The organism is Rhodococcus sp. IEGM1428 (assembly GCF_050321865.1).
Lineage (GTDB): Bacteria > Actinomycetota > Actinomycetes > Mycobacteriales > Mycobacteriaceae > Rhodococcoides.
On record NZ_JBNQFW010000004.1, the window covers coordinates 57,672 to 241,656 of the forward strand.

Below are 183,985 nucleotides of genomic sequence, written 5' to 3' on the forward strand. Positions count from 1 at the left end.
AGGTGGCGTAGTACTCGACAATCTTCAGTGACATGAAGTGAACTTAGTTCAGGTAAACCCTGTTTGTCGAGGGTTCGAGCGGATATGGTTCGAGAAGAAACTGAATTCAACTCGAGTGGAGCGACATGTCATCATCTCACCGCGACGCACAAGCCCCCTGGCCTCGTTCGGAGCCGTCGGCGCTGACGCCCGGCAGTGAACAGGCCGAAATACGCGAGGCCATCCGCGGAGTCCTCGCCAAGTACTCCACGATCGAGCAGGTGCGGGCCTCTGCGGACTCTGCCCATGGCTACTCGGTCGAACTGTGGAAACGGTTGGTCGACGACATGTCGGTGACCGCCATGGCTGTTCCGGAGGAGTCGGGTGGACTCGGCTTCGGGATGGTCGAGCTCGGCATCATTCTGGAGGAATGTGGCCGCGCTCTGGTTGTCGAACCCGTCTATCAGCATGCGGCCGTCGGCGTTCGCGCCATGATGGAGGCGGGCGACCCGGATCTGCTCGACGACGTCCTGGCCGCCACCACTATTGCGGCGGTGAGCGCGCTGTCCGCCGAGTCCGACGATGTCGAGGCCGAGCGGACCGGCGACGGCTGGGTCCTGAGTGGTCAGGTTCGCTATGTCGTGGGAGGCGGCGCGGCGGATGTCCTGGTCGTCAGCGCCCGCTGTTCGGACGGTGTTGCGCTCTTCGGTGTACCGGCGAAAAGTTCGTCTGCACTGCATGATCGACGCGTCGTCGACTCCACCAGGCGACAAGAGGACATGGCGTTCGATCGCGCCCCCGCGACGCTCTTGGTGCCGGCGGATCGAGCCGGAGACGCGAGTGCGCGGATACAGGACGTGGCCACGCTGGCGCTCGCGTGCGAGAACACCGGTCTCGCGGATGCCTTGCTGCAGATGACGCTCGAGCACGTCAAGACGCGTCAACAGTTCGGTCGCCCCATCGGCTCGTTCCAAGCAATCAAGCACCGCCTGGCCGACATGTTGATCGAACTCGAGCGGGCCCGATCGGCGGCCCGTTATGCCGCTGCTGTCCACGACGAAGATCCCGACGGGGCCCGGCTGGCGATTGCCGTCGCGGGTGCCGTGTGCAGTGATGCCGCGGTGCACGCGGCCTACGAGGCCGTGCAATTGCACGGGGGAGTCGGGTTCACGTGGGAGCACGCTGCGCACAGCTATTTCCGCCGAGTTCTCGGAAACGAAGCGTTGCAGGGTGATTCGCGTGCGCACCGGGCGCGGATCGCCGACTTGCTCGCTGTGTAGACCGAAAGCCTGCGTCGCAGGTGATCGGCTATTGACGCCATCGCCTCGATGATCAATACTGAAGTGAATCCAGTTCAACTTGCTCTCTCGAAAGGCTGTCACATGATCGACACCGACCACATTCTGTTGGAGAAGGACGGCGACGTCGCTCGCGTCTGGCTCAACCGCCCGCACAAGAAGAACGCTGTGACGGTAGAGCTGCTGCATCGTCTGGACGAGATCATCGTCGAGGTGGACAACGATCCGAACCTCAAGGTTCTCGTGCTCCGCGGAGTCAACAACACCTTCTGCTCGGGCTTCGACCTCGACGAATTGCTGTCGGACTTCATAGGCACCACCACCGCCATGGACGTCGCAGTCCTGTCGGCGAAGGTGTGCGATCGTCTGTACTCCATGAACACCCCCTCCGTTGCGGTGCTCGAGGGTTACGTCACCGCCGGTGGATTCGAGTTGATGATCTCGTGCGACTTCGCTATCGCGGCCGACGATGCAAGAATCGGCGACTTCCACATCCGACGTGCATTGTTCGGTGGTGCCGGCCCCATCTACCGCCTGCCCCGCATGATCGGCATCCGGAAGACCAAGGAACTCATGCTCACCGGCAAGCTGCTCTCGGGCACCGAGGCCGTCGACTTCGACCTGATCAATGCGTCCGCGCCGGCCGAGGACCTCGACAAGACCGTCGACGAGTTCATCGGGAACCTCACTGACAAGAGCCCGTTCATGATGAAGCTGACCAAGATGTGCATCGACCGCGGCCTGGATGCGGACATCCAGTCGCTCATGGTCATGGAGCACCTCGCGGTCGGCAATGCTCTCCAGTCCGAGGACGGCAAGGAAGGCGTCACCGCATTCCTCGAGAAGCGTGAGCCCAAGTGGGTCGGGCGCTGACCCGCACCGATTCCGCGTTCTGATCGAACAGTCCGAAAGGCAGCATCATGGAGCAGACAACGGCCGTCGCGCTCGAGGGCAGCAAGTGCACTGTGTGCAGTACCGTGGCGTTCCCCGCGAGTGCGATGTGCAGCAGGTGTGCCACGCCCACGGCGGAGAACATCACGTTGAGCACGCTGGGCACCGTGTGGGCCTACACGGTTCAGCGTTTCGCGCCCAAGTCTCCTCCCTACGTGCCGCCGGTCGGCGGATTCGTTCCCTTCGCAGTCGGCTACGTGGAACTGCCCGAGGGCATCAAGATCGAAGCGATACTCGATGGTGAGAGCTTCGACGAACTGGATGGGGCACCGGTGCGTCTGACATCCACCGCACCGGTGCCTCGATTCGCGGTCGACACGGTCGGCACGCAACCGGAACCGACAGGAATCAGCCAGTGACACAGAATGTTTCGATCATCGGTGCCGGACTGTCCAAGTTCGGACGGCAACCTGGAGTGTCGGGCCGTCAGATGGCCGTCACCGCGATCGACAACGCATTGCGCGATGCCGATCTGTCCTGGCCGGACGTACAGGTAGCGTTCGGTGGCAGTGACGGCTCGGGTCTCGCCGATACCCTCGTCGCCGAACTCGGCTTCACCGGCATCCCGTTCACGAACGTCAAGAACGGTTGCGCAACAGGCGGAAGCGCGCTGTTCTCGGCCGTCAATGCCGTGCGGTCGGGCTCCGCGGACGTCGCTCTCGCAGTCGGTTTCGACAAACATCCGCGTGGAGCATTCGACCCACGGCCGGCGGAGTGGGGACTGCCCGACGGGTACGGCGAGGCCGGTTTGATGGTGACCACCCAGTTCTTCGGTGCCAAGATCTCCCGTTACATGCGTCAGCACGACATCTCGAGTCGGACGCTGGCCCTGGTCGCCGAAAAGGCTTACCGCAACGGCGTTCTCAATCCCAACGCTTGGCGTCGGGAGGCCATGGACGCCGCGTCGATCGCCGAAGCCGACATGGTCAACGATCCACTGACTCGATACATGTTCTGCTCACCCGGTGAGGGAGCGGCCGCAATCGTCGTCGCCGGCGAGGACTACGTCGCGCGAGCCACCGGTCGGCCGATCAAGATTGCCGCTATCACCCACCGGACCCGCCGATTCGGGTCCTTCGAGGTCTTCAGCCCCTCCGTTCAGGGCGACGGCGAACCCACCAGTGTCAGCGCCGACGCAGCACGTGCGGCCTTCGAGCAGGCCGGTATCGCTCCAGGTGACGTCGACGTCGCGCAGCTGCAGGACACCGAGAGCGGTGCCGAAATCATGCACATGGCCGAATGCGGTTTCTGTGAGCCCGGTGAGCAAGAAGCCATGATCGCGGCCGGAGAAACCGACATCGGCGGGCGCCTGCCGATCAACACCGACGGCGGTTGCATCGCGAACGGAGAACCCATCGGAGCCTCCGGTCTGCGCCAGGTGCACGAGATCGTCACTCAGCTACGTGGCGAAGCCGGCGAACGCCAAGTGCCGGGCGATCCGCGTGTCGGCTTCACCCACGTGTACGGCGCGCCGGGCATCAGTGCCTGCACCGTGTTGACGGTCTGACCCGAGACGAACCAGAGGTAATGCAGTGACACAACGAACGATTCCGGACATCGCCGAGTTCGGCGAGCAGGCGACCGCGTGGCTGACAACCGTGGCCGCGCCGCGCACCGACTCCGTGTGGGGCGACGGGCCGGATACGGTCGCTGTCTTCGAGAATTGGACCGCAGAGGAAGAGCAGGCGCACACCGACGAGATCGCCGCGTACGAGCAGGCGAAGTTCGACGCGGGGTGGGGCGCGTTGAATTCCCCGGTCGAGTACGGTGGCCGCGACCTACCGCTGTCGTACGTACTCGCCTTCCGGCGAGTCGAGGACACGTTCGACGTCCCCAAGAGGACCGAGATGTTCTCTGTCACTCAACAGTTGGTTGCGCCCACCATTGCGCAGTGGGGAACCGAGGAGCAGCGGGTCAGGTTCGTCCGCGCCATGCTTCGGGCCGACGTCATCGCATGTCAGTTGTTCTCCGAGACCGAAGCCGGATCCGATCTGGCTGCGGTCCGGACGCGCGCAACCCAGGCCGAGGACGGCTCGTGGACGATCGACGGGCACAAGGTGTGGACGTCGGGGGCGCGGGTCGCACACTACGGAGTCGCTTTGTGCCGCACCGACTCCACCGTCGCCAAGCACGCCGGTCTGACCATGTTCCTGATCCCGATGGACGCGCCGGGGGTCGACGTACGTCCCATTCGCCAGATGACGGGGGGCAGCTCCTTCAACGAGGTGTACCTCGACGGGGTGCACCTGAGCGACGACCTTCGGCTGGGCCCGGTCGGGAAGGGTTGGCAGGTTGCCCTGACAGTGCTTGCGGCCGAACGCCTCGACGGCGGAAACCTCGGCCTGGCGAACGCGGATCGTGCTGTGGCCCTTGCCCAGAACCTCGGCCGCGAGCTGACCGAGATCGAGCGCGACGCCGTAGCCGATCTGGTGACGCGTAGTTTCGTGCAGCGAATCGGCAACATGAGAGTGGCCGGTGCCGTCATCGCGGGCAACGATCCAGGTCCGGAAGCGTCACTGGGAAAGCTGCTGGCCACCGACACGATGGCCAGGACCTCCGAAGTCGCGCGCTTGCTGCTCGGGCGTGAACTGACGTCCGACTCGGGAGGGTGGGGCACGTTCGCGTGGTCCGAGCATCTACTCGGAGCCCCGGGCTATCGAATTGCCGGTGGTACCGACGAGATTCAGCACAACATCATCGCCGAGCGCGTGCTCGGTCTGCCGAGAGAGCCACGACCATGACCGAATCCTCCCTGCGCACACGCGTGTCCGCCGCGCTGGACGCCGAGCTCGGCGTCACCGTGAGCACATTCGAACCGCTCCTCGGTGGCCATTCCGGATTGACCTATCGGGTGGGAACGTCCGGCGGCGACTTCGTCGTCAAGGCGGTCCCCGAAGGGCAGCGCTCGGTCGGGCGGCACGACATGCTCCGGCAGGCTTCGATTCTGCGCGCGTTGGCGGATACAGCGGTGCCGGTACCGGCAATAGTGGCGGTCGACGAGCAGGAACCGGCGTGGTTCGCCATGGAGCTCGTCGTCGGCGAGTCGCTCGAACCGGTGCTCGACGACCCCGAGGTGGAACCGAGTATCGCGGCCGCTCGGATGCGGCGCGCGGCGGAGGTATTGCCGTCGTTGCACGCAGTCCCGCTCGAGACCATCCCGAACGCAGGCGACATCCTCTCGCCGGCAGACGAATTGGACCGGTGGTCCAAGACGCTCGCTGCGGTTCCGGTGGAACTGGTCGAGGGTGCCGACGAGTTGGTTCGACTTCTCCGTCGAGACATTCCGGAAGCGATCACACCGACACTCGTCCACGGGGACTACCGGCTGGGAAACATCATCTCCGACGGTCTCGAGCCGGCGGCTCTGATCGACTGGGAAATCTGGAGCGCAGGTGATCCACGCGTCGAACTGGGGTGGTTCCTGGTCTTCGCCGACGGCACCAACTTTCCCGGGGTCGGCCGAGACGTGCCCGGTCTGCCCAGTAGCGAAGAACTGATCTCCTGCTACACCGCGAGCGGTCCGGCGCTGCCGGACATGACGTGGTTCGACGCCCTCGGACGACTGAAGATGGCGGCGATCATGGGTCACAATCTGCGTCGGCACCGCGAAGGTCGCCACATCGACCCCGATCAGGAAAAGCTGCCGGCGACCATCCGCAGGTTGATCGACACCGGCACCGCATTGCTCGCGCGCTGACGCCCCCTTCACTCGACAGGAGCACACGGAAGTGGACTTTTCCTACTCACAGCGGACGGCCGAATTGTCGGCCACGCTCGAGACATTCATGAACGACCACGTCTACCCGGCCGAGAGTGTCTACGACGCTCAGATCGCCGCGAACGACAATCCGCACGAGCAACCGCAGATCATGCGGGATCTGCAGGCACGCGCCCGCGAACTCGGGTTGTGGAACCTGTTCATGACCCACGACGGCCTCGGCGCGGGATTGACCAATCTCGAATACGCGCCGCTCGCCGAGATCGTCGGCCGTTCCATCATCGGGAACGAGGCGATCAACTGCTCGGCACCCGATACCGGCAACATGGAAATTCTGGCCATGTACGGCACCGAGGAGCAGAAGCAACAATGGCTGAAGCCGTTGCTGGACTGCACCATTCGATCTGCGTTCGCCATGACCGAACCCGATGTCGCCAGCTCGGACGCCACGAACATCACCTCGACCATCACCCGTGACGGGGACGAGTACGTCATCAACGGCCGAAAGTGGTACACCTCCGGCGTTCTCGATCCCGACTGCAGGCTCATGATCTTCATGGGGAAGTCGGATCCGGACAGTTCCACCTACCGCAGGCAGAGCATGATTCTGGTTCCGGCCGACGCCCCCGGCGTAGAAGTGGTGCGTGACCTCCCCATGTTCGGGTTCCAGGATCGTCTGGGCCACGGCGAAGTCCAGTTCACCGACGTACGTGTGCCCGCCGCCAACATGCTGGGAGAAGAGGGCGACGGATTCGCCATCGCACAGGGTCGACTCGGCCCCGGCCGCATGCACTACGCCATGCGCGCGATCGGTATGGCCGAGCGCGCTCTGGAGATGATGTGTCGGCGCTCGCTCGTACGTCAGGCGTTCGGTGGCCCGTTGGCCGACCAAGGCGTGGTGCGTGAGTGGATTGCGCGCAGCCGCATGGAGATCGACCAGATCCGGTTGTTGGTGCTGAAGTCGGCTTGGTTGATGGATACCGCTGGAAATGCCTCGGCCCGTTCGGAAGTGGCGGCCATCAAGGTGGCTGCGATGGAGGTTGCCCACAAGGTCGTCGACCGAGCGGTGCAGACCTACGGTGCGGCCGGAGTCAGCAACGACACCATTCTCGCTCGGCTCTACGCCATCACCCGAGCTCTGCAGATTGCCGACGGCCCCAACGAGGTCCATCTGCGGACCATCGCCCGACTCGAAGTCAAGAGGTACGCATGAGTACACCGAAATTGGACGGCAAAGTCGCACTGGTGACAGGAGCCAGCCGTGGGCTGGGTCTGGCGATCGCACGGGGTCTGAAGGACGCAGGCGCGACCGTCATCGTGTCGAGCCGCAAGCTCGAGGCCTGCGAGAGCGCAGTGGCGAGCCTGGGTGATGCGGGCCCGGGCAGCGCACATCCGTACGCACTTCACGTCGGAAACTGGGACAGCATCGAACCGGCAGTCGACGACATCATCGCGCAATTCGGTGGCTTGGACATCGTCGTAAACAACGCCGGCATCGCCCCGCTGGCGGAGAACCTGGTATCGGTGACCGAGGGGCTGTGGGACAAAACGATCGAGGTCAATCTCAAGGGACCGTTCCGACTGATGGCCGTGGCAGGGGACCGGATGGTTACTGCCGGAGGTGGATCCATCATCAACATCTCGAGCATCGGAGCCGAGCGACCCAGCCCACCCGAGGCGATGTACGCAGCAGCCAAGAACGGGCTCAATGCGCTGACCCGAGCGTTCGCCCAGGAATACGCGCCTACTGTGCGCGTCAACTGTGTGATGCCCGGAGGTTTCGCCACCGACATGTCCGAGAACTGGGACGAGGAGTTCATCGGCAAGATCGTCGACCGGCTCCCGGCCGGGCGGCTGGGGCGGCCCGACGAGATCGCCGGCTTGATCACTCATCTCGCATCGGACGAAGCCGGGTACACGACGGGCGCGATCATTCCGGTCGACGGCGGCCGTACTTCGGTGTACTGACCGATCACTCGTATTGTCCGACAATCAGTTTGGAAGTGGACACATGACCCAGGACATGTTCTCGCTGACCGGCCGCGTCGCTGTGGTAACCGGTGCCTCGTCGGGGCTCGGCCTCGGTTTCGCCCGGGCCCTCGCCGCGGCCGGCGCTACGGTGTACGCGGCCGCGCGACGGCTCGACCGGCTCGAAGCGTTGTCGGCCGAGATTCCGGCGATCGTGCCCGTTCGTTGCGACGTCACCGACGACCGCGACCGCCGAGCACTCGTCGATCGATGCCTCGAGGAATACGGCCGGCTCGACGTCGTGATCAACAACGCGGGCAAGCCGGGTCCGCCCAACGCCGAGGACGAGACGCTGGACGGTTTCCAGTCCATCCTCGACGTCAACCTGATCGCCGGGTTCCATCTGGCCACGTATGCGGTCGGCAAGATGCCGAGTGAGGCAACAGCGTCGATCATCAACATCTCCTCGGTGATCGGGCTGGTGTCCACTGCGCCTATCGGAGGTGCAAGTTACGCGGCGTCGAAGGCAGGCACGCTCGGCCTCACCCGTGAACTGGCCGGTCAGTGGGGTCGACGAGGCATTCGCGTCAACGCCGTGGTGCCGGGGTGGTTCGATACCGAGATGACCGATGGCCTGTTCACCAACGACAAGTCCGCAGGGTGGGTGCGGCGGAACACCATGCTCGGACGCGGCGGCGTCGACGGCGAGATCGACGGAGCCGTGCTGTTTCTGGCCTCGGATGCCAGCTCTTACATGACCGGTCAGACCCTGGTGGTCGACGGCGGATGGACTGCTCGCTGATGTTGGCCGTGCAGGTCCTTCAGTGGGGGAGCGCACCGGAGTTCCAGGAGGTGCCGGACCCGGTGCCGACCGGGCACGAATTATCGATCCAGGTGGACGCAGCCGGACTGTGCGGATCCGATCTGCACGTGATGAACTCGAGCGCAGAGACTTTCGACTACGACCTGCCGCTGACGCTGGGGCACGAAGTGGCCGGAACGGTCGTCTCGGCGGGACCGACGGCAGACCCTTCCTGGATCGGTCGCGCCGTGGTCGTACACGGCATCTGGAGCTGCGGAACGTGCCCGAACTGTCTGCGGGGCCGAGAGAACTACTGTCGCAGTCTCGCTCGGCGTCCCGACGGTCGGCTGGCCCCCATCGGAAACGGTCTGGGGTACCCGGGCGGCATCGCAGAGCTGATGCTGGTGCCGTCCGAGCGCGTACTGGTTCCGATCGGTGATCTCGATCCTCTCGGTGCCGCGCCTCTGGCGGACGCGGCACTGACCGCGTATCACGCCATTCGCACCAACTCCGCCGTGATCGACGACCGAAGCAACGTGGTCGTGATCGGAGTCGGCGGTCTCGGCCACCTTGCCTTGCAGATCCTGCGCACCATGGGCGTGCCGCACATCATCGCAATCGACTCCAAGTCCGACGCTGCTGCCCTGGCCGAGTCCTCGGGAGCGCACGAGTTCTACGAGTCCGTTTCCGCTGCGACGCAACGGCTCACGGCACTGGACGGGGCAGATCTCGTCCTCGACTTCGTCGGTGCGCCGACCACGACCGCCCCGGCGGCCGCCTTGCTGCGCTCCGGGGGTTCTGTCGTGGTGGTAGGCAGCGCCGGCGGCCGACTGACAGTCGGGAAGGATGTCGGTCTGGCCGCAGGATGGACGGTGGATGCACCGTTCTGGGGTACGCGTGCCGATCTCGAAGCCGTTGTCGAACTTGCGCAGGACGGCCTGCTGCGCGCCGAAATCACCATCTTCCCCTTCACCGAGGCGATCTCTGCATACGACCGGTTGCGGGACGGATCCGTCACCGGCCGTGCAGTTCTCGACATGAGCGCATCACGTACCAGGAAAGAGTCACACCAGTGAAACGGCTTGCCCGCGAGATGGTCATCCGCGCCGAACAGACCCCCGATGCCATCGCAGTCGTCGACGAGGACGGCAGCCACACGATCCGGACCGTGGTCGAGGCGGCGACATCCCTCGCCGACGTGTTCGGCGGCACCGACCCCAGCCCACCGACCCTGGTGATTCAGGCCGACAACACCTGGGGCACCGTGGCGGCTGCCCTCGGTGTCGGTCTCGCCGGCGGTGTGGTCGCGGTGGTCAGCCCGCACGCAATGGAGTCGGAGTTCGCGCTGGCACTCGAGGACATCAGACCGGACGTCGTCGTGGGAACGCCCGAGGCCCTTCGTCATTGGGGTGTGCCCGACGAGCATTTTCCCGTGGACAAGCCCGCCTTCGGCTCGTACCGCGTACGAGCGACGAGTGGTGCCTTCGCCTCTGTCGCGCGATGGAACGGAGGCGATGCGATTGCTATGACCTCGGGTTCGACCGGCCGGCCCAAGTGCGTGGTGCAATCCGAGGACGCGATCAGATATGCGTCTCGATCCACCATCGATGCCGTCGGTCTCCGCCCGGGCGAGGCGATCGGTGCCTTCGTTCCGCTGTCGTCGGTTGCCGCATTCTGCTTCGGAATGTATCTGCCTGCGCTACTGGGAGGTCCGATGGTCGCCATCGGGAAGTGGTCCCCGGAGGTGGCTCTGCGGGCGGCGAAGGAACACCGGATTGCCTGGACGATGCTGGTACCGACCATGGCGCTGCAGCTCTCGGTCGCACCGAACTCCGAAGGCGCACTGGACACGATGCGCGCCATGACGGTCGGCGGCGGACCGATGAACGAGCGCGCGCTCGCCAAGGCCGAACAGTGGTTGCACACCACGTTCCTCCGGGTGTTCGGAATGTCCGAGTGCTTGGGCCACACGACACCCGCTCTCGACGACCCGGTGTCGATCCGCCTCGGACGCGACGGTCGGCCGTTTCCCGGCACCACCGTGCGGGCCGTGGACTCGGACGGCCGTCCGCTCCCTGCGGACGACATCGGCGCGGCGCAGGTCAAAGGCCCGTCACTGTTCGTCGGTTACGCACGAGTCGGGACTCCGGTGCCGCCCGAACTGACGCCCGACGGCTTCCTTCCAACGGGTGATCTGGTGGAGGTCGCGTCGGACGGTTCTATTCGCGTGATGGGCAGGCAGAAGCAGATCATCATCCGGGGCGGACGCAACATCGACATCAACGAGGTCGAGTCGGCCATTGCCTCCCTGAAGTCCGTGGTGCAGGTCTGCGTCGTGCCGGTACCCGACGACCTGCTGGGTGAGAGGGCAGCGGCTCTCGTCGTCACCGGTGGTGAGCAGCTCGGGCTCGACGACATCACAGCGCAATTGGCGATCGAAGACTTCCCCAAGTCTAAGTGGCCGGAGTACGTGTTCACCGTGGACGATCTACCGCAGAATCGTGTCGGAAAGCTGTCGCGACCCGATGCGACAGCATTGGCTCGGCAGCTCGCTGCTACAACTGACTCGAATTCACATCGAAAAATGTAAACTCGACCGAAGCTGGAACACGCGCTATCAGTAGGGGCAACCATGACCGTAGGAACCGACGTCCGTCGCGAGAGCCCGCGGTCCAAGCGAACGCGCATTCTGTCCGCGGCGATCGACCATTTCGGCAAGGTGGGCTACGAGCACACCAAATGGGCGTCGATCGCCGACGAGGTCGGCATCGGTCAGACCGCGCTCTACCACTACTTCGAGTCCAAAGCACACTGCTTGCTGACCATCATGCGCATCGAACTCGCGGACTCCGCTGCCCGTTTCGTAGCGGCCACCGATGGCGTGACGCACGCCGAGGACGCCCTTCGTGCCGCGATTGCCGCATCCTTGGCCGCATCGCCTCAGGACGCATTGGCCCGCCGCATTCTGCACAACCACATGGACCTCCTGGCGACCGAACGGCAGTCCGCCAAAGAAGAGGCCGAACGAGTCGAGTGCCGTGCGCTCGTTCAACGGATCGAGCAGGACTGGACCGCTCTGATCGGGCGGGGGATCGAGGCGGGCCAGTTCGCGGAGTCGAATCCGACAATGTCAGCGCGTTTGGTCCTCGCTCTGGTGGTCAGCGTATGGCGGTGGTACCGGCCCGACGGCCGACTGACCATCGACGACATCACGGTTCTGGTCACGGACGCGGCCATCCGGGTCGTACGGAAGTAGCAGCACGAGCGTTGTCACGCGGTATCCTGCGCACCAACGAACTGAACAGAATTCACTTAGGAGAAATATGTACAACCTGGTACTTGTCGCCGCCCGTCCGGACGAGTGGACTCACGAGCAGTTCATCACGTGGTGGCGGGGCGAGCACGCCGATGTCACGTACCCGCTACCCGGCTTGCTTCGCTGGCAGCACACCGAACTACTCGAAGCATTCGGAGGCAAATCGCAAGGGTGGGACGGGTTGTCGGTGCTCAGCTTCGAGTCGCGCGACGCACTCGAGGCCGCCTTGGCCAGCGACGAGTGGAAAGCGGCCGTCGACCACGTCGGAACCATGGGTGGCCGACGGATGATGTGGTACGGCGACGAGAAGACGATGGTGCCCCTCGCGAGCGACGCGGGATGACGTCGTCGTGGGCCGACCCAGGCTGCTTCGAGGTGGCAGACGGCGTTCATCGAGTTCCTCTCCAGATGCCTCAAGACGGCCTGCGTGCGATCAATGTGTATGTGCTGGAGAGTCATTCCGGTCTGGTCCTGATCGACGGCGGGTGGCACCGTGCCTCCACCCACGACGAGCTCGTCGACGCCTTGTCTCGCATCGGACGTCGGCCGTCCGAGATTCACGACGTGTACGTCACCCACGTGCATCGTGATCACTACACGTTCGCCGTCGAGCTACGGCGTCGATACGGGACCCGGGTGCATCTCGGTGCCGCCGAGGCCCCCGGAATCGAAGCGATGGGTCGATTGCGTAGCAACGTTCCGGTCAGCTCGATCCGTGAGCTCGAGCGAGCCGCCGCGTTCGAGATCGCCCGCACCGCGTTGGAGAGCGGGACGGCCGAACCCTTCGACGCCTCGGACTGGGAGCTGCCGGACGCGTGGTTGCAGCCCGGTCCCCTCGACATTCCCGGCCATACGGTAGTCGCTGCACACACCCCTGGACATACCAAGGGCCACATGGTGTTTCACGACGCAGACCGGAACCTGTGCTACACCGGAGACCACGTGCTGCCCACCATCACGCCTTCGATCGGGTTCGAGCTGGGGGAGTGGGACCTCCCGCTGGCCAAGTATCTGACGTCTCTGACCGTGATGCTCGACGAACCGGACCGGACGATGTTGCCGTCGCACGGCCATCCGGGTGCGGGCGTGCACGAGCGTTGCCGGCAGTTGCTCGCGCACCATGATCGACGCCTCGCCGCTACCGAGAGCGCCGTCCGATCTGCGGGTCGCGCAACCGGATTGGACGTGGCATCCGCACTGATGTGGACCCGACACGATCGATCCTTCGCCACCCTGGACAGCTTCAACCAGATGGTGGCGACCTGCGAGACGCTTGCGCACCTGGACGTTCTGGTCCAGCGCGGCAGACTGTCGGCGCAGACCTCCGACGGGGTGGACTTCTTCACCACCTGCTGAGGAATCTGGCCGACAGCCCTGCCGGATCGGTCAGTCGCAGGTCCAGCCGCCGTCGACGTACAGCTCGGTCCCGGTGACGAACGTGGAGTCGTCCCCGGCCAGAAAGGCAACGGCAGCAGCCACTTCGGCCCCGGTTCCCAGTCGACCCATCGGGGTGTGCGCGATCATGGCGCTGTGCCGGTCGGATCCCTCGTAGCGTTCGAGCAGCTGCGTGGTGCCGATGAAGCCGGGGTGGATGGAGTTGACGCGGACACCTTTGGTGGCCCAGTGCAGGGCAGCGTTCTTGGTCATCGTCCGCACAGCGCCTTTGGCTGCAGCGTAGGCGAAGCTGTTACCGAGGCCGCCGACGCTGCCGAGGATGGAGCAGATGTTGACGACGGAACCTCCACCCGATCGCTCGACGTACGCGCCCGCATGCTTCATTCCGAGCCACGTCCCGGTCTGACTGACTTCGACGACTCGGTTGTACCGGTCGAGATCCTCGTCGACCACCGTTCCGAGACTTCCGATGGCACCGTTGTTGACTACCGCATCCAGCCGGCCGTACCGCGTGGCCACAGTGTCGACAACGTTGTGCCACTGCTCCTCTCGGGTAATGTCCAAGCCGATCGGTAGATGTCGTTCGCTGCCGGTGTGTTGGTCCACCAGTGCTGCGCATGCGGCACCGTCGAGATCTGTCACAACGAGGCAGGCGCCCTCCGACGCCAGACGTTCGACTATGGCGCTGCCGATTCCTCCGGTTGCCCCGGTGACCAGAACGACTTTGTCCTGAAGCCGAGACAGCACGCCGGTCACAGCTTGCTCAGCACGTTGCGTCCGCCGACGAGCATGGCCGCGGCGACACCGATAGTGGTCACGCCTGTCATCAGCAGCGCCATCGCCGCGACGAGCGGGTAGGAGCCGTTCTGCCACATGTCGAACAGCAGCGTGCCCATCACCTGGGTGGTCGACGCTCGCACCAGCAGTGACGCGGCGAACTCATGGGTGAGCAGAATGAACATCAGTGCAACGGCACTGAGAATTGTCGGACGCATGAGCGGCAACATGATTCGAAGGTTGGTGACGAACGGGGACGCACCGCTGGTGGCCGACGCCTCCGTGTACGTGTTGCCGAGCGACAGCATTGCCGTCATCTGCATCCTGGTCGAGAACGGCAGCATCAACACGATGTAGACGAGGATGATCACCGTTCTGGTTCCGTAGAGGATCAAGGGCGGCTCGGTGTACGTGAGCAAGAATCCGACGCCGAAAATCACGGCCGGTATGCCCAGCGGCAGCGCGGTCATGAGGTCTGCGATCAGCGCGAGAATTCTGAACCGCCTGCCCCGGACGAGTAGGTTCGCCATGAGGTAGCCGAGCGGAATACAGATGGCGACCGCGCCCAGTGACGTCAGCACACTCGTCAGGACCGACTCGACCACCGCAGTGGTGTCCAGGAGCGCCCGAAAGTTGTCGAGCGTCAACAGACTCCATGACAACGATCCCGACCAATAGGGTGTCAGCGACACGATGACCAGGCCCAGTAGTGGGATGACCAAGGCAAAGAGCGCGAACACGACGACGGTGACCGTGGCCCAGGTGGCTTTCCCCGTGGATGGTGCGAACGCCTTACCGCCGTGGGTGACGAAGCGAGTCTGATTGCCCAGCAGTGCTTTCTGCGCCAACACCAGGACGAGTCCGAAGATCACCAGCGGAGATCCTGCCGCGGCCGCGGCAGCGAAGTCCGATGGGGACTCCGACACCCGGCGATACATCTCGGTCGTGAGTACTTTGACGCCGCTGTTCGCACCCAGCAGCAACGGCCCGGTGAACTGGCCAAGACCGAGGAGCAGCGCGATACCGCCGCCGTAGATGAGGGACGGTCGCAGCAGGGGAAGGACGATCTTGAAAAAGATTCCCACGGTGGACGATCCGCTGACCTGAGCCGCTTCGAGATGCTCGGAGCTGATGTTCTGCATACCGGAGCTGACGAACAGATACACGAAGGACGTCAGGCCGAAGCCGGTGAGGATGATGATCCACGGGACGGTGTACACGTCGATCGGACCACTGTCGGATCCGCTCCACCAGGGCAACACCCGTAGGAGCACGTTGAGGTAGCCGGGCCCGGGGGACAGCAGGAACGCCCACCCGACCACACTCGCCACCGCGGGCATCACGATCGGCAGAATAGGGATGACGCGAAGCCAACCGAGCTTGGCGGGGAGCCTGCTCGCAGCGAAAGCCAGCAAAGTTCCCAGCACCATGGCGATGACCAAAGATCCCAGCGCCAACGCCACGGTGGTCCGAAGAGTGACTCCGATGTCGAAGCGGCCGTACTGACTTCGGTATCCGGCAGCGCCGTCCTCGAAGGCCAGCATCTGTAGTCGCACCATGGGGAGTACGACCAGGTAGGCGAGAACGGCGAGCACGGCGGCGTATCCGATTCGTGCACGCCAGGTCGGCGAGATCGTCAGCGAGCGCTTGCCGGGCGACTCGACCAGCTCGGGGCGTTCGATGTCGACGGCGGTTGCCATCACGAGCTCTTTCCCGCGGAACCGACGAGCTCGGAGCTCGTGGCGGAGGACGCGTCGGGAAGTGGGTACACCCTCAGGCACGAGGGCGCGAAGCTGACGACGACAGGTTGCCCAGGGCGGCTTCGTCTGAGCGCCGCGCTGTGGTCGGCCGCTGCGGCTCGGAGTGTCAACTGCTCGTCGCCGGTCTTGACCCCCACGTCGAAGTACCGACCGCCGTACTCGTGTGTCACCAGCTCTGCGTGCAGAGCTATGTTTCCCGCGGGAACCTGGTCGACGTTGTCGTGCAGGAGCACGTCGTCCGGTCGGAATCTGGCTACGGCACGGGTGCCCTCGTCGGCACGCTCACGGACGGTGGCCGTCTGCAGGTCGATCACGTCCGAGCCGCTGGTGACCCAACCGTCGTGGCCACGGTGGAGTTCGAGGCGATTGCCCATCCCGATGAATGCAGCCACGTATTCCGAAGCCGGATTCTCGAACACGTGCTCGGGCTCGTCGTACTGCTCGATCTTTCCGGCCTTCATGATCGCGAGCCGGTCGCCGAGTGCAAATGCCTCGGACTGATCGTGGGTGACGAACACCGCGGTGAAGCCGAGCTGTTGATGGAGCTGATGGATCTGAGAACGAACCTGATCTCGCAGGCGCGCATCGAGATTGCTCAGCGGCTCGTCGAACAACACCAGATCCGGCTGCGCTACCAGCCCTCGCGCCACCGCAACGCGTTGCTGCTGGCCACCGCTGAGTTGGGACGGGTACCGGTCGAGTAGGGCACCGCAATCGACCATGTCAGCGGCGGACTCCACCGCTCCGTCTGCAATCGCCTTCTTCAATTTACGAACCTTCAACGGGTACCGGATGTTCTCGGCGACCGTCATGTGGGGCCACAGTGCGTAGGACTGGAACACCATGCCGATACTTCGCTTGTGCGCCGGCACATGCACTTTCGACGCCGCATCGAACACGGTCCGACCCGCGAACGAGATCGAACCGCCCTGAGGTGTTTCCAGACCGGCGAGGCATCGCAACGTCGTGGTCTTTCCGCAGCCGCTCGGTCCGAGCAGGACCAGAAACTCGCCCTGCTCGATCTCGAGGTCGAGGCTGTCTACGACGACGTTCGTACCGTAGGTCTTCGTCAGTCCGGAGACCGCGAATCGAGAGGTCATTGCATACTCACTTTCGGAGCATCGGTGTACGCACACCCGCAGACGATGAACGTCGACTGATGTTCGCTTCTGTCACATGATGTTTCGTAGTCCGGTCGCGGAGGCGAGGGCCGACGTTCTTCTGCAGCTGTCGACAGTCAGCCTTGGAACAGGGTCTGCCACTCCTGCGAGTACTGCTCTACCTTCTCGGGCGTCAGCTCGGCGATGTCCGGAGACGCGATGTCCTGAGCTCGAGCGACGGCACCCTCGATGTCCGGCAGAACGGCCGCATAACCGCTGTTCAGTGCTTGCTGTCCTTCGGCCGTCACCATGAAGTTCGCGAGCACCTGCGCTGCGTTGGGGTGCTGCGAAGCACTGAGAACCTCTGTGTACCACGGTGTTCCCCATGGCTTGCTGGGCAAGACCCAGTCGACCGGAGCGCCGGCGGCAACCTCTGTGACGAGCGGCTGAACCATCGGACTCACTGTCACCTCGCCCGACGTCAGTGCCTGCGCCACTGCGAGCGCGCTGGGGTACACCCTCGGTGCCAGCTCGGCAATCTGGTTCCAGTAGTCCGCACCGAACGTCTTGGAGTAGTACTTGTAGAGATCGACGTACGACGCGAACCCGGTGGGATTGACGATGCCGATCTTGCCCTGAAACTTCGGATCGATCAGATCTTCGGGAGCGCTGACGCCGTCCGGTACCGCGGAGGTGTTCCACCCAAGTCCGAACACTGCTGCACTGGAGAGGAAGAACCGGTCGTTGATGACACTGTCTGCCGGATCGAATGCGGGCGCGTCCAGGTCGGGGCCGACCAGATCGGTCGAGAACTTACCGGATTCGGCGGCGTTCTCGATCCAGGACGCGTCGGTGGTCATGTGGACGTCGGCGATACCGGCTCCTGTTCGGTTCTCCGTGTCGACCCGGGGATTGATTTCGGAGTCGGTGCCGCGCACGTACTCCATGTCGATCTCCGGATACTTCGCCTCGAATGCCGCAGTCAGCGCATCGAGATTGGCCGGCTTCTGGCTCGAATAGAGCATCACGCTGCCCTCCTCCTTCGCGGCAGCAACCACAGCATTCCAGTCGCCCTCGACTGGCGCGGACGCGGAGGAAGACGACCCTCCGCACGCGGTGAGGCCTATCAGCGCGGCCGTCGCCATCACGGCAACTGTCGTCGTCCTGAACTTGTTCATGCCTGCGTTCCTTTCGGGCACGTCGGTAACTTTCCGCGGACTCGGCGAGCCACCGGAGACGTGGAGTCGTTCGACATCCGATCGCAGACTCGACCCGGAAGCTCGAAGTCATTCAACCGTCGTTCCAAACTGAACTGATGTCAGTTTGAAATGTAGCCGCCTGCGCGTGTGATGTCAATCACCAGGTGAGGGCGGGGGTGGGTGCTGGCGGACCTCTTCACCGTCCAATCGGTGCACCTGGAGAGTGGCCGCGCCCACCGGCTGCCGACGACACCCGAACTGCTCTGTCGTCGACACCGAACTTCAGACGGGACATCCTGTTCGAGCGCTCGGGGGGATCCAAGTGAACTCTTCCCGGGTTGCAGGCACGGCTGAGTCCTCACACGCCCGGTGGACCGGATTCCGCATCGGCGTAAGGCCGTCCCGAGTAGCGGAACGGGTGTCCTGCGAAGCTGTGCGGATGGCTTTCATCATCAGGCTGACGACGTCGATCGATGCGGACCCGGCTGTGGTCTTCGATCTGGAATCGGATGCTGTCGTTCACGCCGAGTCTCAGGGTTCGTTCGATGAGCGCGTGCGGGTTGACTCGGGTCGAAGTGATCTTCGCTTGGGCGATGAAATCGAAATCCGTTCCAGGCACCTCGGTGTGTGGTTCACCTTGACCAGTCGCATCACGGAGTACGAGCCCTCACGATATTTCGTGGATGAGCAAATAATCGGCCCCTTTGCCTCGATGCGTCATGAGCATTTGTTTCTCGCACGACGTGAACACACGCACATGGTCGACATCATGTCGGTGACATTCCGTGGCGGACGACTCGGCGCTGTGATCCTGGACGTCCCCGGCAAGCTGTATCTTCGGCGCGTCCTGTGCGTTCGGAATGCGTACATCAAGAAGCTCGCGGAATCGGAGAAGGAAACTCGTCGACGGTAGACGTCTGCAATCTGACACCGACACAACGGTTCTCGATCCTGTTTTGTGCGACCTCAGGCTGCATTCGGTTCGAAAGATGCTGATCGGTATATTTTGAGGCAGACTGGCAACCCGGACATAGTTCGCTCGAACGAGGAGAATTGCCATGCGATCGACCAGTCAAATTCTGCTCGGGGCTCTACTTTGCGCCCCAGCACTATTGGTGTTCCCCGCGACGGCCTCGGCGACGCAGTCGACAGACGTGACGTACGCGTTCGAGGTCGACGGGTCGACCGTGACAAACACGATCACCAACAATTCCGGTAGCGAACTGACCTGCGGCACATCGTTGGCTCCCGCACCGGGCGGAGTGCTGCCTCCAGTGTGGGAGGTCGTCGGCAACGGTCAGTCGCTGTACTCGACCGACGACGCGGGCCAGGCCGGAATCAGTACCCAGCACGTCACCGATATCCCGGCCGGCACCTATGTTGCGCTGGCATCGTGCGTTACCGAAGGCGTCGATCCCACAACAGCGTGGGTGTCGGACTACCCCGGCCTCCCCGACGTCCTCGCAACCCTGCCGTGGACCTCGTACACCGTCCAGCAGGCATCGCCGATCGTAACGATCGAAAGTTGAGCGCTGGAACCTGATTCGGTCCCTGGCAGCTCTGCCTAACCGATACGTTTCGAGGAGGAGTCGAATTCGACCGTCCGGCAACGTAATCGACGATGACGATGAACTCGGGGTCGCGTTGGGCTGTGGCTTCCCACGATGCGGTGGTCCAGGAATCGTCGGAAATGTTGCTGCCACCGGCTTCTCGGATGATCTGCGACGGAGCCGCGGTGCGGTGGGACGTGAAGGCTCGGGGTCGGCGTCGTTGAACAGAAACCACCCGTGCGCGATCGCTGGTGTCCGAGCGACGTGATCAGCGTCGACGGCTGTCGGTGCGGGATACTGGATCGATGGTGGTCGTCCGATCGAGAGATCCAGCTGACCTGCCGCGGTGTGTGGAGGCGCTGATCGAGGTCCACCAATCCGACGATTATCCGCATCGTTGGCCACACGATCCGGCTGACTGGTTGACACCCGAGAACATGGCGGCCGCGTGGGTTGCCGAGCATGAGAATCGCATCGTCGGACACGTCGTCATCGTCGACAAGGCAGGCGCCCTCTGGGTGTCCCGACTCTTCGTGCGACCGAGACACCGGGGCTCGCTCGTCGGAGATGCGCTGTTGCGGCAGGCGCGAATTGGAGGTGCGTCGGTGCTCGATGTCATCGAGCGCTCCGGCAAAGCGATCGAACTGTACGAACGCACCGGCTGGACGCTGGTCGACACGCGTCCGGCAGAGTGGACCATGTCCGACGGACGTAGGCCGGTCGAGCGAATCTACCGTGCGGATCCGCGCTCGAACGAGCTCACCTCGCGGCGTCCACTACGCCCGTGATCGTTTTCGATGCCGATCACGAGGGGACTGGGACGCTCACTCTCAAACCCGGTGCAGTCACGATGTCCATCAATTCTTCGACCGTGAGTAGTCCAGCCGAGGAAGCATCGATCCGACTGCCGTCCGGTGCGAATGCCTGAACGCGTCTGCTCGTCTCGCCATCCGAAATATCGACGACGATGCCGTCGGCCAGGGTGCGTCGCTCGTCGACGTAGCCGGCGAAACACGGGCCTGGGGGCTGATCGGACTTACTCACTGTCACCGTCAGGCCACCCTCGACGCTGCCGATCGAGAGGACTCCACTCGCACTGGTGTCCCCGCCGGCGATGCCTCCCCCTGGGGAACTACTGATCGGTCCGAACACCAAGCTCGGCCCCATCGAATCGGGCTCTGCAGTGGCACCTCTGGGTAGCGCTCCGGCCAGTGCCTCAGACATCGCGGCCGCCTTGGCTTGCGAGAACCAGGGGTAATCCGGATTGTCGTAGGACCCATTCGGGACGTAGGCGAAATTGACGCGGTGCAGGTCCTCGGGCTGCGTAACCTCGTCGCACCCGGGGATCGTTATCGCATCGGGCTGAGGGTTGTGCAGCAGTCCCGCCACGACGACGCCGACTGCCACGATCGCAATAATCACAGCGGCCGTCGACCAGGCAGATTTCGAGGATCGCGGACGCATTGTATTCATGGGTTCCCTTCCTGCTCAGACCACCGTCGCATCGAGGTCGATACTTGCACGCTCGTCGACAACCCCTCGCAGACAATTGTCATGCGATGAGCAAGTCGGTTTTCGTAAATAGCTGCCGACAGTCGTTCTCAGGTCAGTCGCCGGACTCTCCACATTCCCATGCCACTCGCAATGAGAGCGAATGTGAGCATGAGGCCGGTTTCGATGGCTTGGAATCGCCAGAACTTGTCTTCGGTGTAGAAACGGATGTCGTAGCGGTCGACGCCTTGCTCACGTAGGCACTCGTCGAATCGTGCTGCACGATCGAGGGTTTCGAGTCGAGTGCGCTCCGTACGCTCCTCGTTCGTCTCCCCGGGACGTGGATTCCAGTAATCGTCCGGGTACGGCTGCGCGCAACGATCTGTTTCAGGTCTTATGGCGGCTCCGCTGGCGTCGACGTACCCGGCGTGAACGACCCACGTTCCATCGGTGGCGTAGTACGGGTCCGGGGGATATTCCGATTCGCGATACAAGCCGTTGATCGGCTCACTCTCGACGGTGGGCGATCCGTAGTGCTCGCGTGCGATCCACGTGAACGCCACCGGAACGAAGAAGAGAAAAATGAAGAGGGTGGCGAGCATGGACATAACTCCGCTGCGAAACATCAGCACCAACGTGCTGCCGACGAGCAGCATCAGCAGTGTGTAAGCACCCAGAACGACGCCGGCTGTTTCGAAGTGAGGGAAGTCGAACCACGAGAAACTGAGGGACGGTCCAACAAGGACGCTCGAGGAATCCCGAGACAGGCCCGTTGCCCAATGCAGTGCCAAGCCGAGACACGTCATGGCCGCCGAGATGGGTAGGAAGACAACGATGACGGGCGCGAGGTACCACTTGATTCGACTCGTGAACTGGGTCAGCGCCAACACATGGGTACGTGCGTCCACTTCACGGGCGAATGCGGGGACTCCGACGAACATCCCAAGCAGCAACGGTGCAAGCAACGCACACAGCGTCGACAAGGTCAGTGCGGTCTCCGGTCTGCACGGCCCGACATCGTTCCATCGAGAACACATTCGCAAGAACGACCACGATATCTGCGGATAGCGTGGAACGTAGAACCCAGCCGTCAAGGTTGCCACGATCAGGATCGCGATGATGCTCAGCGAGATCAGCAGCGATGTCCGGTTCAATCGCCACGCAGTCCACATCACGGACGTATCCGCCCATCCGTGAGCGTCGACTCCGACGTGCGTGTGTCACGCAACGGCGAACCGTACTGTGTTCGCCAGCGGATCGCGGTATGCCATGGTCACCGCGTTGGGTGCCAATGTGCAAGCGCCGCAACACAGACGGTCGACGCGATGTCCGCGCCATCGACGACCGCCAATCTCGCCACAGCTCTCATGATCATGATCGGCGACACTACAGGCCGGACGAGTCCGGCTCCCGGACGATCGCGCCACAGTCGAATGTCCGACCCATGGTGCATGATCGCTGGCATTGGACGCGTCGACCGAAAGGAAACCGAGATGTCAACAGAACCCGAGGCCGGCCCCGGCGTCACGGTGGTCGTCTCTCACACGACCCAGCCGAACCAGCGCGACGCTGTCCGAGCCCTGTGGGAAAAGCACATGGCTCCGGCTGTGCTCGACAATCCCGGGCATCTGGCGTACTACTACTGTCTCGATTCCGACGATCCCGATCGCATCACTGCGTTTCAGCACTATCGCACCGCCGAGGATGCGGTCACATTTCTCCAGCGTCCCGCTTATCGGGAGTACGAACGTCAAGTGGCACCGCTGTTGGCCGGTGCACCACAGGTACGCACCCTCGTCCCGACGTGGATCAAGCCGGGAAAGTAGCGGGAAGACGGCGAACAGCGAATGCGGATCAGCACTCGGGGCCGCATACTTGGCCGCGAGATGAGACTTCTTTCCGTCACCTTCGCCCTCTCCGTCCTTGTCGGGTCCCTCGTTCTGTCGGCCGCACCCGTCTCGGCGGCACCGGGTAGTGCCGATTTCTATGGTGCTCCCGTTGCCGATTTGGAGGCGTACGCACCTGGGTCCATCGTGCGCCGAGAACCCGTGCCGCAGCTCGACCTTCTGGGGTCGCACACCGAGCGCATTCTGTACCGATCTGCCGATCCCCGTGATCGTGCGGTAGCGGTGTCGGGGCTTCTGATCACACCCACCCGTGCGTGGACGGGGCCCGGACCCCGTCCCGTGATCGCTTATGCGCCGGGCAGTTACGGGATCGCCGACCGCTGCTCGGGGTCCTCCGAGTTGGGACTGACAACGACGATGCCGGCGCTGTTGCCGCTTTTGGCGCAGGGGTACCAGGTGGTCACGACCGACTACCAAGGTCTCGGAACACCCGGCGAGTACGAGTTCCTTGGCCGGGTCGCCAGCGCACGTGCCCTGCTCGACTCGGCACGGGCCGCGGCACGTGAGACCGACGCACCCGTCGTGCTCTACGGCTACTCGGCGGGCGGCGTCGCGTCGGCTGCCGCCGCAGAGCTCGCCTCTGCGTACGCGCCCGACGTGTCCGTGGTCGGGGCCTTCGTCGGTGCCGCACCGACCGATCCTGTGGTCCGCGTCGAAGGCCAGGACGGCTCTGCGTGGGCCGCGACGATGCTCTATACGATCGACGGCCTGATCGGAGCGCATCCCGACCGCGCCGACGAGATACGTGCCCTCTTCAACGAACGCGGTCGGGCAGCGCTCGATGCTGCACTGGACTTCTGCAACACCGACTCGCTCGCCTACGGATCACTGCGGTCCGAAGACCTGACTGCGGACGGCACGTCGCTGAGCGCGCTGATGGTGGGTCCCGTACTGGGCCCACTGACGACGGCGAACACCGTCGGGTTCACCGCACCCGACCTACCTGTGATGATCGTGCAGGGCATCAACGACCGGTCCGTCGGAATCGAGCAGAGCCGGCTCCTGGCGCAGCGCTGGCGTGCCGCTGGTGCCACGGATATCACTGTGCGTGAGTTGGACTTCGGAACCGATCTGGTTCCGGCATTCGACCATCCGGCCGCCAATGCCGCTGCCTACCCCGAGGTGATCGGGTGGATCGATCGACTTGTCGCGCAGGTGTAATTCGATACCCAGCACGTAGTCAGTGATGTAGATCACGCATGTCCGATGTGTGCTTGCTCGTGTTCGATTCGACTTACTCGGCGCAGCTACCAGGTACACGGCGTACCGGAAAGGCTCGCTGCTTCGAGAAAGGGACCAACAGAACATGATCACCACCGGAAACGAGGCCACGGTATGAGCAGCCGCAGAAGTCTCTCCAGCCGACTCTTCGAGGGTCTCGGCCGCATCACATGGGGCTATGGAAAGCGAAAGCTGGACGAACGGCGCGCACGTAAGCGCGGAGGGCGATAAGCAGAACGGCGAGTGTGCGTAGGTTGTCCGATTCCGGCAACCTCGATCGGTACGGTGCAGGGATGGACGGATTCGGAATAGGCGACGGCGTGACACCGCTGAGCGGGCCCATGAGTGGTGTCTACGGAACCGTGGTCTGGTTCTACGAGGAGAAGCACCAACTGTTGGTTCGCTTCGGCGGCAGTCAACAGATGTACTTCGCGGGGGACGAGTTGAAACGCTGGGGAGAATAGACGCCCCTTCTGGTCTGCCGCGGAATAATTGAAGTTTCACCTACGCTGACGAATACGTCCATCATCGATCGAAAGGTCCCATCGTGCATCTGGGCGTCGACAGTTTCGTTTCTTCCGTGACCGACCCGACGGACGGCCGGGTGATCGCTCCAGAGGAGCGGATGAGTCACCTGCTCGAGGAGATCGCACTCGCCGATCAGGTGGGGCTGTATTCGTTCGGCATCGGCGAGCATCATCGCAGTGAGTACTACGACTCGGCCCCGTCGATCATCCTGGCTGCCGCGGCTGCGCGAACCGAGAACATCAGGCTCGGTAGCGCCGTCAAGGTACTCAGCGCAGACGATCCGGTGCGGGTGTTCCAAGAGTTCGCCACCCTGGACCTGATCTCGAAAGGGCGGATCGACCTGGTCGTGGGTCGCGGTTCCTTCACCGAATCGTTCCCGCTGTTCGGCCTGGATCTGGCCGATTACGACTCGCTCTTTGCCGAAAAGTTGGACCTCCTGCTGCAGATCCGCGACAACGTGGAAGTCACCTGGTCGGGTCGGCACCGTCCGGCGCTCAACCGTCAGGGGATCTATCCGCGCCCACTGCAGGACCCGTTGCCGATCTGGGTCGGTGTAGGTGGCACCCCTGAATCCTTTGCTCGCGCAGGACTTCTGGGACTCCCGCTGATGATCGCCATCATCGGTGGCGAGCCACGCCAGTTCGCTCCGCTCGTCGACCTCTACCGCCGCGCCGGCGCGCAAGCGGGTCACCCGCCCGAGCAGTTGAAGGTGGGTCTGCACGTGTTCGGCTTCGTCGCCGAGACAACCCAGGCTGCAGCCGACACCATCTATCCCGGCTGGAACGAGATGTTCACCAAGATCTCCCGTGAGCGTGGATTCGCCCGACCGAGCCGGCAACAGTTCGACGCCACTTCCGGCCCGAACGGCGCGTTCTTCATGGGCGATCCGCAGACGGTGGCAGACAAGATTCTGCGAGTCGGGGAGCAACTGGGCGGTGTGGATCGACTGTCGCTACAGATGACCAATCCACGGCTGGCGCACCGCGATCTGCTTCGCGGCATCGAATTGCTCGGTACCGAGGTCGCGCCCCTCGTGACTGGAAAATGAGGCCTACCTAGTTCGAGGCCCATTCCATCTCGTCGACGCCGGCAACCGGGTTGAGCAGTGACCGAATTTCGTTGGCGTACATCGTTCGCTTGATTTCGCCGAGAACGTCGCCTCGCGTTCCGGCCAGTTCGCCGGCGCGAGCGACGGCGTCGTCGAGCAGTGAATCGGCGGTCGATACGGCGTCGACCAGTCCGAGTGCCATGGCGTCACCTCCGCCGTAGCGGCGTCCGGTGGTGAGTGCCTCGTGGAAGGCATGCGGCGCCAGTCTCGCTCGCACCATGTCGACGGTTCCCGGGCTGTAGGTCGCGCCGATGTTGACACCGGGGAAGCAGAGAAAGCCGCGATCGGATCGCATGATCCGGTAGTCGTGCGCCATCACGAAAAATGCGGCACCACCGAAAGTGTGTCCCTGCATGGCCGCGACTGTCTGCATCGGAAGCGTCAGAAAGCGCACCAACATCTCTTGAACGGTGCCGATGAATCGGTTGATCTGGTCGAGGTTCTCGGCACCCCACGACAGATCCACTCCGGTGGAGAAGTACTTGCCTGTCGCTGTCGTGACGAGCGCAGCAGCACCGGAACTGGCCTGGACCTCGTCGAGCAGGGTGTTGATCTCGGCAACCCAATCCGGACTGATGCGGTTTTCGGTGTCGTCGACACCTCGGCTTCCGAGGTTCAGTACGAAGACATCGGCAACTCGTTCGAGGTATGGCATATCCCGAACGTACCCACATATGGTTGTTCTCACTCACAACGCCGAGGGTTCGACGGTGGTCACGAGGACGCGCTCGCCGACTCTCGACGTATCAGTTCGCGGTGACCGTAGGTGGCACCGAGAATGTCCTCGCGATTTGCCACGGAGGAGCCGACTGCGCCTGCCACCGTACCCAGCGAAGCGGCGAGCCATGCGAGGGAAAGATAGTCACCAAGAGTTGCGTCGCGACCGATCTGTGCAGTCAGGAAGTCCGGCGAAATGACCACCGCTGCCGAGAACAGTACGACTGCGAACAGCAGCGCGTACATGCAGAGCGCACCGGTCAGGACCGTTCCCAGGGTGGCTGCGTTGTACATCCAGCGATCGATCGTCGAGCTTCGGAACGATCGTTTCTCCCACAGCCCATTGGGGAAGACGACCCACACCGTCATGGCGATCACTGCGGTGACTCCGATCATCGCCAGTCGTCCTAGGCTCATCGACGCTGCCATCTGCCAGATGCTCGCGTAGAACACACCGAAGGCGGACGCTGCGCTCGCGGCTGCAAGCGCGCTCGACAACGTGGGAACCAATCGCCACGGACGATTACACCGAATCATTCCCGATACCAACCTGATTCGCCCGAATATGCTCGACGTCAGGAGAACTTCGGCACCTTCCCCGGAATCACTCGGAGCCCAGCGAGAGCGAGAGTATCTCCGTGGTTGCCGTGAGGGGTCGTCGGCTTCGATCAACTCGTGCAACACCGCCAGTGCGGCCGAGACAGCGCGTCGCCGGACCGCCAGTGTCCCGAAGGAGGGCACGTACAGCGCGCCTGTCGTACCGCCGCGAATCTCGGCGATCACCGGGCGCGACCCCAGACGGCGAGGAACCTCCGACACACACAACACGATGTCGTAGTTGTCGGTGGCTTGCACCGATGCCAGCCACTGACCGAGTGGGGCGGCACCGGTTGCGGTGGGTGGGAGCGGAACCGATGCTCCGGACACCCGTAGTTCTCGCCGGTGCCCGTCGATCATCGCGTGATCGGGCAAATTCTCGATGATGGCGGACGCGACGGTCGACGCAAAGCCGTCGTCACTGACCACGCCGACCGAGAGCGGCGCGTCGTCTGCGTCGGTGGCGTGTGTGTTGTCGGTGGTGTCCGGGCCCGCTGAGGCCGGTCGATCCAAGTGCATCCAGTTCGCTTACCCGATGACACTCGATGCACACCACACGTAGATGGGTTTGTCGTCCTGCACACCGGGTAGGGCTCCAACAATCGATGTAGTCCAGCGAGAGGAAGTTTCCGATGCCGGCGAAGAACAACGAAACCGACGACCAGCCGCAGTTGAAGGATCAGGGCCTGTACGAGAAGCTTCGCGAAGAAGGCAACTCGAAGGAAAAGGCTGCTCGAATCTCGAACGCAGCTGCGAAGGAGGGCAGGGAGCAGATCGGTGAGAAAGGTGGGAAGTCCGGATCCTACGAGGACTGGACCGTGGACGAATTGACCGACAGAGCCAAAGAACTGGGCCTGGAGGGTTACTCGAAACTGAAGAAGGAGGAGCTCATCGACGCGCTCCGACACCACTGATTCATTGCGGGCGCAGCGATGAGTAGTACTCCTGCTGGGCGGGGTAGTAGTCGTCGAAACTTGGGAGGGGGTTGCCGTTTCCGGCCGCGACGAACATGTCCAGGTAGTACTCCCACCCCGGTCCGATGTCGCCCAGACCGTCCGTGCTTTCGCAGCTGTGTACGAGCACGAGAACGGTCGCTGTGTCTCTCTCGGTCAGGCGGACCTCGAGTGGCCACTGACCCTCGCCGGTCATTCGGACTGCCAGGAGGCCCGGTGCCTCACATGTTTCGATGATCATCTCCGAGGCCGGCTCGCCCTCCTCGAAACTCATGGTGACCCGAATGGCGTCGTCCGAAATGCGCTCCCACGGACCGAACCACAGTGCCGTCCGGGACGATTCGGTGAGGCGCGCCCACACGTCCTCGCGTGGTGCAGCGATCGTTCTGCTCAATTCGAGGGCGAAGCCGGTGTCGGTGGTTCTCAGTGTCCCCGTAGGTATCGGTGCCATCGAGTGATTATGCGACTCCGGTACCACTGCCGTCGAGCACCATCATCATTGCCGTTGCACGGGCACGGTGCTCGATGGAATCGACCGGATAGCCGACCGCCTCCGATATTTTGGCCAGACGATGCGCGACGCTGCTGTGGTGAAGATGCATCCGGTCGGCGGTTGCACGCAAGCTGCCCGAACCCATGTAGGTGCGGAGGGTGCTGATGAGCTCGATCCCGTGAGTGGTCGTGCGAAGTTCGGCTATGCGTACGAGATCGGGAATATCGCTGATTGCCAACGTATTTCCCCTCGCCAACAGATTCAATGCGCCGAATCTGTCGGCGATCACCACCGGCTCGAGCTCGCCGGCCTGTGCCAGAGCGAACCGTGCATTTCCGAGATGCCGATGGAGTTCGGACGCCGTCAGGGCCAACGAAACGCCTATGCAACCGGAGCCCACCAGGGCTGCGGACGGTTCACCCTGCAGTAGATACATCGCGTGGTCGTCCACCGAGATCGGGGTGGATCGTCCGGCGGTCGGCATGCTGGTTTCCGTCGGAGAGCCGGCAGCAGCAATGGCAACTCGTACCCGTGCCGTCGGCTCGATGTGCAACGCGGTCAGCGAACTCAACAGTGCGATGTCGTCGATCGGAAACAACACCGCTCGGGTGTGTTCGGCGGTGGACAGTGTGTGCCGGGGCACCAGAATGATGGCTGCGGTCAGGGCCATTCGATCGACGAGCATCTCGTCGAGTGCCAGTGCAGGGCCCACCCGTTCGATCCACACCGAGCCCATCACCACGTCGTCGACGATGACGTCCTTGGTCGCAGACCGTTCGGCGACGGCCTGGGTGAGCCAGCGACCCTTCGGATCGCAGCGCGCATGCCGTCGGTGTCCGCCGGACGCTCCGGTGATATCAATTCCGACGACACAGTCGGCCAGCGCCGCGCTGGCGCGCAGCATCGCGGACGTGTCTGCGCCGTGCCTGATCAGTGCATCGAAATAGTCGATCACACGCACCAGACCCGCGGAGTCGGCGTCGAGCTCCGCGAGCCGGTACATCAGTCCTTGCATGGACCGACGCTACGAGGCGGGTACACGAAGGCGCAAGCCCCGGCGAAGGGCGTCCAACGCCTCCGCATGTCCGCGCTTGCTCACCTCCGCGGTCGCCAGCAGCGCGGAGCCGTGGAACGTGCCGGGGAAGGAATGCAGTTCGACGCTCACTCCGGCTCGCAGCAACCGCACCGCGTAGTCGATGCCCTCGTCGCGAAGCGGATCGAGCTCCATCGTCGAGACGTACGTCGGTGGGAGACCGGCAAGATCGGTGGCGCGAGCCGGGGCGGCGTAGATCGAGACGTTCGGGTCGTTCGGTCCGCTGTAGGACTCGCCCAGGTAGTACTGCCAGGACAGGATTGCGTTGGGGCGGTGCCACATCGGTGTATCCACGAACTCGGTCATCGACACGGTGGTGAGGCGGTCGTCGAGTTCGGGGATCTCGAGCAACTGAAAGGCCACCGGAACGACACCCTCGTCGCGAGCGCGGAGAACCGTTCCGGCTGCCAGGCCACCACCGGCGCTCTGCCCTCCCACGGCAATCCGCGTCGGGTCGATTCCCAATTCGTCCGCGTGCGAGTGGATGTACGTAAGCGCCGCGTAGCAGTCGTCGAGCGGCCCGGGAAACGCGGTCTCGGGGGCGAGCCGGTACTCGACGCTCGCCACTGCGAATCCGAGTTCCCGAACGACATCCACGCAGTAGGGATCACTGGAAGCGGCTGTCCCGATTGCGAATCCGCCGCCATGGATCCATACCAACACGGGCACCGGCCCGTCGGACTGCTCCGGCGTGAAGAATCGGACGACGACGTCCGGAGCACCGTCGAGCCCGGGGACGGTGAGCTCGCGTAGAGATACTCCGTCCATCGAGAGATCGGCGAGCATGGCATCGAGGAGTGAGCTGAACGTCGACCGCGCCGACGGAACGTCGCCGAAATCGATGCTCGGAAGCATCGTGACGGCTGCGGCGAGTTCGGGGTCGAGAGTGGGGAAGTTGGTCATGCATCAATCATCACCGCGGGTGTGGCCTGTGTCACTTGTCGCGTGGAGGAATTCGAGTCCACCCCGTCCGACGGGTGTCGGACCACGCGACGGTCAACTCGGGTCGTAGAGCTTCTCCACCAAGCCGAGGGCCCACATGGCGGTGAGGGGACCACCGTCGTTGGTGAACTTGTCGGTCCGCACGATCCGGTCGCTGCGCACCGCCGGTAATCCGGTCCACAGTGGGTTGGCGTTCATCGCCTGCAGATCCTCCTCCGACGTGATCGCGGCGATCATCGCCACTGCGTCGGAGGCGGCGCTGACGTTCTCGGGTCCGTATTCGATCTCCGGGGTGGCAGCGGTCCAGGCGGAGCCGAAGCGGGCTCCCACATCCTCCAGCACAATGGATGTCACCCGGTCGCGTCCTATCGAGATCCCGCCTTGCTCCGACGTGCTGACAGGCAGGACGGCGGTATCGGCGATCGCATCGGCGTACTGCGTCGTGAGTTGGTCTACGCGAGCGGTGTATTCGTCGATTATCGTTCGGGCCTCGTCTTGCAGATTCAGTGCCGCGCCGATCGTTGTCACGTCCTCCTGCCAGCTGACTCCGGTGCCGGTGGAGCCCACCGGCAACACCGGCGCGATCGCACTCAACTGGTCGAGGATTTCTTCGATCACCTCGTCGCGACCGATGATCAGGTCCGGGTCGACGCGTGCGATGGCTTCGAGGTCGACGGTGTTTCGCGGATACAGCTCGGGCACTCCGTCTGCGAGCAGCATCCTGGTGGGCTCGGTGAGAGGACCCGGAATCTCGGGCGGAGCTTCGGTTTCCACCGGCATTCCGACGATGGGTAAGTCGAATGCCAAGGCTATGTCGAGGTCGCGGCGGCCGTCGATCACAACGACCGACTCGATTCGGTCCGGTACCTCGACGGTGCCGAACTGCGTTGTGACCGAATGGGTCTCCGAGTTTGTCGCCGCCGGCTCGGTGTCTGCACCACAGGACGAAACCAGGGATACGGCTAGGACCGCGCCGAGGGCGACGGACAAGTGGGGGAGTGTCTTCACGACTTAAGTAAACCAAACCTAATTAAGTTGTGAAGAACTGGTCAAACGTCGTACTCGACTCGCACCGACATGGGGTCGGTCTGCAACGCTCGGAAGCCGGCACCGATGATGCGTCCGAGTACCGGATTGTTCGAGAAGGATCGTGCTCGGAGGGCGACGTCGTCGTCGGGCACGAACGTTGCTGTTCCGGTGCGCCACCGGCTACCCACGCGAATGCGGATCCTCGGCTCGTCGGTGATGTTGGCTCCCCAGCCGGATCTGGTTCCGTGTTGGGAGATCAACCACGCACCGGAGTCGTCGAAGGACGCCGACACCGGCACGCGCCGGGCGAGCCCGGTTTTGCGGCCCACCGTCTCGATGTCGGTCACCAGCGAGGTTGTCACACCGATGGATGTCAATCCGTTGACGATGGGATTCGCGACGTATTTGCCGATCAAGCGCTCGTGTCGAAACTTCGCAGCACTGGCAGCGCTGGTCGGATTGCCCGTGCCGCGACGGTTGCGGAACGCGTCCCAGCCGTTGCGCTGCACCATCGTGGCGGCAGTCTTCCACGCCGGACGACTCGAATTCGGTTGCCGCCCAGCGCCGATGAGTTGCAACTGGTCGGTGTGCCACTGCAGATCGAGAGCGCCGTTGATCTGCTTGAACGCGCTGGACTTCGACGGGACGCGCAGAGCTACGCGCGGCGACTCGACCCGATCCAGCGTGCCGTCGACCAGAGAGTTCGCGACGGCCGGGTCGAGGGCCGTGGGACGGCCGAGACCCACCATGTCGCACTCGCCCGACTGGACCGCCGAACTCATCACCGAACGGGTGCGGAATCCTCCGGTCACGGCCAGTGGCACCGTTCCTGCGGCGTCGCGTACCGTCCGCGCGTATTCCAGGAAGTAGGCCTCGCGCTCTCGGGTACTCGAGGTGCCCATCATTGCGGGGGATTCGTAACTACCACCGCTGATTTCGATCAGATCGACGGATTCGCGGACCAAATGCTCGACGGTGATCCGCGATTCTTCTTCGCCGAACCCGCCGCGCTGGAAGTCTGCCGAATTCAGTTTGATTCCCACGGCGAAGCTGGGGGACACCGTTGACCTGATGGCGCGGACCACTTCGAGAACGAACCGCATTCGCCCGTCGAGGTCGCCGCCCCACGCATCGTCGCGTTCGTTGGACAGTGGCGACAGGAACTGAGACACCAGGTAGCCGTGCGCGCCATGGATCTGGACGCCGTCGAAGCCGGCCGACTCGGCCACAGCTGCTGCCGTGGCGAATCGGTCGATGATGTTGCGAATCTCGTTCTCGCTCAACGCACGCGGTGCCGGAATGCCCGGGATGTTGGGGGCAATGGCGGACGGTGCGACGGGCTTGGTGCGGGTGACGATCGGATTGGCCTGTCGGCCCGGGTGATTGAGCTGCATCCAGATGGGTGCGCCGCCGTCGGATGTCGCCTTTGCCCACCGAGCAAGTGCGTCGCGGTCGCGGTCGTCTTCGATGACGACGTTGCCCGGTTCTCCGAGATGGGATCGGTCGACCATGACGTTGCCGGTCACCACGAGGCCGTAGCCGCCCGCACCCCATTGGCGGTACAGCGTCTCGAGGCGAGAGTCGGGTGCATGCTCGGCCGTCGCCAGTCCCTCGCTCAGAGCCGACTTCATCACGCGGTTCGGCAGGATCTGCCCGCAGGCGAGTGTGAGAGGGCTGCTCAGGTCGATGACCTCGGTGTCGGGGGACATGGCGTTGCTCCGATTCCAGTGGATAGCCGTTGCGGGCTATGCTCAGCAGCATAGACATCGCGACTCTAGGTGTAACTCCGCGTTACGTCAATAACGGTCCAGAAGGGTTCGAATGGCCAATCGGAGTAGCGCGCGGGCAGACATGCTGCGCAGCGCCGCGCAATTGTTCCGTCGGCGTGGAGTGGAAGCCACCTCGTTGGCCGACGTCATCGATCACGCGGGCGCGCCGCGTGGCTCGATCTATCACCATTTCCCTGGGGGGAAGCCTCAGCTGGTGGAGGAGGCAACGCGAACCGCGGGTGCCGCGATGAGCGCGATGATCTCGGCCGGCCTGGCTTCGGCCGGTCCGGCGGCAACCGTACGGGCGATCATCGACGGATTCCGCAGCGAGCTGCTGGCGACGGATTACGTTGCAGGGTGCCCGGTCGCGCCTGCTGCGCTCGAGGGGCTGCATGCGCCGGCCGCTGTCGCGGCGGCAGGTGAGTCCTTCTCGTCCTGGGAGGACGTGATCGCGGCGTCTCTGTGGCAGCGCGGATTGGCCCGCGAGCGGTCCTACACGTTGGCGACTTTCTCGATCGCCGCCATCGAAGGCGCGCTGATCGTGGCCAAGGCGCAGCGATCCATTACCGCTCTGGACCGGACGGAAACCGAACTGTTGGCCCTGCTCGGGGCAGTACTGGACGCGTCGAACCCTCCTCGTCCGTGAGTCGGTCGCAGTCGGCGCTGTTGCTATAACGCTCAGTTACAGTTACTTTCCATTCGAGAACTATGCCGATCGTCATAGTCGAAGGGATCCTGATGTCGTTGCCTACAACTTCCCGTCACCGCGCAGATGCCCCGCCGCGGAGTCGGCGATACCTGGCACTGCTCGTCATCTGCGCAGCCGAGTTGCTCGTCGTTCTCGACAACACCGTCGTCAACGTGGCGCTGCCCTCCATGGGGTTGCAGCTTCGTGCCGATATCAGCGGCCTTCAGTGGGTGGTCGACGCGTACACGCTGACGTTTGCCGGACTGTTGCTTGCGTTCGGTCACCTCGGTGATCGCTACGGCCGCAAAAAAGTAATGATTCTCGGGCTGGCCGGTATTGCGGTCATGTCCGTCGGCGGCGCTCTTGCCGCGGATCTGGGGCAGGTCGTCCTGGCTCGGGCGGCGATGGGTGTGTGTGCGGCAGCAGTGTTCCCGGCAACCCTCGCGCTGATCATCAATATCTTCACCGACGCCAAGGAGCGTGCGCTGGCCATCGCCGCCTGGACCGCGATGGCAGGTTTCGCGATCGCAATCGGCCCCACAGCAGGCGGCTTTCTGCTCGAGCACTTCTCGTGGCACTCGGTGTTCTGGATCAATGTTCCTGTGGCGCTGCTGGTTCTGATCGCGGCTGTGTGGTGCGTTCCGGAATCGCGGGCCGAGCACGTCGGGAAATACGACCCGCTGGGTATCGCACTGTCGTTGGCCGGTATCACAGTGCTGGTGTGGGCGATCATCGAAGCGCCGCACAATGGATGGTTGTCTGCGACGAGTGTCGTTGCCTACGTTGCCGGTGCGGTCGCCCTTGCGGGGTTCGTCTGGTGGGAGCTTCGGACGCCATCCCCGGTGCTCGACCTGAATCTGTTTCGGAACAGGCGGTTCTCATTGCCGGCCTTGGCAATTGCCGTCGCCTATTTCAGTATGTTCGGCTTCCTGTTCATGATCACCCAGTACTTCCAAGGTGTGATGGAGCTGACGCCGCTGCAGTTCGGCATCCACTCTCTGCCCTTCGCGGTGTCCATCGCGATCGGCGCACCCATGGCTACGGTGATCGCACAGCGCATCGGAACTACGGCCGTGATCGTCTTCGGCTTGGTGGTGATGAGCGTTGGGATGTTCATCGCCGGCCAGGTGAAGGTCGAAACCCCTTATCTGGGACCGGTCGTGGTGTCGATGGTCCTGATGGGCCTCGGTTTGGCAATCGTGCAAGGCCCGGCCACCGAATCGATCATGTCTTCGGTGTCGCTCGACGAAGCAGGTGCGGGCTCCGCGGTGAACGACACCACCCGGGAGGTCGGCGGAACCCTCGGAGTTGCCGTCCTCGGATCGATCGTCGCGTCGATCTACACCGCACAGGTGAGTCCGAGAATCGACGCCATACCTGACGCGATCATGGAGCCGTACCAAAAAGCGTTCGCTCGCGAAACGGTTGTCAGCGTCATCGAGATCGTGAAAGCGCCCACCAACCCGATCTTCGCGACGCAGAAGGCGGACCTGATCTACGCGATGAAGGCGGCCTCGTTGGAAGGCTTTCAGCTCGCATCGTTCGTCACCGTCGGAGCCGCCATGGCGTGCGCAATCGCTGTTGCGATGTTCCTGCCGTGGCGACGCCCCGAGGGTGGCGGTGTGCTTCTGGCGTGGCGTGACCACACGGACGCCGACGGGGTCAGTTGAAGGGCGTGCCGCCGGTGACGGCGATGGTCTCGCCCGTGATGTAGCTCGACTCGTTCGATGCCAGGAACACATACGCCGGAGCCAGCTCCGCGGGGTGGCCGGGTCGTCCGAGAGGGACGGTCTCGCCGAACTTCTCGTACTTCTCGGCGGGCATCGTGGCCGGGATCAGTGGGGTCCAAATCGGTCCTGGTGCAACGGCATTGACTCGAATCCCACGTGCTGCCAGGTCGCCGGCGAGACCCTTGGTGAAGGCTACGATTCCCGCTTTGGTGGTGGCGTAATCCATCAGCTCCGGCGATGGATTCGATGCCTGAATCGAGGTGGTGTTGATGATGGTCGCGCCTGCGTCCATGGTTTCCGCAGCGCGTTTGGAGATCCAGAACAGAGCGTACAGATTGGTCTTGAGTACGCGATCGAACTGCTCGGTGGTGATGTCGGCGATGCCCCCCATCTGAGCCATCTGAAACGCGGCATTGTTGACGACGATATCGAGCCCGCCCAGAACGTCGGACGCGGTGTCCACCAGCTGGACACACTGCTCTTCGTCGGTCAGGTCACACGCGATCGCCCTGCCTGCTCGGCCGGCACTCTCGATCAGGTCGACTGTGGCCTGCGCGTCAGAACCCTCGGATTCGAGATGGGCGATGACGACATCGGCCCCTTCGCGAGCAAAAGCCAGTGCGACGGCCCGCCCGATTCCCGAATCTCCGCCGGTGACCAGGGCCTTGCGACCGTGCAGACGGTCCGATCCCCGGTAGGAGTTCTCGCCGTGATCGGGGGCGGTCACCATCTCGCGCGTCAACCCGGGGTGGTCCAAGCGATGCTGCTCTGCCCGCTCCGGCATCGGGAATGCGGCAGTGGGGTCGGTCTTGCTGAACTGGTCGGACATCGTCGATCCTCGCCTCGGTGCATGAAGTGCTCCGGACGGCGATACGAGAGCCGCCCCGGAGTCGCTGTCCACCGAGGGTTTGCCGGATACGGCCTTCTGCAAACCTGAGCTGTCAGTACCGGCGCGGATCCGTCACGATCGCCGCTGCACCCAAGGCTTCGAGAATCATGCGCGCCGGCCGCGTCGGTGCGAAAACTTCGAGCCGGCCGGCGCTGCGGGAAGCGGCGTCGATGATCACGCTGGCTGCCCCGGAGTAGATGAACGACACCGCCGACAAGTCCAGCAGCACAACAGTTTCCTTGTGCAAGGCCTCCCGGATTGTGTGTTCCAGATCGGCACGGGAGTTCAGCTCGAGATCGCCGGTTGCCCGGACGACAGTCAGGTCTGCCGAGTACGACTCGGTCGTGATCGAGTAGCCGGGACGGCTGCGCACGATGGGTGCGATTCGAGATTCGAGGTGGTCGGTGACAGTCACGGTGCGAACCTCTCAGTTCGGATGGCCTAGCGACCGGCATGCTCTGGGTGGAACCCGAGGGCTACAGGTTCCGTCGTATGCCGTGCGGCAATCTTGACAGCGCAACGTCACCGAATCGAGGCCTCTCCATCACGGAGCGGTAGCGAGTGAATAACGGGTTGGTAACGGTGGATGTGAGGCAGCTGAGCGACGCTCAGGGCAAGGTGTGACCTGCGGCGATGAAGAGCCGATACCACTCCTGCCTGGTCAAACGCAGGTCCGAACCGGCGGCGGCCTCGACCACTCGATCGGGATTCGTGGTGCCCAGCACAACCTGGATGTTCGCGGGATGCCGAGTGATCCACGCTGTCGCGATCGCCGACGGGGTCGAGCCGTGCGACTCGGCAATCTCATCGAGTGCGGCGTTGAGTTCGGGATAATTCACTCGGTCGCCTACGAAGACGCCGGAGGCGCTGCCACTCTGATAGGGCGACCACGCCTGCAGGGTGATGCCGCGCGCCCTCGCGTAGTCCAACAATCCGTTGTCGCGATCGATCGATTGATCCTCCGAGCGCATGTTGGCGGTCAGGCCGGCCGCGATCAAGGGGGAATGAACGATGCTCAGCTGCACTTGATCGAACAGAATCGGTTGTTTCACAGCAGTTTTCAGTAACTCGATCTGTCCGGGTGTGTGATTGGAGACGCCGAAGGTCAGGACCTTGCCCGACGCGTGCAGCTCGTCGAACGCCGCCGCCACGTCCTCCGGTTCGACGAGGCTGTCCGGTCGATGCAGCAGCAACGTGTCCAGATGATCCACACCGAGTGCAGTGAGGGATTCTTCGACCGTGGTGACGATGTGATCCTTGGAGAAGTCGAACCAGCCTTCGCGAATGCCCACTTTGCTCTGAATGTCGACGCGCTCGCGCTGGGCCGGAGTCAGCTTCACCGCATCTCCGAATCGCTTCTCGCACGTGTGCGGGGTGCCGCCGTAGATGTCGGCGTGGTCGAACACGGTGACGCCCACGTCGAGGGCGGTGTCCACCAACCTTCTGATCTGGTTCTCGTCCAGATCGGTGATGCGCATGAACCCCAGCACAATGCTCGAGACGCTTGCGCCGGTCTGGGGGAGGGGAAAGGTGCGCACGGTGGATCTCCTGTTCGCCGGTCGAGCTGTCGGGTCGAGTCTGTCGAAGACGGGTGGGCCGCTACCTCCAGGCGTTTGCGCAAGGTATTGACAATATTGCGCAATACCTGCAAGTGTTGTGCTCGGAATCACAAACGACATTCGAGGTGAACCATGGCACCCACCCTCACGCAGGTGGCTCAACAAGCAGGTGTGTCGTTGTCGACGGCGTCGCGCGCCTTCAGCAATCCGGATCGTATCGGTGCAGACACACTGGCCCGCATCATCGCCGTCGCCGACGAGATCGGCTACGTCGCGGCCTCGGGCCGATCGTCGGACACCCGTGTTGCCGCAACTACAGTTGCTGTCGTCGTGCCCGATATCGGCCACACCGTCTTCGCGAGCTTCGTCAAGTCCGCGCAGGCTCAGGGCTGGCATCGTAGGCAGACGATCGTTCTGACCGATACCGACGGAAGCTCCGATCGGGAGCGTGAGGTGATCGGGGAGCTGCAGGGTCGGGTCGACGCGCTGATCGTCTGTGCGCCACGTCTGCCCGCGGAGGACATCGTGCAACTTGCCGGCGATACCCCGCTGGTGCTGATCAACCGATCCTCGGAAGAATGCGACTGCGTCGTGGCCGATTCGGAGGATGGAATTCGGCAGGCCGTGGATTACCTCGCAGCTCTGGGTCATTCGCATCTGGCGTACGTCCAGGGATCACCGCGGTCCTGGTCCAACGAGCGACGCGTTGACGCCGTCGAACAGTTCTGTGCGGCAAGAGGAATCGTGCTGGACGTTCTGGGTTGGCAGCAGGAAACCCTGGCGGGCGGTCACGCCGCGGCTGCCAGCGTCGTCGCCACTGGAGCCACTGCGGTCATGACTCACAACGACCCCATGGCCATCGGCGTCATGAACGGAGTCCGGTCGATGGGTCTGACGGTTCCCGGGGACCTCAGCGTCATCGGCATCGATGATTCGCCTCTCGCCGAGCTGGCGCATCCTGCGCTGACGAGCATCAACGTTCCGATGGGCCGGGCGGGCCTCGTCAGCTCCGATCTGGTGTTCCAACGCGCAGCCGAACCCGACTCCCCGGCGCGCACCATTCATCTCCCCACCCAACTCGTGGTCCGGGGCTCGTCCGGCCCCGTCCACAACCGCACTCTCGTTCCAGGAAAGGACGATTCGAAGTGAAGGTCGTCATCGCAGATTCCAACCTTCTGCCCCATCGCCGACGATTCGAGGATCGGGTCGCCCCCGGCGTCGACCTGTCTTGGCACGACAGTTTCGACATCGATGCGATTGCTGCCGACATCGCCGATGCAACCGTGTACGTCGGCGGGAAGTTCCCGGCCGCCCTGGCCGAGGCGTCGCCGGAGCTGCGATTGGTGCATGTCGCCGGAGCCGGCACCGACGGCGTGGACTTCGACGCCCTGAGTCCGCACACCCTGGTGGCCAACACCTTTCACCACGAGCGTTCGATTGCCGAGTACGTTGCCGCAACGGCAGTATTGCTCCGCCGCGGATTCCTCGAGCAGGACCGGCAACTGCGAGAAGACCGGTGGTCGTCTCCGGTCTACGACCGGACACTTCGGCAGTCCAGTTCGTTGGGTTCGGCTACCGTCGGATTCGTGGGCTTCGGTCACATCGGCGCTCGATCGTGGGCCTTGCTGCGGGCGTTCGGGTGCACTGGCATCGCGGTCACCGGCAGTGGATCCGTGAATGCGGCCGAGAACGGATTGGCCTGGGCTGCATCGACGGACCGCCTCTCCGATCTCATGACCGAAGCAGACGTCGTCGTGGTGTCCGCGCCACTGAACGAGCGCACCACCGGCATGATCGGTGCCGCGGAACTCGCTTCCCTCGGACCCGACGGGGTACTGATCAACGTCGGACGTGGCCCACTGGTGCAACAGGACGCGTTGTTCGAGGGGCTGTCCACCGGATCGCTCGGCAGTGCCGCCATCGATGTCTGGTATGACTACCCGTCGCCCGATGGCATCGGTGCGCCCTCGCCGCGTCCGTTTCACACCCTGCCCAACGTCCTCATGACACCCCATTCCTCGGGCATCACCGGTGAAACCTTTCAGGGCAGGGTCGACGACATCACTGCCAACATCGGTCGACTCGCAAAGAGCGAACCCCTGACCAATGTGGTTGCCGGAGATAACTTCACCGCAGAGGTGCCGATCTCATGACCGATCGGATCATCGCCGCGGACGTGATCGTCTGCAGCCCCGCTCGCAACTACGTCACCCTCAAAGTGACCACCGCTGACGGCGTCGTCGGTTACGGCGATGCGACTTTGAACGGCCGGGAACTTGCCGTGGCGTCGTACCTACGGGATCACGTCGCTCCCTTGCTCATCGGCCGAGATCCAGCGCGCATCGAGGACACCTGGCAGTACCTCTACCGCGGTGTCTACTGGCGTCGAGGCCCGGTGACGATGGCCGCGATCGGTGCAGTCGATCTCGCGCTGTGGGACATCAAGGGAAAGACGCTGGGCCAACCCGTGTACCAGCTACTCGGCGGAGCCGTCCGAGACCGCATTCTCTCGTACACCCATGCCACCGGCTGGGAAACCTCGGAACTGATCGATTCGGTCGATCGGCGTCGGGCTCAGGGCTTTCGTGCGGTGCGCGCCCAGTCCGGGGTGCCGGGACTGGATTCCGTGTACGGCGTGCACCGGGGAGCGCAGGGCTACGAACCCGCAGGGCGCGGAGCATTTCCGGTGGAGGAGGTGTGGGATACCGACGCCTACCTCAATCACGTCCCCGGAGTGCTGACAGCTGTGCGCGACCACGTGGGATCCGAACTGAAGTTGTTGCACGACGCGCACCACCGACTGACACCGCAACAGGCTGCGCGACTGGGTAAGTCGCTCGAAGACGTCGACCTGTACTGGCTCGAGGACGTCACCACCGCTGAGGACCAGAGCGCCCTGCGGCTGGTGCGTCATCACACCACCACCCCGCTCGCCATCGGTGAAGTGTTCAACACCATCTGGGACTGCCAGCAGTTGATCTCCGAGAAGCTGATCGACTTCATCCGCGTCGCCATCGCGCATGCCGGCGGCATCAGCCATGTGCGCAAGATCTTTTCGCTCGCCGAGGTGCATCAGGTGCGCTGCGGGCCCCACGGACCGTCCGACGTCTCGCCGATCACCCTCGCCGCGAGCGTGCACCTCGGAATGGCGACCCCGAACTTCGGCATTCAAGAATTCATGGGCTACGACCCGCTGGTCGACGAAGTCTTCCCGCACGCATGGTCGTTCGCCGACGGCTACCTCACCCCGGGTGATGCGCCCGGTCTCGGCGTCGACATGGACGAGTCGTTGGCGGCGAGATACCCGTACGAGCCCGCATATCTACCGGTTGCGCGTCGCCTCGACGGCTCCATGACGGATTGGTGACGAGATGATCGAACCGAGACTGTCCCGTTCGGCGCTCGCCGGTTCGGGACTCGTTCCCGTACGGCCGGACGGAACCGGAATCGTGCACCTGGGACTGGGCAACTTCCACCGCGCGCATCAAGCCGTGTACACGGCCGCGGCACTGGAGCGCGATGGTGGATCCTGGGGAATCCTGGGAGTCGCCAACAGATCTCGTACGGTCACCGATGCGATGCTCGCCCAGGACCTGCTGTACGGCGTCGTAGAGATTTCGCCGTCCGGCGCGCGAGTCGGTGTGCCCGGGGCGCACACCGGAGTCATGGTGGCGGCCCACGACCCCGCCGCCGTCGTGGCTGCCATCGCGGACCAGAACGTTCGGATCGTCACGATCACCGTCACGGAGCTCGGCTACACTTTCTCGTCCAAGACGGGCGCCCTCGATCTGGAATCAACTGCAGTGCAACAGGATCTATCACGGGCAGAGGTGCCGACCACCACGATCGGACAGCTGGCGCGGTCCCTGGCGGTACGGGCTCGAACTCACGGTGCTCCGATCACGGTGGCCAGCTGCGACAACCTGCTGGGAAACGGTGATCGCACCGCCGCTCTCGTACGCCAATTCCTCACCCGGTGCGGTGCGGACGATGTGATCGACTGGCTGGCAACGGCGGTGACGTTCCCCAATTCCATGGTCGATCGCATCGTCCCGTCCAGCAGATCGTCGTACGACGCCGAGTCCACCGCCGGATTGGGCGCTGTGGACACCATTGCCGTACCGGCGGAGCCGTTCACGATGTGGGTGATGGAGGACAAATTCGCCGCGGGGCGTCCCCAGTGGGAAGCCGGCGGTGCCGTGTTCGCCGAAGACGTCGAGCCGTACGAACTGATGAAAGTTCGGCTGCTCAACGGAACCCACTCTCTCATCGCATATCTCGGCGCACTCGACGGCTGCGCGACAATTCCGGACTCGATCGGTCGCCCTTTCGTCGAGGCTGCGGCCCGAGCAGTGCTGGTCGACGAGTATCTCCCGACCGTGCTCGTGCCGGACGGGGTGGACATCGACGACTACATCGCCCAGCTGTTCGTGCGGTGGTCCAACTCGGCTCTGGGGCACAAGACCGCGCAGGTCGGTTCCGACGGCTCGGCGAAGCTCGCGCAGAGAATTCCGACCCCAGTGCTCTACCATTTGCGCAACGGTGTTGTACCGCAATATCTCTCATTGACCTTGGCTGCGTACCTCTGCTGCATGTGCCCGCCAGACGGTTTCGACCCAGGCCCGCACGCCCGTGCGATGGCCGACCCTGCACGTGCGCGTCTGGCAGGACTTGCCGCCTCGGCAGCGTCCAGTGAGGATTTCGTCCGTTCGGTTCTCGAGCGCGGCGACATTCTCCCCATCGAGTTGACGCAGTTTCCCGAATTCATCACACGCACTGCGGAATTGGTGGATACTGTTGTTCGTCACGGTCCGATGGCCGCAGTGGTCGAAGCAGCGAGCTCATCGCTCCGCCCCGTCGTCACGGCATCCCGGACCACACTCGACTGAACCATTCTCCTTCCTTCGTTCGGCCGCGGCCGAAACTTCACCCGAGGACAATCATGGACACAACCACAGAACCGTCGGACTCTCCCCGAATCGCTCCGGCCAAGCACGATCCGTCTGCCGTACGTCGTGCAGCGTGGGCCGGTCTCATCGGCACCACACTCGAGCAGTACGACTTCGTCATCTACGGCACGGCGTCGGCGCTGATCTTCAACAAACTGTTCTTCCCCAACATCTCTCCGGCCGCGGGCATCATCGCGAGCTTCAGCGCGTATGCCGTCGGCTTCCTTGCTCGTCCCCTGGGCGGACTGTTCTTCTCCCGTTACGGCGACCGCCTCGGCCGCAAGTGGGTTCTGGTCGCAACACTGATGCTGATGGGTGGCGCGACGATGGCCATCGGACTGCTGCCCACCTTCGAGCAGGTGGGGCTGCTGGCCCCGGTGTTGCTGGTGCTGTGCCGGTTCTTCCAAGGCTTCGGTGCCGGTGCGGAACAGTCAGGTGGCGCAACCCTTCTCACCGAGACTGCCGAGATAGGTAAACGCGGGAGACTCGCGGCCCTCGTCATGACCGGTGCGGCTCTCGGCACTGCGCTCGGAGCCATCGCGTGGATTCTGGCCCAATTGCTTCCCGACGATCAGTTGATGGCCTGGGGTTGGCGGATGGTCTTCCTCAGCAGCATTCTGGTCACCATTGCCGCGTTCATCATCAGACGCAAGCTCAACGAGTCCCCGGTCTTCCAGGAACTCAAGGCAGCTCAGGAGCGCCCCAAGGCACCGGTAAAGGAAGTGTTCACCAACGGCAAGCGCCCGCTGTTCATCGTCATGTTCATGACCGTCGGCATCAGTGCACAGTCCTACACCTATCAGGTGTTCATGGCCTCGTACATGAAGAACGACATCGGCGTCGATGCCACGTTCATCCCGAAGGTATTGCTCATCGGCGCGATCTGCGGCGGCATCGCGGCGTGGGGCTTCGGCTGGCTCTCGGACAAGGTGGGTCGCAAGCCGGTGTACATCGGCATCGTCAGCCTGCTCGTGGTCCTGCCCTTCCCGACCTTCATGGCATTGAACACCGGCTCGCACGTGTTGATCACAGTGGTGATGATCATCGGATTCATCCTGGCGTGCCAGGGTGCCGTCGGAGTCACCATGAGTTACTTCCCGGAGATGTTCGGAGCCCGATACCGTTACGCCGGAGTGACTTTGGGCCGTGAATTCGCATCGGTGTTCGGCGGCGGCATCGCCCCCCTGCTGTGCGCCGCTCTTATCACCGCGTTTTCCGGATCCTGGGTTCCCGTCGCCGTCTACATGATGATCATGGCGATCTCGGTGCTCGTGGCCGCGTCGTTCGCTCCGGAAACCCGAGACAGGGACCTGACCGATCCGGCCAATGCAACCGATCCCGTACTCGGCAAGGTCTGAACCACGATGACCGAAGCAATGCAGGTTCCGGAGAAGACCGTTGCCCTGATCGCTCACGCCGCCGACGATCTTCGTCTCGACACCGTGGTCGTGACACCCGCGGCACCGAACGAGGCCATCATTGCCGTCGCTTACGGCGGGATCTGCGGCTCGGATCTCCACTACTGGCAGCACGGCGCGGCAGGACAATCGGTGTTGAAAGCGCCGATGAGGTTGGGCCACGAGGCATCGGGAACGGTGGTTCGCCGGGCCGAGGACGGCAGCGGCCCCGTCGAGGGCACCACGGTGACGGTCCACCCGGCAACACCGGGCGGAACGGGCGCGAAGTATCCGGCGGATCGTCCGAACCTCTCGCCCGGGTGCCGGTACATGGGCAGCGCCGCGCAGGTACCGCACAACGACGGACTCTTCATCGGGCATGTCGCCGTCCCGACACGGATGCTCAGAGCATTGCCCGAGGGACTCGATCTGAGGATCGCAACGTTGGCCGAGCCTGCGAGCGTCGCTTGGCACGCCGTCGAGCGCGCCGCCGACGTCTCGGGCAAGACCGTCCTCGTCGTGGGCACCGGCCCGATCGGTGCCCTCATCGTGGCGGTCGCCGCGCGGGCGGGCGCGGCACACATAGTGGGGGCCGACCTGGAGGACTACTCGCTCGAGGTGGCACGTGCGCTCGGTGCGCATCGAACGATCGATGCTCGCGACACCGCCTCGATCGCCTCGGTGGAGGCGGACGTCACGTTCGAGTGCTCGGGCAACCACCGCGGGCTGGCTTCGGCGATCGACGGCACCATGCGCGGCGGGCGAGTGGTGATGGTGGGGCTACCTCCGGCGGGGGATCAGCCGGTGCCGGTGTCGCTGGCGATCACCCGCGAGATAGACCTGGTCGGTTCGTTCCGTTTCAACGACGAGATGGACGATGTCATCGAGGCTTTGGCGGACGGCTCTCTCGACGTCGAAGCCGTCATCACTGCGGAGTATCCCGTGGCGGAGTCGCTCGACGCCTTTGCGCTGGCTGCGGACGCGTCTCAATCGAGCAAGGTCCTACTGACCTTCTGATCGAGTGTCCGGTCGTTACTCGAACTCCAGGCGCATGGATTGCGTCGTGGCCTGGAGTATCAACACGAAGCCGGTCAGCGTCACCACGATCGGTGCCCACAGAACAACCGCGACGAATATGTCCACGTCCCGCTCCAGCACGATGAACACCGCGACGATGGATGTACCGACCAAGCACAGTGCGATGTGCGCGGCCAAACGCCACTTGTCGAAGAAGAAGCCGGCCAGCATTCCCATGGGGATGAGGAACGTGCATTTCCCGAGCGTGACCTCGGGCGCGAAGTTCGCGGTGATGGTGGCTCCGAAGATCGCGAGGTCGGCAATGACGACGAAAGCGAACGCCTGCCCGAGCGTCGGCCATGGACCGAACCACCAGAACGCGCCCATGATGTACGCGGCGATCATGGACGTCCATTGCACGATCGACGGGAGCGGTGTGGTTGCGCCGTAGCCGAACGTGAGCTCGAGGGTGACCACGAGGGCCATGGACAGAGCGGCCGCCGAGACGATGCGTCTGACCACCGTGGTGATGGCGAGAGACGTCATCACCCCGACGCCCCACTGATAATGCTCGTTCGATCTGGTCGCAGCGCGAGTCATTTCGGCCCCTATCGTTCCAATCGGCAACCGATTGAAACACAGCCTCGATTGCCGAGGATCGACTTTGGCCGAGTCCTCACTCGTATCCTGTCCGTTCGCCTTTCCGGTCAGCTGGTCAGGCGTGCCAACAGTTCGGGGAGCGTCTGACCGATGTCGTGGCGGCTTGCGACTCGGTATCTCGCGGCGCTTCCGAGAGCGCGACGTCCCTCCGAATCGCCGATGACGGTCGAGATTGCACCGGCGAGGGCCGCAGCGTCACCGGGTGCGACGAGAATTCCGGCACCGTCGGCGAGGAACTCGTGGGTGCCACCGTGGTCGGTTCCGATCACCGGCAGTCCGTACGACATTGCTTCGAGCACCGACAACGGACCGGCCTCCGGTGACGTACTTGCCGAGACAACCACATCCCATCTGCGCAGTGCCGATGGGGCGTCGGTGTGTCCGAGGAACTCGACACGGCCCGCGAGGTCGGGTCGAGACGCTCGCTCGTGGAGTTCCGCGACGTACTCGCGGTCACCGGGGAAGCTGCCCCCTGCCAGTTCGACACGAACATCGGGGAGGGTGGCCACGGCGTCGAGCAGTATCCGATGGCCCTTCCACGGCGTGAGGAGGGCGAGTATGCCGACAACCGGCGGGGAATGCAGCTCGCCGCCGAAACGCGGTACCGGCCACGTGACTCCGTTGTGCGAGACCACGACCGGAAGGCCGGCCGCACGGAGAGGTACCGCAGTGGCTTCCGATACGGAAACCGCCACCCGAATTGCGGAGCGGGCGTAGCGAACTACCAGACGTTGCTTGAGGGACGTCATGGTGTCGTGGACCAGCCATGAGGCACCGCGGGGCGGGCGGGACAATGCGGCGACGGGGAGGGCGAAGAGCGAGTTGACGACTGTGGCCGTACCCGGCGCGCGGGCAATCGTGCGCACCGAACGTGATGCGGTGAACCACCTCGCGAACATCCGCATCGCCGCGATCCCTCTGGCCGCACCTCGTTCGCCACCGAGACCGAGTTCGCCGATGGGGATGTGTCGCGTCGTCCTGGGGACGCGATCGGCCAGTGGGCCGTTCGGACACGCGATCACAGTGTCGTGGCCGCGGCGCTCGGCCTCGTCGATCAAGTCCAGCAGGACCTTCTCGGCACCGGAGACCTGCCCGGTGTGGGCCAGGAACAGCACTGTCGATTCTTCGGTCATCTGTGGGCCCGTCTGTGCAGCGAAGGTCGTTCCGGCAGATCAATACACATCGCGGAGCAGCGCCACTGGGTCGTCACACAGTCTCCGCAGCGCTGCATCCATGACCGACACGTCGACCATCTTGCTGCAGAACGAGGCCGTGTAGGTACGCCCACCGGCAATTTCGGCGATGAGCATCGTGCAGCCGTCCGGGCCGTCCGGTTCGAGTGATGCGGCCATCTGCGGGGGCCTGCCGTCATCGGTCCAGTCGAGGTGATCGAACACTCGCACTCGGCCGAGGTCACTGACGGCCAACCGCAACGTCTCTGGAACCTCGACGACCGAATTCTCATCGGGCGACTGCGCCGAAGGTCGAATACGCGAGGCCACATCGCGGAGATGCGACATGCCCAGTACTGCGATGGGCCAGCCGGATTCGATCACTTCACGCATTGCCGCGGCGATGGCGACGGGCGTCGTGCTCGCGGGGAGGTGAAGTGGAATGCCGACGGCAAAGTTCCCGTGCGAACTCTGCTGCGCCGGATCGAGATAGCGCCTGCTGTTGAACAACACCATGATGTGATCGTCGACGTCGACGGCTTCTGCTCGAAGTGCAGCGCTCCACAGGGCGATCGAGATCGCCGCAGGGGTCGCTCCAGGCAGGTTCTCGGCCGTCCAGCGCTTGAGTTCGTCGACTACGGCTCTGCTCATGTACCCGGCTCGGCTGACTTTTCCGGCTTCCCAGTTCTCGATCCGGCGCCGGGGACCGGACCCGCCGTTCGTCTCCGACCGATGGCGAGCGCGCAGTGCCCAGAAGTCCGCCAGCGTTCTCGGATTTCGAGAGTAGTGACGCCACAGCGCTTTCCATGTCGTGCTCGGCGGCAAGCCTGCGGCCAGCCCCGGAACCAATGACCCGTCGGCATCGTCGCAAAATGCCGCCAACATCAGGACGCCGATCTGGCCGTCCCCGATTCCGTGCGAATAGTCGACAGCGAGATGGTCGTCGAACACGACCACTTCGAGTGGACCTCGGGTACCTCTTCGAGATCGAATGTCGGTCAGCATCTGCCCCAGGTCTTCGGTGGGGCTGCTGCTCGAGATCACATTGTCGCCGGCGATGTCGCTGCGGTACCGCCACCGTCGGGCATCCGACCGTGGTTCGAGCGCGATGTGCGGTGCCGCGTCGACGTGTTCGGCGGCGGTGAGCGTTCGACGCGTGCGCTCTATGTCGAGTCCGCGAACGGGGCCGACCGCGGTGACTATTCGGGTATCGGCGAACACACGGTCCAGCGCGGTCGAGCGGTAACTACGTTCAGCGGACGGCATCGACGACCTCCTGCATACGACTCCGGAAGTTGGCCCGCGAGAAGCCCTCGGCCCATGCGCGAATCTCACTGCGGTCGAAGTCATCGGGAGTGAACGACCGCATGGCCTCGGCGAACCCGGCGACGACTGCCTCGTCGGTGCCCGGCTGCACATGCAGACCGGTCTTGCCTGGAATCACGGAGTCCATGGCACCGCCGTCACCCAACGCGATGACTGGGGTTCCGGTTGCCATGGACTCGACGGGGACGATGCCGAAGTCTTCTACTCCGGGCATCAGAAGGGCACGCGTCGTTCGGTGAAGTTCGAGAAGCTTCTCGTGAGAAACCCGTCCCAGGAAGGTCGTTTTCGGTCCGGCCAGCTCCCGGCAGGCGTCCATCGCACGGCCGTCTCCCGCCACCACCAGGGGAACGTCGGCCTCGGCGGCAGCACGCACCGCGATGTCGGGACGCTTGTAGGGGACCAGTCGGCCGGCGAGCAGAAAGAAGTTCTCACGCTCGATCGACGGGTCAGGAGTGAAGCCCTGGGTGTCCACCGGCGGATGGACCACCACGGCGTCGTCGCGGCCCCACCAGTCTTCGATCCGACGAGCGACCGCAGTCGAGTTGGCTACCACGGTCGTCAGTTTCGGTGCGGCAGCGATCTCGCATCGACGGGCCACGGCCGACAGCGCCGTCAAGATCGCCGCTCCGGCTCTGCCGCCGCCTTCGCCTGCGCGCAGTTCGGGGTCCCAGGCCCACCGTGCGGGGCTGTGTACGTAGGCGACCACCGGGGAGTCGGTGGCGAACACGGCCTGAGTTGCGAAGGCGTGATGGCTCACCACCACTGCATCGAAACCGCGGAGCGGCATGCGGCGAAAGGCCAACGGCATCAACGGAAGAACAGGTGCGTACGACCGTTGGCCCAAAGCGCTGTACACGCGATCGAGGCCGGACGTGTGCGGCTCGCGGCTGATTCCCGACGGAACCCCGGACGGCCGGGAGATGGGTGCGAACACCTCGGCCGCGGGCCAGTGCAGGGCAAGTTGTTCGATGACGTGCTCGGATCCGGCGATTTCGGTGAATCGTTCGTGAACGACGGCAATTCTGTCAGCTGGCATTGCGTTGGCCTTCCGGCGCGATCGTCTGCGCGGTCTGTTCCGCTCGTCGGGTCGAGGTCTTGTTCTGCAATACCAGGTGTACGGGAATGTCGAAGTCGCCCAGTCGTCGTAGCGCCGCAGTTGCTGCCTTCTTGTCTCGTCCACCTTTCGACACCAGCACCACGACGGTCTCGACATCACCCACGTCGGTGTCTTGCCACCACTGTTCCGACAGGCCGAATTCCGCTGTGGCTTCGTGATGTCCGGTTGTCGGCCCCCGACCCCGCGTCGACTCGAAGACCGCGCCGTCCCCGACCAACAGGAGAATCACGCTGTCACCCTTGGGAGCAGCGTGTCGCGCACTTCTGGACGCAGGCCGGTCGCCGCGCTCGAGGGCCGCAATCCGTGAAGCGACGACGGGAGGCACGGTGTTGCCGGCTGCCTGGTCGAAGTGTGCACCGTACTTGCGGGACACGCGACGCGCCCAGGAGCGAGAGGGCTTGCGGCCGAATCGTCCTCGAAGTAACACGATCAGTTCGGCCGCGACGATGAGGGCTGCGAGAGCTGCGACGAGTGCCTCCGAGACGGGTTTCGGTGAGACCGGAGTGGTGCTCTGCTCGGGGTTCGACAACAGAACCAGTCGATCTCCACTCGCAGCGGCCTCTAGTTCGCTTTGGCGGGTCCGTAATTCGGCCAGTTCGGACAGCGCTGCAGCCCGATTGGGATCGTCGGCGGGAAGAGCGTTCACCTGCGCCTGTTTCGCGTCGATGGCGGACTGTCCCTCGTCTGTTCGTTCCTGCGAGTCGCGGATCGCATTGTCCGAGGCGGTACTTGCCATCGTCGACACCATCGCCTCGGCAAGATCGGCGGCGAGTTCGGGGGATCGGGTCGTCACGGTCACGGTCAGCAGCGCGGGCGAGGTACCGGGAGAGAGCTCTACGCTCGAGGCCAGTTCCGCCGCGTCCATACCGGCGTCCACCTGTGAGAGGACCTGATCGAGCACGCCGCGATCGGTTGCCAATTCGATGAACGGTGCACGCATCTGCTCGATGAACGCGTCACCGGGAACGAGGGCCTGGACCGGTTCGATCTCGGCTACGATCGACGCGGCGTACTGCTTGTCGGTGAGCTCGCTCCTGAGGTAGAACACGCCCGCACCGACCAGCGCCGCAATGATCACGGCGGGCAGCAGTGCCCGGCCGAGCTCACGCATGTGTCCCGCGAGGTCGATCGGTGGGGGCACGTCGCCCCGGTGTACGGCATCGTGGACGGACATCAACCGCGTACCCTTCCGTCGTCGATGCGAGCGGGTGTACCGCTTCGGTGATTCGTGGAGCCGATGGGCTCGATGATAGCCGGGCATCGGCGCTGTTCGCGCAGCCGTGCCGTTCGTGAATGGAGCTGCATATCAACAACATTGGAATAACATGCGCAGCGGTACGAAAAAATCGTGAAACCGAACTTCGACTCCGCAGCGCGCGGACCGAATCGGGTGATGTGTCCGGTGTACCTGCGGGCCTCACTGCGAGTGTGCACGGTGTCGTCCTTTCTCGGCTGATCCCGGCAACGGTGACTCGACGAGTCCGATGGCGACGAACGCGTACAGCGAGAGCGCGACCAGTAGGGCTGCCGCAACGGAAACGAGCAGCCACAGACCGGGGTAGTGCTGTACCAGGAACCAGCCCCCGACCGTCGTGGCAACGGTGATCACGACGACGATCGAAATGGACTGCAATGGAAACAGTCTGGGGACGGGCATGCTTCGAGCGATCACGATCCACAGCAGGACGAGGGTGGTTCCGATCGTCGCGACCGTGGACACAGCAGCTCCGTCGTACGACATCCGCGGGATCAATACGAGGTTCAACCCGATGTTCAGGGCCAGACCGACCAACGCAACCACGGGGTAGTGACGTTGCATTCCGGCCGATGCGAGCAGAAATATGCCCAGCATCACCAACGACATCAGCGCTGCGCCGATCACGAGCAGACGGGCAGCGTGAGCACCGTCGACGAATCTGTCGCCGTACAGCAGACCGATCAACGGCTCGGCCGACGGTACGAACGCCGCGACAGCCATCGCGCCGAACAGCGCGAACAGCAGTGCGGCCGAACGTGAGCGAGCTCGGAATGCTGTGGTGTCGTGGGGCCACGATGCGACGAGCAAAGTGCTGATCGGTGCCACCGCCGCCAACACGAAGGTGTCGATCATGTCGGAGAATTTGTAGCCGATGGAATACAGTCCCACGGCCTCGAAGGTGTCGAGGAGGCTGAGCATCAGCATGTCGATCTTGAGCATGGCGATGGTGAGGGCGAAGCCGATCGCCAGCGGCACGGCCTCTCTCAGATACGGCCCCCAGCGGCGCACTTCGATGTGTCTCGACGGTCGTAGCCCCATGGAGCGGTTGCCTATACCGAAACCCTTCGTGACCAGCTTGAACACTTCGTTGACCACTGCTGGAAGAACGAAGATGAGCAGGGTGGGGGCCAGCACTGCCGCCAGCACGGTCAAGGCCAATTGGATTGCCTGGCCGGCACTTTCGGCCACGGCCACCAGCACCAGGCGGTGACGGCTCTGGAAGAGGACGCTCAAGGCGTGGCCCGGTGTGGCGAACACGACGACCAATCCGCCGAGCGCTGTCGCGAGCACCACCTCCGCCGGATACTGCAGTAGGAGAACGTACGCGACGGCCAGCACGTACCCCGCCAACCCGAGGACGGTACGCAGAGCCAGGAACGACGACGCGGTTCGACCGATCTCTTCGGGATCGTCGTCCATCAGTTTCGCCAGCACGACGCGTCCGACTCCCAGATCGGTGACGACGGACATCAAGCCGAGCAATGCGAAGACGAAGCTGAACTGACCCCAGTCGTCCGGTCCGAGGGATCGCGCGATGACGACACTGCCTGCCCATCCCAGGGCTGCGATGATCACTCGGCTGATCAGGACGGCAATCGTGGCCTTGGCCGCAGCTTTTGGATCCGCGGCGACTGCGCGGTAGTCGGGGGGCTGCTCGGTGCCGTCGAGCGCGAGGTCCTCGGCCATCAGACCGCGCCTGCGGCTCGATACGCGTCGGCAGTGAGTTCCGCCGTTCGACGCCAGCTGATCCGGCGTGAAGCTTCGGCCGCAGCACCGACGAGGGCTGCGCGGGCGTCCGTGTCGAATGCGATGGGCCGCATTGCCCGTACCCAGTCGTCCACGTTTTCCGACTTCACCAGAACGGCACCGTCACCCACGACATCGGGTAGGGCTCCGACTGCGCTGGCGACCACGGCACCGCCGCACGCCATCGCCTCGACCGGCGGGAGTCCGTAACCCTCGTACCGAGAGGCGTAGGCGGTCACGGTCGCAGCAGCGTAGAGCGCCGGGAGGTCGGTAACGTCGACGTAGCCGAGACCATGCGAATTGTGCGGGGCGCTCGGACCGGTGGAACCGGCACCGGCCAACACGCACGGTAGTCCGATCTCCTCCGCCGCATCGGCCACGAGTCGAACGTTCTTGCGTGGCTCCACTGTTCCGACCTGCAGGACGAATCGATGCGGCAGAGCGAACTTCTTGCGGACGGCGTCCACCTCGGCGTCGGTGGGAACGGCCGCCCACGCGGCCGGTGCAAGTCCGACGACAGTGGCTTCGCGGCCGCTGACTGCTTCGATCCGATCGGCGGTGAATCGCGATACCGCTATCAACAGATCTGCACGACGCAGCGCATGGCGAACCAGCCGCTGTTCACCCGCCGCCCGAAAACGGCTCGATGCCGACGGCATGTCGATGACGGAAAGATCGTGCACCGTTGCGACGGTGAAGGCTTTCGTGAGCAGTGGGAGATCGACGTCCAGCCCGTGAACCACATCGCACGCTCCGAGAGGGAGTGCTCCGAGTACCGCCCGAGCCGCACCGCTCGAGACGGGCCGCTCGATCGGCCGAACCGAGGGTGGGAGCTCGCTCACCGCGTCGCGCTGCACCGATGCGGCGAGATCGGCGTTCGGCAGGCAGTGCGGTAGCTCGTTCAGTAGTTCGCGAATGTAGGTCTGTACGCCGCTTCCGCCCGGTCGGAGGGCGAGCGCCCCGAAGACGATTCGTGTTGCGCTGCTGCGCATCCCACCACTCCTAACAAGAGCCAGAAATAGACATCGATCGGAAAGATCTCGAAGTACGTCGAGACGAGACTGGCGAACATGGCTGCGACGATCGAGGCACCGACTCCCAGCGCCAGTGCGCCGTCCCCGCCGGGCAGTGTCCGCGACAGGCGCGTGCACCACAGCAGCGACGTGACGAGCAAGGCGACCACGACCCACAGACCGATGGGGCCTAGTTCGAGCAGCGCCTTCACGTAGTAGTTGTCCGGCTGATAGTTGGTCGACAGACCGGATTGCGTGAACGCCGTGCCCTCGGCAGTGGAAATACGGTCTGCCGCAGAACCACTCGATCCCAGTCCTGTTCCGAACGGATGAACGAGAATGCTCGCGATGATGTTGGCCCAGCCGTCTCCACGCTGGCCGAGGCTGCTCGACGAGAAGAAGACCGACGTTATCTTGGGTACGAAGGGAACCGTGACCGCCACGGCCAGTGCCGCCAGGGCAAGAGGCGCAGCGAGGTAGCGGAAACGCACAGCGATCAAGTAGATGGCCCCGACCGCGAGCCCGAGAATTGCTCCTCGCACGATCGAACTGGACATGGCGACCACCATCATCGGAGTCGCCCAGAGAAACAGCATGTTTCGGCGTCGGTGCGGATCGGCCAACGCAACGGCTCCGCCCACGAGCAAGGCCAGCATCACGTACAGCCCGAACGGGAACGGCAGGTTGAACGTGCTGAACGTTCGGAGCAGGCCGCCCGAGGTTCGCACTTGCGTGCCGTACTCGTACCCGAGCGACACCAGCGCAGCCGGTCCGGCCACAAGTTGTGCGATGCCCACCGCCGAGGTGAACACACCCATACCCATCAGGATGGAGACGAGGTGATCGCGATCCTTCGCGTCGAACGGTGCGAACCACATCACGACAACCAGCAGAACGTAGAAGAACGTCACCTTGATACCGAATATGCCGACGATGCCGAACGTGGCGAACGCGGAGATGCTGCCGAGTACGACGAACAGGGCCGCCGCCGGCCACCACGGCATGAACACTCGAGGGGTCGAGCCACGGACGTGTCGCGGTCGGCGCAACCACGCACACAGAACCGTGAAGACGACAAGACCTTCCTTCCAACCGGACACCACGCCGGGCAGGGGAACGAGAACCAGAAGGCCGTGCAGTGGAACGAATGCGGCGAGCAACAGTATTCCGCGCTGGGGTCGCCGGTAGATCGTCACAGCCACTGCACAACCGAGCGCAACGACCACCACCGCGCCGAAACCCATGGCGACGTACGTGATCACGGGGTGACCCGAACGTAGCCGTATTCGGCGTAGACCACGATCAGTCCTCGGCGCGTTTCAGAACGGCCAGCACTGTGAGGAACAGGATCTTGATATCGAGCCAGACGGACCAGTTCTCGATGTAGTAGTTGTCCCACTCCGCGCGGTCCGCAATGGAGGTCTGGCCGCGAAGGCCGTGAACCTGAGCCCATCCCGTCACACCGGCCTTGACTCGGTGGCGTTCGCCGTATCGACGGATCTGCATCTCGAACAGGTCCACGTACTCGGGTCGTTCCGGCCGAGGGCCGACCAGACTCATGTCACCGCGAATGACATTGATCAGCTGGGGAAGTTCGTCCAACGAGGTCTGTCGCATGATCTTTCCGATACGGGTGCGCCGATCGACTCCCTCGACGCCACCGGGCGCGTCCCCGGCCTTTCTCTCGAACGCGGCATCCGATGCGCGCGGGGGCCGCATGGAGCGAAACTTCAGGCAATCGAAGGGCAATCCGTCCCGCCCGATCCGCTCCTGCGCGAAGAAGATCGGGCCGGGGGAGCTCAGGCGCACGAGCAGCATCAGCGTCAGGAAGACGGGGGAGAGCAGCAGGAGACCGAATGCCGTCAGGACTCGATCGAGAACACCTTTGAGGGCGAACTGCCACCCCTTGGGGTTCACGTGCGGCAGCACCATCAACGGCAGGCCGCCGATGTGCTCGACTCGAGTGTTGACACCGACGGCGTCGTACAACCTGGGCACCACCCACACCCGCATACCGAGCCGATGCGCAGTTCTGATCGCTCCGACCAGGACTCGGTCTTCTGTCGGAGCGAATGCAACGATCAGTTCTTCCGCACCCGTCCTACGCGCAACTGCCTCGAAATCGCCCGGCAGCCCGAGGTGTGGCAGATCGGGTAGCTCGCTCTGCGGCGAGACGTCGGCGATCGGGGCATCGCCGACGTAACCGACCGGAGCAAGACCGTACTCGGGAAATTGTCTTGTGCGAGAGACGAGTTGATGTGCGATCGGGTCGTTGCCGAGCACGATGGCCGGCGCTGCGGATCCGAACTTGGTGCGAAGCAAGCGCTGAACGACGACGCGGATCAGGCGGGCGATCGCAATCGTGAGCGCGCTCAGCAGCCACAGTCGCAACACGACCGCGCTGGGCCGGTAGTCGGTGTCGGCCAGGAACATCACGACCGTCAAAGCGAGCGATGCGAACGCAACAGCCGTTTCGGCCGGCCCGATCTCGTCCAGGAAGTTGCGGCGCAGGCTGCGCCGGTACATCGACTTGCCGGCCATGATTCCGATGAGTAGTGGCAGGAACAGCCATGGGAGCCAGCCGGTGTCGGTGAGGCTGCCCGAATGCCACAGTAGCGCTCCGATCAAAGCGACGGCGCCGGCGAGCACATCCACCGCGACGGTGATCGCGGTGTTGAGCGGATCGACCCGTAGTCGGTCCACGAGTGTGCGGCGGACCGCAGCGGTGTCGGGCTCGACAGACCGCGGGCGAGTGTGCGGTGATTCGAGTGTTTCGGGCACAGCTTCTTCCCGGTGGCTAGTTTCGGATGGGTAAGTCTTTGATATCCCATTGAATGTATACCGCCGAGAAAGAGGTCACCCGGTCGACTTCATGAAAAAAACCCGAGGTCGGTTGTGGGCCGAGAAAAGCTATTAGCAGTTAGGGAAAGCGGCCATTATTCGAAAACTCGCTCGCGAATAATCCAGGCCAAGTCCTGCAGTATCTGAACGTGGCCGGTGGTCCACTGCCGCGGCTGTCGATCCCACACGCAGAGGGTTCCCACAGAATGGCCGCCGTCGTCGACGAGCGGAACTCCGAGGTAGGAAACAAACAGATTGCTCTGGACCGACGGATGATCCTTGAGGGCGTCGTTGAGTCTCGCGTCCTCTACCACCAGCGGCTGGCCTAGATCGATCGCATAACGGCAGATGGACGCTTCGAGAGGAACCTCCTGCGCGCCACCGAGTTCCGACGGAAGTCCGAGTGCGCTCTTGAAGTACTGACGTCTGTCGTCGAGAAGCGAGAATGCGGCCGACGGGGCGTTCAATGCATCGGCGACCATCGCGACGATCCGGTCGTAGCCGGCGTCGGATCCGGTGTCCATCAACCCTGTCCGAGTCACTGCTGCCAACCTCTCGGGGTCGTCGATCGGGGTACCGAATGCCCGCGTCACCTCGACCGGTTCGACGCCCTTCTCCGATGCGGCCTGCAAAGCCCGCAGCAACGCACCCACGTCGGAGTCCTGATCGTCGGACAGTTCGCGAACGAGTCGGTCCACCACTGCGCGCCGAATGAATTCGTCGGTGGAAAGCCCGGATTTCTCCGCTTGCCGGGCGAGTAGCTCGTTCAGACGCGCGTCGAAACCGGGAAAGCCTGTAGTCATTGGGCAAATGGTAGTACAGGCAAAGTTGTCGTACCGATGACTGCCGCGAGAAGATACCTTTCGATTCTCGAACAGACGCCGCCTTTGCCACAATGCGTATGACAATCCATTCGTGAATGGCTGCGCCCCGTTGTTGTTAGCATCTGTCGATGAGAAGGAATTCGACGCGACGAGCGAGTGCAGCACTGTTGGTCGTGCTGTTGGGGTTCGCTGCTGGGTCGGTACCCGCTGCGGCATCTGCTCTGCGGTCCCAGCAGGCCGCAAGTCCATTGTGTAATCGGCAGTCCGATGCAGTTCGGATCGGGGTATCGCCGGGCGCGTCGATCGGCACGCTGTCTCCGGCGGATCTGGATCGGGAACTCATGCTTGCTCGAGACGCCGGGGCCTTCGCAGTTCGTGTCGACATCGATTGGTCTGCAATCGAATCGACTCGGGGCCGCTTCGATTGGAGTCGCACGGACCGAGTTATCGACGCCATTGTGGCCCACGGGATGTGCCCGCACGGCATAATCGCCTACACCCCGAGATGGGCACGAGTGGCGGCTGCCATCAACGATTCGCACTCCCGACCTGCCAATGCCGCCACCTTTGCTGCGTTCGCCAAGACCGTGGCGCAACGGTACTCGAGCCGAATCGGCATCTGGGAGGTGTGGAACGAGCCGAACATCGTGACGTTCTTCAAGCCGGCCCCCGATGTGACGGCATACTCGGCGCTACTGCGCGCCGGCTATACCGCAATCAAGCAAGTGCAACCCGCATCCACGGTGCTGGCGGGTGGGATGGCACCCTCCGAGGACACCAACGGAAACATCTCCGGTACGTCGTTCCTGTCGCAGATGTACGCGCAGGGGTCGAACAAGTACTTCGACGCCTTCAACGTCCACCCGTACACATGGCCGTATCTACCCAACGACCCCAGCACCGCGTCGTGGAACACCGCCATGAAGATGTGGTCCATGCGAGACACCATGATTGCCGGTGGTGACAGTGCCAAGCAGATCTGGATCACCGAGTTCGGTGCTCCTACCGGAACATCTCCGAACAGCGTCAGTGAGCAGGTGCAATCGGACAGCATCGGGATCGTGCTCGATGCTGTCCTCGGTAACGACTGGCTCGGACCTGCCTACGTCTACAGCCTCCGCGACGCCGGTTCCAACACCGCCGACACCGAACAGAACTTCGGATTGGTGCACAGAGACTGGACGCCCAAGATCGCCTACGGACGCGTCGACGCCTATGCCGCGGAGCACTCCGGTCGGTGATCGACCGATTGCCCTGGCGTGGGCTACTGTCTGCCCATGAAGTCGCAGCCGGGGGGCTCGTTCCCTGATCGTGTAGAGGTCACGTTCGATTCGCACGGGGATTCCTGCGCGGCATGGCTCTATCTTCCGAACGACACACACCCGGCTCCGGTGATCGTCATGGCGCACGGTCTCGGCGGGACCAGGGAGATGCGACTCGATGCCTATGCCGAGCGGTTCCGTGCCGCTGGGTACGCCTGCCTGGTGTTCGACTATCGCTATTTCGGGGCCAGCGGCGGCGAGCCGCGTCAGCTGCTCGATATCGAGTCCCAATTGCAGGACTGGGCTTCGGCCATCGCCCATGCGCGTTCGCGTACCGATGTGGACGACGGTCGAATCGTGTTGTGGGGCTCGTCGTTCGGCGGGGGCCACGTCATCGTCGCTGCCGCCCGAGACCAACAGGTCGTGGCCGTCGTGGCGCAGTGCCCGTTCACCGACGGCATTGCGTCGGGGCTGGCGTCGAACACGTGGACCTCGGTGAAGCTGTCCGGCCGGGCCCTGGCAGACCTCGCGGGATCGGTGATCGGGCGCCCGCCACTGATGGTGGCGACGGCTGGGCGACCCGGGACGACCGCGCTGATGACCTCACCCGACAGTTACGACGGCTATCTGGCCCTCGCCCCTGACGCCGACGAATCGTTCCACAATCGGGTAGCGGCCAGAGTTGCGCTGCAGATCGTGCGGCACCGGCCCGGACGTCGAGCCGAGGATGTTCGATGCCCCATTCTGTTCGTCGTCTGCGAGACGGACTCGGTCGCGCCCGCGAAAGCCACCCTGCGGTACGCACGGAAGGCTCCGCTCGGTGAGATCAGGACCTACGACGCCGGTCACTTCGAGATCTATCTGGGAGAGGCGTTCGAGAGGGTGGTGGCAGATCAGCTCGAGTTCCTGACGCGCACCGTGCCACCGCACAGTCAGTAGACGTCCCTCACGTAGCGCTTCTCCGCAGCAAGAGCTTTGACGTAGGCCTCGGCACTGCTGGGAGCGAGCTTTCCGTGTTGGGCCACCACCCCCTTCAGCGCAGCATCGACGTCCTTGGCCATTCGTGAGGCATCGCCGCAGACGTAGAAGTGGGCGCCACGAGCAATCCAGTTCCACAACTCGGCCCCGTGCTCACGCATGCGATCCTGGACGTAGACCTTGTCTTTCTGATCGCGTGAGAAGGCAACGTCCAGGCGGCTGAGCGACCCGTCCCGCATCATCTCCGTCAGTTCGTCGCGGTAGTAGAAATCGGTATCCGCATGTTGCTCACCGAAGAACAGCCAATTCCGGCCGGTGTGCCCCAGAGCCCGACGCTCGTGCAGGAACGCTCTGAACGGGGCGACGCCCGTGCCGGGGCCGACCATGATCATCGGGGTGGTGGGGTCGTCCGGTGGCTTGAAGTGCGAGGACTTCTGCACGAAGATCCCCACCTCGTCGTTCGCCGCGTGGTCGGCCAGATACGTCGAGCACACGCCGCGCCGCGGAACTCCGTGCACGTTGTACCGCACCGCCGACACGGTCACCTGTACCTCGTTGGGATTCTCCTTCGGACTCGAGGAAATCGAATACAGGCGCGGCTGCAGCGGTTTGAGAACTCCCAGCCAGTCTTCTGTCGACGCCCTGACCGGATGGGCAGCGAGGACATCGATCGATTGACGACCCCACATCCAATCGAGCAACGCATGTTTGTTGTCGGGATGTAGCATCTCTTCGAGATCGTCGACCGCAGTCCGGCGGTGGATGAATTTCAACAGATCCGGTGTCGCACGGGCGATCTCGAGATGACCGCGCAGTGCGGTGCGCAACGTCATGTCGCCGGATCCGCTGAGGTCGACACTCGTGTCGCCGTCCAGTCCGGTGGCCAGCAACCACTCGTCGACGAAAGCATCGCTGTTGCGCGGCCAGACTCCGAGTGCGTCACCGACCTCGTAGTCGAGTGTTCCGTCGGGTAGATGGAAGCCGAGTTGGCGCACGTCCTTCATCGATCCGCGGGAATTCAGTACTCGGTTGCGTACGAGAGTCGTGACGAGCGGAGACTTCTTGCTGAAGCGCGCCGGGGCGGCATCGCGAGTTGTCTGTTCGACGGGTCGGGTCTTCTCCACCGTCGTCGGCGCGACGGGGCCACCTTTGTTCGATGGGGTGGCGGTGTCATCGTTGCGAAGGCAGACCACCACCGCGTCGAGCCACGATGCGGCCTCGTCTTCGTAATCGGGTTCGCAGTCGACTCGGTCGAGGAGCCGGGTAGCACCCAATTCGGAGAGGCGCTCGTCGATCTTGCGGCCGTGGCCACAGAAGTCGGCGTAGCTCGAGTCGCCGAAAGCGAGTACTGCGTAGCGGATTCCATTCAGACCGGGCACCGACTCGGCGACCAGGCTGTCCCAGAATGTCGCCCCGTTGTCCGGAGCTTCGCCGTCACCGGTGGTACTGCTGACGATCAGCACATCTGCCTCGGCGGGCAGTCGATCGACGGTGAAGGAGTCCATCGAGTGCTCCGCGACGGTCAGCCCTGCTCCCTTCAGATGTGACAGGCAGGTCTGCGAGTATTCCTCGGCAGTCCCGGTCTGCGAGGCCCACAGCAGAAGTAGCGGCCGCCCCGACGAGTCGGGTGAGAGGGCCGCGGCCGTGGTCGGCGCGCCGTCGAAGTCGATTCTGCGCGAAAACAATCCGGCGAGAACTCCGTCGAGCCAGGCGTGAGTCTCGGGGGACAGGGGTGTCTGCGCCGGCAGGGTGGGAGTTCCCGCGGCCGCACGGCCTGCCGCGCTACCCAGGCCCTCCAGCAACCCGGCGATGTAGCTCTGTTCGACCGCGGTGAACGGTGCCGACGGGCGGGCGGGTCGGCCGACCATCTCGGCGAGTGCGTCGATCGGATCCTCGGTACCGTTCTCGACCACAGGCGACGGTGGCTCCACTGCAGCAACTTTGGTGAGTGTGACTGCGCACGCCTTGAACTCGGGTTGCTGGCTGTACGGATCGACCGCATCGTTGGTGACCGCATTGATCGCCAGATTTTCGCCGAACTCGTCGTTCCAGTGAAACGGAGCGAAACAGTTGCCCGGGAGAACTCGATCGGTGACGACTGCCGGGAGTACCGCTCGGCCCCGTCGAGATACGATTTCGACACTGTCGCCCTCGGTGAGACCGAGACGGTCGGCATCGATGGCATGTACCTCGACGAACGGGCCGGGATCGAGCTTGTTCAGCTTGGCGACCTTGCCGGTTTTGGTCATGGTGTGCCACTGATGGGGCAGGCGACCGGTATTGAGAACGAACGGGTAGTCGTCGTCGGGCATCTCGGCCGGTGCCATGCTGGGCCTGGCGAAGAACTGTGCTCGTCCGCTGGGGGTGGGGAAGGACAGTGCGGGAATCGATCCGTCCTCGCAGACGCGTTGTTTCTGGCTGACCCCGTCGTTGAGGTAGCGGATCGGGTTTCTTGTGGTCGTTGCATCGGGCGGGCACGGCCACTGGAGTGGATTCTCGCGCAGGCGCTCATAGGTGACACCGCGGATGTCGTAGCCGGTGTCGGGGTTCGAGAATCGCTTGATCTCCTCGAACACCTCCTCGGCGCTCGAATAGGTGAATGCCTCCGAATATCCCAGCCCGCAGGCCATGTCGGCGATGATCTTCCAGTCCGGCAGAGCCCCGCCCGGTGCCTCGACTGCCGGTTGGAACAGCGTCAGGTTGCGCTCGGAATTGACCATCACGCCCTCGGCTTCCGTCCACAGGGCCGCGGGCAGCATGACATCGGCGTAGCTGTTGGTCTCGGTATCGGCGAATGCATCCTGAGTGATCACCAACTCGGCGCGTTCCAGGCCGTCGATCACTGTCGTTCGGTTGGCCACCGAGGCAACCGGATTGGTGCAGATGATCCAGCAGGCCTTGATGTCCCCTGCGGCGAGCTTGGAGAACATCTCGATGGTTCCGCCGCCGACGTCGGTGCGGAGCGTCCCCTCGGGGATGCTCCATCGATTCTCGACGAATTCACGGTCGGCATCGCTGATCACCGATCGCTGTCCCGGGAGTCCAGGGCCCATGTAGCCCATTTCTCGTCCGCCCATGGCGTTCGGTTGCCCGGTCAAGGAGAAGGGTCCGCTTCCGGTCTTGCAGATGGCACCGGTGGCCAGATGAAGGTTGCACAGTGCGTTGGTGTTCCAGGTTCCGTGCGTCGACTGGTTGAGGCCCATGGTCCAGCAGCTCATCCAGTTGTTCGCATCACCGATCATCGCGGCCGCGGCGCGCAGGTCCTGCTCGTCGAGACCTGTTGCAGCACAGACCTTGTCCAGGGTGTAGTCGGCGAGAAATTCCGGCATCGCGTCCCACCCGTCGGTGAATTTCGTGATGAAGTCGGGGTCGGTGTTGCCGTCCTCGACGATGAGTGCCAGCAACCCGTTGAGTAGGGCCAGGTCCGAGCCCGGCTTCAGTTTCAGATGCAGGTGGGCCTTGTCTGCGGTCGCGGTACGTCGAGGGTCGACGACGATCAGCTTCGCGCCGGCCTTGACTCGGTCCATCATCCGCAGAAACAGAATGGGGTGGCAGTCGGCCATGTTGGAGCCGATGACGAAGAAGACGTCGGCGTGGTCGAAGTCCTCGTAGGATCCGGGCGGGCCGTCGGCACCGAGCGACTGTTTGTATCCGGTTCCTGCGCTTGCCATGCACAGGCGCGAGTTGGATTCGATCTGATTGGTGCCGATGAATCCCTTGGCCAACTTGTTCGACAGGTACTGAGCTTCGATCGACATCTGCCCTGATACGTACAGTGCCACTGCATCGGGACCGTGCTCGTCGATGATGGTGCGGAGCCGCCCGGCGGCGTCGTTGATCGCCACCGCGGTGTCCGTGCTTTCCGCGCTCTCGCCGCGGCGATGCCGAATCTGCGCTTTCTCGAGTCGACCGGGACCGGCCAGCATGTCTGCAGTGGTCGTTCCTTTGGTGCACAGGCGGCCGAAGTTGGCCGGGTGAGACTTGTCGCCGACGGACTTGGTGACTACGGACCTGGTGACTACGGGGCGTGCGTCCGCCGACGTCGAGAGGCCGCCGACCTGGAGCACCATGCCGCATCCCACACCGCAGTACGCGCAGAGTGTCTTCACCGTGGTGACCATGGATTCCACAGTGCCCGCCCCAGGGTGCGCGGCCATTACACGTCAGTTAGCCCGATATGACGTTGTCCTCACCGCGCGGTGCGAGGCTCGGTGATCTCGTGTCGTGAAACGCACCGCATGGGGTGAGGAGGTAACACGAACTTTGCGCCTCGCGATTGGTACTCGAACGTTATTCATCGAACGGGCTGTCGAGTGGAATGTGAAGATTCTCCGCTGGCACAATCGTGCGAGTCGGGCTCGAAGTGGGAAGTGGTGTGGTTGATGAGGGTGAATCGCGGATTCGTACTCGCCGCGGTGGGAGTAGTCGCTTCGGTGGCGGTCCTGTCGGGATGCAGTTCTGCGTCGGACATTTCCGAGCCCTCGGTTCCCATCGACTCCAATCCGATGACCGAGCTGATGAAGCCGAAGTTGACGTCGAGTGTCCTCGACGGAGCGGTCGGATTCTCGCCGGCCGACCCGGTGACCGTCTCGGTGTCCGACGGCAAATTGTCCTCGGTGACGATGCTCAATCCGGCGGGAGAGCCGGTGTCGGGGGCAATCGCGCCCGACGGGTTGTCGTGGACCAACACCGAGCCGCTCGGCTACGACCGCGAGTATCGCGTGCAGGCCGACGCGTACGGACTCGGGGGAGCGTCGAGCACGATCACCAGCTTCACCACCAGCCAGCCCGGCAATTTCACCAAGCCGTACGTTCTGCCGAATCCCGGTGACATCGTGGGTATCGGGCAGCCCGTCGCGGTCCAGTTCGACGAAGCGATCACCGACAAGCTCGCTGCACAGAACGCCATCACGGTGACCACGACGCCTGCCGTCGAAGGCGCGTTCTACTGGGTCAACAACAAAGAGGTTCGCTGGCGACCACAGAATTACTGGGCACCGGGCACCAAGGTCGACGTGGCGGTGAACGTGTACGGGCGCGACCTCGGTGACGACATCTACGGTCAGGAGAACGCGACGACGTCGTTCACGATCGGTGATGCCGTCATCGCCACCGCCGACGACAACACCAAGCAGGTGACGTTCAACGTCAACGGCCAGGACGTCATCACCATGCCGACGTCGATGGGCAAGGACAGTACCCCGACCGACAACGGCGTCTACATCATCGGTGACCGTTTCGAGCATCTCGTGATGGATTCTTCGACGTACGGGGTGCCGGTGAACTCGTCCACCGGATACCGAACGCCCGTCGATTGGGCGACGCGAATGTCCTACAGCGGCATCTTCTTCCACTCCGCACCGTGGTCGGTGGGGCAACAGGGGTACTCGAACGCCTCGCACGGTTGCCTGAATCTGAGCCCGACCAATGCCAAGTGGGTCTACGACAACACCAAGCGCGGCGACATCGTCGTCGTGAAGAACACCCTCGGTGGAACGCTGTCGGGTACCGACGGCCTCGGTGATTGGAACATCCCGTGGGACGAGTGGAAAGCGGGCAACGCCACCACGGTCTGATCGGTTTCGATCGGGTGGATCAGCTTCGATCGCGGGTCTGATAGAGCGAAGGATCGATGCCGAGTGTCTTCAGGTACGCCACCGGTTCGATGCTCGAGCCGTTGTTGCGTACCTCGAAGTGCAGATGCGGTCCGGTCGAATTGCCGGTGCTGCCGACTGCGCCGAGTACGTCTCCCGGTGCCACCTCGTCGCCGACCGACACCGCGAGGCTGGACTGATGGCCGTAGTAGGTCTCGGTATTACCGCTCTTGACCCGAACGAGCTTGCCGTAGCCGTCGCCCGCGTCGCCGGCCTGAACGACGGTTCCGCCGGTCACCGCATGGATAGGGGTCCCGCTGTCGGCGGCCAGGTCCACGCCCTGGTGGTATTGCGCGCCGTTGCCGGTCGGGTTGTTGCGTCCGCCGTAGCCGGAGGTGATGCGGTATTTGCCTGCATCGATCGGCAGCACGGCGCCGCCGAGACCGACGGTCGGCGGTGCGGTCGGTAGTTCGATCTCGGGAACATCGACAGTGCTCGGAGCGTCCGGCGAATCCGGTACCGACAGCACGTCGCCGTCGAGAACGATCGCCGCGACCTGGTTGATGAGAACACCGGTGGCGTCGAGCACCGCGGCGAGTATCGCGGCCCGCTGTTGGGCATCGGGCTGGGGAATCGGGATCTGAGGTAGTTCGATCGTGGGTTGAGCGGTGGCCACCGCTGGGCTGAGCAAGCCGGTTGTGCCGATGCACAGTGCTGCCGACAAGATCGAACCCGCTATGACTCTGTGCATTCTGCGACCCACGAAAAGCCTCCTCGTCTGCGTCCTCCGCGCACCGTCGGATGGGTGCGCGGAGGACGTAAGAACACGTTCGGTGACGCTTCGGGGCACGCTGAACTCACGTAGCAAAAACACATGAATCACATTGGTACTTTTCTTCCCCAAAAGTGCCATTAGTAACCGTACGTCACATCAACCCCACAGGAAACCTGAAAGTTGAATTACAACAACGTAATTCGAGGTCAGGGTGGGTGCGTCGGCACCTCCGGCCGGTCTGAGGCGGGTGAAATGAACGCACGAAAAAGGCCGGTCTCACGAGGAGACCGGCCTTCTTCGTATGGGGTGAGCGACGGGACTCGAACCCGCGACATCCAGGATCACAACCTGGTGCTCTACCAGCTGAACTACGCCCACCATTGCACGCGTCCGCAGAACCTTTTGGGGCTCTCCATCAGCAGCGTCGACAATACTAGCGGGTTGAATCCGCGGTTGCTAATCCGCCCCCGATTGCGTGTCGAGATCCTGAACAACGGCACTAATGTCGCTGGTAGACGGCCCAGGCGCAGCCACGAAGGCCGTCCGGCGGTAGTACTGCAGTTCTTTGATCGACTCCTTGATGTCCGCCAGGGCGCGATGTGCAAGGCCCTTGGCCGGCTGTCCGTAATAGATCCGTGGGTACCACCGTCGGGAAAGTTCCTTGATCGAGCTGACGTCGATCATTCGGTAGTGGAGGTAGGTGTCGAGCGCGGTCATGTCGCGAGAGATGAATCCACGATCGGTCCCGATGGAGTTTCCCGCGAGCGGAACAGTTCCGGCCACCGGGACGTGCTCCTTGATGTACGCCAGTACGCGCTGCTCGGCTTCCTCCAGCGTCACAGTCGATGCGCGCACTTCGTCGGTCAAGCCCGACTTGGCGTGCATGTCGGTGACGACGGCAGGCATGTTCGCCAACGCGTCGTCATCGGCGTGGATGACGATGTCGACACCCTCTCCGAGGATGTTCAGCTCACTGTCGGTCACCAGCGCCGCAATTTCGATCAGCTTGTCCTTGCTCAGGTCCAAGCCGGTCATTTCACAGTCGATCCACACGAGTTTGTCCTGCACGCGCTCCACACTAGTGCGAGCTGTGATGCCACTAGGGTTTGCGGTGGCGATCGAACCAGTTCAGCACCAGCACACGTTCACGGAGGACGCGGACATGACAGTCGACCCGACCCAGCCGGCACCCACACTCAGCCCCGCCGAGAGGGCGAAGGCGGCCAAGGCGGCGGCCGTCGAAGCCGCACGGGTGGCTGCCGAAGCTCTGGCTGCAGCGGACGCCGCCGAGGCCGAGGCGCTTGCCGCGGAACAAGGGTCGACACCGATAGCGAACGGCAAGGCTGCCGAGATTGCCGCCGGTTACGCATCATCAGGTGCGGCACTGGAACTGGGAACCGTGGTTCTCGACGGCGTCACCGATCCGGCGGCTCGCATCCGAATTCCGTTGGCCACGTTGAACAGGCACGGTCTTGTTGCCGGGGCCACCGGAACCGGTAAGACGAAGACGCTGCAGGGGATTGCCGAACAGCTCTCTGCGGCAGGGGTTCCCGTCGTCATGGCCGATGTCAAAGGCGATCTGTCTGGACTGTCCGCGCCGGGCGAGGACAACGAGAAGATTCGGAGCCGCGCTGCGGACACCGGGCTCACGGACTGGGCTCCGGCCGGACACCCGGTGGAGTTTCTTTCTCTCGGCACCGAGGGAATCGGGGTTCCGGTCCGCGCCACCATCACGGCCTTCGGGCCAATTCTGCTCAGCAAAGTGTTGGGCCTGAACAACACTCAGGAATCCACCCTCGGTCTGATCTTCCACTGGGCCGATTCCCAGGGGCTCGCCCTGCTCGACCTCAAGGACCTGCGGTCGGTGATCATGCACCTGACGAGTGACGAGGGAAAGGCAGATCTCAAGGGCATCGGCGGGGTCTCCTCGGCCACCGCAGGAGTGATTCTGCGCGCGCTGGTCAACCTGGAGGCAGACGGCGGAGACACTTTCTTCGGTGAGCCGGAACTCGAGACCGAGGACCTGCTTCGCGTCGGACCGGACGGCCGAGGGGTCATCACTTTGTTCGAGCTCGGGGCGCAGGCTTCGCGGCCGGTGATGTTCTCCACGTTCTTGATGTGGGTGCTCGCCGACCTGTTTCAGACGCTTCCCGAAGTCGGTGACATCGACAAGCCCAAGCTGGTCTTCATCTTCGACGAGGCACACCTGCTGTTTGCCGATGCGTCCAAGGCGTTTCTGCAGCAGGTGGAACAGACCGTCAAGCTCATTCGCTCGAAGGGCGTCGGCGTCTTCTTCTGCACGCAGCTGCCAACCGACGTTCCCAACGACGTGCTCTCACAACTGGGCGCACGTATTCAGCACGCTCTGCGCGCCTTCACGCCCGATGATCAGAAGGCGTTGAACAAGACGGTGCGCACGTACCCCAAGACCGACGCGTACGACCTCGAAAAGGCGCTGACGTCGTTGGGGACCGGCGAAGCAATCGTGACGGTGCTCTCGGAGAAAGGCGCGCCGACACCGGTGGCGTGGACGAAGATTCGTCCGCCCCGCTCACTGATGGACACCATCGGCAACGACGCCATTGCGGCGGCCGTGTCGTCGAGCACCCTGTCCGCGAAGTACCGTGAAACGATCGATCGCGAGTCGGCCTACGAGCGGATGAACGCGCGCGTGGCGAACGTGCCCGCTCCGACCGAGAAGTTCGACATCCCGCCGCTGCCTGCCGATCTGCCCGATCTGCCCGATCTTCCCCCGAGCGAGCCGGACGGCCCGTCAACTGCCGAGCGCATCATGGGCAACCCGGCGGTCAAGAGCTTCCTGCGATCGGCTGCTTCGGCGGCCGGGCGGGAAATCTCGCGCAGCATCTTCGGAACCGGACGCCGGCGCCGGCGCTAGCTGCCGAGCTTCTTGTAGAAACTGCCGATGATCGGTGCGGAGATGCTGCGTGGGCTGTACTGCCCGGCGACCGACATACCCTTGCTCAGCAGGCCCGGGACGACGCGCATCTTGTTCTTCGCGAGCCCGTCGAGGGACAGCTTCGCGGTGTAGGCGCTGTCGATCCACAGGAAGTCGGGAACCATCTTGTCCACGATCGAGGCGTCGGCCGGGTCGGGTGTCTCGGTGCGGACCGGGCCCGGAGCGAGCAGGGTGACGTTGACGCCGGTGCCCGCGAGCTCGCCGCGCAGCGACTCCGAGAAGGTGTTGACGAAGGCTTTCGTCGCCGCGTAGGTCGCGTTGTTGGGGATGGCCATGTTGCCCGCCGCCGATCCGGTGATGAGGATTCCGCCTGCTCCGCGACCGATCATGCCGGGCATGACCGCCAACGTGAGGTCGTGCACGGCAACGGCATTGAGCTCCACCTGATCGCGCTCGTACGCCGGGTCCAGACCGGCCACCGGCCCGAACGTCGCGATGCCCGCGTTGTTGCAGAGGATGGAGATCTCGCGCTCGGACAGCTCGGTGACCAGTGCCTGCCGCTGCTCACGATTCGACAGATCCGACTGACGCACCTCGACGGCAACGCCGTGCTCGGCCGTGAGCTTCGCAGCCAACGCCTCGAGCAGCTCGCCGCGTCGAGCCACCACGATCAGCGAGTGACCACGGGCGGCGAGTTCGGTGGCCAGGGCTTCACCGATACCGGAAGAGGCTCCGGTGACGACGGCGCGGGCATCGGGGTTGGGCTTGGGCAGGCTCACGGTGAGACAGGCTAGCGGACAGATCAGATCGTGGCCGCGAGCCGGGTGCCTTGCTCTATCGCCCGTTTGGCGTCCAGCTCGGCCGCGACGTCCGCACCGCCGATGATGTGCGTCGTGGTACCCGCGGCCTTCAGCTCGTCGACCAGATCGCGAACCGACTCCTGGCCCGCGCAGATCACGATGGTGTCGACCTCGAGCAGACGCGCGCGCTCATGCTTCTCGCCGAACGAGATGTGCAGGCCCGCGTCGTCGATTCTCTCGTAGTTGACGCCTGAAAGCTGATGCACGCCTTTGGCTTTGAGGGCCGCGCGGTGAACCCAACCCGTCGTCTTGGCCAGCCCTGCGCCGATGCGTCCCGGCTTGCGCTGCAGCAGATATACCTCACGCGGTGACTGCGCGGGCACCGGTGTGGTCAACGCTCCTGGCGCGGCCTCGGGCTCGGTGACGCCCCACTCCTGCTTCCATTCCTTGAGGTCCAGCGTGGGGGAGGCGTCGGTGGTGAGGAACTCGGAGATGTCGATGCCGATTCCGCCGGCTCCGATGACCGCGACCCGATCACCGACTGGCTTGCCGTCCCGAACCAGTTCTGCATACGACAACACCGAGGGGTGTTCGATGCCGGGGATGCTCGGAATCCGGGGAGTGACGCCGGTAGCCAGCACCACCTCGTCGAACTCGCCGGCAATCAGCTCCGCGGCCGAGACTCGGCTGCCCAAGTGGACGGCGACGTCGGCGGTGCGGAGCGCGCTGGAGAAGTAGCGGATCGTCTCTGCGAATTCTTCCTTGCCGGGAATCAGCCGTGCGATACCGAACTGACCACCGATCTCGCTTCTGGCCTCGAACAGGCTGACCGCATGGCCGCGTTGTGCGAGATTGAGGGCTGCGGCCAAGCCTGCGGGCCCGGCTCCGACGACGGCGACCTTCTTCGTCTTCTTCGTCGGCAGCAATTGCAGGTCGATCTCGCGGCCCGCACGGGGGTTGACCAGGCACGAGACCTTCTTGTGGACGAAGGCGTGGTCGAGGCAGGCCTGATTGCAGGCAATGCAGGTGTTGATCTGGTCCGCGGAGTCGGTGGCTGCCTTCTGGACCCAGAACGGATCGGCCAGCATCGGCCTGGCCATCGCGATCAGCTGCGCGTCGCCGCGGGCGAGGATGTTCTCGGCGATCTCGGGCATGTTGATGCGGTTGGATGCCGCGACGGGAATGGCTACGTGCTTCTCGAGCTTGCCGGTGATGTCGGCAAACGCTGCTCGCGGAACCGAGGTGACGATGGTCGGCACCCGCGATTCGTGCCAGCCGATGTCGGTATTGATGATGTTCGCGCCCGCAGCCTCGACATCCTCCGCCAGGGCAACGATGTCGTTCCAGCTCTGGCCCTGTTCCACCAGGTCGGCCATCGACAGCCGGAACACGATGAGGAAGTCCGGGCCCACTGCAGCCCGCGTCTGTCGCACGATCTCCACGGCCATTCGGCGGCGATTCTCCGCCGAACCGCCCCACTCGTCACGCCGCTTGTTGGTGCGCTCGGAGAGGAACTGATTGATGAAATATCCCTCGCCGCCCATGATCTCGACGCCGTCGTATCCGGCGCTCTGCGCGAGCCGGGCGCAACGCACGAAGTTGCGGATCTGCCAGCGGACGCCCCTCGACGTCAACCGCCGCGGCCGAAAAGGATTGATGGGGGCCTTGATCGAGGAAGCCGACACGCTGAACGGTTGGTACGAGTAGCGACCGGCGTGCAGGATCTGCAGCGCGATCTTGCCACCCTCTCGGTGCACCGCCGCGGTGATCCGGCGGTGCCGGCGGGCCTCGAGACGGTTGGTCAGCTTGGCTCCGAACGGCAGGAGCCAACCGGTGCGATTGGGGGCGTAACCGCCGGTGACGATGAGGGCGACGCCGCCGCGGGCTCGCTCGGCGAAGTAGGCCGCCAGACGGCCGGTGTCGCGGGCGCGATCTTCGAGGCCGGTGTGAATCGAGCCCATGATCACCCGGTTCTTCAGCGTGGTCGCACCGACGTTCAACGGCGACAACAGAATCGGATAGGGGCCAACGGACTGCTCGGTCTTCACAGCTTCTCCAATACTTCGGTGCACCACTCGGTGAATCCTTCTTCGACGCGAATTCCGCCGCGCAGCACCAGGTATTGGTGCAACGCGGTGCCGGTGAGGGCAGCGGGGGCCGGAAAGTCCTGCTTCTCGATCAGTCGATAGACGTCGAGGCGGGTGGCATGAACATCGCGATGGCGGGCGACTTCGACCTTCAAAGCGTCGATGTCACCGTTCGCGGCACCGCGAATCTTGACGGCGAGTTCCTCGCGTAGCTGCGAGGGATCGGTAGGCGCGGCGATCCAGCGATCGAGCTCGGCGCGGCCCGCGGCGGCGACCGAGTAGACCTTCTTGTCGGGACGGCCGTCCTGTGCAACGGCCTCACCGGTGATCCACCCGGCCCCGTCCATCCGCGTCAGCGTCCGGTAGATCTGCTGATGCGTTGCGCTCCAGAAGAAGCCGATGGACTTGTCGAACCGTCGGGCGAGCTCGTACCCCGAGCCACTGAGCTCGGTGAGGGAAACCAGAATCGCGTGTTCCAAAGCCACAACCGAGAGTATGTATGCAACGTGGTGACTATGCAACTAGGTGCACCGAAGAATTCGGATTCCGCGGTCTAGTGTTGGCAACCATGGGAACCCAGCCGGAGGCCGCCGTCGTCGGAGTCGCAACCACTCGTAAACAGGTCACTGCCTGGGGATTCTGGGATTGGGGCTCGGCTGCGTTCAACGCCGTGATTCTCACGTTCGTGTTCTCGGTGTATCTCACCGATGCGGTCGGTGACGACCTGCCCGGCTCGATCTCGGCCACCACCTGGTTCAGCTGGTCCATCGCACTGTCGAGCGTCGTCATCGCGCTCCTCGCGCCGGTCTGCGGGCAGTACTTCGACGCGCGCGGCAAACGCCGATGGTTGCTGGGGGTGTTGACCGCACTGACCGTCGTGGCCATGGCCGGTCTGTTCTTCGTCCAGGACAACTATCACTATCTCTGGCTCGGTCTGTTGCTGCTCGGTCTCGGATCCATCATGTTCGAGTTGGCCAGCATCCCGTACAACTCGATGCTGCGGCAGGTCTCCACTCCGGAGAACATCGGTCGCGTATCCGGATTCGGTTGGGCGATGGGCTATTTCGGTGGGATCGTGCTGCTTCTCCTGTGCTACCTGGGCTTCATCGTCGGCGACGGCGACACTCGGGGTTTGCTGGGGTTGACCACCGACGGTGGCCTGAACATCAGACTCGTCGCCGTACTCGCGGCCGTATGGTTCGCGGTCTCGGCCATCCCGGTGATGTTCGCAGTTCCCGAAGTGCCCAGGGCCGTTGCCGATCCCACTGCTGCGCAGGCCGGGTTCGCGGAGTCCTATCGCGTTCTCTTTCGCGATGTGCGCGAGTTGTGGAGTGCAGACCGGCGCGCCGTCTACTACTTGATCGCCAGCGCACTGTTCCGTGACGGACTGGCAGGTGTCTTCACCTTCGGGGCCGTTCTCGCCGTCAGCGTCTACGGCATCGGCGCGGCGGACGTACTGCTGTTCGGCGTCGCCGCCAACGTCATCGCCGGCCTCGGTGCCATCGTCGCCGGCCGGTTCGACGACAGAATCGGACCCAAGAAGGTCATCGTCTTCTCGCTCACGTCCATGATCGCGGCCGGCACCATTCTGCTGTTCGTGTCGGGACCGACGATGTTCTGGATCTTCGGGCTGATCCTGTGCCTGTTCGTGGGGCCCGCACAATCCTCTGCGCGTACCTTCCTGGCCCGACTGGCACCTCCCGGGCGAGAAGGTCAGTTCTTCGGACTGTTCGCGACAACGGGTCGTGCCGCGTCGTTCCTCGCGCCGTCCCTGTTCGGCCTGTTCGTGTGGATGTTCGACGCCGACCGGGCAGGTATCGCCGGGCTGATCATCGTCCTTGCCGCCGGTCTGCTGGCATTGCTGAAGGTGCGGGCTCCGGAGCAGGTCTAAACGGAGTCGATACGGGCCAGGATCTCGGTCGTGAGTTCCCCGGGGGCTTCCTCGGGGATCCAATGCGAGATGCCGTCGAGTTCGACGAATCGGTACGGCGCGTCGACGAATTCGCCGCAGCGCTCGGCACCGGCTCGGCCGATGGCGGTGTCGCCGTTGCTCCAGACGTACGTGGTGGGGACGGTCACCGGAGGGAGGTTCGCGAACTCCCTGGTCATCGCGGCGTACCAACTCGATGCGGCCGTCAGTGCCCCGGGGACGGTGAGATGCCGAACGTACTCGTCGTCGAGGCTCTCGGCACCGAACATCGCGCGCAGACGCTGTGCGTCGTTCTCCACCAGAACTCGCTCGGCCTTCTCCGGCTTCCGGAGCAGGCCGAAGTACTGCGACCGCTCCTGCTGATCCGGATCCTCGCGGATGGCCCAGTTGAACGCCGCCGAATGCGGAACCGATGCCGCGGTGAGCGTGCGGACACGATCGGGGTGTTCGGCCGCCAGGTGCCAGGCGACCACCGCACCCCAGTCGTGTCCGACCAGATGCGCCGACGGTAGATCGAGCGCGTCGAGCAAACCGAGGATGTCACCGGTGAGCTGCTCGATGCGATAGTGCTCGACCCCGATCGGGCGGGCGCCGGGGGAGTATCCCCGCTGATTTGGCGCGATCACGCGGCAACCCGCGGCGACGAGTCCGGGTGTCACGCTCGTCCACGACGCGTTGGTTTGCGGAAAGCCGTGCAGCGCAACAACTGGAACTCCATCCGAGGGGCCCGCCATCGCAACTTCGAATACGTACGCGCCGACACTTACCTCGGACATGAACTTCCCTTCGTGGACGTGTTCTTCTCGAACGGTCAAGCCCGCCGTGGTTCCCATCGGCTCATCCCGAGCATGATCATGCGGATCTGCTTTTCGGTTCGCTCGATCAGATCCTTCTCGTTCTGACTACCCGGTCTGTCGATTTCCAACAGGCCGACCACCGCAGTGAGCATGGTCGAGACGAGCAGATCGGCGGTCATCTCCAGATCGGCGACGTCCCACTGTTCGAGACCGGGCATGCGGGAGAGATCGATGGTCAGCTCACTGACGAACAGTCGCAGCTCGGTGGCGAAGGCACGCCGAACCTCGGTGACGCCGCCGTACCGCTCGCGACTGAGAAAACGGAACTGATCCTCGTGGCTGCGAACCTGGCGGACCAGGATGCCGAAGGATTCGGTGGCCGTCTTGGCACTCGGGTTGCGGCGGGCATCGCGCAACATCTGCCGCAGCATGCGCATGCTGTCCTCGACGAGAGCGACGCCCAGATCCTCCATCGAGGCGAAGTGGCGGTAGAACGCAGTGGGAACGATGCCGGCCGATCGGGCGACCTCTCGCAGGCTGACACTGGCGAAGGATCGTTCTCGTAGCAGGTCGAGGGTGCCCTCGATGAGGGCTTGGCGCGTGCGCTCCTTGCGCTCGGCGCGGGTCCCCGGTTCTGTCACAACGTCCAGTTTATGGGCGCGCATTCTGTGACCTTCCTTCCGGTTCTACCCGGGCCCCCGTCGACGGCCGTTTTTGCTGTGTAACGACGGTCACATAAACGTTGACAGGTACCGGTGTCGCTCTGTCACACTCATGTTAGTGCACAATCGTTCACTGAATGGGTCGTTGGTTTCGATCCGGTTAGGGAGGATGGAATGACGCTTCAAGAACGTCCGTCGCGAACGTCGGGTTCGCGCAAGTTCTCGCTTCTTTCCCTGTTCGAGGCCATGGCCACACCCCACGCGCTCGATCGGTACCTCGAGCTCGTCGATCCTATGACGACGGTTCGCGACCTGCGCGGAGAAGTGACCGAGATACACCAGTCCACCGAAGACTCGTTGACGCTCACCATCCGCCCGACACGTCAGTGGAAGGGCTTCAAGGCGGGTCAATTCGTCCAGGTCGGTGTCGTCATCGACGGTGTTCGGCAGACGCGCTGTTACTCGCCCGCCTGCTCGCAGTACCGCAAGGACGGCCGGATCGAACTGACGATCAAGGCGCATCCCGAAGGCCTGGTGTCGCAGTACCTGCACAAGAACGCGCATGTCGGCCTCGTGGTCAGCCTGTCGCAGGCGGACGGCACGTTCGAGCTTCCCCAACCACGCCCGGCCAAGACGTTGCTGATCAGCGGTGGCAGCGGCATCACGCCGGTGTTGTCGATGCTCAGGTCGCTGCTGGACGAGGGGTACAGCAGCGACCTGACCTTCCTGCACTACGCGTTCACCGAGAACGACGTCGCGTACAAGAAGGACCTGGAGAAGATCGCCGCCGAGCACGAGAACGTGAACATCGTCTTCGCGTACACCGAGCAGAAGACGGGCGGCGACCTGTACGGGTTCTTCGGCCAGGAGCACCTCGATGCCGTGGCCCCGTGGTTCGCAGACGCGGACACGTTCCTGTGCGGCCCTCCCGGACTCATGAAGGGCGTGAGGTCCTTCTTCGACGACGCAGGCCTCGGCGAGCGACTGCACCTCGAGGAGTTCACGCCGTCGTTCGCCACCGTCGGCGACGACGTCACCGGAGTCACCACGTTCTCCGGGAGCGATGTGTCCTCGGAGAACGACGGCGAAACGCTGCTCGAGCAGGCAGAGGCCGCTGGTCTCTCGCCGGCCAACGGGTGCCGGATGGGAATCTGCTTCACCTGCACCTCGGTGAAGAAGTCCGGCTGCACCAAGAACATCAAAACCGGCGAGACCGACACCGAATCCGACAAGAAGATCCAGCTCTGCGTGTCCGTCGCCGTCGGCGACGTCGACATCGACATCTAGGTCCACCCAAAACATTTCGACACACAGACCATCTCGACCCGATCGAATTGGAGATCATCAGATGCTCGGAACGATTCTCTCGATCCTGCCCACCGCGGTCCTACCGTTTCGCCGCAACGAGACACTGCCGGACGCGCCGACCGTGCTGACCTACGAACAGGTCGAGGAGCTCGGCCGTGAGCTCGACGACCTGCGTGCCCGAACCGTCGCCAAGCTCGGCGACGAGGACCGCGAATACATCTACAAGATCATCAAAGCGCAGCGCGGCTTGGAGATCACCGGACGCGCGTTGATGTATCTGCCGTTCCTCCCACCGGCATGGCTCGCCGGTGTCGGTGCCCTCGGCGTTGCGAAGATCCTCGACAACATGGAGATCGGCCACAACGTCATGCACGGCCAGTACGACTGGATGCGCGAGCCCGGTCTGAACTCCGAGGTGTTCGAGTGGGACACCGTCTGCCCCGCAGACCAGTGGAAGCATTCGCACAACTACATGCACCACACCTTCACCAACATCGTCGGTATGGACCGCGACATCGGCTACGGCATCCTGCGGATGGACCAGGAACAGAAATGGAATCCGTACTACCTGGGCAACCCGGTGTATGCGTTCCTGTTGATGACGTTCTTCGAGTGGGGCGTCATGCTCCACGACCTCGAGACCGAGAACATCGTCGCGGGCAAGCGCAAGTGGCACGACGTCAAGCCGCTGCTGCAGGGCATGTGGCGCAAGGCGGGCAAGCAGGCGCTCAAGGACTACGTGATCTTCCCGGCGCTGACCGGACCGTTCTTCGCGTCCACCGTGGTCGGAAACGTTGCTGCGAACCTGATTCGCAACGTGTGGACCTACTCGATCATCTTCTGTGGCCACTTCCCGACCGGGGTCCAGACCTTCAGCCAGGAAGAGACCGCCGACGAGAGCCGCGGCGAGTGGTACGTGCGTCAGATGTTGGGATCGGCCAACATCGAGGGAACCCCGCTGTTCCACATCATGTCGGGCAACCTCTCGCACCAGATCGAGCACCACCTGTTCCCGGACCTGCCCGCGCACCGCTACCCGCAGATCGCGCCCGAGGTCAAGGCGCTGTGCGAGAAGTACGACCTGCCCTACAACACCGGCGGCTTCTTCCAACAGATCGGTTCCGTATGGGGCAAGATCTTCAAGCTCGCCCTGCCCAATTCGCTCACGGGGTCGGCAGCTCCGGCCAGTGTTATCGTCGAGCGTAAGAAGACCAGCGCAGCGTGACGACTTCGAAGGGGGCGGTCCTGTTGGTGGGAAAGTTCGAGCGCAACAAGGACACCGTGCAGGAGTTCACCGAATCTGCCGCCAATCACGTCGGCCGGATCGTGGTGATCATCACCGGAGCCGTCCGCGACGTCACCCGTGAAATCGGAGATCTGATCACCGATGGCATCGAAATGCGGGAAGCGGCGAAGAAAGCGGAGCGTGACGCCCCGCTGGGCACCGTGATCAACGGAGAGTTCGAGACTCGCGACCGTCGTTGAGGTAGAGCACTATCGACAAAGCCGCCCGAGTAATGCTCGGGCGGCTTCGTCGTATCTAGCGGCGGTGCAGTCTCCACAGTGACGTCGTCTCGCGCGAGCGGGCCTCGTGCAGCACATCGGAGGAATCGGTGACTCGCGAGTGCGTCGGTGTGGTGTCGCTACGGTCGACAACCACCAGCCCTGCCGCGTCGAAAGCCCCGAGAAGGTCTGCGCGCGTGACCAATCCGAGCAGTTCGGCGAGGTCGGACAGAACCAACCAAGCCTCGCCGTTCGGTGTCAGGTGCCCACCGAGGCGGCTCAGGAACGACTTGAGCATCCGCGAGCCCGGGTCGTAGACCGCGTGCTCGATGCCCGACGTCGGCTTCGTGGGAATCCAGGGCGGATTGCACACGATCAATCCCGCGCGCCCGGTCGGGAAGATGTCGGTCTGCACCACCTCGACTCGATCGGTGCAACCGAGTGCGTCGAAGTTCTCTCGTGCGCAGGCGACCGATCGCGGGTCCTTGTCGGTGGCGACCACCGAGCTCACGCCGCGGCGGGCGAGCACTGCAGCCAGAACGCCCGAGCCGGTACCGATGTCGAACGCGCGGTCCGTGGGAGGCAGTGGTGCGTCGGCGACGAGTTGGATGTACTCGCCGCGAATGGGGGAGAAGACCCCGTAGTGCGGGTGGATCGAGGCGTCGAGAGCCGGGACGAAGACGCCCTTGCGACGCCACTCGTGTGCACCGACCATGCCGAGGAGTTCGCGCAACGAGAGCACGCACGGCGCGGCGTCGGGGCCGATGGCCTCCGACACTGCGGCCTGGACATCCGGTGCCCGGCCGAGATCGAGGCGGGCACTCGAATCGAGTTCCACCAGAAGCATTCCGAGCACTCGAGCGCGGCGCGCCTGGTATTGGCGATGCAGATGGAACTGCTCGGCGGGCGACGCATCGGGCGCCCGTTTGGCGGGCGGAACCCGACGGGTCATCGCGGACAACAGTTGTCGCGCATTGTTGTAGTCACCGCGCCACAGCAGAGCGTCGCCTATCGTGGCGAGCTTGTAGGCCACGTCTGCGGTCGTCGAATCGTCGACGATGCGCACCACACGAGGCGCGGGAGCGCCGTTCTCCGACTGCCAGCGGGAGGTGCGTTCGGTACCGTCCTCGACCCAGGTGATGCTCATGTCGCGCTGTCGTTCACGCTGCAGTGTGCGGGTACTCCGCACTGCGATGTTGGAAGGCAAGGATATTGGGGTTGACGATGACGCCGCCCCGGATCTCGATCGATCGCTCGATGGTGGAATCGGCGCTCCACGCCGAGGGGCCGTCGAGCACGATCCGCAGGTACGGCAACAGCGATTCGCTGATCTCCCAGGTGGCCGAATTCCACAGATAGGACGGACTGTGGTCGACGGCGTAGTACCGCACGTTGTCGCCCACTGTGAACATGGGATCGGCGAACGACGTGGGCTTGGCCCACTCGAATCCCATACCCTCGTCGCAGGAGACGTCCACCACGAGGGTGCCCGGTGCGAGGGTGGGTAGGTCCTGGTTCGTCAGGAACGTCAATGGTGAATTGGTATCCTGTAGAACACAATTGACGATGACGTCATGGTCGGCCAGGAAGTGTGACAGTGGTACTCGGCCGTCCGGAGTGAGTGCTCGACTCTGGCGAGGGTCGGCGTCGTCGAGATCGAAATTGACGATGTTGGCCGAATGGATCGGTGAACTCACCGCAGTGACTCCGCGTTGGGTGAGAACGTCCACATCGTGAATGCCATGGGCGTTGAGTGCGGTGACCGCACCGCGAGCGGTGGCTCCGAAGCCGATGACCGCAGCACGCAACCGGCGGCCGTAGTCGCCGGTGGACCCGATCAGTTGCAGTGCATGCAGCACGGAGCAGTAGCCGGCCAACTCGTTGTTCTTGTGGAAGACATGCAGATTGAACGAACCCTCGTGGGTCCAGTGGTTCATGGCCTCGAATGCAATCAGTGTCAGCTTGCGATCGACGGCGATCTGCGTGAGCTTCTCGTCCTGCACACAGTGGGGCCAGCCCCACAGTGTCTGCCCAGGGCGCAACGATGCAAGATCCTCCGCCTGCGGCTTGGGCAGCAGAATCACATCGCACTCGGCGATGAGCTCCTCGCGTGTGCGAATGCCTGCCACTTGGCCGGCCAGGTGCTCGTCCGAAATTCCGAACGGTTCGCCGTAGCCGGATTCGACGAACATCCGGGCGAGGATATCGGCGTCGATTCGATCGAAATGCAGTGGATGAATCGGTAGTCGACGCTCATCGGGCTTGCGCGAACGTGAGAGGACTCCGAGAGTGAGCTGATGCACGTATGACCCTTCGTTACCTCCAAGTCAACCACAGCGAGCTGGGACGGATTACGTTCGCGCTGGTCAGGGCGTAGTCATCGTTCTCGAGTGAGCTCGGGTACCTCGGTTGCGATGACGGTACGCGCTGGAGCCGCACGCAACGTTGGGATGAAACCGGCCAGGACCAAAGACAGTACGGCGGCACCGGCCGCCACGCCCATCGTGACGTGGAAAGCCGCTTCCGACGGAATCTCCCGGCCGCCGGCACTGACGGTGAGCTGAGCCAGAATGACGCCGGCGACCGCGCTGGCGAACGATGTTCCGAGAGAACGCATCAGCGTGTTGAAGCTGTTGGCTGCCCCGGTTTCCGACGCCGGGACCGCGCCCATGATGAGTGCAGGCATCGCGCCGTACGCCAGCCCGATGCCTGCGCCGATCACCAACGAGATCAGGACCAGGAGCCAGACGGCACCGAGCGTGACAGCACCGACGAGGTAGCCGGCCGCGATCACCGCAGCACCCAACATCAGTGTCGTCTTCGGTCCGCGCGTAGTGGTGATGCGGGCCGACAGCGGCGCGACGAACATCATGACGATGCCCGAGGGGGCCATGACCAAACCCGCGGCGAGAATCGACTGGCCCAGTCCGTATCCGGTCTCGGTGGGCAGCTGCAGAACCTGAGGGAAGACCAGAGACATTGCGAACAAAGCGAATCCGATGGCGATCGAAGACAGGTTCGTGAACAGGATCTGGCGCCGCATGGTCACTCGGAGGTCGACGAGGGGTAGCGGTGTGCGTAGCTCCCACCAACCCCAGAACAGAAACGCAGCGAGGGAGAGCGCGAGCATCCCCATCGTCGTTCCGCTGGTCCAGCCCCAACTCGAACCCTTCGATATCGCGAGAAGCAACGACACGAGCGCGATCGACAGTGCTGCGGCACCGGGGAAGTCGAAGCTGCCCCCCGCTCGTACCGTCGATTCGGGGACGACAAGAACGACGAGAACGGTAACGACGACGCCGAGAGCGGCCGACGTCCAGAACAGGAAGTGCCAGTCGGCGTACTCCGCGATCAACGCGGCGGCCGGCAGGCCGAGCGCGCCGCCGACTCCGAGCGAGGCGCTCATGAGAGCGACGGAACCGGCGAGTTTCTCTCGGGGCAGGACGTCGCGCATCACGCTGATGCCGAGGGGGATGACACCCGATGCGAGACCCTGGAGCGCACGGCCGACGATGAGAGGAAGGACGGTGTCACTGAGCGCGCCGACAACGGAACCGAGGATGAGAAGTGCGAGTCCGACGAGGAGTAAGCGGCGTTTGCCGAACATGTCGCCGAGGCGCCCCATGACCGGAACGGCAACCGCGCCGGCCAGAAGCGTTGCCGTCACGACCCACGCGGTGTTCGCTGCGGAGGCGTTCAGCAGTGTCGGCAGCTGCGGAATGATCGGAATGACGAGTGTTTGCATCAATGCGACGACGATGCCGGCAAACGCGAGGACTGCAACAATCCCGTTGGTGCCGAGCGTTTTCGGTGCCGTGTCGTCGGGTGAAATTGCAGACATGCCGCTCCTCTGGTAATTGGTTGGTAAAGTATTTAAACCGGCTGACTTAAATAAGTTAAGTCATGTGATTGAACATGGCAAACGGAAGGGTGCACATGCACAGCGACGACACGCGCGAAGTGATCCTGGTGGCCGCCGAACGGCTGTTCGCCGAGCGTGGCGTGTTCACGGTGTCCAATCGTCAGGTCAGCGAGAGTGCAGGACAGCGGAACAGTTCGGCCGTCGGCTACCACTTCGGGACCAAGGACGACCTGGTACTGGCCATCGTCGAGAAACATGCGCGGCCTATCGAAGAGCGCCGCGTCCGGATGCTGACGGAGGTCGAGGGGTCTACCGATCTTCGTGACTGGGTGTCGTGCCTCGTCCTTCCCTACATCGAGCATCTCGCATCGATCGGTGAGTCCTCGTCCTACGCTCGGTTCAGTGCGCAGGTGATGACGGATCCGACACTGCGCGGCCTGGTCTACGAGACCGCACTGGAATCGCCTGCCCTACGAAGGATTCTGGAGGGAGTGCGGAGCTGCGTCGGCGATCTCCCGGAATCGGTGCGCAGGACGCGCGGAGACATGGTGAGGCAGCTGATGGTCCACATGAGCGCCGAGCGAGAGCGAAGCAACCCCCGCGAGTGGACGGGCTTCGGGACGGATCTGGTGGATGCCATGGTCGGGCTGTGGCGCGCGTCGGTCACCCAGTGACTTCGCTGGGATCGGTCGCGGCGAACCGAGTGCGATATGCATTTCGACTGGTCAGAGTGTGCCCCCGGCAGGATTCGAACCTGCGACCAAGGGATTAGAAGGCCCTTGCTCTATCCCCTGAGCTACGGAGGCTGGCACGTACGGGCGAACCCGCTCGAGCACGGTTGACGAGTGTACCTTTCCGTATACGTCGATCGCGCAGGCATGGGTTGGGCGACGGCTGTAGCGGGAAAGCAAAGGTCTCGGAAACGTTCCGAAGCATGTCGAAGGAGGTTCGATGCACGACATCCTCGACGACGCGATGAGCGCATGGAAGTCCGACGACATCGCAGCGGTGGCAACTGTGATCCGCACGTTCGATTCTGCACCGCGTCCGGCCGGAGCGGCCATGCTGGTCGGCGCGGACGGCACGGTTGCGGGGTCGGTGTCGGGCGGCTGCGTCGAAGGCTCGGTCTACGAACTCGCACAGGACGTCCTGCGCACCGGAACTCCGGTTCTCGCTCGATACGGAGTGTCCGACGACGATGCTTTTGCCGTCGGGCTCACCTGCGGCGGAACACTCGACGTCTTCGTCGAAGTGTTCTCCCGGCAGACGTTCCCCGAACTCGACTCGGTCGTGGCGGACGTGCGCAACAACATTCCCGTCGCGGTGGCGACCGTGGTGTCGCACACCGATCCGGAATGCGTCGGCCGGAGGTTGGTCGTCGGAGAGGCAGGCACCCGCGGTTCGATCGGCAGTGCGCGGGCCGACGCGGCCGTCGCGGACGACGCGAAAGGGCTTCTGGCATCGGGACGTTCGGCCGTCCTGACGTACGGTCCCGACGGTCAGCGACGAGGTGAGGGCATGGAGGTATTCGTGTCCAGCCATGCACCGCCGCCCCGAATGCTGGTGTTCGGGGCCATTGATTTCGCCGCTGCGGTGGCGCAGCAGGGCGTTTTTCTCGGTTACCGCGTCACCGTCTGCGACGCACGTGCAGTTTTCGCGACCCCGCAGCGGTTTCCCGCCGCCGAACAGGTCGTCGTCGCCTGGCCACACGACTACCTGGCTCAGCAGTGGTCGGCGGGGGAGTTGGACGAGCGGACTGTTGTCTGTGTGCTCACCCACGACCCCAAATTCGACGTGCCACTGCTCGAGGTCGCGTTGCGTCTGCCGAGCCTGGCTTTCGTCGGTGCGATGGGCTCACGCCGTACTCATGACGATCGCACGGCTCGGTTGCGGGCAACGGGGCTGACCGAGTCCGAACTCGCCCGATTGGCCAGCCCGATCGGTCTCGATCTCGGTGCCCGAACGCCTCAGGAGACTGCCGTGTCGATCGCGGCGGAGATCATCGCGCGCCGCTGGGGCGGCACAGGTGAACCGTTAAGGGCCCGACACGGTCGCATCCACCACGACGCTACCGAGGACGGGCGCGGGGGCAAGTACGACGCTGTGTAGGACTCGCCTTTCGAGTATCGCCGATCACCTCCTACTCTGGTGGTATGGCAACGCCGGATCTCGACAAGACCGAACCCTCGACCGCTGAACCCTCGGCGGGCGATACACGGACGGACGGGGAACCGCGGTCGGCCACCACGACGGTGTTCGTCACTGCCGGCGTCATCGCCGGTGTGGTGGCCGCCCTCATCGTCATGCTCTCCGCGTCCGACGCATTGGTGTTGCTCGGAATCCCGGACCCGGGCCCGGCCACCACCTACGGTCTGCCTGCTCTGCGGGCGATCGGCGAGATCGCGGCCGTCATCGCCATCGGATCCTTCTTGCTGGCAGCATTTCTGGTGCCGCCGCAGAAGAACGGCGTCCTCGATGTCGACGGCTACCGGGCGGTGCGCACCGGCTCGGTCGCATCCATCGTCTGGGCTGTGTGCTCGCTTCTCCTCGTGCCCCTGACGTTGTCCGACACCTCCGGCCAGCCGTTCACGGAGGCCATCAAGCCGGCGAACCTGTGGATCGCGCTCGATCAAGTCGAGATTGCCAGTGCGTGGCGTTGGACGGCGATCATGGCCGTGGTGTTGGCGATCTTCTCGCGCACGGTGTTGCGGTGGTCCTGGACCCCCGCGCTGCTCGGGTTCTCCCTCGCGACGCTGCTCCCGATCGCGTTGAGCGGCCACTCGTCGGCGGGCGGGTCTCACGATGTCGCGACCAACAGCCTGATCCTGCACCTGGGTGCTGCATCACTGTGGGCAGGCGGGCTGTTCGCGTTGCTGGCGCACGTACGCAGGGGCGGCGCGCACTCCGACGTCGCGGCGCGCCGGTTCTCCACCATCGCCGGCATCTGCTTCGTCGTCATGGGTATCAGCGGCGTCATCAACGCGCTGGTTCGGGTCTCGATCGCCGACCTGTTCACCACCACCTACGGCTTGTTGATCGTGGGGAAGATCGTCGCGCTGATCGTGCTCGGCGGATTCGGGTGGATGCAGCGTCGTCGGGCGCTGCCCGCGCTGGTCGCCGACCCCACTGCACGCGGACCGCTGCTTCGCTTCGCCGGGGCCGAGGTGCTCGTTCTCGCCGCGACCATCGGCCTGGCCGTCGGGCTCGGGCGCACACCTCCGCCGGCCGAGATCGATCCCAATCTCACACCCGCGGAGGCGGCACTCGGATACGACCTGAGCGGACCGCCCACGTTCGCACGGATGGCCTTCGACTGGCGCTTCGACCTGATCTTCGGCACCGCCGCGATCGTGATGGCCGTGGTGTACCTGATCGGCGTTCGTCGTCTGCGGCTGCGCGGCGACGCGTGGCCGGTGGGACGAACCGTCGCCTGGATTCTCGGCTGCCTCACGTTGCTGATCAGCACGTCCTCGGGAATCGGTCGCTATTCCACCGCGGTGTTCAGCGTGCACATGACCGGACACATGATGCTCTCGATGCTGGCACCTGTCCTCCTCGCGCTCGGCGGAGCACTGACGTTGGCGTTGCGAGTCCTGCCCGCAGCAGGCAAGGACGGTGTCCCCGGAATGCGCGAGTGGTTGCTGCTCGGCCTGCACAGTCGCATTTCGCAGTTCGTGACTCACCCACTCGTGGCGGCGTTGATCTTCGTCGGCGGCTTCTACGTGCTGTACCTCGGCGGGATATTCGGAGCCGTGCTGGACAGTCACGGCGCGCACCTGCTGATGAATCTGCACTTCGTACTCAGTGGTTACCTGTTCTACTGGACGGTCATCGGCGTCGATCCGTCGCCGCGCAAGATCGCGCCGGTCACGAAGCTGGCGGTCGTGTTCGGATCACTGCCGTTCCACGCGTTCTTCGGGGTGGCCCTGATGAGCATGAACACCGTGATGGGTGCCTGGTTCTACCGGACCCTCGGACTGGATTGGAATTCCGACCTGCTCGGAGATCAGAAGCTCGGCGGCGGTATCGCCTGGGCCACCGGCGAAGTTCCGCTGGTGCTTGTCATGTTGGCGCTGCTGATCCAGTGGTCTCGGAGCGACGACAGAGATGCCAGGCGCGGCGACCGCGCCGCCGAGCGCGATCACGACGCAGAATTGGCGGCCCACAATGCGATGTTCGCCGAGCTCGCCCGACGAGATCAGACGGGTGGACGCTGACCGAACCGGGTCATTCGCTCTCGGCAATTTTGCCGAGTAGTCGATTCAGCTCGACGCGTTCGGCCGACTCGAGGCCGTCGAACATCTCGGACGACACCTGACGACGCGCGTCGTCGATCCGGTCCAGTAGTGCGCGACCGGTATCGGTCAGCGTCACCAGCACGGCCCGCCGATCACTCGGATCCGGCTGCCGCATCACCAGCTGCGCCGCTTCCAGCGAGTCGACGATGTCGGTGGCCGATCGCGCCACGATGCGCAGGTGCTCGGCGAGATCGCGCAGACGCATCGATTCCTGCTCACGGGCCAGGACGTGCAGGGCCCGGCTCTGTGAGGGATTGAGTCCGAACGGTTCGAGCGCACTCATGTGGCTGCGCCGGATGCGCCGCGCGACAGCCATGAAACTTTCGCTCAGATTGGTCGAAGGTCCGGGATCCATGGAACGGATCATAGCGAGGGTTGCCCGCAACCTCATAGTGAGGTAACCTCTGCATATTGCTTCAGTGACCCTGCTCTTCAACTTCCCTGGAGGTCTACTTGGAAAGCCGACCCGAACGTTCTCTTCCCGCATCCGATCCAGCACCCGTCAGCCGAGTCCTGGCTCTGTTCACGCCCTACCGGCGCAAGATCGCCATCGTCAGTGCGATCATCGTGGCCAGTGCGATCATCGCCCTCGCCTCTCCCTTACTCCTTCGCGAACTCCTCGATCATGCGATCCCCAACCGTGACGTCACCCTCGTCACCCTCATCGCGCTCGGCATGATCGCAGTTGCAGTCGCCACCAACACCCTCGGCGTCGTACAGACCTGGATGTCCAACGGCGTCGGCCAGCAACTCATGCACGACCTCCGCGTACAGGTCTACTCGCACCTGCAGCGGCAGTCCCTCGGATTCTTCGCTCGTACGCGCACCGGTGAGGTGCAATCGCGTATCGCCAACGACATCGGCGGTATGCAATCGGTCGTCACCAACACCGCGACGTCCATCGCTCAGAACGCAACCACCGTCGTCGCGACGGTGATCGCACTCTTCCTGCTCGACTGGAAACTCGCCACGTTCTCGTTGATCATCCTGCCGGTATTCGTTCGGGTCGCCCGCCGCATCGGCGACGAGCGCCGCAAGATCTCGACCAGGCGACAGAAGTTGCTCAGTGATCTGTCTGTCCAGATCGAGGAATCCCTTTCTGTCAGCGGCATTCTGCTGGGCAAGACCACCGGTTCCGCACAGGTGTTGACCGAGAAGTTCGCCGACCGATCCCACGAAGTGGCCGGCGTCGAGCTCGCGGCGATGATGGCGGGAAAGTGGCGAATGGCCACCATCCAGATCAGTTTCGCTGTCATGCCTGCGTTGGTGTACTGGTTCGCCGGCATCACCATCGGTCAGGGGAGCGCGTTGACGATCGGAACTCTGGTCGCCTTCACCGCTCTGCAAACTCAATTGTTCAGGCCCACCATGCAATTGCTCAACACCGGGGTGGAGGTGCAGGCCTCACTTGCCCTGTTCGGGCGGGTGTTCGAGTACCTCGATCTGCCGATCGACGTGGCCGAGCCGGCGCATCCGGTGGCGCTGCCCCGAGAGGCCGTGCACGGCGACGTCGCCTTCCGCGGCGTCGATTTCACCTATGCCGCGGCTACAGCTCCGACCTTGAGCGGCATCGACCTCGAGGTCCCGGCCGGAAGCACTCTCGCCCTGGTCGGTGCCACCGGATCGGGTAAGACGACGCTGGGCTATCTCGTTGCGCGCCTGCATGATCCGACGTCCGGATCGGTGACCATCGACGGCATCGATCTGCGGGAGATGGCGTCGGAGAACATCGCCGACCTGGTCGGCGTCGTCTCACAGGAGACTTACCTGTTCCACGCCACCATCAGGGAGAATCTGCGGTTCGCCAAACCCGATGCCTCCGACGAGGAGATTTTCGCGGCCGCCCGAACGGCGCAGATCCACGATTTCATCGATGGACTCGACGACGGCTACGACACGATGGTCGGTGAGCGCGGATACCGGTTCTCGGGTGGTGAGAAGCAGCGGATCGCGATCGCGCGCACCGTCTTGCGGAACCCGCCGATTCTGGTGCTCGACGAAGCGACCAGTGCCCTCGACAACCGCACCGAACGTGCAGTGCAAACGGCACTCGACGGCCTGATGGACGGTCGAACGACCATCCTCATCGCGCATCGACTGTCGACGGTGCGCTCCGCGGATCGCATTGCCGTCCTCGACCACGGGGTCGTGCGTGAGGTCGGAAGCCACGAATCCCTGTTGGAGCAGAGCGGCATGTACGCCCAATTGGTTCGAGCCGCAGACGATGTCGTGGACAGTGTGGCTGCATGAGTGAGACCGGGTGATCCCACTGCGGACCATCGCGGGGCGCGTCGAGTGCGAGATCGAGATCAAGAAATCTCGCTTCGTCGCGGTCGTCGATCGCGCGGCCGCCGAAGCAGACGCGCGAGTGCTGATCGACGGCGCCCGCAAGGCCGATCCTGCTGCTGGGCATCACTGTTCGGCGTTCATTGTCGACGCGTCGTCCACCGATCAACGCATCGAGCGGTCCAACGACGACGGTGAACCCAGTGGCACGGCCGGGATACCGATGCTGGAGGTGCTGCGTGGACATCACCTGACGAACGTCGTCGCAGTGGTCAGTAGATACTTCGGTGGAACCAAGCTCGGCACCGGTGGTCTGGCCCGCGCCTATTCCGGCGCGGTGACCGAGGCGCTGACGGGCGCGGCATTTCTCATCCGGGAGCGACGCGAGATACTGACCCTCGAACTCGATCACGCCGAGGTGGGTCGAGTGGAATCGGAACTTCGCGGGCACGGAGTGCTCGTGGTGGGGACTTCCTACGCAGCCCGCGCGGTCCTGACCGTTGCGGCCGCGGACGCCGATTCGGTTGCGGCACTTGTTGCTTCGCTCACTGCTGGACGCGTGGCCCCATTACGCAGCGGGCACATGTACGTGGAGATTCCGGACTAGCACAGCACACCGACATTCTGGGGTCGGACGAGCCCCGATCCGGGCCGTTCATCCACAGGGCACGCGTCTGTCCACATTTTGCGAACACGTTCACCACGGACGCCCTGCGCGTAGCAGTCTCGAATTCGATCGCAATCACGCGATACTTCAATCGAGAGGGCAGAGAACCATGTACGAAGCACAATGCGCCGTGGTCGGCACAGTCATCACCAACCCCGTCAAGCGGTCCACACCCACCGGCGACGAAGTCCTCAGCTTTCGGATGGCCAGCAACGCTCGGCGTCAGGACCGCAACACGGGTGAATGGACCGACGGCGGAACCCTCTACCTGACGGTCACGTGCTGGCGCCGTCTGGTGCGCGGAGTCGGAGCCTCACTGATGAAGGGCGATCCGATCATCGCCTACGGACAGTTGCGAACCAACGAATACACCAATCGGGACGGACTCGAGCGCGCCGATCTCGAGATGAGCGCCAGTGCTGTCGGACCGGACCTCGCGCGGTGCAACGTCTCGATCCATCGGACCAAAGCAGTGGTGCCCGAGGCGGCGACGGACGGAGATCCGGGAGCGGCGGAACCTCTCGACCGCGATGGGGAGTCGATGGCGGACCGCGAATCGATCGACGAGGACGTTCGAGAGTCGGTACCGGCCTGAACGACTGCCGGCATCCGCCGTCCACGCTGCAGCGGAAGCTGCGATCGAGTGTGGACGGCGGATGCGGGCTCGGCACGTTCTCGGGCGATGGTGTTCGGACGCGCTCGCACCGATAAGCTGGGCGTCATGGCTGAATTCATTTACACCATGAAGAAGGTGCGCAAGGCGCACGGCGACAAAGTCATCCTCGACGACGTGACGATGAGCTTCTATCCGGGAGCGAAGATCGGCGTCGTCGGCCCCAACGGCGCCGGTAAGTCCAGCATCCTCAAGATCATGGCGGGAATCGATCAGCCCGGAAACGGTGAGGCGTTCCTCGCTCCCGGTGCTTCGGTCGGCATCCTCATGCAGGAGCCGGTTCTCGACGACACCAAGACCGTTCGCGAGAACGTCGAGGACGGTCTCGGCGAAACGATGGTCCAGCTCAAGCGCTACAACGAGATCGCCGAGCTGATGGCCACCGACTACTCCGACGAGCTGATGGAGGAGATGGGCGAGCTGCAGGAGAAGCTCGACCACGCCGATGCCTGGGAGATCGACTCTCAGCTCGAGCAGGCGATGGACGCCCTCCGCTGCCCGCCGCCCGAGTCACCCGTCACCAACCTCTCCGGTGGCGAGAAGCGCCGTGTGGCGCTGTGCAAGTTGCTCCTGAGCAAGCCGGACCTGCTGCTGCTCGACGAGCCGACCAACCACCTCGACGCCGAAAGCGTGCTGTGGCTCGAGCAGCACTTGGCCGCCTACGCCGGGGCCATTCTCGCCGTGACCCACGATCGGTACTTCCTCGATCACGTCGCGCAGTGGATCGCCGAGGTCGACCGCGGCCACCTGTACCCGTACGAGGGCAACTACTCCACCTACCTGGAGAAGAAGGCCGAGCGTCTCGAGGTTTCGGGCAAGAAGGACCAGAAGCTGCAGAAGAGGCTCAAGGACGAACTGGCCTGGGTTCGCTCCGGTGCCAAGGCTCGCCAAGCCAAGAGCAAGTCTCGCCTGGCTCGCTATGACGAGATGGTTGCCGAGGCGGAGAAGACCAGGAAGCTCGACTTCGACGAGATCCAGATACCGAACCCGCCGCGTCTCGGCGACGTCGTGGTCGAGGTCAAGAGCCTCGACAAGGGCTTCGACGGCCGCGTGCTGATCAAGGATCTGTCGTTCACGTTGCCCCGCAACGGCATCGTCGGCGTCATCGGCCCCAACGGTGTCGGTAAGACGACGCTGTTCAAGACCATCGTCGGGCTCGAGGAGCCGGACGGCGGCGAGGTCAAGATCGGTCAGACCGTCAAGCTCAGCTACGTCGACCAGAACCGCTCGGGCATCGACTCGAAGAAGACGGTCTGGGAAACCGTCTCCGACGGACTGGACTTCATCACCGTCGGCAGCTCCGAGTTTCCGTCCCGTGCGTACATCAGCTCGTTCGGATTCAAGGGCCACGATCAGCAGAAGCCTGCCGGAGTGCTCTCCGGTGGTGAGCGGAACCGTCTGAACCTGGCGATGACGCTCAAGCAGGGCGGCAACCTGATCCTGCTCGACGAGCCGACCAACGACCTCGACGTCGAAACGCTCGGATCGCTCGAGAACGCGCTCGAGGAATTCCCCGGCTGCGCCGTGGTCATCTCGCACGATCGCTGGTTCCTCGACCGCACCTGCACGCACATCCTGGCGTGGGAAGGTGGCTTCGGCGACAACGAGGCAGCGTGGTACTGGTACGAGGGCAACTTCGAGGGCTACGAGGCCAACAAGGTCGAGCGTCTCGGGCCCGACGCAGCACGTCCGCATCGCGTCACACACCGGAAGCTGACCAGGGACTGACATGTCGGGAAAGACCTTCACCTGCACTCTTCAGGTGCGGTGGGGAGATTCCGATCGCCTCGGCCACGTCAACAACACCAGGTTCGTCGAATACCTCCAGGAAGGCCGCGTTCAGTTCCTGAACGCGGTCTTGGGAGGTTCGGGGCCACGGGGCGCAGCGGTGGTTCGTAAGCTCACCACCGATTTTCTGCATCCGATACTCGACGACTCGGGACCGTTGACGATCGAACTGTGGATCACGCGAATCGGGAACACCTCCTACGGCGTCCAGCATGTGGTCACCGACCGCGATGGAACGGTCTGCGCGAGGGCGGAGGCGCTGATGGTCGCCTTCGATCTTGCAACCTCCTCGTCTCGGGCTCTGAGCGAGGACGAGCGACGTCTCCTCACGGAGTATCTCGTCGCCGGAATCGAGTACCCGGAATAGTTCGCCGCGCTGGGTCTGCAAGGTCACTGCGGTAATCGAGTCTTCGACACTAAGGTCGAGGAGTCATCGACGACCGGCGATCGGCGGGCGTCGGGAAAAATCCTCACGAGGGAGTACTCGAACACCATGCCGCGCTCGCTGGACCTGACCGACAACGACTGGGCCGACGGGCTCGACGACCGACTTCTGAGCGAGCTGGAGAAGCTGCGCGCCGAGTACTTCGAGCACGTGGACACCACCGCCGTCGGGGCGTCTGCACACGCGCCCGACATCACGTCGTTCCGCCGGCACGTTCGGCTCGCTGCCCAACGTCGGCCTGAGACGGCGAACGTGGCCGTTCACCGACCGAGTGAGTCGGGTTCGGCAGCGCAGCAGGCCGCCGGAAGCTATCTGCAGATCGTCACCGACGACATGCCGCTCCTCGTCGAATCGATCATTTCGCTTCTTGCCCGTCTCGGCATCGAGTACACCGACGTGGTGCACCCGATTCTGTCGGTCGCCCGCGAGGCCGACGGCGTGCTGACGGGCCTGAGCTCGAGCGGATCGCACGAGTCCTGGATCCACGTTCAGCTCCATCCCTCCACCTCCGAAGATGCGGTTGCCCGGCTCGAGTCGGAGGCGAGCCGCGTACTCGCCGACGTTCGTCAGGTTGTCGGCGACACCGATCGAATGCGTCGAGTACAGGCAGAGGTCGCCGATCGCCTGGACGAGGTCGCTCAGCGGGCCGACGGCGCGGATTCCGACGCTTCCGATACCGGCAGTGCCGTCGAACATCGCGACGCAGCTGCTCTGCTGCGCTGGCTCGGCGACGGCCACTACACGCTGCTCGGCTACCGGCGTTACCGCATCGATCAGGTCGACGGCGACCGGACAGCGACCGGCGACGAGTCGAGCAGTCTCGGGGTCCTACGCGACTCTGTGCACCACGTGGACGGCTCGGAACCTGTGGGACAGCGCGATCTGGTGACGTTGACCCAAGGAGCGAGCCCGGCCACGGTGCATCGCGCCGTCTACCCCTACTTCGTGAGTGTTCTCGACGACGACGATTCCGCGGAACATCGGTTTGTCGGCGTCTTCACCGTGACTGCGCTGCACGAGAACGTGCTCGACATTCCGGTCATCGAGCGGCGGGTGCGCTCGGTGATCTCCCGCGCAGGCCACGATCTCGGATCGTTCTCGGGTCAGGCCATGCTCGAAGTGCTGCAATCGATGCCGCGCTCGGAACTGTTCGCCACCACGGCGTCGTGGCTGTTCGAGACGGCGAGTGCCGTGCTTGCGCTCGGCCGTCGGCGCAAGGTCAAGCTGTTCGTGCGGCCCGACGCCAGCGGCTCGTTCGTCTCCGCCCTGGTGTATCTACCGCGAGATCGGTACACCACCCGTGTCCGCCTGGCTATCCAGGATCGATTGCTCCGCGAACTCGGCGGAACTTCGCTGGATTACACGGCGCGAGTGACGGAATCGGATCTGGCACTGTTGCACGTCACCGTGCGTCGGGCACCCGGGACTGCGGCGACCGAACTGTCGGCCGAGGACATCACTCGGATCGAGGCGGCACTCACCGAGACCACCAGAACCTGGGAAGATTCGCTCGGCGACGCCGTCTCCCTCGACCGTACGGTCGATCCACTGCGGATTCAGCGGTACACCGACGCGTTCCCGGAGGCCTACAAGCAGGACTTCAGTCCGGCACGGGCCGTGACCGACATTGCTCGCCTCGAAGCGCTCGGCGACGAGTCGATCGATATGCAGCTCTATCGCAACGAGCAGTCGGCGGTGGGGAGCTGGCGTTTCTCGCTGTACATCGGCGGCGCGGGAGTCTCGTTGTCTCAGGTGTTGCCCATCCTGCAGAGTCTCGGTGTCGAGGTGGACGACGAACGGCCGTACCCTGTGGTGCGACCGGACGGAATGTCTTGCTGGATCTACGATTTCGGGCTGTCTGCTTCGCGAGAGATGCTGCACTCGGCAATCGACGGCGACATCGACGCAGAGCTGTCCGAGGCGGGTACCGCCGATCGTGAGAGCCGAGTTCAGCACCGCTTCACCGATGCATTCGCAGCAGTGTGGAGCGGTCAGGCCGAGGCAGACCGGTTCAACGAACTGGTGATGCGTGCCGGCCTGCACTGGCGGCAGGCAGTGGTGTTGCGTGCGTACGCGAAGTACTTGCGCCAGGCCGGTTTTCCCTACAGTCAGTTCAACATCGAGGGTGTACTGCTGACACATCCGCGCACGGCGCGGTTGCTCGTCGGCCTGTTCGAGGCGCAGTTCGACCCCGAGGTGAGCTCCGAGGAGAACGCGCAGGCGATCGGCACCCAGCTGGGGGAGTTGATCGATCAGGTCGTCAGCCTCGACGCCGACCGCATTCTGCGCAGCATGTTCGAGCTGATCCGCGCGACACTACGTACCAACCATTTCGTGACGGGGGCCGATGGCAGCCGCCGAAAGTACCTCTCGCTCAAGTTCGACCCGCAGTCGATCGCCGAATTGCCCAAGCCGAAGCCGAAATTCGAGATCTTCGTCTACTCGCCCCGCGTCGAGGGAGTGCACCTACGGTTCGGTGCCGTGGCCCGCGGAGGCCTGCGCTGGTCGGATCGCCGTGAGGATTTCCGCACGGAGATTCTCGGGCTGGCGAAAGCGCAGATGGTCAAGAACGCCGTCATCGTCCCGGTCGGTGCCAAGGGCGGATTCGTCGTCAAACGTCCGCCGGTGGTCACCGGTGACGCCGATCGAGATCGCCAGGCATACGCCGAGGAAGGCAAGGCCTGCTATCGGTTGTTCATCGCCGGGCTGCTCGACATCACCGACAATCTCGATCGTGCAACAGGTTCGGTGTCGGTACCCGAGGGCGTCGTGCGCCGAGACGGAGACGACACCTACCTCGTCGTCGCCGCAGACAAGGGCACCGCGACGTTCTCCGACATGGCCAACGACGTTGCCGCGCAATACGGCTTCTGGCTCGGCGACGCCTTTGCCTCCGGTGGGTCGGCGGGCTACGACCACAAGGCCATGGGTATCACGGCCAAGGGCGCGTGGGAAAGCGTCAAGCGACACTTCCGTGAGCTCGGAATCGACACGCAGAGTCAGGATTTCACCGTCGTCGGTGTCGGTGACATGAGTGGGGACGTGTTCGGTAACGGCATGCTGTTGAGCCGGCACATTCGCCTGCTCGCCGCCTTCGACCATCGGCACATCTTTCTCGATCCCAACCCGGAGCGGGAGTCGTCGTTCGCCGAACGAGAGCGCCTGTTCGCGCTGCCGAGGTCGTCGTGGGCGGACTACGACACCTCGCTGATCAGCGAGGGCGGCGGAGTGTGGGAGCGGACGCGCAAGTCGGTTCCCATCAGCGCCGCAGCACGTACGGCGCTCGGGCTGGGGGACTCGGTCGAGTCGTTGTCTCCGCCGGAATTGGTGAACGCGATCCTGAAGGCTCCCGCCGATCTGCTGTGGAACGGCGGAATCGGCACTTACATCAAGGCCTCCACGGAGACCAACGCCGAGGTGGGCGACAAGGCCAACGACGCGGTTCGCGTCGACGGGATCGATGTACGAGCGGCCGTCGTGGGGGAGGGTGGCAACCTCGGTGCCACCGCACTCGGGCGTATCGAATACGCCGCAGCCGGCGGCAAGATCAACACCGACGCCGTCGACAACTCTGCGGGCGTCGACTGCTCCGACCACGAGGTCAACATCAAGATCCTGCTGGAGACAGCAATCACCAACGGGAACCTGGCACGTGAGGACAGGGACGAGTTGCTCGCGTCCATGACCGACGAGGTGGGCCGACTGGTGTTGTGGGACAACATCATGCAGAACGAGTTGCTCGGTACGTCCAGGTTCGATGCGCCCAGTCTCGTCACCGTGCACAGTCGAGTGATCGAGGATCTGGAAGTACGTCGGGGACTCGACCGTGAGCTCGAGGCCCTGCCGACCGAGGCCGATCTACGACGACGAAAGCAGGACGGTCGAGGACTGACGTCGCCGGAACTCGCCACCTTGATGGCGCATGTGAAACTGGCGTTGGAAGCCGAGCTGCTCGACAGCGAGCTCCCCGACAGCGACGTCTTTGCTCCGCGCTTGCCCAAGTACTTCCCCGAACCAGTGCGGGAGCCGTACGCCGAGGCGATCAAGGCGCATCCGCTCCGGCGTCAGCTGGTGGCGACGACACTGGCGAACGAGGCCATCGATTGCGGCGGAATCACGTTCCCCTACAGGCTGACCGAGGATTCCGGTGCGGCGGGCACCGACGCCATCAGGGCGTTCGCCGCCGCCACCGAGATATTCGGACTCGACGAGGTGTGGAATTCCATCCGTGCCGCGGATGTGCCGACCGCAGTCTCGGCTGAACTGCTGCTCGAATCGCGCCGGATGCTCGATCGTGTGTCGCGCTGGCTGCTCGCCAACCGCCCACAGCCTCTGGCTGTCGGAGCGGAGATCAGTCGGTACGCCGGTCAGGTGCGGGCCCTGCAACCGTCGGTGTCCACGTGGATCTCCGGGCACCAGGCCAGTGATCTGGACGCGCGGTCGGCAGCCGCGATCGAACGAGGTGCACCGGCCGGGCTGGCCAGGCGCATCTACGGCCTGCTCGACGTGTACTGCCTACTCGACATCATCGATATCGCGGATATCGTCGATCGAGACGGAGCCGAGGTAGCCGAGCTCTACTTCGCGCTGGATGCGCACATCGGAATCGACTGGCTGCTCACGGCCGTCTCGAAATTGGCCCGTGGAGATCGATGGCACTCCTTGGCGCGCTTGGCTCTTCGCGACGACCTGTATTCCTCGCTGAGAGGAATCACGCAGGCGGTGCTGGCCGGCGGCGAACCGGACGAGTCGGTGGCAGAAAAGATCGCGGAATGGGAATCGACCAACTCCTCGCGCCTGGCGAGGTCGCGTGCTGCGTTGACCGAGATCGCCGAGTCGGGAACCCTGGACTTGGCAACGCTGTCGGTTGCCGCCCGCCAGGTCCGCAACATGATGCCCTGACCCGAAAGCGGAGCAACGGAATCCGCGACACTCGACCGAGAAGAGGAAACGACCACGTGAGTGTGCCCGACGACCATCTGTCCGACAAACGACCTGCAACCGAGCGAGTGGGCTTTCATGCCGCCGTGGACGTGCGGTGGTCGGATATGGATGTCTACCAACACATCAACCATGCCCGGATGGTGACGCTTCTCGAAGAGGCGCGCATCCCATGGCTGTTGGTGGACGGCAGGCCGACGGCAAATCTGCGCCACGGAGCAGTGATCGCGGATCTGCACGTGAAGTATCGAGGCCAGCTTCGGCACGAGGACGGTCCGCTGGATGTCTTCATGTGGATCGACGCGGTCCGTGCGGTGGACTTCGTTGTGGGATACGAGGTGCGGGCGCGGGGTGCATCGCTGGATACTCCGGCGGCCGTGGTGGCCTCGACGCAGATCGCAGCTTTCGATATCGATGCACAGCGGCTGCGCAGGCTCACCCCGGAAGAGCGTGCGTTTCTGGTGAGCTGGCAGCGTGTATGAGCGCGTACTGACCGTTCCCGAAGCGGTCGATCGAGAGAATCTGGCGACGTTCTGCACCAAGGCGCTGCGTCTGGACGAAGCGGCGGTGATCCGGATGCGTACGCGAACGGGCGGCAGTGTGTCCTGCTGGGTTACAACGGGTTTCGATGCTCTGGCGGCGCGAGTGATCACCGGAACCGTGGTGCCCGACGACACGTGCGCGGGTGCCGACGTGTTGGCTGCTGCGCTGCAGCGGGCGGACGACGGTGTGGTCGACCCAGGATTCTCGATGGATTCTGCATGGCGTGGCGCACTGCCGCCGGACGGCGGATTCGAGCATCTCGACGACGTTCCGGCCCGAATACTGGTCGGGCTCGCCCAACGCGGCGCGGCCCTGGCGAAGGAGCACGGTAGCAGCCATGGCCCGCCGAGTTCGCTGCTCGAACAGGAGGTGCTGCACGTCACCGGCGACGTCGACGAAGTGTCGATCTCGATGCGCACCGTATTCGCCTTGACGGCAATGGGATTCGTGCCCCACAGTGGCAGTGACCCCATGACGATCGACGTCGATCCGGATCGGATCGCCGCCGACGAGGTGGTTCGGGTACGCATATCACCGGTGTGGTTACGTCTCGACGCCCGCTACGGCTCGGTGTACGTTCGCCGCGCCGGCCACCAGCTGTCGCTGACGGTGGAGCGCTAGACGAGCCAGGCTGCGGCGTTCGCGTCGAGTCGGCCGTTCACCAGTGGGGCACTGGCAAGCAGTAACTCGCCGGGGGGCAGGGGGATCGGCTCGTCGGATGCGTTCAGGGCGCAGATGAGTCCGCCGCGTCGACGGAACGCCAGGCAGCCGGGAGGCGCTCCGTACCAATCGATTCCGGCACCGGTGAATTCCGGACGCAGGGCCCGCAACTCGAAGGCCGTGCGGTACAGGCTCAGCATGGAATCGACGTCTTCGAGTTGCGCCTCGGCGGTGTGTCCGTCCCACTCCCGGGGCATCGGTAGCCAGGTGCGATCGGTGGAAGAGAACCCGAACGGGGGCTCGTGTCCTTCCCACGGCATCGGTACGCGGCAGCCGTCGCGTCCCCGTTCGGCGTGCCCGGAGCGCTCCCACACCGGGTCCTGGAGCGCGTTGTCGGGCAGCTGTACGTTGGGCAGCCCGAGCTCGGCACCGTTGTAGACGAAGATCGTGCCGGGAAGAGCCAATTCGACCAGGATCATGGCGCGGGCGCGGGTGCGGCCCACATCGCCGCCGCCGTACCTGGTGACCTCACGTTCGACATCGTGGTTGGACAGCGTCCACGTTGGAGTGCCGTCGACGAGTTCGACGGCCGCAAGTGAGTTGGAGATGGCGTCGCGGATGGTCTCGGCGTCGAAATCGACACTGGCCAAACGGAAATTGAACCCCAGGTGCAGCTCGTCCGGCCTGATGTAATCGGAGAACCGAACGTTGTCCTGAACCCAGATCTCACCGACGGTCACCGTTCCGGGAAACTCGTCCATGACGGTTCTGATGCGTCGATGCAGATCGTGCACGTGGGGATTGTTGAACCGAGGATCGTCGTCGTCGTTCTTCATCAACGCGTTCAGTTCGAGACTCATGTCGGCCAGGTCGGCAGGCTTGGCCATGCCGTGCGCTACGTCGAGTCGAAATCCGTCGACGCCGCGGGCGAGCCAGAACCTCAGCGTGCGCGCGAAATCCTCGAACACCTCGGGATTGTCCCAGTTCAGATCCGGCTGCTCGGGCGCGAAGATGTGCAGGTACCACTGCCCTGGGGTGCCGTCGGGCTCGGTGATTCGCGTCCACGCCGGGCCGCCGAAGATGCTCGGCCAATTGTTCGGCGGCTGCGAACCGTCGTCACCGCGGCCGTCGCGAAAGATGTAGCGAGCCCGCTCGGCGCTTCCACGTGGCGCGGTCAAGGCGGACCTGAACCAGCGGTGCTCGACGCTGGTGTGATTGGGAACCAGATCCATGGTGACCTTGATGTCGCGAGCATGCGCCTCGTCGACCAGTGCATCGAAGATCTCGAGGCTACCGAACAGTGGGTCGATGTCGCGGGGATCGGACACGTCGTATCCGTGATCGGCCATCGGTGATCGGGTGATGGGGCCGATCCAGACGGCGTCGATCCCCAGCAATTCGAGGTAGCCGAGCTTGTCCCGAATACCGTCGAGGTCACCGACCCCGTCGCCGTTGGAGTCCGCGAAAGACCGGGGATAGATCTGGTAGAAGACGGCGTCCTGCCACCACAACAACTCGGAGCTCTCGATCGGATCGGTCACAAGTGGCAATAGTGCCAAACGACCGGCCGCGTAACGATTCAGGGGCGCTGGGGTCGATCGGACCGATCATTCGCGGTCAACGTCGAGTAAAGCTTTGTGCTCATTCACATGACCGACACGTGCCTGTTGCTTTGGAAAGTGTTGTATGTTCTGCATCGGAAACCAGTAGCGGCTTCAAGCCGCGCCCGACGGTGAGGACGCGACCCACGCCATGACTACGTCGACCATCGAAGCAGTACGGCTCGGAGACATCGCGCTCGACGACAGTCCCATCGAGCCGACGTGGATTCTCGAAGGGAACCCGCACGCACGCGTCGCCGAGTGGTCGAAGAGCATCGACGGCACGACGACCACCAATGTCTGGGACTGCACGGCCGGCCGTTTCCGCTGGTTCTTCGCGGTCGACGAGATCGTGCACATCATGGATGGTTCGGTGATCGTCTCGAGCGACGATCACGCACCGCGCACCCTGGTCGCCGGAGACGCGGCGCTCTTTCGTGCGGGCACCTGGACCGAATGGCACGTGGAGAACTACGTGCGCAAGCACGCCATCCTCCGCCAACACCTGCCCCGGCCGGTGAGCTTCGCGCTCAAGCTTGCCGGTGCCCTGCGGAGCAGAGTGAGCAAGCGCGCAACGTCCAGGGGCGCGAATCCGAAGCGCGTCGGGTCGCTGTGACCACCCGCCTTCTCAGATAGCCGAGTTCACCATCGAATTCGCGGCCATGTCCATGTAATCGGTGAGCTGCGCACGGTGTGCAGCGTCCAACACCGACGGGTCTATGGACGCGATCGCGATGTGCATGCATCGAAGCCACGCATCTCGTTCCATCGGCCCGATTCGAAACGGGTTGTGCCGCATCCGCAATCGAGGATGGCCACGTTCGTCCGAGTAGGTCCGCGGACCACCCCAGTACTGTTCGAGGAACATTCGCATCCGCCGTTCGGCCGGTCCGAGATCCTCCTCGGGATACAGCGGGCGAACGATCTCGTCCTTGGCGACTTCTTCGTAGAACTTCGCCGTGAGTAACCGAAACGTCTCGGCACCGCCGACCGCGTCGTAGAACGTCTGCTGCGGTTCGGTCATCACACTCTCTCTTGTTTCTCGTCGTTCCTGCAGGCTCTCGATCGGCGTCCACCGCTCATTGTCCCTCAGGAGCCGGAGTCGGCCGCGACCCCACCCGGACGCCCCAATGCATACGGCGCTTTGATGTCGGCGTCGACGAAGGCCTCGAGGATGTCCTGATGAAGGCGGCGCTGGACGGCCCACTGGCGTCCGGGGCGCGTTTTGATCGTGATGCGGATGGTGACGGTGTCTGCGCTGACCGCGTTGACTCCGAGCATCTCGGGCGGTTCGAGGATGTCTTTCTCGAAGTCGCCGGACTTGACCAACGACGTAGTGGTGCGTTCGGCCACCTCGCAGGCGTGCTCGATGTTCGCCGTGTGCGAGATGGGGAGATCGAGAACGGCCACCGCGAAGCCCTGGCTCATGTTGCCCACGCGCAGCACCTCGCCGTTGCGGCAGTACCACACCGTGCCGTTGATATCTCTGATCGTGGTGACCCGCAGACCCACGCTCTCGACGGTGCCGGTGGCCTCACCGAGGTCGACGACATCGCCTACTCCGTACTGATCCTCGAGCAGCATGAAAATTCCGGACAGGAAGTCTCGCACCAGGTTCTGGGCACCGAATCCGAGTGCGACACCGACGATGCCCGCAGACGCGATGAACGGTGCCACGTTGACGCCGACAACGTCGAGAACCGAGAGTACGAACCAGGTGAGAATCATGACCGAGACGGCCGACTTGAGCACCGAGCCGATCGTGCTGGCCCGTTGTTTGCGACGCTCGTTGAGGATTGCACCCTTGACGGTGCCCGACGAGCGGTCGCGAAGCGGTCGCAGCAGGATCGGCGACTTTCCGCTGCTGTTGTCGGTGAAACGGTTGATCATCCGGTGCAGACACAGGCGCAGCACGATTGCGAGGACCAGATAACCGAGGACCTGCAGCGGCCGATCGACCAGCCAGTCGCGTCCGGTATCCGTCAGCTCGAAGGCTCGGGTGTCGAGCTCCCGCCGAAGCGACGGCTCGGAAAGGGGTGATGCGGACAGAAGGGTTGATACAGACACCCGAAAAGTCTACGGAGACCCAGAATTCTCGCCAGTCATGCAGCGCATGGCGGCGTCGTTCGGCCGTCCCGAGCGTGAGTATGCGAAATGTTCACCGATCGGCAACAGGAAATGCGGAGAAAAAGCCTGTGCGCGGGCGGTGCATTCGTGTTCCACTGTGAATCGTGTTCCACGCAAGCCATGCGCGGGCGCCGACTGCTTCTGGAGTAACGCATGAAGAACTCTCAACATCGCCATCGACAACTCCCGCCCACTGAGGGCCGCATCGCGCACGACCAGCGTGAGACGGCCTCGGGGGCTTCTCCGCTGCGCGTGGTGCCGACGGCCCACGATGCCACGGGCGACGACGCCGTACCGGCGTGGGTCAAGCGCCGTGTGCTGCTCCTCAACGCCACATTCGAACCACTGACCGCGCTTCCGATGCGCCGGGCGGTGGTTCTTCTCGTTTGTGGGAAGGCCGACGTGGTGCACGACGATCCGGAAGGACCGTTCATTCGATCGGCCGGGTTCTCGGTGCAGGTGCCGTCGGTGATCAGGTTGCGGACCTTCGTTCGCGTTCCGTATCGGGCCCGTGTGCCCATGACACGCGCCGCGTTGATGCATCGCGACCGCTTTCGGTGCGCGTACTGCGGGAGCAAGGCCGAGACTGTCGACCATGTGGTGCCGCGAAGCCGCGGAGGCGGTCACTCGTGGGAGAACTGCGTCGCGTGTTGCGCGTCGTGCAATCACCGCAAGGCCGACAAACTCCTCAGTGAGATCGGGTGGACGTTGCGCGCGCAGCTGGTGCCACCGAAAGGCCCGCACTGGCGTCTGCTGGCGACGACAAAGGAGTTGGACCCCAGTTGGCTGGCGTATCTCGGCGAGGGTGCGGCCTGACGGTCGACCGGTGTGACCATTTCGGTCACAACACCGGCCCCGACGTGGTCCGACGCGCAATTGTCGACTAACGTCACACCCTGTGAGCATTTTTGAGACCACGCTGATTTTCGGGGTGATTCCGGTTGCGGTGATCGGACTCATCGGCGCGTTGTCCTACCTGACCGACAAGCAGCCCGGTATGGATGTTCCTCCCTACCGACTGACGGACGAGTGGACGCGCGAGCCATTGCTGTGGAGCGCAACGGACGAGGTGACTCCCTTCGGAGGCCACGGATCGCACGATGCGGACGCAGCCGACTCGATCGGAGGTGCTGCAAGTGGCAAGTGGTGAACTCGTCCGCAGCGACATCAAGGAAGAAGACCTGCCGTTCGGGGCTGCTGTGACGGCGAGTGGTCGCGTCTCGGCTGCTCACGAGTTCGGGACGGTCAATCCGGAGCACCTGCCTTTTGCGACGCAGGAACTGGTGGCCCTCGACGACGCGCTGACCGAGGCGACTCGGCAGACCAAGATTCGGTTCAACATCTACATCGGTGATCTCGGAGACGATCCGGCCGCTGGTGTCGAATCGGTGTTTCCGAGCACGCCCGACGCTGTTCGATCGATTCTGATCGCCGTCGACCCCAATCGGCACGCCCTGGAGATTCGCAGCGGTAAGCGGGTATCGAACCGAGCGACCGACCGCGTCGCGCAGTTGGGTGTGACGGCCGCCCTCGGCCCGTTCCGCGACGGCAACCTGATCGACGGTCTCGTCGCCTCCGTGCGGGTGATGGCTGCGTCCATCCTCAGTCCCTAGCCGTCACCAGGGCCGGTTGCTCCACCTCACGGTGGAGCAACCGGCCCTGGTCGTATGTGCAGGAGCGATCAGCTCGCGTCGAACTCCCGTGCTGCGAGAGCCCGGACGACGCCGGCCCGTCCCTCGATCACCAGGCGACGGAGTGCCGGAGGCAGTTCGCCCTCCAAGAACCCGTCCGCGGCCGCGAGTGACTGTTCACTGATCGACCAGGAGGGGTACAGCCCGATCACGACGGTCTGCGCCACCTCGCTGGATCGACGGGACCAGACACCCTGGATGGCATCGAAGTAGCGGGCGACGTAGGGCTCGAGCAACTCGCCCTGGCCGGGCCCCGCGAAGCCGCCGATGATCGAGCGCGCCGTGATGTTCGGCACCGAGTCGTCGTCGACGACAGTTGTCCAGGCCTGCTCTTTTACCTCGGCGCTCGGTCGAGCGGCCCGCGCAGCCGCGGCCGACCTTGCCCCGGCGGCGGTGTTGTCCGCGCTCGCTTCTGCATCGATGACCGGCGAATCGAGCCCGTCGGAGTCGATCGCGCCGGCCGCCGCCAGCGCCGTGACGATTCGCCACCGCAGGTCGGTATCGACGCCGAGGCCGGACAGGGACTGACCGTCTGCATCACCGTCGAGCAGGGCCCGCAGCACGTCGATGTGGCGGTCGTGGAGTTCGGTACCGGTGAGGGCGTTGACGAACGCCAGCTGGTGATCCGAGCCCGCCTCGGCACCGCGTGCCAGTTCCAGCAGTGCGTCGGCGAACTCGGGGGAGCCGTGCTCGGCCGCCCAGGCGGGGTCGGCGTAGCTGGTGATGGCGGTCTCCGCCTGCAGCAGAAGACGCTGCACCACACCCACTTCGGTCTCGCCGCCGATCCCGCGCTGGACGAGGGCAACAAAATCGCGGGCCTTCATCTCGGCCGATCGAGTCATCTCCCACGCTGCCGACCACGCGAGGGTGCGGGGGAGTGGTTCGGCGATGTCGCCGATCCGAGACAGGAGCGTCTCGAGCGAGTCCGGGTCCAGACGCACCGCGCAGTACGTCAGGTCGTCGTCGTTGACCAGCACCAGCTTGCCTCGCGAGACGCCGACCAGCGCATCGACATTCGTCGATTCGGCTGCATCGAGATCGAGCTCCACTCGGTCGGTGCGCACGAGCTTGCCGTCGACGTCGTCGTAGATGCCGACGGCGATACGGTGGACTCGATGCTCGCCTGCACCCGGCGCGGCACCGCTCTGCCGAACCGCGAAGCGTGTGAACTTACCGTCGGCATCGACGTCGAAGTCCGGGCTCAGGGTGTTCAGGCCGGTGGTGCGCAGCCACTGCGTGCCCCAGTCGGACAGGTCGCGACCCGACGACTTCTCCAGAGCAGCAAGCAGATCCGAGAAGGTGGCATTGGCGAAGGCGTGGTCGACGAAGTAGGCCCGCAGCCCGGCCAGGAAGTCTTCCTTGCCCACGTAGGCCACCAGCTGCTTGAGCACACTCGCGCCCTTGGCGTAGGTGATCCCGTCGAAGTTGACCTCCACCGCGGCCAGGTCGGGGATGTCGGCGGCGATGGGATGCGTCGAGGGCAACTGGTCCTGGCGGTACGCCCATGCCTTCTCGACGTTGGCGAACGTGGTCCACGCGTTCGTGTACTCGGTGGCCTCGGACTGGCAGAGAACCGATGCGAACGTGGCGAACGATTCGTTGAGCCACAGATCGTCCCACCACGTCATGGTCACCAGATCGCCGAACCACATGTGGGCCATCTCGTGCAGCACGGTCTCGGCGCGACGCTCGTACGAGGCGCGTGTCACCTTGGACCGGAAGACGTAGTCCTCGAGGTACGTGACGGCGCCGGCGTTCTCCATCGCACCGGCGTTGAACTCCGGTACGAAGAGCTGGTCGTACTTGCCGAAGGCGTACGGGGTGCCGAAGTTCTCGTGGTAGAAACCGAAGCCCTGCTTGGTCTCGGTGAACAGGCGCTCCGCGTCCATGTACTCCGCAAGCGTTGCGCGGCAGTAGATTCCGAGCGGTATGGTGCCGTGATCGTCGGTGTAGGAGTCGGTCCACTCCGCGTACGGACCGGCGATCAGCGCGACGAGATAGGTACTCATCAGCGGGGTCGTGTCGAACACGTGCTCTCCCGCGGCAGGCTCGGCACCGTGCGCGGCGTTGGAGATCACGGTCCAGCTCTCGGGAGCGGTGACCTTCAGGTCGAAGGTGGCCTTGAGATCGGGCTGATCGAAGCAGGCGAACATGCGCTTGGCGTCGGCGGTCTCGAACTGCGAGTACAGGTACACCGAACCGTCGGACGGGTCGACGAATCGGTGCAGGCCCTCACCGGTGTGCGAGTAGAGGCAGTCCGCGTCGATGACGAGCTCGTTGTGTTCGGCCAGATTCTCGAGTGCGATACCCGTCGACTCGTCGTAGTTCGCAGTGTCGAGGGCGGTGCCGTTGAGCGTCGCGGAGCGAATCGTGCTCGCAATGATGTCCACGAAAGTCGACGATCCGGCGGTGGCCGCGAACGTGATGGTGGTGAGCGAGCGGAACGTCTTCTCGCCCGGATTGCCTTCGCCGTCGGTGAGATCGAGAACGATCGCGTACTTCGTTTCCCCGATGATCGCCGAACGTTCGGAGGCTTGGTCACGCGTCAGGTTGGGAGCAACCACTTCAGTCGACACCTCTTCGTGTAGTTATGGGTAGTGCTGTCCATCCCATCACGTCACGAGTGGCTCGCGCTGGCCGACCGGTAGTGCGGAATGTATGCGCGGTGGGCGGTTGTTATCGCAAGAAGAGATGTTGACCTCGACTTCCAAGGAGTAGACAGTGGCCGGTTCAGGACAGAAAGACACTGCGGATTTTTGGTTCGACCCACTGTGCCCGTGGTGCTGGATAACCTCGCGCTGGATTCTCGAGGTGCAGCAGGTGCGAGACATCGACGTGAACTTCCATGTCATGAGCCTGGCCGTACTCAACGAGGGCCGCGATCTGCCCGAGGAATACGCCACGATGATGAAGAAGGCGTGGGGTCCGGTTCGGGTGGCGATCGCCGCCGCGAAGCTGAAGGGTGACGAGATCCTCTCGCCGCTGTACAGCGCCATGGGTACGCGAATCCACAACGAGGGCAACAAGGATTTCGACGTCGTGATCCGAGAGTCCTTGGCTGAACTGGACCTGCCTGCCGATCTCGCGAAGGCAGCCGAGAGCACCGACTACGACGAGGACCTGCGCACCAGCCATCACGCAGGAATGGACAAGGTGGGCCCGGACGTGGGCACCCCGACCATCCACGTCAACGGAGTCGCGTTCTTCGGCCCGGTGATCTCGCGAATCCCGCGTGGCGAAGAGGCGGGCAAGCTGTGGGACGCGTCGGTGATCTTCGCGTCGTACCCGCACTTCTTCGAGCTCAAGCGCACGCGGGACGAGGATCCACAGTTCGACTGATCGAGCGAGCACCTCGCGCGTGGAAATTCGCAGCAGGAGGCGAACTTTCACGCGCGGGGTGACTAGGCAACAATGCGATCCGACGCGTCGGCGGTACCGAAAGTTCGGTGCTCGCCGACGTGGAATCGCCTCGCCGACCACGCCGCTGCGGCGGCGTCGAGAAAGTCGTCGACGACCGGCCCGTCAGGGAGGTCGCCCAGGTCGAGATGCTCGCTCAACCGTCCCAGCGCAGCCAACCGCTGTCCGACGCCGCGGCCGCTCTTCTTCGATGCGAACGGCGTCGTCGGTGACATTGCCCGGAAAGAACATTCGGGATGTACCTCGACGTAGATGTCCGGATCGAAGTCCGCCTCACGCCATGCCTGCACAGCAGGCAGGATGTGCCAGGTCTGCTTACTGATCGCTTTGCCGGTGATGCTCCGCGAGAGTGCGCAGGCCTGCTCGTACGTCGAGGCGTCGAGAACGTCGACAACGGGCGTGTGGAATATGGAGCTTCGCGCCCGGCCGAGAAACGCCTTCGCCTCGAGTTCGCTGATGCGATAGCCGTACACCGGCAGAGACAGTGGCATGTCGACGCCCACTCGCGCGCAGTCTCGGGTGTGCTCCAACACCTCGGCCACGGAGGAGCAGCCGGTCCACGTCAATCTCGAACCGTCGAAGACTGCAACCACCCACGCACCCTTCGCGCCGTCGACACCGGCGAATTTCTCGGCTCGTGAGTTCACCTGTCAGACTCTAGGCATGCGCGTATACCTGGGTGCCGACCACGCCGGCCTCGAGTTCAAGAATCAGATCATCGAACACCTGACAGCAACCGGGCACGAGCCCGTCGACTGCGGTGCCTTCGACTACGACCCCGTCGACGACTACCCGGCCTTCTGCATCGACGCAGCACGCCGCGTCGTCGCCGATCCGGGCAGCCGCGGACTGGTGCTCGGCGGCTCCGGAAACGGCGAGCAGATCGCCGCGAACAAGGTGCCGGGCGCTCGCTGCGCACTGGCATGGAGCGTCGAGACCGCAAAGCTGGCCCGCGAGCACAACGATGCTCAGCTCATCGGCATCGGTGGCCGTATGCACACGTTGCCCGAAGCCCTCGCCATCGTCGACGCGTTTCTCGGCACTCCGTTCTCGGGCGAGGAGCGCCACCAGCGCCGCATCGACATCCTGTCCGAATACGAGCGCAGTGGCGAGGCACCCGAGGTTCCGGGAAAGCCCGCTTAAGTGCCCGAAGGCCACACCCTGCACCGACTCGCTCGGCTGCATCAACGACGGTTCGGCGGGGCACCGGTCGAGGCGAGCAGTCCCCAGGGACGGTTCACCTCCGGTGCCGCGCTGATCGACGGGCTCGTGCTCGAAAGAGCGGAGGCCTGGGGCAAGCATCTGCTGCACCGTTACGAGACCGATCTGATCGTGCACATTCACCTGGGCCTGTACGGAAAGTTCACCGAACAGGCAGTGCCACTGGATGATCCGGTGGGCGCAGTACGTCTGCGCATGGTGGGGGAGAAGTACGGTGCCGACCTGCGCGGCCCCACCGCGTGCGAGATCTACACCGAACAGCAGGTCGACGCCCTTCTGGCGCGGCTCGGGCCGGACCCGCTCCGCAAGGATGCAGATCCGGACGCGGCCTGGATGCGAATCTCCAAGTCGCGCACCGCGATCGGGACACTACTGATGGATCAGAAGGTGCTGGCCGGAGTCGGAAATGTCTACCGCGCCGAGATCCTGTTCCGGCACGAGATCAACCCGATGCGTCCCGGCAGGGATCTCGATCGAGCAGAGTGGGACGCGATCTGGTTCGACCTCGTCGAGCTGATGAAGATCGGTGTTCGACGCGGCCGCATCATCACCATCCGGCCCGAGGACGACCACGGCGACACCTACGGTGCCCGCCGACCACGCTCGTACGTCTACCGCAGGGAAGGCCTTCCGTGCCGCGTGTGCGGCACCGAAATCCTGCACTCGACGATGCAGGCCCGAAACCTGTTCTGGTGCCCCGTCTGTCAGGCAGCCTAGAACCCGCCGAAGTCGCCTCCACCGCCGAAGTCGCCTCCGCCGTCGAACATGCCCCCGCCGCCGTCCATGGCACCGAAGTCGGTGTCGCCGCCGCTGTAATCGTCGCCGCCGGAACCGTCCCCGTTGTAGTCGTCGCCGCCGGAACCATCGCCCGAGCCGTCGGCCCCCATGTCTCCGCCCGCCGCCGTCTCGTCCGGCACTCCCGCCATGCCGGAGAACATCGCCGAGAACAGGAACATCGAACCCATTCCCCACGCGCCGGCGACCAGCGCAGGCCGCCACCACGGCTCGGAGTACCAGCCCGCAGGGACCGGACGGCCTGCTACTCGGCCGCCCGGGTAGTAGTTCGGGGTGCGGTCCGACGGATCGGGTGACGCTGCGATCTCGCGGCCCTCGAAGTCGACCTTGCGCTCCTCGGTGACTCGTCCTGCCTGCTGCTGGCCGTCGATGCCCTGCACCTCCGGGCCTGGATCCATGCCCATGGCCAACCGCGCGGCGCGGATGTAGTAGAGCCCTTCCAGCGCCGTCTGCTTGGCCAGTCGGGCCTGTTCGGGGGTGGTGGCCTGATCGATCTGCGACCCGGCGGCGATATTGCGCTCGGACGCGTCGGCCAGGGCCTGCTTGGACGGTGTGTCGGTGCCGATCAGGTTGTAGACCTGACCGCCGAGGCGTTCGATCGACTGGCGGGCGTCGGCCTTGGCGTCGGCCAGCGCAGTTTCGGCCGCCGCAGCCGAGTTCTTCTTGCTTCGCAGCACCAACAGGGCCACTGCGGCGATGACGAGGACGATCAGGACTATTTCCACTTCGGGCCTTCCGCCGACGGTGCATGTCCGGTTCGTTCGGACAATTCGGACTCCGTTTCAGGGTACGCGGACACGAAAAAGCCCCGCACTGAAAGTGCGGGGCTTTTCGATGGAGCCGATGACGAGAATCGAACTCGCGTAGCCTGTTTGGAAGACAGGGGCTCTACCATTGAGCTACATCGGCGTGCAAACAACAGTCGTGGGATCGCCAGTTCCGTCGCCTGCGTTTCAAGACTGTACCCAAAGCCGTCGCCGGATTCCAAACCGGCATGCCGCGCCGGGTTCGCCCGAACGTCATCGGTGGGGCGCCGATGAGGGGCTACTATCGGTTGCTGTTCAATGGTGTGGGTACGACGGGGTGTGGCGCAGCTTGGTAGCGCATCCGCTTTGGGAGCGGAGGGTCGCAGGTTCAATTCCTGTCACCCCGACAAATGAGGGCCGCAGGCACGGTTCGCCGTGTTTCGCGGCGAGCGAGGTAAGACCGCAAGCCAGCACCGTAAGCACCACCAGCAAGCAAGAATTACCAGAAGGAGCATGTCCCGTGAAGAGCACCGTCGAGCAGCTGAGCCCGACGCGAGTCCGTATCAACGTTGAGGTGCCCTTCGAGGAGCTCAAGCCTGATTTCGACCGCGCGTACAAGGCTTTGGCTCAGCAGATCCGCCTCCCCGGATTCCGTCCCGGTAAGGCTCCGGCCAAGTTGCTCGAAGCTCGCGTCGGCCGTGGTGCGGTGCTCGAGCAGGTCGTCAACGACGCTCTTCCCGCCCGTTACTCCGAGGCCGTGACGAACGAAAAGGTCAAGGTCATCGGCCAGCCCGAGATCGAGATCACCAAGATCGAAGACGGCACCGAGCTCACGTTCACCGCCGAGGTCGACGTTCGTCCCGAGATCGCACTGCCGGACTACTCGACCATCAGCGTCGTCGTCGATCCGCTCGAGATCAAGGACGAGGCCGTCGACGAGCAGCTGCAGTCGCTGCGCCAGCGTTTCGGCACCCTGACCGGTGTCGATCGCCCGGTCCAGTCCGGCGACTTCGTCTCGATCGACCTCTCGGCCACTGTCGACGGCGAGAACGTGGAAGAGGCAACCGCAAGCGGACTGTCCCACGAGGTCGGTTCCGGCCAGCTCATCGAGGGACTCGACGATGCGATCATCGGCGTCTCCGCGGACGAGTCGAAGGAGTTCACCTCGACTCTGGTCGCCGGCGAGTACGCAGGCAAGGAAGCTGTCGTCACGGTCAAGGTCGTGTCCGTCAAGGAGCGCGAGCTGCCCGAGGCCGACGACGAGTTCGCCCAGCTCGCCAGCGAGTTCGACACGTTCGACGAGCTGCTCGCCGATCTGAAGACGCGCGTCGAGCGAGTCGCGAAGGTCGAGCAGGCCGGTCAGATCCGCGACAAGGTGCTCGAGACGTTGCTCGAGACGCTCGAGATTCCGGCTCCCGAGGCCGTCGTCAAGGCCGAGGTCGATTCCCAGGTGCACGAGGCCATCCACGGCCTCGATCACAACGAGGAAGCACTCGCCGAGCTGCTCGAATCGCAGGGTTCGAGCCGCGAGGAATTCGACAAGGACGTCAAGGAAGGTGCCGAGAAGTCGGTGCGTACCCAGCTCCTTCTCGATGCGATCGCCGAGGCCGAGAACACGCAGGTCGGGCAGGAAGAGCTCACCGAGCGGATCATCTTCCAGGCGCAGCGCTACGGCATGCCGCCCGAGCAGTTCATCCAGCAGGTGCAGCAGGCCAACCAGCTCGGTGCGGTGTTCGCCGACGTCAAGCGCGGTAAGGCCCTCGCTTCGGTCGTCGAGCGCGTCACCGTGACCGACACCAACGGCGCGAGCGTCGACACGGCCGAGCTGTTCGGCAGCCCCGCCGATGCTCCCGACGAGGTCGAAGCAGCTGATTCTTCCGAGGGCGAACAAGAGAAGTAACGCTCACAGCGAACGACGGCGGTTCCGGGACTCCGGAGCCGCCGTCTTTCGTTAGTGTCTGTGTCAGGAACCAACGATTTGTTATGAAAAGGCAGGTACCGTGACTGTTCAGAATCCGGCGGCTTCGCACGAGCAGAGTCCCGTCATGACTTCGGCCGCAGCAGGGTTGAATCTCAGCGACTCCGTGTACGAGCGTCTGCTTCAAAACCGCATCATTTTCCTCGGTACCCAGGTCGACGACGACATCGCCAACAAGTTGTGCGCCCAGATCCTGTTGCTCTCCGCCGAGGATGCCACTCGCGACATCTCGCTGTACATCAACTCGCCCGGTGGCTCGGTCACCGCGGGCATGGCCATCTTCGACACCATGGAATTCGCCGAGTGCGACATCGCGACCTACGGCATGGGTCTGGCCGCTTCGATGGGTCAGTTCCTGCTCTCGGCCGGTGCCAAGGGCAAGCGGTACGCCCTGCCGCACGCGCGCATCATGATGCACCAGCCCTCGGCCGGTATCGGCGGCAGCGCATCCGACATCGCCATCATGGCCGAGCAGTTCGCGCATACCAAGCGTGAGATGGCCGAGCTCATCGCTCAGCACACCGGCCAGACCGTCGAGCAGATCACCGAGGACTCCGATCGCGACCGGTGGTTCACCGCCCAGGCCGCCAAGGAATACGGGTTCGTGGATCACGTCGTCAGCCGCGCGCAGCAGGCCGGCGGAATCGGCGAGTAAATCGGCCTGTACCGGCGACCTCGATCACTCACATCTTGGAGAAACGATGACAAACCTGTTCGATCCCAACCAGTTGCCGTCCTCGCGGTACATCCTCCCGTCCTTCGTCGAGCACTCCAGCTACGGCGTCAAGGAATCGAACCCGTACAACAAGCTGTTCGAGGAGCGCATCATCTTCCTCGGCGTGCAGGTCGACGACGCGTCGGCCAACGACGTCATGGCGCAGCTGTTGGTGCTCGAGGGGCTCGACCCCGACCGGGACATCACCATGTACATCAACTCGCCCGGCGGATCGTTCACATCGCTGATGGCGATCTACGACACCATGCAGTACGTCCGCGCCGACGTCGCGACCGTCTGCCTCGGCCAGGCCGCCTCTGCCGCGGCAGTCCTGCTCGCTGCCGGTACGCCCGGCAAGCGTGCGGCTCTGCCGAACGCACGGGTGCTGATCCACCAGCCTTCCAGCGGTGGAATCCAGGGCCAGGTCTCGGACCTCGAGATCCAGGCTGCGGAGATCGAGCGCATGCGTCGTCTCATGGAGACCACTCTCGGTCGCCACACCGGTAAGGACCCCGACGTCATCCGCAAGGACACCGATCGCGACAAGATTCTCACCGCGGAGCAGGCCAAGGACTACGGCATCATCGACACCGTGTTCGAGTACCGCAAGCTTTCCGCACAGAAGTAGCACAGCGAGTACCACCGGTCGGGCCGTAGCGGTCCGGCTCGAGTTCCGGCGCCGGGCGCGAGTGAGAAACTCCGCCCGGCGATCGCGATCGACGGCCCGATTTCTGGAACAGACGAAATCGGGTGGCGAATCACCGGAAACAACCCGCCCATGTTCGGCGAACACGGGTAGCGTCGCACCCAAGAACTCGGGCGGTCGATATCGGCACGACGAAAGCCCGGGAAGTAGCCCACGGTGTCTCGGCACAGTCGGACGGCGTGGGGCGTACGCGGACAAGGAAGTAGGAACCTCCGAATGGCACGCATCGGTGACGGTGGCGATCTGCTGAAGTGCTCGTTCTGCGGCAAGAGCCAGAAGCAGGTCAAGAAGCTCATTGCTGGACCAGGGGTGTACATCTGCGATGAGTGCATCGACCTGTGCAACGAGATCATCGAGGAGGAGTTGGCCGAATCGAGCGAAGTCAAGCTCGACGACCTACCCAAGCCCTCCGAGATCAAGGATTTTCTCGAGAATTACGTGATCGGTCAGGATGCTGCCAAGCGCACGCTGGCCGTTGCGGTGTACAACCATTACAAGCGCATCCAGGCCGGTGACAAGGCCCGTGATGTGCGGGGCGAGTCGGTCGAACTGGCGAAGTCCAACATTCTGATGCTCGGACCGACGGGCTGCGGAAAGACGTATCTCGCGCAAACGTTGGCCAAGATGCTCAACGTGCCGTTCGCCATCGCCGACGCCACCGCGCTCACCGAGGCCGGCTATGTCGGCGAGGATGTCGAGAACATCCTGCTCAAGCTGATCCAGGCCGCCGATTACGACGTCAAGCGCGCCGAGACCGGCATCATCTACATCGACGAGGTCGACAAGATCGCCCGCAAGAGCGAGAACCCGTCGATCACGCGGGATGTGTCCGGTGAAGGCGTCCAGCAGGCATTGCTGAAGATTCTGGAAGGAACTCAGGCCAGCGTGCCGCCGCAGGGCGGTCGTAAGCATCCGCATCAGGAGTTCATCCAGATCGACACGACGAACGTGCTCTTCATCGTCGCCGGTGCCTTCGCCGGTCTCGAGAAGATCGTGTCCGATCGCGTCGGCAAGCGTGGTCTGGGCTTCGGGGCCGAGGTTCGCTCGAAGGCCGAGATCGACACCCAGGATCACTTCGCCGAGGTCATGCCGGAGGATCTGATCAAGTTCGGCCTGATCCCCGAGTTCATCGGCCGGCTGCCGATGATCGCGTCGGTCACGAACCTGGACAAGGAATCGCTCGTCACGATTCTGTCCGAGCCGAAGAACGCGCTCGTCAAGCAGTACCGTCGTCTGTTCGACATGGACGGTGTGGAGCTCGAGTTCACTGCCGAGGCCTTGGACGCAATTGCCGATCAGGCAATTCTCCGTGGTACCGGTGCTCGTGGACTTCGCGCGATCATGGAAGAAGTGCTGTTGCCGGTGATGTACGACATCCCCAGCCGCGACGACGTGGAGAAGGTTGTCGTCACTGCAGAAACGGTCAACGACAACGTGCTGCCGACCATCGTGCCGCGTAAGCCCGAGCGGCCGGAACGCCGCGACAAGTCGGCCTGACCCAGTCGCCGATTCGACGAAAGAGCCCCGATCATCGAGATGATCGGGGCTCTTTCGTCGTTCGGAAAGTCAGCCGAGGCTCATTACGTGGGGCTGTCGATCGACTGCCTTGAATCGTTCGGACACCAGTGGGTCGTGACCGGGCACGATGTGATCGGGACCGTCGGCCAGTTCCTGGATTCGGTCGAAGGCTCCGAACATGTCCGGGAGGTAATGCAGGATCGCGAACGGGTTGTCGGACTCGATGTTCTCGTAGAAGTGGCTCGCGTCCGACGCCAGCACGATGTTTCCCCGCGCTGTGCGTACTCGGACAACCTGCATGCCGGCGGTATGGCCGCCGACGGAGTGCACCGACAGACCGTCCAGCAGTTCACGATCTCCGTCGACGAGGTCGAGTCGCGTGCTCGCGGCCACGTGATCGATGTCCGGTCTGGAATGCAACCATCGCTCCTGTTCGATGCGCGTTGCCCACGGACCGTTCCAGTACTCGAGCTCGCGCCGCTGTACGACGTAGCGGGCTCGGGGTAGATCTGCCACGACCCCGGTGTGGTCGTAGTGCAGGTGCGTCAAGACACAGAGATCGATGTCGCCGGGCGCGATACCCAGACCGCCGATGATCTCGAGCGGGGAGCCGAAGTAGTCCAGTCCCTGCATTCCTTCGGCGGTGGAGGGGGCGAGCCCGGCGTCGATCAGAACGGTGTCGGTCTGAGAGAGGGCGAGCCACACGTAGTAGGCAGTGGGGTGTGGCTCGCCGCCACGGTTATCGGGATAGTGGAAGTGTGTGCTGCGCAGTGCAGTTCGAGTTGCATACTGCACGGCGAACACTCGCCACTGCCCCGGGGTATCCGGACGTTCTGCATTGATCATCGACGGTCACTGCGAGTTCGCGGTGGCGGTTGCATCGACGGTACGAGGCTTCGTGCCGAGCTCGTCGGTGGGCGTGCGGAACGTTTCTTTGGAGGTGGAGACGATGGCGACGTTGATCGCGCAGAAGACGGCGGTGACGATGGCGACCGGTAGCCAGGCACCGATCTCGGCACCGGCGATCGCTCCGGCGATGGTGGGTGCGAATCCGGCGATGGCGAAGCCGATCTGGGTACCGAGGGCGGTGCCGGTCAGACGCACCCGAGCCGGGAACATCTCGCCGTAGAACGAGGGCCAGACTCCGCCGGTAGCACTGTGGACGAATCCGAACATCACGATGCCGAAGACGAAGATCAGCGCGTAGCTACCGATCGAGATGGACCAGAGGTAACCGAACATGAGGATGGCGCAGCCGATCGATCCGAACAGGAACACCGGCTTGCGGCCGACGCGGTCGGAGAGCGAACCGAAGAAGGGGAGCGAGAACAATGCGACGACGTTGGCGAGCACGCCGACCCAGAGCATCGGAGTGCGTTCGAGGCCAACGGTATTGACGGCATACGAGAGGGCGTAGACGGTGAAGATGGTGCTGACCGAGGCGATGACAGCGGCGAACATGACGCGAAGAACTGCGCGCCAGTGGTCGGCCAGCAGTTCGGCCAAGGGCAGGCGCTGCGGTTCGTTGGACGCAACCTCTTCCTCGAACACCGGGGTCTCGTCGAGCGAACGGCGGATGAGGAACGCGGCGACGACGACGAATGCGCTGAGGAAGAACGGGATTCGCCAGCCCCAGCTGAGCAGCTGCTCTTCGGGAAGCATCGCGACGGGGAGGAATACGGCGGTGGCGAGAATCTGGCCGCCCTGGGTACCGCTGAGTGTGAAGCTGGTGAAGAACGCGCGGCGGTTGTCCGGGGCGTGCTCGAGTGTCATCGAGTTTGCGCCCGCCTGCTCACCGCCGGCAGAGAATCCCTGCGCGAGTCGAAGCAGAACGAGGATGATCGGCGCAGCGATTCCGATGGACTCGTACGACGGGAGAACACCGACCCCGAGGGTCGCGACACCCATCAGCAGGACGGTGGCGACCATGACCTTCTTGCGGCCGTAGCGATCACCGATGTGTCCGAGCACCAATGCTCCGAGCGGACGCGCAAGGTAGCCGACGCCGAATGTCGCCAGGGCCAACAGTGTGCCGGTGGCGGGATTCGATCCGGGGAAGAACACACGGCCGAATACCAGGGCGGCCGCCGTGCCGTAGATGAAGAAGTCGTAGTACTCGAGCGCGCTGCCCACCCATGCTGCGGTGGCGGCTTTGCGCGGGTTCGCACCCGGTCGAAGGGGTGTGGGGGTCGGTCCGGCTGTAACGGGATCCATCGTCGTTCGTCTCTCTTCGTGTGACGGGGGGAGCTGAGGTGCCCTTCGACACTGCGATCCAGCCGACCGGATCGCTAATGTACGAAATAGTTAAAACGAGGCGCTCCTAGATACTGAACGTGATCCATGCCACGTGTCAACCCCGGATGAGATTCGAAGGACTCGGCGAGCCTGTCAGGGGGTCGGTTTGGTGAGAAACGCGATGATCATGTCGCCGAGCATGGAGCGCAGTCGTTCTCGATGTGCCGGGTCGGTGAGGTCGCGACCGAACAGGGCCTCGAAGGTGTAGCGATTGGACAGCCGAAACACACAGAAACTGCTGATGGCCATGTGGATGTCCAACGCGTCGACGTCGGTACGAAACAGCCCGTCGGCCTGACCGCGCTCGAGAATGCTGGCCAACAGCTCGGCCGCGGGGTTGCCGAGATTGCTCAGTGCCTCCGAGGTGCCGATGTGCTCGCCGCGCAGGATGTTCTCGGTGGACACCAATCGGATGAAATCGGGATTTTGTTCGTGGTGATCGAAGGTGAGGGACGCGATGGCGCGAATGGCCTCGACCGGTCCGAGTCCTTCGACGTCCACGGCTCGTTCTCGCTCGCGAATGCGCAGGTAGGACCGTTCCAGAACGGCCTTGTACAGGCCTTCCTTGTCGGTGAAGTAGTAGTACAACATTCGTTTCGTCGTGTGCGTCCGCTCGGCGATCTCGTCGATGCGGGCACCGGCGAACCCCTTGTCCGCGAACTCTTCGGTAGCTACCTCGAGGATGTTGTGCCGGGTCAGGTCGCTGTTGCGGCGACGTTTGACGGCCGGTCCGCTGCTGTCGTCGGACGAGGCGGTTGCACGCGGAGGCATGGATCAACTCTATCGCCGTCGATTGTGCGGAAAAGGTTGGGCGCGGGGCGACGGCGTAGTACCGTCGATCTAACTCACCAATTAGTACATTAAATTGCTAGGAGATCGAGATGCCGGAATCCGTGCTCTGTGGACTGATCGGGACGGGTATCGGCAAGTCGCTCACGCCCGCCATGCACGAGAAGGAAGGCGTCGAGCAGGGGCTGAACTATCTCTACCGCATCATCGATCTCGACCGACGTGGGCTGACTGTCGAGGATCTGCCCCGCCTGGTAGCGACGGCTGCCGACCTCGGATTTCGTGGACTGAACATCACTCACCCGTGCAAACAACGCGTCATCGGTTGCCTCGACGAGCTCTCCGACGACGCGGCCCGACTCGGGGCCGTCAACACGGTGGTGTTCGCGGACGGCCGAGCCGTCGGACACAACACCGACTGGTCCGGATTCGATCGCAACTTCGGCCGCGGGTTGCCCGGTGCCGACCTCGCCGATGTGGTCCAACTCGGTGCAGGGGGAGCAGGCGCAGCCGTCGCGTACGCCATGGCGCGCCGCGGCGCAGCCACACTCACCTTGGTGGACGCCGATCCTGTTCGAGCGCAGCAACTTCGAGATTCCCTGGCGGCGATGTTCCCCGATGTCGAGATTCTCTCGGCCGGCCTCGATCGGCTCGGCGGCGTCCTCGAAACCGCGACCGGGCTGGTGCACGCGACCCCGATCGGAATGGTGGAGCACCCTGGATCGGCCGTGCCCGAGCACCTCTTGGATCCGCGCATGTGGGTGGCCGAGGTGGTCTATCGTCCGGCGGAGACCGAGTTGCTCTCGGCCGCAGCCAGAGTCGGTTGTCGAACGCTCAGCGGAACCGGGATGGCCGTATTCCAGGCCGCCGATGCATTCGAGATCTTCACCGGCCGCACCGCCGATGCCGATCGCATGATCGCCCACATGAGTTCGTTGATCGAGCTGGAGGATCGCATCGCCGCCACTGCGATAGCCGGAGCGCTCGCATGAGCGCCGTCGCGACGTCCGTCGCCACGGTCTCGCTCAGCGGATCGCTCGACGAGAAGATGCGTGCCATCGCCGATGCCGGGTTCGACGGCTTCGAGGTGTTCGAGCCGGATCTGATCAGCTCACCCGATCTCCCCGAGGACATCGCGAAGAAGGCCGCCGATCTCGGCCTGACTCTCGATCTTTATCAACCGTTTCGGGACGCAGACTCGGCAGACCCGGATCAGTTCGCCCGCAACCTCGTTCGCATCGAGCGCAAGTTCGACGTGATGGAGCAATTGGGATGCGATCTACTGCTGGTGTGTTCCTCGCCGCTGGCCGGGGCCGTGCGCGAGGACGACCTGCTGATCGAACAGATGGCGATTCTGGCCGAGCGTGCGCACCGGCGCGGAATGCGATTGGCGTACGAGGCGCTGGCCTGGGGCACCCACGTCGATACCTACGGTCATGCCTGGGACATCGTTCGACAGGTCGACCATCCGGCACTCGGCACCTGCCTGGACAGTTTCCACATCCTCTCCCGCGGTGACGATCCCGCGGGAATTCGCGACATACCGGGCGAGAAGATCTTCTTCCTCCAACTGGCCGACGCACCTCACCTGGTGATGGACGTGTTGCAATGGAGCCGCCACCATCGGTGTTTCCCCGGGCAGGGCAACTTCGATCTTGCTCGCTTCGGAGCGGACGTGGTGGCCTCCGGCTACACCGGACCATGGTCGCTCGAGATCTTCAACGACGTCTTCCGGCACTCCGACACCGGGCGGACGGCATCCGACGCCCATCGCTCGCTGCTGTACCTGCAGGAGCAGGTGCGCGGCATCGAAACACCCTCTGCAGAAACAGATCTCTTCTCGCCTCCGCCGCCCGGTCCGATCGAGAACGTCGTATCCCTGCGGATAGCGGCGGGGCCGGCGAAGGCAGCGCAGCTGGGGACCGTTCTGCGCCAGTTGGGTTTCGACCTGACGGCCGCGCACAGCGAACACGGACTGTCGTTGTTCACCCAGGGGCCACTGGCGGTGGCGGTCGACACGACCGTGGACACTTTGTGGACTGCGCCCGGCGTCCCGGCCCACCTGCCCGCGTTGGCTCAGATCGGCGTCCGTAGTGAGCGCCCCGACCTGTGGCTCACTCGGGCCCGCGCTCTCGGCGTCACCGCATCCACCGTCACCATGCCGGGTGTTGCGGACGCGACCGACGCGGTGGTGCGCCTTGCAGTGACCGGCGCAACCTCGCTCGACCTGCGCACCCGAGACAGTGCGGGTGCCTGGCAGTCGGCGTTCGACCTGGCACCTCGGGTGACGGAACGCCATGACGCCTGTGTCTCGCACGTCGACCACATCGCTCTGGCCGTACCCGCCGAGAGCTGGGACGGCGTGATGCTCTTGCTGCGTTCTGTGTTCGGCATGGTGCCCCGCGACGGGCAGGACGTCGTCGACGCGATCGGCCTGGTGCGGAGCCAGGCCCTCACGCTGGACACCGCAGGCGGCACGATTCGGCTCTCGCTCAACATGGTTCCCGGCCGTCCGTCCGACTCGGACCCGTTGCCCGCCGCCCGCCGCGGAGGCGTCGGACACGTGGCGTTCGGATGCGAGGACATCTACGCTGCGGCGTCGGCGATGGTCGACCGCGGCCTCACCCCGTTGCGTATCTCTCCCAACTACTACCGCGATCTCGACGCGCGATTCGAACTCGGATCCGACACCTTGGACGCGATGCAACGCCTGGGAATTCTGTACGACGCGGACGCGTCCGGCGGGGAGTTCTTCCACTTCTTCACCGGAACCGTCGGCGACGATCTGTTCTTCGAGGTGGTCCAGCGAACGGGTGGCTACGAGGGCTACGGGGAGACCAACTCCGCGGTGCGACTGGCGGCTCAGCTGCAGGAGTGACGCCCGCAGGCAGCCGGCCGCCCGTCGCCGTGGATCAGGTGAGGCGCTCGAACACCGCAGCCAGACCCTGGCCACCGCCGATGCACATCGTCTCGAGTCCGTAGCGGACCTCGCGGCGATCCATCTCGCGAAGCAGGGTGGCGAGAATGCGAGCTCCGGTTGCACCGACAGGGTGTCCGAGCGAGATGCCGGAACCGTGCGGGTTCAGTCGAGGGTCGTCGGATTCGATGCCCCAGGAACGGGTGACGGCGAGGGCCTGGGCAGCAAATGCCTCGTTGAGTTCGATGATTCCCATGTCGTCGAGGCTCAGGCCGAGCCGTCCGAGTGCCTTCTCGCTGGCGGGCACCGGCCCGATCCCCATGGTGCGCGGAGCAACTCCGGCGACACCCCATCCGGCGAGTCTGGCGAGGGGCCGAAGACCCAGTGCGGCAGCCTTGTCCGGGGTGGTGACGATCGCAATCGCGGCACCGTCGTTCTGACCGCTGGCATTTCCCGCCGTCACCGTCGATTCGGGATCGATCGACGCGCGAATCGCCTTCAGCTTCGCGAGTGACTCCACCGTGGTGTCGGCACGGGGATGTTCGTCGGTGGTGACGAGGAGTGGATCCGACTTACGTTGGGGGACAGACACTCCGATGATCTCTTCGGCGAACACCCCGCTGTTCTGTGCGGCCACTGCGCGACGGTGGGACTGGACTGCCAGCGCATCCTGGTCTGCACGGCTGATCGAGAACTCGGCGCGGAGGTTCTCTGCGGTCTCGATCATGCCGCCGGGCACCGGAAAGTTCTTGCCGCCTGCGGTCACTCGTGCCCGAGCGAGTCGGTCGGACAGGGCCACCGCCTCGGCTTTGACGCCCCAGCGCATGCCGGTGGCATAGAACTCGGTCTGGCTCATGCTCTCGACGCCGCCCGCCAGAACCAGATCGTTGCCGCCCGACTGCACCTGCATGCAGGCCTGGAGTATCGCTTGTAGGCCTGAGCCGCAGCGCCGGTCGACCTGCATGCCGGGGACGTCGATACCCAGGTCGGCGTCGAGTGCTGCGATACGTCCGATCGCCGGCGCATCGCCGTTGGGCGACGCCTGGCCCAGGATCACGTCATCGATGTCGGCTCCGGAAATGCCGGTTCGAGCAACGAGTTCCGCGATGACCGTGCCGGCCAGGGCTTGGGCGGAGATATCGCGGAACTGACCGCCGAAGCGGCCGACCGGGGTTCGAAGGGGCTCGCAGATCACGGCGTCAGGCATGGTTGTTTCCTCGCTTGTCGTTGGGTCCGGTACTCACCCGGAGCAGGTCGGTCTCGATGGCGCGGGTGGCGTCGAGCAAGGCCGGGAGTAGTTCGGTGCGGACTTCGTCTGCGGAATGACGCGCAGCTTGCGTCGAGACGTTCGCCGCCGCGACAACCACGCCGTTGCTGTCGTGGATGGGTGCGGCGATCGATCGCAGGCCCTCTTCGAGTTCCTGATCCACCAGACAGAAGCCCTCGGTCCGTACTCGTTCGAGTTCGCGTCCGAGGGCAGCCGCCGAGGTGAGCGTCTTACCGGTCAGTGCAGTCAGCTGGATTCGGTCGAGGTATGCCGCGCGCTCGTCGGCCGGTAGACCGGCCAGCAACACGCGTCCCATCGAGGTGGCGAACGCGGGGAATCGCGTACCGATGTTGATTCCGACGGTCATGATGCGGCTCACCGGAACTCGGGCGACGTACACGACGTCGTCACCGTCGAGAATCGACACGGAGGACGATTCGCGTACCCGTTCTGCGAGAGCCTCCAGATGCGGTCCGGAGACTTCCGGTAGGGACAGGCTCGACAGATAGCTGTACCCCAGTTCGAGCACGCGCGGGGTGAGCCAGAACATGGAACCATCGGTTCGGACATATCCGAGCTCGACGAGCGTGAGCAGAAACCGTCGAGCAGTGGCGCGAGTGAGTTCGGTTGCTCTCGCGACATCGGAGAGCGTCCGACGCGGATGCTCGGCGTCGAACGCTCGAATCACCGCAAGACCGCGGCCGAGTGATTGAACGTAGTCCGAGGACGGCGACGGCGCGTCGGCGTTCACGAGCTACCCGAATCGGTCTCGGCGATGGCCGCGTTCGCCAGGCCGAATGCGCTGTTGCTGTTCGGAACTCCCGCGTACACCGCGGTGTGCAGAAACACCTCGGCCAGTTCGTCCGGTGCCAGTCCTGCGCGCAGCGCTGCCCGAATGTGCATATCGAGCTCGTGCTGGTTGCCCACGGCCGTCAGAATCGCCAGGGTCAGGAGTCTGCGGGTGTGGTGGTCGAGTCCGGGGCGGCTCCAAATGTCACCCCATGCGGTGCGGGTGATGAAATCCTGGAACGGCGCGGTGAATTCGGTTCGCGCGGAGATGCTTCGGTCGACGTGAGCGTCGCCGAGGACGCTGCGCCGCACCGCCATGCCGGTGTCGTGGGCCGCCGCCCGGCCCGCTGCGTACGGATCCGATCCGATGTGCGCGGCAATCGCTGCGGTGACGGGTCCGGCCTGCTCGACGTTGGCCAAGTGTGCTGCAGGGTCGAGTACTCGGAACGTCGATCCGGTGACACCGTCGGCGATGATCTTCAGATCCTCGGGGGTGGTCGAGGGGTCCTGACGGCCTGCGATCACGAGGGTCGGGGAACTGATTCGACCGAGGTCTGCGCGAGAATCCCAGTCGGACAACGCCTCACAGCATGCCGCGTAGCCCTCGTCGGAGGTGTCGACGATCATCCGCCGATGCCGTTCGACGAGATCGGCGTCGCGACCGGCGAGTTCGGGAGTGAACCACCGGTCGAGTACTGCGTCGGCCACCGAGGCCGTTCCGCCCGCGCGGACCGTGGCCGCGCGATCGAGCCACTGCGCGGGCTCACCGAACTTGGCTGAGGTGCACAGCAACGTCAGAGTTCGCACTCGCTCCGGTCGATGGATGGCGATCCACTGCGAGACGGCACCGCCGAGCGAGAGGCCGACTATGTGAACGCGCTGCAGATCCAATGAATCCAGCAGGGCCAGGACGTCTTCGGCCAGATCCGCGACGGAGTACGGGCCAGTGGGCACCGGGGATGCCCCGTGCCCACGCAGATCGACGGCGAGTACTCGCAGCGACGCGGAGAGCGGGCCGACCTGCGGGTTCCACATCGATCGATCGGAGCCGAGGGAGCCGATCAGCACGACTGTCTCGGCGTCGGTGCCCGGTCCTTCGACGAGTCGGTGAGCCAGTGCGACGGTCATCGTGAGTCCTTCGAGTCTGAGGTGTTGTCGGTGTCGAGAGCGAGCTCGGCCAGGATGGTGTCGACCAGATCGGATGCGTGGCCGAGATACCCGGCCGGGTCGAGCAACTCGCGCACCGTCGACGGTGCGAGAAATTCGGTGATCGCAGGGTCGGTGTCCAACGGTGCTCCGGCAGCACATCGAGCGGTCACGATGTCCCGGGCATCGTTCGTATGGTGCGACAGAGCTGCCGTGACACGTTCGGCGAGAAGCGCTCCGCCCGTCGCGTCGAGATTACGAGCCATCATCTCGGGATGTACGTGTACGCCGCCGAGGCTGCTGGCGATGCGGTGTGCTGCGCCCCCGGTGAGGCGCAGCAGGTCGGTGATCGTCTCCCACTCGGCGTGCCATGCTCCCGCGGCGCGTTGGTACTCGTGATCCATGTTCGAGAGCACCGTCGATACTGCCCCCGGCACCCGGCGGGCCGCGGCGCGAGCCGTGATGGCCGCAACAGGGTTTCGCTTGTGCGGCATGGCCGACGATCCCCCCGGCGCGTCCTCGGACAGCTCGCCGAGCTCGGTGGCGGACATGGACACGATGTCCCCGGCGATCTTCCCGATCGCCCCGGCGGCCGTGCCCAACGCGCAGGCGAGATCCGCGATCGGCGTGCGCTCGGTGTGCCAGGGCGCGACCTGCGGAGCCAGTGACAGTTCGGCGGCCAGCGCGGCGGCGATGGCCGGGCCGTGCGGATGTACGGCCGCGAGAGTGCCTGCGGCTCCTCCGTATTGAACCGAACATGCTCGCCGAACGGCTGTCAGGCGGGTGCGCGCACGATGCAGCCCCGCCCCCCAGTTCGCGGCGACGAGGCCGAACGTGGTGGGCAGCGCCTGCTGGCCGAGCGTGCGCGCCGCCATGGGGGTGGTGCGATGATTCAAGGCTAAATCGCGTGCAGCGCGGCACGCGTCGTCGAGCGAGGCTTCGATGGCGGCGAGCGCATCGCGCGAGATCAGCATCAGTGCCGTGTCCATGATGTCCTGGCTGGTGGCACCGGGATGCACTGCACTCCCGGGAACTGCGGACGGCGACACCGCGGTCCGCAGCATCTTCACCAGCGCGATGACGGGGTTTCCGCCGGCGGCCGCATCGAGCCCGAACTGCGTGATGTCCAGCGACGAGCCGAGCTCCGCGGCTGCAGCGGCGACGACGTCCGCGTGGTCGGCATCGACCAGTCCGACCGAGGCCGCGGCACGCGAGAGTGCAGCTTCCACGTCGAACATCGCTGTCATCCAGGCGCGGTCGCCCACGAGTGGTGCGATGGAGTCGCTGCCGAACGTGGGATCGAACAGTGCACCTCGTTCGGATGCCATTGTCCTCCTTCGCGAATCGTTCGTCACAGTTCGAAGAACGGAGTCTCGTCGCCGTCCGGGTCGGTGTTCTGCAACACGATATCGAGGTGATAGCCGCCGTCGACCGACCGTGCGACGAGTCTGGCACGCTTGTGCTCGGGCAATGCGGACAACACCGGATCGACGGCGTTGGCCTCGGCCTCGTCGGGGAAGTACACCCGCGTCACGATTCGTTCGAGCATTCCACGGGCGAAGATGCCGACGTCGATGTGCGGAGCCTCGACGGCGTCGTTCTCGGCGGGTAGCGGTCCCGGCTTGATCGTCGTGATCGTCATCGTCCCGGTCTCGTCGGCGAACGCGCGCCCGAATCCGCGAAAGCCCTCGACTCGTGGCGCAACTGCGCCCCGTGGGTCGTCGGCATGATCGAACCGGCCGTCGGCATCGGCTTGCCAGGTCTCGATCATGGCGTCGGACATAGGGGTTCGCGAGCCGTCGATCAACGTGAACGTCACCGTGACGGCACCGTCCGTGCCCGGCGGCACCACATGTTCGCCGTCGGGCCACAGCAGTCCGATGTGGACGTACGGGCCCACCGTCTGGGACGGGGTCTGTCCGAAGGGGGCGGTGGTGAAGTCGGCTCCGGTGACCACGGGGTAGCGCGGCGCGAATTCTGGGTCAGTCATCGTGGTCGTCTTCCTCGAAGGGGGTGGCGTTTCGGCCGCGCAGCACGATGTCGAACCTGAAGCCGAGTGCCCAGTTCTCCTGTGTTGCTTCGTAATCGAACGTGCTGATCATGCGAGCGCGAGCGTCTTCCGGTGCGGCGTTGTAGATCGGATCCTGGAAGAACATGGGATCGTCCGGGAAGTACATCTGGGTCACCAACCGTTGGGTGAACGCCTGTCCGAACAACGAGAAGTGAATATGGGCGGGACGCCACGCATTGTGATGGTTGCCCCAGGGGTATACGCCCGGCTTGATCGTGGTGAATCGGTAACGGCCCTGCTGGTCGGTGAGCACTCGGCCGACTCCGTCGAAGTGCGGATCCAGTGGTGCCGGCCAGCGGTCACCGGTGTGTCGGTATCGCCCGCCCGCGTTGGCCTGCCACACCTCGACGAGCGTGTTGGGGATTGCCTTGCCGTCGCTGTCGAGTACTCGGCCGTGCACGATGATGCGCTGACCCAGTGCTTCACCGCCGTTCGCCAGAGTCAGATCGGCATCGGCGGCGGTGATCCGCCCCTCGCCCAGTACCGGTCCGGTGATCTCGGTGAGTCGCTGGGGAAGCAGCGTCAATGGCTGCGCTGGGTGTCGCAGAGCCGTGGTGCGGTACTCGGCGAAGTCTCGCGGAGCGTTGGTGCCCGCTTGATCCCGATAGTCGGGCGGGAGATGAAGCATCGAAGGTTCCTCACGATCGTGGTGATCTACGCAATAGCTACCCTACGGAAGTGTTCGCATAGTGGCAAGATGTTCACATAACGCACGAATTCGGGTAGCGTGGATCTCATGTTGGACAAAGTCGTGGCCAGCGCCACCGAAGCCGTATCGGACATCCCGGACGGATCCTCGCTCGCCGTGGGGGGATTCGGACTGGTCGGAGTGCCGGAAATCTTGATCGACGCAGTACTCGCGCAGGGCGCCACCGATCTCGAAACCATCAGCAACAACTGTGGAACCGACGGATTCGGTCTGGGAGTGCTGTTGGCACAGCACCGCATTCGTAGAACGATCAGCTCGTACGTCGGGTCGAACAAGGAGTTCGCGAGGCAGTACCTGTCCGGCGAACTCGAAGTCGAACTCACGCCCCAGGGCACTCTTGCCGAACGACTGCGCGCCGGCGGCGCCGGAATCCCTGCCTTCTTCACTCCGGCAGGTGTCGGGACGCAGGTTGCGGACGGTGGGCTCCCGTTGCGCTACGACGGCAGCGGCGGAATCGCCCTGGCCAGTCCGCCGAAAGAGACACGCGAGTTCGACGGCCTGACCTATGTGCTCGAGCGCGGCATCGTCGCCGACTACGCACTCGTGCACGCGTGGAAGGGCGATCGACACGGGAACCTGGTGTTCCACGCCAGTGCGCGAAACTTCAATCCACCTGCAGCAGAGTCGGGGCGGATCACGATCGCGCAGGTCGAGCATCTCGTGGAGCCCGGCGAGATCGGGCCGGACGAAGTGCACACTCCGGGCATCCACGTGCAGCGGGTGGTCCACGTCGGACCGGTTCAGGTCGGCATCGAGCAGAGGACGGTACGAGCATGAGCGAGAAGATGACCCGCGAACAGATGGCTGCTCGGGTGGCACAGGAACTCGGTGACGGACAGTACGTGAACCTGGGCATCGGAATGCCCACGCTCGTGCCCAACTACATCGCCACCGACATCTCGGTGATCCTGCATTCCGAGAACGGAGTCCTCGGAGTCGGCCCGTACCCCACCGAGGACGAGCTCGATCCCGAGGTCATCAATGCAGGCAAGGAAACCATCACAGTCCTTCCTGGTGCCTCCTACTTCGACTCCGCGCAGTCGTTCGGAATGATCCGTGGCGGCCAGGTCGACGTGGCAGTCCTGGGTGCGATGCAGGTCAGTGCCACCGGTGATCTGGCGAACTGGATGATCCCCGGACACATGGTCAAGGGCATGGGCGGCGCGATGGATCTGGTGCACGGAGCGCGGCGCGTGATCGTCATGATGGAGCACGTCTCGCGCAAGGGTGAGCCGAAGATCCTCGAACAGTGCACCCTGCCATTGACCGGCAAGGGCTGCGTGCACAGGATCATCTCCGACATGGCCGTGCTCGACGTCACCGAGAACGGTCTCCGTCTCGTCGAGACCGCACCGGGTGTGTCCGTGGACGACGTCGTGAACGCGACTGCAGCCGAACTACTGGTCGACGTGATCGCCTGACACCAGTACGCGGTCGGTGCAGGAGTAAAGGTTCATCGACCGACCGCGAAGGAATCCGATGACCGTCAGACCCGACTCGGTCGCCAGATCCACCGCCAGAGACGACGGTGCCGAGACTGCCGCGAGGATCGGTATACCGGCCATCACGGCCTTCTGCGCAAGCTCGAACGAGGCGCGGCCACTGACCATCAACACCATGCCGCGCAGCGGTATTCGATCGTTGGTCACGGCCCAGCCGACGACCTTGTCGACGGCGTTGTGGCGTCCGACGTCCTCGCGCAACACCAGCATCTCACCGTCGGCGGTGAACAGCGCCGCGGCGTGCAGGCCGCCCGTCGCATCGAAGACTTTCTGAGCAGCGCGCAGTGTGTCCGGCAACCCGGCAAGAGTCTCCGAGGTGACGACGACCGTGTCGGCCGCGGGGGAGTGCTTGGTGCGCAGTCGAATTGCATCCAAGGATCCCTTACCGCACACCCCGCACGACGACGTCGTGTAGAAGTTCCGTTCGACGCCCGTCTCCGGGGGAGCGACGCCCTGGGCCAGTGTGAGATCCAAGACGTTGTACGTGTTCGCGCCCTCGTCGTCGACCCCGTCGCAGTAACGAGCTGCAGCGATGTCTGCTCCCGAGGCGATCACGCCTTCGGTCAGCAGGAAGCCGTGTGCCAGCTCCACATCGTGTCCGGGGGTGCGCATGGTCACGGCCAATGCCTTGCCGTCGACCCGTAATTCGAGCGGCTCTTCCACCACCAGGGTGTCCGGGCGCTCGACGCGGTGCCCATCCCGGAGGCGGATCACCGGTCTGCGAGCAGTGATGCGGCCCATCAGTACCGGCTGTCTTCACGGCGAATGCGGTAGTTCATCCTTCGATTGTGGACCTCGGTGTCATCGGTCCGTCGACTCGGTGGCCATAGCCGCCGCCAACGACACCATCCGGGGATGGTCGACGAGATCCTCGACCAGCACACGCCTGCCGTCTGCGTCGGCCAACGGAACCTTCCAGTTCTCGTACTGGGTTTCGTCGGTTCCTGGCTGGTTCTGGATGCGGTGTTCTCCGACAGCGTCCACGAGTGCGACACCGATCAGCAGAGACGGGCTCCGCTGCACGAGTCGATGCAGAGCTTCCACCGTTCGATGATCGTCGGCGGCGGTGTCGGTGTCGAGCAACCCGCGTTCGCGCGCCAGGTCGAGAACGGCCTCGCGCTTGCGTGCATCGACCTCCTTCTCGGCGTCGATGTCGCGTTCGAGCAGGCCGAGACGTGAACGCAGGTCGATGTGTTCACCACGGAGATACCCGGCTGTGGGTGGCAGGTCGTGGGTGGTCACCGAAGTCAGGCAGAGACTGCGGTACTCCTCGGGCGCGATCGGCCCGGACTCGTCGGCTTCGAACCACAGGATCGAGGTGCCGAAAATGCCGCGTTCGGTGAGGTACTCCTGCACCATCGGCTCGAAGACACCGAGGTCCTCACCGACCACCACCGCGCCCGCACGCTCGGCCTCCAGCGCCAGGATGCCGATCAGTGCTTCGTGGTCGTACTCGACATACGTTCCGCCGCCGGCATTCTCGGCCTCCTGCGGAATCCACCACAGACGGAACAGGCCCAGAATGTGGTCGACGCGGATGCCGCCGGCGTGACGAAGGATCGTGCGCAGCATGTCTCGGTACGGGATGTACGCCATCTCTCGCAGGCGGTCGGGATCCCACGGTGGCTGATTCCAGTTCTGGCCCTGCTGGTTGAAATTGTCCGGCGGCGCGCCCACCGTGACGCCCGAGGCGAGCACGTCGCCGAGCGCCCACGCGTCGGCTCCGCCCCGGGCCACACCGACCGCAAGGTCGTGCATGATGCCGATGTCCATCCCCGCGTCGAGCGCACCGCTTTGCGCTGCGGCGAGTTGCTCGTCGCAGATCCATTGCAGCCACATGTGGAAGTCGATGCGATCGGCCAGTTTCGCGCGTTGCTCTCGGACGAAGTCGGTTCGTGGATGCGCCGCCCGATCGGTCCAGACCGGATCCTGAGGGCCGAATTTCTCCGCAAGCGCACTCCATACCGCGAAGTCGCGCAGTCCGGTGCCCTCACGCTCGACGAATGCGCGGTACGCGGATTCGCGAGCCGGGCTGCGTTCGACCTTGTGAACGCGTTCGAGGGCACGAAGTTTCGCCGTGAACGTCCGGTCCCGATCCAGCTTCTTGGTTCGCGTGTTCGCCTTGTCGAACCGTCTTGCTGCGTCGTGGATCTTGCCGAATTGTTTCGGCGAGAGTTGTGCGGTCTCGCGAATGTTCTCGACTCGAATGTAGAGCGAGTTGAAGAATCGACGCGTGGTCGGCAGGTACGGGGATGCCTCGACCGGGGTGGTCGGTCGGTCGGCGTGCAGTGGATTGACGAGAAGGTAGTCGAATCCGTGCTCGCGGCCGGCAATGTCGGCCATGTCCTCGAGATCGGCGAGATCGCCGATTCCCCACGATCGTCGCGATCGCACCGAGTACAGCTGGGTGAGCAGTCCGGTCCGCTGTCGATCAGCCAGTTCTGCGTTGGGCGACAACGACTTCGGTGTGACCACCACGACCGCTTCCGATGTACGGACCGTGTTGTCCTCGCTGATCGTCGTCGCGGTCAGACTGTGCCAGCCGAGCGGGGCGTTGCCGGGAACGACGAAGGTGGCGCGACCGATCAGGTGGCCGTCGACCTCCCGTGGATCGACCCAGACGTCGGCCTGGGTGACATCGATCGACTCACCGTCCTCGGAGACCATCGAGACTTCCACCGGATTGCCGTGCGGCACATGCACCCACACCGCGGAATCGGTGCCCTGCGTGGCCACGACCACCGGTGGTAACAGCCGTCGCCAGGGTGCGTTCTCGATGTCGGCCAGTGCTCGGTCGACGTCCTCGGCCGACTCGGTGGCGTAGCCGCGTGCGGTGAGCACCTGTTGCAGGGTGTCGTCGCTCACTTCGTGTTCGGTGTCGTCCCAGCCCCGATACGAGGTCGAAGTGCCGAGACGTCGGGCGAGAGTGCGAAGTGCCTGCGAGTGATCCACGGTGTCGATCGTGCCAGGTCGCCGCCCGTGCGTCATCCGGGCCACCGGGTCGTTCATCGATCGTTCGTCCGGCTGCGGTGCCGGAAGACCCGGTTCCCGAACTGTGAGGATTGAAACGTGGTCGGCTGGGTAGTCTTGCTCGGCAAACGGTAATTCAGTGCGCGGCGACGATGGGAAGTGCGGATGGCTGGGGTCAGCAAGATCGAAGAACTGGAGCGAGGTTCCGGTGCACCGGTCGAGCTGAGGGTGCGCGCCGAGGCCGACCAGCTTCCGGTGGTACGCGCCGTCGCAGAAACCCTCGTGGTTCTGAGCGACTTCACGCTCGACGACATCGCCGACGTCAAACTGGTCGTCGACGAAGTGTGTTCGCAACTGATCAAGGGCTCGGTGGCGGACTCGGAGCTCTCGTGCCTGTTCTCGCTGAGTGACTCCGGAATCCGGATCGTCGTCACGTCCACGTTGGCTGCCACGTCCGTGCCGAAGAAGGACAGCTTCGGCTGGCACGTTCTGCAAACCCTGACCGACTCCATCGAGCTGCGCGCAGACGACGCAGACGACAGCGATGCGGTTCGCACGGTTGCCATCGACGTGGTCAAGCGGAGGAGCACGATCTAGTGCCGGTGCACGAACGAAGCACGCGGCGAGAGTCCGACGACTACAGCGACGTTGTCGCGCTGATTCAGCAGATGCAGGCGCTCGACGAGAATTCACCGCAGCGCCGAGTGCTGCGCGATCGCATCATCACCCGTTGCCTCCCGCTCGCCGAACACATCGCACGCCGATTCGGCGGTCGTGGCGAAGCCCACGAGGACCTGCTGCAGGTCTCCCGTCTGGGCTTGGTGAACGCAGTCGACCGATTCGACATCGAGCGCGGATCGGACTTCGTCTCGTTCGCCGTGCCCACGATCATGGGCGAAGCTCGCCGCTACTTCCGCGACGCGGGATGGTCGGTTCGGGTGCCGCGGCGCATGAAGGAACTGAACTCGATGATCTCGCAGGCGGTGGGCTCGTTGTCGCAGAAGTTGGGCCGAGCTCCCACAGCCAGCGAGATCGCCGTCGAACTCGGAATCGACGTCAAGGAAGCGTCGCAGGCGCTGCTAGCGCGCAGCGCGTACCAAACCGTGTCGGTCGACTCGGTGGTCAGTGAGGATCGCCTCCCTCTGATGGACACCCTCGGTGCCGACGATCCCGAACTGGAAAAGATGGAGAGCTACCTCGCCGTCCGCCCTGCGCTGGAGAAGCTGCCCGAACGGGAGCGGCGCATCGTGGTGCTCCGCTTCTTCGGGTCGATGACCCAGACTCAGATCGCGGAGAAGGTGGGAATCTCGCAGATGCACGTCTCGCGGATCCTGGCTCGTACTCTCGCCCAGCTCCGAGAGGATCTCGGCGAGGACTGAGGGCAGGAGTGGAGCCCGCGGAACGACCAGAGTGGATGGGCTTTTGGCTAGGCTCGGTGTATGAGTATCTACGACGACGTCGACGAGTACATCGGAGCCCGGCGAGTGACCGATGTGGCCGTGACCGCCGACTTTTCGCGAGTGGTGATTTCCATTGGTGCACTCGATGATTCGCGGACCGAGTACCGAACGTCGTTGTGGGAGCTCGACGTCGACGGCAGGTCACCTGCCCGGCGCATCACCCACGGCGAGTGGGGTGAGAGTGCGCCGGTGTTCACCGCTTCCGGTGATCTGATGTTCTCGCGTCGATCGAACAAGGACGATCCGGCCAGGCTGTGGATTCTGCCTGCCGCGGGCGGCGAAGCGCGACTGCTCGAGACCCGATCCGCCGGGCTGAGCGGGATCAAGGCCGCTGGTTCGGAGGCCGTACTCGTCGGATTCTCCTCGGTATTCGGCTCGTCGAGCACCGAGGAGGACGACGACGCTCTGCGCACCGAGCGCACGGCCAACAAGGTGAATGCGATTCTGCACACCGGTGTTCCGGTGCGCTACTGGGATCACGATCTGGGTCCGGCGACTCCACACCTTTTCGTGGGATCGTCGGACGGTTCGACAGGACTGCGTGACCTCACCCCGGATGCGCGCACAGGGCTGCACGAAGCAGCCTTCGATGTCAGCGCCGACGGTTCGTTCGTCGTGTCCACCTGGGTCGTTCCCGGCCCGCTCGGGACGGTGCGGACAGTGCTGGTGCGCATCGAGATCGAGACGGGGGAGCGGACCACGATCGTCGACGATGCCGATGCCGATCTGGGAGCCCCGGCGATTTCACCCGACGGCGGGTCCGTGGCGTTCGTGCGCGAGTCGATCTCCACCCCCGAGGATGCGCCGCGAATGACATTGCAGCGGTACGACTTCGGCGACTCTTCGGTCTCCGATCTCGCGGCCGGTTGGGATCGGTGGCCGAGCGACCCGGTGTGGCTGCCGGACGGATCAGGATTGCTGGTGACCGCAGACGACGACGGCCGGTCGCCGATCTTCGTCGTCCGCGACGGTGCAGAACCGCGTCGGCTCACACAGACCAGCGATGCCTACACACATGTGCACGTGTCCTCGGACGGCACCAGGGTGCTGGCGCTCGCCGCCTCGTATCTGGCTGCGCCGCATCCGGTGTCGATCGAGCTGTCCGACGGTGCCGTCACTGCATTCGACACCGGCATCGACCACAGTCCGTTGCCCGGAACTCTCACCGAGATGGACACGATCGTCGCCGACGGTGCCCGGGTACGCGGTTGGCTGGCACTGCCGGTCGGGGCATCCGAGCTCGAGCCCGCTCCTTTGTTGCTGTGGGTGCACGGTGGCCCGCTGAGTTCGTGGAACACGTGGTCGTGGCGCTGGAATCCGTGGCTGATGGTCGCTCGTGGGTACGCGGTGTTGCTGCCCGATCCGGCGCTGTCCACCGGTTACGGCCAGGAGTTCGTGCAGCGAGGTTGGGGGGCGTGGGGCAAGGCCCCGTTCACCGATCTGATGGCGTTGACCGACGTTGCCGTCGCACGGCCGGACATCGACGACACCCGCACCGCTGCCATGGGCGGGTCCTTCGGCGGGTACATGGCCAACTGGATAGCGGGCCACACCGATCGGTTCGACGCCGTGGTCACCCATGCGAGTCTGTGGGCGCTCGATCAGTTCGGACCGACGACGGACGCGCCGTGGTACTGGGCGCGGGAGATGTCTCCGGAGATGGCCGTGGAGAATTCCCCACACCTGTTCGTGGCGGACATAGCGACGCCGATGCTGGTGATCCACGGCGACAAGGACTATCGCGTGCCGATCGGCGAGGGCCTGCGGCTGTGGTACGAGCTGCTCAGCGAGTCGGGTCTGCCGGCCGACGACGAGGGCAACACCGAGCATCGATTCCTCTACTTCCCCGCCGAGAACCACTGGATCCTGAGTCCCCAGCACGCCAAGGTCTGGTACGAGGTCGTGCTGGCATTCCTGGCGCAGCACGTGCTGGGCGAGAGCGCGTCGATGCCGCGAATCCTCGGCCACTAGAATCGCCGCGTGACCAGTTCCGTGCCAGAGACACCCGACAATCCAGCAGACCGCTTGCCCAAGAACTGGGACCCGAGCGAGGTAGAGGCCGAGCTGTACCGTTCCTGGGTCGACGCCGGGTACTTCGAGGCCGACGCCACCAGCGGCAAGCCGCCGTACTCCATCGTGCTGCCTCCGCCGAACGTCACCGGCAGCCTGCACATGGGGCACGCTCTGGACCACACGCTGATGGACGCGCTGAGTCGCCGCAAGAGGATGCTCGGGTACGAGGTGCTGTGGCTACCGGGCATGGACCACGCGGGCATCGCCACGCAGACCGTGGTGGAAAAGCAGCTCGCCGCAGACGGCAAGACCAAGGAAGAGTTCGGCCGCGAGCTCTTCATCGACAAGGTCTGGGACTGGAAGCGCGAATCCGGCGGAACCATCGGCGGCCAGATGCGACGGATCGGCGACGGTGTCGATTGGAGCCGCGAGCGGTTCACCATGGACGACGGTCTGTCCGAGGCCGTGCAGACCATGTTCAAGCGTATGTTCGACGACGGCTTGATCTACCGCGCGGAGCGGCTCGTCAACTGGTCCCCGGTGTTGCAGACTGCCATTTCCGACATCGAGGTCAAGTTCGAGGATGTCGAGGGCGAACTCGTCTCGCTCCGTTACGGCTCCCTCGACGATTCCGAGCCGCACGTGATCGTCGCGACCACGCGAGTGGAGACGATGCTCGGCGACACCGCAGTGGCGGTGCATCCCGACGACGAGAGATACAAGGCTCTGGTCGGTACCACCCTCGAGCACCCGTTCACGGGTCGGCAGATCCCGATCATCGCCGACGACTACGTCGATCCCGAATTCGGCACGGGCGCAGTGAAGATCACCCCGGCGCACGACCCCAACGACTTCGAGATGGGTGTGCGGCACTCGCTGCCGATGCCGTCGATCATGGACAAGGCCGGCCGGATCACGGACACCGGAACACAATTCGACGGGATGGACCGCTTCGAGGCGCGCGTCAAGGTTCGTGAAGCTCTCGCCGAACAGGGCCGCGTGGTCGCCGAGAAGCGTCCGTACCTGCACAGCGTCGGCCATTCCGAGCGCAGCGGCGAGCCGATCGAACCGCGGCTGTCCCTGCAGTGGTGGGTCAAGGTCGACGGCCTCGCGAAAGCTGCCGGTGACGCAGTGCGCAACGGCGATACCGTCATTCACCCCAAGAGTCAGGAGCCACGCTGGTTCGCCTGGGTCGACAACATGCACGATTGGTGCATCTCGCGCCAGTTGTGGTGGGGACATCGGATTCCGATCTGGTACGGACCCGACGGTGAGACCGTCTGCCTCGGGCCGGGAGAGAGTGCGCCCGAGGGCTGGGAGCAGGATCCCGACGTCCTCGACACCTGGTTCTCGTCCGGCCTCTGGCCTTTCTCGACGATGGGGTGGCCGGAAGCCACGGCTGATCTCGAGAAGTTCTATCCCACCGGCGTTCTCGTCACCGGGTACGACATCCTCTTCTTCTGGGTCGCCCGCATGATGATGTTCGGCACCTACGTCGGAGCCGACGACGCGATCACCGCGGGCAAGCAAGGGCCGCAGGTTCCGTTCCGAGATGTGTTCCTGCACGGATTGATTCGCGATCAGTACGGCAAGAAGATGTCGAAGTCGCGCGGCAACGGAATCGATCCGCTCGATTGGGTCGACCGGTTCGGTGCAGATGCGCTGCGCTTCACGCTCGCTCGCGGTGCCAACCCGGGTGCGGACATGTCGGTCGGTGAGGACCACGCGCAGTCCTCGCGCAACTTCGCGAACAAGCTGTTCAACGCCACCAAGTTCGCCCTGATGAACGGTGCGGCACCGGCAGACCTACCCCCGCGTGCCCAGCTGACCGACGCCGACCGGTGGATCCTGGATCGACTCGAACAGGTTCGGGCAGAGGTGGATTCGGCCTTCGACCGCTACGAGTTCAGTAAGGCCTGTGAGGCGCTCTACCACTTCGCCTGGGACGAGGTCTGCGATTGGTACCTCGAGATCGCCAAGGTGCAGTTCGCCGACGAAGCCATCGCTGCCACCACGCGCGGAGTGCTCGGAAACGTGCTCGACGCGTTGCTGCGCCTGCTGCATCCGGTCATTCCGTTCGTGACCGAGACACTGTGGAAGGTGCTTACCGGCGGCGAGTCCCTGGTGATCGCGACGTGGCCCGCCCCTGCCGCTGAGCCTCTCGATCACGTTGCGGCACAACGGATCGTGGACATGCAGCGACTGATCACCGAAGTCCGCCGATTCCGCAGCGATCAGGGACTCAAGCCCTCGCAGAAGGTCGCGGCCCGCATCGTCGGAGTATCCGAGGCGGATCTGGACGGACAGATTTCGGCGGTCACCGCTCTGGCCCGACTGACCGAGCCGGCCGAGGACTTCGCCGCCACGGCGTCGGTGGAGGTGCGACTGAGCAAAGCGACCGTGGTCGTCGAACTGGACACCTCGGGCACCGTCGACCTGGTCGCCGAACGAGCTCGACTCGTCAAGGATCTTGCCGCCGCCGAGAAGGAGTTGGCGCAGACCACCGGCAAGCTCGGTAACGAGGCGTTCCTTGCGAAGGCTCCGGATGCTGTGGTGGACAAGATCAAAACGCGACAGTCCATCGCGCAGGAAGAAATCGCCCGGATCACCGCGCGCATCGAATCGATGGGGAACTAAGTGACCGAGCCCGACGCCGCACTGCCGACGCCGCCGCCGAGTCCGGTCGATCTCGCCGAACTGGCGCTGGTCGAGGCCGAGCTCGACAAGCGTTGGGGGGAAACGAAGATCGAGCCGTCGACGGATCGAATCTCGGCGCTGATGGACCTTCTCGGTTCGCCGCAGAAGGCGTACCCGTCGATTCATGTGGCCGGCACCAACGGCAAGACCTCGGTCACGCGCATGATCGATGCTCTGCTCACTGCCTTCCACCGACGCACGGGCCGCACCACCAGCCCGCACCTGCAGATGGCGACCGAGCGGATCAGCATCGACGGGCGGCCCATCTCTCCGCGGCTCTACGTCGACACCTACAACGAGATCGCACCGTTCGTCGAGATGATCGACGCGCAGTCCGAGGCCGCGGGCGGACCGCGAATGAGCAAGTTCGAGGTGGTCACGGCAATGGCGTTCGCAGCGTTCGCCGAGGCGCCGGTGGAGGTCGCTGTGATCGAGGTGGGGCTCGGTGGTCGTTGGGACGCCACCAACGTCGTCGACGGTGAGGTCGCTGTGATCACCCCGATCGGGCTCGATCACGTCGAATTCCTCGGCGACGACCTCGCGACGATCGCAGGGGAGAAGGCGGGGATCATCAAGAAGGCACCGGAATCGCTCGTGCCGCGGGACACCGTAGCGATCCTGGCGCAGCAGAAGCCCGAGGTATCGGATGTTCTGCTGCGGGCGGCGGTGCAAGCAGACGCTGCGGTGGCGCGGGCGGGATCGGAATTCACCGTGCTCGGCAGGCAGATCGCGGTGGGCGGTCAGCAACTGGAACTGCAGGGACTCGGCGGGGTCTACACCGACATCTTTCTTCCGTTGCACGGCGAACATCAGGCTCACAATGCGTCCCTAGCGCTGGCGGCGGTCGAGGCGTTCTTCGGTGCCGGCCCGGATCGTCAACTCGATCAGGACACCGTCCGCGCCGCATTCGCGACGATCGTCAATCCAGGGCGACTCGAGCGGGTCCGCAATGCCCCCACCGTGTTCCTCGATGCCGCACACAACCCGCACGGAGCCGCAGCGCTTGCTGCCGCCCTCAACGACGAGTTCGACTTCCGCAAACTGGTCGGCGTCGTCAGCGTCATGGCGGACAAAGATGTCGGAGCCATCCTCGACGAACTGGAGCCGGTCTTCGACGACATCGTCGTCACCCACAACGGGTCGGCACGGGCGATGGATGTGGACGCTTTGGCCGACATCGCCGTGGCCAAGTTCGGCGACGAACGCGTCGTGGTGGCGTCGACCCTGCCCGATGCCCTCGAGACAGCCATAGGCCTGGCCGAGGAGGTCGCCGAGCCGGGAGAAGCAGTCTCCGGTGCCGGAGTCGTCGTCACCGGATCCGTGGTGACCGTCGGCGCAGCTCGCACTCTGTTCGGAAAGGACCCCGCGTGAGCGAGCCAGAGTTCCGACCGCCCACGAACGACCCGTGGAAGGGCTTCCGCGGGGTCGTGGCGGGAACCCTCGTCCTCGAAGCCATCGTGACCCTGCTGGCACTGCCGGTGGTGGCGACCCTCGGCGGCGGTGCGACCTGGTTCTCGACGACGTACATCGTGGCGCTGGCCGTCGTGATGATTCTCGCCGCAGGCAAGCAGGGAGAGCCGTGGGCGATGAAGCTCAATCTGATTCTCCAGCTGTTCGTGCTGGCCGGGGCCGTGTTCCACCTCTCCATCGGGGCGGTCGGCCTGATCTTCATCGCGGTCTGGCTGTATCTGCTCTACCTGCGCCGGGACATCACCGAACGGATCCGGCGCGGAATGCTGCCGGGGCAACGGGACTGACAGAGGACGCGCCTGCTTCGGCGATGCGACGCGCGCGCCTGCGCTCGCGTCCATTACTGTCGTCGACGTGACCGACCGCACCCTTGTACTGATCAAGCCCGACGGAGTTGCCCGGCGTTACGTAGGAGAGATCCTCGGCCGCGTGGAGAAGAAAGGTCTGAGCATCGTCGCACTCGAGCTCAAGACCGTCTCCCGTGAACTGGCCTCGGCTCACTACGCGGAGCACGAGAGCAAGCCGTTCTTCCCCGACCTCCTCGAGTTCATCACGTCCGGACCGGTCGTGGCCGCGGTTCTCGAGGGCCCCCGTGCCATCGCCGCCTTCCGGCAGATCGCCGGTGGCACCGACCCGGTAGCCAAGGCGGTCCCCGGCACCATCCGAGGTGACCTCGCGCTCGACGGTCAGCAGAACCTGGTGCACGGGTCGGATTCCGTGGAGTCGGCCGAACGCGAGATCGCGCTCTGGTTCCCCGGCCTCGCCTGACGGTTCCATCTTCGGCACTACAGCAACGCATCCACGCAGCCACGCCGCAGCCGCTCGGTACTCGATCGGTGCGGCGTGGCGAGTACGCATCATCGCGTGTGGGATACTCGACGGAGATCGACTCCACTGCACGAGTACGTACAGGTTTCACGCTCCACCGAAGTCAAGGCTTCACCGAAGTTCGCTAGACCGGTGTTGTGGATTCGATCGGATGACTGTCGTCTATCCGCTGCCCGTCATCGCAGATGCTCGAACGAGAGACAGGCTCGTTCGCGTTCTTGCTTGATGATCAGGCGCTCGGATCGCCGAGACACCACCATCCAGCCAGGCACTGCACGCGCTGTCGTCGACCATCGAGAACTCCGACGTGGTCATCGGCTCGAGTGCGGAGCGAGACAGAACAGCTGACGTCCAACCCGACGTGAGTACACAAGGATTGCCCTCGCGTGGCCGCGTCACACCCGACATCGGATGAACGCGCCCGGGGGCCCGAGGAGACTACGTGGCCGATCAAAGCCCGCCCGAAGATGTACAGAACGAGAACGTGGGAGGTCCGGAGCGCGACGACGCGGTGCCCCCTGTGGAAACAGGTGCGGTGTCCCAGGCGCAACCCGACACCATCGAACTGCCCACCAGGCTGCGCGTACACGCATTGGCCAAGATCCTCGGTGTCACCAGCAAGCAGTTGCTCGTCACACTGGGTGAACTCGGCATCGAAGCGCGCAGTGCCCAGTCGAGCTTGAGCCGCGACGTTGCGGAGTCCGTCCGCGACTCGGTGAACGCGCCTGCTGCACCGGTGGTCGATTCGCCCGCCGAACGGTCCGAGCCGAGCGCTCTGTCCGAGGTGCCCTCCGCGGACGTACCGTCGGCCGAGACCTCGTGGTCCGACCCGCAGCTGTTCACCAGTGCACCCGCGACGGAACCCGAGCCTGCCCAGCCCGCGGCAACGACCGACCAGGCCACGGCAACCACGTTTGCCACTCCGCTCTTCCTGCAGCCCGCCGCCGTGGATGCTGCTGCTCCGGAGTCCACGGAGTCCACGGAGTCACCGGCAGAGCCCCCGGCCCGCCGTCGACGCAGTCGCAAGGCAGCGCCGAAGGACGAGGCTGCGAACGCCGACAGCATCGAGACCACAGCCACGGTCGAGAACACAGCCACGACCGAGACCGCCGCACCTCGGACCGACGAGACCGAGTCCGTCGTACCCGCGGTCGACGAGTCGACTGCGTCCGACGGCTCTACCGACGATGACGGCGACGACGATCAGTCCCAGCCACGACGCCGCAGGCGAGGGCGTCGCGGCCGGGGCCGTGGTCGCGGGGAACAGTCCTCGGACGAGAACTCGACCGACGACAATTCGGACGACGATTCCACGAGTGACTCCGACAGCACCGATTCTGCCGACGCAGAGTCGTCCGACGGGTCCGACGCGGACTCGGACGAGTCCTCCGCCGGTGACGACCAGCAGTCGGGCTCGGGCAGGCGTTCGCGTCGGTCGCGCACCCGAAACCGATCCTCGGACCGGCAGAACTCCGACTCGAACGATGCCTCGGACGACACCCGCGCAGCGGACGCCTCGGTCGAGGACAAGGACGACGAGTCGGATTCGGATGCGCAGGACAACTTCGACGACTCCGACAACGGTGGTTCGGAGGGAGACGGCTCCAGCCGCCGTCGCCGCCGTCGTCGCCGTCGTAAGACCGGAGCCGAGGTAGCGGCCGAGGCTGCAGCGTCCGAGGACGACCCGCCGAACACGGTCGTGCACGAGCGGGAGCCGCGGAACAAGAGCCGCGCCCCCAGGGACGAGGTCCAGGGGATCACCGGTTCGACACGTCTCGAGGCCAAGCGTCAGCGACGGCGCGACGGCCGCGATGCCGGTCGTCGTCGACCGCCGATTCTGACCGAGTCCGAGTTCTTGGCGCGGCGTGAGTCCGTGGACCGGGTCATGGTCGTGCGCGAGAAGGCCACCCCTGACCACCCGTTGACCACACAGGTTGCCGTGCTCGAAGACGGCGTGCTCGTGGAGCACTTCGTCACCAGCAGCGCGACCGCGTCCATGGTCGGAAATGTCTATCTCGGGCGCGTCCAGAACGTGTTGCCGAGCATGGAAGCAGCATTCATCGACATCGGCCGTGGCCGCAACGGTGTGCTGTACGCCGGTGAGGTCAACTGGGACGCCGCGGGCCTGGGTGGCAATTCGCGGAAGATCGAGCAGGCCCTCAAGCCGGGCGATCAGGTTCTCGTCCAGGTGAGCAAGGACCCCGTGGGGCACAAGGGTGCTCGCCTGACGACGCAGCTCTCGCTCGCGGGACGCTTTCTCGTCTACGTGCCCGGCGGTAGCTCCACCGGCATCAGCCGCAAGCTGCCCGACACCGAACGCAAGCGTCTGAAGGACATTCTCCGAGACATCGTTCCTCCCGAGGCGGGCGTCATCATCCGCACCGCGGCCGAGGGCGTCAGCGAGGAAGAACTCGCCCGCGATGTGACGCGACTGCAGGCGCAGTGGGCGAGCATCGAGGAGCGCTCGGCCAATGCGGAGACAGGAAAGGGTGTGCAGCCGCAGACCCTCTACGAAGAGCCCGACATGCTCGTCAAGGTCATTCGTGACTTGTTCAACGAGGACTTCTCGAAGCTCGTCATCGAGGGTGACAAGGCGTGGACGACGACGTCGAACTACGTCGAGACCGTCGCACCGGACATGGTGGAGCGGCTGCAGCGCTACGAGGCCGACGGCAGTTCTGTCGACGTCTTCGCCGCGCATCGTATCGACGAGCAGCTGGCCAAAGCGCTCGATCGCAAGGTCTGGCTGCCTTCCGGCGGCACCCTGGTGATCGATCGCACCGAGGCGATGACCGTCGTCGACGTCAACACCGGCAAGTTCACCGGTTCGGGCGGCAACCTCGAAGAGACGGTCACTCGCAACAACATCGAGGCGGCCGAGGAAGTCGTCCGTCAGATGCGTCTGCGCGACATCGGCGGAATGATCGTGGTCGACTTCATCGACATGGTGCTCGAATCCAACCGCGATCTGGTGCTGCGCCGACTGACCGAGGCGCTGGGTCGCGACCGCACGCGCCACCAGGTCTCCGAGGTGACCTCGCTCGGGTTGGTGCAGATGACTCGAAAGAAGCTCGGTACCGGGCTCGTCGAGGCGTTCTCCACGACCTGCGAGCACTGCCAGGGACGCGGCATCATCGTGCATCCGTTCCCCATCGACGCCAAGCCGGACAACGACGGCCGCTCCACTTCGTCGCGCTCGGAGTCGAGCAGCTCGGGCACGAGCAGCAGGCGGCGACGCGGCAAGGACAACAAGGCCGACGGGAACGACGGCAGCGAGCGCACCACCTCGAACTCCCAGTCGGGAGCCGCGGACGGGGCCGATCATCCCGCAGTCGACCCGTCGATCAAGAGGGCACACCCTGTCGCCCTGGCGATGGCGGCACACCACGACGACGTGGTGGCCGACGTCAGCCCCGCCGACGTCGAGACATCGCCTGCGAGTGAGACTTCGGACGCAGGTGCTGTAGTGACGGTTGTCTCCGTCGAGGATGTCGACGTTGCCGCCGCGTCGGTCGCCGATGCGGAGTCGAACGTCGCTCTCGTTGCCGAGACCACCGAGTCGGCAGCCGACCAGCCTGCCGCCAAGCCGTCCGTCGAGGTCGAACCGGTGGCACCGAAGGCTCGGCGTGGACGTCGGGTTGCGCGGAAGGCGGCCGCTCCGACCAGTGCGGCCCCGGACGCCGGTGTGGTTCTCGTGGTGCCGGTTTCGGGCGACGCCGCCCCTGCCGGTGGGGCAGAGGCCACCGAAGCCGAGGTGTCGGAACCACTGACGTCGGCGGCTGAGCAGCCCGTCGAGCCGGTGGAGGTGCCGACGGCACGTCCTCGCAGACGGCGCGCAGCAGCGCGGCCTGCAGGTCCTCCGGTGGACATCGATGCCTAGCAGTTCAGGCAGTTTGACCCTGGCCGTCTCTCTGCCGTAACCTTGATAAGTCGCTCCCGGTGACACCGTTCTGCTGTGCCGTAGTGGTCCTGCAGGAAACAACGGTTCTCGAGCGGGTCGAGATGATCATCATCCCGGCCGGCCGATAGGGAGCAAGCAAACACGTTTTACCAGACCAGTCGTGTTGCCATGTGCAACGCGAGCAAGTTCGAAGAAGCAAGGGGTAGCCCTCCGATGGCAACGTACGCGATCGTCAAGACCGGCGGAAAGCAGTACAAGGTCGCTGTTGGTGACCTCGTCAAGGTCGAGAAGATCGAGGGAGCGCCCGGCACTGCTGTCTCGCTTGCTCCGGTCCTCGTCGTAGACGGATCCGACCTGACCACAGATGCAGACAAGCTGGCGAAGATCTCGGTCGCCAGTGAGATCGTCGAGCACACCAAGGGCCCGAAGATCCGCATCCACAAGTTCAAGAACAAGACCGGATACCACAAGCGTCAGGGACACAGGCAGAAGCTGACTGTCCTCAAGGTCACCGGCATCAAGTAACCAGGTCTCACCGGACCCGAGTTCTTTTCAGCTGATTCACCCCGAGGAGGGTATGCAACATGGCACATAAGAAGGGTGCATCAAGCTCCCGTAACGGTCGCGACTCGAATGCACAGCGCCTCGGCGTCAAGCGTTTCGGCGGCCAGACCGTAGGCGCAGGCGAGATCCTGGTCCGCCAGCGCGGCACGCACTTCCACCCCGGCGTCAACGTCGGTCGTGGCGGCGACGACACCTTGTTCGCGCTCGCTCCCGGCGCAGTCGAATTCGGTGCCAAGCGCGGACGCAAGACCGTGAACATCGTTCCGGTCGCTGTAGAGGCCTAGTCCTTCTGCAGCGCTCGCGCTCGTAGATGATCGACTCGAGCAGCAACTGCTCGATCGAGTATTCACGGCGTACGTTCACAGCTCCCGATAGGGGCGGACCAGGGTCACGAGACCGGTCCGCCCCTATCGCTTTTTTCTCCCGCTTTTTCTCAGAAAGGATCGAAGACAGCTATGTCACGATTCATCGACCGCGTGGTGCTGCACGTCAGCGCCGGCAAAGGTGGCAACGGCTGCTCTTCGGTTCACCGCGAAAAGTTCAAGCCTCTCGGTGGCCCGGACGGTGGAAACGGCGGGCAGGGTGGCGGTGTCATCTTCGTCGTCGACAGCAACGTTCACACTCTGCTCGACTTCCACTTCTCCAGCCATGCCAAGGCGGGCAACGGAACTCAGGGCATGGGTGGCAACCGAGAGGGTGCCAACGGCGAGGACCTGATTCTCAAGGTCCCCGACGGCACTGTCGTTCTCGACAAGAAGGGCAACGTCCTCGCCGACATGATCGGTGAGGGAACGCGTTTCGACGCCGCACCGGGCGGACGTGGTGGCCTCGGCAACGCTGCACTCGCGTCCAAGGCTCGTCGAGCACCCGGCTTCGCGCTGCTCGGCGAAGAAGGCATCGAGCGCGAGCTGGTGCTCGAGCTGAAGTCCGTCGCCGATGTCGGTCTCGTCGGTTTCCCGTCGGCCGGCAAGTCGTCGCTGGTCTCGGTGCTCTCCGCAGCGAAGCCGAAGATCGCCGACTACCCCTTCACCACACTGGTACCGAATCTCGGAGTGGTCTCCAGCGGAGACACCACGTTCACCGTCGCCGACGTACCCGGGCTGATCCCCGGAGCGAGTCAGGGCCGCGGTCTCGGGCTCGACTTCCTGCGGCACCTCGAGCGTTGCGCTGTGCTCGCACACGTAGTCGACTGCGCGACACTGGATCCGGGCCGCGACCCGATCTCCGACGTCGACGCCCTCGAAGCCGAGTTGGCGGCATACAAGCCGGCACTGTCCGGCGATGCCAGCCTCGGCGACCTCGCCGACCGACCGCGCATCGTCGTACTGAACAAGGCGGACATTCCCGAGGGTGCCGAGCTCGCGGAGATGGTGACCGCCGAGTTCGAGTCCCGCGGCTGGCCGGTGTTCACCATCTCGGCGGTGACGCGCGCCGGCCTCAAGCCGCTGACGTTCGCGCTGGCGAAGCTCGTCGAGGACTACCGCACAGCTCACCCGGCCCCCGAGCCGCGGCGTCAGGTGCTGCGCCCCGTCGCTCGAAACGACGACAGCTTCAAGGTCGTCAAGGATCCGGACATCCCGGACGGCTTCATCGTTCGGGGTACGCGCCCCGAGCGGTGGGTTCGCCAGACGCAGTTCACCAACGACGAGGCCGTCGGCTACCTCGCGGACCGGCTCGCGCGCCTCGGCGTCGAGGACGCGTTGATCAAGGCCGGTGCTCAACCGGGTGCCTCGGTCACCATCGGCGACGTCTCGTTCGACTGGGAGCCGCAGACACCGGCCGGTGTCGAGATCACCATGACCGGCCGCGGCACCGATGCTCGACTCGATCAGGTCGAGCGCATCGGCGCATCCGAACGTAAGCATGCCCGCCAGGTACGCCGCGGGCTCGATACCGAACAGGAGTAGACGTGGTGTCGGTGCGTGAATCCGATTCGCCCGTAACGGCTCTCACCGATACCCGTCGCACGATTGCCGACGCCAAGCGCATCGTGGTCAAGATCGGATCCTCGGCGCTCACCAGTCTCGACACCGGTCTCGATCTGGGCCGACTCGATCTGCTCGCCGATGCCATCGAGTCGCGGATGCGTAGCGGCACCGACGTGGTGGTCGTCTCCTCCGGCGCGATCGGTGCAGGCATGGCACCGCTCGGCCTCACCAGACGCCCGCGCGATCTCGCAACGAAGCAGGCCGCGGCGAGCGTAGGACAGCTTGCTCTGGTCAACGCCTGGAGTTCGTCGTTCCATCGGTACGGCCGCACGGTGGGGCAGGTGTTGTTGACAGCCGAGGACATCGCGCGTCGAACCAATCACCGCAATGCGCAGCGCACGTTGGATCGACTTCGCTCGCTCGGTGCGGTCGCCATCGTCAACGAGAACGACACCGTCGCCACCGCGGAGATTCGCTTCGGCGACAACGATCGCCTCGCAGCTCTGGTGGCCCATCTCGTCGGTGCGGACGCACTGTTCCTGCTCTCGGATGTCGACGGGTTGTACGACGGCGATCCCCGCAAGGGTTCCGCCACGTTGATTCCGGACGTCTCGAGCCCGGAAGATCTGGACGGTGTGGTCGCAGGGTCCGGGGGAGCGCTCGGTACCGGCGGAATGGCCTCCAAGCTGTCCGCTGCCCGCCTGGCGGCCGACGCAGGTGTGCCCGTGCTGTTGGCCGCGGCGTCCGACGCTGCCCAGGCTCTGACGACGTCCGAGGTGGGTACCGCATTCGCAGCTCGGCCGACACGGTTGTCCGCTCGCAAGTTCTGGGTGCGGCATGCCGCCGATGCAGCCGGCGAACTGCACCTGGACGCTGGGGCCGTGCGAGCGGTCGTGGAGCGTCGACGGTCGTTGCTGTCCGCTGGGGTCACGTCGGTGACGGGTGCCTTTCACGGTGGAGATGTGGTCTCACTGATGGACCCGGACGGCACATTGGTGGCCCGCGGGGTCGTCGCATACGACTCGGGAGAGCTGGCCGGAATGCTCGGCCGGTCGACGGGGGAGTTGGCCGCGGAGCTACAGCGGCCGGTGGTTCACGCCGACGATCTGGTTCCCGCCTGATCGAGTGTGTCGGCCAGCGCCGTCGCGGTCTCGGAGCACCCCGCATGCACTGTGAGAGAGGCGAATTCGTCGCCCCGAGTGGTCCCGCGATTGACGATGACGATCGGCTTTCCGGTCTTGGACGCGTGCCGGACGAAACGTAGGCCGGACATGACGGTCAGAGAGGAGCCGAGCACCAGCAGTGCATCACTCCGGTCCACCAGATCGTAGGCCTCGGCAACGCGCGGCTTCGGTACGCTTTCGCCGAAGTAGACGATGTCGGGTTTGAGTATGCCGGAACATGTTTCGCAATCGACCATCCGGAAGTGTGCGGTCGAGGAGATGATGGCGTCGGCGTCGGGAGCGATCTCGACACCGTCCGCAGGTGCGACGGATTCGAGAAAGCCGGGATTGGCGCGATCGAGCCTTCGGGCCAACTCGAACCGCGAGATCAACCGCTCGCAGTTCAGACAGCGCACCCGGGCGTAGACGCCGTGCAGGTCGATGACGTTCCGGCTGCCGGCCTTGGTGTGCAACATGTCGACGTTCTGGGTGATGATTCCGGTGACGACGCCTGCACGTTCGAGCCGGGCGAGCGCTCGGTGTCCGTCGTTGGGCATTGCAGCGTCCATGTGCCGCCATCCGACGTGGTTGCGGGCCCAGTAGTGACGACGGAACTCGGCGTCGCCGATGAACTGCTGGAACGTCATCGGGTTGCGGGGCGGCGACTGCGGGCCGCGATAGTCGGGAATACCCGAGTCGGTGGACATGCCCGCACCGCTGACGACGGTGATCGTCCGGCCGTCGAGCAGCGAGGTGAGTTGCTCGTACGTAGTCGCGGACGCGGTGGGTGCATTCACTTCGTCCAGGGTAGCGACCGATCGCACTATGGGCTACCGACACGAACGGCCCGCACGGACGCGGGTGCGTCGGTGCGGGCCGATGTACGAGTGAGGGTTACGCAGGTACCTCGACGAGTGGGTACACGCCGTTCTCGTCGTGGGTCTCGTTGCCGACGACGGGAGGATTGAACACGCACAGCATGCGCATCTGGGTACGCGGCTCGACCGTGTGGCGCTCGTTTCCGTTGAGCAGGTACATCGATCCTGCACCGAGCTCGTAGGTCTCTCCGGTCTCGCGGTCGGTGAGCGTTCCTTCGCCTTCGATCAGCCAAACGGCCTCGACGTGGTTGGCGTAGTGGAAGTTGTTCACCGTGCCGGCTTGGATCGTGGTCTCGTGGAACGAGAATCCGACCTTGTCGCCGCCGAGAATGATTCTCTTGCTGCGCCAGTTGCCGTCTTCACTCGAGATGTCACGGTCGGTGCCGGTGATCTCTTGTGTGGTGCGAACGATCATACGATGTCCTCCTTCGATATCGGTGTGGTGAACGGGTCTCTAGGAGAGGACCTTTGCCACTGCACTTTCGATGATGTCCAGGCCACGATCGAGCTCGTCGATCGTTGTGGTCAACGGGGGAAGAAGCTTGACGACCTCGTCCTTGGGGCCTGCGGTCTCGACGAGCAGACGCTCGTCGTAGCAGAGCTGAGACACCTTGCCGGCCAACTCGGCGTCGTCGAACACCAAGGCCTGAACCATGCCGCGACCGCGGGTCGAGATGCCGTCGAACTTGGCGCACAGCTTGATGAACCGATCCTGGATGTGCTCGCCCTTGGCGAGGGTTTCCTTCTCGAACTTGTCGTCGGACCAGTAGTGGTCGATGGCTGCCTTGGCCGTGACGAACGACGGGTTGAAGCCGCGGAAGGTGCCGTTGTGCTCACCCGGTGCCCAGACGTCCAGCTCGGGCTTGAACAGTGTCAGCGCCAGCGGCATGCCGTAGCCGCCGATGGACTTCGACAGGGTGACGATGTCCGGGGTGATGCCGGCTTCCTCGAACGAGAAGAACTGGCCGGTGCGGCCGCAGCCCATCTGCACGTCGTCGACAATCAGCAGAATCTCGCGTCGCGAGCACAGTTCGGCCAACGCGCGCAACCACTCCGGACGTGCGACGTTGATGCCGCCCTCGCCCTGAATGGTCTCCACGATGACCGCGGCCGGACGGTTGAATCCACTGCCCGAGTCGTCGAGAACGCGCTCGAACCACTGGAAGTCCTCGGTGACGCCGCCGAAGTAGTTGTCGTACGGCATCGGAGTGGTGTGCACCAATGGAATTCCGGCGCCAGCTCGCTTCATCGAGTTGCCGGTGACCGACAACGCGCCGAGTGTCATGCCGTGGAATGCGTTGGTGAAGTTGATGATCGCCTCGCGGCCGGTGACCTTGCGAGCGAGCTTGAGCGCTGCCTCGACGGTGTTGGTGCCCGTCGGGCCGGGGAACTGAACCTTGTAGTCCAAGCCGCGGGGGTCGAGGATGTTCTTCTTGAACGACTCGAGGAACTCACGCTTGGCGACGGTGGACATGTCGAGTCCGTGGGTGATGCCATCGCTGGTGATGTAGTCCACCAACGCGCTCTTGATCATGTCGTTGTTGTGGCCGTAGTTGAGTGCGCCTGCGCCACCGAAGAAATCGAGGTAGTCGTTACCGTTCTCGTCGGTGATGACCGAGTTCTTCGCGGTGGTGAACACGGCGGGCCACTGGCGACTGTAGCTACGCACGCCGGACTCGACGGTCTCGAATACATCGGGCTTCTCTGTTGTCACTGTGTTCTTTTCGGTCATGTTCTGCTTGTTCCTTTCGTAATTCCGCGATGCGTCGGGGCCTACTGTGTAGAGCTCTTCGGCTTCGTGGCTATCAGGGAAATCGTTGGGCGCGAACAAATCCGACCTGACGATGTCGGTGCCTCGCTTACGTGCGAGGCTCGTGAAGGTTGCGATGGACGCTTCGTTGTCCGGGCTGATCGTCGTTTCCAGATGCGTGATGCCCTGTGGTTCGAGGCGGTCGAGCAGCTCCATCAGCATGCGACCGGCAAGTCCCTTGCCACGCTGGTCCGCATCCACGGCGACCTGCCACACGAACAGTGTGCGCGGGGCGTCCTGGCGGATGTATCCGGTGACGAAACCGACTGCGCGGCCGTCGATATCGGATACGACGGTGGTGGCCGCGAAATCACGGCACCACAACACGTACGAGTAGCTGGAATTGAGATCCAGAACTCGCGAATCTCTTGCGATCTCCCAGAGCCGGACTCCGTCGGAGATCTGTGGCTTACGAAACTTCACTGCGTCCGGCGCAGTGAGCGGGGTACCTCTCAGCAATGCGGGCTTCATAGGAAATACAAACGTAACAACGTTGCCCTGGCATATCGACTGCGCCGGGAAATCGACCCCGGAAACGGACATGCTTCCCCAGGTTAACCGCCGAATGTGATGGTGCTCACACGATCGGTGCCCGGCAGGCGTTACCCAGAAATGCGCGGTATAAACCCCGGTCTGCCGAAAATCTTCATTTCGGTGTTGCGAGCGCGAACGGCAACACCGCCGAAGCACCCGCTGACGTCAGAGCAGACGTGGCACAGGTGAACGTCCACCCGGTGTCGGTCAGTAGATCGATCAACAGAATCGGCCCTGGCACGGACGATACGTCCGGAACCTCCCACGAGTCCACCAGCCCGGCTACCCGAAACGCCGAATTGGCGGCCGATACCGGCGGGTGACCGGGCCTGACCTGCATCATCCCCAGATCCTGCAACTTGCCGACCGCTGCCAATCGCGCGGCGATCGACCGCACCAGCAGCGGGTGGGTGGGGGAGTCGAGGGCGAGAACGGCAGCGGGCCGCTGTTTCCAGTCCCAATTGGCCAGCACTGTGATGCAGGCTTTCTCGAGAGCATCGGTGGCAGGGGCATCGGGCGCGTCCAGCAGAGCCCGCAAGCGGCTGCCCCAACCCAGGTCGGTCAAGCGACCCAACACACGTCCCGGCTCGTGTGGATCGGCGATCTTGCCCGAGAGGGATACACCCAGCTTCTTCATGCCGCTCGGCCACTGCTTTCTCGGCTGCAGGTCGATGCCTGGCCGATCCAGCCGTGCTCTTGCCGAATCGACCGAGGCCGCGTCGACGAAAGCGGACAGGTGCTCACCCGTGCAGTTGTCACACCGTCCGCAGCGATCGGACTCGCTGCCCGGTGCGCCGAGGTCGGGATCGTCGAGCTGCCGACGCAGAAACTCCATCCGGCACCCGTCGGTGCTCTGGTAGTCGAGCATCGCCTGCTGTTCGCGGTTCCTCGCTTGTTCGAGGCGCTCGTAACGGTCCGCGTCGTAGGTCCACTGCTCCCCGGTGGCCATCCAGCCGCCACGAACGCGTCTGACCGCTCCGTCGACGTCGAGGACCTTGAGGACCATCTCGAGCCTGCTGCGGTTCAGCTCGACCAGCGGCTCCAGTGCCTGCGTCGACTGAGCCTTCTCGGTGTTCAAGGCCTCTATGACCTGCCGCACCAGATGTTCGCGGGGGAAGGCGACCGAGGCGAAGTAGCTCCAGATCTGCCGATCCTCGTGGCCGGGAAGCAGCACCACGTCGGCTCGTTCCGTGGCGCGCCCGGCACGGCCGACCTGCTGGTAGTACGAAATCGGAGACGATGGAGCCCCCATGTGCACCACGAAACCGAGATCGGGCTTGTCGAACCCCATGCCGAGCGCGGACGTGGCGACGAGTGCCTTGACGCGGTTGGCGAGCAGATCACCTTCGAGCGATTCGCGCTCCGTGGGGTCCGTTTGACCGGTGTACGACGCAACGACGTGGCCCTGATCGGTCAGCAGGGCCGCGAGGTCCTTGGCCGCCGACACCGTCAGGGTGTAGATGATTCCGGACCCGGGCAGAGTCTTCAGGTGATCGCCGAGCCAGGCGGCCCGCTCGGTGGCGTTGTCGATCTTCACCACCGCCATGCGCAGCGAATCGCGCGCGAGCCCGCCGCGCAGTACGAGCGTGTCGCCACCGCCGACACCCAGCTGTGCAGCAACGTCGTCCACCACGCGGTCGTTGGCCGTTGCGGTGGTCGCGAGTACGGGTATACCGTCGCGCAGCTCGGCGATCAGGGTGCGGATACGCCGGTAGTCCGGCCTGAAATCGTGGCCCCAATCCGAGACGCAGTGCGCCTCGTCGACCACAACCAGGCCGGCGTCCCCGGCCAGGGACGGCAGCACCTGATCGCGGAAATCGGGGTTGTTCAAACGCTCGGGACTGACCAGCAACACATCGAGCTCACCGGAGTTGACCTGCTGGTGAATGTCGTCCCATTCGGTCATGTTCCCCGAGTTGATCGTGGCTGCCCGAACGCCTGCGCGCTCGGCGGAGGCCACCTGATTACGCATCAGCGCCAACAAGGGGGAGACGATGACCGTAGGACCCAGGCCCTGAGCGCGTAGAAGCTTCGCGGCGATGAAGTACACGGCAGACTTTCCCCAGCCTGTTCGCTGCACCACCAGAGCACGTCGACGGTGGACCACCAGGGCCTCGATCGCCGTCCACTGGTCGTCCCGCAGTACAGCGTCGGGGCCGGCGAGCTCGCGCAACAACCTCTCGGCGTCATCGCGCAAGTTGCCCACGGTCGCGTGCGTCGCTGTCGTCATACCGTCCATCGTGCAGCATCGGTACGACAAGGGACCGTGCTGCGTACTCCTCGTTCGTTCCGCAAGCTCCAGTCAGGCTTGGCTGACGCGCACCATGTTTCCGGCCGGATCGCGGAAGGCTGCGTCGCGCGCACCCCACGGCTGACTCGTCGGTTCCTGCAGAATCTCGGCGGTACCTGCCGATCGGATCTTTTCGAACGCTCCGTCGAGGTCATCGGCGCGGAAGAGCAAGCCCGGCATCTCGCCCTTGGCGAGCAGAGCCGCGATCTGATCGCCGAGCTCCTGCGAGCGGCCCGCGTGCGGCTGCGACAACACGATCTCGATCTCGGGTTGATCGCTGGGAGACAACGTGATCCAGCGATAGCCGTCGTTGGCGACCTCGCTCTTCACCTCGAGTCCGAGGGCGTCGCGATAGAAGGCCAAGGAGGCATCGGGGTCGTCGGTGTAGATGTGTACGTGGCTCAGTGAGAGTGTCATGAGGCAAGGCTAGAACGCCCCGGTCGTCGTTGCTTCTCCGATTCTGCTCGGTTCGGTGGCGGTGTCGGCTGCAGCGGTGCCACGCATCGGCCGACCGAGAACCATGGCTCGGCAACTCGGTACCGCTCGGCTGTCGCGGTGATCACGGGCGCGATATGCGCTGGGCGTCTCGCCGACGATCTCGGTGAACCGTGAACTGAAGGAACCGAGGCTGGTGCAGCCCACCGCGAAGCATGCTTCGGTGACGGTCATATCTCCCCGGCGCAGCAGGGCCTTGGCGCGCTCGATTCTTCGGGTCATCAGATGGGCGTACGGCGTCTCCCCGTATGCCTCGCGGAAGCGGCGGCTGAAGTGCGCGGTGGACATCAGTGCCGTGCGGGCGAGGGTCGGCACGTCGAGAGGTTCGGCGAAGTCGCGGTCCATCCGATCACGTGCGCGACGCAACAGTCGGAGTTCGTTCACGTCCGGAGCGTTCATCGAGCGGCCGCATCGCGAAGTGCGTCTATCTCGGTCCGGGTTCCCGAGGAAGCGCTCGCCCCGGGTCTCGTGGCGGCGAAAGAACCTGCAGTGGTTGCCCATTCGACTGCCACGCGTGGTCCGGCGGACCACGATGCAGCGAGCGCCCCGGCGAACGCATCTCCGGCACCGGTGGTGTCGACTGCCTCGATTCGTGGTGCCGACACCTCGAACGATTCGGATCCGCGGTACCGGGCACCCTTGGCCCCCAGGGTGGTCACCACTTGTTCCACCTCGTCCGCTCGGTGTCCGATGCGAGCTTCCTCGGCCTCGTTGACCACGAGGACGTCGGTGGCTGCAATGAGGGCGTCGGGTAAGTCCTGTACCGGTGAAGGATTGAGCATCGTGATCACACCGCGAGAATGCGCGAACTCGAATGCGGCGACCACGGTATCGATGGGAATCTCCAACTGGCACAAGAGGATATCGGCGTCTGCGATGACGGTGCGGTCGTCGTCGGTGAGATCGCGGACGGTGCCGTTGGCGCCGGGGACGACGACGATGCTGTTCTCGGCACGGTCGTCGACGGTGATGGTGGCGATCCCACTCGAACCAGCAGCGGTACGCACTGCAGTGTCGTCGATGCCTGCGGCCGTGAGCGTGTGGCGCAGCGTTACTCCGAATTCGTCGTCTCCGACGGCTCCGAGGAAGGCGACCGACGATCCGGCTTTCGCAGCAGCAATGGCCTGATTGGCACCTTTACCGCCCGGGGTGGTGGTGAAGGACGTCCCCATCACGGTTTCGCCCGGATCGGGCAGGGAAGGCGTGCGGGTGATCAGATCCATGTTGATGCTGCCGAGAACGACGATGCGGGGGTTCGAGGCGGACACGAACGAACTGTATCTCTCCACGAGCCCGACTCGATGGAAATGCCAATTGCAGATTGTTGACAATCGGAAACGCTTGAGTGACGATGGCAGTCATGACAGCGTCGACTCGTACCCACCTCAGCCCGGCACTCAAGCAGGCGACCCCGATCGTCGTCGATCACGGAAAGGGCAGCTGGATCATCGGTACGGACGGGCGCAAGTACCTCGACTTCACCACTGGAATCGGTGTCACCAGTACCGGGCACTGCCATCCGCGCGTGGTCGAGGCCGCGCGCGAGCAGGTGGGCAAGATCATCCACGCGCAGTACACGACCGTCATGCACCAACCGCTACTGGAGTTGACCGACAAGCTCGGCGAGGTACTGCCGGCCGGGCTCGACAGCGTGTTCTACGCCAACTCCGGCTCCGAGGCCGTCGAGGCGTCGATTCGATTGGCACGCATGGCAACCGGGCGACCCAACATCATCGCCTTCCACGGAGGATTTCACGGACGCACGGTAGCGGCCGCATCGTTGACCACCGCTGGAACCAAATTTCGCTCCGGCTTCTCGCCGATCATGGGGGGAGTGCACATCGCACCGTTCCCGTACGCGTTCCGGTACGGCTGGGACATGGACACCGCGGTCGCCTTCGCGCTGAAGGAACTCGACTACCTGCTGATGACGATGTCGAGCCCCGCCGACACCGCCGCGTTCATCATCGAACCGGTTCTCGGTGACGGTGGATACCTGCCCACGCCGCCCGAATTTCTCGAAGGGCTGCGGGAACGCGCCGACACGCACGGCATCGTCCTGATCGTCGACGAGGTGCAAGCAGGTGTCGGGCGTACCGGAAAGTTCTGGGGGCACCAGCACTCGTCGATCACACCGGACATCGTCATCACCGCGAAAGGGCTCGCCAGCGGATTTCCGATCTCTGCCATCGCGGCATCGACCGAGCTGATGAGCAAGGCATGGCCGGGTTCTCAGGGCGGAACCTACGGCGGCAATGCCGTCGCCGCCGCTGCCGGCGTCGCCACCCTCGATGTCGTGCGCGACGAGGGTCTTGTCGCCAATGCAGCCGTCCAGGGCAAGGTTCTGCTCGACGGCCTGCTCGCACTGAAGGCAGAGCACTCGGCCATCGGTGATGCACGTGGACTCGGACTGATGCAGGCGCTCGAATTCGTCGACAGTGCAGGCAATCCCGATGCTGCCGCCGCCCTCCGCGTACAGCAGGGCGCGATCGACGAAGGGCTGTTGCTGCTCACGTGCGGGGCGCTCGGCAACGTGGTCCGGATCATTCCCGCGCTGATCGTGAACGATGACGAGATGCGGCAGGGCATCGACGCGCTGTCGCGAACGCTGAAGAACGTACTGTGACGTCTGCGCCCGTCCGATCCGATGTCCCCGCACTCGTGCATCGAGTGCGGGAGACGGGGATCGATATCGACGACTCGTCTCGGCGCGTGGCCGAGTATTCCTACGACGCCTCGAACTACCGAATTCCGCCTGCAGCGGTCGTGTTCCCGCGCAGTGCCGACGACGTGTCCACCGTGGTGTCGCTGTGCACCGCGGCCGGAGTCGCTGTTGTCGGCCGCGGCGGCGGAACGTCGATGGCGGGCAACGCCATCGGCCGCGGAATCGTGCTCGACTTCTCTCGTCACATGAATCGGGTGATCTCGGTCGACACGGATTCGCGCACCGCCGTCGTGGAACCGGGCATCGTGATTTCGGAGTTGCAGCGTGAACTGGTGGCACGCACGTCGGGGGCCTTCACGTTCGCCCCCGACCCGTCCAGCAAAACACGCGCCACGGTGGGCGGTGCAGTCGGTAACGACGCATGCGGTAACCACTCGGTTCGCTACGGTCGCACCTCGGACCACACGGTGGCGATGGACGTGGTGACAGCCGAGGGGCATCTACTGCGGGTCACCCGTAGTGGCGTGTCGGCCGTGCATGCCGAAGATGCGGCAGCAAGCATTGCGGCCGAACGTATTTCGCACGAGTTGCGCACACTTGCGGCCGATAATCTGGCGCTGTTCAGGGTCGAGCTGGGCCGCATTCCGCGACAGGTGTCCGGATTGCATCTGTCGCATCTGCTGCCCGAGAACGGGTTCGACGTCGCGCGTGCCTTGGTCGGCAGCGAAGGCACCTGTGCAGTGATCGTCTCGGTCACCGTCACGGTCGTGCCCGTACCGCCTGCCGCCTTGCTGCTCTGCCTCGGCTACCAGGACGTGGTCGCAGCTGCAGCCGACGTCATGGCGATTCTGGAATTTTCGCCGGCCGCGGTGGAGGGGATCGACGACAACATCGTGCGGACGATGGAGTACCGGCGTGGGCCGGACTCCGTGCGCGGCTTGCCGGCAGGAAATGCCTGGCTGTACGTCGACCTCGACGGGGCCGACGCGGCCGAGGTCGAGGACAAAGCGGCAAGGCTGCTCGGGGAGCTCGGCCGGCTCGGACGGTTGAAGGAAGGTCGCATCGTCACCGACCCGGCCGATCGAACAGCGCTGTGGCGGGTACGTGAAGACGGCGCGGGCCTGGCCACGCGGATGGCCAGTGGAGTCGAGTCCTGGGGCGGGTGGGAGGACGCCGCCGTGGCACCGGAAAACCTGTCGGCGTATCTCGCCGACCTGAATTCGCTACTGGCCGAGCACGAACTGACCGGAGTGATGTACGGCCACTTCGGTGCCGGCTGCATGCACGTGCGCATCACGTTCGATCAACGCACCGACGCCGGCCGACGGGTGATGTACGACTTCCTGCGCGCCGCAGCGCGGGTCGTCGTCAAGCACGGCGGCAGCCTGTCGGGCGAACACGGAGACGGCCGGGCACGCTCGGAACTACTGCCGGTGATGTACTCGCCGCGCATGCTCGACGCGTTCGCGCGATTCAAGCGCATCTGGGACCCCGGCGGCATTCTCAACCCGGGATCGATCACCGAGCCCGAGCCGATGATGGACAACCTGATGCTGCAGGGTATTCCGCAACGAGAGTGGAAGACAACGTTCGATCTGCACCAGATCGGAACGCGCGAGGATCTGGATCCTTTCGTTCACGCCACCCAATCGTGTGTCGGTGTCGGTAAGTGCCGCACCACCTCCGGAGGCGTCATGTGCCCGAGCTTCCGCGCGACGGGCGACGAGAAGGATTCCACTCGTGGCCGCGCCCGGGTGCTGCAGGAGATGGTGCGTAGCTCGCCGACCGTTGCTGACGGGTGGGCCTCGAAGGACGTGGCAGAGTCGTTGGACCTGTGCTTGTCGTGCAAGGCCTGTTCCTCGGACTGCCCGGTCGGGGTGGACATGGCGACGTACAAATCGGAGTTTCTCGATCATCACTATGCGGGTCGGTTGCGACCGCTCTCGCACTACTCGCTGGGATGGTTGCCCCGCTGGCTGAAGGTGACGCAGCGAACGGCACCACTGCTCAACCGTCTGCTCACCCCGCGCGTCGCGGCACTGGCGGCTCGACTCGGTGGGCTGACCACCGAGCGGCCGTTGCCGCGCTTCGCGTCGGCGAAGGAACTGGCTCACGAAATACGGATGGGCGGAGGCCGCGCCGCCGACGTGGTGTTGGTCGTCGACACGTTCACCCAGGGCTTTCGCCCCGAGGTCGCGGGCGCGGCGCAGCGCGTGCTCGAGGATTCCGGCCGCAGCACCGAATGCCGGACCGACGTGTGTTGTGGTCTGACCTGGATTTCGACGGGCCAGCTGAAGGCCGCCCGCAAGCACCTCACGAAAGCCGTTGCTGCGCTCGACGACGGTACCGATCGGCCGATCGTCGTCACCGAGCCGAGCTGTGCCGCGGCATTCCGAAAGGACATGCCCGAGTTGGTACCGACGGCTGCCGCGAGAAGGGTTGCGGCGCGGGTACAGAGCTTCGCGGGAGCAGTGATCGATCAAGCCGCGGCGGGCTGGGTGCCCTCGGCGCAGGTTCCTGCGTCGGTGACGGTCCAGACCCACTGCCACGAATATGCCGTGTTCGGCAACGCGACCCAACTCAACGCTTTGGCCTCCGTCGGTGTCGAGGCAGTGCGGGAAGCCACCGGATGCTGCGGAGTGGCAGGCAATTTCGGCTTCGAGAGCAGTCACTACGAGCTCAGCATGAAAGTCGCCGAACAGGCTCTCGCACCGGCTGTTCGTGCCACCGAGCCCGACACTCCGATTCTGACGGACGGATTCAGCTGCCACATGCAGGTGCGACAACTCACCGGTGAGCTGACCAGTGATGCGTCCGTGCACCTGGCTCAAATACTCGATCCACGTTCGACGAAAGGACCGCGGCAATGACGACCAGCCTCACTCGACCCCCCATGACGACCCCCACCGACCTGTTCATCGGAGGTGTCTGGACAGCCGCAGCCTCGGCTGCCCGGTTCGATGTGATCGATCCCGCCAGCGGTGACGTGATTGCCACGGTGGCCGACGGTGGCAGCACCGATGCCGAGAGTGCGATGGCTTCGGCAGTCGATGCTGCTGCCGAGTGGGCCGCGACTGCGCCCCGTGCCCGCAGTGAAATCCTCCGTAAGGCTTACGAATTGATCATGGCGCGGTCGGAGGAACTCGCCGCGATCATCACCGCGGAAATGGGGAAGCCGCTGGCCGACGCGCGAGGTGAAGTGGCGTACGGCGCGGAGTTCTTCCGGTGGTTCTCCGAGGAAGCAGTGCGTATCTCGGGTGATCACACCCTCACCGGAGACGGTAAGAACCGCATCGTGGTCACCCGTGCGCCCGTGGGACCGTGCATCCTCGTCACTCCGTGGAACTTCCCGCTGGCCATGGGAACCCGGAAGATCGGCCCCGCGTTGGCGGCGGGCTGCACCGTGGTGTTCAAGCCGGCCGAACAGACTCCGCTCACTGCGCTGGCTCTGGCCGGGATTCTGCACGACGCGGGTGTCCCGGCGGGCGTCGTCAATGTCGTGACCACCACCGATGCAGCGGGTGTCGTGGGCTCGTGGATGAACAGCGGTGCGGCCCGCAAGATCAGTTTCACCGGATCGACTGCAGTGGGAAAGATCCTGCTCGAGCAAGCTGCATCGACGGTGATGCGCACCTCGATGGAGCTCGGTGGCAACGCACCCTTCATCGTCATGGAAGACGCGGACCTCGGCCGCGCCGTGGACGGAGCGATGGTTGCGAAGATGCGCAACATGGGCGAGGCCTGCACCGCAGCCAATCGATTCTTCGTACACCGCAGTGTCGCAGCGCAGTTCGCGGACGAGCTCGCCGAGCGCATGGGTGCGTTGACGGTGGGGGCAGGTAGTGCACACGGCACGGAGGTGGGGCCGCTGATCGACGATGCGGGTCGCTCGAAGGTGCAGAGACTCGTCGACGACGCTCTCGGTCGTGGCGCACGAGCGATCGTCGGGGGAGCGGCACCGGATGGACCCGGCTACTTCTACCCGCCGACAGTGCTCACGGACGTCGACTCGAATTCGGATCTGATGTCGCAGGAAATCTTCGGGCCGGTGGCGGCGATCGTGCCGTTCGACACCGAGGACGAGGTGATCGCCCTCGCGAACGACACCGAATGGGGACTGGTCGGGTACGTCTTCACTCGAGACATCGATCGGGCACTACGGATGGGGGAGCGGCTCGAGGTGGGCATGGCCGGTCTCAACACCGGTCTGGTCTCCAACCCCGCGGCACCGTTCGGTGGCGTCAAACAGTCCGGGCTGGGCCGCGAGGGCGGAAAAGTCGGAATCGACGAGTTCCTGGAGTACAAATACTTTGCCATTCCCCGAGGCTGAAGGAGGCTTTCGATCATGCCCAGTTCGAGAAGACTGACGCCCATCGACGCACGCAACACGTCGATGGTGATTGCCGACCAGATTCGCGATCGCATCATCGACGGGTCCTATGCCCCGGGGGAGCAGATCAACGAGGCGAACGTGGCGGCCGAACTCGAAATCTCGCGCGGCCCGGTGCGTGAGGCGCTGCAGCGCCTCAATCAAGAGGGTCTGCTGGTCAGCTACCGCAACCGGGGCGTGTTCGTCGTGGAGCTCAGCAGCGACGACGTCACCGAGATCTACGAGTCCCGCGCGGCGATCGAGGTCGGTGCTGCGTGGACGTTGGTACACGGTGATCGCGGCCGACTGATCACCGCTGCCGACGAGCTCTCGGCCATCGTGATGCAGATGCAGCCGTTCATCGACCGGGCGGACTGGCGAGGTCTGGCCGAACGAGACCTCGCATTTCACACCGCCCTGGTCGCAGCGACGCGCAACAGCCGAATGTCGCGGATGTACGCGACGCTCGCTGCGGAGGCGCGTATCTGTATGGCCAACCTCGAAACTGCCTACTACCGGCCGGAGGCATTGGTGGAGGAGCATCAACTGATCGTCGATCTACTGCTCGGAACCGATTGGGACGCACTGGAAAAGGGCGTACACGAGCACATGGACACCGCCATCCACGACTTGACACGGGCGATGGTCGAGGAGCACGCCGAACACTCGGTTCTGGCCACTCCGGGATAGATCGCTCGGCGTGCAACACAGCATTTACATCTGAAGTCTTGCGTACCTCTGGCGTAAGCGCCTAGCCTGATTGTCAACAATCTACTAAATCTCCACGATCGAAGGGGGTGCCCGTGAACGACTCATCCGACTCCGCATACGTCACCGCAATCGGACCCGAAGACACTGCAGGACGGGCCGCTCCCGGCCTGGCGCGGTACCCCGATGTTCCGAACAGCACGACGATCACGTTCACCGACGAGGAGTACGCCGCCCGGCTCGCTGCCGTCCGTGAGCGGATGGCAGCGCAGAACCTCACCGCACTCATCGTCACCGATCCCGCCAACCTCTACTACCTGCTCGGGTACAACGCGCTCTCGTTCTACACCCCGCAGATGTTGTACGTCCCGCTCGAGGGCGACATGTATTTCTTTGCCCGCGAAATGGACGCCAACGGCGCGTTTCGCACGTCGTGGCTGCCGCAGGATCGGACGTTCGGCTACCCCGAAACGTTCGTGCAGCGCAAGGACACTCACCCCTTCGTCTGGGTCGCCGCGAAGCTGCGCGAACTGGGGCTGGTGAACAACTTCGAGCACGGCCAAGTGGGTCTGGAGATGGACTCGTACTACTTCAGTCCCAAGGCATTCGAGGCTCTGGTGAAGTCGCTGCCCGAGTACCGATTCACCGACTCCTACGAGCTCATCAACTGGGTGCGAGTGATCAAGTCGCCCGCGGAGATCGCCCTGATGCGCGGTGCTGCACAGGTGTGTGAATCGGCGATGTCGGCGGCCTACCAGTCGATCTCGGTGGGTGAGCGGCAGTGCGACGCGGCCGCGGCCATCATGAACGCACAGGTGCGGGGCACCGCGGACTTCGGCGGCGATCATCCGGCAATCGTGCCGATGCTGCCCACCGGTGCCGGGGCCGACACCCCGCACCTGACCTGGTCGCATCAACCCTTCGTGCGGGGCGAGACCACCGTCGTCGAACTGGCCGGAGTGTTTCGGCGCTACCACATCCCGATGGCACGCACGATCGTGCTCGGAAAGCCCAGTCCGCGTTTGGATTACCTCGCCAAGTCCACCGGGGAAGCATTGAACGACGTGCTCGCAACCGTCCGGGCAGGCGTCACCGCCACCGAGCTGGCGCAGGTGTGGAACACCAGCCTGGCCAAGCACGGACTGCACAAACCGTCGCGCATCGGCTACTCGATCGGCATCGCCTACGCACCCGACTGGGGTGAGCGCACCGTGAGCCTGCGCACCGACGACGAGACGGTGCTCGCCGAGAACATGACGTTCCACATCATCGGCGGAATGTGGATGGACGACTACGGGTACGAGGTATCCGAGGCCGTTCGCGTCACCGAGACCGGCCTCGAAACCTTCACCGCATACCCCCGAGAACTACTGACGAAGGAGTGAGCATGACCGCATCCACCCGAGGTCAATTCACAGGCTCCACTCCTGCCACACAAGGTCGTTCCGCAGGCTCCACTCCTGCCATTCCGTGGGCCCTGCGAACCGACAAGCTGGTGGGATCGGTGATCGACTCGTCGACATCGCTCCTCGCGGCGCAGAAACACGACATCGTGCGCTTCGCGATGGGATCTCCTGCCGCCGAGACGGTTCCGGCTGCTGCATTCACCGAGATCGCCGCCAGCGTACTCACCGCGGACGCGTTCGATTACGGTGCCACCGAGGGTGACCCCGGCCTTCTCGACGCATTGCTCGCCTACCTCGAGTCGGTGGGCGAGCCCACGTCCGAAGAGCGAGTGGTGATCACCTCGGGCGGGATGCAAGGCCTCGACATCGCGTGCAAGTTGTTCGTCGATCCGGGCGACCTGGTGATCGTCGAAAGTCCCACGTACACCAACGGAACCGCCACCGTACTCAGTTACGGGGGCGACATCCTCGAGGCCCCGATGGACAGCAACGGTCTCATCGTCGAGGCATTGCCCGAGCTCGTCGAGCGCGCGGGGCGGTTGCCGAAGATGATCTACGTGATCCCCAACTTCCAGAACCCGTCCGGGGTGACCCTGTCGCTCGAGCGCCGTCGGTTGCTCATCGAATTGGCACACCGTTGGGGATCGGTGATTCTCGACGACGATCCCTACGGTCTGCTCCGTTTCTCGGGTGAGTCGATCCCCAGTTTCGGCACACTCAGTCCCAACGACCCGTTGATCTTCTCCGTACGCACGTTCTCGAAGATGATCGCGCCCGGCCTACGGGTGGGATGGGTGGACGCCGCCCCCGAGGCGCGGCAACTGATCGTCAACGCCAAGCAGGCAATGGACACGTGCACCAACCTGCCTGCGCAGCGGATGATCGCCGAGTACATCCGGCGCGGACTGCTCGACGAGCACCTTCGGTCGTTGGCGTCGGTGTACCTGCCGCGCAAGGTCGCGATGCAGAACAGCATCGAAAGACACTTCGGTGACTCGATGTCGACGACCGACCCCGAGGGCGGATTCTTTCTCTGGGCGACGTTGCGCGGCAACGACGTCGACTTCTCTACTCAAGACCTGTTCGAGACGGCGCTCGCCGAAGGAGTGGCCTACATTCCGGGACCGGCACTGTCGGTGGGCGGCAAATTCCACGATTCGCTGCGCCTGTGCTTCGCCTCGTCGACTCCCGAACGCATCGACGAGGGAATCAGAAGACTGGCGGTGGCAGTGGAGAAGTCCAAGCACCTGCTCGCCTCCGATCCCACTCGATGACGGTCACGAGTTCCGAACGTGCCCTCCTCGATTCGATCGACGAGAAGGAAATCGTCGGTCTGACAACCGCCTTGATCGATGCGGGCGGTGAGAATCCCGGGGACACCGAGGAGAAGGCTGCGAAGGTCCTTGCCGAACACTGTCGCGCACTGGGTTTCGATGTTCGGACCGTCGAGGTCGCTCCTGGTCGGCCCAACGTCTTCGTATCCATCGGATCCGACGAGCGGCCAGGGGTGCTGTTCGTGGGCCACTCCGATGTGGTCCCCGCTGGTACTGGCTGGACCACCGATCCCTTTTCCGCCGTGGTTCGGGACGGCCGCATCGTCGGCCGCGGGTCCTGCGACATGAAAGGCGGCCTGGCCGCGGTGGTGGCGGCCATGGCCGCCGTGCTGCGTTCCGGTCTCGCGGACGAGCACCCCATGACGTTGGCGTGCCTGGTCGACGAGGAGGACACCGGACTCGGTATCCGAGCTTTCGTCGCTGAACCGCAGCACCGCACGTACAGCTGTTGCGTGGTGGCGGAGCCTACGGATCTGGTCACCATCTACGGCTGCAGAGGAGCGGCGAACCTGGAGATCGAGGTTCGGGGCCGTTCCGCGCATGCGGGGCAGCCGCGCAACGGAGCCAACGCCATCTCTGCTGCAGCACGCATCATCGGGATCATCGAGGGCTCCCAGGCCGAACTGGACGCGAACCCCGACCCCGAACTGGGGCCGGCCACCTGGAATGTGGGGACGATAGCGGGAGGTACGGGCACCTCGATGGTCGCCGACCGGTGTGTCGTCACCGTCGACCGCCGTCTGTTACCGGGCGAGAGCGCCGCCGGAGTCGTAGGAGATCTGCGATCCCGCATCGAATCTGCGGAACTCACCGGGTCCGGTATCGATGTCGAGATCGGTATCGCGATGGAAATGCCGGGCTTTCTGACCAGCGTGAACAACGGATTGGTCACTACCGCAGTGCAATCGGTTATGGACAACGGATCCATAACGAATGGTCATTCCGCAGGCTCCAATCCTGTGCGTTTCACTGACATCTGGACGGCATCGTGCGATGGTGGTTTTGTGGCACAGCAGATGGGAATACCCACCGTCGTGCTCGGTCCCGGGGAGATCGAAAGACAAGCACATCGGCCGGACGAGTCCGTCGCCGTGCGGCAATTGTCCGACAGCGCAAGGGCGTACGCGTTGATCGCCACCAGAATTGCTGCACTACCAGGACTTTAGCGCTGCACGAGGGGGTTGGCCGAAACGTATGTTCTGCATCGCCGTAATGTCGAACGCTGCGAAGTACCACACCGACGCTCCACTTTGTCCACAAAAGCGAGAGGTATTTCGACCGTGACCGAAAATTCAGGGTCGGCAGCATCGCCGACCGGATATCCCCCCAGTACCGACACCCTGAGCCCGGACGAGACCAAGATTCTCCACCGCGCCATCGGCGGATCGGCACTCGGCAACGCAGTCGAGTGGTTCGACTACGCGGTGTACGGCTATCTCGCCGTCTACATCGCCGCCAACTTCTTCCCGTCCGAGGACGGGGGAGCGAGCCTGCTCTCCACGTTCGCCGTGCTGGCTGCGTCGTTCGTCATTCGTCCCATCGGCGGCATCGTTCTCGGCCCACTCGGCGACCGCATCGGTCGTCAGAAGGTCCTCGTACTGACCGTCTCGATGATGACATTGGCCACGGCGGCGATCGGTATATTGCCGACATTCGACACCATCGGCATCGCCGCACCGTTGCTGCTGCTCGTCTGCCGGTTGGTGCAGGGCTTCTCCACCGGTGGTGAGTACGGCGGCGCAGCTGTGTTCATGGCCGAGTACGCGCCCGACAAGCGGCGCGGATTCTTCGGATCGTTCCTCGAATTCGGCACCCTCGCAGGCACGGTGGGCGGTGCCACCCTGTGCACCCTGCTCAACGTCGGGCTCGGCGACGAGACCATGGAGGCCTGGGGCTGGCGAATCCCGTTCCTGGTGACGCTTCCGTTGGGCATCGTTGCGCTGTGGTTGCGGACCCGGCTCGAGGATTCTCCGGTGTTCGCCGAAGCGAAGGAAGACGGCGGCACGGTCGAAGAGGGTGCAGGCGGAGCCGTCACCTCACTCAAGGCCACCATGACGTACTGGCAGCGGATCCTGATTCTGATGGGATTCGTGCTGCTACTCAACATCGCGTACTACACGGTGCTGACGTTCTTGCCCTCGTACCTGAGCGACACGTTGGGGCACAGCACGACTCAGTCCAACTTCACCCTCGTGGCGATCATGATCATCATGATGTTGATCATCAACCCGATCGGTGCTCTGTCCGACCGGGTGGGCCGAAAGCCGTTGCTGCTGGCGGCCTGCGTCGGGTACTTCGTGTTCAGCGTTCCGCTGTTCCTGTTGATCATCAACACCGGACTGATCGGCCAGAGCATCGGCCTCCTGGGCCTCGGAGTGTTGCTGGTCATCATGTGCTCCTGCGTGTCGTCGACACTGCCCGCACTGTTCCCCACTCAGGTGCGCTACGGAGCGTTCGCCATCGGATACAACGTCTCGACGGCGCTCTTCGGCGGCACGGCACCGCTGATTCTGACGTTCCTGATCGACCGGACGGGTTCCAACCTGATCCCGGGTTGGTACATGATGATCGCGGCTGCCATCGCGTTCGTTCCGATTCTGTTGATGCCCGAGACGGCAGGGCGATCACTGCGCGGAACTCAGTGCCCTGGTGACAACGACGACGAGGTCGCTGCGTCCGGCGTCGAGCTCGTCGGCTACAAGAAGTAGAAGTGGCACCGGTTCTCGTCGTTCTGCACGCCGGCGACCTTCCCGACGGACTCGAGTCCGTCGCGGAGGTCGCCGACGTCAGGTACGCCACGGCCGACACCCTCGCGGATGCAGTCGACGGTGCCGACGCATTGCTGCTGTGGGATTTCTTCTCGCCTGCAGTCGAATCCGCGTGGCCGCGCTGCGGGTCGCTGAAGTGGATCCATATCGCCGCTGCCGGCGTGGACTCGTTGATGTTCGACGAGTTGGTGGAATCCGATGTGGTCGTGACCAATTCACGTGGCGTCTTCGATCGACCGATCGCCGAGTTCGTGCTGGCTCAGATCCTCGCGTTCGCCAAGGACTCCGAACGTTCACGTGCACTGCAGCATTCGAAGATCTGGCGACACCGTGAGACCGAACGCATCGACGGTGCACACGCGATGATCGTGGGCACCGGAGCGATCGGTCGCGCCATCGCGACTCTGCTGAGTGCTGTGGGAATGTCGGTCTCGGGCGTGGGTCGAACAGCACGAGAAGGCGACCGAGACTTCGGTACCGTCTACGCCAGTGATGATCTGGCGGACGAAGTTGCGCGGGCCGACTACCTGGTTCTGGTTGCCCCGTTGACCGAACAGACGAGGGGTTTGGTCGACGATTCGGTGTTGACCGCAATGAAGCCCGGCGCGCGGGTGATCAACGTGGGCCGCGGCGAGCTGCTCGATACCGAGGCACTGTTGAAGCTTCTCGGCAGTGGACACATCACCGGTGCCGCGCTGGACGTGTTCGAGACCGAGCCGCTCTCGGCCGACCATCCGTTGTGGACGGCCGAGAACGTGATTCTCACCCCGCACATGAGCGGCGACGCGTCGGGGTGGAAGCAGCGACTCGCAGAGGTGTTCGCCGACAACGCGCGTCGATACTTCCGGGGCGAACCCCTGCTCAATGTCGTGGACAAGAAGCTCGGCTTCGTGGTGTGAGACCTCAGTAGGCCCGCTCGTACTGCGGTGCCACGGCGGGAGACATCTCCACCCCGAGTTCGCGGGCAGCACGCCGTGGCCAGTACGGATCACGCAGTAGCTCGCGCGCCAGCAGCACAGCTGTCGCCTCACCCAGCGAGACGATGTCCTCCGCCTGCTTGGGTTCGGTGATCATGCCGACCGCGGCGGCGGGCATCGTGGTTTCGTTCTGGATTCGCCGTGCGAACGGAACCTGGTAGCCGGGACCGACCGGAATCTTGGCGTGCACGTTTCCTCCGGTGGAGGTATCGACCAGATCCACCCCGTGTTCGGTGAGGATCTGGGACAACGCGACGGTCTGATCAGAGGTCCAACTCGGAGCCTCCAGTTCGGCTGTGCCCTCCCCACCGGGTCGTTCCGCAGGCTCCACTCCTGCAGCATTCTCCGGCTCGTCGAGCCAATCGGTTGCCGACAGACGAACGAACACCGGAAGCTCGGCCGGCCACACCTCACGGACCGCGTCGACCACCTCGATCAGTAGCCGGGTACGGCCGGCGAAGTCGCCGCCGTAGGCGTCGGTGCGGGTGTTGCTCGCGGGCGACAGGAACTGGTGCAACAGGTATCCGTGCGCGCCGTGCACCTCGGCCACCTGGAACCCGGCCTTCAGTGCGCGCTGCGCCGCAGAGCGAAAGTCGTCCACGATTTTCGCGATGTCGTCGTCGGTTGCCTCGCGGGGCGTCGCGTAATCACCGAAGGCGACCGCGCTCGGACCGACGGTCTCCCAGCTACGGGGATCCTCCGCGGGTAGCGACTTGCCGCCGAGCCAGGGAGCAGCGGTGGAACCCTTCCGGCCCGCGTGTGCCAGCTGGATGCCAGGAACGCTTCCGAAGGACTCGATCTCGGCGACGATCTTCGCCAATGCATCGGCCTGGGTGTCGTTCCAGATGCCGAGGTCCGACGGGCTGATGCGACCTTCCGGGCTGACTGCGGTGGCCTCGGTGATGATCAGGCCTGCCCCGCCGACCGCGCGGCTGACCAGATGGGTGCGGTGCCAGTCACCCGCAACACCGACGTACTGGCCGGCGTCGTCGGCCGAGTACTGGCACATCGGTGCCATCCATACCCGGTTGGGAAAGGTGACCTCGCGCAGGGTCAGAGGCTCGAACAAGACACTCACAGGTGGTTCCTCCGGTCTGTCGGTATCGACGTCGATGACGTCGGTGATCTCCACGTCGTGCTGCAACCACGCGGCGACACCGCTTCATTCCCGGCCCCATTAGTGTGTAGTTCATGACTGCTTCCGTCTCGGCCGAATCGGTGCCCACGACGCTCGACGAGCGTGAGAGCGTGCATGCGGCCGCTCGTCGAGCGAGGATCGCCTCACGTGCGCTGGCGTTGCTGACCACCGCCGAGAAGGACTCGTTGATGCATACCGCCGCCGATGCCGTGGTTGCTGCTGCGGATTCGGTCCTGGCTGCGAACGCGGCCGACATCGAGATCGCGCGGGCAGCAGGCACCGACGAGGGTCTGCTGGATCGACTGCGTTTGACCGCATCGCGCATCGACGGCATCGCAGCGGGCCTGCGACAGGTGGCCGCGCTGCCGGATCCGATCGGCGGGGTCATCCGCGGTTCGACGCTTCCCAACGGGCTCGAGATTCGGCAGGTGCGGGTCCCGCTCGGGGTGGTGGGCATGGTCTACGAGGCGCGCCCCAACGTCACCGTCGATGCGTTCGGTCTCGCGTTCAAGTCCGGCAACGCGGTGTTGCTGCGCGGTTCGTCCTCGGCGGCACAGTCCAACGCAGCATTGGTCGACGCCCTGCAAGGGGCGTTGCGCGAACACGGTCTGCCCGAGGCCGCCGTACAACTGATGGGCAGTGCGGACCGTGCCACGGTCACCCACCTGATCCAGGCGCGCGGTCTGGTGGACGTGGTGATCCCCCGCGGGGGCGCGGGATTGATCGCTGCCGTCGTTCGCGATGCCACGGTCCCGACCATCGAGACCGGAGTCGGAAACTGCCACGTGTACGTCCACTCCACGGCCGATCCGGACGTGGCCGAGAAGATCGTGCTCAACGCCAAGACCCGCCGAGTCAGTGTCTGCAACGCCGCCGAGACCGTGCTGGTCGATGCTGCGATCGCCGACACGATGGTGCCGCGGCTGCTGCAGGCGTTCCAGATGCACAGCGTCACGGTGCACGGCGACCTGCCCGGGCTGGTCCCCGCTCATGACGAGGACTGGTCGCAGGAGTACCTCTCACTCGACATCGCGCTGAAGGTCGTGGGCGGCATCGACGAGGCGATCGAGCACATCGATCGATACGGAACCGGACACACCGAGGCGATCGTCGCATCCGATATCGGTGCCGCGCGCGAGTTCACTCAACGCGTCGATGCGGCTGCCGTGATGGTCAATGCCTCCACAGCCTTCACCGACGGCGAGCAATTCGGCTTCGGTGCCGAGATCGGCATCTCCACCCAGAAGCTGCACGCCCGAGGGCCCATGGGATTGCCGGAACTGACCTCGACCAAATGGACCGTGTGGGGCGACGGACACGTCCGAGATGTCTGACGCCTCTGCCGTACCGGCCAAATCCGATCATCAGGAGTTGTGACGTGGATCGTGCCCTACCGACGACACCCCCGCTGTTCGCGAGTGTGAACGACGTCCTCGAGCGTCTGGCAGAAACGGGCTATCTGGCCGACAAGGCCACGGCCACCTCGGTCTTTCTCGCCGACCGCCTCGGCAAGCCGCTGCTGATCGAGGGTCCGGCGGGTGTGGGCAAGACCGAACTCGCTCGTGCCGTGGCCCAGACGACGGGTGCCGAGCTGGTGCGGTTGCAGTGCTACGAGGGCGTCGACGAGGCCCGCGCCCTGTACGAGTGGAACCACGCAAAGCAGATCCTGCGGATTCAGTCGGGAACCGGCGCCGATTGGGATTCGACCAAGCTGGACGTCTTCTCGGAGGAGTTCCTGCTGGCGCGGCCGCTGCTGCAGGCCATTCGGCGTAGCGACCCCACCGTGCTGCTCATCGACGAGACCGACAAGGCCGACGTCGAGATCGAAGGACTGCTGCTCGAGGTGCTCAGCGACTTCGCGATCACCATTCCCGAGCTCGGCACCATCACTGCGGAGCGCACTCCGTTCGTGGTGCTGACCTCCAACGCCACTCGCGAACTGTCGGAGGCCCTCAAGCGCCGCTGCCTCTTCCTGCACCTCGATTTCCCCGACGCGGATCTCGAGCGTCGCATCCTGGCCAGTCGGGTTCCGGAACTGCCCGAGGCGATCGCCGAGCAGATGGTCAAGACCGTCCGTGTGCTTCGGGGTATGCAGCTCAAGAAGTTGCCTTCCGTGGCCGAGACGATCGACTGGGGTCGCACGCTGTTGGCCCTCGGTATGGATACCCTCGACGACGATGCGGTCCGGTCGACGCTGGGAGTGGTGCTCAAGCACCAGTCCGATCAGGTGCGTGCTGCCGCCGAACTGCGGCTGAACTGACATGTTGGCCCCGCACGGAATTCCCGGGCATCTGGTCGGCTTCGTCGAGGCTTTGAGAAAGCGCGGAATCTCGGTGGGGCCGTCGGAAACCGTCGATGCCGGACGCGTCCTGTCGGTCCTGGATCTACTCGACCGGGAAGCCGTGCGTGAGGGGCTGGCCTGCTCGTTGTTGCGACGACCGACGCATCGCGGGGTGTTCGACGCCTTGTTCGACCTGTGGTTTCCGGTGGCGTCGGGCACGAGGGACTCGGGACAGATCGACACTGCGCTGCCCCGCACGGACGGCGGCGAGGTAGACATCGATGCGCTCCGAGAGTTGCTGGTGGATCTGCTGTCCGACGATTCGGCCGAGGCCGCGGAGTTGACCCAGATGCTGGCGGCGCAGATGGTGGAGGAACTCGGTCAATACAAATCCTCGAACGGGCCGTCGTTCTCGGCCTATCAGGCCCTGCGCGATGTTGCCCCCGATACGTTGTTGCGCAAGATCCTCGACGGGCTACTCGGCCGCGCCGACGACACACCGGATCGGCCGACCGACGACTACGAATCGGAAGTGGCCAAACGTACTGCAGCGCAACGAATCGCAGACCTTCGCAAGATGGTCGAGAACGAGACGAGGCGGCGGTCGGCCGAGAAGCTGGGCCGCGAGCGGGTGGCGAGTTACGGTGTGCCCAAGCTGGCCGAGGAGGTCGACTTCCTGCGGGCCTCGGACACGGAGATGGCGGCGCTGCGACGCAACGTCACCCCGCTGGCCCGGCTGCTTGCCTCACGACTTGCGGTGCGGCGCAGCAGAAGCAGGCACGGCTCGATCGATCTGCGACGCACCCTGCGCAAGTCGATGTCCACCGGCGGCATTCCGATCGACTTGGTGGAGCGCAAGCCGCGTCGAGCACGCCCCGAATTGGTTGTGCTGTGCGATGTCTCGGGCTCGGTGGCGGGATTCAGTAACTTCACCCTGTTGTTGGTACACGCACTGCGAGAGCAGTTCTCGCGCGTTCGAATCTTTGCCTTCATCGATTCCACCGACGAGGTGACGCGATTCTTCGACTCCGGCTCCGACCTCGGTGCCGCGATGAGCCGCATCATCCGGGAGTCCGATCTGGTGACGTACGACGGCCACTCGGACTACGGCCACGCGCTGACGACGTTCGACGAGAAGTATGCGCATGCGGTCACCAGTCGCAGTTCGGTGTTGATTCTCGGCGACGCCCGCACCAATTACCGCGAACCCAAGCTGCCCGCGTTGGCCCACATCGTCTCGGTGGCCAAGCATGCGTATTGGCTCAATCCCGAACCGAAAGCGCAGTGGGGATCCGGCGATTCGGCGGCCAAGGTGTACGCCGACGTGATCGCCATGCACGAGTGCCGATCCGCCCAGCAGCTCGCCACCGTGGTCTCACGTCTGCTGCCGGTGTGAGGCGTGTGACGCCCGGTAGCGCCGCGGACGTAGAATCGACGGTTGTGCAGCACGAATCCGACCCCGGTGACGACACAGGGAAGCAGTCCGTTCGCCGTTTGGGCGTGATGGGTGGCACCTTCGACCCGATACACCACGGGCACCTCGTCGCGGCCAGCGAAGTGGCGAACAAGTTCGGTCTGGACGAGGTCATCTTCGTCCCCACCGGAAACCCCTGGCAGAAGGAAGGGACCTCGGTCAGCCCAGCGGAAGATCGCTACCTGATGACCGTGATCGCGACCGCGTCCAACCCCCGATTCTCCGTCAGCCGCGTGGACGTCGATCGCGAGAAGTCGACCTACACCGTCGACACCCTGCGCGATCTGCGGGCGCAGCACCCCAATGCCGAGCTGTTCTTCATCACCGGCGCGGACGCCCTCGAGTCGATCCTGACGTGGCAGAACTGGGAGGAGCTGTTCGAGCTCGCCAAGTTCGTCGGAGTCTCGCGTCCGGGGTTCGAGCTGGGCGTCGAACATCTGGCCAACCACCTCCGGTCGTTGCCTGCCGGCACCCTCACATTGATGGAAATCCCGGCACTCGCGATATCGTCGACGGACTGTCGACTTCGAGCCGGTGAGAATCGGCCGGTCTGGTACCTCGTACCGGACGGCGTCGTGCAATACATCTCGAAGAGAAATCTCTACAGACCACGAGGCGCGCTGCGCCTCGACGGATCCGTCACCATGTCGGAGCCGGCACCCCAGAAGAAGCAACCGGAAGGGCCGGTCACCAGCGCAATGACCGCGAACCCGAACCATACGAGTGGGAGTACACCCAAGTGACTGCAACAGCCGAAGCCGCCGAGATGGCGCGTATCGCCGCGCTCGCAGCCGACGACAAACTGGCCAGCGACGTGGTGATCCTCGACGTCTCCGACCAGCTCTACATCACCGATTGCTTCGTGATCGCCTCTGCGCCCAACGAGCGTCAGGTCAACTCGATCGTGGACAACATCGAGGATCAGCTGCGTGAAGCCGGACACAAGCCGGTCCGCCGCGAGGGCACCAAGGAAGGTCGCTGGGCGCTGTTGGACTACTCCGACATCGTCGTCCACGTCCAGCACAACGAAGAGCGCAACTTCTATGCCCTCGAGCGGTTGTGGAAGGACTGCCCGACCATCGAGGTACCCGGTCTCGGACAGCACCCGGCAGCGGAATCGGAGCAATGATCCGACGGCTCATCCTGCTTCGGCACGGTCAGACGGAATACAACGCCACCGACCGCATGCAGGGTCAGCTCGATACCGATCTGTCCGAGCTCGGTCGCACCCAAGCCAAGACGGCCGCTGCCGAGCTGGCGACGCGTGAGCCGATTCGGATCGTCTCTTCCGACCTCCGCCGGGCTCTCGACACTGCCGTTGCCCTGGGCGACGCTGCCGGGGTTTCGGTGACGCAGGACGAGCGCCTACGCGAAACCCATCTCGGCGAGTGGCAGGGTCTCACCCACACCGAGGTCGACGACATCGCACCCGGCGCTCGGCCGGCGTGGCGAGCCGATGCCACCATCGCTCCACCGGGCGGGGAGAGCCGTATCGACGTCGCCCGTCGCAGTGTTCCGCTGGTTCGCGAGCTTCTGAGCGGCGTCCCCGAGTGGGGTGCCGATGGCGACCAACGGCCACTGGTACTCGTGGCGCACGGCGGCCTGATCGCGGCACTGACGGCAGCGTTGCTCGATTTGCCGACGGACCGGTGGCCGGTGCTCGGCGGGCTCGCCAACACCAGCTGGGTGCAGCTCGGCGCGCACGGAGCGGGCGCTCAGCCGTCCTGGCGTTTGGACGTGTGGAACGCCTCGGCGCGAGTGGCCAGTGACGTCCTCTGACGAGACGGCGGTGCGCCCCACGCTGCTCGTGCTCGCGGACTCGCTGAGTTACTACGGGCCCGAGGGCGGGCTGCCGGTGGACGATCCGCGGCTCTGGCCCAATCTGGTTGCAGCAGAACTCGGTTGGACAGTGGATATGGTTGCGCGCATCGGCTGGACGAGTCGTGACGCATGGTGGGCTCTGACTCAGGATCCGCGAGTGTGGGCCGCGATTCCCCGTGCCGGTGCCGTCGTGTTCGCCATCGGCGGTATGGATTCGCTTCCTTCGCCGTTGCCTACCGCGCTGCGGGAGCAGATCCGGTACATCAGACCACCGGCTCTGAGACGCGTCGTTCGCGCGGGATATCAAGCGGTGCAACCGGTTCTGTCGCATCTGGGCTGGCCGGTTGCGCTGCCGCCGCGGCTCAGCGTCGATTACCTGGAGCAGGCCCGCGCGGCCTTGGCCTACGTACGTCCCGAGCTTCCCGTCGTCGGCACCTATCCGTCGGTGCACCGCTGCGATGCCTACGGGCGGGTGCACTCGGGCCGCGAGCCCGCGGTACGGGCGTTGCGGGCGTGGAGTACGGACAAGAACGTTCCGATGGTCGATCTCGCCGACGCGGTGCGCCCGAACATCGAATCCGAGAACGCGAACCCCGACGGCATCCACTGGGGGTGGGACGCCCATCGTGCGGTGGCCGCGGCCATGCTCGAGGCGTTGCGACCGGTGGCTGCCTCGGCGTCGACCATGAACCCTGCAGCGACCCCGAAGTCATGACCGTCGCCGTCGTCACCGACTCCTCGTCCTGCCTGCCTGCCACGCTTGCGGCCGACCGGGGAATCTCGCTGGTGCCCTTGCACGTACTGGTGGACGGAATCGACCATCGTGAGGGTGTTGACGAGATCCCCGAGCACTCCGCCTCGGGAAATCCGGTGACCACCGCCGGCGCGTCACCGGGCGAGCTGGCCGAGGTGTACGCCGCGGCTCTCGAACGCAGTCGAGGGGACGGTGTGGTTGCGCTGCACATCTCCCGGGGGCTCTCGAGCACGTGGGAAGCAGCGCGCCAGGCCGCGGACGAGGTCGGCCCTGCCGTTCGAGTGGTCGATTCCGGTTCTGCAGGAATGGGATTGGGCTTTGCCGTGCTGACGGCTGCTGGTTCGGCAGCCGGGGGAGCGGACCTGGACACGGTCTATCACGGTGCCGTCGCTGCGTCGACGACCTCGAGGTGCTTCATCGTCGTCGATCGTCTCGACCATCTGCGACGCGGAGGTCGAATCGGCACCGCCGCAGCCCTCCTCGGCACTGCACTGGCCATGAAGCCGGTGTTGCACATCAGCGGCGGCGCACTCGTGCTGCGTGAGAAGACGCGGACCTCGTCCAAGGCGCTGCACAAGCTGGTCGACGCAGCCGTCGCCGCCGCTTCCGAGGTCGGTGACGATTCGGGGGTTGTGCTCGCCGTGCACCATATGCTGTGCGCGGAGCGTGCCGACGATGTCGCGGCAATGCTGACCGCCCGAATTCCGGGCTTCACCAGCATCGACGTATATCCCTTCGGTGCCGTGCTCGGAGCGCATGTCGGCCCCGGTGCCGTCGGCGTCGTCGTGGCACCGAGACGCCGATAGTCGGGCCGATCCCACCGATCGTCCACAGGTATCGAGTTGTGCACAGGGCAATTCGCGACCAGCGTCTCGTTGCGAGTGAGCCTGGCCGCCGGAACTAGCGTCCTGATGCATGGGCGGTGACGACGATCGGGCGCACACGGTGGCGCGACTCAATGCCGTGCGCAGACAACCTGATTCTGCACGCCCGGACGGGATACCCGCGCGCGTCGAGATGGAGGAATCCAGCCCGGACATGACGACTCCGGAACCGGATTGGCTCATCTCGAGTTCTCAGCGGCTCGGTTCCCCGTGGTCGACCGTACTTCCACAGCGATGGCGTTCCGCTCGGGTGGACCCGGGAAGGCAAGGTGCCATCGCCCTGGCAGCAGCCGGCGTTTTTGTCGTGCTCGTCGCGGCATTCGCGGTGTTTCGAGATGCGCCGACGCCTGCACCCGCTCCACCGCTGGCTGTGGTTGCATCCGATACGAAGAATTCGGACGTCCCGGCCGAACCGGTACCGGCAGTGGAGGCCGAGCTGGTCGTGAGCGTCGTCGGCCTGGTGGTACAGCCCGGACTGGTTCGGCTGCAACCGGGTTCGCGAATCGCCGACGCGGTCGCCGCGGCGGGTGGACCTGTCGAGGGTGCCGATCTGTTGGCGCTCAACATGGCCGCGCGAGTGGCCGACGGTGATCAGATCGTCGTCGGTGTCGTGCCGCCACAGGCACCCCCGCCGGTGAGTGGTACGTCCTCGACGCAGGGTGTGGCATCGAGCGGTGGAATGGCGGACGGTGGTGTCCCGGCCGATCCGCCTGGGGGTTCGCCGATCGGCGGGACGGTGGACCTCAATGCCGCCACCGTCGCCGAACTGGACGCCCTGCCCGGTGTCGGACCGGTGACCGCAACATCGATCGTGAGTTGGCGAGAGACCAACGGCCGCTTCGTCTCTGTCGATCAGCTCGCCGAAGTGGACGGTATCGGGCCCGGGAGGCTGGCGAAGATCCGCGATCTCGTGCACGTCGGATGAGCACCGACGCCGTATCGACCGCCACTGCGCAGGCCGAGGAGTTTCTGCCGTTCGACATACGTCTGGTTCCGGCTGTGGTGGTGTGCTGGTCGATCACCGCGGTCGGAATTCTCGGCGGCCCCGGCGCGGCGGTAGCGGCCACGGCGTCGACCTCTGTGGTGGTGCTGCTCGGTTCGCTGGTGCTGCGACGGCTGGCGACACGATGCGCCGCGTCCGGTCCCAGCTGGGCAGGAGTGGCCACGGTGATCGCGCTCGCGCTGTGCTTCGGCGGAGCGATCTGGCTTCAGATGTCCGCAATAGCAGAACATCCTGTGGCTGCGGCCGCGGAGAAACGTGCGTGGATCACCGCATCGGTGCGGCTGGAGGAGGACCCACGCCGACTGACGTCCGCAGGACCTTCGATGGTGATGACGAAGGCCGAGTTGACTCGCGTGGACGTCGGAGGTGAGGCGCTGTACGTCGGCGGACGCGTATCGATCATCGCCCCGGAGTCGAGCTGGTCGGCACTGCTGCCGGGTCAACAGATCACCGTCCGGGGCAGGCTCGGCGAACCGATTCGACCGGACATGACTGTGGCGGTGATCCGCGTATCGGGACCACCCGTCACCGTCGGTGAGCCCGGGGCGATCTCTGCCGCCGCCGGCATCTTCCGGTCGAATCTGGCTGCCGTGGCGCAGAATTCGATGCCACCCGATCGTGCAGGTTTACTGCCCGGTCTCGTGGTCGGGGATGTGTCCCGATTGGACGAGACTGTGGCCGAGAACTTTCGGGCAGCGGGCCTGACGCACCTGACGGCGGTGTCGGGTGCCAATTTCTCCATTCTGATCGGTGCGGTTCTGCTGGTGTTGCGCAGCATCGGGATCGGCCCCCGAGCAACGGTGGCGGTGGCGTTCGTCGTGCTCGTCGCGTTCGTGATCGTGGCTCGACCGTCGCCGAGTGTGCTTCGTGCGGCGGTGATGGGTTCGATCGGGCTGTTGGCCCTCGTCACCGGCAGGCGGCGGCAGGCCGTTCCGGCCCTGTGCGGCGCGGTGCTGGGCTTGCTCGCATGGTGGCCGAGGCTGGCGGTGGACGTCGGGTTCGTCCTGTCGGTGTTCGCCACCGCCGGACTCGTCCTGGTCGCACCGATCTGGGTCGACTGGCTCCGTGCCCGCGGCTGGCCGAGGGCAGCCGCGGAGGTATCGGCCGTCGCTGCAGCCGCGCACGCGGTGACGGCACCGGTGGTCGCGGCGATGACGGGAACGATCAGTGTGGTGGGCGTCGTTGCGAACGTGTTGGTGGCACCGGTCGTCGCTCCGATCACGGTGGTGGGCATCGTGACGGCCGTGATCGCCACCGTCAGCACGTCGGTCGCCGAGCTGACGGCGCAGCTGGCGTCGGCACCACTGTGGTGGTTGATCACGGTGGCCGAGCGGGCCGCGTCGGTGCCGGTAGCGGGCATCGTCGTCCCCGACGGTCTCCTGGGTGCAGCACTGGCAGCCTTCGGAACGGCCACACTGCTGGCAGCGCTGCGGTTTCGGGTGCTGCGGTGGGGCGCTGCAGTGGTGGCGATAACGGCACTGGCCATGTGGACTGCGCACCTGCTGTGTTGAGTGCTGGGGCTGTGCTGCTCGAAAGGAAGCGGATGCCCGAGCTGTCGGCCCCACATGGCACGATCACGGGTGTGACTTCGAGTGTGGCTCCTCTGCATCTGGTTCTCGGCGACGAGGAACTTCTGATGGATCGCGCGGTAGCGTCGATCGTGGCGCAGGTGCGTGCCAATGCGGCGATTCCGGGGGAGGACCTGCCGGTCACACGGTTGCGCACCGGCGACGCCAGTGCCCCGGAACTTGCCGAACTGCTCAGTCCGTCGCTGTTCGCGGAGGATCGCGTGGTTGTGCTCGAGGCAGCGGCCGAGGCAGGTAAGGACGCTGCAGCTCTTGTGCTCGACGCCGCAACCGATCCGCCCGAGGGCGCGGTCGTGGTGGTCATGCATTCCGGCGGCGGTCGGGCCAAGGCCATGGTCGGTGCTCTGCAGAAGTGCGGCGCTCAGGTGCACGAGTGCGTCAAGCTCACCAAGCCCGCCGAACGCATCGACTTCGTGCGCGGTGAATTCCGTGCGGCCGACGTGCGCGTGAGCGGCGAGGTGATCGAGGCTGTCGTCGAATCGGTCGGCAACGAACTCCGCGAATTGGCCTCGGCCTGTTCGCAGTTGGTCTCCGATACCGGCGGCAAGGTCGATCTGGCCGCAGTGCGCCGGTACTACTCGGGCAAAGCAGAAGTCTCGGGATTCGACGTCGCCGACAAAGCGGTGATCGGAGACAAAGCCGGCGCGCTCGAGGCTGTCCGCTGGGCGATGCATCGAGGAGTCGCGCACGTGCTGTTGGCCGACGCCTTGGCCGATGCCGTGCGCACCATTGCGCTGGTGGGTTCGGCCGGTCGCGGCGACCCGTTCCGCATGGCAGGGGAGTTGGGTATGCCGCCGTGGAAGATCAAGAAGGCGCAGGGTCAGGCCCGAGGCTGGAACGGTCGATCCATCGCGCAGGCGCTACGGGTTGTGGCGCAACTGAACGCCGACGTCAAAGGTCAGGCCGCGGACGCGGACTACGCTGTGGAAAAGGCGGTGTCAGAGGTCGCGGGGCTGGGCCGGTAGCGCTCGGGGCCCCAGCGTCGTGTCAACTCCAGGGCACGAAAAACCCAGGGCACGAGAAAGCCCGCTGCCTCCGTGTCGGATGCAGCGGGCTCGGTCGAGCTCAGCGGTGAATCAGAGCTTGTTGACAGCGAGAGCCAGTGCCGACTTCTTGTTGGCAGCCTGGTTCTTGTGGATGACGCCCTTGCTGGCGGCCTTGTCGAGCTTGCGGCCTGCGTCGAGGAGAATCTCGGAAGCCTTGTCCTTGTCGCCCGCAGCCTGTGCCTCGCGGAACGAGCGGATGACGGTACGAAGGGAGGACTTCACCGACTGGTTGCGCAGGCGTGCACGCTCGTTGGTGAGAATCCGCTTCTTCTGGGACTTGATATTGGCCACGCGTAAAATCCTTCTTGTCTTCGTCGGTATTCCGGTCAGGGCGATCCATGCTGGAATGCCCGAAGTCTGCTGCAGAGCTTGGAGCCCTGCGCCGAAGATCGAGAATACCAGCCCGGCGGGGCAGAACCCAATTGGGTGCACCCGTGACGATGCGTTTCAAGAATTTAACGCTTCTACCGCGCCTAACTCCAGTCTCTGTAGCAACATGACCAGAATGAGTCCGCGATCGGCAACGCATGCCGCCACCAAGGCCAAAGCGACCAAAACCAAGTCAGCGGATCGCGTCGAACCCGAGGTCGACGGGGTGTTCGGGGGTTATTCCGACGTCGGAAAGTACAGTCTCGCCTTCGACGAGATGTTCGACGCGGACGGACGAACCAGGACTCCCTACAAGGGCATTCACACAGCCCTTGCCCCGGCGAACGCGTCCGACCTGGACGCGAGATCCGATGCACTGGGACGCGCATTCGTCGACCAGGGCATCACGTTCTCCCTGTCCGGCCAGGAGCGTCCGTTCCCGCTCGACCAGGTTCCCCGCGTCATCGCCGCCGGGGAGTGGTCACGGCTCGAACGCGGCATCAAGCAGCGCGTCAAAGCGCTCGAGATGTTTCTCGCCGACATCTACGGCGATCAGGAAATCCTCCGCGACGGCGTGGTGCCGAAGCGACTGATCACCTCCTGCGAGCACTTCCACCGTGAGGCGGTCGGCATCACACCGCCCAACGGCGTGCGCATCCATGTCGCCGGAATCGACTTGGTCCGTGATGCACAGGGCACGTTCCGCGTCCTCGAAGACAATCTGCGTTCGCCCTCCGGTGTGTCGTATGTCATGGAGAACCGGCGCACCATGGCCCGGGTGTTCCCGGATCTGTTCGCCAGCCACCGCGTGCGTGCCGTCGGCGATTACGCCTCGCACCTGTTGCGCGCATTGCGCTCCGCCGCAGCTCTCAACGAGGCCGACCCCACTGTGGTGGTGCTGACCCCCGGTGTGGCCAACTCCGCGTACTTCGAGCATTCGTTGCTCGCTCGGCTGATGGGCGTCGAACTCGTCGAGGGACGCGATCTGTTCTGCCGGGACAACATCGTCTACATGCGCACCACCGAGGGTGAGCGCCAGGTCGACGTCATCTACCGACGCATCGACGACGACTACCTCGACCCCATGCAGTTCCGGCCGGATTCGGTGCTGGGCGTGGCAGGCCTCGTCAACGCCGCCCGCGCAGGCAACGTCGTGATCTCCAGCGCCGTCGGAAATGGCGTCGGCGACGACAAGCTGGTCTACACGTACGTGCCCACGATCATCGACTACTACATGGGAGAGAAGCCGTTGCTCGCCAACGTCGACACGTTCCGGTGCTGGCTGGACGACGAGTGCGAGGAAGTCCTGGACCGCATCGACGAACTGGTGATCAAGCCGGTCGAAGGGTCGGGTGGTTACGGCATCGTCTTCGGCCCCGACGCCTCGCCGAAGGAATTGGCGACCATCAGCAAGAAGGTTCGCGCGGATCCGCGTGGCTGGATCGCGCAGCCCGTCGTGCAGCTCTCGACGGTGCCCACCAAGATCGGTGACCGGTTGGTTCCCCGGCACGTTGACTTGCGGCCGTTCGCGGTCAACGACGGCGACGACGTCTGGGTGTTGCCCGGAGGCTTGACCCGAGTTGCACTGCCGGAGGGTTCGTTGGTGGTCAACTCGAGCCAGGGCGGCGGCAGTAAGGACACCTGGGTGCTCGCCACCCGAACCTCGCAGGAGGAGCAGGAACTGGCAGGCGAGGAGATCGTCAGCGTTCCGCCGGAGTCGCCCATGGTCGAACAGGGCCCGGAGCTGACCATGGACCAGCAGATGAATCAGCAGCAGCAGCAGCAGCAGCAGCAACAACAACAACAACAGCAGCAGGCAACGAACTCGGACTCGAACGGCGGTGGACAGTAAATGCTCGCGCGCAACGCAGAGTCGCTCTACTGGATCGGACGGTACGTCGAGAGAGCGGACGACACGGCCCGCATTCTCGACGTCACCGTCCACCAGCTTCTCGAAGACGCCACGGTCGATCCCGACCATATCTCGCGAGTGTTGTTGCGAGTACTCGGTTTCAAGCACGAGCCGGACGTCTCGCTCGACGTGTGGTCGCTCACCGAGTTGGTGGCCTTCAGCCGTGACGGGCTCGGCTCCATCGTGGACTCGCTGTCCAGCGCACGCGAAAATGCCCGTGGCGCTCGCGAAGTCACGTCGAGTGAGATGTGGGAGTGCCTCAACACCACGTACAACGGACTGAACGAGCGCATCAGGGCGTCCAAGCGCACCGGCCCGGCCGAGTTCTTCAGCTACATCGAAGAGCGGGCCGCGATGTTCGCCGGTCTCGCGGATTCCACTCTCAGTCACGACGACGGCTACCGCTTCCTGTTGCTCGGTCGCTCGGTCGAGCGCATCGACATGATCGTTCGGCTGCTGCTCTCGCGCGCCGGTGACCGGCCGTCGTCGCCTGCGTGGGTCACTGTGCTCCGATCCGCCGGTGCTCACGACACCTACCTGCGCACCTACCGCGGCGCGCTCGACGCTCAGCGAGTTCTCGAATTCATGTTGTTGGACAGGCTCTTTCCGCGTTCGGTGTTCTATGCACTCAACGAGGCGGAACGGTCGCTCGATCAGCTCGACCATCAGCCCAACAGTCGAGTCGGTGCACGGGCCGAGGCTCAGCGGCTACTGGGTCGCGCACGTAGCGAACTCGAATTCCTCCGTCCCGGTGAAATTCTCGACGATCTGCAGGAGCGCCTGCTCTCTCTGCAGGAAACCTGCCGTGAACTCGGTGAGGCGATCTCCAAGCAGTACTTCCACGCCGCTCCGTGGGTTGCGTGGACGGACGCCGGCTCCGGAACATTCGAAGATCAATTGGAAGGTGAACTGTGAGCTGGCGTATGCGTGTCGTACACACCACGGGCTATCAGTACGACGCACCGGTGACCTCGTCCTACAACGAAGCTCGGCTGACGCCGCGAAGTGACAACCGGCAGAACGTGATTCTGAACCGAGTCGAGACGAACCCGGTGACGCGGTCCTACCGCTACACCGACTACTGGGGTACGGCGGTGACGGCGTTCGATCTGCACGCACCGCACACCGAGCTCGAGGTCACCGGATCCTCGGTGGTCGAGACCGATCCTTTCGTCTACCCCGACGAGAACGCGTCCTGGGAAGAGCTGGCCAGCGATCCGGTGACCGACCGTTTCAACGAGGTGCTCGACAACACGGTCTACGTGCCGAAGAACCGTCAGCTTGCGTCGGTGGCGAAAAAGCTCTCGAAGGGATTGCCGCCGCAGGAATCGGTGGTCGAGATCTCGAACTGGGTCAACCAGGAGATGTCGTACGTCCCGGGGACCACCGGGGTGCACACCTCGGCCGTCGAGGCGTGGTCGGAGAAGAAGGGCGTCTGCCAGGACTACGCCCACCTGACTCTGTTGATGCTGCGCAGCATCGGTATCCCCAGCCGGTACGTCTCGGGATACCTGCACCCGAAGAAGCAGGCGGCGATCGGCGCGACCGTCGAGGGCCAGAGCCACGCCTGGATCGAGGCGTGGACCGGTGCCTGGTGGGGCTACGACCCGACCAATGCGATCGCGGTCAACGAGCAGCACGTCTCGGTGGGACTGGGCCGCGACTACGCCGACGTGCCCCCGCTCAAGGGCATCTTCTCCGGCGGCGGTTCGACGGCACTCGACGTCGTCGTCGAAATCACGCGACTGGCCTAGCGTCGTGGGGGGGGGGGGGGGGGGGGGGGGGGGGGGGAAGAAGAGAAACGTAACTCCACTCACCCCCCAACCAACCACAAACCGAAAAACAAACAAAAAGGGGGAGGGCGGG

The 183,985-nt window shown here is 64.3% G+C and carries 164 protein-coding genes, 4 tRNA genes and 2 pseudogenes (1 of these 170 running past the window's edge); 100 read left to right on the forward strand and 70 right to left on the reverse strand.

What is annotated here, in order from left to right:
- Window positions 1-34: the beginning of a nuclear transport factor 2 family protein gene (locus ACQR3T_RS18495; RefSeq protein ID WP_032379295.1), read on the reverse strand. Its footprint begins 338 nt before the window's first position; only the first 34 of its 372 coding nucleotides appear in the window; it begins with the start codon at window positions 32-34; the stop codon falls past the left edge of the window.
- A gap of 91 nt (window positions 35-125) precedes the next feature.
- Here ACQR3T_RS18495 and ACQR3T_RS18500 point away from each other — a divergent pair, with 91 nt between their 5' ends.
- The 14 genes from ACQR3T_RS18500 to ACQR3T_RS18565 all read left to right on the forward strand — a co-directional run bounded on the left by ACQR3T_RS18500 (window position 126) and on the right by ACQR3T_RS18565 (window position 13,388).
- Window positions 126-1,259: an acyl-CoA dehydrogenase family protein gene (locus ACQR3T_RS18500; protein ID WP_428694445.1), complete on the forward strand. Its 1,134-nt coding sequence runs from the start codon at window positions 126-128 to the stop codon at window positions 1,257-1,259.
- A 102-nt stretch (window positions 1,260-1,361) separates the two neighbouring features.
- Window positions 1,362-2,150, forward strand: coding sequence for an enoyl-CoA hydratase/isomerase family protein (locus ACQR3T_RS18505; protein ID WP_032366859.1), 789 nt, complete (start codon window positions 1,362-1,364; stop codon window positions 2,148-2,150).
- A gap of 47 nt (window positions 2,151-2,197) precedes the next feature.
- The gene (locus tag ACQR3T_RS18510; RefSeq protein ID WP_428694446.1) at window positions 2,198-2,587 is read left to right on the forward strand and encodes a Zn-ribbon domain-containing OB-fold protein; all 390 of its coding nucleotides are present in this window, start codon (window positions 2,198-2,200) and stop codon (window positions 2,585-2,587) included.
- Window positions 2,584-3,735, forward strand: coding sequence for a thiolase family protein (locus tag ACQR3T_RS18515; RefSeq protein ID WP_428694447.1), 1,152 nt, complete (start codon window positions 2,584-2,586; stop codon window positions 3,733-3,735). Before ACQR3T_RS18510 ends, ACQR3T_RS18515 begins: the two co-directional genes overlap by 4 nt.
- Before the next feature lie 25 nt (window positions 3,736-3,760).
- Window positions 3,761-4,969, forward strand: coding sequence for an acyl-CoA dehydrogenase family protein (locus ACQR3T_RS18520; RefSeq protein WP_428694448.1), 1,209 nt, complete (start codon window positions 3,761-3,763; stop codon window positions 4,967-4,969).
- Window positions 4,966-5,925: a phosphotransferase family protein gene (locus ACQR3T_RS18525; RefSeq protein ID WP_428694449.1), complete on the forward strand. Its 960-nt coding sequence runs from the start codon at window positions 4,966-4,968 to the stop codon at window positions 5,923-5,925. Before ACQR3T_RS18520 ends, ACQR3T_RS18525 begins: the two co-directional genes overlap by 4 nt.
- Window positions 5,926-5,956: 31 nt before the next feature.
- On the forward strand, window positions 5,957-7,159 hold the full coding sequence (locus ACQR3T_RS18530) for an acyl-CoA dehydrogenase family protein (RefSeq protein ID WP_428694450.1): 1,203 nt from the start codon (window positions 5,957-5,959) through the stop codon (window positions 7,157-7,159).
- Window positions 7,156-7,914 carry an SDR family NAD(P)-dependent oxidoreductase gene (locus tag ACQR3T_RS18535; RefSeq protein WP_428694451.1) on the forward strand — a complete coding sequence of 253 codons (759 nt, stop codon included), beginning with the start codon at window positions 7,156-7,158 and terminating at the stop codon, window positions 7,912-7,914. Before ACQR3T_RS18530 ends, ACQR3T_RS18535 begins: the two co-directional genes overlap by 4 nt.
- A gap of 43 nt (window positions 7,915-7,957) precedes the next feature.
- On the forward strand, window positions 7,958-8,716 hold the full coding sequence (locus ACQR3T_RS18540; RefSeq protein WP_428694452.1) for an SDR family NAD(P)-dependent oxidoreductase: 759 nt from the start codon (window positions 7,958-7,960) through the stop codon (window positions 8,714-8,716).
- A complete protein-coding gene (locus tag ACQR3T_RS18545) occupies window positions 8,716-9,792 on the forward strand; it encodes an alcohol dehydrogenase catalytic domain-containing protein (protein WP_428694453.1) in 1,077 nt (358 codons plus the stop codon). The genes ACQR3T_RS18540 and ACQR3T_RS18545 overlap by 1 nt, the downstream gene beginning before the upstream one ends.
- The gene (locus tag ACQR3T_RS18550; protein ID WP_428694454.1) at window positions 9,789-11,306 is read left to right on the forward strand and encodes a class I adenylate-forming enzyme family protein; all 1,518 of its coding nucleotides are present in this window, start codon (window positions 9,789-9,791) and stop codon (window positions 11,304-11,306) included. The genes ACQR3T_RS18545 and ACQR3T_RS18550 overlap by 4 nt, the downstream gene beginning before the upstream one ends.
- Window positions 11,307-11,348: 42 nt before the next feature.
- Window positions 11,349-11,972 carry a TetR family transcriptional regulator gene (locus tag ACQR3T_RS18555; RefSeq protein WP_032379287.1) on the forward strand — a complete coding sequence of 208 codons (624 nt, stop codon included), beginning with the start codon at window positions 11,349-11,351 and terminating at the stop codon, window positions 11,970-11,972.
- Window positions 11,973-12,039: 67 nt separating this feature from the next.
- A complete protein-coding gene (locus tag ACQR3T_RS18560; protein ID WP_032379286.1) occupies window positions 12,040-12,375 on the forward strand; it encodes an EthD family reductase in 336 nt (111 codons plus the stop codon).
- Window positions 12,372-13,388 carry an MBL fold metallo-hydrolase gene (locus tag ACQR3T_RS18565; protein WP_428694455.1) on the forward strand — a complete coding sequence of 339 codons (1,017 nt, stop codon included), beginning with the start codon at window positions 12,372-12,374 and terminating at the stop codon, window positions 13,386-13,388. The genes ACQR3T_RS18560 and ACQR3T_RS18565 overlap by 4 nt, the downstream gene beginning before the upstream one ends.
- Before the next feature lie 30 nt (window positions 13,389-13,418).
- On the opposite strand, the gene ACQR3T_RS18570 is transcribed toward ACQR3T_RS18565, so the two are convergent.
- From ACQR3T_RS18570 to ACQR3T_RS18585, 4 genes are all read right to left on the reverse strand, one after another.
- A complete protein-coding gene (locus ACQR3T_RS18570; protein ID WP_428694456.1) occupies window positions 13,419-14,183 on the reverse strand; it encodes an SDR family NAD(P)-dependent oxidoreductase in 765 nt (254 codons plus the stop codon).
- A complete protein-coding gene (locus ACQR3T_RS18575; RefSeq protein ID WP_428694457.1) occupies window positions 14,180-15,904 on the reverse strand; it encodes an ABC transporter permease in 1,725 nt (574 codons plus the stop codon). Before ACQR3T_RS18575 ends, ACQR3T_RS18570 begins: the two co-directional genes overlap by 4 nt.
- Entirely contained in the window at window positions 15,904-17,064 is a 1,161-nt protein-coding gene (locus ACQR3T_RS18580; protein ID WP_428694458.1) for an ABC transporter ATP-binding protein, read from the reverse strand. The genes ACQR3T_RS18575 and ACQR3T_RS18580 overlap by 1 nt, the downstream gene beginning before the upstream one ends.
- Window positions 17,065-17,201: 137 nt before the next feature.
- On the reverse strand, window positions 17,202-18,242 hold the full coding sequence (locus ACQR3T_RS18585; RefSeq protein ID WP_428694459.1) for an ABC transporter substrate-binding protein: 1,041 nt from the start codon (window positions 18,240-18,242) through the stop codon (window positions 17,202-17,204).
- Between the two features lie 790 nt (window positions 18,243-19,032).
- Here ACQR3T_RS18585 and ACQR3T_RS18590 point away from each other — a divergent pair.
- Both ACQR3T_RS18590 and ACQR3T_RS18595 read left to right on the forward strand, forming a co-directional pair.
- Window positions 19,033-19,176, forward strand: coding sequence for a hypothetical protein (locus tag ACQR3T_RS18590; protein WP_155293273.1), 144 nt, complete (start codon window positions 19,033-19,035; stop codon window positions 19,174-19,176).
- 145 nt (window positions 19,177-19,321) lie between these two features.
- Window positions 19,322-19,792, forward strand: a complete 471-nt coding sequence (locus ACQR3T_RS18595) for a hypothetical protein (protein ID WP_428694460.1) — start codon at window positions 19,322-19,324, stop codon at window positions 19,790-19,792.
- 61 nt (window positions 19,793-19,853) lie between these two features.
- Here the strand turns inward: ACQR3T_RS18595 and ACQR3T_RS18600 are convergent.
- Window positions 19,854-20,015: pseudogene (locus ACQR3T_RS18600) on the reverse strand (ABC transporter substrate-binding protein); the annotation flags it as partial.
- 103 nt (window positions 20,016-20,118) lie between these two features.
- Here ACQR3T_RS18600 and ACQR3T_RS18605 point away from each other — a divergent pair.
- Window positions 20,119-20,601: a GNAT family N-acetyltransferase gene (locus tag ACQR3T_RS18605; protein ID WP_428694461.1), complete on the forward strand. Its 483-nt coding sequence runs from the start codon at window positions 20,119-20,121 to the stop codon at window positions 20,599-20,601.
- Between the two features lie 16 nt (window positions 20,602-20,617).
- Here the strand turns inward: ACQR3T_RS18605 and ACQR3T_RS18610 are convergent, their stop codons facing one another.
- On the reverse strand, window positions 20,618-21,286 hold the full coding sequence (locus tag ACQR3T_RS18610; RefSeq protein WP_428694462.1) for a hypothetical protein: 669 nt from the start codon (window positions 21,284-21,286) through the stop codon (window positions 20,618-20,620).
- Between the two features lie 128 nt (window positions 21,287-21,414).
- A complete protein-coding gene (locus ACQR3T_RS18615; RefSeq protein ID WP_428694463.1) occupies window positions 21,415-22,479 on the reverse strand; it encodes a hypothetical protein in 1,065 nt (354 codons plus the stop codon).
- A gap of 318 nt (window positions 22,480-22,797) precedes the next feature.
- Between ACQR3T_RS18615 and ACQR3T_RS18620 the strand changes: the two genes are divergently transcribed.
- The 4 genes from ACQR3T_RS18620 to ACQR3T_RS18635 all read left to right on the forward strand — a co-directional run bounded on the left by ACQR3T_RS18620 (window position 22,798) and on the right by ACQR3T_RS18635 (window position 26,008).
- On the forward strand, window positions 22,798-23,130 hold the full coding sequence (locus tag ACQR3T_RS18620) for a putative quinol monooxygenase (protein ID WP_052070833.1): 333 nt from the start codon (window positions 22,798-22,800) through the stop codon (window positions 23,128-23,130).
- A gap of 60 nt (window positions 23,131-23,190) precedes the next feature.
- A complete protein-coding gene (locus ACQR3T_RS18625; protein WP_428694464.1) occupies window positions 23,191-24,372 on the forward strand; it encodes an alpha/beta fold hydrolase in 1,182 nt (393 codons plus the stop codon).
- 305 nt (window positions 24,373-24,677) lie between these two features.
- Entirely contained in the window at window positions 24,678-24,896 is a 219-nt protein-coding gene (locus tag ACQR3T_RS18630; RefSeq protein WP_428694465.1) for a hypothetical protein, read from the forward strand.
- 83 nt (window positions 24,897-24,979) lie between these two features.
- Window positions 24,980-26,008, forward strand: coding sequence for an LLM class flavin-dependent oxidoreductase (locus ACQR3T_RS18635; protein ID WP_032379279.1), 1,029 nt, complete (start codon window positions 24,980-24,982; stop codon window positions 26,006-26,008).
- Between the two features lie 7 nt (window positions 26,009-26,015).
- Here ACQR3T_RS18635 and ACQR3T_RS18640 read toward each other — a convergent pair whose 3' ends face one another.
- Both ACQR3T_RS18640 and ACQR3T_RS18645 read right to left on the reverse strand, forming a co-directional pair.
- Complete coding sequence (locus ACQR3T_RS18640; RefSeq protein ID WP_032379278.1) at window positions 26,016-26,723, reverse strand: enoyl-CoA hydratase-related protein; 708 nt, start codon at window positions 26,721-26,723, stop codon at window positions 26,016-26,018.
- Window positions 26,724-26,782: 59 nt separating this feature from the next.
- Complete coding sequence (locus ACQR3T_RS18645; RefSeq protein ID WP_428694466.1) at window positions 26,783-27,901, reverse strand: hypothetical protein; 1,119 nt, start codon at window positions 27,899-27,901, stop codon at window positions 26,783-26,785.
- A 113-nt stretch (window positions 27,902-28,014) separates the two neighbouring features.
- Here ACQR3T_RS18645 and ACQR3T_RS18650 point away from each other — a divergent pair, with 113 nt between their 5' ends.
- Window positions 28,015-28,296, forward strand: coding sequence for a DUF7218 family protein (locus ACQR3T_RS18650; protein ID WP_032379277.1), 282 nt, complete (start codon window positions 28,015-28,017; stop codon window positions 28,294-28,296).
- A 1-nt stretch (window position 28,297) separates the two neighbouring features.
- Here ACQR3T_RS18650 and ACQR3T_RS18655 read toward each other — a convergent pair whose 3' ends face one another.
- The 5 genes from ACQR3T_RS18655 to ACQR3T_RS18675 all read right to left on the reverse strand — a co-directional run bounded on the left by ACQR3T_RS18655 (window position 28,298) and on the right by ACQR3T_RS18675 (window position 33,601).
- Window positions 28,298-28,786, reverse strand: coding sequence for an SRPBCC domain-containing protein (locus ACQR3T_RS18655; protein ID WP_032379276.1), 489 nt, complete (start codon window positions 28,784-28,786; stop codon window positions 28,298-28,300).
- A gap of 7 nt (window positions 28,787-28,793) precedes the next feature.
- Window positions 28,794-29,843 carry a helix-turn-helix domain-containing protein gene (locus ACQR3T_RS18660; RefSeq protein ID WP_428694467.1) on the reverse strand — a complete coding sequence of 350 codons (1,050 nt, stop codon included), beginning with the start codon at window positions 29,841-29,843 and terminating at the stop codon, window positions 28,794-28,796.
- A 9-nt stretch (window positions 29,844-29,852) separates the two neighbouring features.
- Window positions 29,853-30,824: an alpha/beta hydrolase gene (locus ACQR3T_RS18665; RefSeq protein WP_428694468.1), complete on the reverse strand. Its 972-nt coding sequence runs from the start codon at window positions 30,822-30,824 to the stop codon at window positions 29,853-29,855.
- Between the two features lie 93 nt (window positions 30,825-30,917).
- The gene (locus ACQR3T_RS18670; RefSeq protein ID WP_032379273.1) at window positions 30,918-31,871 is read right to left on the reverse strand and encodes an ABC transporter substrate-binding protein; all 954 of its coding nucleotides are present in this window, start codon (window positions 31,869-31,871) and stop codon (window positions 30,918-30,920) included.
- A gap of 41 nt (window positions 31,872-31,912) precedes the next feature.
- Window positions 31,913-33,601 (reverse strand): nitroreductase family deazaflavin-dependent oxidoreductase, encoded by a 1,689-nt coding sequence (locus tag ACQR3T_RS18675; protein WP_032379272.1) that lies wholly within the window; start codon window positions 33,599-33,601, stop codon window positions 31,913-31,915.
- A gap of 112 nt (window positions 33,602-33,713) precedes the next feature.
- On the opposite strand from ACQR3T_RS18675, the gene ACQR3T_RS18680 reads away from it, so the two are divergent.
- Both ACQR3T_RS18680 and ACQR3T_RS18685 read left to right on the forward strand, forming a co-directional pair.
- Window positions 33,714-34,307, forward strand: coding sequence for a TetR/AcrR family transcriptional regulator (locus ACQR3T_RS18680; protein WP_428694469.1), 594 nt, complete (start codon window positions 33,714-33,716; stop codon window positions 34,305-34,307).
- A 92-nt stretch (window positions 34,308-34,399) separates the two neighbouring features.
- On the forward strand, window positions 34,400-36,019 hold the full coding sequence (locus tag ACQR3T_RS18685; protein ID WP_052070832.1) for an MFS transporter: 1,620 nt from the start codon (window positions 34,400-34,402) through the stop codon (window positions 36,017-36,019).
- On the opposite strand, the gene ACQR3T_RS18690 is transcribed toward ACQR3T_RS18685, so the two are convergent.
- The 3 genes from ACQR3T_RS18690 to ACQR3T_RS18700 all read right to left on the reverse strand — a co-directional run bounded on the left by ACQR3T_RS18690 (window position 36,012) and on the right by ACQR3T_RS18700 (window position 38,506).
- Window positions 36,012-36,908 carry a glucose 1-dehydrogenase gene (locus ACQR3T_RS18690; protein ID WP_428694470.1) on the reverse strand — a complete coding sequence of 299 codons (897 nt, stop codon included), beginning with the start codon at window positions 36,906-36,908 and terminating at the stop codon, window positions 36,012-36,014. The genes ACQR3T_RS18685 and ACQR3T_RS18690 overlap by 8 nt on opposite strands.
- Window positions 36,909-37,020: 112 nt before the next feature.
- Entirely contained in the window at window positions 37,021-37,383 is a 363-nt protein-coding gene (locus ACQR3T_RS18695; RefSeq protein WP_428694471.1) for an STAS domain-containing protein, read from the reverse strand.
- Between the two features lie 193 nt (window positions 37,384-37,576).
- The gene (locus ACQR3T_RS18700) at window positions 37,577-38,506 is read right to left on the reverse strand and encodes an aldo/keto reductase (RefSeq protein WP_428694472.1); all 930 of its coding nucleotides are present in this window, start codon (window positions 38,504-38,506) and stop codon (window positions 37,577-37,579) included.
- Window positions 38,507-38,659: 153 nt separating this feature from the next.
- Between ACQR3T_RS18700 and ACQR3T_RS18705 the strand changes: the two genes are divergently transcribed.
- Genes ACQR3T_RS18705 through ACQR3T_RS18730 form a run of 6 tightly spaced genes read left to right on the forward strand, consistent with a single transcriptional unit; the run spans window position 38,660 to window position 45,890 of the window.
- Window positions 38,660-39,676 (forward strand): LacI family DNA-binding transcriptional regulator, encoded by a 1,017-nt coding sequence (locus ACQR3T_RS18705; RefSeq protein WP_032379267.1) that lies wholly within the window; start codon window positions 38,660-38,662, stop codon window positions 39,674-39,676.
- Window positions 39,673-40,680 (forward strand): 2-hydroxyacid dehydrogenase, encoded by a 1,008-nt coding sequence (locus ACQR3T_RS18710; protein WP_428694473.1) that lies wholly within the window; start codon window positions 39,673-39,675, stop codon window positions 40,678-40,680. Before ACQR3T_RS18705 ends, ACQR3T_RS18710 begins: the two co-directional genes overlap by 4 nt.
- Window positions 40,677-41,894, forward strand: coding sequence for a D-mannonate dehydratase ManD (gene manD / locus ACQR3T_RS18715; protein ID WP_428694474.1), 1,218 nt, complete (start codon window positions 40,677-40,679; stop codon window positions 41,892-41,894). Before ACQR3T_RS18710 ends, manD begins: the two co-directional genes overlap by 4 nt.
- A 4-nt stretch (window positions 41,895-41,898) precedes the next feature.
- Window positions 41,899-43,416, forward strand: a complete 1,518-nt coding sequence (locus ACQR3T_RS18720; protein ID WP_428694475.1) for a mannitol dehydrogenase family protein — start codon at window positions 41,899-41,901, stop codon at window positions 43,414-43,416.
- 53 nt (window positions 43,417-43,469) lie between these two features.
- Window positions 43,470-44,834, forward strand: coding sequence for an MFS transporter (locus tag ACQR3T_RS18725; protein ID WP_428694476.1), 1,365 nt, complete (start codon window positions 43,470-43,472; stop codon window positions 44,832-44,834).
- A gap of 6 nt (window positions 44,835-44,840) precedes the next feature.
- On the forward strand, window positions 44,841-45,890 hold the full coding sequence (locus tag ACQR3T_RS18730; RefSeq protein WP_428694477.1) for an L-idonate 5-dehydrogenase: 1,050 nt from the start codon (window positions 44,841-44,843) through the stop codon (window positions 45,888-45,890).
- Between the two features lie 15 nt (window positions 45,891-45,905).
- Here the strand turns inward: ACQR3T_RS18730 and ACQR3T_RS18735 are convergent, their stop codons facing one another.
- The 10 genes from ACQR3T_RS18735 to ACQR3T_RS18780 all read right to left on the reverse strand — a co-directional run bounded on the left by ACQR3T_RS18735 (window position 45,906) and on the right by ACQR3T_RS18780 (window position 57,826).
- Window positions 45,906-46,490 carry a hypothetical protein gene (locus tag ACQR3T_RS18735; protein ID WP_032379262.1) on the reverse strand — a complete coding sequence of 195 codons (585 nt, stop codon included), beginning with the start codon at window positions 46,488-46,490 and terminating at the stop codon, window positions 45,906-45,908.
- A 107-nt stretch (window positions 46,491-46,597) separates the two neighbouring features.
- Complete coding sequence (locus ACQR3T_RS18740) at window positions 46,598-47,683, reverse strand: glycosyltransferase family 4 protein (protein ID WP_428694478.1); 1,086 nt, start codon at window positions 47,681-47,683, stop codon at window positions 46,598-46,600.
- Window positions 47,684-47,722: 39 nt separating this feature from the next.
- Window positions 47,723-48,988 carry a hypothetical protein gene (locus ACQR3T_RS18745; protein WP_428694479.1) on the reverse strand — a complete coding sequence of 422 codons (1,266 nt, stop codon included), beginning with the start codon at window positions 48,986-48,988 and terminating at the stop codon, window positions 47,723-47,725.
- Window positions 48,975-50,084, reverse strand: a complete 1,110-nt coding sequence (locus tag ACQR3T_RS18750) for a glycosyltransferase (RefSeq protein WP_032379260.1) — start codon at window positions 50,082-50,084, stop codon at window positions 48,975-48,977. The genes ACQR3T_RS18745 and ACQR3T_RS18750 overlap by 14 nt, the downstream gene beginning before the upstream one ends.
- On the reverse strand, window positions 50,074-51,339 hold the full coding sequence (locus tag ACQR3T_RS18755; protein WP_428694480.1) for a hypothetical protein: 1,266 nt from the start codon (window positions 51,337-51,339) through the stop codon (window positions 50,074-50,076). Before ACQR3T_RS18755 ends, ACQR3T_RS18750 begins: the two co-directional genes overlap by 11 nt.
- A gap of 243 nt (window positions 51,340-51,582) precedes the next feature.
- On the reverse strand, window positions 51,583-53,109 hold the full coding sequence (locus ACQR3T_RS18760; protein WP_428694481.1) for a flippase: 1,527 nt from the start codon (window positions 53,107-53,109) through the stop codon (window positions 51,583-51,585).
- Entirely contained in the window at window positions 53,109-54,161 is a 1,053-nt protein-coding gene (locus ACQR3T_RS18765; RefSeq protein WP_032379258.1) for a glycosyltransferase family 4 protein, read from the reverse strand. The genes ACQR3T_RS18760 and ACQR3T_RS18765 overlap by 1 nt, the downstream gene beginning before the upstream one ends.
- Complete coding sequence (locus tag ACQR3T_RS18770; RefSeq protein ID WP_428694482.1) at window positions 54,071-55,444, reverse strand: O-antigen ligase family protein; 1,374 nt, start codon at window positions 55,442-55,444, stop codon at window positions 54,071-54,073. Before ACQR3T_RS18770 ends, ACQR3T_RS18765 begins: the two co-directional genes overlap by 91 nt.
- Window positions 55,445-55,484: 40 nt before the next feature.
- Window positions 55,485-56,963, reverse strand: a complete 1,479-nt coding sequence (locus ACQR3T_RS18775) for a sugar transferase (RefSeq protein WP_032402352.1) — start codon at window positions 56,961-56,963, stop codon at window positions 55,485-55,487.
- A gap of 155 nt (window positions 56,964-57,118) precedes the next feature.
- A complete protein-coding gene (locus ACQR3T_RS18780; protein WP_037177218.1) occupies window positions 57,119-57,826 on the reverse strand; it encodes a GAF domain-containing protein in 708 nt (235 codons plus the stop codon).
- Window positions 57,827-57,975: 149 nt separating this feature from the next.
- Here ACQR3T_RS18780 and ACQR3T_RS18785 point away from each other — a divergent pair, with 149 nt between their 5' ends.
- A complete protein-coding gene (locus tag ACQR3T_RS18785; protein ID WP_428694483.1) occupies window positions 57,976-59,088 on the forward strand; it encodes an endo-1,4-beta-xylanase in 1,113 nt (370 codons plus the stop codon).
- 36 nt (window positions 59,089-59,124) lie between these two features.
- Window positions 59,125-60,048, forward strand: coding sequence for an alpha/beta hydrolase (locus tag ACQR3T_RS18790; RefSeq protein WP_428694484.1), 924 nt, complete (start codon window positions 59,125-59,127; stop codon window positions 60,046-60,048).
- Here the strand turns inward: ACQR3T_RS18790 and ACQR3T_RS18795 are convergent.
- On the reverse strand, window positions 60,042-64,208 hold the full coding sequence (locus ACQR3T_RS18795; protein ID WP_428694485.1) for a molybdopterin-dependent oxidoreductase: 4,167 nt from the start codon (window positions 64,206-64,208) through the stop codon (window positions 60,042-60,044). The genes ACQR3T_RS18790 and ACQR3T_RS18795 overlap by 7 nt on opposite strands.
- A 261-nt stretch (window positions 64,209-64,469) precedes the next feature.
- On the opposite strand from ACQR3T_RS18795, the gene ACQR3T_RS18800 reads away from it, so the two are divergent.
- Window positions 64,470-65,663, forward strand: a complete 1,194-nt coding sequence (locus ACQR3T_RS18800) for a L,D-transpeptidase (RefSeq protein ID WP_428694486.1) — start codon at window positions 64,470-64,472, stop codon at window positions 65,661-65,663.
- 19 nt (window positions 65,664-65,682) lie between these two features.
- Here the strand turns inward: ACQR3T_RS18800 and ACQR3T_RS18805 are convergent, their stop codons facing one another.
- From ACQR3T_RS18805 to orn, 3 genes are all read right to left on the reverse strand, one after another.
- A complete protein-coding gene (locus ACQR3T_RS18805; RefSeq protein ID WP_037177223.1) occupies window positions 65,683-66,444 on the reverse strand; it encodes a M23 family metallopeptidase in 762 nt (253 codons plus the stop codon).
- A 314-nt stretch (window positions 66,445-66,758) separates the two neighbouring features.
- Window positions 66,759-66,834: transfer RNA gene (locus ACQR3T_RS18810), tRNA-His, on the reverse strand.
- Window positions 66,835-66,912: 78 nt separating this feature from the next.
- Window positions 66,913-67,524 (reverse strand): oligoribonuclease, encoded by a 612-nt coding sequence (orn, locus tag ACQR3T_RS18815; RefSeq protein ID WP_428694487.1) that lies wholly within the window; start codon window positions 67,522-67,524, stop codon window positions 66,913-66,915.
- A gap of 94 nt (window positions 67,525-67,618) precedes the next feature.
- Between orn and ACQR3T_RS18820 the strand changes: the two genes are divergently transcribed.
- Window positions 67,619-69,352 (forward strand): helicase HerA-like domain-containing protein, encoded by a 1,734-nt coding sequence (locus ACQR3T_RS18820; RefSeq protein WP_428694488.1) that lies wholly within the window; start codon window positions 67,619-67,621, stop codon window positions 69,350-69,352.
- Here the strand turns inward: ACQR3T_RS18820 and cmrA are convergent.
- From cmrA to ACQR3T_RS18835, 3 genes are read right to left on the reverse strand one after another with little or no spacing between them, the layout of a single operon-like run.
- Window positions 69,349-70,152, reverse strand: coding sequence for a mycolate reductase (gene cmrA / locus ACQR3T_RS18825; RefSeq protein ID WP_032379250.1), 804 nt, complete (start codon window positions 70,150-70,152; stop codon window positions 69,349-69,351). The two genes, ACQR3T_RS18820 and cmrA, sit on opposite strands and share 4 nt — an antisense overlap.
- A 23-nt stretch (window positions 70,153-70,175) precedes the next feature.
- Window positions 70,176-72,221, reverse strand: a complete 2,046-nt coding sequence (locus tag ACQR3T_RS18830; protein WP_032379249.1) for an FAD-dependent oxidoreductase — start codon at window positions 72,219-72,221, stop codon at window positions 70,176-70,178.
- Window positions 72,218-72,745, reverse strand: a complete 528-nt coding sequence (locus ACQR3T_RS18835; protein WP_032379248.1) for a PadR family transcriptional regulator — start codon at window positions 72,743-72,745, stop codon at window positions 72,218-72,220. The genes ACQR3T_RS18830 and ACQR3T_RS18835 overlap by 4 nt, the downstream gene beginning before the upstream one ends.
- 83 nt (window positions 72,746-72,828) lie before the next feature.
- Here ACQR3T_RS18835 and ACQR3T_RS18840 point away from each other — a divergent pair, with 83 nt between their 5' ends.
- Window positions 72,829-74,151: an MFS transporter gene (locus ACQR3T_RS18840; protein ID WP_428694489.1), complete on the forward strand. Its 1,323-nt coding sequence runs from the start codon at window positions 72,829-72,831 to the stop codon at window positions 74,149-74,151.
- Here the strand turns inward: ACQR3T_RS18840 and ACQR3T_RS18845 are convergent.
- Both ACQR3T_RS18845 and ACQR3T_RS18850 read right to left on the reverse strand, forming a co-directional pair.
- Window positions 74,148-74,966: an alpha/beta fold hydrolase gene (locus tag ACQR3T_RS18845; protein WP_094620108.1), complete on the reverse strand. Its 819-nt coding sequence runs from the start codon at window positions 74,964-74,966 to the stop codon at window positions 74,148-74,150. The two genes, ACQR3T_RS18840 and ACQR3T_RS18845, sit on opposite strands and share 4 nt — an antisense overlap.
- A gap of 35 nt (window positions 74,967-75,001) precedes the next feature.
- Window positions 75,002-75,652, reverse strand: coding sequence for a TetR family transcriptional regulator (locus ACQR3T_RS18850; RefSeq protein ID WP_230592413.1), 651 nt, complete (start codon window positions 75,650-75,652; stop codon window positions 75,002-75,004).
- A gap of 171 nt (window positions 75,653-75,823) precedes the next feature.
- Between ACQR3T_RS18850 and ACQR3T_RS18855 the strand changes: the two genes are divergently transcribed.
- The 3 genes from ACQR3T_RS18855 to ACQR3T_RS18865 all read left to right on the forward strand — a co-directional run bounded on the left by ACQR3T_RS18855 (window position 75,824) and on the right by ACQR3T_RS18865 (window position 78,442).
- Complete coding sequence (locus tag ACQR3T_RS18855; protein WP_032379246.1) at window positions 75,824-76,936, forward strand: ferredoxin reductase; 1,113 nt, start codon at window positions 75,824-75,826, stop codon at window positions 76,934-76,936.
- Between the two features lie 61 nt (window positions 76,937-76,997).
- The gene (locus tag ACQR3T_RS18860; protein ID WP_032379245.1) at window positions 76,998-78,182 is read left to right on the forward strand and encodes a fatty acid desaturase family protein; all 1,185 of its coding nucleotides are present in this window, start codon (window positions 76,998-77,000) and stop codon (window positions 78,180-78,182) included.
- A 23-nt stretch (window positions 78,183-78,205) separates the two neighbouring features.
- Window positions 78,206-78,442 carry a hypothetical protein gene (locus ACQR3T_RS18865; RefSeq protein ID WP_032379604.1) on the forward strand — a complete coding sequence of 79 codons (237 nt, stop codon included), beginning with the start codon at window positions 78,206-78,208 and terminating at the stop codon, window positions 78,440-78,442.
- A gap of 55 nt (window positions 78,443-78,497) precedes the next feature.
- On the opposite strand, the gene ACQR3T_RS18870 is transcribed toward ACQR3T_RS18865, so the two are convergent.
- The 3 genes from ACQR3T_RS18870 to ACQR3T_RS18880 form a co-directional block, all read right to left on the reverse strand.
- Entirely contained in the window at window positions 78,498-79,607 is a 1,110-nt protein-coding gene (locus ACQR3T_RS18870; protein ID WP_428694490.1) for a methyltransferase, read from the reverse strand.
- 13 nt (window positions 79,608-79,620) lie between these two features.
- Window positions 79,621-80,763, reverse strand: coding sequence for a N(5)-(carboxyethyl)ornithine synthase (locus ACQR3T_RS18875; RefSeq protein ID WP_428694491.1), 1,143 nt, complete (start codon window positions 80,761-80,763; stop codon window positions 79,621-79,623).
- Window positions 80,764-80,837: 74 nt separating this feature from the next.
- Entirely contained in the window at window positions 80,838-82,301 is a 1,464-nt protein-coding gene (locus tag ACQR3T_RS18880) for an MFS transporter (protein ID WP_428694492.1), read from the reverse strand.
- A gap of 95 nt (window positions 82,302-82,396) precedes the next feature.
- Here ACQR3T_RS18880 and ACQR3T_RS18885 point away from each other — a divergent pair, with 95 nt between their 5' ends.
- On the forward strand, window positions 82,397-82,996 hold the full coding sequence (locus tag ACQR3T_RS18885; protein WP_032379241.1) for a TetR/AcrR family transcriptional regulator: 600 nt from the start codon (window positions 82,397-82,399) through the stop codon (window positions 82,994-82,996).
- 59 nt (window positions 82,997-83,055) lie between these two features.
- On the opposite strand, the gene ACQR3T_RS18890 is transcribed toward ACQR3T_RS18885, so the two are convergent.
- Window positions 83,056-83,128 (reverse strand) — tRNA-Arg (locus ACQR3T_RS18890).
- A 145-nt stretch (window positions 83,129-83,273) separates the two neighbouring features.
- On the opposite strand from ACQR3T_RS18890, the gene ACQR3T_RS18895 reads away from it, so the two are divergent.
- Entirely contained in the window at window positions 83,274-84,431 is a 1,158-nt protein-coding gene (locus tag ACQR3T_RS18895) for an XdhC family protein (protein WP_428694493.1), read from the forward strand.
- 44 nt (window positions 84,432-84,475) lie between these two features.
- A complete protein-coding gene (locus tag ACQR3T_RS18900; RefSeq protein WP_428694494.1) occupies window positions 84,476-86,539 on the forward strand; it encodes a cytochrome c oxidase assembly protein in 2,064 nt (687 codons plus the stop codon).
- A gap of 10 nt (window positions 86,540-86,549) precedes the next feature.
- On the opposite strand, the gene ACQR3T_RS18905 is transcribed toward ACQR3T_RS18900, so the two are convergent.
- Complete coding sequence (locus tag ACQR3T_RS18905) at window positions 86,550-86,975, reverse strand: MarR family winged helix-turn-helix transcriptional regulator (RefSeq protein ID WP_032379238.1); 426 nt, start codon at window positions 86,973-86,975, stop codon at window positions 86,550-86,552.
- Window positions 86,976-87,073: 98 nt separating this feature from the next.
- On the opposite strand from ACQR3T_RS18905, the gene ACQR3T_RS18910 reads away from it, so the two are divergent.
- The 8 genes from ACQR3T_RS18910 to ACQR3T_RS18945 all read left to right on the forward strand — a co-directional run bounded on the left by ACQR3T_RS18910 (window position 87,074) and on the right by ACQR3T_RS18945 (window position 98,584).
- Entirely contained in the window at window positions 87,074-88,870 is a 1,797-nt protein-coding gene (locus ACQR3T_RS18910) for an ABC transporter ATP-binding protein (protein WP_428694495.1), read from the forward strand.
- 10 nt (window positions 88,871-88,880) lie between these two features.
- Window positions 88,881-89,513: an IMPACT family protein gene (locus ACQR3T_RS18915; RefSeq protein ID WP_428694496.1), complete on the forward strand. Its 633-nt coding sequence runs from the start codon at window positions 88,881-88,883 to the stop codon at window positions 89,511-89,513.
- A gap of 169 nt (window positions 89,514-89,682) precedes the next feature.
- Window positions 89,683-90,168 carry a single-stranded DNA-binding protein gene (locus ACQR3T_RS18920; RefSeq protein WP_428694497.1) on the forward strand — a complete coding sequence of 162 codons (486 nt, stop codon included), beginning with the start codon at window positions 89,683-89,685 and terminating at the stop codon, window positions 90,166-90,168.
- Between the two features lie 126 nt (window positions 90,169-90,294).
- Window positions 90,295-91,974 carry an energy-dependent translational throttle protein EttA gene (ettA, locus tag ACQR3T_RS18925; protein WP_032402531.1) on the forward strand — a complete coding sequence of 560 codons (1,680 nt, stop codon included), beginning with the start codon at window positions 90,295-90,297 and terminating at the stop codon, window positions 91,972-91,974.
- Between the two features lies 1 nt (window position 91,975).
- The gene (locus ACQR3T_RS18930; protein ID WP_428694498.1) at window positions 91,976-92,401 is read left to right on the forward strand and encodes an acyl-CoA thioesterase; all 426 of its coding nucleotides are present in this window, start codon (window positions 91,976-91,978) and stop codon (window positions 92,399-92,401) included.
- 126 nt (window positions 92,402-92,527) lie between these two features.
- On the forward strand, window positions 92,528-97,381 hold the full coding sequence (locus tag ACQR3T_RS18935; protein ID WP_428694499.1) for an NAD-glutamate dehydrogenase: 4,854 nt from the start codon (window positions 92,528-92,530) through the stop codon (window positions 97,379-97,381).
- Window positions 97,382-97,437: 56 nt separating this feature from the next.
- The gene (locus ACQR3T_RS18940; RefSeq protein ID WP_052058437.1) at window positions 97,438-97,902 is read left to right on the forward strand and encodes an acyl-CoA thioesterase; all 465 of its coding nucleotides are present in this window, start codon (window positions 97,438-97,440) and stop codon (window positions 97,900-97,902) included.
- Entirely contained in the window at window positions 97,895-98,584 is a 690-nt protein-coding gene (locus ACQR3T_RS18945; protein WP_032379234.1) for a hypothetical protein, read from the forward strand. The genes ACQR3T_RS18940 and ACQR3T_RS18945 overlap by 8 nt, the downstream gene beginning before the upstream one ends.
- Here the strand turns inward: ACQR3T_RS18945 and ACQR3T_RS18950 are convergent.
- Window positions 98,581-100,164, reverse strand: coding sequence for a glycoside hydrolase family 13 protein (locus ACQR3T_RS18950; protein ID WP_428694500.1), 1,584 nt, complete (start codon window positions 100,162-100,164; stop codon window positions 98,581-98,583). The genes ACQR3T_RS18945 and ACQR3T_RS18950 overlap by 4 nt on opposite strands.
- A gap of 211 nt (window positions 100,165-100,375) precedes the next feature.
- Between ACQR3T_RS18950 and ACQR3T_RS18955 the strand changes: the two genes are divergently transcribed.
- Window positions 100,376-100,840 (forward strand): cupin domain-containing protein, encoded by a 465-nt coding sequence (locus ACQR3T_RS18955; protein ID WP_032379232.1) that lies wholly within the window; start codon window positions 100,376-100,378, stop codon window positions 100,838-100,840.
- Between the two features lie 12 nt (window positions 100,841-100,852).
- Here ACQR3T_RS18955 and ACQR3T_RS18960 read toward each other — a convergent pair whose 3' ends face one another.
- Together ACQR3T_RS18960 and ACQR3T_RS18965 are read right to left on the reverse strand one after the other, a co-directional pair.
- On the reverse strand, window positions 100,853-101,248 hold the full coding sequence (locus tag ACQR3T_RS18960; RefSeq protein ID WP_032379231.1) for a globin: 396 nt from the start codon (window positions 101,246-101,248) through the stop codon (window positions 100,853-100,855).
- Window positions 101,249-101,313: 65 nt separating this feature from the next.
- Window positions 101,314-102,273 (reverse strand): mechanosensitive ion channel family protein, encoded by a 960-nt coding sequence (locus ACQR3T_RS18965; protein ID WP_428694714.1) that lies wholly within the window; start codon window positions 102,271-102,273, stop codon window positions 101,314-101,316.
- A gap of 231 nt (window positions 102,274-102,504) precedes the next feature.
- Between ACQR3T_RS18965 and ACQR3T_RS18970 the strand changes: the two genes are divergently transcribed.
- From ACQR3T_RS18970 to ACQR3T_RS18980, 3 genes are all read left to right on the forward strand, one after another.
- A complete protein-coding gene (locus ACQR3T_RS18970; RefSeq protein WP_196249161.1) occupies window positions 102,505-103,167 on the forward strand; it encodes an HNH endonuclease in 663 nt (220 codons plus the stop codon).
- Between the two features lie 82 nt (window positions 103,168-103,249).
- Window positions 103,250-103,501: an aa3-type cytochrome oxidase subunit CtaJ gene (ctaJ, locus tag ACQR3T_RS18975; RefSeq protein WP_032379229.1), complete on the forward strand. Its 252-nt coding sequence runs from the start codon at window positions 103,250-103,252 to the stop codon at window positions 103,499-103,501.
- Window positions 103,488-103,964: a DUF5130 family protein gene (locus ACQR3T_RS18980; protein ID WP_032379228.1), complete on the forward strand. Its 477-nt coding sequence runs from the start codon at window positions 103,488-103,490 to the stop codon at window positions 103,962-103,964. The genes ctaJ and ACQR3T_RS18980 overlap by 14 nt, the downstream gene beginning before the upstream one ends.
- Window positions 103,965-104,032: 68 nt before the next feature.
- Here the strand turns inward: ACQR3T_RS18980 and pepN are convergent, their stop codons facing one another.
- Complete coding sequence (pepN, locus tag ACQR3T_RS18985) at window positions 104,033-106,606, reverse strand: aminopeptidase N (RefSeq protein ID WP_428694501.1); 2,574 nt, start codon at window positions 106,604-106,606, stop codon at window positions 104,033-104,035.
- Between the two features lie 157 nt (window positions 106,607-106,763).
- Here pepN and ACQR3T_RS18990 point away from each other — a divergent pair, with 157 nt between their 5' ends.
- The gene (locus ACQR3T_RS18990) at window positions 106,764-107,381 is read left to right on the forward strand and encodes a DsbA family protein (RefSeq protein ID WP_032379226.1); all 618 of its coding nucleotides are present in this window, start codon (window positions 106,764-106,766) and stop codon (window positions 107,379-107,381) included.
- Window positions 107,382-107,443: 62 nt separating this feature from the next.
- On the opposite strand, the gene ACQR3T_RS18995 is transcribed toward ACQR3T_RS18990, so the two are convergent.
- Entirely contained in the window at window positions 107,444-108,106 is a 663-nt protein-coding gene (locus tag ACQR3T_RS18995; RefSeq protein ID WP_428694502.1) for a DUF429 domain-containing protein, read from the reverse strand.
- A 16-nt stretch (window positions 108,107-108,122) separates the two neighbouring features.
- Here ACQR3T_RS18995 and ACQR3T_RS19000 point away from each other — a divergent pair, with 16 nt between their 5' ends.
- Together ACQR3T_RS19000 and ACQR3T_RS19005 are read left to right on the forward strand one after the other, a co-directional pair.
- A complete protein-coding gene (locus ACQR3T_RS19000; protein ID WP_032379225.1) occupies window positions 108,123-108,602 on the forward strand; it encodes a ribose-5-phosphate isomerase in 480 nt (159 codons plus the stop codon).
- Complete coding sequence (locus tag ACQR3T_RS19005; RefSeq protein WP_428694503.1) at window positions 108,603-109,397, forward strand: Fpg/Nei family DNA glycosylase; 795 nt, start codon at window positions 108,603-108,605, stop codon at window positions 109,395-109,397. It begins immediately after the preceding gene.
- Here the strand turns inward: ACQR3T_RS19005 and ACQR3T_RS19010 are convergent.
- Window positions 109,394-110,200, reverse strand: coding sequence for a hypothetical protein (locus ACQR3T_RS19010; protein WP_032402380.1), 807 nt, complete (start codon window positions 110,198-110,200; stop codon window positions 109,394-109,396). The genes ACQR3T_RS19005 and ACQR3T_RS19010 overlap by 4 nt on opposite strands.
- 110 nt (window positions 110,201-110,310) lie before the next feature.
- Window positions 110,311-110,384, reverse strand: a tRNA-Gly gene (locus ACQR3T_RS19015).
- A 170-nt stretch (window positions 110,385-110,554) separates the two neighbouring features.
- Here ACQR3T_RS19015 and ACQR3T_RS19020 point away from each other — a divergent pair.
- From ACQR3T_RS19020 to clpX, 5 genes are all read left to right on the forward strand, one after another.
- Window positions 110,555-110,628: transfer RNA gene (locus tag ACQR3T_RS19020), tRNA-Pro, on the forward strand.
- Window positions 110,629-110,741: 113 nt separating this feature from the next.
- Window positions 110,742-112,121, forward strand: coding sequence for a trigger factor (tig, locus tag ACQR3T_RS19025; RefSeq protein WP_032379222.1), 1,380 nt, complete (start codon window positions 110,742-110,744; stop codon window positions 112,119-112,121).
- A 100-nt stretch (window positions 112,122-112,221) separates the two neighbouring features.
- Window positions 112,222-112,854, forward strand: a complete 633-nt coding sequence (locus tag ACQR3T_RS19030; protein ID WP_032379221.1) for an ATP-dependent Clp protease proteolytic subunit — start codon at window positions 112,222-112,224, stop codon at window positions 112,852-112,854.
- A gap of 46 nt (window positions 112,855-112,900) precedes the next feature.
- Window positions 112,901-113,542, forward strand: coding sequence for an ATP-dependent Clp protease proteolytic subunit (locus ACQR3T_RS19035; protein ID WP_008715342.1), 642 nt, complete (start codon window positions 112,901-112,903; stop codon window positions 113,540-113,542).
- A gap of 294 nt (window positions 113,543-113,836) precedes the next feature.
- Window positions 113,837-115,117, forward strand: a complete 1,281-nt coding sequence (gene clpX, locus ACQR3T_RS19040; protein WP_032379220.1) for an ATP-dependent Clp protease ATP-binding subunit ClpX — start codon at window positions 113,837-113,839, stop codon at window positions 115,115-115,117.
- A gap of 69 nt (window positions 115,118-115,186) precedes the next feature.
- Here the strand turns inward: clpX and ACQR3T_RS19045 are convergent, their stop codons facing one another.
- From ACQR3T_RS19045 to ACQR3T_RS19055, 3 genes are all read right to left on the reverse strand, one after another.
- A complete protein-coding gene (locus tag ACQR3T_RS19045; RefSeq protein WP_428694504.1) occupies window positions 115,187-115,984 on the reverse strand; it encodes an N-acyl homoserine lactonase family protein in 798 nt (265 codons plus the stop codon).
- A 6-nt stretch (window positions 115,985-115,990) separates the two neighbouring features.
- Window positions 115,991-117,352 (reverse strand): MFS transporter, encoded by a 1,362-nt coding sequence (locus ACQR3T_RS19050; RefSeq protein ID WP_052065833.1) that lies wholly within the window; start codon window positions 117,350-117,352, stop codon window positions 115,991-115,993.
- Between the two features lie 174 nt (window positions 117,353-117,526).
- Window positions 117,527-118,204, reverse strand: a complete 678-nt coding sequence (locus tag ACQR3T_RS19055; RefSeq protein WP_428694505.1) for a TetR/AcrR family transcriptional regulator — start codon at window positions 118,202-118,204, stop codon at window positions 117,527-117,529.
- A gap of 110 nt (window positions 118,205-118,314) precedes the next feature.
- Between ACQR3T_RS19055 and ACQR3T_RS19060 the strand changes: the two genes are divergently transcribed.
- A complete protein-coding gene (locus tag ACQR3T_RS19060; RefSeq protein ID WP_428694506.1) occupies window positions 118,315-119,214 on the forward strand; it encodes a shikimate dehydrogenase in 900 nt (299 codons plus the stop codon).
- Window positions 119,211-121,100, forward strand: a complete 1,890-nt coding sequence (locus tag ACQR3T_RS19065) for a TIM barrel protein (RefSeq protein WP_428694507.1) — start codon at window positions 119,211-119,213, stop codon at window positions 121,098-121,100. The genes ACQR3T_RS19060 and ACQR3T_RS19065 overlap by 4 nt, the downstream gene beginning before the upstream one ends.
- A 34-nt stretch (window positions 121,101-121,134) precedes the next feature.
- Here ACQR3T_RS19065 and ACQR3T_RS19070 read toward each other — a convergent pair whose 3' ends face one another.
- From ACQR3T_RS19070 to pcaH, 6 genes are read right to left on the reverse strand one after another with little or no spacing between them, the layout of a single operon-like run.
- Complete coding sequence (locus ACQR3T_RS19070) at window positions 121,135-122,346, reverse strand: acetyl-CoA C-acetyltransferase (protein ID WP_428694508.1); 1,212 nt, start codon at window positions 122,344-122,346, stop codon at window positions 121,135-121,137.
- Window positions 122,339-123,157 carry an IclR family transcriptional regulator gene (locus ACQR3T_RS19075; protein WP_428694509.1) on the reverse strand — a complete coding sequence of 273 codons (819 nt, stop codon included), beginning with the start codon at window positions 123,155-123,157 and terminating at the stop codon, window positions 122,339-122,341. The genes ACQR3T_RS19070 and ACQR3T_RS19075 overlap by 8 nt, the downstream gene beginning before the upstream one ends.
- Entirely contained in the window at window positions 123,154-124,323 is a 1,170-nt protein-coding gene (pcaD, locus tag ACQR3T_RS19080) for a 3-oxoadipate enol-lactonase (RefSeq protein ID WP_428694510.1), read from the reverse strand. Before pcaD ends, ACQR3T_RS19075 begins: the two co-directional genes overlap by 4 nt.
- The gene (pcaB, locus tag ACQR3T_RS19085) at window positions 124,320-125,669 is read right to left on the reverse strand and encodes a 3-carboxy-cis,cis-muconate cycloisomerase (RefSeq protein ID WP_428694511.1); all 1,350 of its coding nucleotides are present in this window, start codon (window positions 125,667-125,669) and stop codon (window positions 124,320-124,322) included. Before pcaB ends, pcaD begins: the two co-directional genes overlap by 4 nt.
- Before the next feature lie 23 nt (window positions 125,670-125,692).
- Window positions 125,693-126,331: a protocatechuate 3,4-dioxygenase subunit alpha gene (gene pcaG / locus ACQR3T_RS19090; RefSeq protein WP_032379212.1), complete on the reverse strand. Its 639-nt coding sequence runs from the start codon at window positions 126,329-126,331 to the stop codon at window positions 125,693-125,695.
- Window positions 126,324-127,040 (reverse strand): protocatechuate 3,4-dioxygenase subunit beta, encoded by a 717-nt coding sequence (gene pcaH / locus ACQR3T_RS19095; RefSeq protein WP_428694512.1) that lies wholly within the window; start codon window positions 127,038-127,040, stop codon window positions 126,324-126,326. Before pcaH ends, pcaG begins: the two co-directional genes overlap by 8 nt.
- A gap of 108 nt (window positions 127,041-127,148) precedes the next feature.
- Here pcaH and ACQR3T_RS19100 point away from each other — a divergent pair, with 108 nt between their 5' ends.
- Together ACQR3T_RS19100 and ACQR3T_RS19105 are read left to right on the forward strand one after the other, a co-directional pair.
- Entirely contained in the window at window positions 127,149-127,898 is a 750-nt protein-coding gene (locus ACQR3T_RS19100; protein ID WP_196249160.1) for a CoA transferase subunit A, read from the forward strand.
- A complete protein-coding gene (locus tag ACQR3T_RS19105; protein WP_032379210.1) occupies window positions 127,895-128,542 on the forward strand; it encodes a CoA transferase subunit B in 648 nt (215 codons plus the stop codon). The genes ACQR3T_RS19100 and ACQR3T_RS19105 overlap by 4 nt, the downstream gene beginning before the upstream one ends.
- Here ACQR3T_RS19105 and fdhD read toward each other — a convergent pair.
- Both fdhD and malQ read right to left on the reverse strand, forming a co-directional pair.
- Entirely contained in the window at window positions 128,519-129,364 is an 846-nt protein-coding gene (fdhD, locus tag ACQR3T_RS19110) for a formate dehydrogenase accessory sulfurtransferase FdhD (RefSeq protein ID WP_428694513.1), read from the reverse strand. The genes ACQR3T_RS19105 and fdhD overlap by 24 nt on opposite strands.
- Window positions 129,365-129,424: 60 nt before the next feature.
- Window positions 129,425-131,611 carry a 4-alpha-glucanotransferase gene (gene malQ / locus ACQR3T_RS19115; RefSeq protein ID WP_428694715.1) on the reverse strand — a complete coding sequence of 729 codons (2,187 nt, stop codon included), beginning with the start codon at window positions 131,609-131,611 and terminating at the stop codon, window positions 129,425-129,427.
- 147 nt (window positions 131,612-131,758) lie between these two features.
- Here malQ and ACQR3T_RS19120 point away from each other — a divergent pair, with 147 nt between their 5' ends.
- The 12 genes from ACQR3T_RS19120 to proB all read left to right on the forward strand — a co-directional run bounded on the left by ACQR3T_RS19120 (window position 131,759) and on the right by proB (window position 147,575).
- Window positions 131,759-132,190 (forward strand): ATP-binding protein, encoded by a 432-nt coding sequence (locus tag ACQR3T_RS19120; protein ID WP_428694514.1) that lies wholly within the window; start codon window positions 131,759-131,761, stop codon window positions 132,188-132,190.
- On the forward strand, window positions 132,190-132,972 hold the full coding sequence (locus ACQR3T_RS19125; RefSeq protein WP_032379207.1) for a SigB/SigF/SigG family RNA polymerase sigma factor: 783 nt from the start codon (window positions 132,190-132,192) through the stop codon (window positions 132,970-132,972). Before ACQR3T_RS19120 ends, ACQR3T_RS19125 begins: the two co-directional genes overlap by 1 nt.
- Window positions 132,973-133,032: 60 nt before the next feature.
- The gene (locus ACQR3T_RS19130; protein WP_428694515.1) at window positions 133,033-135,024 is read left to right on the forward strand and encodes a prolyl oligopeptidase family serine peptidase; all 1,992 of its coding nucleotides are present in this window, start codon (window positions 133,033-133,035) and stop codon (window positions 135,022-135,024) included.
- A 9-nt stretch (window positions 135,025-135,033) separates the two neighbouring features.
- Entirely contained in the window at window positions 135,034-137,703 is a 2,670-nt protein-coding gene (locus tag ACQR3T_RS19135; RefSeq protein ID WP_428694516.1) for a valine--tRNA ligase, read from the forward strand.
- Complete coding sequence (gene folC / locus ACQR3T_RS19140) at window positions 137,704-139,134, forward strand: bifunctional tetrahydrofolate synthase/dihydrofolate synthase (protein WP_052077517.1); 1,431 nt, start codon at window positions 137,704-137,706, stop codon at window positions 139,132-139,134. It abuts the gene before it with no gap.
- Entirely contained in the window at window positions 139,131-139,520 is a 390-nt protein-coding gene (locus tag ACQR3T_RS19145) for a DUF4233 domain-containing protein (protein ID WP_032379204.1), read from the forward strand. Before folC ends, ACQR3T_RS19145 begins: the two co-directional genes overlap by 4 nt.
- A 67-nt stretch (window positions 139,521-139,587) precedes the next feature.
- On the forward strand, window positions 139,588-140,001 hold the full coding sequence (gene ndk, locus ACQR3T_RS19150) for a nucleoside-diphosphate kinase (protein ID WP_032379203.1): 414 nt from the start codon (window positions 139,588-139,590) through the stop codon (window positions 139,999-140,001).
- Between the two features lie 502 nt (window positions 140,002-140,503).
- A complete protein-coding gene (locus ACQR3T_RS19155; protein ID WP_428694517.1) occupies window positions 140,504-143,941 on the forward strand; it encodes a translation initiation factor IF-2 N-terminal domain-containing protein in 3,438 nt (1,145 codons plus the stop codon).
- Window positions 143,942-144,175: 234 nt separating this feature from the next.
- The gene (gene rplU / locus ACQR3T_RS19160) at window positions 144,176-144,487 is read left to right on the forward strand and encodes a 50S ribosomal protein L21 (RefSeq protein WP_027497555.1); all 312 of its coding nucleotides are present in this window, start codon (window positions 144,176-144,178) and stop codon (window positions 144,485-144,487) included.
- A gap of 59 nt (window positions 144,488-144,546) precedes the next feature.
- On the forward strand, window positions 144,547-144,810 hold the full coding sequence (rpmA, locus tag ACQR3T_RS19165; protein ID WP_032379202.1) for a 50S ribosomal protein L27: 264 nt from the start codon (window positions 144,547-144,549) through the stop codon (window positions 144,808-144,810).
- A 171-nt stretch (window positions 144,811-144,981) separates the two neighbouring features.
- Window positions 144,982-146,433: a GTPase ObgE gene (gene obgE, locus ACQR3T_RS19170; RefSeq protein ID WP_032368196.1), complete on the forward strand. Its 1,452-nt coding sequence runs from the start codon at window positions 144,982-144,984 to the stop codon at window positions 146,431-146,433.
- 2 nt (window positions 146,434-146,435) lie between these two features.
- The gene (gene proB / locus ACQR3T_RS19175; RefSeq protein ID WP_176458292.1) at window positions 146,436-147,575 is read left to right on the forward strand and encodes a glutamate 5-kinase; all 1,140 of its coding nucleotides are present in this window, start codon (window positions 146,436-146,438) and stop codon (window positions 147,573-147,575) included.
- On the opposite strand, the gene ACQR3T_RS19180 is transcribed toward proB, so the two are convergent.
- From ACQR3T_RS19180 to ACQR3T_RS19215, 8 genes and pseudogenes are all read right to left on the reverse strand, one after another.
- Window positions 147,548-148,414: a Sir2 family NAD-dependent protein deacetylase gene (locus ACQR3T_RS19180; protein WP_032379590.1), complete on the reverse strand. Its 867-nt coding sequence runs from the start codon at window positions 148,412-148,414 to the stop codon at window positions 147,548-147,550. The two genes, proB and ACQR3T_RS19180, sit on opposite strands and share 28 nt — an antisense overlap.
- A gap of 97 nt (window positions 148,415-148,511) precedes the next feature.
- Entirely contained in the window at window positions 148,512-148,910 is a 399-nt protein-coding gene (locus ACQR3T_RS19185; RefSeq protein ID WP_428694518.1) for an ectoine synthase, read from the reverse strand.
- Window positions 148,911-148,949: 39 nt separating this feature from the next.
- Window positions 148,950-150,227 carry a diaminobutyrate--2-oxoglutarate transaminase gene (gene ectB / locus ACQR3T_RS19190; protein ID WP_052058464.1) on the reverse strand — a complete coding sequence of 426 codons (1,278 nt, stop codon included), beginning with the start codon at window positions 150,225-150,227 and terminating at the stop codon, window positions 148,950-148,952.
- A gap of 48 nt (window positions 150,228-150,275) precedes the next feature.
- Window positions 150,276-150,848 (reverse strand): annotated as a pseudogene (gene ectA, locus ACQR3T_RS19195) (diaminobutyrate acetyltransferase); the annotation flags it as partial.
- Window positions 150,849-150,951: 103 nt separating this feature from the next.
- Window positions 150,952-153,069 carry a RecQ family ATP-dependent DNA helicase gene (locus ACQR3T_RS19200; RefSeq protein WP_428694519.1) on the reverse strand — a complete coding sequence of 706 codons (2,118 nt, stop codon included), beginning with the start codon at window positions 153,067-153,069 and terminating at the stop codon, window positions 150,952-150,954.
- A gap of 72 nt (window positions 153,070-153,141) precedes the next feature.
- Window positions 153,142-153,546, reverse strand: coding sequence for a VOC family protein (locus ACQR3T_RS19205; RefSeq protein ID WP_428694520.1), 405 nt, complete (start codon window positions 153,544-153,546; stop codon window positions 153,142-153,144).
- A 9-nt stretch (window positions 153,547-153,555) separates the two neighbouring features.
- A complete protein-coding gene (locus tag ACQR3T_RS19210; protein WP_037177259.1) occupies window positions 153,556-154,023 on the reverse strand; it encodes a helix-turn-helix transcriptional regulator in 468 nt (155 codons plus the stop codon).
- A complete protein-coding gene (locus tag ACQR3T_RS19215; RefSeq protein ID WP_428694521.1) occupies window positions 154,020-154,892 on the reverse strand; it encodes a ribokinase in 873 nt (290 codons plus the stop codon). Before ACQR3T_RS19215 ends, ACQR3T_RS19210 begins: the two co-directional genes overlap by 4 nt.
- A gap of 92 nt (window positions 154,893-154,984) precedes the next feature.
- Between ACQR3T_RS19215 and ACQR3T_RS19220 the strand changes: the two genes are divergently transcribed.
- From ACQR3T_RS19220 to ACQR3T_RS19260, 9 genes are all read left to right on the forward strand, one after another.
- On the forward strand, window positions 154,985-156,250 hold the full coding sequence (locus ACQR3T_RS19220; protein ID WP_037151288.1) for an aspartate aminotransferase family protein: 1,266 nt from the start codon (window positions 154,985-154,987) through the stop codon (window positions 156,248-156,250).
- On the forward strand, window positions 156,247-159,159 hold the full coding sequence (locus ACQR3T_RS19225) for an FAD-binding and (Fe-S)-binding domain-containing protein (protein WP_428694522.1): 2,913 nt from the start codon (window positions 156,247-156,249) through the stop codon (window positions 159,157-159,159). Before ACQR3T_RS19220 ends, ACQR3T_RS19225 begins: the two co-directional genes overlap by 4 nt.
- Entirely contained in the window at window positions 159,156-160,619 is a 1,464-nt protein-coding gene (locus ACQR3T_RS19230) for an NAD-dependent succinate-semialdehyde dehydrogenase (protein WP_428694523.1), read from the forward strand. The genes ACQR3T_RS19225 and ACQR3T_RS19230 overlap by 4 nt, the downstream gene beginning before the upstream one ends.
- A gap of 15 nt (window positions 160,620-160,634) precedes the next feature.
- Window positions 160,635-161,348: a GntR family transcriptional regulator gene (locus ACQR3T_RS19235; RefSeq protein WP_230594658.1), complete on the forward strand. Its 714-nt coding sequence runs from the start codon at window positions 160,635-160,637 to the stop codon at window positions 161,346-161,348.
- Window positions 161,349-161,572: 224 nt separating this feature from the next.
- The gene (locus ACQR3T_RS19240; RefSeq protein ID WP_428694716.1) at window positions 161,573-162,751 is read left to right on the forward strand and encodes a M24 family metallopeptidase; all 1,179 of its coding nucleotides are present in this window, start codon (window positions 161,573-161,575) and stop codon (window positions 162,749-162,751) included.
- Window positions 162,752-162,753: 2 nt separating this feature from the next.
- Window positions 162,754-164,046 (forward strand): PLP-dependent aminotransferase family protein, encoded by a 1,293-nt coding sequence (locus ACQR3T_RS19245; protein WP_428694524.1) that lies wholly within the window; start codon window positions 162,754-162,756, stop codon window positions 164,044-164,046.
- Window positions 164,043-165,272 (forward strand): M20 family metallopeptidase, encoded by a 1,230-nt coding sequence (locus ACQR3T_RS19250; RefSeq protein WP_428694525.1) that lies wholly within the window; start codon window positions 164,043-164,045, stop codon window positions 165,270-165,272. The genes ACQR3T_RS19245 and ACQR3T_RS19250 overlap by 4 nt, the downstream gene beginning before the upstream one ends.
- Window positions 165,273-165,386: 114 nt before the next feature.
- The gene (locus tag ACQR3T_RS19255) at window positions 165,387-166,814 is read left to right on the forward strand and encodes an MFS transporter (protein WP_428694526.1); all 1,428 of its coding nucleotides are present in this window, start codon (window positions 165,387-165,389) and stop codon (window positions 166,812-166,814) included.
- Window positions 166,815-166,816: 2 nt separating this feature from the next.
- A complete protein-coding gene (locus ACQR3T_RS19260) occupies window positions 166,817-167,773 on the forward strand; it encodes a D-2-hydroxyacid dehydrogenase (RefSeq protein WP_428694527.1) in 957 nt (318 codons plus the stop codon).
- Between the two features lie 4 nt (window positions 167,774-167,777).
- Here the strand turns inward: ACQR3T_RS19260 and ACQR3T_RS19265 are convergent, their stop codons facing one another.
- Window positions 167,778-168,929 carry an NADH:flavin oxidoreductase/NADH oxidase gene (locus ACQR3T_RS19265; protein ID WP_032379579.1) on the reverse strand — a complete coding sequence of 384 codons (1,152 nt, stop codon included), beginning with the start codon at window positions 168,927-168,929 and terminating at the stop codon, window positions 167,778-167,780.
- Between the two features lie 113 nt (window positions 168,930-169,042).
- Here ACQR3T_RS19265 and ACQR3T_RS19270 point away from each other — a divergent pair, with 113 nt between their 5' ends.
- The 11 genes from ACQR3T_RS19270 (at window position 169,043) to holA (ending at window position 179,757) form a co-directional block, all read left to right on the forward strand.
- Window positions 169,043-170,323: a glutamate-5-semialdehyde dehydrogenase gene (locus ACQR3T_RS19270; protein WP_428694528.1), complete on the forward strand. Its 1,281-nt coding sequence runs from the start codon at window positions 169,043-169,045 to the stop codon at window positions 170,321-170,323.
- A gap of 44 nt (window positions 170,324-170,367) precedes the next feature.
- Window positions 170,368-171,249 (forward strand): AAA family ATPase, encoded by an 882-nt coding sequence (locus ACQR3T_RS19275; protein ID WP_428694529.1) that lies wholly within the window; start codon window positions 170,368-170,370, stop codon window positions 171,247-171,249.
- Window position 171,250: 1 nt separating this feature from the next.
- On the forward strand, window positions 171,251-172,666 hold the full coding sequence (locus tag ACQR3T_RS19280; RefSeq protein WP_032379194.1) for a vWA domain-containing protein: 1,416 nt from the start codon (window positions 171,251-171,253) through the stop codon (window positions 172,664-172,666).
- A 107-nt stretch (window positions 172,667-172,773) separates the two neighbouring features.
- Window positions 172,774-173,487: a nicotinate-nucleotide adenylyltransferase gene (gene nadD / locus ACQR3T_RS19285; RefSeq protein ID WP_052058460.1), complete on the forward strand. Its 714-nt coding sequence runs from the start codon at window positions 172,774-172,776 to the stop codon at window positions 173,485-173,487.
- On the forward strand, window positions 173,484-173,873 hold the full coding sequence (gene rsfS / locus ACQR3T_RS19290) for a ribosome silencing factor (protein WP_032379193.1): 390 nt from the start codon (window positions 173,484-173,486) through the stop codon (window positions 173,871-173,873). Before nadD ends, rsfS begins: the two co-directional genes overlap by 4 nt.
- Entirely contained in the window at window positions 173,870-174,523 is a 654-nt protein-coding gene (locus ACQR3T_RS19295) for a histidine phosphatase family protein (RefSeq protein ID WP_037177269.1), read from the forward strand. Before rsfS ends, ACQR3T_RS19295 begins: the two co-directional genes overlap by 4 nt.
- Entirely contained in the window at window positions 174,510-175,280 is a 771-nt protein-coding gene (gene octT, locus ACQR3T_RS19300; protein WP_032379191.1) for a diglucosylglycerate octanoyltransferase, read from the forward strand. Before ACQR3T_RS19295 ends, octT begins: the two co-directional genes overlap by 14 nt.
- Entirely contained in the window at window positions 175,277-176,125 is an 849-nt protein-coding gene (locus tag ACQR3T_RS19305; RefSeq protein ID WP_428694530.1) for a DegV family protein, read from the forward strand. Before octT ends, ACQR3T_RS19305 begins: the two co-directional genes overlap by 4 nt.
- Window positions 176,126-176,234: 109 nt before the next feature.
- Entirely contained in the window at window positions 176,235-177,128 is an 894-nt protein-coding gene (locus tag ACQR3T_RS19310; protein WP_428694531.1) for a helix-hairpin-helix domain-containing protein, read from the forward strand.
- Window positions 177,125-178,717, forward strand: coding sequence for a ComEC/Rec2 family competence protein (locus ACQR3T_RS19315; RefSeq protein ID WP_428694532.1), 1,593 nt, complete (start codon window positions 177,125-177,127; stop codon window positions 178,715-178,717). Before ACQR3T_RS19310 ends, ACQR3T_RS19315 begins: the two co-directional genes overlap by 4 nt.
- 32 nt (window positions 178,718-178,749) lie before the next feature.
- The gene (holA, locus tag ACQR3T_RS19320; protein ID WP_428694533.1) at window positions 178,750-179,757 is read left to right on the forward strand and encodes a DNA polymerase III subunit delta; all 1,008 of its coding nucleotides are present in this window, start codon (window positions 178,750-178,752) and stop codon (window positions 179,755-179,757) included.
- 111 nt (window positions 179,758-179,868) lie between these two features.
- Here holA and rpsT read toward each other — a convergent pair whose 3' ends face one another.
- The gene (gene rpsT / locus ACQR3T_RS19325; protein WP_027497522.1) at window positions 179,869-180,129 is read right to left on the reverse strand and encodes a 30S ribosomal protein S20; all 261 of its coding nucleotides are present in this window, start codon (window positions 180,127-180,129) and stop codon (window positions 179,869-179,871) included.
- A gap of 355 nt (window positions 180,130-180,484) precedes the next feature.
- Between rpsT and ACQR3T_RS19330 the strand changes: the two genes are divergently transcribed.
- Genes ACQR3T_RS19330 through ACQR3T_RS19340 form a run of 3 tightly spaced genes read left to right on the forward strand, consistent with a single transcriptional unit; the run spans window position 180,485 to window position 183,873 of the window.
- Window positions 180,485-182,059: a circularly permuted type 2 ATP-grasp protein gene (locus tag ACQR3T_RS19330; protein ID WP_428694717.1), complete on the forward strand. Its 1,575-nt coding sequence runs from the start codon at window positions 180,485-180,487 to the stop codon at window positions 182,057-182,059.
- Window positions 182,060-183,034 (forward strand): alpha-E domain-containing protein, encoded by a 975-nt coding sequence (locus ACQR3T_RS19335; RefSeq protein WP_032379188.1) that lies wholly within the window; start codon window positions 182,060-182,062, stop codon window positions 183,032-183,034. It begins immediately after the preceding gene.
- A gap of 8 nt (window positions 183,035-183,042) precedes the next feature.
- Complete coding sequence (locus ACQR3T_RS19340; RefSeq protein WP_032379187.1) at window positions 183,043-183,873, forward strand: transglutaminase family protein; 831 nt, start codon at window positions 183,043-183,045, stop codon at window positions 183,871-183,873.
- Window positions 183,874-183,985: the final 112 nt, after the last annotated feature.

Bases quoted from the DNA above. Each gene is read 5' to 3' on its own strand.
- clpX (WP_032379220.1), top strand. From the start codon at position 113,837: ATGGCACGCATCGGTGACGGTGGCGATCTGCTGAAGTGCTCGTTCTGC.
- ACQR3T_RS18610 (WP_428694462.1), bottom strand. From the start codon at position 21,286: ATGAATACAATGCGTCCGCGATCCTCGAAATCTGCCTGGTCGACGGCC.
- ACQR3T_RS18640 (WP_032379278.1), bottom strand. From the start codon at position 26,723: ATGCCATACCTCGAACGAGTTGCCGATGTCTTCGTACTGAACCTCGGA.
- ectB (WP_052058464.1), bottom strand. From the start codon at position 150,227: ATGACCGAAAAGAACACAGTGACAACAGAGAAGCCCGATGTATTCGAG.
- ACQR3T_RS18795 (WP_428694485.1), bottom strand. From the start codon at position 64,208: ATGGTCACCACGGTGAAGACACTCTGCGCGTACTGCGGTGTGGGATGC.
- ACQR3T_RS19315 (WP_428694532.1), top strand. From the start codon at position 177,125: ATGAGCACCGACGCCGTATCGACCGCCACTGCGCAGGCCGAGGAGTTT.
- manD (WP_428694474.1), top strand. From the start codon at position 40,677: ATGACCGATCGGATCATCGCCGCGGACGTGATCGTCTGCAGCCCCGCT.
- ACQR3T_RS18735 (WP_032379262.1), bottom strand. From the start codon at position 46,490: ATGACTCGCGCTGCGACCAGATCGAACGAGCATTATCAGTGGGGCGTC.
- ACQR3T_RS18725 (WP_428694476.1), top strand. From the start codon at position 43,470: ATGGACACAACCACAGAACCGTCGGACTCTCCCCGAATCGCTCCGGCC.
- rpmA (WP_032379202.1), top strand. From the start codon at position 144,547: ATGGCACATAAGAAGGGTGCATCAAGCTCCCGTAACGGTCGCGACTCG.
- ACQR3T_RS19230 (WP_428694523.1), top strand. From the start codon at position 159,156: ATGACGACCAGCCTCACTCGACCCCCCATGACGACCCCCACCGACCTG.
- ACQR3T_RS19185 (WP_428694518.1), bottom strand. From the start codon at position 148,910: ATGATCGTTCGCACCACACAAGAGATCACCGGCACCGACCGTGACATC.
- ACQR3T_RS19200 (WP_428694519.1), bottom strand. From the start codon at position 153,069: ATGACGACAGCGACGCACGCGACCGTGGGCAACTTGCGCGATGACGCC.
- ACQR3T_RS18595 (WP_428694460.1), top strand. From the start codon at position 19,322: ATGCGATCGACCAGTCAAATTCTGCTCGGGGCTCTACTTTGCGCCCCA.
- ACQR3T_RS18540 (WP_428694452.1), top strand. From the start codon at position 7,958: ATGACCCAGGACATGTTCTCGCTGACCGGCCGCGTCGCTGTGGTAACC.
- ACQR3T_RS19245 (WP_428694524.1), top strand. From the start codon at position 162,754: ATGACCGCATCCACCCGAGGTCAATTCACAGGCTCCACTCCTGCCACA.
- ACQR3T_RS18755 (WP_428694480.1), bottom strand. From the start codon at position 51,339: ATGTCCGTCCACGATGCCGTACACCGGGGCGACGTGCCCCCACCGATC.
- obgE (WP_032368196.1), top strand. From the start codon at position 144,982: ATGTCACGATTCATCGACCGCGTGGTGCTGCACGTCAGCGCCGGCAAA.
- ACQR3T_RS19070 (WP_428694508.1), bottom strand. From the start codon at position 122,346: ATGCCTGACGCCGTGATCTGCGAGCCCCTTCGAACCCCGGTCGGCCGC.
- ACQR3T_RS19105 (WP_032379210.1), top strand. From the start codon at position 127,895: ATGAGCGAGAAGATGACCCGCGAACAGATGGCTGCTCGGGTGGCACAG.
- ACQR3T_RS18790 (WP_428694484.1), top strand. From the start codon at position 59,125: ATGAAGTCGCAGCCGGGGGGCTCGTTCCCTGATCGTGTAGAGGTCACG.
- ACQR3T_RS18625 (WP_428694464.1), top strand. From the start codon at position 23,191: ATGAGACTTCTTTCCGTCACCTTCGCCCTCTCCGTCCTTGTCGGGTCC.
- ACQR3T_RS18880 (WP_428694492.1), bottom strand. From the start codon at position 82,301: ATGTCTGCAATTTCACCCGACGACACGGCACCGAAAACGCTCGGCACC.
- ACQR3T_RS19045 (WP_428694504.1), bottom strand. From the start codon at position 115,984: ATGATCAATGCAGAACGTCCGGATACCCCGGGGCAGTGGCGAGTGTTC.
- ACQR3T_RS18845 (WP_094620108.1), bottom strand. From the start codon at position 74,966: ATGTCCGAGGTAAGTGTCGGCGCGTACGTATTCGAAGTTGCGATGGCG.
- nadD (WP_052058460.1), top strand. From the start codon at position 172,774: ATGGGTGGCACCTTCGACCCGATACACCACGGGCACCTCGTCGCGGCC.
- ACQR3T_RS18960 (WP_032379231.1), bottom strand. From the start codon at position 101,248: ATGACCGAACCGCAGCAGACGTTCTACGACGCGGTCGGCGGTGCCGAG.
- ACQR3T_RS18765 (WP_032379258.1), bottom strand. From the start codon at position 54,161: ATGCGCAGCAGCGCAACACGAATCGTCTTCGGGGCGCTCGCCCTCCGA.
- ACQR3T_RS18840 (WP_428694489.1), top strand. From the start codon at position 72,829: ATGGGAACCCAGCCGGAGGCCGCCGTCGTCGGAGTCGCAACCACTCGT.
- ACQR3T_RS18785 (WP_428694483.1), top strand. From the start codon at position 57,976: ATGAGAAGGAATTCGACGCGACGAGCGAGTGCAGCACTGTTGGTCGTG.
- ACQR3T_RS18500 (WP_428694445.1), top strand. From the start codon at position 126: ATGTCATCATCTCACCGCGACGCACAAGCCCCCTGGCCTCGTTCGGAG.
- ACQR3T_RS18970 (WP_196249161.1), top strand. From the start codon at position 102,505: ATGAAGAACTCTCAACATCGCCATCGACAACTCCCGCCCACTGAGGGC.
- ACQR3T_RS19205 (WP_428694520.1), bottom strand. From the start codon at position 153,546: ATGACACTCTCACTGAGCCACGTACACATCTACACCGACGACCCCGAT.
- ACQR3T_RS19210 (WP_037177259.1), bottom strand. From the start codon at position 154,023: ATGAACGCTCCGGACGTGAACGAACTCCGACTGTTGCGTCGCGCACGT.
- ACQR3T_RS18760 (WP_428694481.1), bottom strand. From the start codon at position 53,109: ATGGCCGAGGACCTCGCGCTCGACGGCACCGAGCAGCCCCCCGACTAC.
- ACQR3T_RS18930 (WP_428694498.1), top strand. From the start codon at position 91,976: ATGTCGGGAAAGACCTTCACCTGCACTCTTCAGGTGCGGTGGGGAGAT.
- ACQR3T_RS18575 (WP_428694457.1), bottom strand. From the start codon at position 15,904: ATGGCAACCGCCGTCGACATCGAACGCCCCGAGCTGGTCGAGTCGCCC.
- ACQR3T_RS19280 (WP_032379194.1), top strand. From the start codon at position 171,251: ATGTTGGCCCCGCACGGAATTCCCGGGCATCTGGTCGGCTTCGTCGAG.
- ACQR3T_RS18820 (WP_428694488.1), top strand. From the start codon at position 67,619: ATGACAGTCGACCCGACCCAGCCGGCACCCACACTCAGCCCCGCCGAG.
- pcaG (WP_032379212.1), bottom strand. From the start codon at position 126,331: ATGACTGACCCAGAATTCGCGCCGCGCTACCCCGTGGTCACCGGAGCC.
- pcaD (WP_428694510.1), bottom strand. From the start codon at position 124,323: ATGACCGTCGCACTGGCTCACCGACTCGTCGAAGGACCGGGCACCGAC.
- ACQR3T_RS18605 (WP_428694461.1), top strand. From the start codon at position 20,119: ATGGTGGTCGTCCGATCGAGAGATCCAGCTGACCTGCCGCGGTGTGTG.
- ACQR3T_RS18685 (WP_052070832.1), top strand. From the start codon at position 34,400: ATGTCGTTGCCTACAACTTCCCGTCACCGCGCAGATGCCCCGCCGCGG.
- ACQR3T_RS18535 (WP_428694451.1), top strand. From the start codon at position 7,156: ATGAGTACACCGAAATTGGACGGCAAAGTCGCACTGGTGACAGGAGCC.
- ACQR3T_RS19130 (WP_428694515.1), top strand. From the start codon at position 133,033: ATGAGTATCTACGACGACGTCGACGAGTACATCGGAGCCCGGCGAGTG.
- ACQR3T_RS18740 (WP_428694478.1), bottom strand. From the start codon at position 47,683: ATGACCGAAGAATCGACAGTGCTGTTCCTGGCCCACACCGGGCAGGTC.
- ACQR3T_RS19065 (WP_428694507.1), top strand. From the start codon at position 119,211: ATGAGCGCCGTCGCGACGTCCGTCGCCACGGTCTCGCTCAGCGGATCG.
- ACQR3T_RS19220 (WP_037151288.1), top strand. From the start codon at position 154,985: ATGACAGCGTCGACTCGTACCCACCTCAGCCCGGCACTCAAGCAGGCG.
- ACQR3T_RS18585 (WP_428694459.1), bottom strand. From the start codon at position 18,242: ATGAACAAGTTCAGGACGACGACAGTTGCCGTGATGGCGACGGCCGCG.
- ACQR3T_RS18510 (WP_428694446.1), top strand. From the start codon at position 2,198: ATGGAGCAGACAACGGCCGTCGCGCTCGAGGGCAGCAAGTGCACTGTG.
- ACQR3T_RS19035 (WP_008715342.1), top strand. From the start codon at position 112,901: ATGACAAACCTGTTCGATCCCAACCAGTTGCCGTCCTCGCGGTACATC.
- ACQR3T_RS18885 (WP_032379241.1), top strand. From the start codon at position 82,397: ATGCACAGCGACGACACGCGCGAAGTGATCCTGGTGGCCGCCGAACGG.
- ACQR3T_RS18935 (WP_428694499.1), top strand. From the start codon at position 92,528: ATGCCGCGCTCGCTGGACCTGACCGACAACGACTGGGCCGACGGGCTC.
- ACQR3T_RS18590 (WP_155293273.1), top strand. From the start codon at position 19,033: ATGTCGGTGACATTCCGTGGCGGACGACTCGGCGCTGTGATCCTGGAC.
- ACQR3T_RS19100 (WP_196249160.1), top strand. From the start codon at position 127,149: ATGTTGGACAAAGTCGTGGCCAGCGCCACCGAAGCCGTATCGGACATC.
- ACQR3T_RS18745 (WP_428694479.1), bottom strand. From the start codon at position 48,988: ATGCCGTCCGCTGAACGTAGTTACCGCTCGACCGCGCTGGACCGTGTG.
- ACQR3T_RS18870 (WP_428694490.1), bottom strand. From the start codon at position 79,607: ATGAGCATCACCTGGGTCGAGGACGGTACCGAACGCACCTCCCGCTGG.
- ACQR3T_RS18565 (WP_428694455.1), top strand. From the start codon at position 12,372: ATGACGTCGTCGTGGGCCGACCCAGGCTGCTTCGAGGTGGCAGACGGC.
- fdhD (WP_428694513.1), bottom strand. From the start codon at position 129,364: ATGGGCCGCATCACTGCTCGCAGACCGGTGATCCGCCTCCGGGATGGG.
- ACQR3T_RS18955 (WP_032379232.1), top strand. From the start codon at position 100,376: ATGACTACGTCGACCATCGAAGCAGTACGGCTCGGAGACATCGCGCTC.
- ACQR3T_RS18675 (WP_032379272.1), bottom strand. From the start codon at position 33,601: ATGTCCCCCGACACCGAGGTCATCGACCTGAGCAGCCCTCTCACACTC.
- ACQR3T_RS18655 (WP_032379276.1), bottom strand. From the start codon at position 28,786: ATGGCACCGATACCTACGGGGACACTGAGAACCACCGACACCGGCTTC.
- ACQR3T_RS18660 (WP_428694467.1), bottom strand. From the start codon at position 29,843: ATGCAAGGACTGATGTACCGGCTCGCGGAGCTCGACGCCGACTCCGCG.
- ACQR3T_RS19250 (WP_428694525.1), top strand. From the start codon at position 164,043: ATGACGGTCACGAGTTCCGAACGTGCCCTCCTCGATTCGATCGACGAG.
- ACQR3T_RS19055 (WP_428694505.1), bottom strand. From the start codon at position 118,204: ATGCCTCCGCGTGCAACCGCCTCGTCCGACGACAGCAGCGGACCGGCC.
- ACQR3T_RS18525 (WP_428694449.1), top strand. From the start codon at position 4,966: ATGACCGAATCCTCCCTGCGCACACGCGTGTCCGCCGCGCTGGACGCC.
- ACQR3T_RS18665 (WP_428694468.1), bottom strand. From the start codon at position 30,824: ATGACCAACTTCCCCACTCTCGACCCCGAACTCGCCGCAGCCGTCACG.
- ACQR3T_RS18920 (WP_428694497.1), top strand. From the start codon at position 89,683: ATGTACGAAGCACAATGCGCCGTGGTCGGCACAGTCATCACCAACCCC.
- ACQR3T_RS19270 (WP_428694528.1), top strand. From the start codon at position 169,043: ATGACTGCTTCCGTCTCGGCCGAATCGGTGCCCACGACGCTCGACGAG.
- ACQR3T_RS19295 (WP_037177269.1), top strand. From the start codon at position 173,870: ATGATCCGACGGCTCATCCTGCTTCGGCACGGTCAGACGGAATACAAC.
- pcaB (WP_428694511.1), bottom strand. From the start codon at position 125,669: ATGGCATCCGAACGAGGTGCACTGTTCGATCCCACGTTCGGCAGCGAC.
- ACQR3T_RS18905 (WP_032379238.1), bottom strand. From the start codon at position 86,975: ATGGATCCCGGACCTTCGACCAATCTGAGCGAAAGTTTCATGGCTGTC.
- ACQR3T_RS18620 (WP_052070833.1), top strand. From the start codon at position 22,798: ATGTCAACAGAACCCGAGGCCGGCCCCGGCGTCACGGTGGTCGTCTCT.
- malQ (WP_428694715.1), bottom strand. From the start codon at position 131,611: ATGACGCACGGGCGGCGACCTGGCACGATCGACACCGTGGATCACTCG.
- ACQR3T_RS18690 (WP_428694470.1), bottom strand. From the start codon at position 36,908: ATGTCCGACCAGTTCAGCAAGACCGACCCCACTGCCGCATTCCCGATG.
- ACQR3T_RS18720 (WP_428694475.1), top strand. From the start codon at position 41,899: ATGATCGAACCGAGACTGTCCCGTTCGGCGCTCGCCGGTTCGGGACTC.
- ACQR3T_RS18780 (WP_037177218.1), bottom strand. From the start codon at position 57,826: ATGACTACAGGCTTTCCCGGTTTCGACGCGCGTCTGAACGAGCTACTC.
- ACQR3T_RS18855 (WP_032379246.1), top strand. From the start codon at position 75,824: ATGACGCTTCAAGAACGTCCGTCGCGAACGTCGGGTTCGCGCAAGTTC.
- ACQR3T_RS19235 (WP_230594658.1), top strand. From the start codon at position 160,635: ATGCCCAGTTCGAGAAGACTGACGCCCATCGACGCACGCAACACGTCG.
- rplU (WP_027497555.1), top strand. From the start codon at position 144,176: ATGGCAACGTACGCGATCGTCAAGACCGGCGGAAAGCAGTACAAGGTC.
- ACQR3T_RS19050 (WP_052065833.1), bottom strand. From the start codon at position 117,352: ATGGATCCCGTTACAGCCGGACCGACCCCCACACCCCTTCGACCGGGT.
- ettA (WP_032402531.1), top strand. From the start codon at position 90,295: ATGGCTGAATTCATTTACACCATGAAGAAGGTGCGCAAGGCGCACGGC.
- ACQR3T_RS18705 (WP_032379267.1), top strand. From the start codon at position 38,660: ATGGCACCCACCCTCACGCAGGTGGCTCAACAAGCAGGTGTGTCGTTG.
- ACQR3T_RS18730 (WP_428694477.1), top strand. From the start codon at position 44,841: ATGACCGAAGCAATGCAGGTTCCGGAGAAGACCGTTGCCCTGATCGCT.
- ACQR3T_RS19335 (WP_032379188.1), top strand. From the start codon at position 182,060: ATGCTCGCGCGCAACGCAGAGTCGCTCTACTGGATCGGACGGTACGTC.
- ACQR3T_RS18680 (WP_428694469.1), top strand. From the start codon at position 33,714: ATGGCCAATCGGAGTAGCGCGCGGGCAGACATGCTGCGCAGCGCCGCG.
- holA (WP_428694533.1), top strand. From the start codon at position 178,750: ATGCCCGAGCTGTCGGCCCCACATGGCACGATCACGGGTGTGACTTCG.
- ACQR3T_RS19060 (WP_428694506.1), top strand. From the start codon at position 118,315: ATGCCGGAATCCGTGCTCTGTGGACTGATCGGGACGGGTATCGGCAAG.
- ACQR3T_RS18560 (WP_032379286.1), top strand. From the start codon at position 12,040: ATGTACAACCTGGTACTTGTCGCCGCCCGTCCGGACGAGTGGACTCAC.
- ACQR3T_RS18895 (WP_428694493.1), top strand. From the start codon at position 83,274: ATGCACGACATCCTCGACGACGCGATGAGCGCATGGAAGTCCGACGAC.
- ACQR3T_RS18860 (WP_032379245.1), top strand. From the start codon at position 76,998: ATGCTCGGAACGATTCTCTCGATCCTGCCCACCGCGGTCCTACCGTTT.
- ACQR3T_RS18800 (WP_428694486.1), top strand. From the start codon at position 64,470: ATGAGGGTGAATCGCGGATTCGTACTCGCCGCGGTGGGAGTAGTCGCT.
- ACQR3T_RS19330 (WP_428694717.1), top strand. From the start codon at position 180,485: ATGTTCGACGCGGACGGACGAACCAGGACTCCCTACAAGGGCATTCAC.
- pcaH (WP_428694512.1), bottom strand. From the start codon at position 127,040: ATGCTTCATCTCCCGCCCGACTATCGGGATCAAGCGGGCACCAACGCT.
- ACQR3T_RS18545 (WP_428694453.1), top strand. From the start codon at position 8,716: ATGTTGGCCGTGCAGGTCCTTCAGTGGGGGAGCGCACCGGAGTTCCAG.
- ACQR3T_RS18555 (WP_032379287.1), top strand. From the start codon at position 11,349: ATGACCGTAGGAACCGACGTCCGTCGCGAGAGCCCGCGGTCCAAGCGA.
- ACQR3T_RS18645 (WP_428694466.1), bottom strand. From the start codon at position 27,901: ATGCACTTGGATCGACCGGCCTCAGCGGGCCCGGACACCACCGACAAC.
- ACQR3T_RS19120 (WP_428694514.1), top strand. From the start codon at position 131,759: ATGGCTGGGGTCAGCAAGATCGAAGAACTGGAGCGAGGTTCCGGTGCA.
- ACQR3T_RS19340 (WP_032379187.1), top strand. From the start codon at position 183,043: ATGCGTGTCGTACACACCACGGGCTATCAGTACGACGCACCGGTGACC.
- ACQR3T_RS18580 (WP_428694458.1), bottom strand. From the start codon at position 17,064: ATGACCTCTCGATTCGCGGTCTCCGGACTGACGAAGACCTACGGTACG.
- ACQR3T_RS18750 (WP_032379260.1), bottom strand. From the start codon at position 50,084: ATGCCAGCTGACAGAATTGCCGTCGTTCACGAACGATTCACCGAAATC.
- ACQR3T_RS18850 (WP_230592413.1), bottom strand. From the start codon at position 75,652: ATGCGCGCCCATAAACTGGACGTTGTGACAGAACCGGGGACCCGCGCC.
- ACQR3T_RS18505 (WP_032366859.1), top strand. From the start codon at position 1,362: ATGATCGACACCGACCACATTCTGTTGGAGAAGGACGGCGACGTCGCT.
- ACQR3T_RS18900 (WP_428694494.1), top strand. From the start codon at position 84,476: ATGGCAACGCCGGATCTCGACAAGACCGAACCCTCGACCGCTGAACCC.
- ACQR3T_RS19000 (WP_032379225.1), top strand. From the start codon at position 108,123: ATGCGCGTATACCTGGGTGCCGACCACGCCGGCCTCGAGTTCAAGAAT.
- ACQR3T_RS18650 (WP_032379277.1), top strand. From the start codon at position 28,015: ATGCCGGCGAAGAACAACGAAACCGACGACCAGCCGCAGTTGAAGGAT.
- ACQR3T_RS19305 (WP_428694530.1), top strand. From the start codon at position 175,277: ATGACCGTCGCCGTCGTCACCGACTCCTCGTCCTGCCTGCCTGCCACG.
- ACQR3T_RS19310 (WP_428694531.1), top strand. From the start codon at position 176,235: ATGGGCGGTGACGACGATCGGGCGCACACGGTGGCGCGACTCAATGCC.